The organism is Paenibacillus nicotianae, assembly GCF_042681745.1.
Lineage (GTDB): Bacteria > Bacillota > Bacilli > Paenibacillales > Paenibacillaceae > Saccharibacillus > Saccharibacillus nicotianae.
This window is the reverse complement of record NZ_JBHUGF010000010.1, coordinates 980,412-1,211,097: the sequence shown is the minus strand read 5'-3', so window position 1 is coordinate 1,211,097 and position 230,686 is coordinate 980,412. Positions and strand designations below refer to the sequence as shown.

Below are 230,686 nucleotides of genomic sequence, written 5' to 3'. Positions count from 1 at the left end.
TCCAACAATCGCTGTATCTATTCCTTCAATACTCAATGTAAAACGTAGCGCACGCTCTATACTTTTTTGTACTTCTTCATCTTGCAAAAATCCGTAATTGAGATCACGCAATCGATTCCAATATACAAAAGGATATTCTTGCGCACCTACCGTTTCAAAAGTCCATGCAGCATTAGCTATCGGACGCTTGGCGACAATACCCATTCCTTGCTTGCGTGCTTCAGGAATTGTAAGAGCAATCGCTTCTTGGTCTGCAATATTGACAGATGTTTCAAGACTATCAAATACACCTGTATTAATAGCATAGAGGGCATTCGTATGATCACCACTATAACCAATATAGCGCGTTTTGCCTGCTTGTTTGGCACGTTGTAACACTTCAATCACTTCGCCACGACGAAGCACTTCTTCAGAGCAACTATGTAAATGGATCACATCTACATAATCTGTTTTGAGTCTTTTAAGACTGCGATCTATACTTTGCTCTAACATCACAGGATCCCAATCTGGAGCATCAAAATCTGCGGCATGTCCACATTTGGTAAATAAATAATAATCATCCCGGCGGTGAGCTAATGTATTTCCAATTAATTCTTCACTTTTTCCATAACATTCTGCAGTATCAATTACATTTAAGCCAGCATCCAATGCGCTATTCAGTAATTGTTTTACATCACTTTCGCTAACGCCACTTCCTATTTCAGAACCACCGAATCCCAGTACACTAACTTCCATATCTGTTTTACCATATTTGCGTTTCTCCATGATTGTAGCCTCCCTGGTCATGTGATTCGCTAATTTATTACCCTTCAGCTGTAAGCGTAATCACTTAATTGGAAAATATTGATTTGGATGATTCCAAGGAGGTTGATCCCAGACTACTTTTCGGGCAAATATTGTGTGCTCTATTCTAGTTTCAGTATAAAAGTCAGATTGCGAGGACTGCATATTATACGTCTCTAATTGATTAGGTACAATCGCTGCATCAAATAACCAATACTTGTTCTGATCTTGCTTGCTAATCAAAGCTTCCCAAGGCTGCCCATCTGTGGTTTCGTCTGTAAAATATATAGTCGTCTCGCCAAAATGTTTATAAAAAAGGCACATCGTATCCCAAATTAACGGTTGCCATTCTTTTTTTAAATGAGCACTTTTATAATCATCGATAATATGATCAGTCTCGAAAAATAAAACAATTTCGACTACATTCTGTTGCAGTTCTGTAAAAACATGCGGGGTTAATCCTATCAAAGCCGGCCAAACACTTACCGATGTATTATCCTTCAAAAGAGAAGTACGTTTTGCATTACATCCTGTATACATAAAAAAATTATCAGATAGTTCCCATTCAATCGTACCAAAATACGTTTGTAGATAATTACGTTCAAATCCATATTCAGATAAGCATTGTATAAAACGATCTCTAATCTCTGTAAATTGTGCTTCATCACATTCTATATACAATTGAACTTGAGAGTATTCAGACATAATTCCTTACAACTCCACATCAAATTCATCATCTTCTAAGCGATCCGGGCTGATCCAGCTCATTTTTTGAAGATTCAGTATTTGTTTAAATTGATCCACCAAATCGTGCATAAAATCCAACTGATCTACATGCTCCTGAGTCATGATCTGCTTTAATTGCTCGATCTGAGCTGGACTTACTTCAAATAGACCAAATTGCTCTACATGACAATTTTTAAATAGATTATCAAGTTGTTCTTGATATGCTGGATTCTGATGTAATTCCGTCAGCAGTTGTGAACGAACCCCTTCAAAATTAGGATTAGTATATAACAGCTCTACTGGATCTTCTTCCGGGTATTGCTCTAGCGCCATTTGATATAATGACATTTCTTCTAATTCATAATTATAATCAAAATGGGCTTTGGATATGCCGTCAGATAGAATATCATAACTCCACCCATGATCTTCTTCATGATCAAAGTGAAGAACAGGTACAGTATTGGAAATATCATAGACAGACAATGGAATCCTTGTATCAAAACTCGTATCTTTCATAAAAAATAAAGTCCAATCTTCATTAAGATGACCTGTAAACAGAGGGTTAAAATCCTCTAACAATTCGCTATGTTTGCGCTGAATCAAATGTCCTATCGTGTATTCACTCATTAGGCAACTCCTTATTTTTGGATAGAAATTTTTATGGAAGCTGTAACATCGCTTTGATCATCGCTAGATATTCGCGTAACATATTTTGAGGCAACAAGTACTCTAGTGACGGGCTTGCTATACCATGTACTTTAAAGCCAAGCGTGGAAGCGATCATTTCTGCACGATACAGATGATAATTGCTAGTCACAATCATGATCGAAGGTTGACTGACACCTTGTGCCTTCAAAATATCTTGAGAAAACTTTAAATTTTCAAAAGTACTGGTTGAACGATTTTCTTGAATAATACGGTTCTGATCGATACCTTGACCAACAAGATAACGGCTCATTGCTTCTGCTTCGGGAATATCTTCTCCCGGCCCTTGACCACCGGATACGATAACAGGCATATGAGGATGTTGCTTCAGATAGGCAATCCCGGTATCTACACGTTGTTGTAAAATAATCGATAACTGTGAACCTTTCAGCCCTGATCCTAAAATAATCACATACTCAATATCAGGAGCATGCGTATCATTGATCTTAAAACCAGATACGATCATAGATTCAATAATCGCAAATGAAAGCACAACTATAAAGATTCCTGTAACGATGATTCTTTTGAATACGTCATAACGACCTATCGTTTTCAAACGTTTTAACATGATTGTTCTCCTTATGTACAAGCAAGTTGCTATTGAACCGATGATCTACTCTATTTTTTATTTTTTTAAATTCCTACTGCAAAAGCAATCAAAATAAGTATGGCTGTTATCCAATACATATAGGCTAAGGATTTTCGTTGTTCTTTAAAAAGAGATATCCCTGCAGAAATCATCATCAATCCAAGAAACAAATAAGTATACCCAGTATATTTTTTTGTGACAAATTCCCAAATAGAAAGACCAATAACTAATACTACCAAAACAATAGTAATGATTTTAAAAGATAATTTATTACGTAACATTATATTCCTCCTTTCTTTTTTCAAATTATAACATCATTACGAATGCTTGCGAAATATAGGCGAAATGACTAGCAAATCAAAACCATCAAAAAAACTCCACTGCTACTTGAGTAACAGTGAAGTCTTTTGCAAAGCGCTGATAATATTAACTTAACTCTTTGCTTGATGTGTCTCTGCATTCATTCCATTTACAATCCGTAACAATTCTTTTCCTGTGCCTAACTTATATCCTTGCAAACAGTACCGCACTTTGTGTTGTGCATCTACTACAATCACAACAGGTAGTTGATCTCCTCCTAGTGAAGGGAGACACTCTGACCATTGATCTAGTAATTGATATTGCGGATCAATGGCAACTTGAGACTGAGATGGCAAGGGATCTAATATAACCGCTCCATATTCTTGCTCATCAGCAATCGATAACTGGATATGACCTTCCCACAATTCCAATTCTGCTCGCAGTTCTGCTAATTCGCGTAATAAATGCTTGGTCGGTTCACGCTCAGGTTCAAGCCATGCTAAAATACTACCTTCTTTCTGATCTTTGTTATCATCTTCTGGTTGCAATGAATACATATATTGTTGTAAAGATTCGGGCAATGTATCCAAAAGAACAGGTATTTGTTGCTGTTCTGTGCGAAATAGTAATTCTACTTCTATTTGCTGCTCAGGTTGTACTTTAAAATAAGCAAATGTGCCTAACACACTTCCATCTTCAAGACGAGTTCCGGTTGTCAAACGATAATCGCCTGCTAATACATCATACGGTTGTTGATACACTTCTTTTTCTCCATATGGAATATCTAATGTGCGATAAATACCATTTTCAAAAATAGCGACTGTAAAATTATGCTGATATTCTGCAATCACTTCTGAAGCATCTGTAGCACGCACAAATTGTATTTGACCATTAGTTGGAGCCAATACCGTATCCTCACGTGTAGATTGATCTTGCTTCCAAAGAACAGAATGCCATGTACCTTGCAACTGATATTGAGGGATAGCATTCAACGGTTCTAACCGCGCCGCAATACCGAGACTACGTGCCGCCGCTACAAACACAATATCACGACTGACCGAATCAGTAACCCCTAACTGATGAGCCGCCGCAGGTGTTGCCATTCCTGTATAACGATCTATATCATTATTTACTGTGATCTCTTGTTCTAACACAGCGGCTAACTGCATAGGATTAGAACGGAAAGCTTGTTGTTGCTCGGTATCCCACTGATTAGCAAAATATTTACGATACGGTGTAAGCATTTCAAAATGAATTCGTGGACATAGGACGTATTGATCCCAATCACTTGAATAGATATGAGATGCTTCGTCTAACGATATAACACCTTCTACATGATCATGTAATACCGACCGAAATGTATCTGTTAAGTCTTTAGGACGTAATGATTCTAATACACGCAGACCTAATTCTCGTTCAGCAAGAGTACATTCGCTAAGAAAAGCAGCAATCTCTTCCCCGTTTCCTTTTGCTGTTTGCAGTATATTCCACACCCGATGTCTCGGTAATTGCCATTCTTCCGCATATTGCCCGGCTTGTGTGTGATCTATAAATGTCTGCTCAAAAGCTGTACGGATCGCTGTACCTGCTTTGATTCTTTGCATATGTTCATGAGCAGTTGATTCATCAACCTTGACTCCACTATCGATAATAGGAGCCACTGGCGGAGTCATTTTCCATTCTTCGATCAGAATATTTGGATTGGTATGTGTGGTGTTATGTTCTGCATATGCAGGCGTGTTATGACTTTTCAATACTAATGTTAACTCGGATGATGTATTGGTATTTATAAAAGCAGTTCCCCATAAAGAAGACGTATACGCATGAATAAACAAATCACCATATCCGGTTGTTAGCGAAGCACGTCCCTGATCATCAGTCATCAATGAAGTTAAAGGATAAAATTCAGCCGAATTGTACAATTGAAATTGAACTTCAGCTACAACAGGGTTGCCTGCTTCATCTATCGTATAGATATGAATTGGTTTGACAGCAGCATAATGAGCTAACAAATTAATTTCGGTATACCAGGGATGGGTTGTTGTTACTTCTTCAGGGCCATTATAATCTGCAAATACACGCGTGTGTACCAACATCGCACGCTTAGCAGGTAATCGAAACCAACCTTCGTCAAGTACAGGTTCCGGTTCACATGCTCCTAGAAAGTGCCATTTCCCGTCTGCCCATGCTTCTACCCATGCATGATTAGAATCGCAATGTGCCCAGCGTGGTGTGTAACATTGACGTGCAGGAATACCAATACTCCGCAGTGCAGTTACAGTCAATGTTGATTGCTCTCCACAACGTCCTAGTGCTGTTCTCATTATAGTAATCGGAGAAACAGTGCGTATATCTGTGCCAATATAGGTTGCACGTTCATGACACCAATAATTCGTTTCCAATATAGCGTCAGCCATAGATAAATGACGTACTCGTTCTGCTAATTCTTCGTAGATCACCGAACGACTATGATCGATATTCTCGTTATTTACTCGATAAGGTAACACATAATTTACAAAAATCTCATCAGGAATATGTGAGCCCCAAGGCATATCTGCTTGTACTTGCAACACTTCCCGAATATGTTGTAGAAAAAAAGCACCTTCATAATCAGCCAAATCATGTAATGGCATATAGGCATATAGAAATTGAAGCAACTGCTTTTCCTGCTCCGAAAGGTTTTGTTCAAATACAGCAAATAGTGATTCCTCACGTCCTTGCGCTTGCTCTTTTTTCCAAGCAAACTTTTTTTCGATTAGATCCATATTGAGTCCATACGCTGTATTGATTGTCATAAATATACCTCCCGATCTATAATGATTAGTGCATGATTATGATTGTAGTGTTTTTCCTTATTTGGCGATATTGATGACCAAAGATGATCAAGCTTCTTCCCATACCCATCCATCTTGACGAATACAAAGGCGTGTCTGACCATCTGGTATCGCTATAGAAATCTGGAACATACTACTTGTAGTCTCTAATCGAAGTTGTTCTAAGCCTGCAATATTTTGTATTTCAGTCGGTAAGGTGTTATAAATGATTGAGAGTTGATCACAATATTGTTGATGTTCACTTGCATACTGACGCTGACGATAGTAGAGCTGTCGTAATAACCATTTGTATTGTTCTATCGTAGTCGTATGCAGTGGTTGTTGCGTATCGTGAGTATTCTGCTCATCGGTAAATATCACATATCCCCATAGTTCAGGATAATGCATATTAACAATCCCCATCGGACTCCATACCCAGTTATCTTCGGGAAAAGAACGACCTGTAGCTGGATCAATCCTTTTGACATATTGGTCATCTACAATATCTACTTGCCATTGGACACGCGAAAAATTAACACGCCAGTGCTCACCAGCTATCGGAGCACGTTTATGTAACGAACACTCTTTCAAAATCGACCATGGCATAGCAATCTCTACACTCCATTTCCGATTGTTCGCTAAAGGATTATTTAGCTCTCCATCAATATAAACGGCTGTCCGTAGTCCGCTTATATCCCACCCATTAATAGCAGGCCCTTCATCCCGATAAGGCTTAACCAGTAACAAATCCCAGACTGTATTGAGCGCATTGATTTCAAATTCATAATACTGATGTGTATCTCCATCAGGATCTATAAAAACTTCAAAATCATTATCATAAAAAATCACTGAATCTCGCTCTGTCTGTGTTGCCCATATTTCATTGTCTTCTAATTCTGCACCTATATAAAAATAGTCATCATCCCAAAGCATTTTGACACGTGTCTGCTTAGAAGGTAATGCCTTAACATCTCCTTCAATATCTACAAATGAATCTGTCCAACTGGCTTGTTCCCAAAAAGGCTGATCTAATTTTCCACTCCAGTCACTTTGTCCTTCGGCTCGTTTACACCAATAATGTTTCGGTTGGTATTGGATATGAGGTTCAGGAACCGCAGATAGCTTATGCATGATGTCATCTCCTTCATTTGTCAGCAATTCTTACATTTATTCTAAAGTAGATCATAATGTTCGTAAATATGGCATTTATACACTTCAATATATGTCGTATTTGTCTTTGTTTTAACTAAAATAGTCTAAAACAGCGATATTTATATAGCTAGTAGTCAATAATGCTTACAATAAAAAGCAAAAAAACTCTGTATACATTGATAACGTATACTAGAGTTTTTTGGTTTTGTTGCTTTATTTTATTGAGAAGGACTAATATGCATATTCCAAAACTCCGCTATAGGAACAGCTTTTTTGCTACTTTGATCTGTCGATCCTTCTTGTGTCCAAAGCGGTGGATAAAAATGAATCGCACAATCAGGCGACAAGCTAGAAATATCTTCTTGCCAACCATTCCAGCGCATCGTTTCATAAAATTGAGCCAATCGTCCAGAAGCTAACCAGATCACAAATTCAGAATAAGATAACTCGGTATCTTCCCATTCTAGTGTATCTGGAGCAAAATAATAAATGGAAGGTTGCTCACCTAATCCTCCACCGTTCAGAGCAAAAAATCCGCCTACCACATCATAAGCCACTACTAATGCTTTGGCGATCGGTTGTATAGCGTTAGGTTGTCCAGCTTGAGATTGTCCATTCCATGATAACAAATCTCCATAGATACGTTCGTTACCTGACCCTAACAGCTTGATCCACCCCTGATCAAATAAAATCCCACCTGTTTCATACGCAATACAACCCAGATACGATTTCGTTGTAATTTGCATCTGTAACAGTGTAGATTGTGCTTGTAGATTTTGTTTCGGCAAAATAGTATAAGGCGTTTCCCCTTGATTCAACACATCCTGTATTTCTTGCCATGCATGCTCCTGCGTATTTACCAATTGTTCAATCGATTTCATAGTGAATTTCCTTCCTGTAGTAAAAATAGAATAAACATCTTTTTTCTTTTATAGTAAATTATTTTCATAGTCATCTAAACTAGTCCCATTGTCTAATTTCCAATCTTTTCTTCCATTTGTTGAACTGTTTCTTACAATAGCCCCTGCAGCAGATGGTGATTTAAAATCAATATCTTTCAACAAAATATAAAAGTCACTATCTTCTGATACCGAAAAATAGTTTTCATCTTCTAACTGTTTACGTAATTTAGAATAATTATGTGCTACAAATCCCCGATTATGTTCTTTTCTAATATAAGAGCCTTTTAATAACTTATATACCCCATGTACAATTTGAAGTTTAGCTTGTTTTTTAGCTATATTTATTTTAAAAATAGGACTATCTGATATAGATAATTGGTTTAAATTAGACTGTTCCAAATTATTAATATCTTCACTACTTGTTTTAGTAAAATCCATAATCCTTAAATTTTTTAAAACAAACGTTATATTTTCGCTAAATTCATCCATATCTTCTCGATCTGATTGAGGCATTTTAGAACCAGTAGGTATATTTGTATTATCTACTTTTACAGTAGTAGTATTATTTTTAGCTATAATATATAATTCTTTTTCTAAATAGCGTACATGTGCTTTAGTGAGGTTATTATCTTTACTAATAAAAATAGCAAATGTACTCCACCAATCTTTAGACTTAAAATGATCTTGTAATCTTTGATTTACCTCATCAGCTTCTCCTATATACATACGCTTTAAGTATGATTCTTCAATATCAGACATTAAAAAATATATACCAGGCGCAGATAATTCTTCAAACTTTTTCAAGAGTTGTACATGTTTTCTTTCTCCTATATATACTTTTCCTGTCCAATTTCCTAATTCAGCTATTTGTAAATTTTTATATTGTTCACTCATTGTATACAATTTAATAGTTCTACCTCTCATAATAACCTCCTAAACTCAATCTGCTCATGTTCTATTGTTAGCTATGTTTTGAAATGACTCAAAAACATAATTAAATCAACTTGATAACTTTTATATACTTAATATGATTATCCTTCTTCTCTAATAATTTTTCCTTGCAATCTATTCGCTATTTCTTCATGCTCTTGAGACAATGTAAATCCATTTGGCAATGTTATTTCTAATTTACTTATGGCTTCTAGCTCACTGTCTGAATAAATAAGATCTTTCCGTTCTTTCAGCAGAATCTGAGAATCCTCATTGTCATATATATCTTCTGCTCGAGTGACATAGATATTATAGACCATCATGTCACTCCTTTTATTTATAAATTTATTAATTGAGCTTTGCTCATAAATATAAATAATTCATGAAAAAAATTTGTGCACTTCTTTTATCAAGTATGGTTAATTAGGCATACGCATGATAGCTGCTCTAAGTGCATTGGTTCCTTGTTCACTTTGTAAATAAGATAGCGGCGTTTTATGATCCAAAGCTGGAATGGTACGTTCAATCCATTGAAAAGCATATTCACCTAACTTAGCAAGCAGTACGATTTGAATATCTTTTGGAATAGTAGTCTGACTCATTTTTATTTTTATTGAAGGATCTATAGGATCATATAGTTCTTGATGAATATCGACAAATGTTTGCCAACTGTCTTTGTTATATGCTTCATGATAAATATCGTAGACATTAGACATATCTGTTCTCCTTATCAAAGTAAAATGTGTATATAACATGCCAAAATACACTAAGCACGTATACTTAGTGTATTAAGAATAACAGGTAATCACAAGTTCTTTAAAATCCAAATACAGACATTCCACCGTCTACCATAATCGTCTGTCCTGTAATATACCCTGCGGCTTCGGAAGCTAAAAAGACTACCGGGCCGACTACTTCTTCTAGATTACCTACACGTTTCATAGGAGTGCGATCTAAAATGTCTTGCACATACTGTTCATCCGCTAGAATAGTCTCGGTAAGCGGAGTACGGAAATACCAGGGACCTATACCGTTGACTTGAATTCCATACTGCGCCCATTCCATAGCTAGAATTTTGGTCATATGGATTAAGCCTGCTTTGGTTGCGCCATAGACAACACCTGTACGCAAAGCTGTATGTCCACCAACAGAAGCAATATTTATAATTTTGCCGCCACCATGTTCTTTCATTAGATGTGCAGCGATTTGTGAAGCGATTAGAGCTGAATGTAGGTTCGTCTCGACAATTGTATGCCATTCACTATCAGTAACATCCAGCGCTTTGGAACGAATATTCATACCTGCATTATTGACCAGAATATCCGGTGCGCCGAAAGCCAATTCAAACCGATCAAAAGCGGCTTGCATTTGCTCACGATCTGTTACATCCGCAGTAATACAAATTGCTTTGCGACTGCTGTGCTTTTCGATCAATTGCTTGGTCACTTCCAGATCTGATCCTGTTCTAGCGATTAATCCTACATCGGCTCCAGCTTGAGCCAGTCCAACAGCCAGAGCTTGTCCAATTCCTTTGCCGGCTCCTGTTACGATAGCTTTTTTATTAGATAACGAAAATGATGGTAAATACATAATGTGTCTTCCTCTCTATGCTGTGATAGGGTGTAAACAATATTATTCGACTTGTTGGGTATCAAAATACTGACTCGGATTACCGTACTGTGGATGAATGACTTCTCGATAGTGTTCTTTGGTATACTCTCCGATAATTTGTCGCCAAAATAGCTGTGCTGGACGGTTAGTCTGTACTTGAGTGACTTTCCATGTACCTGTATAACGTGAAAATAACTGATGAGCAGCCCACTTACCGACTCCTGTACGCCTGTATTTTTTTAACACAAAAAATTCGGTCATATAATAATCTGCTTCTAAAGGATCTTTCAGCCGATCGACCAGAGCGAAGCCAGCAATATAGGAATCTACATAAATTAAAAATGGAAACTTTTTACCTGGTTGACTCCAATATTGATTTAACCCCGGGTATTCTGGAAAACGACCTTTTTCATCAAGATCAATACTCAGATAATATGTAAAATCATAAAGATACAATTGCATCATTTCTCGGATGACACGTCTGCGACTACGTGGCACTTGCTCAAGCTTTAATCTCATGATGAACCTCCATCACCGAAGTCAGGTCGTTTAACATTCCAAATATGATTTTTTCTTTTCCTTTTACTATATACTTTTCTCTCTAAAAGAAGCAAATCATTTCCAATTGAAGAAACCGATGATCCGTTTCTATTTGTGCTACAATCGAATACGAGGTGAATATCAACATGAGTGTACAAAAAATAGCAGATCGCTTGAAATTAGATGAAAAATTGCCTTCTATGCCCTGGTTTGTAGAGCAATTTATCAATTATAAATTACCTGATCTTTCTCCATCTACATTGCTGGAGTACATACGAGATTACGAATCTTTTTTTGGATGGATGATCGTAGAAGGATTATCTACAGCCGCTGACTACAAACAGATACAATTGCTAGAATTGGAAACACTGCGGATGGAAGACATTACGAACTATCGTCTTCATCTGACCACTCGAACAGAAGGAACCAATACACGGGTAACCGTATCACGTAAATTATCTTCTCTTCGCTCGCTATTTCATTATTTAAGCCAAATTGCTGAAGATGATGATTTTTATCCTTTGCTTAAACGTAATATTATGGCAAAAGTTGAAGTAAAACGGATGCACAAACCGAAAGACACCGCCGCCAAGTTAAAAGGAAAAATTTTGGAAGATGAAGAGCTACTGGAATTTGTCGGCTATATTTTAGAAGGATATCGTGAAGATATTGCTACTAACAAACAAGCGCTGTATTCTTATGAACTTAATCGCGAGCGGGATGCTTGTATTACGAGCTTGATTTTGAATTCAGGCTTACGTGTATCAGAAGTGGTGAATCTCAACTTAATTGATCTGGATCTTAATCAGAAATTGATGTATGTATCACGTAAAGGAAACAACGATGAAACGTTTAAAACGCCTATTTATTTTCGAGAACAAGCCAAAGATGAGATCGCAACCTATCTACAATTGCGTGAAACTCGTTATCGTACGCCAAAAAAAGAAACTGCCTTATTTGTCGCCCGTCCTAACGGACAATCTTCGGGTAAGCGTATGACTAAGCGAGCGATCCAGGCGATGATTATGAAATATGCTAAAAGCTTTGGCAAACCTTATCTTACAGTACACAAGTTACGTCATTCTTTTGCAACCGATTATTATTTACAAAATGATATCTATAAAACCAAAGAACAGTTAGGACATGCCTCTACAGAAACGACAGAAATTTATGCTCATCTTACTGATAAAACGATGTCTGAAGCAATTGAAAAAAGAACAGATCTATAGTTTACAAATGGTCATTATTTGATCATTGTTATCACTCTATGCTTTACAAAAATAGCTTTTAATCAGTTCTTATACATTATGTATTGCTATTTCTATACTGATCCTATGAATGATTGATGAAAAGATATCTATAGCAAAAGCCCCTTACTATTTCAGTACATGCTCATTGTACGAGTGAGTTATATGCTGAAAGTAAGGGGCTTTTGTGATTGTATTCATTTTTATTATGAAATACTTGTGCTGGTATATCTCCTCAACCAACTTAATATTTCTTTTCGATCCATCTTATGCTCTATAAGTATAGGCGATGCACATATTGTACTTATCATAAATTCAGTTTAAGCAGATGCACTACTTAATTTGGCTGCTAAATCAATAAAGTTTTCTACTGCTTTACGAATACGCAATTCGGTTCCTTCATCGATAGGCTCTCCATTTTCATTAAATTCACGCTGTGATCCACCAATTGAGATCCATTCTGGACAGTTAATCCCATGTACATTACGAACAATAGTCTGTAAATGCAATAAAGAAGCAGTACCAATCAATCCGCCTGCCGAGTTCGCAGACAGAACAGCTTTGTTATTGAAATAATCACTACCCAAGAAATCTAATGCATTTTTGAGTACACCCGAAATCGAACCATGATATTCAGGTGTTGCTAATACAAGTGCGTCCGCAGATTTGGCAGCTTGTGCAAGCTTCTGTACTTCTGCATGTCCATACGCTTCACCCGGTCCGTATAACGGTAATTGGTGCTCATACAAATTAAATACTTCTGCTTCATGTCCATGCTCTTGAAGCAGACGGGCAATATACTGGCTAAGTAAAGTAGTTGATGCGTCCGGACGATTACTGCCGGCGATAAGTGTAATTTTCATTTCTGATGTTCCCCCTGAGCTTCAATATAATTTTCCAATTCATGGATTATCGTTATAATACCATCTTTTTTAGCATCAATAAAAGTGATTTCTTTCAAATTTGAAGATATAGACAGGTCATAGCGATTGTATACCCATTTGACATGTGATAATTTAGCAGGCAAAGAAAGCCCTTCTTGATCAGCAACAATAACAACTTTAGGATAATCGGCTTGCTTAAATCCTTCTACTAGAATTAAGTCATAACCGACAGCAAATCTAGCGATTAATTGTTCTAATGATGAAGGTTGTTGCTCTATCATCGCTGTTCGTGTAGACGAACTAATCGCTATGGCTGCTGCTCCTGATTGTGTGTGAGCGTACGTATCTGTGCCTGCATGATCCATGTCAAATTCATGGGCATCATGTTTGATCACAGCAACTTTTTTGCCTTGAGCAGACCAGTGTTGTAAAAGCGCTCCGATTAATATAGTTTTGCCTGAATTTTTGTAACCGACAATCTGAATAACGACGGGTGAACTTACACGATGATCGCTAGCTGAAATCATAGTACCTGCCATCTTATGATCTACTCAGACGCAACACAGATACAGTCGTTCCTGCTGGCAGTACTTCGCTAGTAGGTGGAATCACAATTAAGCAATCGCTATCTTTAATGGTGACCATCACACTTGATTCATCTAGACTAGCAGGATAAGCGACAATTTTACCCTCTTCTACAGCTATACTTCCACGTACATAACGGGTAAAGCTATTGATTTTATGATAATCATGCCCTAATGTTGCTGTCCATTCTGGTAAATAATCATGCTTGGAGTTCATCATCTGCCGAATCGTTGGACGTACCAGTAATTCGCAACCAACAAAGCAAGCGCCCGGATTACCAGATAAGGCGAATAATAATTTGCCGTCTTTGACTGCACCTGTAGTGACACTCCCTGGACGCATTGATATTTTGTTAAATAGCATTTCCACTTCATCACTACGTACCAAATCACCCATAACATCATAATCGCCTACAGATACCCCACCACTTGAGATCACGATATCGTAAGAAGACAAAGCCTGTAACATAGTTGTACGTGCCAGTTCAAGATCATCCATAATTGCACCTAATACATGGGGTTCTCCGCCTGCTGCTTTAACTTGTTCAGCTAACATGTACGAATTGCTATTACGAATTTTGCCAGGTTCAATCGGTTGTTCTACAGATAGCAACTCTGTCCCTGTTGAAAAGATCGCTACCTGCGGACGACGATATACTTCTACCTCATGTACGCCAAATGTAGCTAATACTGAAATTTCTCCTGCACCAATCTGTGCTCCTTTGGTCAATAACATATCTCCTGCTTGGATTTCAAGTCCAATCGGTGTAATGTTACGCCCTTGCTCTACCGAACGCTTCAAACCTACCCATTCTTTTCCTTCTGCTTGTCTACTCTCTGTCATTTCTAACATTACTACTGTGTCTGCTTCGTCGGGTACCATCGCTCCGGTCATAATGCGTGCGGCTGTACCCTGAATTAATGGCACTGATGGTGTCTGCCCACAAGGAATATTATCAATCACTTGTAACCAGATCATATGGTCACTGGAAGCTTGCGCAATATCACTAGCTATCACTGCATAACCATCCATCCCTGAGCGTCGAAAATGCGGATATGGATGAGGGGCTTGTACATCTTCTGCCAAAAACCGCCCGCCTGCTGTATAGAGTGATATTGTTTCCGTATCGATAAGACGTACATAATCAGCGACTTTTTGTTGTGCAGTCGCCGCAGTAATAGGCTTACGATTAAATTTAGCTGGATTATGGTCAACAGGATTTGAACTATCCTGTTTATTGAATAACGATGATTGTGGTTCTTTCATATTGAGGTTCCTCCTGTATGTAGCTATTTGGCATGTATATACTTTTCTATTCTTTTCTTTTATAGACTAACATCAAAGATCATGCAAGTTTTGTTGTTCATTTAAAAGCAGATCAGTAGAACTATTATGTATATATTCACTTCACGCTGTTTATTGAATCATTTATATTAGATATTTATCTTATCTATAGAAATCCTTTGATACGAGAAATTGATTTGGCATTTAAGGTTGAGGGGTTGGGGTTGAACTATTTTTGATTTTATTGTGAATTTTTCATATGATGTAATATTATTATTTGTATTCTGTATAAAAATAAGTCATACAATACTATCAAATCATATACCACTACTAAAATAACCTTTAGTTAGATTTACATGTATATTCACCTGTTTGAAGATTAAAGATAGTTTATCTACAATAGGATAGCTATACAGTCATTCCATAAAGTCAAAAAAAACCGCATCCAATGATATGGATACGGTCTTTTAGCAGATGAGCGATACAATAATATAAAAGGTAGAGCTTGTATCTATCATCCTACTTCTACTATTGTACTTTTGACAAACTACCTTCTACCTCGCTTGCGTATTTTGCCTGATCCTGAGCTAGTCTTTGGTTTACTGCTACGCGAAGGAGAAAAGAATCCGCCACCTGATGAATCTGAGCGGCTACCTCGATTGATTGTTCCACTTGATCCATTGGAAGAAGAGGAACCACGATTGAAAATACTACCGCTATCTTTGGAACGCTTTGAACTAGAAGAGGTTCCGCGCTTGAAGATAGAACCTGATTTGTTAACTGTCAATGGTGGAGCTTGTTTGATATCTTGAGCGGTTGGCTTTTTGTACTGTATCGTAGGTTGATATGTTTTGTAAGTTGTATATCCACGATAACTGCCACCGTAATGATACCCGCCGAACGAATTAAATAAATTGCTGATAATGCTAGCAGTAAGATACCCTTGCAAAAAGCTAGAATCATAGTTTCGAGCAACATATTTGTCGGAGTCGACTTCTATCAACGTATCTTCTTTTTTCTCAGGGTCTTGTTGAACTTGAATCAATTCATTATCATAGACCAAAAACATCCGCTCAGGATCTTGTACACTCATCTCTTGTGGTGTACGTTGATCTGATAATTGCTCTGCAACTACAGGAACAGTCTGTCCAGCCGCCCGGTATACATATGAAGTAGAATCTCCATCTCTACTTACTGATTCGAGTGGATAATTGACTTCAACTTTAGAATTGCCACAACCTGATAATAATGAAGTTAATAAGGCAAGCATTATTGCTATTTTGAGCAACCATGATGCACGCTGTTTCATTCTTCTTCGCTCCTAACTAGCACGGATAACATGAACGTCTCCGTTAAGTACGAATTCTCCTTCATACAAAGTAAAACGTCCAGCTTGCCATTCAACACGAAGTAATTTACGATCATCTGATTGGTATTGCCATACTGATTGATCTCCACTTTGTAATGCTGGTGTTCTGCCTGTAGATATCACTGTTCCTTCGTATTGCTCTTCTAAATAATAATCGGTATCATCCATTTCGATATGACTTGGTACTTCGCTTGAATCCTCAAGTCCACCATCGATCGGATAATACAGCGCATAGCGTACTGTTTCCCGCTCTTCAATATGCAGATAAGCAAGCGCATTACCATCTTGTATCGTGAGCACAACCGCATTACGGGCGCGGTTACGCACGCTTCCTTTGACTTCATATGTAACCAATGATACTTCGCAAATATCCCCAACACTCAAGTCCATCGGACTTTTTTCGACTTTGGCTGGTTTTGGCTTTGATACGAGGTTTGTAATTCTTTTCCACAATCCCATCGTCACTCTTCCTTTCGTCATTTCTTATAATGAAGCTGAAATAATTAATGCGCCTACAATTTGCAATGCTCCACCAAGTAAACCGTAACCGATTTGCCCTTGCTTGGTACCTTCATCCAGATCAAGACCCATCATTTGTTTTAATAAGAATCGAACAATTAATTCTAAAATCAATAAAATAACAAAGGAAACAATAGACACAAGAACAGCTTCCCCAAGACTCCATGATGTACCGATTGCTACCGATAAGATATACCCTTGAGCAAACAACTTCATCACCAGACGGGTTGCGACTGCATTATTTCCTGCTTTGATTTCTGTAATATCTTTGTACTTAGTAAATAATGAATCGATATACATTAAAACAAATAAAAGTACTGCTCCTACTGCTGTCCATACCGCGATTGACCCTAAAATGTTCCAACTCATACTAGACATCCTCCATATACTCAACATCGTAAAACTATTGATACCGTAAGCAAGCTTGTACTATTGACCATCGTATCTATTTTGTTAACTATCTTCCAAACTCCACAAAAAAAGCGAAGGAGAACAAGCTATATCGTTCAGACCTTCGCTTTGTTATGAGCTACATGAATAGCGTAACCTATATCATCATGAAATTAAGATTTGTTTTCGTATTGTTTCATCAATGCTGCTAATTCATCTTCAACAGCTTTGTCTTTGCCAAGCGATGCAAATTCATCATCCAGTGATTTGTTTTGACCGTTTACTTCTTCACTAGCTTGCGCTTGAGCTTCCATTTGTAGCATTTTTTCTTCCATACGTTTTAAGCCAGATGTTGCAGAATCTGAACTGAATTCGCTCATTGCATGATTGATTTCTTTTTGTGCTTTGGCTGCTTGATAACGAGCGATTAATGTATCGCGTTTGTTTTTCATTTCAGTCAATTGCTTACGCATTTCATTCAACTTAGCACGAAGATTATCAGCAGAAGCTTTGTTTTGCTCATAGTTCGCTTTGAACTCATCACGTTTGGCTTCAGCATTTTTCTTTTCTTCTAATGCACGACGAGCGAGATCGATATTTTGCGCTTGAGCAGCCATATGTGCTTGCTCTTCACGTTTTTTGACCAATGCTTCTTGCTCTTCGTACGATTGTTTGAAACGCTTTTCGATAGCGATCTGTGATGCAACAGCTTTCTCTGCATCTTCTAGATCAGCAGACATATCGCGAATATATTGATCTGTCATTTTAATAGGATCTTCTGCTTTCTCAATCAAAGCAAACACATTGGATAAAGTTAAATCACGTAACCTTTTGAAAATAGACATAAATAATTACCTCCAATTTAATAATTGATCACTATTGTCGTGTCAATGATAGATCATAATACGAAGCATGATATTTAACGTTTCAATAATTTTGTCTTTTGAGCGCTATTCATCGTTCTATATTCTGACTATACGACTGCCTGTTAACACTAATAGGTTCCTTATACTACCTATTTTACGGGATTATGGGTCTTTCGTCTATATCACCCTTCTCATTACAATCTCTACATATAAAATTAAACATATTAAGAATGAAAAAAACACTCTCAGTCGATAAGACCAAGAGTGTTTTTTATCTATAGTGGCGCTAATTACAAAGAGGTGGGTTGGCTATGGGCATAACCAAATATCTCATTGTAGTCAACGCTATCTTACATCGATTTAGTTAATGTAATCGAACCGTCCGCTTTGTTCCATTTAACGTCCCAACCTAATAATTCAGTAATCGAACGTAAAGGTACTAATGTTCTGCCATCGCTGTTCACCATAGCATTTGCGCTTAACATTTTCGTTGTTCCATTTACATCTACTTTTTTATTGTTGATCCAGAATTTCATTGTATCGCTACCTGCCATTACAGTCACTTGACCCGCAGATTTATTCCAGCTTACTTTAGCACCGATTCCTTCACCCAGGTAACGAAGTGGGATATACGTTGTACCATTTTTAACAACTGGAGCTGTATCCATCATGGTTGTTTTGTCACCAATTTTGAGCTGTTTGCTATTCAACTTCATCCATACCATCATCATTGAATCATTGGATGTTGTAGGAGCTGTTGTTGTTGGTTCTGTTGGTGCAGGTGTTTGAGTCGTTGGCGCTGTAGGCATAGGTGTAGTTGCTGCTGTTTTAAATTTATCTGGATATTGAGTGACAATTGCACCACCTAGTGCTTTACCAATGCCGAACATTGTTTTGTATCCTTCACGATCTGCTGTGTATGCAGCCGCATAGTTTTTAGCAGCATATTGATCGATTACTGCTTGTACTTGATCTTCATGCGTACGTAGCGCTGCTAATGCTGCATCTGCTGGTAAGTTATTCGCTGTAGCTGTACCTAAGAATGTAGAGAATTCTTTGGTAAAGTCAGTAATACGATCTTTAACAGCTTGTAAAGACGTCTGGTTGTTTGATTTGAGAGCATCTACATAATCGCTTTGTGCTTTGATATGATTAGTCACCCAGATTTTTTCAAATTGGTTAGCACCTTCTGCACCATAGATTGATGAAATAGCTGCTTTGAAGTCTGCTGTATTACCTGCTTCGGCTGCGATCAATGCATTAGAATCAGGTTCACCGTTATATTGTTTTTGCATTTGCAATACAGATAATGCAAAGTGCTCTGCTGCTAAGTGATTGAGTGCTGAACGCAAATCTGCTGCTGGTGTATCAACAGAAGTGTTATCGAATTTAGCAGGGAATTGAGTTACAATCGCACCGGATAATGCTTTACTTACCGTAAACATCGTTTCCAAACCTTCACGATATTCTGTGTAAGCACCCGTATAATCACCGGCTACATATTTTTCAAATACATCTTGTACTTGATCTTCATGGAGACGAAGAGCATTTTCAGCGGTTTGTTCAGGTAATTTGCCACCTGTTGCTGTAGATAAGAATTTGGCAAATTCATCTACAAATCCTTGTACTTTCGCTTCTGCTGCTTTGATTGCATCTTCATTTTTCATTTTAGTTGCTTTTACCAATTCATCTGTATATTGATTATGAGCGCGGAAGATACGTTCAAACTCGGCTGCGCCTTCTTTACCATACAAAGATTCAATAGCAGGTTGCATATCTAATGCATTTTTATCCAGTGCGTCTAGCGCTTGTGCAGCATCAGGAGCACCTTCATAGGCTTTAGTCATCGCTACAACAGCTAACGCAAAATGTTCAGATAACAGATAATCAAGATCAGAGCGAAGGTCTGCTGCTTTAGTACTTACCGTTGGCATTGATGCTGAAGTCGCATCTGCGGCAAAAGTACCTGTAGTGGGAACTAACAAAGATAAGCTAAGTACCGGTACTATTAATTTTTTCATTTTCATCATCAAAACTCCTTTATTTGTTTGTTTTAGGTTTTGTTGTCGTCCTTACACAGATGAACGGAAGAGATTCATTTTTGGATCACTTTGTTATTTTAATTTTTATAAATGAGTTTGAAAAATAGAGCATTTTGCTAGTTCAATATCACTGTACAACTCGTTCATTACACTGTTCATTTCAAGCAAAAAAAGAGCCTGTATCCCTTGATCTATAAAGGGTACAGGCTCTTTAAAATGATAGCATATATGTCATTATTCTTTTTCTAAAAGACCGTTATTTATTATTAAAAAGGTTTTATTATTATTTTGAAAATAGATTAACATGCAAATCAATATTTTGGTAATTATACATATTTAAGTATAATTATCTATGATATCCGCGTGCGTATTGCACAGGGACTTCTGCTTCCAATTGAAGTTCTTTGGCGGCATGAGTTGCCCAGTATGGATCACGTAACATCGCACGACCTACCGCTACAAGATCAGCTTGATCGTTTTCGATCACTTTTTCAGCTACTTCATACTCATCCAAAAGACCTACCGCAATCACAGGCATATTCAAAGCTTTTTTGATATGTGAAGCTAATTCGACTTGATATCCTGGACCTACTTGCATACCGCCAGAACCGACAGGGCCTTCACCACCAGAAGAAATATGCATAATATCTACCCCTGCTTCTTGATAACGACGACACACGTCAGTAATATAATCGATACCATATCCGCCATCTACATATTCACGCGCAGATACACGCATAATGACAGCCATCTCAGCAGGAACAACTTCACGAATTGCTTCTACGACACGTACACCGAATAACGCAAGATCTTGACCGTACTCATCTTGACGTTGATTTACAAGTGGAGAATGGAATTGATGAATCAAATAACCATGAGCTCCATGTACTTCTACAGTATCAAATCCAGCTTCTACTGCACGACGAGCACCTTGACGGTAAGCTTCGATCATTTCTTCGACTTCTGCTGTTGTCAGTTCATGAGGAGTTTTGTAACCTTCTCCATCATAACGAACAGCCGATGGTGCAACTGGTGGATTGGCATCTTCTGCTTTGCGTCCAGCATGACCTAATTGAATCCCGATCTTCGCTCCATATTGATGTACTCCATCAACAATTTTGCGATACGCAGGAATAAAAGAATCATCCCAGATTCCTGTATCGTTATCTGTGATTCGTCCATCTGGATGTACAGCAGTCATTTCTACAATAATTAGACCTGTACCGCCTACAGCGCGGCTAATATAGTGAACATTATGCCAATCATTTGGCATGCCGTCTTTGGTATCTACAGAGTATTGGCACATCGGAGGCATAACTACCCGATTTTTAAGCTCTAAATTTTTGAATGTGTATGGTGTAAATAGATTGGTCATTATTTTCCCTCCAACAAGATAAGATGATCGATATCATGTAAAATTTATCGTAATAAATAATAACATACTTATTATTATATACTAAACTATTCAAAACAAAACACCGCAAAAGCTATATTATCTATCTTCACAAAATCTTCATACAATTGTTGCAACAAATAATTGCTATCTATTATCAAATAGTTAGCTTATTTCTGAGCTTATTTGAACAAAAAAAGAGCTGATATGCTAATCAGCTCTTTTCGGTCTACTTATTTTCACTCGACTTAGAGGTTAAAGTTACTTCTTTTATAATACTTTACTCAAAAAGTCTTGTGTACGTGGATGACTAGGAGCTCCGAACACTTCTTCCGGTGTACCTTGTTCTACAATTTGCCCTGCATCCATAAAAATAATACGGTCACCTACTTCGCGCGCAAAGTTCATTTCGTGGGTAACAATAACCATCGTCATGCCTTCATGAGCAAGCTTTTGCATAACTTCTAGCACTTCCCCAACCATCTCAGGATCAAGTGCTGATGTAGGTTCATCGAACAACATCACATGTGGTTGCATCGCTAGTGCACGTGCTATTGCAATACGTTGCTTTTGTCCACCCGATAGTTGACTTGGATAAGCATTATATTTATCCGCTAATCCTACAGTGTGTAACAAATCTTCAGCGATTTTATTAGCTGCATTCGTATTCATCTTTTTCACTTTGATTGGTGCGATCGTTAGATTTTGCAATACTGTTTTATGTGGAAAAAGGTTAAAGTGCTGAAACACCATTCCCATTTTTTTGCGAGTATTATCAATATCATGTTTACGCGCTGTAATTAATTCATTTTCAAAATGAATTTCGCCTGCGGTGGGTTGCTCTAACAAGTTAAGACAGCGTAAAAATGTACTTTTACCTGATCCACTCGGTCCAATAATAACAACCACTTCACCTTGAGCGATATCGAGATCAATACCGGTTAATACTTCATTTTTACCGTATGACTTTTTAAGACCTTTAACGTTGATCACTTGCGCTCAACCTCCGTTCTACAATACCTAGTAGTTTGGACAATATAAATGTCATTACAAAGTAAATAGCTGCCGCAATAATCAGCGGACTCAATGCAGAATACGTAATACTACGAACCGCTTGCGCTTGGAACATCAAGTCAGCTACTCCGATAAAGGATACGATTGATGATTCTTTGATAATGACAACAAATTCATTACCGATAGCTGGCAATACACTTTTGATTGCTTGTGGAATAATAATATGACGCATTGTTGCCCCATAAGACATACCAAGTGAACGTGCTGCTTCTGTCTGTCCACGATCTACGCCTTGAATACCCGCGCGGAAAATTTCAGCTAGATAAGCAGAACTATTAATCGATAAGGTGATAATACCAGATTCTAGAACAGTAAAGTTAATATTAAATGCTTGAGCAATACCGTAATGAATAATTAGCAATTGAACAAGCATCGGGGTACCACGCAAAATCTCAATATAGGTCATTGCTAACCAGCGGAATACGGAGATTTGTGATAAACGTAATAACGATACGATCAATCCAATAATAAATCCAAACAATACACCCATAGCAGATAAGAACAATGTGTATTGAATACCTTGCCAGTAGTAATTACGATAATCCCAGAAAATTTGGAAGATATTTGGCTTCGGTTTATCTTTAATTTGTTCTGCTGTCTCACCATCAGTTTCACCTGAATTAAGTTTGAAAGCTGCCTGTACAAATTGATCAATTTCATCATTAGCTTTGAGTTCTGCTAATGTTTTGTTAATTTGCCCTAATAATTCGGTATTTCCTTTTTGGACAGCAATTGCCATTGGGGTATCGCTGTCTGGAATTTGAATATCGGTTATTGCAAGATCAGGATGGTTGAGCACTTGACCTTCTGCTACAGGCCCTTCCATGACTGCTGCATCTACACGATTCGATTCCAATTGCAACATAATATCAGATACTTTATCAACTGGAGATAATTTGGCTCCTTGAATACCTTCTGCGATATCTTGTTGAATCGAACCTCTTTGTACACCGATTGCAGCCCCTTTAAGGCTATCCATCGTTTTATATTTTGTTTTGTCTTCGGCACGAGTTACAATCACTTGACGAGAGATATAATACGTATCCGAGAAATCGACATTTTGACGACGTTCGTCTGTCGGTGTCATTCCTGAAATAATCATATCGATCCGACCGCTATCAAGAGCGGGTAACAAACTATCAAACGCAATATCTTGAATTTGCAGTTCTGCTCCCATATCCGCAGCGACTCGCTTGGCGATCTCTACGTCAGATCCTACAATCTCGTCTTTGCCATTTATATTTTTGCGAAATTCATAAGGTGCAAAGTCTGCACTTAAACCTACAACCACTTTTTTACCTGTGTCTTGTGCAGCTGATGCCATCGGTGCTACTGCTAGAAATACAATCAGTACACTAAAGCAAACCGCAAATAACGATTTACATACTTTCAATTTTTTATCCCCTTCCATATTATACATGCAGACTTAACCAGTCTACCGGATCGAAGTAAGTTGACCTACAATCATATCCATCACAGAAACCTTATTAAAAAGTCTAACCGGGTTATTATAAATGAATATGTATGATTATTCAATCATTTTATCATAAGTTTAGTTCCACTTTATGATATACTACTTTGGTCGAAACATTATATGATAACTTCTAAAGGAGACGATACTATTGTCTATTACATCACCTCTCAAATCACAAATAGCAACAACAATTGACCAGCATGCAGAACGTTTCAAAGCAGTTTCTACATATATAGGAGAAAATCCTGAACTAGGTAATGAAGAGTTCAAAGCATCTGCCAGACTTAAAGAAGAATTGCTGTTCCATAACTTTACTATTGAAGCGCCCGTGTTAGGGATCGAGACCGCATTTATCGCTACTTACACTGCGCAAAAGTCAGGGCCTGTGGTCGCATTGTTATGCGAATATGATGCGTTACCGGAAATCGGACATGCGTGCGGTCATCATCTAATCTGTATGATGAGTGTCAGTGCAGCCGTAGGGTTAAAAGCTGTTGTCGACGAGTATGGTGGAACGATTCGAGTCTACGGTACACCGGCAGAAGAAACACGCGGCGCTAAAGTGCCGATGGCAGAAGCTGGATTATTTGACGATTGTGATTTTGCGATGATGGCGCATCCTTATTATGCCTACGAAGAATCAGGGATTTCTTTAGCTATGGATGCTTTGCAATTTGAGTATTTTGGCAAATCTGCTCATGCAGCAGCCAGTCCTCAACATGGTATTAATGCGTTAGATAGCGTATTGCAACTATTTAATGGAATCAATGCGCTACGTCAACAGACACGTAGTGATACACGCATTCATGGCATTATTAATCAAGGCGGTGTAGCTGCCAATATTATACCGGACTATGCTTCTGCTCAATTCTATATCCGTTCTGGCAGTCGTGAATATACTAATGAACTTGTAGAAAAAGTAAAACGAATTGCTGAAGGATCTGCTTTGCAAACAGGATGTACTTTAAAAGTATCGAATTATGAATATTCATATGATGAATTGATCACTAATACTACGTTGTCTGAAATATTTACAAACAATCTAGTCTCACATGGTATAGCACGTTCTGATATTCATAGCGGTAAAGATGCAGGTTCGCTTGATCTAGGAAATGTATCTACACACTGTCCTGCAATTCATCCTTATATTCAAGTCACCACAGAAAAGCATGAATTGCATAGTATTGGGTTCCGTGATCGTGCCCAGCAACCTGAAGCTTTAGAAGCGATGATATTTGGCGGTAAAATATTAGCTGAAACAGCGTACGATGTGATCAGTCAGCCTGAATTATTACAACAAATTAAGCAAGAATTTGCAGCACGTTAAGCAACGATCTTAATCTTACATTTCCAAATTCAATTTATATTTTAGCCTATATTACAATAGACACTTTAACGATTATTCGATCATAGCCTTATTGATCAGTTTTCTTGTATAGAGTCTGCGATAACGTCTTTATTATTGATTTTATGTTAAAAGACAGGAGTGATTATCAATGTCCTTTGATCTTTTATTGTTATTGGCTTTTATCGTTTTATTTATTATCATGTTCCGCAGAATTGCTCGCAAAAATTGGGGGCGGTCATGGACACTTCGATCAGATCAACGCTTTTTCCAGTCTGTTCCTGCGCCTACATCGATTGTGCCTGCCGGTCATCCTTGTGTACCGCTAGCTCTCAGACTAGAAAATGCTTTGCCTAATGACTATGCACACCAATTAAGACAACGTGTCCTTACAGAACATCCTGATATGACCGAGGAAGAATGGAATTGGCGCTGGATGGAAATGCGTCGTTATTTCCTGATCTGTGCTCTGTTTAATCAAATGCCTATGTTCAGTAGTAAAGTCGATGATATCTGGCATGAAATGTTGATGTTTACGCGTGAATATCAACATTTCTGTGAGCAATTTTTTGGATATATGTTGCATCATTCTCCACATGGACAATCGGTTGCTCAACCTGATCAGCGCGCGCTGTTTGATTGGACGTATTCGCAATTATTTCCGATCACTCGTCCTAATTCTAGATTGTGGAATGGATTTTTCAATTATCCGCTAGCACATTCAACGATGAACAACCTATATTCTTTCAATAAGCACCGTATTGATCATAGCTTGTTTAATCGTCATACATTTAAAAATATTCCTGAAGCAAAAACAGTTATCCTGTATTTGAGCAAACAATTTCGTGATCATAATCAACAAGCAGTGCAAAAAACACCACCTGCTAAATATAACAAACAAAGTAAAAGTCATACCTATGACAATGGCAACTACACTTCTCCAAGCGATAATTATGGTCTAGGTCTATCGGGTTGTGCAGCTGTCTATTATTCGCAAAATGATGTACAGCACTTCTGTCCGGCAGTCAATCAGTATTTGCCAGCAGATGTGCAGACGTTACAATCGTATAACTCTAGTTCTTCCTGTGGTACAGGTTATGTTTCTACAGACTCTAATTCAGGACACCATCATGGAAGCGACTCTTATGATTCTTCGCACAGTCATAGCGGACACGATTCCAGCAGTAGTTCTTGCAGTAGTGATAGTTCCAGCAGTAGTTGTGGCGGGGGCGGAGGAGATTAAATCGTTTTTTAACAATGCGTGACCTATAGGTTACATACAGACTTGGGCTGTATATTTATTTATGAGAGCGCTTTACAAAACACATTTATATAACAAACAGATGATATGGTGGAGGATTATCGTATGGCGCGTTCTTTTTTTTCACGCTTGGAAGGCAATAGTCGCGGCTGTCTTGCCTTTGAACCTTTTTTCTTAATCCCTTACAGTATGTTTGCTACGTATGCCACATTGTATATGTATCAACTGGGGATCAGTGAAACGAATATTGGCTGGATCACGACGATCAGTCTAATATTTCAAGTATTTTCTTCGTTTATTAGCGGTTATTTAACAGATCGTATGGGTCGTAAAAAGGCATTGTTGTATTTTGATATCTTTAGTTGGAGTGTGGCTACTCTGGTCTGGGCAGTTTCGCAGAACTTCTGGTTTTTCCTTGTCGCTGCAATTATCAATGGATTTCAGCGAGTTCCTGCTACCTCTTTTTACTGTTTGCTTGTTGAAGATACGAAGCCAGGTGATCGAACATATATCTTTACATTGCTTCAGATTATTGGCGTGATTGGCGGTCTATTCGCTCCGTTGGGTGGTCTACTGGTATATGAGTATGGATTGGTATCTGGAATGCGGATTATGTATGTGATTGCTTTTGTGCTGATGACTTTTCAATTTATCGGTCGCCATCTAACTACTCGTGAGACAGAGATGGGTTATCGCAAAATGAAAGAAACGCGCGAATTGGGGCTGAAGCAAAGTCTGGTTGACTATAGCGGTGCGATCCATGATATTTTGCAAAGTAAAGGATTATTATTGATTTTCAGCGTGTACATTTTGTTCAATTTCCAGACTACACTCAAAACGACTTATCTATCCCTCTACCTTGCAGATTATTTGCATATTGATGATGGAATCATTTCACTCGTCCCTGCTATCTCTTCATTGATTATGTTGCTCACTTTATGGTTATTGACTCCACGTATACCAGAAAGTGCTGTGTATCGGTCGATGATGGCTGGGTTTGCATTGTCTGTTGTTTCGAATATTATGCTTGTATTCGGCCCTGTGAATAGTCTGATTTGGATTGGAATCAGTACGATTCTAGCAGCTATCGGTATGATGATCAGTTCACCTTATTTAGAAACGGCTGTAGCCAATGCTATTGATGATGAAAAGCGTGCCAAAATTTTCTCTATGCTATCAGTATTGATCCTACTTTTCACTTCACCTGCCGGGATTATCGGTGGTTGGGCGTATACGCTTGATCCACGGATTCCAATCTGGTTGATTACCGGGGCTTTTGTCGGTTCATACTTATTAATTTTGATGTATCGCCAAAGTGTTAAACGTATACGTGTAGTATAAATCTATATTGCAAAGGAACTTGATTAGATATACAACATATCTTTTTGCTTACACATATTAAAAGTCTCTTATTTTCACTACAAAAAGCATCTTCCCCTCTGCATATTAATAACAGAGAAAGAAGATGCTTTTTTTCAATCTATATTACTGAGCTGATCCTAACTGAATCCATGCTTGTTGAATTTCTTCGACAGCTTGGTCTTTGGTTTTGCTTTTGCCGATATATGCTTGCATAATCTCACCGAATTTCTGGTGGAACGTATCTAACGAATAGTTGACCGATAGATCGCCAGATTTTTCAATTTTTAAGATTTCTTCCATTTCTTTAGGCATTTGCAAGTCTGGAAGTGGAGCGTCTTTAATCGGTGGAATGACTTTCGCCACTTGAGAGAACCAGTTTTTACCGTAATCTGACGTATATAACCAGTTGAAAAATTCAATCGTTTCTTTAGCTACAGGAGAATCTGCATTGATCCGTAACGCTTGATCTGCGCCTGTAATAATCATCGATTGATCAGCTTTGTCACTCACAGGGTAACCCATAATGCCCATTTTGAAATCAGGATTAATCTTGATAATCGCTTCTTCGTCCCAAGCGCCTTTACCTGTCATCATCGCAGCTTTGCCTGAAGCAAAGTCACTCACTTCTGCATTGCTATCACGTTCTAATGGCTTGTCTGTACCGTATTGGACAGTAGTATCGATAAAGGAAAAGAAATTATTGTATAGCGCAGGATATTCTTTGATGGTCGTTTCACCTGCGATAAATTTGTTAACCAAATCGTTAGAACTGATGCCTGCATCAAGTGCCGCTACATCTACATAATGTTGGAAAATATGTTTCCATACCCACCACTCTTTGTAGGCATTGGCAAAAGGAGTGATTCCTTTCGCTTCTAGCTTTTTGATCGCTTCATCCATTTCAGCAATCGTTTTAGGCGGTTCGGTAATACCTGCTTTGGCAAATAAATCTTTATTGTAGATCAGAGCGAACAAGTTCCCTTTCACCGGTAGACCTAATACTTTGCCATCGGTAGACGTCATATTTGTACGTACTGCATCTGTCATTGCCGCAGCCAGTGGTTCGTTGGTCAAGTCTGCACTGTAATCAGCATACGTATCAATATCTCCGCCTGCTGTAGTCTGAAATACATCCGGTGTACTTCCAGCAGCGATACGGGATTTGAGAATGGTATTGTAATCAGCTTGCATAATTTCAAGATTGATCGTTACATTCGGTTTTACTTTTTTGTATTCTTCGATATAAGCATTGAATGCATCTGTATACTCTGGAGAAGCGGTAAACATATTGATTGTTACAGCGCCATCTGTACTTCCCCCGGAAGAAGCGCTATTGTCTGTTGTATCTGTACTGTTACCACAAGCCGCTAACATCGATAGACTCAGCACAAGAGTAATGGGTAAGACCATCATCTTTTTGAACATGTATATGCCCCCATATTTCAAATTAGTCAGCCCCAAGCATCTACGATCTAATACTTGTGCTGTACTGTATATTGTTATTCTAGTCAAAGCCAGTTCAGATAAAAATGTACATAAGTAATCTATTAAGGGTAAAAAAGTGAATTTATGATGGCGCTTTCATTTAAATATTTATTTGATCTATAGATATTGTGATCTATCACTACCTACTTTAACGATTAGACATTGTAGATAGCTGTGTTCTGTATTCAGAAGGTGATAACTGATAATAATTGCGAAAAGCTTTGCTAAAATAATTTTTATCTTTGTACCCTAGCATTTCAGAAATCTCCTGTATTTTGAGTCCTTCTTCATTAAGTAACGTTTTGGCTTTGTCCATTCGTAATTGCTGTACATATTCATGAATCCCCATCTGATACTCTTGCTTAAATAGCTTCATCAAGTATTCACGACTAAGATAATATTTATCGGTAAACATCGAAATTTTGATGTCTTCAAAGTAATGTTGATCGATATATGAGCGAATATCACTAATATGAAAAGATTGGCGACTTGCGCCTGATTTTCGTACTATTTCTGCATAATACGTAATAATATCATGTACATGTTGTTCCCACTGCGCAATATTCATCATATCAAGAGTGTAAACCTGTATTCGTTCTTTTCTCATATGAGTAATGGTTGGCTCATCTGCTACTGATAATCTATGATCTAATTCTCGTGTGATCTCATACAGTTGCCCTTCAAAATCATGCAAACTATACTCTGCCATGTGCATGCTCAGATAAGGAGACTGCTTAATCATCGCTATCAATTCATCTGCTATCCGATGGATTTGTGGAAAATGTCCATTTTCAAGTAAAGTCCGTATCTGTGGCATTCGCGAACATAGACTATGAGATTCTGCAATAGAATCGTGTTGTTCGTAAGGAATAACAACTGATTTATGAAGCTCCAGGATATTAACTTGTTCTAGCATCTGCTTGCCTTGCTCATATGCCATAGCTAGCTGTTGAATATCATTAGAAGGTACTCCTAACCCTGCAATAATATACAGTTCTAGTAGATGGGCTAAAGTCTGAATTAAGCTTCGCACCCGTTGTTGTACTGCAAAACCAAGCTCTTGCGGATAACGATGCCTTGCATGATAGACCAGAACCATTTCGCGCTCTAAGCGCTGATTAGCAAAACAAAAATATTGAATATTATCTTCTGTACATTCATTGAGTACATTCGCGATCGCAAAGTGTAACAGACTGGTATCTCCATAAAAACGATGACGACGCACATACTCTAGATTAAGAATACGTAAAACCACAGCGCCATGATAACAGGTATCATCTTCTGCTCCAATCATAGCGAGCATATCTTCATTGCCTTGCTTTTTGAAACGTTTGTCGATTAAAGATTGATAAATATTTTCTTTTAATTTGGGCAAAGATACATGCAGTGCACGATGTTGTTGAATCTTCTCCTGATGCTGTTGCTGACGTTCTTGTAATAAATGAACGGCTTTGCGTAAAGTGTCGTTTAATTCATGTCGATTGACCGGTTTGAGCAAATAATCGAGTACATTCGAACGAATCGCTTGATGAGTATATTCAAAATCGTTATATCCACTAATCACAATTGTGAGCATATCTGGATATTCTTGCTTCACTTTTTTCAAAAACTCTACACCGTTCATCCCGGGCATTTTCATATCAACCATAACAAGATCAATCTGATATTCACGTAAAATAGATAATCCTTCTTGTCCATTGATCGCTTCGTGAATCTGACTAATCTTTAGACTGTCCCATTCTCCTAAGATGCGAATCGCTTCACGCAATGGTTCTTCATCATCGAGAATTAAAATGTGATACATATTACGCTCCCCCTTGTGGTATATACATGCTCAATTCAGTACCTGTCTGATCACTAGCAATCAGTAAACCAGCTTGTTCACCATATAAAATTTGCAATCGGGTATGCAGATTTTGGAGCCCGATATGACTGCCTTCGCGTTCAATAAATGTTTGCTCGAACGAATCCAGTACTTGCTCTAATCGATCTGGCGGAATACCCGGGCCATTATCTCGAACAGTAATCAGCACATCTTGAGCTGTTAAATGTGCTGTAATTGTAATCATCACTGGCTCGGATACTTGTTCGACTGCATGCTTGATCGAATTTTCGACTAAGGATTGAATTGATAATTTGGGAATTGGTAATTGAAGTAACGAATCATCCCAATCGATAGTCATTTGTAACCGACTGCCAAAGCGTGCTTTTTGGAGTGACAAATAACGTTCTATATGCTTGAGTTCTTCGCTTGCTATTACGATATCTTTGCCACCGATACAATAACGAAGTGTCTGTGCTAGATTATCGACCATATCGGCTATATCGAGTCTGCCACTTCGCAGTGCTTTGGTGGAAATAGCTTGTAACGCATTATACAGAAAATGCGGATTCAGTTCTGCTTCAAGTGCTTTCAAAATAGCATTTTGCTCGACTAATTTCATTCGATAACGCTCATTGATTAATTCATTCGTATTGCGCACCATATCGTTAAAATGTCTGGTGAGATGTGCAATCTCATCTTGTCCTTTGACTGTAGCTTCAATCTCAAACTCTCCACTGCTAAACCGATTCATTTGCTTGGATAAATGCCCCAAAGGTCGAGTAATCTCATTCGCCAATACCGTCACCAGTGCAAACGAGATCAATAAAAACCCAGCACCGATCAAGTAACTTAAATTACGGGTAGTGTTAGCCACTTCATAAATCTGGCTGTACAAAATAGGCTTGATTAATGTCCATTGATTAGACGTTGATTCATTGTACATGACCATATAACGCTGTTGATCAATCGTCCATGTTAATGGATCACTGGTTTGATCTTGCAATTGCTTGATAAGACCACTGGCTAGCATAGATTGATAAAATAGAGGATCATCTACATAAAAAGGAATATGATTGGCATCGGTAAAAATAAGATGTTCACCTGCATCTATCGAAGTATCTTGCAAAATCGTATCCCGCGTAGAAGGATTCACATAGAAGGTTAAAATGGCTTGTGGTTGACGAGAAGCAATCGAGCGTAATACACGATGATATGCCATAAAGCTATTGGACTGAGCGTCATGATTATCTTTTGTTGAAGTCAGTGTTAGAGATTGAAAATATTGATTATCGGTTCGATGAAGCACTGTGCTATACCACGGTTGATTAACGATATCGCGATCATACCCGGAACGAGAAGCGATATTATACGATTCACGACTGACCGAATAATACTTCTGTTCTTGCACAAGATACAACGAAATGCCATCCAGATCACTGCGACCAAAATACAATCGTCGTAAATAATTTTCCAGATACATACGTGAAGCATACTCTTGATTCTCATTCATAATCGCATGAATCAGATCATCATATTGTAGTTGCGGCAAAGAATATTGAGCGATCCCATCCATATAATCTTGCAAATTACGATTGACCAGCAGTAGATTATTCGCTGTACTATCTATACTATGCTTCACTGATTCTTTACGAATCATCTGATAAGAGATCACTGTCAATGAAGTAACTACCAAAATAATAATAGATGTGAATAAGATCACTAGCTTATACAATAAGCGACTGGATAATAGATGCCAGATAGCTGTTACTCGTAACTTGATAACCTCTACATATCGACCCAAATAGGGATATTTTCTTATAGATAGCTTGTTCCTCTTTCTCCCCATTTGCTATTCATCTCCTGTCATTATATTTCTGTGGCTGTTCACCTTTTTACCCTTAACTGTTTTCTTAAATCCATTTTGAAGAGCGTAACGCCATTCTATAATACAAGTATCAGAAAAAGCTATACATTTTATGTAACCGCTTTATTCTAGAATATGATATCGGATATTATTTTCGGGAAAGAGGTATAACAAATGAAAATGGGGCGAAAATGGTCTGATCGATTGCAATTTGGCATATTTACTTTACCTGTGCTGATCTGTATAGCGGTTGCTTTTTATATTCCATTTGTGATGACTGTGCGTTATTCATTGACCAAATGGAATGGAATCGCCAAGCATCCTAAATTTGTAGGGCTGGATAATTTTCAGCAAATTTTTACAGGGGATGCGAATTTCAGTAGTGCCGCATGGTTCACGATCAAATACATGGTGCTGTATATCGTACTGGTTAATGTGCTGGCGATTGTCCTAGCATTGATTTTGGATATGAAATTACGATCTACTACATGGTTACGGGCGGCATTTTTTGTCCCTTATATTCTAAGTCTGGTGATTGTCGGCTTTATCTGGAAATTTATTTTTATGCAAGGATTTGAATCGCTTGGTACTACCACAGGCTGGGGGATATTCGCGATGAGCTGGTTAGGTGAACCGGGGCTTGCTTTTATCTCGATTCTAGGGGTGTCCATCTGGCAATCGGTTGGATTTTATATGGTGATCTATATTGCAGGATTACAAGCTGTGCCTGAAGATCTTAAAGAAGCAGCTACTGTCGATGGTGCAGGAGCATTTCGCAAATTTTTTAGTATTACGTTACCTCTACTCGCTCCATCGATTACAATATCAGTCTTTATGGCGCTTACGAACTCGATCAAAGTATTTGATGTGATCCTTTCATTAACCGGCGGTGGCCCTGGTGGAACAACATACAGTGTCGCTTATGATATTTATCGAGACACATTCCAAAATAACTTATACGGCTATGGAACTGCCAAAGCACTGGTGTTATTTATAGCCGTACTTGTAATCACATTTATTCAGCTTGGTATCTTTAAACGCAGGGAGGTTGAAGCCTGATGACATCCGCCAAAACAGGTCGCTTGATTCTGGAAATAGTTATGATTATACTGTCACTGTTATTTTTGTATCCACTTATTCTGGCGATTATTAACTCTTTTAAAAGTTTTTCCGAAGTCATGAGTGATGTGATCGCTATGCCTCAACAGTTTAATTTCGATAACTATGCGTATGTATGGAAATATATCAATTACCCACGTTTATTTATTAATAATACGATTATTACGGTAATTGGTCTGGTCGGGATTATTTTATTCTCCTCGGTTGCGGCTTACAAATTATCTCGTACACAATCCAAATGGAGCAATATAATTTATCTGCTCTGTATTGTACCGATGTTAATTCCGTTTCAATCGATTATGTTAACTGTATTGCAATTAGCTAAAAATCTTCATTTATCAGATAGCACTTGGGGACTCGGCATTTTGTATTGGGGATTCGGTGCACCACTAGCCGTCTTTATTTATCATGGATTCGTCAAAGGGATTCCTCGGGAAATCGATGAAAGCGCGACGATAGATGGAGCTTCTGGATTCAAGTTGTTTTTCTTAGTTATCTTCCCTCTACTCCAATCGGTGACGACAACGATTATTATTATTGATGTGATGTGGATCTGGAATGACTTTCTGTTACCATTACTGATGGTGAATGGTTCTCCTGCCACCAAAACGTTAACGCTTGCCGCTTATACATTTGTCGGACAGTATACGTCGGATTGGCAATATGCGATGACTGCTATGGTGATGGCGGTAATGCCTTCCATTATCGTATTTATTTTATTGCAAAAGTATATTGTTAGAGGTGTTGTAGCAGGTGCTGTTAAAGGTTGATTTGATAACAATAGCTTCTTGTCTAAGAATCTTGCTAAAAGAATCGTTTGTGAAATAAAAATAGGAGATATAGAGCGCAAATATTCTGCTCTGTATCTCCTATTCTGTATCATGCTATGATCTGCCACATTTCAAAACAAAACCTTGACTATCAGCAACTATATCTGTACGTCACTTTTAACTGGATTCGGTTTGTCTATTCACTTATTATATGTGCTAGACTATTGGCTTTTCACTTTACCGTTAATAAAGTCCAGTGCATTCTGTCCGATTTTCTCGGCAGGTGTGATACCGCGGAATCGAGTCCAGATATCACGATCTACCATAAAGACTTGATTGTTTTTAGCAGCTTTTAAATTTTTCCACACTGGTGTTTCTTTCCACTTATTCGTAATCGCTTCTGAATCATCCGTTGCGATAAAGATCACATCTGGATCAAGTGTAGTGAGCGTCTCTAAACTTAACTCTACATAAGGTTCGTCAGTATTAGAGATTGCATTTTGGAAGCCCATTTCTGTCATTACTTGTCCTGCATAAGAATCGGATGTATGCACATCAAATCCGTCTTTGCGTGCCACACCAATCAATACTTTTTTGCTTCCCATTGCTTCTACTTGTTTTTTAAGATCAGCCATGATTTGATCATGCTGTTTTACGCGTGCTTCGGCTTCTTTTTCTTTGCCGACAGCTTTGGCAATCACTTTGAAATCATCAATACTTTCCGCATAAGAACCTTTACGACTATTCAATACAATTGTAGGCGCAATCTGATCCAATTGATCTTTGATCTTCGTATGACGATCACTATCTGCAATAATCAGATCAGGCGCAGCTTCAGTGATCTTTTCCAAATCAGGAGTCTCACGTTTACCTAAAGGCATATATTCAAATGCTTTGCCTGCTAATTTGGTCATTGCTTCTGGCTTATCATCATCAGCAATGCCGACAGGTGTTATTCCAAGTGCTAATAGATCGTCTGCAAATGACCATTCCAGTGCAACTACTTTTTGTGCAGGAGCTGGCAAAGTAGTTGTACCTACTGTGTCTTGGATCGTAATCGCATTGGCATTGTTAGCGCTTGTTGTAGCAGCTCGATTCGCTGTGCTTGTATTTCCACACCCTGCCAAAATTGCTGTTAATGCGCCCACTGTCAAAATGGTTTTGGTTAATTTTTTCAGTATCATGTTCCTGTCTCCTTCATATCCGTACCATTATCTTTTTTATTTTTATGATAATGATAATTATTCTCAACGATTGCTATTATAATACGTTGTTCCTTTAAAGTAAATATGTAATGTAAATTGATGAAACAACGCAGAAAATCCCCCTCTTCTATTGCAACTGCACTAAAGGGGAAATTCTCTTATATGATTAGGTATTATAGATCTTTATCTAGATCCATTTGTTCTACTTCATGTTGCATATGATTGAATCCTTTAAGCGTTTGTGAAATATAAGAAAGAACAGTATCGCTCCAGCCATAAATATAAAATGTTTGGCGATCATTAGGTGGAACCATAGCCGTTTGATACGGAGCAATATCGATAATAAAGGCTTTGGTATCAGAATTTATCTGTTTGCGATACTTTTTCAGTTCAGTATAAAAAGCACTACCCACGTTTTGCTGTTCATCGGTAATCATAATGATCTGATCTACTTTTTCTTTAAGCTCTGTCAACTGCTTTACAGGTGCTCCTGTATTGGTGCCTCCATAGGCTTTTACCTGTCTAGATTGACCCATAATACTATCACGACGTGAAGGTCTTGCATCATGTACTGTAGTATTGAACAACCAGAATAAAGAATTTCCGTTCGTTTTTTTGTACAATGCATAAGCAAATACAGCACCTGTCTGCAAATACTCACCATTCATCGAACCTGAAATATCCAAAAAGATAGCTGTTCGCCCTGGCAAATCGGGTAAATTAGCAAACGATAAATCCACTGCCTCGCTTAACGTATCTCGTAGTTCAGGATGGTTCACTTCATTGTACGCTTTAGCAAATTGAAAAGGTAAAATTTTGGCTTTTCGTAACGCTTCTATATCGGTTAAACGTTGCTGTACATATTGCAAATGCTCAGGATAATCCAATACCTGATGACGATGTAACGTATTCAAATGACGTAACAATGCAAATACAGGCATCTGGTACAATAAATGTGCCCAGACTTTTGGTGTTGGTGTAATAGCACTCGTAACAATCTCATAAGGTAGTTTGCCTTTTTGAATCTGCTTGATACGATCTTTATCTGTAGTTACTTTTTTGAGTTTCTCCATCGCTTCGATCTGTGGAATCAATGCTAGATTAGTCTCATGTCCTCGCAAATAACGAAATAAAGCTTGTTGCTTAACATCTACAGGGATAGGATGAGAAGTGACAATAGCATCACTCAGATTGAATCCACGTCCGCGACCATTATATTTTAGCGCCCAGTATTCAGAGGTACGATTTAGAAATAAAGCGATTTGGCGCTTCACTGCACGTCCACCCTGTCCACGACCGATACTTTCTAAAATAGTCAAAAATTCTGCTAAATCTGAAGGGATACGTATAATATGTGCAAAAATACGGGCGAACAGTTGAGGATGGACTTTGGACAAGATAGCTAATCCATAAATGGGTTGCAGTCTCATATAACCTTGATTACGTGCAAATACCAGTGCTTTTGCCATAAATTCAGGATCGAGTTCACTCATTTCTTGATGTAGCCCTGTAGCTTCGATCAATAGTTCACGATTGTTAGCATATACCGTATTTCCTAATGTATTTGTTAACAATGTTTGTAGATAACGTTCTTGTAGATTACGCTCATATGCAGGATAGACTGCACGATTTAATATCGATGGTGTTGATTGTTGAAAAATATGTTTGGCTTGGCTCATTCTGTTCGCCTCCTTATAAAGTGGTGTATATTGATATCATCGAGGAAGTAAGCTGAAAAGGTGTCAAAATACGGCTCTGCCATTGAGATATTCCGCCATATAGCGGAATCCGGATTCGAACCGGCAACCGTACGCCATGAATGCGAAGTAACCCTTCCAAGCGCCTCGATAATTTATTTACTTTACCTATTTTCTTTTACAGGTAGTATTAAAAAGTATATCCGAAGAAAAAAAGTGAAAAGGTACGTACCGCTCTACCTCTGAGCTATTCCGCTAGATACAGCGGAAGCTGGATTCGAACCAGCGACCTGTCGATTAAAAGTCGAAGTAACCCTTTCGAACGCCTCGGATATGCCATACACTGATATAATATTAGTGTTTGTATTGCTCTCTTTTTGATACGTTTATCTTCTCATGTTATCGATCTAGCGAACAGGGCATAAGTATGGCGACTATTTATAAAATAATAAAAAGGTTGGAGGAATACATATGGCTAAAGAAAGCTTTGATAAAGAAATTCAATATCTGCGCATGTTAGCTTTGACAGGCAATGCATATAATCGACAGCAATTTGCCGGTAGATTGGGCATTTCTATACATACTTTTGATAAAACTATTCGTAAATTACGCGAAATCAACAAAGAACAAGATCTCAACGATTTATTTCGTTATAGCTATGCTGATTCTGCTGAACCTAGTCTGCTTTTTCTATATCGCGCCAAATCGATCAAAGAATCTGAAAGTCAGCGTTTACCTATGATTTTGACTGCTCTAAAACAGCAAACTATGACTGCTAATCAACTATTGTCCTATTGTGATGAGCAACTGATCGATAGCGATACCACGCCGCCGGATGAGAAAACGATTCGTTCGGATCTACGATATTTAGAAGAGATTGGTGTGATTTGTCGTGAACCCGGAAATCGTCCGTATCATTATCGTCTCAATAATGATCTGACCGATAGTCTCTCTCAAGCTGAATTGATCGAACTGTATGAATTTGTAGATATTATGGCAAATACACAGATTCCTTCAGTTCAAGGTTATTTACTGCGTGATCATCTCAAAAAAGCACTTCAAGCTTCTATCCCTGCTGAACAATGGGATCAGCGATTAATTGAACCTTTTCATTATAAATATCATTATGATGCTCGTATTCTGGATGAAGCGCATCTATATACATTGCTTCAAATGATTCGCGCGCGGCGACAAATCTCGTTTCAATACTTTTCCACTAAAGTAAAAAATAATTATAGTGCACGTCAGACTAATCCTTTATTTGCAGATGAAAATACTGTTGTGCACCGGCATATGTTGTTGCCACTGCAAGTAGTCTACGATCATCAATACGGCCGCTGGTATCTGCTTGGCGTTAAGCCCAAAGGACAAATTGCGATATTTCGTATGAGCGGGATAATTGATATTGTAGAAGAAGAGCAACAATCGGAAGAATATGTTGCAAAATATCTGGAAAAGTTACAACATAAAACTCAATATAGCTGGTTAGTTGATACTGGAGATACCATTACAGTGCAAGCACGCTTTTACAAAGCAGATCCACTACCAACAGACTTTATTCGTGAGCGGGTCGTATTGCAAGGACAATGGGGACAAATTACAGATGAAAACGATGAATGGTTTATATATGAGATTCAAGTCAATGGATATACCGAGATTAGACCCTGGCTACGTAGCTTTGGTTCAAGCTGTGAAGTACTTGCTCCCACAGAATTACGTCAGTCTTTGATTGATGAATGGAAGGAGATTCAAGCTTATTATGAATCTGTTCGAGAAAATTTTTAGTTATCAATTGACATCTGCTTTAGAAGAACATGGAACGTACACCTTAACTACACAGGAACGGATATGGCTCAAAACGATGTTAGCGCACCCTGTTGCTCGTGAAGCATTATCTCCTGATCTGATTGCCAAAATCATAGACAGTATCCCTGAAGAGCAACAACTGCTTTTTCAACCTGTATTAGTGGAGAAAGCGGGCAGTCATCAACATCATATGTATCATACGCTAATTCAACCTTTGCGAAAAAGTATCCGTCAACAACAATGTGTATCTATCCGTTATGAGAACAAACATGGACAATCAACAGGAGATCAACCTGCGGTTCCCTGGCGCTTAGAATTTTCTATGGTAAAGCGTGAATGGTATCTCATCTGGTACAATTTGCGTTCTCAAGTAGCAATGACTACAAGACTGATACGAATTACACAAATCAAGGCTCTACCTGCTATCGAGATTTCTCAATATAATCGGATTCAGCAGTATATGGAGCAAAAAGTAACAGCGAATCAGCATCAAGCTTTGATCCAAATTCTACCTCAATACAATATAGAACTTACTCGTATTTTGCATGCTTTCTCATGCTTTGATAAACAGGTAACCTTCAATGAAGATACACAGACATATCATATTCATCTCGTATTTGATGGTAGCGAAACACATTATATACTTAGCAAATTACGCTCACTCGGTAAACGTGTTATAGTACTTGAAAATGATTATCTGCAATGGCGACTATTCGATGCATCTACCAAAGCATTATCTAGATACGGGGTAGATAGCCTATCGCAATAATAAGGTAGCTTTTCGATTCATACAAAATGTACAAAAAAAGAAGCCAGATGATGACTACTGGCTTCTTTCTTATTTTTTTACATTCAAGTGTTACACCTAGTTCTAGTTAATTATACCTGTAGCGAAAGCATTCGCCCTATGATAGACGATTCTAACGCTATCTTAGTTGGTATCGCGGTAGATCGATGTACTGTCCCAATCGCGGTGTACATAGGAGATTGGATTGTCGATCGTTCCGTACCATTTGTTGTTTTTAAAATCGCTAGACTCTGGATACTGTGTCCATGGATAAGCTTGGTCTTGATAAAATAAAGATACTTGTACATTATCATAGCGTTGATTCATTGTACGTCCTTCGATATTAGTACCATCAAAAGCTTTCTTCGCAATCGAAGTTACTTTTTTCACTGACGTAGAATGAGCGTCACTATCGGTAAATTTCGTCGGTGCAATCGTTACTTGTGTTCCACCAACAACCATATATGCATTATAATACGTATCCGATGTAGCTGTTTTGGCTAGATAAAATTGTACGCTGTTAATACGATTGCCATCATACTTCTGGTACGCTGAATCTGCATAATAGAATCCATTAGAACGAATATACGGTAACCATCTAAATGTACCGGTCTGGTACGCATATCCTGCTTCTATAGAAGCATTGTCTGAATCAAATCCGTAATACACCCAGGGTTGTTCCCCTGCGCCTAGACCACTTACTTTAGGAAGAGTGATATCTGATGTAATACTATCGAAGCCAGAGTATGCCAATTGCTTACGTTCAAAAGCTCCGGTTGTCCCTCCATTTACATCTTTAACCGCAGGCCCATTTCCACTGATAGGCGGAGTTGGTTGATCCCCCACACGCGAAGCTTCTAGATCATCATCTTTTTTAGCGGCTCCTAGATAACCACGTTTGGAACTATACACCTGACCATCTTGACTCATATACAAATAATCTGCATTTTCAAGCTTCTGCACTTCTTTGGATGCACTAGCATCATTACTAGAATGAGTCGTAGTCTGATCCATCACCACTTGCTTTTGTTTTTCAAAAAAAGCACTATCCACTACTGGATCAGCAGAAGCTGTATGTACAGCCGTAAGCGATACTCCTAACATGAGCATGATGCTCACCGTTCGTAACGTTTTTACTTTTTTCATGCGTACATTCCTCTCTGTTGTGTAAATATAGCTGACTGCCTTCATACCTCACTATTATAAGTAACCAAAAAAACGCATCCAGCGTTCATTGTTACGTGACTATTCTATAAGAAAACGAGTCAGATAGCAAAAAGCGCATTTTAAATGTTAAATCATCTATCCATTATAATTTGAAATTCTTCTAAATTATCGATCATGACATTTCTTTATTTCAAAAAATCAGCCAAATTAAATCTACCTACTTCATTATAATCGTAGGGATTTAGTAATCATTTTCTTTTTTTGATAATATTAGATTATTGCTATTGACCACTTATGGAAGGAAGATGAATCCTATGTTGTTACAACGTAAAGCAATTGCCCTCATTTTAGCAGGTATATGCTTGATTCTTTTGGGGATGTACAGTAAAAATATATTTGTCTATGCACCGACAATAGGTTGGTTCGGCGGTATATTATGTATGTCTTTAGCTACTTTTTTTATATTACGTTCTACCTCTGCAAATTCTAAATAATAGGAAATGGAGCATTGATGATGACACGACTATTTAAAATTATCTTTGTGACTTGCCCTATTGTAGCTGTACTTAGCTTACTAATGAGATTAATTTATCCACAATCGTTTGGTTTATTAGCTTTAGCCGCTTTTGCCTACTTTGTGCTGACGTTAACACAAGTTATAGAATTTTCTACGATTAATCCGCAAAAATACAATCCATTTCAACGAATCTTAGCGATTCTTGGATGTTTGGTTTGTTTAGCCGGATTAGCTTATATTGGTTTTATATATAAGCAATAATACTTGGATCGTTACATAATAATTTATTGGATAGCAAGCAGCACATTAGCATACAATTTTGCAGTAAGTGGTATACCGAGAGTTACTCCAACACTAGCCCCTGTAACCACTGCTGTAACTAGCACAGGGTTAGCTATTACAAAATACGAAGGATAGTAATTTGATGCAGATGGACTTTGGATAGTCGCCTCACTTCGAGCTGATCCTATTGTAAACACACTACCCAATAATCCAATGACCATTACACTCACAATACCATTTCGTAGCCATTTCATTTTATAATTATGATGATTTGAAGAATGAATACTCATTAATTTCACCTCTTTCTACTCGTCGTTGTTCTGATATGCTTTTCAACTTTTTAAAAATATTTGTGTATCTGTTTACACCCTTATAATCTATTTAAATATTACTTTCAGTATTAAAATAACATATTATAGAAAAAGCCGCCAATTTCTAGCGGCTAGCTATATAGTAATGCTTACATTAGAACACACGCTTTATCTCTTCGGTCCAGCTCCTATTTGTTGAAGCAATCCAAGCAGGTCGGGTTGACCGTACTCCTTAACAATTTTCCCTTCAGAAAATTTATAGAAATTCATTGCTTGAACTTGTATCTTCTTGTTTGTGGCTGGAAAACCATAAAAATCACCTAAGTGTGTGCCTCTCATTGTGAAGCGTGCTGCTACCATTTCTTCTTCTGCTACGGTCTCTTCCAATGTCCATTGAATATCTGGAAAGCCACCTCGCATCATATCGATGACTGCGAGGTAACCCAGTGGTCCTATCATCGGATCATCTTTTCCAGGACTGTAGAATATTGCATCTGATGCGATAAGCTCTTCAGCGAGCTTTGAGTCAGCTGTATTAATGAAATCCGTAAATCTCTTCATCTGATATTTATTGTTTTTTATTGTCATAATCAAATTCCTTTCTAATAAACCCAGTTTTATTTTTAGAAAATCGATAGGTGTACTTATATCATTCATATCCAACTTGTAGACATCTCATTTTGTATATTTTTATCGGACATATGCTATATGTACCGGTCTGGATATAATTCCTGAATGTTGAACGAAAGACCAGCGGGCATTGACTGTACGCCACTTGCCATTGATCTGGTGAAAAATGGCTGTTGAGTTCCAAAAAGTCTGAAGTTGTTCTTCTCCATGTTCTCCTGCTACAAAATTGTGTACATTGTAACTGAGTACAGCGAGATCACCAGCTTCACTAATAGCTACATTTGGATCTATATATTCGCTTCGAATAATATTTAGATTTTTATAATGTGTCAAAATATGCTTTTCTACAGCTACTTTACCGACGAGGAGTTTTGCAGTAATCGGATCAAAGTAACTGATATCGTCACTATAACTATCGAGATAACCGTAACAATCCCCCTGATTCTAACGCTCATTATTCGTGCGCTCGATATCCATAACAATTTTAGCAATTTCGTTATGGTTCATTGTATTCATTTTCCAAACTCCTTTTCTATATTATATTGATAAGATGCTATATGATCATTTTAGGTAATTTATAATATAAAATAAAGGCTATATAAGGACTAGAAAAGATATAAAATGGACATTATATTTTTATACAACTTCTCACTGAAAGGAAATATATACTATGAATGTTCAACTAAATCATGATGTCAAAATAGGAGCTCTAGGATATAACCCACCTTCGCCTTATTTATACGACTTAGAAATTTTCAATTTTTCCGAATTGAAAAAGCGTACACCTGAAGGAAGAATAGATATTAATCATAGATACAAATTCTATATGGTTATTTGCGTGACTCAAGGGGAATGTACTCAATCTATTGATTTTGAACCCGTTTTGTGTAAATCAGGAACTCTGTTTGTAGTCTCTCCTAATCAGGTTCATAACTTTGGAAAAGATGAAGATTGGGAGGGTTGGATTATTTTATTTCGTTCCGAGTTTCTTATACCTAAGTCTTCAACTTTAAATGAACACAAGCTAGCTTTTGAGATTGAAAGATTACCCAAAGTGCTAACGCTAACTAATACAGAATTAGATCGAGCTGTTCATTCGATTGATAGAATGATCGAAGATTCTCTAATCTCAGAACCTACCGAAGATGTCCATATGTTATTACGTTATCAACTTTATACCTTGATGACTTGGCTTCATATTTTGCACAAAAATACTCTTCCTATAACCTATACTCAATTATCACAACGTTTTATTCATTTCCATAAGCTTGTCGAGACACATTTCGCTGAATGGAGCCATGTTAGCGAGTATGCGCACTATTTAAATTGTACTGAAAAAACATTAACCAGAGCTTCTATAGAAGCCACCGGAATGACTGCCAAAGCTTTTGTTTCTGCTCGAATGATCTTAGAAGCGAAGCGATTACTTGTGCATACCGATCAATCCGTAAGCCAAATTTCAGAATATCTTAACTTTAAAGAAGCAACCCATTTTAGTAAATTTTTCAAAAGAGAAACAGGATATACTCCTTCTGATTTTCGAGAACACGCCTTTGAATGGTAAAGATCGGCAAAGTTTATTTTCGATATACAATAGTAAACAAAGAAACTCTCTAACGTTAAGAGAGTTTCTTTGTTTGGGTTGTATTATTTTTTACCATGGTTTTGAATATACTCCGACCATTTTTCCAATTGTGCTTCGATTTCATGGATACGTAGTGGTTTGGATACAAAATCTTGCATTCCACTTTCTATACACAATAACTGTTCTTCTTTACGCGCAAATGCAGTAACAGCCACAATAATTGGAGAAGGCTGATGAAGATGCTGTTGGCGAATACGGCGGGTGGCTTCCAGACCATCCATAATCGGCATATTTACATCCATAAAGACCAGATCATATGACTTACGATTGGTCGCTTCAACAGCGGCTGCGCCATTCTCTACAAGGTCTGCCTGATATCCTTTTTTACTCAAAATAGTTAACAATACTTTTTGATTGGTAGTATTATCTTCTGCTACCAAGATACGCAAGGGGCCATATAATGAAGCAGGAACAGCCGGTAAAGTAGGTAACGACTCTTCGACGACAGGAATTTCTGGATAGTCATCTGCATTGAGTATCAGTGTGAATGCGAAAGTCGCTCCCCGATTGCTATTGCTTTCTACACGAATAGAACCGCCCATCAACTCGATAATCTTTTTGCAAATTGATAATCCAAGCCCTGTCCCACCATACCTGCGATTAGTCGCTGTGCCGATCTGAGAGAATGGTTGAAATAACTTCGCTTGCTGATCTTCCGGTATACCATGCCCTGTATCTTGCACCGAAAATTCGATAACAATAGATTGAGTATTGATCTGCGGTTTCAAATGAGCTGTAATCAGTACTCCACCATAATCTGTAAATTTAACTGCGTTGCCGACCAAATTGATCAGAACTTGTCTTAATCGATCTTCGTCCCCTAGTAGATAAGAAGGCAATTTGGGATCAATATGCGTATTAATAAATAGTTTCTTTTCCTGCACAGGAATTGCAAAAATATCGGTTACTTGATCCAATAAATGTTGAATATTGACTTCACTATATTCCAATTCCATACGTCCAGCTTCGATTTTACTAAAGTCTAATAACTCGTTCAGAATCTTCAATAATGCGTTATTACTATCCATAATAATCTCAGCATATTCACGTTGTTCTTGCGTTTCTAACGTATCAAATAGTAACTCAATCATACCGATCATACCATTCATCGGCGTACGCAACTCGTGACTAATAATCGCTAAAAATTCAGACTTGGCTCGATCTGCTTGTTCTGCAACTTCGCGGGCTCGTATAACCTCATTTTCTTCAGTACGATCTTGAAATACAATAACAGCTCCTACGCGTTCTCCATTATCAATAATAGGTGTTACACGATACGATGCTAGAAAACTTGAGTTATCTTGTCGCCATAATACAGCTTCTTCTCGATAAAGCGGTTGACCATCGATAACCGAACGCAAAATCGGTGTATCGCTTGCAAGTGATGGGCTACCATCTGGTTCACTTTGTTCAATTTGCTTCAAATGGTATTGATTCATCATAGAATCGACATCGTAGCCTAACATGGCTGATCCAGCCGGATTAATAAAGGTTGTATTGCCCTCTAGATCGACTCCAAATATCCCTTCGGAAACAGAGTTAAGGATAAGTTCTTGTTGATTACTTAGATTTTTGATTTTAGCCAAATAATGATTACGTTCTGTAATATCATTAATGATCCCGTACACACCTACAACTTCATTTTCTACATAAATCGGTACATTAGTAACATGTACCTCGATCACATGACCATCTTTATGAAAAGTGCGTATTTCGTATGTTTGAGTTTCACCTTTTTTGGCTAACTCAAAATGATGATTGGTTTTTTCCAGATCATCAGGATACACAACAGGCATATACAACTTATCTTTCAAATCTGCAATGGTGTAACCCAGAAGGTCTTCCATACTTTTGTTCATAGATAGATACGTGCCATCCATACTTAATGCATTAATACCGATAGGATTATGTTCAAATAAAGATTTATACCGACTTTCGCTTGCTTCCATTCTTTGTTCTTGCTCACGTCGCTCTGTAATATCGCGTGAAACAGCTACTACATACTCTACTTCACCTTCATCGGTATACGTGTAACGGCAAGTCGTTTCCGACCACATATATGTTCCATCTTTGCGACGGAAACGGAAAGTCACCGTTTCTGGATCAACTTGAACTTGTTGGACAGAGGTTAAGTAGTCTCGTACTTTCTCTACATCTTCTTCATGTACATAGCTTAGTCCGTCTTTGCCTAACATCTCTTCAGGTTCATAACCTAATAATGTTTTACAAGCCGGTGAAGCATATAAATAATGAAGGTCTTCTGACGCTTCATGACGTGAAATAAAATCAGATGTGTGATTGGTAATCAGACGCATTTGCCATTCATTTTGTTGTAACTGTTCTTCGATTAATTTCCGTTCTGTAATATCTCTAGTTACTGCCAGCACTTCAACTTGTTTACCATTTTGATCATATACATATCGACATATCGTTTCTGCCCAGAAGTAAGAACCATTTTTGCGCAAAATACGGTAAGCTGCTGTAGCATAATGGCTTACAATTAAGCTCATAGTCACATGTTCTTTAACTTCTTCTATATCATCAGGATGAATATAACTAAATCCACTCGTGCCTTCTAATTCCTCTGGTAAATAGCCCATCATTTCATAAGCTACATTAGACACAGAAATGTATGTTGATCCTTTGTCTATACGATGACGACTGATTAAATCATTAGAATAATTAATAATATTGTAGTAGTGGTTTTCATTAGATAATAATCGTTCATATTCTTCTTTGCTTATCGTTACTTCACTCATATCTGCCTAACGCTCCCTTATGTTGAGCAATGCTGTTGCCTATTATAATGAAATGGATCATGTACGTAAGGCTAGGAAAAATATTGTAACAATACTTCCTTTACACATATATCGTCAGAACAGTGAGGACACTTCACTCTTCCTCCTAAATAAGGAAGCTGTGCTAACCAAAACGACATTTGCAATGAAGCCATATACGTATATAACCAATTCAGATCTGTTTGGTGCTCATATTTTAGATCAGGTATTACTTTTTCAAAAATAGCATCTGGCTGAATCACTGGATCTTCCCTATATGCTCTCCATTCGGTAAGATCACTATTGGTATCTGTCCAAATATAGATTTGCTGATCACAGTAAGAACAATCCACTATATATTCTTCACCATCACTGTACGTTAACAAACATCTTGCCCACTGACGGTATCCTTGAAAAGCGGCTGTAGCAGATAATATATACAATTTTTCACTTTCTTCGATTAGATGTACCTGCATTATCAATTCTGTTATACGTTGTTGAAGCTGTCGAAGTGAATCTGTATAGGATTGATAAATATCTTTTGCTTCGGTATGATCAAAGTTGGCAAAATAACGATACCATGCTTCTGCAATATCGTTGTTATTAGCAGAAATGGGCAGTTCATTCCATGCTTCAAACATCCCACATGCTATATAAACATCGATAAGAATAGAATAATCCGAATGATGTAAAGCTAGCTCTACTACATAAGGTACAGTTACATATGTACAAGGATAGATTGTATTTTGATGATACAGCTCTTCATAATATAATGCTGTTGCTTGTTCTTGATTGTAGTGTTGTTGTAATTGCTGAATGTGTAAAGGAATATGTCCACCGTTACCATAAGGCCCATCTAACAATTCCCATTTTGTGCTTGTTAGGCTTAACATACCTGCCCCACTCCTTGTACGTATTGAGATGATCTATAGCTTAATCAAAAGTAAGAATACCTTCTAGCTCTTGATTGATCTATAGATCATGATTATTGAATCTTCATAGTGATAAGGATAAGAAAAGGCTACCCGGTATTCTGTATCTTTTGGGTAGCCTTTTTGACCTCTTAGCCTGTATCTTTTTACTATTTCACTATAATTACGCTTCTGATGCTTTACGATACACTTCCAAATATTCTTGCGCAGATACCTGCCAGCTATACTCACCAGTTATCGCATTTTTCACAACTTTTTTCCACTCTTTAGGCTGGTGATAAATAGATAACGCGCGACGAATCGTGAATAACATATCATGAGCATTGTAAGCCGCAAATGTAAATCCAGTACCTTCTCCTGTAAATTCGTTAAATGATTGTACAGTATCATTTAATCCACCTGTTTCGCGTACGATCGGGATACTACCATAACGCATCGCCAACAATTGACTGATACCGCAAGGCTCGAACTTAGAAGGCATTAAGAACATATCGCTACCTGCATAGATACGACGTGCTACACCCTCGCTAAATCTAATCTCTGCTGCAAGTTTAGTCGAATGACGAGCGACTGCTTCGCGGAACCAATCTTCATATTCTGGCTCCCCTGTGCCCAAAATAACAAATTGTACATCATCATAATATAACAATTCATCCAGCACACGAGTCACCAGATCTAATCCTTTCGATTCAGCCAGACGAGTAACCATCGCAATCATAGGAATTTTGGCATCAATAGGTAATCCCAACTCTTCTTGCAAAGCTAGTTTGTTAGCTGTACGTTTGGCTGTTGCACTACGATAGTTACTGGTTAGATACGTATCGGTTGCCGGGTTATAACTTTTCGTATCGATTCCATTAACGATTCCATGTAATCGATCTCCTAGAGAACCAAGCAATCCTTCTAATCCGTAACCGTAATATGGCATTTTGATCTCTTCGGCATAGGTTGGACTCACTGTAGTCACTTGATCAGCGAACACCAGTCCACCTTTCATAAAACTTACATTGCCATGATATTCAATTCCATCTGATTGGAAATAACGATCATCCATACCTAGCAAATCTCCCAGAACGGAGTAAGGGAATATTCCTTGATATAGCAGATTATGAATCGTAAATACACTGTGTATGTTAGCGTAAAATGGATTATAACGGTATTGTGCTTTGAGTAGCATTGGTACCATTCCTGTATGCCAATCATGCGCATGAATAATATCCGGTTGGAAATCGACTGCTGGTAAAATATCTAATACTGCACGATTGAAAAATGCAAAGCGCTCTCCATCGTCTCCATATCCATAAATACCATCACGTCCAAAGTAATATTCATTATCAATCAAATAAACCGTAACTCCATTTTCAATATACTGCATAATGCCACAGTATTGACTACGCCATCCCACTTGCACTTGAATGATTTTTAGCAAGACAGACTTTTCACGAATCGGTGCAGGAATACTTTTATAAAAAGGTAACACAACCCGTACATCTGATCCTTCTTTTTGTAGCGCTTGAGGTAATGCTCCTATAACATCAGCAAGACCCCCTGTTTTGATAAAAGGATTCGCTTCTGCTGCTGCAAATAAAATATTCATCATTTATGTCCTCCTTCTATAGTTTGCGTCTACTTGAGGTTCGACGCTTTAAAATAATGACACTAAGTGGTGGTAACGTTATTTCTATACTTTGTTCTTGCTGATGAAAAGGAACTTTCTCCGAAAATAGTAACGATTCTGTTCGTCCACCTGTTCCGCCAAAGCGAGGTTCATCACTATTCCATATTTCTTCATAGGTTCCTGCTTTTGGTACACCTACACGATAATTCACCTGTGGAATAGGTTGGAAATTAATCGCTATAATCAGTGTATCGTTTGTTTTCTTTCCTTTTCGCATATACGTAATTACACTACGTGCAGCATCATCTGCATTTAACCATTCATATCCTTGCCATTCATGATCTTGTTCCCATAGAGCAGGTAATTGAAGGTATAGATGATTCAGTTCACGCGTATAATTTTTCATTTTCTGGTGCATATCGTATTCAAGTAACAACCAATCCAGTTGATCTTGATCTTTCCATTCGATAAATTGCCCAAATTCACCACCCATAAATAACAACTTTTTACCAGGATGAGTCATTTGATATGCCAGCAATAAACGCAGACCTGCAAATTTTTGCTCATAAGCGCCAGGCATTTTATCTAACAACGATTTTTTACCATGCACTACTTCATCATGGGACAATGGTAGTGTTGCATTTTCAGCAAACGCATACGTGATCGGGAACGTTAATAAATTGTGCTTTTCTGGCCGTTGCTCAAAATCAGATTCCATATAATCGAGCGTATCATTCATCCAGCCCATACTCCATTTATAGTTAAAACCAAGCCCATTTTCATGTGCAGGCTTAGTTACTCCCGGCCATGCACTTGATTCTTCTGCCATCATTAAAGCATGAGGATAATATTGGAAAATTGTTTTGTTAAGCTGTTGCAAAAATAAAATAGCTTCTTTATTCTCAGCTCCACCTTGTTCGTTGGGCTTCCATCCTCCAACCGTTTCTCTTCCAAAATCAAGGCGAATCATACTGGTTACAGCATCGACACGTAGACCGTCAAAGTGGAACATTTCCATCCAATATAATGCACTTGAAATAAGAAACGAACGAACTTCCGGCTTGCTAAAATCAAATGATAATGTTCCCCATCCGATTTTCTCTGCTCGATCTGGATCAGCATATTCATACAATGGAGTACCATCGAACATACGCAGTCCATGAGCATCTTTGGTAAAATGCCCGGGAACCCAATCCAAAATCACACCAATATTGGCTTGATGACAAGCATCTACGAAATACATTAGCTCTTGCGGAGTTCCATACCGACTTGTGGGTGCAAAGTATCCTGTACTTTGATAGCCCCAAGATAGATCATAGGGATGCTCAGTTAATGGCATCAATTCCAAATGCGTATACCCCATATCGACCAAATACGGGATCAAAATATCTGCTAACTCACGATAACTATAAAAGCTACCATCTTCTTTTTGTTTCCATGTTCCAAAATGCATTTCATAAATATTTAGTGGCTTGCGATAAGGAGCACGACGTTTGCGTCTCCACACCGCATCATTCCATGTATATCCAGATAACGAAGCAACTACCGAAGCTGTTGCTGGACGTACTTCGGCATAATGAGCATACGGATCAGCTTTGAGAAATGAATCTCCATTAGATGAAGTAATATGATATTTATATAAAGTTCCTTCATGAATATTTGGTAAAAAACCTGTCCATACTCCCGAGTTGGAAAGTTTATGTAATTGATAATGTTCTCCATCCCAATTGTTCCAATCTCCTGCCACACCAACGTGTGTTGCATGAGGTGCCCATACACTAAAACGTACACCGGATTCTCCATTTTCTGATGTCACATGAGATCCAAAATGACGATACGTATGATAATTGGTGCCTTCATGAAAAAGATAAAGTTCTTCTGGAGTTGGCTCTCCGTAAACTGTCCGTTTTTGACTCAAAACATCACCCCGCTAACTAATAAATGTATACATGATTTTATCATGATTTGATATCTTCTTTATCTATTCTAATTTATTATCACCCTGATTAGAATAGGTAAACGATTTAAGTCACTAACTACAACTATTACCCTTCTTTTATAAAGTTGAAAAGACTCCATTTCGCACAGAAAGGGGAACATAAGATGAGGAATGAAAAAATTTTACAATAAACTTGTTTCAAGCATTATCTTTGAAGGTTATAAATTATTACATCATCATGAGCGTTGTCATTATATAGTTGGAGGGAAAAGTTAATGAAAAATCAAAAGTGTGTTGCTATGTTGCTGGCCGGAGGAGAAGGGCGCAGACTCGCACCACTTACATCTATTGTAGCCAAACCAGCTGTACCGTTTGGCGGAGACTTCAAAATTATTGATTTTCCTCTCAGTAATTGCGTGAATTCAGGTATCGATACGATCGGTGTACTGACGCAATATGAAGCTGCATCGCTTCATGACCATATCGATCAAGGGGATGCTTGGTCTACATCCGATCTTCAAATGAACATCTCTCTGTTGTCTTCTGAAGCAACAGGTGAATATATGGGAACAGCCGACGCGATTACAAAAAATATCGCTTATCTTGACGCGCTCAATCCTGAAAATGTTTTGATACTTTCTGGTGATCACATTTATCATATGGATTATAGTGATATGATTGCTTACCATATTCAACATCAAGCAAAAGCTACGATTTCGGTAATGGAAGTTCCATGGGAAGAAGCTAGTCGCTTTGGTGTCATGAGTACTGACTCTTCTATGAATGTTACCAAATTCTCTGAAAAGCCTGCTCAACCTGAAAGCAACCTAGCATCTATGGGTATTTATGTATTTGACTGGCAATATTTGAGACGTCATCTGATTGAAGATGCTGCCAAAGCAGATTCTAATCATGACTTTGGTAAAGATATTATTCCGCAAATGCTTGCTGAACATCAAATCGTAGTAGCTTACGAATTCCAAGGTTACTGGAGAGACGTTGGTACTATCGATAGCTTATGGGAAGCTCATATGGATATTCTAAGCGATAGTCAACAATTTGAGCTGAAAAATGAAGCTTGGCCTATGTTCTCCCCTAGCTTACAAGTAGAGACTACAATTGCTCGTGAGCGTCAAGTACCGAACTGTTCTATGGTAAGTGATCAAGCGATCTTAGAAGGCGATGTACAACGTTCTGTTGTATTTAATAACGCTGAAATCGGTAAGTTTGCTCATGTTCGTCATAGTGTGATTATGCCCGGTGCGGTAATTGGCAAACATGCTCAAGTGGAATATGCTATTGTTGCTGAAGGTGCGGTAATCAAAGAAGGCGCTGTGATTAAAGGTACTGCTAATGATATTAAAGTAGTGGCTCCTTACGAAATCATTCATGCTAAACCTGTGGTTCGTACACAACCTGCACGCTTACTTCAAGAAGTATATGAGAAGTCCAGCAGATTACGTGCTGGTGGGTTGTAATCTAATAACGACAACATACTATTCCTTTATAGAATAGTCATTATAAATAAAAAAGCGGTAGCCATTAGGCTATCGCTTTTTTTGTTTGGTTTATTGGATTACATTCAAATGCGTATCTTCTGCTTACTGAATCATGTAGATTGCGATTGGAGCGCTCTCCACTCATCTTCAAGAATACTCATTTCATATACACTATAATATTGTCCATCTAACCAGGAAGAATCTCGCATTAATCCTTCTTTACTGAATCCACAAGATTCATACAACTTGATCGCAGATACGTTATAATCGTACACCCCTAAAGTTATGCGGTGCATTCCTAATGTATCAAAACCGATCCGCAATAACTCTTGAATGATTTGGCGTCCATATCCTTTGCCTCTTGCATTAGGGTCACCAACTAGCAATTTTGAGATACGTGCAGATAGATTAGTGCGATCAATTCTACTTAATGCTACATGTCCGATTTTGTTATTTGTTGTTCGATCGACTACGATATAGATCAATTGATCTGAAAACAGAGGATGATTAGAACCTTCCAAATGAGCTTCAAGATCGGTAGTGTCTAGCGGATATTCCCACCCTATTCCACTCCACTGTTGCAGAAACTTGGCATCACCTGACCATCCCAATAAATCATCAAAATCTTTTTCGAGAAAATACTCTAATCGAATCTGATGATCTTTGGCAGGTGGAAGCTTCTCATAAAGACTTGCCAAACGGCCTTTTACTTCATGAGTACCCATATAACGAAAATCTTGACTTTGATAAAAGCGATTCAATGTAGGTAAATGTGCCATACAATCAAGACGAAGCCCTTTTTTGCCAGATGTTAATGCATAGTTAGTAGCCCACTGAATTAGAATAGCACCTAATCCTAGACTCCTGAAATCTTGATGTACTGTTAAACGATGCAAATACAAATAGTCTTTATCATCTAAATGTTGCCAGTAATCGGGATCTCCCGATTGTAGAGTGAACATCGCTGCTGGTTGCTCACCTACATAAAGAAGAAACACTTCACGTTCTGCAAAATAACTGTCAATCAACTCCGAAGTAAACATTTCCTTTTTCCACTGTTCGATGCCTTTAGATGCCATCCACTCTGCCGCGTTCACTAACAAAGAGGTTACCTGTTCGGCATGTTGCTGATCTGCTCGGATTATGCGAAGTTGCAAATCTCCAGCTTGTGGTTGTTGTAATGTCAAATGGTTATCCTCCTTACATCATGAATTTACGTAAGCTGTAATATTTCTTGTTGTTTTGTTAAAGGAAGCTCGATCATCACTGTTGTACCTTTTTCAAGTTCACTGTCAATATACATTTCCCCGTTATGCAATTGTACAATTTGCTGTGTAATAGCAAGTCCCAATCCTGTACCGCCTCTGTTCGGATTCACCTGGAAAAAGCGATCTTTTACTTTTTCTAAATGTTCCCGACTGATGCCTATACCTGCATCTTGTATCGATATGCGTACACGTTCAGGTGACACTTCTGTTAGCATAATAAAGATTGTAGATTCTTCCGGTGAAAATTTGATCGCATTATCAACAATATTTAGAAAGACCTGTTTTAAGCGATTACCATCAGCTTGTACGATAAATGGACGCTCGCCCGGTTCTAATTTGAGCTGAATTTTTTTCTGTTCTGCTTTGGCCCAGACATTAAGCATCGTTTCTTGTAGTACTTCTTTGAGATTCACTTCACCAATAACCATTTTCATCTGATTTTGTTGTAGTTTTGAGAAATCGAGCATTTCTTCTACCAGTCCAATCAGACGGTCAGTTTCTTTGGAAATAATACTCATACCCAGCTTTGTTTCTTCAGGATCGAATCCTCCCGAAACCAATGTCTCACTCCACCCTTTAATACCGGTAAGAGGTGTTCTCAATTCATGTGAAATCGAAGAAATAAAATCGTCTTTGATCTGATTACTACGAATAATTTCTTCCGCCATATAATTTAGAGTAGAAGCAAGCTCACCAATTTCATGAGGATAATTACCTTTGATTCGGGCATTAAAGTCTCCTTTTGCCATTAACGTAGAGACACCAATAATATTGTTCAGCGGCCTTACAATCGAGTTAGCCAACCCTAGACTGACGACAAGCACAATAATCAAGACTGCGGCTCCCACGCCTACCGCAACCATCGTAATCGTTAATAACTTCTGATTGACACGTTCTAGCGATGTCACATAACGCACCAGATAATTATCACCATTAACTTGAATTTGTCGGGTCACTGCCATAACGTTTTCACCAGTGCCTGCTTGCTTACCAATCCAGCGACCGGTAGATCCTGCTAATGCTTGTGGAATATCACCGGTCTGAATCGGTTTATCTACTCTAAAATTAGTCGAGTTTTGCAATACATTTCCCAGTGTATCCAGAAGTTGAACTTCAACGGTATCACCTAACTCATAACGCTGAATAATCTCTTGATATTTCACAGGGCTGGACTGATCGCTGATAATGTTCTGCGGTACATCTGTAGAGCTATTGAGATAATTGTAAATACTGTCGTAATAATACGTACGCATAGAGAATAAAAAGACTAACTCTACCAATAGCAACGCCAGAAATACAACAATAAAGTAATGCAAAACAATCTGGCGGCTAATGCCTTTTTTGATCATTAGGACTCCCGGCCTCTCCATTTATAACCATGTCCCCACACCGTTTGCAGGAATTCAGGTTCAGACGGGTTGTTTTCGATTTTTTGACGCAAACGACGAATATTTACATCTACAATTTTGGGATCGCCCATATACTCTTTGCCCCATACATGATCTAACAATAGATCGCGACTAAGTGGTGTATTTTCTTTTTCAAGGAAAAATTGAACCAATGAGAACTCGGTTGGTGTCAATTCGATTTGTTGACCTTTTTTCTTAAATTGTTTTGAGATCAGATCCAGTGTAAATGGACCCGATTCAAATGATACTTTGGTATTCGATTCACGTTGTACATTGACACGACGTAGCAAAGATTGAATACGAGCAATCAATTCTGTTGGGCTAAATGGTTTGCTGATATGGTCATCTGCGCCAACAGATAAAGCATACACTTTATCTTGTTCTTGCACTTTCGCTGTCAAAAAGACAATGCCAATGCGTTCATTTTTTTCACGAATACGACGACATACTTCAAATCCATCAATACCCGGAACCATTACATCAAGCAAAGCAATATCAATATCAGGAACCGTTTCTAGCATATGCAGAGCTTGCTCACCGTTCTCTGTCTCTATGACTTCAAATCCATTTCGCTTCAAGTTAATAATAATAAAACTGCGGATAGATTCCTCATCTTCCATAATTAACACTTTACTCATAAAAATAGACCTCCTCAATTCAATATCAGATTATTTTTTGTGTTTTGCCAGAGTGCAATATATTGATCATTGGAGGTTGTAATAAGCTCCCAATCTTTATTCGTTTGATTGTTCCATTGAGCTGAAGTAAAGAAGCGAACTTCTGCTACTTTTTCTCCGGTATCTTTCAATATAAAGCGCAAATCTTGATCTTTATTAGACTTCGTATCGAGTGTGATTTTATCGTTCCATTCCGGTGCAAATTTCAATACAAACCGTCCTTGATCATCTCGATATTGCTGACTCACTAACTTTAGACTATTTTGTTCATCCCACTGATAATAATAAATAAAGTATGGGATTTCGCTTGTTTCGATATTTTCCCAACCTAATGGAATTTGTAGCATTCCAATTTCCAGTATGCCATCTCCATTAACATCATCGCTATAAATCAACGAATCTTTGAATGTAGCGGCTTTGCTAATCGGGAATACATCTCGAAGCTTATTATTTTCCATCACGATTAAATGGGTAAATCCAGAAAATGAACCTAATAATTGATCCATAATAATTCCATTTTGATCTTTAGACACTTTGCCAGCGACTACATTATAAAACCCTAACGTAATCGTTGAATCCAGATCGATTGAATCAACTTCCTGGAATCCATCTTTGTAACGGAAATTCGTGATTGTCAAATAACTATTACGGCTCATGTACATCGTTGTCAGATCATCAACACCATCACCGTTCATATCCAAAATCTCATAATAAGTGTAAGGCTTTTTGTCTACAATATTCAACTCACCTTTGTCATAACTATAGATCACCAAGTTTTTTTGCAGGCTATCTACTCCACTGCTCGTTGTATTGATCGCATTGGAGTACCCTACAATCAGATCTTTATGTCCATCATGAGTAATATCTTTGATTTCTACACTTTCCAGTACATATCCTTGCCCTTCAATATCTCTTTTTTTAATCCAATCTGAACCGGATTGTTCAAAAATCATACCGTTGATTCGAGCATCAGAAGTGGTATAGAAAGCAATAGCTTCCATTTTGCCGTCTCCATCCAGATCTGCTTGTTGAATCCAATCATTGGAATTACCATTTTTGGGATTGGCAAGCTTGGCACCGGGGGGTAAAGCTGCTTGGATTGTACTACTTAGTGTCTGCTTATCCGAAGGTAGCTGTGGTAATTGCATAAGCCCTTTCGGATCTGAAATGAGTTCACAACCGCTTAGCAGGATCAATAACGTTGTTACTGTCGCCAGGCGTACCCATAGATTCCATTTCAATAGTATCACTCTTTTCATTAACTAAATCTGTTATAACAATCGACGCTCTGCACTGGTCAATCTCCGACCTTTAATATCAAAAGAAATATGTCCTTCTTGTAGTCCAATAATGCGTGTTGCATATTTTTCGGCTAGTTCTAAAGGAATCACAGTAATGATAGTGACCCGTTCACTACTGCATAATGCACGAAGTGTTTTGATCACATCTTCACCAGATTTGGGGTCAAGTCCTGTAATAGGTTCATCGGCAAGAACTACTTTGACACCATGAGCAAGAGCACGCGCTATGGCGACACGTTGACGTTCACCACCGCTTAATGTACTTGCTTTTTGGTGAGCTTTGTCTAACAATCCTAGACTTTCTAATACATCCATTGCTCCCATATAGTCATCCGAACGCACCATACCTGTTAACATACGCCAGATGGGTGTCTGCCCTGCTTGTCCAATCAATACATTTTTGAGAGCTGTTCGTTCAGGATGAAGCTGAGGACTTTGTTCCACATAAGCCCATTCGCGCGAGATTTTGCGTTTACCGCTAAATCCCGCTTTCATAATATCGATATCTCCTACTTGAAAGCTACCGTCTGTCCACGATTCTTTCATCGCCAGACATTTAAGTAATGTACTTTTACCGCTACCGCTCGGTCCCAAAATAGCAATCATTTCACCATGCTGAATTTCCAGGCTAATCCGATCCAATACTTTGGTTTTATTTTCACCGACCGTCTTTGTTAGATTCTCTATTTTGATCATCGACATCTATTATGAGCCGCCCTTCTTTATCTGGTGATTACTGGAATGAATTATAATTGCTATTGCTTATCATATTCATTTGTAGCACTTTGGTATGCACATAGAACCATTACTTATTAGTTTAGGGGAAAAAGCAAAGAAATGCCATCTACTGCGCCTGATTATTTTGATTTTTCTTTAAATATAAAACCAGTAGCCGCAAAAATCATATAACAACCACCCAAAACCCAAAACAAACTAGCCGGTGAACCCATCTCTATTCCTTTTCCTCCCAGAGCCGGCCCAATAATACTCCCTGCATTAAAATGAAAAGAAGCCAATACGTTCGCGGCAGGCAAATATACTTTGGGTAACATATCTGCGGCATAAGCCAGTCCTAACGAAAAGAAAGAACCGATTAAGCCGCCTGCTAATGCAAAAATAGCAGCGATTGCGATCATATTCGTTTCTGCCATAGGAACAAATAAAAATAGTAATCCACCCAGTCCCCCGCAGATCATCAACATCTTTTTGCGTCCATAACGATCACTTAATATCCCTAAAGGAAGCTGAAGGATTAATCCTCCGATACCGATAAAAGGAAGTAAGAACGCTATATCCCCTGTTGAAAATCCAACTCGCAATCCATACACAGGGAAATTGCTGTTCATTGCCGCTTCCATATATCCGTATAAGAAAGCAGGAATCAGCGCATACCAGGCCCAGCTATAACTTTTGGTAAATCGGCGTTGTGCAGGTTCATCGGTTGCTGTTTTTTCAGGTGTTCCATGTGGTAATTTCCAGATGACAAGAATCACAACAATCAGAAATAATGCTGCAAGTAGTAAAAATGGAGCGTATACTCCCCAATCTAATAATTTGATACCTAGCGGCCCGATACTGAATCCGATACCGTATGACATGCCGTAGATCGAAAGATTACGACCACGATGTTCTGAAGGAGTCATCATCAATACCCATAATTGAGCAGAGTAATGAACAGCACTGTCTCCAACACCGACTAATAATCTTAATACGAACCAGAAAATAATACTGGGATATAGCGGAAATAACGGCAATGTAATAAGTACCAGTAATAAACCGCCAAGCATTAATTTTTTAAATCCTAAAATACCTAATAATCGTTCTGCGACCAGTGTCATTCCAAATGAACCGATATATAATACAGCGGCGTTTAACCCGTTTAGTGTTGAAGATACCCCCATTTTTTCGAGAAAAATAGCCAGTACAGGTAATAACATTCCTTGGCTGATACCGGCTACGATAATAGCAATAATCAAAATAGCAAAATGAACTTTGGAAACTGAATGAATCGATTGCGAATGCTGGGACGATGTTTTGAGCACGATAGTTCCTCCAATTATGTAATGAAACAAGATGTAAATGAATCATCGAATTCCTCTTTTGCAAAATACCATCCGAACATTATAGTGGACAACCTACAAGTAAACAAGCCATAATAACATGATAATAACCGATATATTGACTTGATTGTAGACGTATAAAAAGGTTATATTGTTACACTATGTTGAATCTGAAATAAGATTCATCTATTGTTGAATAGATATTATTTGGGAGGGTTCTGGTTTCATGAGCTATGACGTGAAAATAGATGTGTCTCCGATCTACGATTTACTCGGAAGTTTTATGGTCTATGTGACCAAAAAATGGATTCGTGATATCGATCTGGGTTCAGAATGGATCAGAGACATCGACAACCAACTAAGCCCTGGAGTGCGTTCTGCTATATTAGAAGCTTCTTCGTGGCCTTTTGATGATTTTGATGTATTATATGCTTGGGCAAGCTGTCGTCATGCTGACGGTTCTGTTCGTGATTTTTTAAATCATTTAGAAAATGCATCTGAAGATGAGATGTGGAATGAGATCCACGAACTGCTACCGACTATGACGTTGATTGATACCAGACGTATCCAGACCAGTTATGCTCCACTGCTAAAATTATGGTATGAACATTACTTTCATCATATCGAAGATGAAATTCTTGAATTAATCACAGAAGATGCCAAAGAAAAAAAAGGGTTACTGGATAAAATGGACCCGAGCGCACTCATTGAATATGCTTCAGGCGGATTAGTGGTAGATCCTTTCCCCGAGTTAAATACGGTCATCTTATTCCCGACTGTACACAATCGTCCCATTAATACGTATTGCTTTTACGAAGGCGTATTATTGATTCAATATCCGGTTGATGTACCCGAACAAGATGAAGAACATCCACCGAATGTTCTTTTACGTATGACACGAGCATTATCCGATCCAGAACGTCTGCGTATGCTGCGCTACATTGGCGGTGAACCACGTTCGTTGCAAGATATGGCTCACTATTTATTACAACCGCAAGAGTCGCTTATGCATCATCTGATGATGCTTAGAGTGGCAGGTTTATTGCGTATCCACCTCGGTAGAGGAGATATTGAACGTTTTAGTATTCGACAGGACGGTGCTTCTGAGCTTCAACTGTTCCTCGAATCGTATATCCGTATTTAAGGAGTGAATTACATGAAAGACATTCGACATCAGCACCTTATCTTTGATATGGATGATACGCTGATCCATTGTAACAAATATTTTAATCTTATTTTAGATGAATTTATCAGTCTGTTATCCGAATGGTTCCATAATCCAGAGGTAACGATGGAAGCAATTCGTCAAAAGCAAATCGAAATCGATGTAGCTGGCGTGCATAGAGTCGGTTTCGCTAGTGAACATTTTCCCAAATCTTTAGTTGAAACTTATCATCACTTCAGTCAATTAGTCGGACGACCTGTAAGTGAACACGAAGAAAATCAATTGCGTCTACTAGGTAATAGCGTATACGAAAAAGAAGTAGAACCTTATCCAGGAATGGTAGAAACGCTAGAAATTCTTCAACAAGCAGGTCATACCCTGTATCTGTATACCGGTGGTGAAACGGTAATTCAACAACGCAAAATCGATCAAATGAAATTAACATCTTATTTCGAAGACCGCATCTTTATTCGTCAGCATAAAAATATTCATGCGCTCGAAGAAATTATAAATTCGCATGTGCTTCCACGTCAGGATACATGGATGATCGGTAACTCTTTACGTTCTGATGTTCAACCTGCTCTACATGCTTCTCTCAATACGATTTATCTTAAACAATCTCATGAATGGGCATATGATGTTGTGCAACTTCAACATGATGATAATCTTCCGTTCTACACCATATCGCAATTGATTGAAGTACCTCAAGTCATTCATGAAAGTCTGACGCAACAGCAAAAGAAACGGACATCGGGTTAATTCCCGGTCCGTTTTTTTGTTTTTACTCGCCTATCGTGTATAACAAACAGCTACATAGTAGATTTATTTTACAGCTTCGACGATCAATTTGCCTGATTCCTGATCGACTAATTTGATGCGTCCTTTATGCGTTTCATTTCCTTTTTTAAAAGCAAGAGCTTGCGTCTCTCCTTTTTGCAATAACGTTTTGAGCATAGAGACTGATATTTTTTTACCCGCAAATTCTTTCCAGATTACAAAAGTACATCCTTGTTTGAAATGTGAACAACCGTATCCTTTGCGCCCTTCGATAATTTGCCCGCCACAATTAGCATTGGGGCATTTGCCAAGTGCTGTATGCTCTCCAGCCGCTCCCATCGATACTGTAGCTGTAGCCGAATTCGCTGTTGACGACTTGGATGCTGAGGTAGCAGTTGATTTGCTTGTAGGACGTTTTGTACTGCCGTTGGTTGTGCTTGTACTTCCTTTACTTGCGACAGTACGTGTAGATTTAGAAGAACGGTTCCCTTTACCAGCTGAACGCGAGTCATCGCCAAATCGTCCAGCAATCGCAGGCGATTGTGTTTTTACCTTTTCGATCACAGATGCCGCAAATTTCTTCACACTTTCTAAAAAGCGATCAGAATCTGCTTCTCCGCGTGAAATTTGATTAAGCCTACGTTCCCATTGCCCCGTCATTTCTGGTGAAGTAAGAAGTTCTACTCCAGCCGCACGAATCAATTCGATCGCAGCACGTCCTTTTAACGTTAACTCCATCTTTTTACCTTGAGTATTAATATATCCGACTTGCTTCAGTCGTTCTATCGTCGCTGCTCGTGTAGCAGGTGTACCCAGACCCGACTCTTTCATGGCATCACGTAATTCTTCATTCTCGATCTGCTTGCCTGCACTTTCCATCGCTTTGAGCAATGTACCTTCTGTATAATGCTTGGGCGGCTGTGTTGCTTTTTCTTTTACTTCTGCTTTGCTACATTGCACAGGCTGCTTCTCATCAATAACAAAAGGTTCTTGTACTTCTTCCTCTGGTTCCTCTTCTTTACCATTTTCATTTTTGGCTGAAGATTTATTGGAAGATTTGGATTTATCTTTATCAGGCAATGTGGCTTTCCATCCTAAAAACAACAATTCTTTGACTGCTGTTTTGAATGTTTCCTGCTCTACAGTTGTCATAACAGTATGATGCTTGTATTCAGCAGGTGGATAAAATTGTGCTAGAAAACGACGTACGATTAGATCATACAATTGCTGTTCTTCTTTGCTAAGTGTACCCGGCTTTTTCAACGTCGGTAAAATCGCATGGTGATCTTCCACTTTGGAAGGATTACAGACCGCTTTGTTATTAACATGTACCCGTTTACCTTCTGCGCCTTCTGCCAGTTGTTCATACGGTGTATTTTTGAGCATCCCTAGCACTTTATGCATACCATCAATATTTTGCTCGGTGACATAGTTCGAGTTAGTACGTGGATAGCTGATAACTTTATGCTTTTCATACAATGCTTGCGCAGTATCAAGAGTTTTTTTGGCGGAGTACCCAAATTTGGCATTCGCATCCCGTTGTAGCAATGTAAGATCATACAGTTTGTACGGATATTCTTTACTTTCCCGTATATCGTATTTGGTAATCTGTCCTTGTTTACCTTTGACTTTATCAACTATCGCCTGTCCTTTGGCTTGATCGGTAATACGATCGCCTTGCCAGACTCCTGTATAACTTTTGTCTGCTTGCTTGAACGTAGCTCTCACTTCATAAAACGTTTGCGAATCAAACGCTTCGATTTCTTTTTGCCGATCATAGATCAATGCTAATACAGGAGTCTGTACACGCCCTACAGATAATAAATTGTTATGCTTGATCGTAAACGCGCGTGACGCATTCATGCCGATTAACCAGTCTGCTTCACTTCGTGCTCTCGCTGCCCGGGTTAAATTTTCAAATTCTTGCCCGTCTTTTAATTCAACAAATCCTTTACGAATACTTTCCGGTGTTAGATCTGATATCCATAAGCGTTTGACAGGCTGTGTAAGCTTCAATTGACGCTGGATAAGCGCAAATATATGCTGACCTTCCCGCCCGGCATCACAGGCGTTTACAATGCGGTCACAGCGCTTAGCAAGTTCTCCGATCGTATTCAATTGATCTTTCGTTCGTGGATTAGGTACAATTTTAAATTGTTCTGGAATAATAGGAAGATCGCTGAAGTTCCACTTTTTATATTTGGGATCATATGCATCCGGTTCTGCCAGTCCTATTAAATGACCAATCGCCCATGTAATAATATATTGTTCCCCTTCCAAATATGTACGGTGATTGCGTGCTTTAGGCTCCATCACAGCAGCAATATTCCGTCCCATATCAGGCTTTTCTGCTACGATTAATATTTTCATTTCGTTCATTCCTTTCCGGGAATGGATTGTATCTTAGCGACAAAAAGGGACCACACCCTGGAGTGTAGCCCCCTTGCCCACGTACTTGCTATTGCTACCTATTATAACATAGCCTTATTCAAATTTCGATTGAAGTTTTATACGTATCTTTTGAACTTGGACTGATAATTCAAATTGAGATTTCCAGATGTAACACAATAAAAGCTACAGTACGCGAGAAGGATTCTCTACATACTGTAGCTTTTATAATCATCTATACAGATTATATTTATTAATTTTAAATATTCTGATATTACATGTGCTTCTATTGATTCTATTATACAAGCACAGTAGAGCCCATCAAATATTTATCCACTTCACGCGCAGCTTCGCGTCCTTCATTGATCGCCCAGACTACCAGACTTTGACCACGACGCATATCACCGGCAGCAAATACTTTATCTACATTTGTGTTGTATTTACCATAACGCGCTTTGACATTTGTCCAGCGGTCTGTTGCTAGACCTAACTGTTGTGGAAGCGTTTGTTCAGGGCCATCAAATCCGATAGCAATTAGAGCAAGTTCCGCAGGGAATACTTTTTCAGTACCCGGGATTGGTTGGTAGATTTTACGACCTGTTTCATCGACAATCCGTTGAATTTGAATCGTATGCAACTCTTTCAAGTTACCATTTTCGTCTCCAACAAATTTAGTAGTCATGATTGAAAATTCGCGCGGGTCACTACCGAATATCGCTTTTGCTTCTTCTTGTGCATAATCCAATGTGTATACGTTAGGAAATTGTGGCCAAGGGTTACTAATAGGATCACGTTCGAGTGGTGCTTTGTCATGTGTACCAAATTGAGTCACTGTACTGCAACCATGACGAACCGAAGTTGCTACACAGTCAGAACCAGTATCACCGCCACCAATAACGATTACATTTTTATCTTGAGCAGATAGATAGTTACCATCTTCAAGGTTGCTATCTAGATAACTTTTAATAGAACCGTTTAAGAAATCCATAGCATAGACAACACCATTTAACTCGCTACCTTCAATATTGAATTCACGCGGTTTCGTTGCACCGCCACAAAGTATAACAGCATCATATTCATCGACCAATTGTTGTGCCGGAATATCTTTACCGATTTCTGTACCTGTAATAAATTCAATACCTTCTGCTATCAAAAGGTCAACACGACGCTGAACAATACCTTTGTCTAATTTCATCGTTGGAATACCATAAGTCAATAATCCACCGACACGATCAGAACGTTCATAGACCGTTACTGAATGACCTGCTTTGTTTAATTGCGCTGCACACGCCAGACCGGCTGGACCTGATCCGATAACCGCTACACGACGACCTGTACGTTTTTCAGGTGGTTGTGGAACAACCCAACCTTCTTCAAAACCTTTTTCAATAATCGCTTCTTCAATGGTTTTGATCGTTACCGGTTGTCCGATCAGACCTACCGTACACGAACCTTCGCACGGTGCTGGACAGATACGCCCTGTAAATTCAGGAAAATTATTTGTTTTGTGTAGACGTTCTAGCGCTTCTCTCCACAATCCACGATACACCAAGTTATTCCATTCAGGAATCAAGTTATGAACCGGACAACCAAAAGTTCCACCTGCCATATCCATTCCTGTGTGACAGTAAGGTGTGCCACAATCCATACATCTAGCGCCTTGTGTACGAAGCTCATCTTCTGCCATATGTTTGTGGAACTCTTGCCAATCTTTTACGCGTTCAAGCGGATTGCGATCCGCGGGAATTTGTCTTTTGTATTCCATGAATCCAGTTGGTGTAGACATTTTAACATTTCCCCCATCCGTTCTGTCACTGCTAAGCTTGTTGTACAGATAATTTGATGATATCCAATCTTGTTATCTTCTCTTTATTTAGTGGATCTAGGTGTAAGAATACTACTTGCAAAACACAATACTTGCTTGTAATAAGTTTATTTTCTAGATTATCATTCACACAAATAAATACAAAATGGATTATGCGCATGATTGTTTGTACTTTTTACATAGAGATTACACCGTGGTGAAACATCTTGCAAGCATATTTCTTGGATTTTCGCGTTTTTTCACCGTATTCGCTTAATTCTGCGATCCAGTCTATAGCTTTACTACACATCTCAAATCGATAATAACAACGATTATATATCTATACATAAGAGATAACTCATTTTTATTTTCGCATAAATATCTCATAAAATGATTAAATATGCAAATATTCTTTAAAATAATAATTATAATCGTTTTTGTCGTCGCGAATACCTTGAATAGCAGCAACCTCTTTCCATTTCGACCAATCTACTTCTGGAAAGTACGTATCTCCTGCAAAATCATGATCGATTTCTGTAACTAATAACCGATCTGCATGATCCAAAAATTGCTTATAAATTGTAGATCCACCGATAACCATCAATTCTTGCTGTGGATCTGCTAACTGGATCGCTTCTTCTACTGAATGTACTACTTCAGCATGATTAGCTTTAAAATCATGACTTCTTGTTAAAATAATATTACGACGATTCGGTAATGGTTTACTACCAAATGATTCCCATGTTTTACGTCCCATGATTACTGTTTTGTGCTGAGTCTGTTGTTTGAAATAAGCCATATCGTGCGGCAATCGCCAGGGTAGGTCATTATTTTTGCCAATAACCCCATTGGTTGCTTGCGCCCATATCATTGTAATCGTCATTACACTTACGACCTCCATATGTCTAAAATATATGTTGAGACAGGTTTATAGTGTATCATATCATCAAAACCTATCATTGGCATCACATTATTATCCAAATTCCGAACCTTTTATAACCTTACATACTCAATCATTTGTAAAAAATCAATATATAAAATATTTTATAGATAGCCATTCATAAATTTAATCATTCTGTATCTGTTAAACATTTGTTAGACTATCTCATTATTTATTTTTTTGTTATTTATGTAGCGATGTAATAAGCACCTATTTGATGTACAGCAATAATACATAATATCACTTTTAAAAATTACTTTACTATAACAAAAAACTCTTAATCCTTTTCTTTTGTAACAGAAAAGATAATAAGAGCTCATTGTAAATTAAACGATAAACCTATTTATTAGACCGAAATCGGTGCTTTTATTCCTGGATGATACTCATAATTTTCAAAAATAAAATCATCAAAATGATAATCGAAAATCGAATCTGGTTTGCGAGCTAAACGAAGCTGAGGCAATGGATATGGTTCTCTCGTTAACTGTAATTTCGCTTGCTCCATATGGTTAGCATAGATATGAACATCTCCACCTGTCCATACCAGATCGCCCACTTCAAGATCACACTGCTGTGCAACCATATGAGTTAGAAGTGCATACGAAGCCAGATTAAATGGCAAGCCGAGGAATGTATCTACCGAACGCATCTGGAACATGCAAGATAATTTGCCATTGGCTACATAAAATTGAAAAGCATAATGACAAGGTGGCAAAGCCATCGAATCCACTTCTGCTGCATTCCATGCATTCACAATATGGCGACGTGAATCTGGATTGTTTTTAATGCTGTCGATCACAGATGTAATCTGGTCAATCACTTCTCCACCCGGGCCACGCCATGTTCTCCACTGCGCTCCATATACACGCCCTAGATTTCCTTCGGCATCTGCCCATTCATCCCAGATCGTAACCCCATTATCCTGTAAATATTTAATATTGGTACTACCACTAAGAAACCATAACAATTCATGTATAATCGAACGAGTATGTAACCTCTTCGTTGTTAATAAAGGAAACCCTTTTTGTAAATCAATACGCATTTGTCTACCAAAAACAGAAGTTGTTCCTGTTCCTGTGCGATCTGATTTTTCTACGCCTTCATCCAAAATATCTTGTAATAGCTCTAAATATGCTTTCATAATTCACCTCATTATAAGACTTCGCTAAACGTTCAATATAGAATATACCCATATCCGTATCTATTTAGCTTCTTATTATAATACCAAAATCAGGTGATTATTCATATAGACATTTATACCAATAGATGATGCTAAATATTCAATCTGCATTTATATGTAATACAATCTAATAATAAAAAATAAACTATGATCTCACCTTTATCCTAAAAATCCTAAAGCCAACTGCTATTGAAAACATCTTCAAAAACACAAACACCCATCTGTATAAAACAGATGGGCGAACGTTTAGACGTTAATCAATATTAACGAGTTTCACGATGGATCGTGTATTTTTTTAGACGTGGGCAATATTTTTTCAACTCAAGACGTTCTGGATGATTTCTTTTGTTCTTGGTTGTAGTATAATTACGGTCGCCAGTCTCTGTGCATGCCATAGTTACGATAACGCGCATGTGAATTCACCTCACTTCACTAATTAATAAACAAAAATATTCAACTATACTAATGTACCCTAATTGTGAAAAATGTTCAACTTCAATTTTCAGAAAAACACCATATTCATTAAAGGATAGGTTAAATCTTTGCTCAATCTGTTCACTACCGAACAGATATGATGTCCAACAGCCTTTTCTATTATATCATAGATTGCTGTATATTTACATTGAATATGCTTGATTTTTTCAAAAGAAATACTACAAAATGTTTATAAATCTATCTATACTGATGAACCAAATAAATGAGTTACCGCTTCATTTACATGATCTTCTTCTGATGGTAACCAGGGTAAAGGATTGTGAAGTGTTGACCAATCTAACTCCATCTCCTGATCTGTTAACAAACACTGGTCTAATTCAGACTCCATAGTCTTTTGATCCAGTCCTATTCCGATAAAAACAACTTCTGTCATGCGATCTCCCCACTGCTGATCCCATTGTTCTAGTAATTCTGGTTCTTCTGCCAAAATCTGTTGTCGTTCCTCTTCAGGTAATGCTGCGACCCAATTTCCAGCAGGACCAAATTGAATAGAGGTACCTGCCTGCCCTAATGTAGCTGCTACATCTTCACCTGTAGCTAACCAAACAAGTCCTTTGGCTCGTATAATAGATTCAGGCCACTCTTCCATAAAATCATATAGTCGCTGCGGTGCAAAAGGACGTCTACGTCGATATACAAAAGAATGAATACCGTATTCTTCTGTTTCAGGAGTATGATGATCTTTTTGCAACTCTTGCATCCATCCTGCGGAAGTAGAAGCTTTCTCCATATCAAATAAATGAGTATTTAAAATTTCTTTAGGATCAATTTGGCCTTTTGTAGTGCGGATAATGCGTGCATTCGGTTGAAGTTTATGAATAACAGCTTCTAATTTATTTAATTCTGCTTCACTAACCAGATCACATTTATTCAAAATAACGACATCACAAGTCTCAATCTGATCGATCAACAAATCAACAACATCACGTGTATCATCTTCACCTACTGCTTCTCCTCGCTCTAGCAGTGTTTCACCCGACTCATAATCATGCCAGAAACGATTACTGTCTACAACAGTCACCAAGCAATCCAGACGTGTAATTGTCGTTAAATCAAAAGCTAGTGAGTCATCTGCATAACTAAATGTCTGAGCAACAGGAATAGGTTCACTAATCCCTGACGATTCGATAAGTATATAATCAAATCTACCTTCTTCGGCTAACTGCTTTACTTCTAATAAAAGGTCATCACGTAATGTACAACAGATACATCCATTTGAAATTTCGACTAGCTTTTCTTCTGTTCGAGATAATGTACTACCTGATTTAATTAAGCTTGCATCAATATTTACTTCGCTCATATCGTTAACAATAACGGCTACTTTCAAACCTTCTCGATTATTAAGCACATGATTTAGAACAGTTGTTTTACCTGACCCTAAATAACCACTAAGTACAGTTACTGGAATTTTGGATTGTTGATTGTCTATCATAAAATTTTCCCCCATTGTTCTTTAATCGTAATAATTACTATTAAATTATTATATACTGATGGATAGGCGTATTGTCAATTCTTTTTATAATCTATGTTTGATATACGAGTATTTATGAACAACAAAAAGCCGCCAGAAGTATATTCTGGCGGCTTAGAGTAATCATTTATGATACGTACAATCATTTAGATGAAGATCATAATTATACATACCAATAATGTTTATTTATTATTTTTTGCGTGGAGCGATAACATGGATAGGGTGACCCATAACCAATTCAGCCGCTTCCATCACGATTTCACCCAATGTTGGATGCGCATGGATAGTCAAAGCCAAATCTTCAAGAGTTGCGCCCATTTCGATAGCAAGACCCATTTCAGCGATCATGTTAGAAGCTTCCAAACCTACGATTTGAGAACCCAGAACAAGACCTGTTTCTTCGTCTGCTACGATTTTCACGAAACCTTCTGTGTTGTTCAAAGAAGTTGCGCGACCGTTACCTGCATATGGGAATTTACCAGCAGATACTTTGTATCCTTTTTCTTTTGCTTCTGTCTCAGTATAACCAACGCTAGAGCATTCAGGATCCGTAAATACAACAGCCGGAACACATTTATAGTCGATTACAGATGATTCACCAGCAATAACTTCAGCTACTACTTTAGCTTCGTAAGAAGCTTTGTGAGCTAGAGCAGGACCAGCAACGATATCACCGATAGCGAAGATATGAGGAATGTTTGTACGTCCTTGGTGATCAATTTTGATCAAACCACGATCGTCCAATTCCAACTCGATCAAATCAAGACCCAACTCACCATCAGTGTTAGGACGACGACCAACAGTTACTAGCAAGTAGTCTGCTGTAACTTCTTTAGATTCGCCACCAACGCTGAATTTAACAGTTACGTCTTTATCTGTTTGCTCTGCACTTTCCGCTTTTGCGTTCGTGAAGATTTCCATACCGGATTTCTTCATGTTTTTAGCAACAAGGCTAGTCATATCTTTATCGAATCCTGGCAATACTGTATCCAGACCTTCGATGATTGTAATTTTAGTACCGAATTTAGCATACATTTGGCTAAGCTCAGCGCCGATGTAACCACCGCCGATAACAACCATGCTTTTCGGAATTTCAGGTAAATTCAATGCTTCTGTAGAAGAAAGAATACGTCCACCAAATGGGAATGCTTTAAGTTCGATTGGACGAGAACCTGTTGCAATAATACAGTTTTTGAAACGGTAACGAGGAGATTCATGATCGTTGAATACACGTGCTTCATTTTGGTTGATGAACATGCATTCGCCTTGGAATACTTCTACTTTGTTACCTTTCAACAATCCAGCTACACCAGAAGTCATTTTTTTAACAACGCCTGATTTGAATTCTTGAGTTTTGGAGAAATCCACTTTTACATTTTCAGCCGTAATACCAAAAGCTTCGCCATGTTGTGCAGCTTCAAATTGGTGAGCTGCAGAGATTAGCGCTTTAGAAGGAATACAACCGCGGTTCAAACACACGCCGCCTAGTTCGGATTTATCTACGATCAAAACTTTTTGACCTAATTGAGCCGCACGAATAGCAGCTACATATCCACCAGGTCCTGCACCAATAACTAAAGTATCAATATCGAGTGAAGCATCGCCTACTACCATTGATTACACCTCCATAACCAGCAACTCGGGATTAGCGAGAAGTGATTTGATAAAGTTCATAAAGTTCTGTGCTGTTGCACCATCGATAATACGGTGGTCAAAGCTTAGGGATAGAGCCATTACAGGTGCTGCTACGATTTCGCCGTTTTTAACAACAGCTTTTTCGCTGATACGTCCAGTTCCCAAGATAGCAACTTCTGGGAAGTTGATGATTGGAGTAAAGAACATACCGCCAGCAGAACCGATGTTAGAGATAGAAATAGTGCTTCCACGCATTTCATTAGCAGACAATTTACCTTCGCGACCGCGTACAGCCAAATCATTGATTGTGCTTGCGATCATGAAGATGCTCTTACGGTCTGCATCTTTAACAACAGGAACGATAAGACCGTTATCTGTGTCTGTAGCAATACCTACATCATAATGTTTTTTGTATACAATTTCGTTAGAAGCTTCGTCGATAGAAGCATTCAATGCTGGGAATTCACGAGTAGCAGCAACAAGTGCTTTTACGATGAATGGCAAGTATGTTACTTTGATGCCTTTTTTCTCAGCAAGTGGTTTCATACGCGTACGGAAAGCAACCAATTCTGTAACGTCTACTTCGTCCATAATCGTTACGTGTGGAGCTGTGTATGCGGATTTAACCATAGCGTTAGAGATCGCTTTACGAATACCTTTGAATGGTACGCGCTCTTCGTCTCCACCTGTTGCGATAGCTGTAGGAGCTGCCGCTGGTGCAACTGGAGCAGATGTTTTTTCTTCTGCTGCTACTTCTGCAGTTTGGGAAGAAACTTGTCCGCCACCTTGTTTGAACGATTCTACATCTTCGCGTGTAATTTTACCGTTGTTGCCAGTGCCACTAACTTGTGCTAGATCAACACCTTGCTCACGAGCAAATTTACGAACGCTTGGAGTAGCTAGAACATCTTTGTTAGGAGCTGCTGGTGTAGAAGCATTTGTTTCTTTACCTTCTTTTGCATCAGCAGGGCTGTCAGCAGCAGGAGATGAAGTTGTATCTACTCCGCCTTGAACAGATTCTTGTTCTTGACCGCTCTTTTGTTCTGGAGCTGTTTCTTCTTCGTCTTGATCTGGAATGTCACCTTCAGCTTCGATAATTGCTACCGTTTCGCCTACATGACAAACTTGACCGTCTTTTGTCAATACTTCAAGTACTGTTCCATCAACTGGACAAGGTACTTCAACTACTGCTTTATCATTTTGTACTTCCATGATGATGCTATCGTCTGTTACTTTATCACCTGGTTTGATATGCATTTTGATGATTTCGCCTTCATGCAAACCTTCACCAAGCTCTGGAAATTTATAAATAAATTTTGCCACTTGCAAAACCTCCCTATTTAGATTGCTGAACAATTGATTCCACTCCTATCATTCAGCAACATCTCTTTACATTATCTATTTAGTGCATATTTCAAAGCCAAAAGGCGTCCGCAAAATTATATTCTTCGATTTAACGAGTATCCAAAGGACGATCATCAAACTGAATGAATATGCTCATGTACCCGCCTTTTGACAATAAAAACTATTTTAGAATTCTACTACTTTTTTCACAGCATCGATCACACGTTTAGGTGATGGCAACCAAGAATCTTCAATTTGTGCAAATGGATAAACAGTATCTGGTCCTGCTACACGCAGTACTGGAGCTTCCAAGTGCAAGATTGCTTTTTCATTGATTTGTGCAATAACTTCTGCTGCTACGCCAGCACTTTTTTGTGCTTCTTGAACAACGATTGCACGATTTGTTTTTTGGATAGAAGCTACGATTGTATCAATATCAATCGGGCTTACTGTGCGAAGGTCAATAATTTCTGCTTTGATTCCTTCTTCAGCCAATTGATCAGCCGCTTTAGTAGCTGTATGAACCATCATGCCGTAAGCGATGATCGTTACATCAGAACCTTCACGTACTACGTTTGCTTTACCCAATTCTACTGTATAAGCTTCTTCTGGTACTTCTGCACGGAATGCATGGTACAAGTTCAAATGCTCCATAAAGAATACAGGATCGTTATCACGAATAGATGCGATCATAAGTCCTTTAGCATCGTAAGGGTTAGAAGGGATAACCACTTTGATACCTGGAGTTTGTGTAAGCAAGCCTTCTAGAGAATCAGTATGCAATTCTGCCGCTTTTACACCGCCACCGAAAGGTGTACGGAAAACGATTGGAGAATTGTATTTGCCACCAGAACGGTAACGCATACGAGCTGCTTGAACAACCATTTGGTCAAGTGCTTCAAAAATAAAACCTACGAATTGGATTTCAGCAACAGGACGGAATCCTTGGATACCCAAACCTACTGCCAAACCACCGATAGCTGACTCAGCAAGAGGTGTATCAAATACACGATCTTCACCAAATTCTGCTTGCAGACCTTCTGTTGCGCGGAATACGCCACCAACATGACCTACGTCTTCTCCGAAAAGGATCACATTAGGATCATTTTTCAATTCAACGCGAAGCGCATCACGAATCGCTTCTTTCATATTCATTTGTGCCATTTGCTTCATTTCCTCCTTAAACATTTCACTGTTCATGTTCACGCATCAAGGATCTAGATTAACGCTCTATTTTTAGAAACCTCTTATTCGAAATCAGCTTTTTGCTCTTCCAAGTGTTGAGGTGTTTGTTCAAACATGCTATCAATTAAGCCAGAAACAGTCATTTTCTCTGTTTTCTCTGCTTTTTTGATTTCTTCGTTTACTTTAGCTTTAGCTTCTTCTCTTACGCGCTCTGTATCTTCATCAGTCCAGAGACCTTTTTCAGCCAAGTATTTAGCAAGACGAGCGATAGGATCTTTTTCACTCCAGATACCTTCTTCATCTTTAGTACGATATTTACTTGTATCATCAGACATGGAGTGAGGACGGAAACGATAAGTAACCGCTTCAATCAATGTAGCACCTTCACCATTACGTCCGCGTTCAGCAGCATCTTGGACAGCTTTGATAACAGCAAGAACGTCCATACCGTCTACTTTTACGCCTTTGATACCTGCTGCAACCGCTTTGTGAGCGATAGATAATGCAGCCGTTTGTTTTGCGAAAGGAGTTGTAATTGCATAACCGTTGTTTTGTACAAAGAAAATAACAGGCAATTTGTATACACCAGCATAGTTAAGACCTTCATAGAAGTCACCTTCAGAAGAACCACCATCACCTGTATAAGCAATAACAACTTGCTTTTGTTTTTTCAATTTGTAAGCCATAGCAATACCCATTGCGTGCAAAATTTGTGCACCAATGATGATTTGCGGCATCAAAACGTTAACGCCATCAGGAATTTGTCCACCGTGTTGATGTCCACGAGAGTACAAGAATGCTTGATAAAGTGGCAATCCGTGCCATACCAACTGAGGAATATCACGGTAACCCGGGCATACGAAATCTTCTTTTTGCAAAGCGAATTCGCTACCAACCATTGTAGCTTCTTGACCAGATACTGGTGCATAGAAACCGAGACGACCTTGACGACCTAAGTTAACTGCACGATCATCCCAACTACGTGTGAAGACCATACGATACATAATTTCTTTCAATTGATCATCGCTAAGATCAGGTAGTAAATCTTTGTTGACGATTTTGCCTTCAGGAGAAAGAACGGAAAGAGCTTCCACGTCCTCCGTATAAACTTCATAAGGAACCTTGCTCATTTTATTCACCTCAATAAAAAATTTGAATATCATGTCCCGCTGTTATAGAATTATTATACACCTGTTCTACTCCATTCGTCAAAACATACATTGAAATTTAGTAGATATGTGTATTATTGTATGTATAACAGCAGGTTAATATTTGTATAACACTTTTACGATCTTTGTATTCAAAGACTTTACGACCGCACGAAACAATCTTAACGCATTGTGATACGCAATGCAAAAAATATTCCCGAAAAAGGTGATCACTGTGACAGATTCCCGTTATCTTAAAAGAACAATACTGAAAGAACAAATCGAAAGCAGCCATCTTGGTGAAAGTCGTACATTACGGATTTACTTGCCGCCAGGCTATAATGAAGTATTAAGTTATCCTGTTGTGTATTGTCAGGACGGTGAAGAGTTTTTCAACTTTGGTCGCATTGCTACATATGCTAACCAATTAATTCTTGATGAAAATATCGAACCATTTATCATCGTAGGTGTAGAAGTAAATACGAAGATCAGAACACAAGAATATGCTCCATTTGGTGATCGCTTCGAAAAGTACACTGCTTGCTTTGCAGAAGAAATCATTCCATATATCGAGCAAAAGTATCCTGTACGACGTACTCCTGATCAACGAATTCTAGCTGGCGATTCACTTGGCGGCAGCGTTTCGATCCATCTGTCCCTGTTATATCCTGAACTGTTCCAGCAGGTGATTAGTCTATCTGGTGCTTACTATAAACAAAGTCAGGATATTATCGCACAAGCTCAAAATCTTACAGACTTGAATGTGTACATGATAGTAGGTCTGCAAGAAACAGATTTTGAAAGCGATACAGGTATTTACGATTTTGTACAATTGAACCGGGACACTCGTGATCTTTTGCAAGCACGCGGAGCAACTGTACAATATAGCGAAAAAGATGGTAAACATTTGTGGGGCTTCTGGCAAAAAGAACTTCCTGCTGCTTTAAAATACTTTTTACCTGAAATCTAAAATTTGTAGTTCTTTAAGTACTTACAGTAGAAAACGAACTTTCAAACGGCTTATAACGATGTTCGCGCTTTCACAAGCAAAAAAATCTGTAACTCGTTTGATTGCTCGTCTTTTCTATTGTATCTGTGTGATAGAAAGTTATGCAACTACAATTTCAATATATCTTTTTTTATTTATACCAAATTCACATATAAACGATACAATAGATCTCAGTATGATATGAAACGAGGGCTGATTCATGTCGATGAAGCGTGCTATTATTTTCTCGGGTGGTCAATTACATCCTGACTTTTTGCAACAAATTCAAGAAGATGATTTGATTATCGGTGCTGATCGTGGAGCCTTATTTTTAATTGAACATGGTGTTCATCCTCATGTGGCTGTCGGAGATTTCGATTCACTTACTGATCGTGAACATGATCTGGCAAATATTAAAGCTAACAGCGATCAATTGATTGTCTATGATTCGGTTGAAAAAGATTGGTCTGATACTGAAGCTGCTTTCGAAATTGCGATGGAACGTCATATTCGTGACGTTTTGATTTTGGGTGCACTGGGTACACGATTTGATCATACATTAGCAAATGTACAACTGCTTGTACGAGCAGTTCAACATCAGGTGAATTGTAGCATTATGGATATGAATAATTATATTTCACTTACAAGTACACAAGCTGTTATTGAAAATCGTGGTTTCCCTTATATTTCTTTGCTGCCTGTTACCGCTGAAGTAACTGGTATTACGTTAAACGGATTTCAATATCCGCTAGAACAAGCGACTTTACGCATGGGTCAATCACGTGGTATTAGTAATCATCTGATCAATGAAGAAGGTACAGTAAGTATCGAAGGCGGTTTATTGTTAATTATTCAGAGTAGAGATTAATTGTTTATATTCTTTTTGTAAGACAGTTATGTAACTCTATGAAATAGGTAATTGCACTGATATTGATTTTCGTTGCCCCCTTGATTCACTTCTGCTACATAGTTAATCATAAGTCATCACGAAAATGTGACAATACACCAAATTTAAAAATCCATCGATCACGAGAACGTTCTCTGACCGATGGATTTTTTTCATAATTTATATAAGAAGTGAGAAATAAACAATTAAGAAATACAGAATAACAAATGCTGACCCATCATTTTGATCACATATATATAGAATTATGTTCTATCCTATCTATCTAAAGAAATATATCTGTCCACAGAGATTATATTTTCTCCTGTTGATTAAGGATATGTTGTACAAATTCTGTTTTGGCTTGAGTATACGCTTCTCGATCATCTTTGTTGTCTATCGCAAGATGTTGTTTTAATTGCCCGTATTGCTCTGCCCATTCTGGATGTGCAATCAATCGATCACGAAACAGAAGTTGATTTTGCCATTGCTGACCTTGTTGCAAAACAATATGCAAATGAGCTACCCGTTTATCATTGATCACTTTCACAAAAAATCTACGATGCGGCTTACCATCTAATTCAGGTGACACATAATGCCAGTTTTCTTTTTCCAGTACAGGAATAATCGCAGGTAATGGATCAAATGAATCTGTAATTGCCATCATATCTATAATCGGTTTGGCAGGTAGATTAGGTATCGCTGTACTACCAAAATGTTCAATATGTTGCATATCGAATAAAGATAATAACCTTGTTAATTCATCTTTATACAATTTCCCCTGCTCTATCCACTCTGGATGAGGTTGAACAATCTCCACAGATTCTGTTGCCCAGATCGGCCATGTCGATTGATTATCAATATTAGTCACTATATTCACTCCTTTTTAGCCAAAGTAACGATGATATAAAGTACGTGCTTCTGCTATATCTTTAGTGCCATGTACCATTACACGACCATCGCGGAAAATAACAAGACGTTGTTCGCTTGGCATCGTCATAGACACTAAAAAAGGTGTAACACTCACTTCATTTTCTTCAAGCTTGGCCAAGCGCTGAGCGGTCTGTTGTAAATCTATCAGCATTTTTTGTGCTGGGCGAATCTGTACAGTATCTCTACCACATAATACTTCTGTTTTACTTTGACCGGCTTGTGTGAGATGTGGGTACGTGGGTTGGCTGCCACATGAAGGGCAATTCGGTTTGCGTGCACTACTCATTTTGATAGACACTTGTTCGTTATTCCATAGATCAAATGATAACAGCGTACCGCGCAATTGATCGGTATTGCCACTAAGAATCTTAATCGCTTCTGTACACTGATGAGCTACAACCATCTGAACAGCAGGAGGAATAATACCTGATGTATCACAAGTATCTCCTCCAAGTGGCGCAGATTCCATTAAGCACTGTAAGCAAGGAGTAACTCCCGGGATAATCGTAAATGTAATTCCGTAGCTTCCTACACAACCACCATATATCCAAGGAATATTATATTTTTGCGAAATATCATTAATCATGAGTCGTGTCTCAAAATTATCTGTCGCATCCATAATTAGATCTACTCCTTTGGCTAGATCATTCATTTCATCAGCCGTTACGTCTGCAATATGAGCTTCAATGATCACTTCAGAATTAATCTGTTGTAGACGACGTTGAGCAGCGATTGCTTTGGGCATACGATCTTGAGCATCTTGCTCTGTAAAAAGCTGTTGCCGTTGCAGATTACTCCATTCTACATAATCCCGATCTGCAATAATCACTTTGCCTACCCCTGCACGAACGAGTGTCTCTGCTGAACTAGAACCCAAAGCTCCAGCACCTACGATAAGAACAGTCGATTCTGCCAGATGTTGCTGACCTTTTTGACCTAAAGGAGTAAATCGCACTTGTCTGGAATAGCGATTATGTTGTTCTGATTGTTGCTGGTTACTGATATTATTCACGTTCAAGTCGTGATCATCCCTTCTGCTGGACTGCTCGCCACAGCATACTCACGTACAGGAATCATGCCTGCTTCCCTTCCTAATCGACCTGCTTCTACACCTAGCTTCATTGCTTTTGCCATTTTGACAGGATCGGTTGCGCCAGAGACAGCACTATTCAGTAGTACAGCATCGGCTCCAAGTTCCATCGCATACGCCGCATCTTTTGGTGAGCGTATACCAGCATCTACAATCACAGGTACAGTTGCTTGATCGATAATCCATTGCAAAGCCGCAGGATTAAGTATTCCTTTACCGGAACCGATTGGTGAAGCTCCAGGCATAATCGCATGTACACCAAGTTGCTGTAGACGTTTGGCTAACATATAATCATCAGAGATATACGGCAGAACAATAAATCCTTCTGCTAGCAAGACTTCACAAGCTTTGACTGTCTCCAAAGGATCAGGTAAAAGCAACGTATCATCTCCGATAACTTCTACTTTTATCATATCACATAATCCAGAAGCTTTTGCCAGACGTGCTATCCGAATCGCTTCTTCGGCTGTTTTGGCTCCTGCGGTATTAGGCAATAATTTATATTTTTGAAGATCCAGCATTTCTAAAAAATTCGGTTCGTTCACTTGATCTAGATTCAATCGTCTTACTGCAAATGTTAGCACTTCGGTACCTGATGCTTCTACCGCTTGATTCTGAATCTGCAAATCTGTAAATTTCCCTGTGCCCAGTAATAGCCTTGATGTAAATGTATGTGTACCTATCGTTAACAAATCAGCCACCTCCTACAAAATGTACAATCTCTAATATGTCTTTGTCTGCCAGCGTAATATGCGGGTGCTCTTCTTTTTGTAAAATGTGTTGGTTATGCTCTACAATCACTGTTTTGTGACCTAGTGATAAAGACTCTAGCAATTTGGATACAGTATTGTGTTCAGGCTCTATATATTTGAGATGACCGTTGATAATCAGTTCCATGTAGTGACTCCTTTCCGTATAGCTAGATCACTGCATTTTTGCAAAGCCCTTGCCGGAGCAAAACAGTCTGGAATATGCGCTGTATGATTGGTTATCAAAGCTTGTGCCATATATTTTGCTGTGCCAGCCGCTAGTAAAATACCATTACGATAATGACCTGAAGCTGTCCATAAACCAGTAATCGGCTCGATCCGACCCAAATAAGGCAATTCATCCGGTGTTCCCGGTCTTATACCTGACCAACACCTTACAAAAGTTGCTGAGCCTATTGCAGGCAAATATTGTTCAGCTTGAGATAATAACTGAGCGATAGCCGAAATCTCTACATTTGTATCGATTCGATTAGGTTTACTGGTAGCACCGATCCAGAGTCGATGATCACTTTTGGGAATAATATAAATCCCTTCTCCATAGATCGTATGTCCAAGCCATTTTGAAGGAGTACTGACTTCGATTAATTCGCCTTTGATTGGAATAAAAGGTAATGTGTATTGCTCTTTTGCTAGCAGTTGTTGAGTACTTATACCTGTTGTCAAAACCACCTGTTCGGCAGATAGATTGCCTTTATTACTAACGACACCTTTAATCTGAGAGGTATTTTGCTGATACAGTAAACGTAAGACTTCTGTTTCTGGATAAAAGTCGACCCCATATTGAATAGCAGCTTGTACAAGCGCTTGATTAAGCAACGCTGGAATTAATTGCGGTTCATCTGGATTGTAGATCATACCTGATGGAGCATACAGTTGTGGTTCTACTTGAGCTAGATAAGATGGACTCCACCACTTTTTGGTATTGGTATTGGTATTGGTATTGGTATTGGTATTGGTATTGGTATTGGTATTGGTATTGGTATGATCAATTGTCTCAATATTAGAAAGAATATCGTTATCGCGAAAAAAATCTTGATGATCCAGTTGATGTTGAGCATTTTGATATTGAGTATTTGAAGATTGATCATTACTGTTTTCCTGTGATTGATCTTCATATAATCGCTCTTCATGTAACAGTTTAGAATCTTTTTCAGTCAAAGGAAGTAAAAATCCCTCTGTTCGCAATCCAATATCTATACCTGTTTGCTCAAGTAGATCAGTAGCAAGCTTGCTATACAGCGATTGACTATAGAGTGCCAAGTGATGCAGTTCTGCATTCATGAAATGCTCAGAATGAGCGGCTAACATGCCACCGGCGGCGCCTGATGCACCAGCAGCGGGTGTGCTTTTTTCAAGTAAAGCTACTTTGACCCCTTGCTGTGCCAGTTCATATGCTAGAGCAGCTCCAATCACTCCTGCCCCTACAACGATTACATCATAATGTTTAGTATTGAGATTGGATAAATGACCCATCATCTCATTCACTTCTTTCTTTGTAGTTATAGATTGGTAGATATCATATTTTGAATACTTGCATGATATTGCTGACAGACATGTTTAGGATGATCTGCTTGGAAAATACCAGACATTACTGCAATTCCTTTAGCGCCTGTTTGATAAATATCCTGACAATGTGATGGCTGAATACCACCAATTGCAATGACAGGTATAGATACTGCATGGCATATTTGTTCCAATTGAATCAATCCTCGCGGAGATAGATCAGGCTTAGACGTAGTAGAATAGATATGTCCATAAAAAATGTAATCTACTCCTTCTTGCTCTGCTCGTAACGCTTGATCTATGTGATGAACAGATCGTCCTACTTTCCATACCAACGGGGTTTTATCATCATTAGCTAGATAAGAATTTTTTTCTGAGTGGTAAGACATATTTTCGCTTAAATGTACTCCTCCGAGCTTCATATCTACTGCTAATTGTGGTCGACTATTGATCCGTAATTGCGATCGCGGAACACCTTTGTCTATCAGTTGTTGAATCGTATCAACGATCTGAAGATCAGACCACTTTTTTTCCCGAATATGAATAACAGTCACCCAGGGGGATATCTGTGATGCTATCTCTATCAGTTCGGTCATCGACTGCTGACCAGTACTAATCGCATGAAGTTCCATGCTAAAAACATCTCTCCTTTACACAAATAGATAGAATAAAACACAAAAAAGCCACTTCTTTATTACAAGAAGTGGCTAGTATAGATCTAGAAAATAATGATCGATATTTCCGATCAAACAAGATTATTTAGAAAGAACGGAAATTGTATAATCTGTAGTAATAGCCTAGTCAGTAGATGATTACTACTGTCTATTCTTGATTACTTCATCGACTTGATCGTCTAGATTATTTTGTATGCAATATTTCCGCAACTCTGCTACCACTTCCCTACGCTGGTATGATCCAGATCAGGTACAAAGGGTCCGAAAGCAATATGTGCTTTCATCTCAGCCTCAAACGGCCCCCCTAGTGCATTCAAGCTATTCAATTTGTTATTCATCTTAGCAAAGACTATTCAATAAAGCAAATGATTCTAACACTTTATACAAAGCACTGAGAAAGATAACCAAATACATACTTGATCAATTCATCTTATCAAATACAGTATCAACATTAATGATTATAATCCGCAATTACAGCTTCAAAAGACTAAAACTTTTTATTTTGCTTTCGCTTCAGACCACTCTTCAACATCCCAAATTTTAGTAACCCAGTCTTCATAAAATTCAGGTTCGTGAGACACAAGCAATACTGTGCCTTTATATGCTTTTAACGCGCGTTTTAATTCATTTTTTGCATGTACATCCAAGTGATTAGTTGGTTCATCAAATAATACCCAGTTGCTTTCACGCAGTAATAGTTTGCACAAACGTACTTTCGCTTGTTCTCCACCACTTAACATACGCATTGGACGCGTAATATGCTCATTTTTCAGACCGCAACGTGCAAGATGACCACGCACTTCATTTTGACTTAAATGTGAAAATTCATTCCATACTTCATCAATCGGTGTCAATTGATCTGGACGTACTTCCTGCTCAAAATACGCAGAATGCAAATAATCACCAAGATATGTTTTACCACTTACCGGTTGAAGTTTACCAAGAATCGTTTTGAGCAACGTTGATTTACCTACACCGTTACAACCAACGATCGCAATTTTTTCGCCACGTTCAATATTCATAGTCATTTTAGGCAATAACGCATGTGTATACCCAATCTCAAAGTCTTTACCTTCAAAGACTGTTTTGCTACTGGCACGAGCTTCTTTGAAATTAAATGTTGGTTTGGCAAATTCTTCTGGTTTGTCGATTCGTTCAATACGATTTAATTGCTTTTCACGACTTTTTGCACGACCTGATGTAGATGCACGTGCTTTATTTTTTTGAATAAATTCTTCTTGTTTTTTGATAAAATCTTGCTGTTTCTCAAATGCTTCAATATGTTGATGCTTTTGAATATCAGCCATTTCTAGGAACTTATTATAATCAGCTGTATAGCGATTTAATTTAGCAAATTCCAAATGATAAATGACATTAACCACTTGATTCATAAAATCTGTATCATGCGAGATCAATACGAAAGCATGTGGATATTCTTGCAAATAACGAGTTAGCCATTGAATATGTTCTACGTCCAGATAGTTGGTAGGCTCATCCAGCAACAATACATTAGGCTTTTCCAGTAACAGCTTGGCAAGCAGTACTTTGGTACGTTGTCCACCGCTCAAAGCTGTTACGTCTTTATCAAGTCCAATAACATTGAGTCCAAGACCGTAAGCCATATCTTCAACTTTGGTATCTAACAGATAAAAGTCTCCGATTTCCAGTTGCTCTTGAATATCACCCATTCGTTCTAACAATATTTCCAATTGTTCTGGGGATGCTTCACCCATCTGATTGGTGACTTCATTTAACTCTTGTTCTAATTCTAGCAATGGCAGAAAAGCATCTTTCAGCACATCACGTACAGTTTTTCCTTCTGTTAACTTGGTATGCTGATCTAAATAACCATAACGTACACGCGGAGCCCATTCGACTTTACCGCTATCTTTTAACAGTTTACCTGTCATAATATTCATCAATGTTGATTTGCCAGCACCATTTGCACCTACTAAGCCTACATGCTCTCCAGCAAGCAGACGAAAAGATACATCCCGAAATAATGTTCGGTCTCCAAAATTATGTGTTACATTTTCTACTGATAACAAACTCATACTAAATAATGCTCCTGTCTATGTTAAATATCTCTTTTTTAAATATACACCGTTACAAAATTGCTACAGAGTGTATTGTAACATAAGCAGAAGCTGTCTAGAACTGAAAATTTTCATTTTTTTACATTCATTTTCTGATTGATAGAATAAATGTATACTTTTACGAATAGTTTGAGAGAATTAAAGTAATCTTATTATCGTTAAAGATTTTTGTCATTCTATGAAAAGATCAAGAATCTATTACTTACTTTTAAGAATTAAATTTAACTGCAAGTTGTTACTTTAGAAGTAAGTTGCATTAATTTTAAGACATAGCTTGTTGAGAATATTATAAACCACTGAATACTTTGAAATTGATTTTGACTTTAGTTAATAAACAGCCTAGTATAAAAAAGAACCTTGGGGTTTATTCCTGATTTCTAAGGAGGAATTAAAAGGCTATGAAAATGTTTTTACAAAGTCACTTTCAAAATTAATGAACTCTCCCAAAGTATTGTTTTTATAATGTTACTTTGCTATTTGCAATACTAAATTTGAGGGAGTTTTAAAAATGAATGATAAAAGAGTAACTACTACAGATGCAACAAAATTGCATTTGCTTTTAGAAAAAGCCAACGAATTGCGTGAAGAAGGACGTGCTAAGCAAGACCAACAAATTCTGAAGGAAGCACGTTCTCTTCTTTTAGAAATGGTCGCTACCTATCCAGATCACGCTGAAGTAAATTACCAGACTGGAATGGTTCACGATAATTCCGGATATCCGAATGAAGCTATCCCTTATTACGTAAAGGCAATTGAACAAGGTCTTAACGGAGCAAATCTTCAAAGATGTTTGCTTGGTCTTGGCAGTACCTACCGTTATTTAGGTTACTATCAAAAAGCAGTTGAAACTTTACATCGAGGTGTGACAGAGTTTCCTGAACACCGTGGTCTTCAAATATTTTATTCAATGGCTCTGTATAATTCAAAAGATTACAAACAGGCTATGGAGATTGTTTTGGCTAATCTAATGGAAACGACTTCTGATGAACATCTTCAATACTTCAAAAGAGGGATTTCTTACTATGCTCAACACCTTGATGAAACTTGGTGAATTTTTATCATTATTAAAATTAAGTTTGATTCACAATCTGCCAAATGATGATCGGTAGTTAAACACCAAAAACCAGTAACCTTTTTTAAGGTTCTGGTTTTTTTGTATGACTTTTGATTTAAAAAAGCTATTTTATTGTATACAAATTAATGTATTAAAGGATTGCGACAATCTCGTAGAAAATATCCTGATTTCGCAGCTTCTTTGGCATCGGTAAATAAATCTTGAGCAGGTGCAGGTAATTTACAGCCATTAGGATAAGCGTACTTGATTCCAGAATCAGGATCTGTTGTTCCTAACCAGGAGGTCTTTTTCACCAATCGTCCTCCACCAAGTGCATAATTGTTGTAATATCCGCTACCGGTAGGAATACCCTGTAAAAAAGAAATAATACCGATATCATCAATACTATTGTTCCATTCTTCTTGCGAGATCGTCGGTAATGTAAATGTATAAGAAATTCCGTAACGAGAAGCATATTCATTATGTTTATTGATATAGTAAGCCAAATCTTTTTGGATTGAATTTACTATCGCTGTCCGTCTCACTTGTTCAAAAGTATCCATTTGATCTAAAAGTGCTATATTCGTCTGATCAGCTAACTGCTCTGCTTGTCCGTCTAATACTTTACCTGTACTGGCTTCAACAACATGTACCTCATGATCCAGAGTAAATTGCACACTATTGCCTTGCACATCAGAATACGCATATGGCTTTTTGGGATGCCAGATATGTCTAGCGTTCGGCATTCCATCAGCACCTGTATAATCTTCGGTCGCATAAATATAATAACCATCATAATCAATCACTACGATTGCAGGGATATAGTGTAATAGATTTTGCTGTGCAGATTCATCTCCGCGAATACCAAAGTTTAAATACAGTGTATTCAGAAACGTATGTAATGCTAACTCTTTATCTGCTCGAAAAAATTTCTCTGAGGAGTATCCTGCTTCATATTGCTGTTGCTCATTTGTACTCATCACTTGACCTGCATCTTGCGTAGCTGTACGAAGCGCTGTAGTATACGAAATCTGTAGACTGGATGCTTGTGCCTGTTCATCGGTATGTAAGCTGCTCAGCCAAAATAGCGGAAAGAAAATAATAACAAACAAAATAGCAAAATCAGTAATCTTCATTGAGCACCATACCTCCATAACGTGCAAGTACAGCAGAACGATTCTGATTTCCTTCGATTCCTAGCATTCCGCGCAATATCGCTGCCATTGTTCGATTTGTACTTTCTACTTTTACAGTAAAATAGTCTCCATTTTGTAAACGGTATTGTCTGCTTTGATCGTCTTTGGGGGTACTATTATCTGGATACAATACAGGCATGATTGCATTTTCATAGTATCCCTCATAGACAGTTGTAAATTTATTTTGAAAAGTATTAGGATTCGCTGGATCTGTATATTCAGGATGATATGTTTTGTGTAAATGTTCGATTTGCACATTATACTCATTACCTGTGGCATTTATTTCGCGTGTGAAATCGTTATACATAGTGGGTGTTACATATCCTTTAGTGCGTACAGCATCTGTAAATTGAACAACTGCATTATAAACCATCATCTGAGAAAGATCGTCTTGTCGCTCTGCCGCTTGCATCGTCGGAAATACATATAATAAAGCTACCGCAAGAAAAGCGGCAAATACTTTGGACATCGAATTCATAGCGTTCTCCTTGATCGTTCTGTGGTATAGAACTATGGGCTACTACATCATATTGATTAACGAAATAGAATAGTAACCACTTTACCTTGTGGATTCGTCTGGTAAGTAACTTGATACGTACGATTGACGTCTATTCTCAGTAATTCAGATGGTTCAGGTTTTATCGCATGAGGATAAAGGGTAGCATCGATTTGCATATCTACACCGATCTCTTGAATCTGAGCAATCGATTGTCTTACCTGCGCCCCTGTATATGTCAATGGTTCTGAAATTCCAATATACTGCTGAACACTTTGTTTTTGTCCTTGCATCACAGGTTCTGACAATTGATTTACTTTCTGAATACCACCACTTAAATAAAGTGCCGCAAGGCAAGCTGTTCCAAACAAAAATAGTTGAACAGCTAGCCACAGCATACTTTTTGTACTATTATCCATACATTATTCCTTACTGCTGGGTGAATACAAGACCACGTACTACGTTGGAACGATCTTTAATAATCGCAGCTTTGAATTTACCGCTCGGGTTAACATACTCTGGACTCGATTCTGTCATCGTATTATTCATATCGCCATTCGCTTTAGCAGTGACTGATCCATAAGAATCTGAAGTTAATTCTCCGCTTGTATTTAAAGTATTACCATACCATTGTCCATTTGATCCTTTGTTTTTACCCGTTGTTACCTGAACGCCGAATTGCTCTTTACCGCTAAATTTACGCAAAGCATTAGTTACTTGAGAACCACTGATAGTTGTTCCATCATAGACTGTATAAGAAGCTTGAGATAATTCTGTTTGGATATCAGCAAAGTTATTTTGTGCTGTTTTGGTAGCTTCTTGTGCAGAAATAAACAAGATTACTACAATCGTTATTAAAGCGATCGTTAAAAATATTCCTGCGGCTACTTTTAAAGCGGTTGAAGCATTATTCATTGTAAAACCCTCCGTTATTTGTTTTGTAGTTTATAAGGTTTATTGGTTATTAATAGCTATATTTTTTGAATCTGATCGTAATAGACTTCCATCTGACTAAAGCTCATACCAATCAGTGGCAATACTAGATAAAGAAAGATCAAAGCATACATCGGAGTAAAGCCGATCATTTTGCCCCATGTTGCTTTTGTTTCGATCATTTTTTCATATTCTTGGCGACGTTGTTCAAAGTAATAAGACATATCACTTTCCAGATCATCAAATGCTTGCGGAATCGGAATTTTGTCTACAGCCAGATGTAGTTTGTCTACTAGCTTGCCGAACTCAGGAAATGACACTTCATCTTTGAGTTGTTCTAGCGCATCTTCAGGTCCATGCTCATAATGAAGCAAGCATTTCTGTAGTGGCAATTTAAAGATCACAGCGAATCGATTCATCCATTCTAAAATCACTTCAACAGACATACGATCCATTCCACTTAGCATAGAGATCACTGTATGGAATTGGTACACTTCATGCTTCATATCCATACTGCGTGCTTTTTTCTGGAAATAAAGCATCCATACAGGAACTTGATAAGCGATAAAAGCAGTAAGTAAAGCAATCAGCAACTCCCACCAGCGAAAATACTCGGTATCGTATGCTTTGAGCTTGAGCAAAATTCGATCGGTTGTCGTATTAATCTGCTCTTGATCTCGAAATTTTCCAGAGTTGTTCACTTGCGTAGCAATCTGTTCGTATGTCGCTTGACTGGATAATCCAACAGACAACATAATTTGACGATCCAAAGCTGATAGTTCTTCTGCATTTTTTTGCTCATCGATAGACATAGAACCAAATAACATATCGTTTTTGACAGGAGCATACAGAATCATTTCTTTGGCTTGCTGATGAAGAATAATTCCTGCTGACAGCGTAATACCAAAACATACAATACAAAGAACTAATCTACGCACTTGCAACCACTCCACTGTTATACGGGCATTGACATCATTTAGTAATTTGTCTAAACGATATTTATGAAGTGGATTTTCTCCGGCGGATGCTAGAAAAACGATTTTGCTGAACCATTTCCATTTCAGCAATACTTGCTCCCAGGAATGATAGTCTTTGCCTGCGCGATAAGTAGTTTCATCATATGTTTGTAATTTTTGCAGTAACAGATAGCTAATTAGAATAAGGATAAAAATAAAGATTCGAGCTATAAATCCTAATTTACTGGTATAAAAATCATCCATAGCTGGAAAGTTACTACGTGCCCATTGTTCGATCGGATTGGTAAAGAAAATCGGTACAAGCACGATAATATTTAGACTTTTGAGCAAATAATCAAGCTTATCTCGCCTTAAAATTTCTAAATGAATCTCTTTGGTGAGATTACTTAGCCCTCTAAGATACATAGAGCCGTCTTGTCTTACTTTATCTCCGTATTCCATTACCATGCCGGATATACCCGCAAAAGCTTTGAGAAAGCGATTAGGAGCTGTCTCGTAATATTGCTCTAATCGTTCTTCGGGATGTTGATCCGTTAATGCTTCGACGATCAAGTTAGCATGTAGAGCAATCTCAGGAGCAGCGTATTCTGCGGCTTCGTATAAAGATTCATCGACCATGCCATGACGATGATAGTGATGTCTAACATCTGCTAACAGATCAACCATTTGACGTAACAATCTTCGTTCTAATCGACCTGCATATGCTTCGATAAACATACTATTGAGTACTACTGCCGCTATACAAAGCATAATAAAGAACAATGGATCAGGATTACGAATAATCAAAATGATTATTGATCCACCTAGTATGCCTATAATCATCCACGTTACTGCCATCGTACGGCGACGTAATTCCCATTCTTCATACGCATGAATACTGGTAAGTCGTTTGCGAATACGTAGTACATAATTGCCTAGAAGTGGAATTTTCATTGCAACCATATACGATTGTTGTAACGTTTGGTAATGCCATGCTTGCCATTTTTTACGTAGATCTTGATTTTTTTCAGAAGGCATCATTGCTGTCAAATGGCGACTACGATTATGTTGTATCCGGTACAATACAATCACAACTGCCATTCCGACTGCACATACAATTAATACAGCGATAAGCAAATGCTTGATACTCATACAGCTTGCCCCCAATACGTATTTACAAACCGCTCAAATAAAACACGATCTTGGGTAGTCATTTGCTCTTGCATTTCGATTTGATTTTTTGTAGACAATGGATGAACCGCTACATACACTCCATCATGATATTCAATAATATTACGCGCGATAAAGGTGTAACGCTGATTATGACCTTCTTCTTCGCTGAGATCTGCTACAGGAACACATTCGGTAATTCGTTCGATATAACGTTGTCCTTCAGCATCTCTTTTTAAATGAATATCAAAGTTAATTACACTGACAACTTGTTCTTCAGCGATCACTTCATTTTGAAAAACACCTGTTTTGAGTAGTGAGTTACGTAAAGAATAGATCAGATCACGAAACGTCTTCGCATGATGGGTAAAAATAGTGAACAAACTGGCAACCTGTGCCATCTGAATCATCCACGCAGCAACTTCATCTGTAGCAACTTCTCCCAAAATATTAACTGTTCCATCGGTTTTCTTTTGCACATCAAGTCCTTGTTGACCGGATACATTTTCTGTTTCACGAAAGCTCAAAATATTACGACGACTATAGATTTCACGTAAATGAAGTTCTGATGCCATTTCTTGTACCCTTAATGTGTAAGAAGCATAAATATGCTTTACCAGTGCCATTAATAACGTAGTTTTACCGGAACCTTGAGCACCTGTAATCGAAGTAATACGTGCTCCTTTCATTAAGTAAACTAGCATTTCAATTACCATTGCAGATTGATCGCCACGAATCAGTTGTTCCAATGTAGCATTTTGCACATCGAACTTACGAACAAAAAACGCCCATGATTCGGCAAAAGGAGGACGTACAACAACAATCCGCGATCCATCTTTCATTTCATTCACTTTGTAACCATTTGCTTCTGACAATTGTCCTGGATGATTGTATTTGTAAATATTTTGACAGACCCTTTTTAATTCACGCACAGAACCAAAGCTGAGAAACGACAAATGAATCGATTTTCCTTTATAAAATAGCCATACACTTTCCCATCCTTTAGCAGGTGGTTCTGTGACTTGGTCTTTAGGGTTAGGCATATAACGTGGTGTTAATTGACCGGAATCTTCAAGTACACCACTTACTCCGCCACTGACTCCATCGACCCGTTGATCTCTAATTTCATCGATTACAGAGAATCCTTTATAATGCTGATAGACTTTTTGGGTGACGATATCTAATTTTTCTTCAAAAGTTAACGGCCGATATTCTTGTCTGAAAATTTGTTGGATATCATGCTCTGTAATTGCATAAGATAAGCTATCTCCATCCGTCTCGATTAACTTAGGCGCTGCAAGATCATATGTATCGATCAATATCGATAGTCCATCACGTCCATATTCGCTAATATAGCGGTATAATAAAATATCAAACTGTTCACCTGTAGTTAGGCGTTCTTCTTGGTCAAACGGAATAATTTGATTAATATTAGCTTCGTTAAGCCCGTATCCTTTGTGCAATAGACCTGCAATAAAATCTTTAACATAACGCTTATCCATTACATCTCCAGAAATACATCCTTTTAGTGCCTGGCGTAATTCTGTACGCTTTGCTATTCTGCGTCGGTACTCTTCTTCATTCAGTCCATAATCGGATAAACGACTATGGCTCATATCATGCAATTGATCTTTAACATATTGAATCAATGCAGACAATGTATGCTCTTGACTGTGATTGACAGCAATATCGTTACCTGCAAGGGCTGCCCGGCGATGACGTGCAAACAGTAACAGACCTAGAATTAGCAGAACGATAATAATCAAAGTCATATTGATCCAATTTTCAAATAGCATGAAGCTTCCCCTCTCCAAGTCGCTTGTGATCATGCCCCTCATTCAATTGCGTCAATAGATGTTCTGTTAACATCGTCGTCTGCTTAAACAATTCAGCATATTTACGTGGCTGAGTTACTCCAAGATTACGACGAACAAATGATAGCAATGTCTTGGCATTCCATGCATCTCTAAATTGAGCATCATTTTCTATCGCAAATATATTTTGCTTTAAGCTGAATTTGCGACGAATATTAGCAATAGCACATTTGGAATCAGCGTCATAAGCTCCTAACACTGTTGTCCAGGGTTGCTGATGAATATTTGCCCATTGGTTAGCATTATTAAAAAATGTCTCGAGATGATTGATATTCTGACTCATATTCACTACTACGTTATCTGCTTGCTTTAATAATTCTACTTTATCCATACCTGACCCTACATCTACTATCACAAGATCATAATACTCATTAGCAATACTCAAAATATCTTGCCAATCTGAATCTTCTTCTACAGAAGTAGAATGAGATGCAATCATCGTTCCTGGTAACAGGTCTAACCGATCTTTTAATAATGGAATGGTATAATCCGAGATATTATTTTTGTTTAGCTTGCGCGACGATAACAATCTACGCACACTATCAATACCGATATCTGATTCCTGATAAGCAGTCGATATCATATTTCCTTGTGCCATTAATCCACTTTCTATACTGTCACCTTGAGATTGATTATGGCAGACTAATATCCGCAATCGATATTGTAGTGCTGCTGTCAATGTCACTAATGCAGTATGTGAAGATGTTCTACCATGCCCTGCTTGTGGACTCCAAAACATTACTGTGCTCATGCTCTTTTCCTTTCTGCTTGTTTCAGCGCTTTTTTAATTTCTTTATTTTCCATGCCACTGATCTGACCTGTAAGTTCACACAATCCTTTTTTGAACAAACGGGATAATGGACGAATACGTAACTTTTCTGCGTATTCATTTTCTAGTTTTAAAGCCATATCTGATTCTGTCCATGGAATAGTAATAACCTCTGTATTCCATGCAATATGCAAATGTTCTAAATGACTACGGATATACTCTGTTTCTAATGAGCAATCTATCGTATGAATAAATGTCAATTGAAATGAGGGTACAAAGTTAGCTTTGTTTTGCGTTTGCATATTTTGATACCATTGCTCAAACCAAGCAATACTTTTGTCGATTGTTAATCGATCATAATCACTCACCCAGATATGCTCTTGTGCATCTGTCCATTGTTCTCGATTGTAGAAAGAATGCTGTTCCAAGTCGCAAAGAATATAATCGTAAAGAGTACAATCTTCACCTGTATGTGATAATTGCTGATTGATCTGTTCCAAAGATTCAAAACCAGTTGCCAGATCAAATCCTGCAAATTCAGTGATTGTCTGTATATAATCTGAATTGCCACTGTAGTAGCGATAACGATGTTCTAAGGTTGCATCTATCAACAATACTTTTTGACCGGCTGATGTCATCAAAGCACAAAGCGATAACATCAAATCTCGCTTATCGCATAATCCTGTAAATATCCAGGTTTTCAAAAAACTCAATCCCTTCTTGTTGTAAAAGGTATATTTTATAATATTCTATCTATTGGGAAGTAAATGCTTCTGAGGCGTTATTTTTGTAAATCGAACTTTCACCGTTGGTAGAATCACTTGTATTTGTTGATGATTGTTCGTTGTTAGAAGTATTTATATCATTATTAGGATTGCTATTATTTGAACTTATACCATTTGATTGATTATATGATTGTCGTGTAGATATAGCTGATTCGGCTGCGGATTGAGCAGACTGGGCAATATTCAATCGTTGTTCATCCGATAACGCTTTAAGATCTAATTCTAATTGCTTGCGTACATTATCTAACAGATAACGTTCTGCTGTGCCTACAATATTAGGATCAGCTTTTATCAAATTCAATACTTCCGCATTAGAAGGATATGTCGGTATTGCTTCTTTTTGTAATTGTGGTTCTACATAGCTAACTGCATACAATGAAGCTTTGTGTAGTAACGCATCGACTGTTGCACTGGATAATGCTAACATTTCATCTTCTTTTAACGTCGTCCAGATCGTTGGATAATCCAAATTGTTTAATTTCTTTTTGGTCAACACAATGTAATCTTGTCCGGTTGGAAATTGAATTCTGATATCAACGGTATCTCCTTTTTTGATATCTGTAGGCATTAAAATGGTATTCAGCTCACGGTTACGCATATCATCAGTTGTCGGTTGTTCTTCATAGATCATCGAAGTGGTAATCGGCATATTGCGAGTCAAATTAATTTTGGTTGTTTTACCTACCAGTTCATTTACAGTAGGCAATAAATGATCTGGTAAAGATTGCTTCGGTAAATAGATACCGACCAAATCTTTTTTAGTAATCTCTTTGCCTGCGGTGACTTCTTGTGCAGGTACAAATACAGTGACACGTTCTGTGCCTTCTTCTAGTGTACGTATCTGCTGTTCATATCGTGCTCTAAGTTCATTCTGATTATGCTTGAATTGAATACTAGAGTAGATGACATATCCTGCAAAGCAAAGACTGATCACCCCTGCTCCACATAAACCCGCATAAATTAAATGCTTGGTGCGTTGCCTGATTTTAGACAATGTTATAATCTCCTTCATTTTCGCTTTTTCACTTTTACTTTTTTTGCTTTTTTCTTTTAACGCAGACTAAAACGGAATTTTTTTCTTTTGGTAGGTGCTGGAATAATACTATTAAAAACACTTTGAAGCGCTGTATCCATTTGTAGATGCTGATCAAAAGGATCTGGTTGCCACGGTAAAGCATATACTTGCTGAGTCTCTAACTCTTTGCTGATTCGCTGGGTTACATCTAATGTAGCGAGTGGTAAACAATACTGCCATTTACTTTGTGGATGACGCTGCAATTGTTCTGCAAACTTCAAAATATCTTGATACCGCCATTCTGCTCCTGAACCTACAACAATCGGAATATCTGCTCTCAAAAACTCTTCTAAACGTTCATTATCTTTGTAACATCCTAGATCAAGCACAAGAAAGCGATAACTTCCTCCTAGCAGATTCACAACTTCAGCCCGCGCCGACTCTCTCCAGTAATCTACATGCTGGATTTGAAATTTGCGTTCCAAATGGTGTGAACTTCCGCCTGCAACCGATTGAATTCGTGCAAATGTTCCTGGAATACCATTCATTTCAGCTAAAGCTACGCCACCGCCTTGACGCGCTAGATAATGAGCCATCGCTATAGCAGTATGTGTTGTTCCTATTCCTGAGGCTGTTCCAATCACAGCTACTACTATCGTTGCTTGTTGTACATTTACAGAACTGGCAAGGGTATTAGGATATAACATAGGTGATGTATTTTCTTGAACAGCTCGACGTAACGATTCACGAGCTTCAGTAGCATTTTGAAAACGATCTACCGGACGATGTTGTAACATTTTGCGTAATACAGGGATCATGCCACGTGGAAGATCACTTCGAATAAATTTCTCCATACCGGGCATCCATTCGCTGTAATGACCTCCTGTAGATAAATACAAAAGTAATGCTCCTAATCCATACAGATCTGAACGATTATCTGTCTGTCCACCACCATACTGTTCAGGAGCCGCAAAACCAACTGTTCCTAATTTGACAGTATCTTCTGTTTCTTGTGGCTTAAAGTTACGCGCAATTCCAAAATCGATTAATCTCATATCTTGCATAGGTGTAACCATTACATTTGAAGGCTTCATATCTCGAAAAACAATCGGTGGTTCCCGATCATGCAAATATTCTAGTACTTCACATAATTGATCTGCACAACGCATAATAAATGATGCTGTAATCAATTCAGGATACTTTTTAAAATGTTGATCCAGTGTAATACCTTCAATATAATCCATAACTAAGTATGTAAATCCTTCATCATCAGGCTCAAAAAAATCTACGATTCTTGGTAAAGAAGGATGACTAAGTGTAATCAACATCTGAGCTTCATCTGCTACATTTGTAAATTGGGAAGGAGCAGATACGCTTTCTTTGATCGCCCATGACCTTCCGGGCAATTTCAAATCGTGAGCCAGATAGACGTGACTCATGCCGCCACTGCCTAACTTCTGCTCAATTCGATAGCGTTCTCCTAATACTATTCCATAGGTTAATTTGGATGAATGAATCATATATATACCTCCTTGATCACAGTTTTATTGTAGCTTGGTCGTCTCTATACCAAAAAATGCAACAAAAAAGGGAAAGCTTCCGCCACACTGAAAATAACCCTAATAAGGATTAGTAATTTCAGTAGACGGGATGCTTTCCCTGTCCGTTGCATTTCAATTTGAATTTATTATAAATGATAAAGTCGGGATTTGTAAAGAGTTTTTATAAGACTATTTTCCTACATAGTTCAATATAATCATTTTTGAGCAGCGTAAGCATCGCGATTTCGTTGAACTTGTTTAACATGTGTTTCTAAATGAGAGACACAAATTTTCTCAGCGATCGTACGAGCAGTCAGTGTTCCATCTTCTGTATGCTCACCTGTACGCTCCCAATCTTCTTCACGAACCTGCTCCAAAACAGGTGCAAAAGCCCTACGCATTGCAATCAATGCTTGCAAGTGATGTTCCATATTTAACGAACTATATTTTAGATTTTGTGCCCATAAATCTTGATCAAATGCTCTGATCACAGGATTTTCTTCAGCTAGGACTGATTTCAATCGATATTGAAGCATAATTTCCACATCAAATAGATGAACAACAATCTCATGAATACTCCATGCATCCGGTGCTGGTTTAAAGTCAATTTCTGCTTCAGGAATCGCGCGAATCTGTTCTACAAAATGCTCCATATCCGGTAAATAACGATAAATTGCGTTTTGCATAAATACACATCCTTCTCCACATTGATCTTTATTTAGGGTCTATCCAATCAGTTTAATATATTCTATGCTATCAGTATTTTACCATATAGAGCGTAATTTCATCACGATTATGGAATAGTTGCTTCGCACGCTGTACTTGCATACGAGCATCTTCAAATGTACTGATCACTTCTTTAATCAAAGCCAGTGGCTTTTTGTTCATTAATTTAACAGTTACAATAACGGTTCCACCTGGAACAACAGCATCAAGCATACCGATTACAAGCTTGGCTGTTAATTTAGGGCTCCAACTCATATCGCATACCAGTAGATCAAATTCATTCGGTTTAAATTTAACATCGGCTGCATTCTTTTTGACTACTTTAAGATTAGGAATATTTTGAAGAGAAGGGTCCATTTTAGCTGGATCTACCGCTGTCACTTGTAATCCTTTATCCAATAAAAATGAAGTCCAACCTCCAGGAGCAGCTCCTACATCAACAGCAGACCGAAAAGCAGTAAAATCGATGCCAAATACACGTTCTGCTTCAAGTAATTTGAATTTAGCACGTGAAATCTGACCTTCTTCTCGTTGGAAACGTACTGCTCCACCATTCCAATCAGACAGATTATCGGTAGGCACTGAAATACCTGCATACAATCGTTCTGCTGTCCAAAATACAGAAACAACCTTGTCTGCATCCTGTACTGCAAAATCAGACTGCAAGCCCATCAAACGTTCTTCAAGCAAATGACGTAGCTCGGAAGCATTTTCTTCCGGTGTAGCATCTGCTGTTTTGCGAATATGCACAGCAAGTTTGATATCTTTCAGTTCATCACGTTTCAATAATAAATGAGCTAATACATCAAAAGGATGCTGCTCAGCATCGATTTGATCCAATACCAGATCATAATGAACTGGTTGAATATGACGTAAGAACATCGGTGGTTCTGCTAATAAGCGTTGTACAACTTGCTCTGTAGCAACAGGTAATGTTAATAAAAGGACTTCAGCAGGAACAAGAACAGAGCTTTTAACAGCTCCGAATGCTCTTTTTAATTCTTCCTGTGCATAAGGAGCAAAGCCATGATTAGCTGTTCCGATCCAGCGAGAATCGCTTTGTTGCTCTTGTTCTTGCGTATTGTTTTCTTGGTCATTCATGAGTTAATGTTCAGCCTCCAATAATTTATGCAATTGCACTACGGATATGTTCAAGTATACGCGGAACAGATTCCATGCGGTATAAAAAACGTGGAGTTTTTTCTCTCCACGCTTCAAATACGATCAAACAAGGGATACTGCTAATTTCGTAAGCTTGTACAAAAGTAGGTGCAAAATTAACATTTAAAGCATATACCGTATGTTCTGGTAAAAGGGGTAACGTAATTTCCAGCATCCGTCTCCCCATTTTACAAGTGCCACAAAGCGGTGTATACGCATAGATCGCTATCGCTTGTCCTGATGTGGTTGCTATTGCTAGCGCTTGTTGTTCTGTCAGTTCTTCAATCATTGCGCTCACCCTTGCCCTTTAGAAAACTGGTTCGCAATATCGTTCAGAACGTCAGCAGGCATAGCACCATCATGTAAAATTACATGTTCCGGTTTTGCTTGATACAGTAGTTCATACATTCGTTTGCGACCGGACATGCTTGATGTGTGCAAATAAATCTCATTCGCAAATAGACCTTCATGCACCATCGCTTTGACTACATCGGTTCCATCCATTTGCCCGAAGCCCAGCTCATGATCAAGCGAAAGAATGTTGACTTCACTGTCTCTAAGCATCATCAGACACTCTTCTCCATCTCTAGCTAGAGCAAAACCTTTGGGGCAAGGACGATAATCATCCAAATAAAGATTGATCATAAATACTGCCTCCTCGGTTCGTATGACTTGATTTTATTTTTCAAATTGTGTAGCTGGACAATAATATGCTTTTTTGCCAGACACTTCAGTTTTGACAATTAAATCTTTCGCAGAACGTACAGAAGGTTCACCTTCGCGCTCATACACACGACGAAGTTCATGGAATCCACCTGTTAATGAATCGGTTACTGTTAATGGCTGACCTGCAAGATGTCCACCGGTTTGGATAGCTTCTTCCAATACTGTTTGCATAGCGACATAGAGACGAGATAATGCATCATCTTCCAGTTCTTGCACTTTGGCAGAAGGCAATAATCCCGCTGTAAATGCGATCTCATCAGCGTAATAGCTTCCAATACCTGCTACTAGATTTTGATTGGTCAATGCCGTTTTGAGGGAACTGCGACGACCTTTATATAATTTGATAAATTGTTCTTCCGTTAATTTGCGATCCGTTGCTTCTGGACCTAGATCTTTTAATTTAGCGCTGGCTTCTTTGGCAGTGTACACATAGAACATACCTTGACGTGCACCGGTAAAGTACAGCGAGTTGTGATCTTCAAACTGAATTTCAACATCTGCTACACGATCCGCATTTTCGTTTGTTTTGCCATAAAATAAAGAACCACCTGCTGCAATACTTAACAGTAAACGTTGTCCATTGTTCGTATGCAGATTTAAATATTTACCGCGACGCTCGATAAAAGCAATACGTTCGCCTACGATTTGACGATTTACTTGTTCAGATTCAAGATTAACTGCTTTGGCACGCTTTACCTCAATTTGAGTAATCGGCACATTTAAAATGTAATTGCTTAATTGCACTTTATAATTTTCTAATTCTGGCAATTCTGGCATAAGAATTCTTCCTCTCTCTATATCAATTAATGGGATGATGAGTATAATTCAAGAGCCGAAATCACTTCGGCAAGATCTTGACATATGATATCTGCTTTGACCCCTGCTTTGGCTTCATGTGTAGATATATTATCTGTTGTCGTAATACCGCTTAATACTAACACTGTCACACAACCGGCAGCAGCACCAGCAGCAATATCGGTCAATAGATTATCGCCAACTACAATTGCATCCTTTGCAGGTAATCCTAAGCGTTCTAATGCATATTCCATCAAAATGGCTGATGGTTTGCCAATCACAACAGGCTCTATTCCTGTTGCAGCAACAATAGATGCCCCAATCGTACCTGCTCCTGGCAACAAACCATCATGTGAAGGAAGCTGTAGATCGGGATTTGTTAAAATAAACTTAGCCCCACCTGCAATCAGGCGCAATGCCTTTGTCAGCTTTTCATATGTAAATTGACGATCGATTCCTTGAAGGACATAATCAGGTTGTTCCTCTGTTAATTGTAACCCATGTTCTGTAGCAGCTTGCTTCAATCCGTCTTCTCCGATGACATACACACTCGAAGCAGGGGATTGCTGTGCAATATAATAAGCGGCTGCCATCGCAGAAGTGCACACTTGTGCAGCACTAGCAGGAATACCTAGATGAGTCAGATGATCTGCGACGCCTTGTGGTGTGCGAGAAGAGTTATTCGTCACAAATAAATACGGAATCTGCTTAGACTGCAAATCTTGTATCCAAGCACTTGCTCCTTCGATAACCGTATCACCATGATACAATGTACCGTCCAGATCAATCAGTAATCCTTTACGATTTGTTGTCATACAGACACCCTTTCTATCACTCACAATCTTCATTGTAAAAAAAGTTGCGGCATAAGGCAAACGGTATCCTTATATTGCCGCAACGTCAATACTTTAAATCGACTTGGAAGAGATCGGAAATAATACATGTTCTTCTGCTAATAAAGTATTTTCAAATACACTTTTGGCTTCTTGAAGTAAAGGTTCAAGCTGTTCACGATCTTTATAACGGGAGCTAAAATGAGTCAAGATCAATTCGTGTACATTTGCATCTTTCGCTGCATGAGCTGCTTGTAATGTAGTACTGTGATAATAATTGTGAGCGGTCTCTTCCATATCTTGCAAAAAAGTAGCTTCATGAACCAGCACATCCGCATCTTGCGCTAACAGACCTACATTCGGACAAGGTCTTGTATCTCCCAAAATCGTAATGATTTTTCCTTTTTTCGGTTTACCTACAACTTGATGAGAATGTAACGTTTGCCCATCTTCTAATTTGATACTACCGCCATTTTTTAACTTTCCATATAAAGGCCCTGGCTTGATACCATGATGCTTCAATACTTCAAAATTCAATTGTCCGGGACGATCTTTTTCAATAATACGATACCCGTAACTATCGATACGGTGTTCTAATAACGCGGATTCTACACGAAACATATCATCTTCAAATACAATGCCACCTTCGTGTTCAACAATATTCAGTTCATATTCGATGCGTGATTGACTGAGCTCCAGAGACGTTCGAATATACCGTTCTAATCCGACAGGGCCATATACCGTAAGCGGTGTGACTCCTCCTTGATACGCTCGACTAGATAATAGTCCAGGCAGACCAAACAAATGATCTCCATGTAAATGAGTAATAAAAATCTTTTCTAATTTACTTAATTTGAGCAAAGAACGTAACACTTGATGCTGTGTACCTTCTCCACAATCAAATAACCATAATGCACGGCGCTCTTCATACATTCGTAATCCAATAGAGGTCACGTTACGCTGAAGTGTAGGAACGCCTGCATTGGTTCCCAAAAAATACAATTCCATCTCTCTCTACCTTCTTTCTGTATTCGCCAGGTTCCGTAACAAAAATCCCCCGATTCGTCGGAGGATTCTGCAATGATGATACATAATGCAATACAATCTATAGTTATGCTTTATCGACATTAAAATAACGAGCTTGTGGATGACTAAATACCATTGCGGATACTGAAGCTTCCGGCTCCATCATAAATCCTTCAGTTAATTCGACACCGATATCTTCAGGCTTCAATAAAGCAAACAAAGGACCTTGATCTTCTAAATCAGGGCAAGCCGGATAACCAAACGATACCCGTATCCCTTGATAACGTGCCCCTAAGCGCTGCTTCATCGTCATCGTCGCTGGATCAGAGAATCCCCAACTATCACGCATCATATGATGAACACGTTCTGCAAGTCCTTCTGCGGTCTCTAGCGCTACGGCTTGAAGAACATGGGAGCGCAGATAATCGCCTTTATCTTTCCACTCTGAAGCCAGTGCACTAATTCCTTGACCAGCAGTGACTACCATAAAGCCTACATAGTCCATCATACCACTTTCTACAGACTTCAAAAAGTCAGCTAGACAGAGATAAGGTTCTACTTGTTGGCGTGGGAATGTAAATGTATGCAAAATTCGGCTATGATCTGTCGGATCATATACAATCACATCGTTCCCATTCGATTGAGCAGGGAAAAAGCGATACATACCATGTGCTTGAATAATATGCTCTGTTAATGCTTTTTGCAATATTTCATCTACAACCGACTTGAGCTGTACTGCCTTCGGATCTTGCTTGGCTAACAACTGTTCTACAGATCCTTTAAGACCTAGATGATGTCCAAGCAACATCTGCATATTCACATATGGCAAAATATGCGTTAGCGGATAATTACGCAATACATGACGATCCAGATCAGGCGGAAGATAGATCGGCATATTTGGATCAATATCTGATTTGACTGCACGAGTTAGCACCGGTAATGGTGCTACTTCTACTGCTACCGCTGTATCGATCTCATTTTCAGCCGCTACTTCTGCTTCGATGATTGCTCGCTTTTCAGGATTCATAAGACGATTAGCAATATCGAGACCATCCATAGCGTCTTTGGCGTATAATACCAATCCTTCATATTCCGGTCGGATGCGATTTTTGGTGAATTTGCGTGTTAACGCTGCTCCGCCTACCATAATAGGAATAGCAATCCCTGCACTACGCAAATCTTGCGCTGTTGTAATCATTTGCTGCGCAGATTTAACCAAAAGACCGGATAGACCTATCGCATCTGCTTGCTCATTACGGTACGCTTCGATAATGCGTTCAGGGGGAACTTTGATACCTAGATTGATAATTTTATAACCGTTATTAGATAAAATAATTTCAACAAGATTTTTACCGATATCATGCACATCGCCTTTGACAGTTGCCAGCAAAATCTTACCTTTCACAGACGATTCATTTTTCTCCATAAATTGTTCCAGATAAGCAACAGATGCTTTCATCACTTCGGCACTTTGCAATACTTCAGCTACAATCAACTCATTATTATTAAAAAGTCGTCCTACTTCTTCCATGCCTGCCATCAGCGGGCCGTTGATGACTTCGAGTGAGGAGTATTTTTGCAAAGCTTTTTCCAAATCAGGAAGCAAACCTTCTTTGGTTCCTTCTACTACATAAGAAGCAAGTCGTTCTTCTAGAGATAGATTAGAATCCTGCACTTTCTTTTCGACCTTTTTATTGCGAAAAGCAGCTACAAATTCAGCTAATGTAGCATCATTTGTATGATAAAGTAATTCTTCTGCTAAATGACGTTCATGTTCAGGAATAGACGCATACCGTTCTAATTTCTCGGTATTTACGATCGCATAATCTAAGCCTGCTTTGGTACATTCATATAGAAATACAGAGTTCAGTACTTCACGCCCTGCTTCCGGTAAGCCAAACGATATATTACTAATCCCTAGAATCGTATGACAACCTGGAATTTGTTGCTTGATTAAACGAATACCATCGATTGTTTCTTTGGCAGAACCAATATACTGTTCATCTCCTGTACCTACAGGAAACACAAGTGGATCGAAAATTAAATCTTCTGTTTTGAGTCCGTATTTATGAACAAGCAATTCTTGTGAGCGCTTAGCCACTTCTAATTTGTCTTGCGCTGTTATCGCTTGTCCTCGTTCATCGATCGTTCCTACAACAACAGCAGCACCATATTTATGAATAAGCGGAGTGACATCTTCAAACTTCTCTTCGCCATCTTCTAGATTAATCGAGTTAATAATCGCTTTCCCTTGCGAATAACGAAGAGCGATATCGATAACAGCTACATCCGTCGTATCGATCATTAATGGAGCTTTTACTTTTTTGACAACTAGATCTAGAAATTTCTCCATATCATACGTTTCATCACGATCGGGATCTTGCACACATACATCGATCACTTGTGCACCATTTTTCACTTGAGCACGAGCGATCTCAGAGGCTTCTTCATATTTGCCTTCTACAATCAATCGCTTAAATTTACGTGAACCGAGAACATTAGTACGCTCTCCTACCATATAAGGACGATTATCTTGCTCAATATATACAGGTTCTATACCGGATAAAGCCGGTGGATGTGTACCGATCATTGCACGAGGTGGATATTGAGATAACAATTCATCCATAACACGAATATGATCCGGTGTAGTCCCGCAACAGCCTCCAGCTATATTGAGCCAACCTTGCTCGGCAAAAGCCGCCATTTTACGTCCTAACGATTCAGGAGACTCGTGATAATTCCCATTCTCATCAGGCAACCCTGCATTAGGATAACAACTAACAGCCGCTCCTGCCATCTCAGACAATGAACGAATATGATCACGCATAAATTCAGGGCCAGTCGCGCAATTCAATCCTACTGAAATCGGATTCAAATGTTCTAATGAGATATAAAACGATTCTATATTTTGTCCGGCAAGTGTTGTGCCCATCGGCTCAATCGTACCGGATATCATTAAAGGTAATTCTATTCCTGTCTGCTTAAACGCATGACGAATACCGATACTACCTGCTTTCACGTTCAATGTATCTTGCGAGGTTTCTAATAGAAGTACATCTGAACCGCCTTCTATCAAAGCTACAGCCTGTTCCTGATAACTTTCTACCAGTTCATCAAAAGTGACTCCGCCCGTAACAGACAATGTTTTGGTTGTAGGTCCCATAGCGCCTACAACATAACGTGGACGTTCAACTGTACTGTATTTATCAACGGCTGCTCTGGCAAGCTTAACAGCCGCTAGATTCAACTCACGTGCTTGATCTTGAATATCATATTCAGCCAGTACCACTGAAGTAGCGCCAAATGTATTCGTTTCGATCAAATCTGCACCAGCAGCTAAATATTGCTCATGGATATCTTGGATCACATCAGGACGTGTTAGAACCAGTATTTCATTACAACCGTCCAGATCATCACTTCCAAAATCGTTAGCTGTTAAATCTCTTTGTTGAATCATCGTCCCCATAGCGCCATCCAAAATCAGAATACGCTGTTCAAGTCTTTCTTGTAGGTCAGGCTTATTCATCTATTCGATCCTCCCCGCAAAACGTTAGGCTTTAGTTTAACAGAAACTTTTTAACTAGAAAAGAATCTTATTTGTCATGTATAGATGTATTATACTTATAATTATAAAAGTGAAGATCTTTTATTTAGATAGCAAGATGAAGTTTGAATGAAAGTATCGACAAAAAACGCTTTTTCTTTTATAATACAACATAAAAACATTGAAAGAAGGGTAATCCGATGGCTGAAATCAGAATTAGAAATACCAATGAAAGAATTGCTGGAGATGACAAGGTTCTGGAGTTTTTGAACAAACATGAGGTTGTATATGAAAAATGGGATGCTTCCAAATTGGCTCCTGAATTGCAAGATAACTTCACATTGACAGATGAGCAAAAACAAGCGGTTTTAGATACGTACGAAGCAGAAATCAAAGACCTTTCAGCACGTCGTGGTTACCGCACATGGGATGTTATCACTTTATCTGAATCTACACCTGATCTGGAAGCTAAATTAGCTAAATTTGAAGAAATTCATACCCATACAGAAGATGAAATTCGTGCGATCGTATCAGGTAACGGTATTTTTATTATCAAAAGCCCTGAGCATGGATACTTTGATGTTGAGTTAGAGCCAGGTGATGTCATCTCTGTACCTGAGAATACGCCTCACTTCTTTACACTTGTTGAAAACCGTAAAATTGTAGCTGTTCGTTTGTTTGTCGAAACAGACGGTTGGATCGCTCTTCCTTTCGAAGATAACTCTTTCCAAAAAGCTTAAATAGTAGAAATAAAAAAATCCCTTACCGATTTACTCGGATAAGGGATTTTTTATTATGTTTTGGACTGTGTGATTCCAATATCATGTCATAAAATATTCTTTATGATACCAACTGAGCAGTAATCTGATGAATATCGGTTAAGCGTGTGATTTCATAATCAGGCTTAATCTCACTATCGTTGATTTTGCCATTACGGTTCACCCATACGGACTTGATGCCTGCTGCTAACGCACCTTTGATGTCTGTAGTCAATTTATCCCCGATCATCAATGCTTGCTCTGGCTTTACATCCAATAATTCAAGCGCATGTGCAAAAATCTCAGCATTGGGCTTACCTTTACCAAATGCACCGGACACAACAATCTGATCAAAATAAGGAGCTAACTTGGGTACACCGTCTAACTTTTCTTGTTGCAACGCTGGACAACCATTGGTAAGCAACAATAACTTAACCTTACCTTGCAATTCATCCAAAATCTGAAATGTCTCTTCATAGATATGCGGACGATTACGTCGTTCTTGTACGAATCGATCAGACAGTTGGAGTGCTAAAGCTTCATCTTCGATCCCCATTGCACTCAGACCTTTACGCCATGATTCTTTGCGATACGTCGGTGCAATCTTTTGCAATTGACGGAATTCAGGTTGTTCTCCTGCGGAAAATTGAGCCCACAAGCCTTCAAACGGATTAATTCCTATCCATTGGGTAAAAGGAAAAGTCTCATAGGATTCATACAGTGCTCTTGCTTCTCGGCGTACGGCTTCTTCTAAAGCTGTCGGATCAACACCTGTCGCTTGCTGAGCAACCAGGCATGTCTCTGCAAAAGCTTCTTCTATACTGCGTTCATCCCATAATAACGTATCATCTAGATCAAACAAAACGGCTTCAATACTCACTGTCTGTACCTCCTCAACGATCATCATTACTTTGATTATAATAACTAGATATTTAGCATTAGATAGAATATATAACTATCATTCTAAAAAAAGCTTATGCTTTTTCTTGAATCGAAATTTTGTGTTGTGCAGCAAATGTGCGTAAATGCTCGCTCATTGCATCGGTATCATAACGGTTTAACGTGCGAGAGAATACCCAGCTTCCACCTTTAGAGCTGTGTTCAATTACCACATATCCTTTTTGAAGACGGATATTTTTTACTTGAGATGAAGAGATTAGACGATCACGATTAAATTTGGTAGTGATCAATGAATCTCTGCCAATTTTTAAGTACGGTTTGCGGAAATAAAGCATAACGCCAAGTAAAATGTACAAGGCTACTGTAACGATAAAGATCACGCTAAAACCGTCAGCAGTAGGATACATAATACCCATAACTGCATAAATAATTCCCAATATAATTAGAGCGGCTGGAAAAACGATGTTTCTTCCTTTGTACGCTGTATATTCGGAAATACTGGTTTTGCCACCGATAGAAGATTGACCTTGCTTTCTACGTGCAGCATTAACTTGCTTTGAATTGCGTCGAACTTGCCTTTCCCAGGAACGGGACATACTTTGTTTCCCCCTAATAGATAATGTAAGCCTTACAACAAAAGCAGAAGACTTCGTTCTATCTTATCATGCCAGAACAAGCCCCAAATTTCCATAGCAAAATAGGATGCCCTCTTCTAGATCAGCCAGAGCATCCTTGATGTTATGTGTTTCTTTTGTATTTATTGAAGTCATTAGATGATTTTATTTATGCTTATTTTTGGTGTTATCCGATGATTCAGCATCTTCTACAAATTCTATTGTATCTAATTGTTGACGAAAATTACTGCGAATATTATTTAAATAAATAGCGCGTAACTCATCACGTTCTACAGTTTCTTCTGCTGTAAGACCTGAACTTTTTTTCTTACGAGCTAATTCATTAATACGTGCAATCAGTGTATCGATATCCATAACTAACCTCCATTTGAGTAGTGGTCTTTTGACCATCACTAACTTTGACATGTAAAAAAAAGCTTGTCAAGATCAATAGATCTTAACAAACTTTTATCTTATTCATCAGTACATTGTAATGAGTACATTCTCTTATCAAGTCATATCAGTTATAAAACAGATCTCTGTTTAGAAATGATATGACTTAATCGTATGGAATCACCAGAACATCGCCTGCTTGAATCTCACTGGTAGTCAATTGATTCTCACTACGAATCTGAGCTATATAATCACGTGTATCCGTTTGAGCTGATTTGTATTCGCTAGCGATACTCCATAGACTATCTCCTGAATGAACAACAACTGTTTGTGCAGGCCCTTCTACTTTGTCTGCTACTACAAAGTTATGAATCACTCCACCGTACAATAATACACCTGCAAACACAAAACACACCATTAAACGTCCGCCAGATTTCCACTTTACTTTTTGCGCTGTACTTTGAATAAGCTGAAGTGTTTTTTGACGTAATGTCTTTTTGCCTTTGGGTTGATTTGGTTTGCGTATCTTTTGCACATTCGGCAAATAAGTCCATTCATCTACTACTATATCTTTGTCCGCTCGTGTAGCATGAATAGCTGCTTGCTGGGATTGTTTCTCCGAATAACTTGTTGATGTATGATGTATATCTGATCCTGATCCATCAATCTGTTGTTCACCATTTTCAGATTGATTGTGGATGCTACGATATGTAGTATATTTTAACATTGTCATCACGCTCCAAACATTTGTTCTTGTTTTCTCAAATTCACTATAACACGAACATATGTTTTACTCAATAGTTTTTTACGAACTTTCGTTCGTGTTTTTTATTCTATCTTTTAGACTATAGATTATGCTTGTTATATGATGAATAGCCTACAAAAAGTAAATAATAACAAAATAAATATACAAATTTTAGAACTTATGTTTGTACGAACGGTAGTTCTATGTTATAATTTTGCCAAACGTTACTAGCATTGGGGTTGATAAGGTATGTCAAAAGTTTCAAGTCGCCAACAGGCCATTTTGGAATTTATCCGAAATGAAGTCAAACTTAAAGGTTACCCGCCATCTGTACGTGAAATTGGTGAAGCTGTAGGTCTTGCTTCTAGTTCTACTGTACATGGTCATCTGGATCGTTTGGAGAAAAAAGGACTGATTCGACGCGACCCGACCAAACCTCGTGCCATCGAGTTGTTGGGTCAAGAAGAGTCTGAAAGTAATATTCTTTTCGCTCAAACGGTATCTCGTGTTCCTATTATTGGAAAAGTAACCGCCGGTGTTCCGATTACAGCTACAGAACATATTGAAGACTACTTCCCTCTACCACAGAATTTTACAGGTGAAGGACAAGTATTTATGCTTTCTGTAGTTGGAGACAGTATGATTGAAGCAGGAATCTATAATGGTGACTACGTGATTGTACGTCAACAACAGACCGCTGATAATGGCGATATTGTTGTAGCCATGACCGAAGATGATGAAGCAACAGTCAAAACGTTCTACAAAGAAAAAGATCATATTCGTCTACAACCTGAAAATCCGATGTATCAGCCACTTCGTCTGACACATGTTACGATTTTGGGTAAAGTCGTAGGATTGTTCCGTAACTTACACTAAATTAATAGCATAAGTTACTGTTCGTAGAAGATAGAAAAAGACCGCTACTTTCCTAGTAGCGGTCTTTTTTAATAAAAATCTCAAACTATTTTATATAATCTATCCAAATAACTTCGTATCCATTAGTTTGGCAAGTAATGCTTTGAAATCTTTACTTTCTGCTTTCTCGGCTAATTGAGCTTCCAGTGTATTGAACTTTTCAGCTAGAAAATAAGCATTTAAAAATAGACCCAGATGATCTTTAGCTACTGCTTCTGCATTATCTTTATCTGATGAATAACTTGAAATAACGGTATATGCAAATTTCTCAGGATCGATTCTCATTTTAGATTTCATCTGGCACTCTCCTTTGTAGTGTTGATTATGCTTGGTTAAGCCATACCAGCATTTCACCGGGTTGTCGGTTAGCCCAGCAATAATAAGGAATAAGCCGTAATGTTGTCGCATCATAGGTTGTAGATACTTGAGAAGCATACAATACATCTTCCCACTGAGAAGTAATCGTTCTTTTTTGCGCTTCTACATTAATCTTACCTACTCCACCTAGTAATTGCTCATCAAATTCGTATTGATAGTTCTGATTTTTAGTTAACTGAATCAAATGCAAATGTTCCCCATTATCTACTTCTTCAGCGCAATAAATAAACGGCCCACGTCCTATTGCTACTTTACCAATATCTGCTCGAACTAGCGGATGTGCTGTATATTCTTTAATCTCCATCGGTAAGATCAATTCGATCTTATCATTAGACTGCCATATGCGATCAACATGTATAAATCCGTTACTGACTTCTGCTTCGATTGATTCTCCATTCACTACTGATTCTCCATTCACTACCAATGAATAATCATCTGCCCAGTACGGCAATCGGAGTGCTAATGTAAACGAAGTCGGTTGTTCTGTATGAGTTATGATCGACACATGACCTTCCCATGGTAAAGTTGTTGTTTGCTCAAGCTGTACTTTGTGATTATCAATTTCTAATGTCGCTGTACTTGTAATAAATAGATTTGTATATATCGCTTTTTGTTCTGATTGAACAGTATAGATATATTTATGAAGCGAAGTTAATAATCTTGCCAAGTTCGGTGGGCAACAAGCACAACCGAACCATTCTGGACGTGTAAATTTCACATGACTTTTTCCTGGATCACGACGACTATTTTCGGGATGTACTTCTAACGGATTCACATAGAAAAAATGTTTACCATCCAGTGCCATACCCCCAATCGCTGTATTGTATAATGCTCGCTCTAACACATCGGCATATTCAGAGCGTGCTTCATTTTTGAGCATATTAAAAGCAAAAAAGATCAATCCGATCGATGCACAGGTCTCGCAGTACATCGTATCATTAGGTAAATCATAGTCCAGAGTAAACGCTTCTCCATCGACTGTTGATCCTATGCCACCGGTAATATACATACGTTTGGTAATCATGTTTTTCCAAAGGCGGCGGCAAGCTTCTAACATCGCTGTATCGCCTGCTAACAAAGCAACATCTGCCATAGCGGTACACATATAAACAAGTCTAACAGCATGACCTTCTGCGGTCTGTTGCTCCAAAATAGGTTGATGTGCCTGGTAATACTCTAGTGGACGATGATTCATTCCTGCTATCACCGGCTTGGTTCCTGAATCTTCTGCTTGTTGTCTGGCAAAAAAGGTTGTATCGGTTCCACGCTCATACAAAAAATAACGACTCAGATTCAGATAACGTTGTTCTTTTGTAAGAGAGTATAACTTGGTCAATGCCAATTCTATTTCTTCATGCCCATCATATCCTTGAATCTGATGTTCTCCTTTGCCAAAAGAAGCATCTATGCAGTCCGCTAATCGGCAAGCGATATGCAACGCTTTTTCATTATGAGTTGATTCGTAATAAGCAACGGCTGCTTCAATAAAATGACCTGCACAATACAATTCATGACTTTCAGCCAATTGCTTGAATCTTCGCTCCGGTTCTTCGATAGAGAAATACGTATTGAGATAACCATCTTCCTCTTGGGCTAAAGCAATCAGATCAATCACGCTATCAGCCAATTCTTGCAATTCAGCATCGGGATGAATAGATAATGAATATGCAACAGCTTCAAGCCATTTGTATACATCGCTATCCTGAAATACCCATCCATAATGATTACCTTGCTTCAATCCAGCAGCAATTTTAAAATTTTCGATCGCATGACTTTTTTCAGAAGGAATATTATTATCATTTCTTTCTTTTTCGATCGTGATATTCGCGTTATCATTTAATACGTTCCATTGATAAGGAATCATTTCTGTACGAACCAGTTCCCGATAATGAGACCAGAATTCATCTGTAATAGTAAGTGATCGTAAATGTAATGACATTATATGTCTCTCCTCCTATGGTAGCTACTTTATATATTTATAGATCGAATAATTATTTGGCTTGAGTGCCTGTATGATGTTCCTTGATAAGTAACTGTCTGCGAATATATCCTTCATTTTTTTCAAAATGGCGATAAAATAACATCGGGATAATTCCTAAAGCAAATACAATAGCAGGTAACCAGATAAATACAAACTGAATACCTGATAACGATTGTGTACTTTGCGCGACATTGGGCACATAACCGAATGAAGACATAAATTGTGTAGGAATAAATCCACCTAATCCCGAGCCTGCTTTGATACAAAAAGCGCTACCAATTGCTGTTAAAATCCCACTTCCACGTAGACCTGATTTCCATTCTCCATAATCTACAGTGTCTGATAACATAGCAAAAGGCATCGAGCAAGCAATTCCTGATCCAATACAAGCAATAATCCATCCTACAATCAAAAAGCTAATATGATCGCCTGCAAAAAACAGTACTATTTGTCCCAGCACCGCTAAGATAAAACCAAAGATCATTGTTGAATATTTGTTAGAAAATTTTACGATAAAAGGAATCAATACCATACCAATCACTTGAATAACTGAAATTCCGTTAATCAATGGCACCAATTCTTTATGCCCGATATTGTATTCAAAGTAATAAACTAATGTAGATGTACGAATCGTTAAAGCGATCCAGAATAATAGATTAGCAATCACCAAAATAATCCAGGGCCAGTTGCCTTTCATTGCTTTAAAGCTTGATTTGAACGGAATCGTTTTGATCTTTTCGGTATTGATTTCTTTGAGATCAGCAAAAGCGATTAAAAACATAATTATAGATACAATTCCGAACACACATAGTGTCCAAAAAAAGCCTTTCTGATCATTACCTGCTCCGAAAAAAGTGACTAATGGTAAAGTAAATGTCACTGCTGCAAAATTACCAACATTGCCACCTACCATCCGAAATGAGTTCAAAACCACTCGTTCATCTGTATTTCTACTCAAATTTGGTAAAATCGAAGTGATCGGTGTTGAAATTCCGGTATAGGCTATACCTGCCAAAATATAAGTTACTGCCGCATAAACCACTTTCCATGTACCGTCCAAATTGGGAGTGGTAAACGTTAATATTGTAAATACAGCAAACGGAAAACAAAGCCACAAAAAATAAGGTCGACTTTGACCATATTTGGATCGAGTCCGATCTACAATAATGCCCCATAGCGGTGCATCTACCGCATCCACTAATCGTGTTACCAGCAATAAGGTGCCTGCTACGCCTACAGATAAGCCAAACACATCTGTATAAAAATAAAGCAAGTAAGCACCGATAATGCTATACAACAAATTGCCACCTGTATCTGTGAGCGCATAACTGATTCTGCGATGAAAAGGAACTTTATCATTCAGAAGAGTGGATTGAGGCTCTGGCGAAGATTGAGGTGTAGCTTCCATAATATAACCTCCTGATTCGATTAAATAATGATGATTTCTTTATTTAATAGTAAGCGCTTACGAGAAGAAGATAAACTTAGCTTTTCGTAGGAAAGGTATCTATTTCCGACTCATTAATTTATTAAAAAAATTAACTATTCCCTTATAAAATTGTGCTATACTACGTTAAAATATAGATTTATAGTGATTATAAGTAATAAGGTTTACAAATCCGACTTTTCCTATCCAAAACTGACTTTTCGATAAGGAGCGATTACATATGCTACTAAAACCGATCTCAAAAATAAATATTGAGCGCCCTCTCGCTTATTTTAAATGCGGGCAGTTTGTCAGTGATGAAGGCTGGCAACACAAAAAAATGAAGCTTGAAAAAGATTATGAATTGATTATTGGTTTGAAAGAAATCATCTATCTGCAAGTAGGCGATACCCAGTATGAGATTAAGCATGGAGATGTGTTATTAATTCAGCCGGGCGTAGAATATTCCGGTTATGCAGATTCTAAAGCAGGAGCTAGCTTTTTTTGGTTACACTTTTTCCCTCGGGATACTACTCACATAGAATCAGGAGACGAATTTATAAATCATTTGTTTGGTACTATAATGATCGAACAGAAAAATGAGATTAATCATTATGTCTGCTTACCGGACTTCTTTTCACTGCCTTATCTAGATAAACCGATTATCTTAATAAAGCAGATTTTGGATACGTCTAATACTTCTTATTACAGCACATATGCTGTCGATTATCTGGTAACTGAACTTATGATCGAATTAACCGATAAGTATGTACAACCTCTGATCCATAATGAATTATTGCACAAAGAATACAATCAGAAGTTTATGCAAATTTTAGAATGGATTCGGGTGAATATTTATCATGATCTTACTGTACAGAAAGTGGCTGATACGTTCTGCTTTAATGCTGATCATCTCACTCGTTTATTCAAAAAAAATCTTGGGATGAGTACGATTCGTTATATTAATACACTCAAGTTAAGTCTGGTCAAAGAACTGTTATGCACCACTAACTCTTCTATCAAAGAAATTGCTTATGAACTACATTTTCGAGATGAGAAGTATATGATGAAATTATTTAAAAATTATGTTGGTATGACACCTACTCAATTCCGCGATACGTATACGAATACGTACATCAATACAGTCACTGTAGATCCTGATATTCCGATACCTAAGCATCTGCTCACTGAATAGATCAGAAATGATAAACATAAGAATTCACACCAAAAACCTTGCTCTCCTATTCTGTTATCGAATAGGGTGAACAAGGTTTTTGTATGTTGTAATAAAATTATTTCACTTCAATATAATCAAGTTCTGCATAGCTAGTACCTTTTTTAAATACGATCGTATTTTCTCCCTGCTTCAATGTTACAGGAACGGTCATAATTTGGCGTGTACCGACATTTGGTAAATTTGCAATCCAGCCGCCTGTTTTTGGATACGTAATTACAGTAGATGCTTGATTATTTACAGATAGATTTTGAGTCGAATTTCCTGTTGTTCCATTTCCATAACCAATCTCCATATTATACGTTTTGTTTGCTGGAGCATAGACTGAGAACGACACAGAACTATCTGGATTATCTATTTTGCCTACAAATTGACGATTAGAAGCAAATGAACTTCTGGATACTGTCGCATCATTAATTTTAGCATCTTCGGCTTCTACTCTTACTTTGAAATCACCTACAGGTTGTAATTGGATATAATCAAGCTCTGCATAACCTGTTTTTCCTTTGCTGAATTTCAAAATATTACTGCCTGCTTTTAAAGAAACTGAAGTCTGAACCGTATTGCTATTTCCTTGAGATAACCAACCGTCTGTTGTCGGATATTGAATAGTTGTAGACGCTTGATTATTGACACTTAATTCTTGTGTAGATTGAGCGTTTGTACCATTCGCATATCCAATCTTCAGATTATAATTACCAGCTACAGGAGCATTTACTGTAAATTGAACAGAGCTATCTTGATTGTCTATCGTACCAACATATTTCCGATTAGAAGCATTCCGGTTGTTAAAAATGTTAGCTGAAGCAATAGTTGCATTTTCTGCTTCATAACGACTGAGCGATGATTGCTTGCCCGGAGTAATCACCAATCGATAAGCAGAAGATTCTTTTAACTGAGTAAGCGGAATAGAAATCTGACCATTTTCTATAGTGAAATCACCTTCAAATTCATTAGTAGGTTGACTTACTGCGGTATCTACACCGTACCAAGGTGTGCTTTCTACTTTGACATGAGCATTACCTGGGAAATATGGTAATGAAGCGAATCCTTTAACCACTATATTTCGATTGCCATTTCCTCCGCCTACGATCACATCTGCTTGTTGTTTGGCATTATTTACACTAGCAATACCATCTAGATCCAAAGCCGTTGGATTCGCCGGTGTTGTCATCGCCATCTGACCGGACATATCACCATACCATTTGTATAACCACCATGCACCATTAGCTGCTCCTTTGTCTGTCACAAGGTTGCTTAGACGACCTGGACGGAACCAGAATGCAATATTCGCTGTATCCACATCAGAACGTTCAAATTGAGCGATATAGCGCAACATATTGCCTGGAACCGCTTGTTCCGATACGACACCATACTCATTGATGCTGATCGGCAAATGTTTGATACCTAGCTCTGTCTCCAAAGCACGATACGCTTTCATATGATTAGAAATGTACTGCGGTGCAGGGCCATCTAAATATTCACCTTCCGGCGCTCCTAATTCGTGCCACGATATAATATCGGGTAATACATTATTATCTCTTGCATACGTTAAAAAGTTTCTCAGCCAGCTTTCGTTATAATGAGTAATACTTGGTCCTATGATTTTAGTGTTTTTATCTTTAGCTTTGACTCGCAAATATGTTTTTTTCCAACCTTCGTTAAATGAACCTGCTGCTCCGGTATTCCATGTACCATCGGGTTCATTCCACAATTCATATCCGTATATATTTGTAGCACCTGACTTCAATCTAGCATCTACAATACCATCTACTTTTTTATACCAATCATCCCAACTTACCCATTTGTACGGAAAATTAGGATAAATATCTGGCATCCGTATCGTCACTTGAGCGCCATTGCGTTCGGCAATTGGAGCTACTTTGAGTGCATCACCGATAGGTGTAGTTTCACCGTTAGGCAATTGACCCCCATTTGGAGCCATTTGTGTGAACATTTTCGGCTTTGTTGGCGCGATTAGATTGTCCGATGGCCTACCTTCTTCCGCTAATCCATACAACGAACCAGAAGCGACATGAGTAACCGGTCGATATTGATTAGCTAGATCTACTGTAAATGTTGCTGGCACTGCTGCTGTAGCTGGTGCAGGGGTAACTGGAAAAACAGTAAGTAAAAGAGCACCACTTAATAAAACAGCTAACTTTTTCAATTCTCATCACCTTTTCTCAACATATTTTGAAACTAATTCTGCAAAATAGAACGCTTTCAAAATACGGTGGCCACCGTTGGTCTTGATTACATCAAGTTATAACTTACACTTTAAGGTTATTGGTTTTCCATTTCCGAGTAAACTCAAAAAAACGTAGGAAGAGTGTAAATTACCGACTTATTCGGTGAGATAGTAGAACTATGTATGTTATTTTTACATAGGAATTGTTTGAAGAATACTTTTTGCATTCTTGAGTTATGGTATTAATTCTTATCTGCCGAAAAGCTTTTCCTCATCGCAAAAAAGCCCTTAACGCTTTAAGCGCTAAGGGCTTGCTAATCTTAATACATTGTCAAGTACTGGTCACGTTCCCATTGGTGCACTTGTGTTCTGTTTATGTTTTTGCTTTTCGTACAACATCACAAAGTCCTTATTAAATAGAGTTTTAAAAAAAACATACTTTATTATATTTTATGTTTATTCTGTTTTTGTGGGCATTATGTGGGCATTTTTGTGGGCATTCTAAAGTATTGATATAGGAACGTAAGTTCCACTTACTGTATGCTGTATTATAAGTTATTATATGGGTAAAAAGGTGATTACATGATATCTTTCTGGTTTTACCTAATAATAACAGTAACTTTGGCTACATTTTTATATCGTTTATCTTTAAAAATTCCTATGGTACTCAAGTTTGTATCTTATTTAAAAGCAAAAGAAAATAAGTTTAAGTATTATAGAACTCAACAATTAATTGTGGTAGCGTCTTCTCTTACGGTAGGGTTTATATACTTTTTTATAGCTATCGCTTTAAGCAGTTATTTCCCTCTTCAAGTATTAGATGATTTAGTAAATTAAAAAAAGGACTCCTAACCATTACGGTCGGGAGTCCTTTTCATTTACTCTTTGTTGGGCTTGGTTACAATACATAATAGCATTCCTGCATACGTAGAGAACGCAAGCGCCGCAATATATAATGCTCGCCTGATCTGACTGACATACCACTCTGGACTGGAATAGCCCATCACTTCCAGAATACGTCCAAAGCTGTTGACGATTAGAATGATAGTAAGAGACAGAACAACCAAATAGACAGCACGTAAGAACACATTTTCGGTACGTTGCCTGCCTATAATATATTTAGCATTCCACTTGAGATAAGTGACGAAGCATACAATAGCAAGTACGGCAAAAAATAGCGTAAGCATGTCTTCAACGTTCATACGGATTTTCCCCCTTTTTACCGAGTCCATTGGACTTTGGGTCGAGCATCTTGTCCTCACGGTTCTTGAGTAGTTTAGCGACTGATGTGTAATCAGTTACGGCTTTTTCCAAACGTTTGATTTTCTTCTCACCGTGAATAATTCGTTTGAGGAAGTTCATTGTGCTTCCTCCCTTTGATCTGACGTAACAGGCGGTAATTGAATCGCACGCTGAAGAAGTTCCGCCCGTTCTTGCTCAATCTTATCCGCTGCCGTTTCTGCTCTATCTAAAGCTTTGAAGTAACGTTTAGTAATAAATACCGAGTAAATCAAAAACAAAGCACTAACGACAACCCACGGGTTGCTATTTGATAACAGATCAATAAGTTGGTTAAAAGGTTCAATCATATCAGTTACCTAGTACTTTGTTGATAGCTTTCTCTGCGGCTTCTTCCATGTGTTCGTTTGTGGCTTGGATTTCAGTATTCACGACTGCGGTACTACCTTGCTGTTTGGGTACCTGCTCTAACTTATGCCATGCGAGTTGGATAGCCCCTTTGATCTGATCGGCTGTTACTTTGACACCAATGGTAGCCAATCGGTCACTTACCCAATCGTAAGCAATCATAGCCTTATCTGAACCGCTTAACGTTCCGAGTTCGGCGCTTTTCTTTTCAGCATACGCATAGCCTTGTTGCGCCCAGTACCAGACGATTTCATTTTTACCGGTTGCCGCTTTCGCATCGATCCATAGCTTTAATTTCGGAGCAAGTAGAATCGTGATATAGATTAAGGCAAAGGCAAGAACACCAATTAAAGCAATAACGATTTGTGTGATTAGGTTATCGAAGTTCATTATTTAGCACCGCCGATCAGTCCAGCATTCAATAGTGTCTGCAACACTTCAAAGAAAATCTGGCTCTTATCATCCGATTCTTTAATAATTCCTGCTTTCTTAGCGGCAATAATTGCAGGTTCTGCCCAAGTAGGTGGTTTTTGATCACCTGTAATATTTACTTTCTTAGCTAATTTTTCGATCGTAGCGGCTTGATTTTTAACCGTTTCCTTCAATTCATCGAACTCTTTCTTTTCTGCTGCTGTCATCGGTTGTTCCTCCTTTGAGATAATACCTTTGGTTAGGCGATTGTATTCTGCTTGAACAGCCGGTATAAAACTCTTCATTGCATCAGTTACTGTATTTCCATATCCAAAGAAGTTGGTACCTGGACATGTCTTGGACGATTTACCGGGCGTATAGTCACTTAGACGTTGACCACTAGGTGTGTACCATGCGTGATATACAATATGACTGGTATCAATCGTTAGCTTTAATTTCTCTGCAAGCGCTGCATATAAGTGAACGATTGTGTCTCTTTGTTCTACGGTAAGTGTATCTCCACCTTTATCGAAGTTCCCGATGTTCTCGATGCATAACGCACCTGAATTGGCTCCTGCAATCCCTGCCGGAACTTCGTTTAAATTACGTTCTAATGAGATACCAATCAATCCATTTGGGAACGTGGTTATATTCTGCCCGATCGCTCTCCATCCGTTTGTATTCATATGGAATGAACGCATAGCTTCCAAGCGTTTGAACTCTTCTCCCGGTTGGCAATCCTTATATGCTGGTGACCAAGTGTGATGTACCTGAAGGCGCGTAATCGACCGTTTGATATCTTGTTGCTGTAACCATGGTCGGAATTCATCACGTGTAAGCAGAATAAAATGACTGTTGGCTTTCATGTAGTTACTCCTTTGTAGGTGGATAGATTTGTTTTCGATTAGGTGGTAATGGATCTTCTTGTACGATTGTTAGCTCTACCTTTTTCAACTTTCGCTTATCGATCGTTCGGGTATAGATGTAATAAGAGAGAATCAACAAAAAGACCGTGCCACATCCCCAGGCTACGGTCGATTTGAATTGATTGAATTTACGTGTGGCTCTACCATCGAGATATTGTTGATTGTCTTGTAGATATTGGATTTCACCACCAGCGATCATGACGGCATTGTTCTCGTCTTTCACAGCGACATAGGTGTCATGAACATCTGCCCAGTCCAACCATTTCACAAAGCAAGTAATCAACCACATCACCAGAATGATGTTAATGATCCACCTCAATTTACCTTTGATTTTCATGTGAGTTCCTCCGCTCGATAGCGATACGCATTTCTTGCAGTTCCCCAGTGATTAATTCATTTGATTTCTCAAGCAGTACATATAATCGTTCTTCACGCGCTTTAGATTCATCGTCTCTTTTATTCATTTCCACAGACATATCTGCATCCCGTCGTGACAGTTCAGTCATTAGATATTCTTGCTGTGTCTTTGATTCTTCTTTCATATCATCGATTTGGCGTTGATGTTGCACCTTCATATCCTCTATTTGCTTCTGTACAAACTTCCATAATAGAAAACCAACGCCTAGAAATAATGCTGCCCATGGACCTTGAGATACGACACTACCTATTATCTGTTGTTCCATCGCCGTCCCCCAATAAAAAAAGAGACTCCTAAGAGTCCCTCAATCATTTTTCTCTGTTGTCTTTTAGTTTGAATTCTTCGAATAGCTGTTTACGTGCAGTTTTGCCCGACTGATCGTACAAGCGATCCAATACTTTAGCTTTGATATTACTTGGATAATCAGGGTTTAGATTAGAAATACCTTCATTGATCAAACCACCTTGTAGTTCAGACAATCTTGAGAACTGTTCACCCGTTAGTTTGTTGCCTTGAATCGATTTCGTCGGCACACGCGGGGCCAATGACTCGTCATCTGTTTCGTTGATTAGATCCATAACCATTTGAGCATTTGGAGACAATTTATAACGTGTGAGTTCTCCTGGGTTAACAAAGATATTGAACAAGGACGGGTCTTGATAGTTCTGCGCTTGCTGACCCAATGAATCAAACTTAGCCGGCAATTTTTTTTCTAGTCCAGGTATGCGGTTTATAGTTTGGTTAAATGATTTATCTATAATATTTGAAGAGTATACCTCACGTTTAGTATTATCATTCGTTTGACGAATTTGATTAGATAGTGTCGGAATAAAAGAAGGCGGTAGAGTTCCTATAATTTCGAAAAGTTTATCTGCAAATGTTTGACCAGGATATCCTTGTGCAGCATCTTTAAGACCTCGTAATACAGACTGTTCTGTCAAAGTATTTAAACCACCAGACAAACTATTGATAGCAGTCATACCAATGCCACCTATTAGTTTTTCGGCTTCTTTACCTTCTTTAATATTCTTATTCGCTTCTGCACCAACACTAAGAGACAATGCTATCGGTTGCGCCCAATCATAGGTATAAAGAATATCACCTTCTTTTGCTTTCGGCTCTTGCTTTTTGAATCCCGATTCAATGTATCTACCTAAAGCAGAAAAGTTGATTTGATAATCTGATTGACCAGCAGATTGAGCTAAAGCACGAATATCACGATCTTTGCTAGCGGCAGTGGTAAGTACTCCATTGTCCATGAGGGCATAACCCATACCAGCAAAGCCAACTGTTCCAAGTATCGCACGAGATACAGCGAGCGCTGCTTCAGGTAACTTATCTTTTTCCGCATAACGCAATCCTTTATTAATTAAAGAAGCACTGCGAATGAAGCCTGCCGGACTATATTCCAATGCACGCATAAGCAACGCTCCTGGTGTTTTAGGATATTTCAAAATTAGATCACCAGCACCAAAATCTTTTTGGAAGTTGAGCGCTCTCTTAAACCTAGACAATCCCATAGACAAAGCATTATTGTCTTGGAATGTAATATAACGACCATAATTATCCGCAAGTTGGGTAACGTCATCGGATGCTTTTACAATGTAGTTTTGTACATGCTCCTTAATAGCTGCCTGTCCCTTAATGCCTTTATTGATCGCATCTAATGTACCCATTTCGCCAAGAGTATTATTGTAAGCTCTCATATATGCCGCATTATCAAAGCTTCGTAAAGAAGCACCTAAAGCCTTCTCCATGTAAGTCATTGGATTATATTTGCCTTTAAAAGCAGGGGCGCTTAGATCAAACTGGGACTGCAAACCATTGATATTTGTTCCGTTCCATCCTGCTTTAGCACCTTTCATCCAGTTTGACCAGAATTCTCCTTGATTGTTTGTTTTGAAAGTGACATATCTTTCACCACCTGTGATTTTTGAACGTGCGATATCAAGTGGTGTAGCGATTAGTTTGTTCAATCGTTCTGTACGGTAAAATAATTCATTACCAATCACGTTACGTACTTGTGTTTTAGGATTTAACAACTGTGCAGTTGTTTGCAAACTGCTTAATTTACGACCGATGCCCGGCTTATCAAAGGATTGAAGAATCTTCTGCAAATCTTGAGAAGCTAATTTTTTCTCCTCTCCTGACAATACAGCCACTTTACGTGCCGTAATTAGTAACGAATCAGCATCTTGTCCAGTAAGTTGGCGATCACGAATGATCTTGTTAACCAATTTCACGTTATTGTCTGATTCGATTTGAGTCACTTTGTTTTTAGATTTTCCAAATGTTTCAGTAGCTCGATCATATAAAGATGGAAGAATTGGACGAATATCTTCACCTAACTCTTTCACCATTTCTTCAGACCAATCAGCGAATTTGATCGTACCTTTTGCCATCTTAGAAGCACCGATAATGGAGTAATCTGCCCATACGTCGAGTGGCGTAGAACTTAACCGGTTACGTCTGGCTTCGATCCGTTCACGAGCCGCCGTTTCTTGAGCATCTAAGAAACTTGCAATTTGATCTCGTTTACGTACATTTTCACTTAGTCTCGGTGTTTGCATACTACGAGTTCTTTTAGAAGCATCTTTCACAAATGTTTGCGTTTCAGACACAAAACGTTGAAGGGCATCAGTATCCGCATCGCTCAGTTTCTCACCGTTTTTGGCTTTAGTCACGATATCAATCACATCATTCGATAAGGTTTTAATACCTGTCATTTTCTGCGATGCTGTTGCTAATTCCATAACAGATTGTTTAGTTTCATCTGTAACTACAACTTTTTTAGCACGCGTCGGAAGTTTATCATTGATGGCATCTACTCGATTATTAATGAATTTAAGCGTTCCTTCTGGAGATAAACGATTATACATCGATAATGCTTGTATAAACTGACCTGCGTTAGTTGCTTCTTCAGATAATTTTTCTGCTACCTCGACTGCTGCATCTGTTTGACCACGACTGTTATAGTGATCGATCAAACGTTGAGCCGTAGCCGCTTTTTCAGCAGTGAATTTACTTTTGCTCATGACATATACACGTGCTGTTTCAATATTTCCAAGACGACCGTTAGCCAAATTTAATGTAGCTTCGTTTGTGATTGGCTCATACGTAGCGGAATCGCTTTGTCTGAGTTGTTCGGTGAACGCATTAGGTGTTTTCTCTGAGTTAGCTAGAGTCGAGACAAAACCTCTTTGTTGCGCAATTGGAGCGGTAGGTACTGTGCTATTTGCTTGAGTAGCAGGAATGTCATTCGCTCTCTGTGGTGTAGGTACATTATCTATAACGGGAGCAATTGGTGTATCTACATCGTTAATCATGTGATAGTCGTCTGCTTTGATCGATGTTGGATTAACCACACTCTGTTTTCTCACTTTAGGTTCATTTATCTTCGGTATTTGCCCATTCACGTTCGTTGATAAACGATTTAAAGACAAAGGTGCATCCGTAGTCACGCTACTAGGATCAAGACGTTGGGACTGTTGACGTAATTCGCTTTGTTGTAGTTTCAAATAAGCCTGCTCTAAATCTTTTCCTGGTACTACACGTTGACCTGCAAGTTCGAATAATTGTCTATTCGTAGGTGGCTTGCCTGTAGTGCTTACAATTTCTCGGTACCAATCCGGCTTTTTACCTTTTGTATTACGAACTGTTTTTAAGGACTGGTATTCAGTGATGATATTTTGTGCATGTTTCGTTTGCAAAGCTTCTAATTCACTTGTTACCCCTTGCAATTTAGATACAGATTGATTGAACTGTGTATTACGTTGTAGAGTACCTGGCGTTGCTTCTGGTAAACCGAATGTATATGGATTAACCACAGGTTCTGTATTTGGTGCAAGTGTACTTCTTTGTTGCGCTGTGTTTATACGAGTTTCTTTGCGTGAAGCTGGCAAGCCAAGTATCTCTGATTGTTCTGCTCCTTTAATACCATTTTGACGCATTAAACGACTGAATAAAGATTCTGCAATCGCTCCAAACGCAGCATCACCTATACCACCAAGCGCTGCACCAAGTAAAGCAGAAGAACCAACTTCTTCACCAGATGATTCACCGCGTAGTAATGAAGTTGCTCCACCGGTGATACCGCCCGCAATAGTACCGCGATAGGCATTTGTTAACCCAGTGGTTACAAGTTTCGCAGTTTTAGGATTTTCTATTGCATTAGCAGCACTTTTAGCAATATAACCACCTAATCCCTTACTAAGCGTCTGGTCGGCGATTTTGTAAGGTGCAGAGATCAATCCTTGTCCAGCAACGCCTACACCAGCAGGGTTAAATCCAAAGCCGGCAATCGTACCTAACACATCTGCTGTTTTATCTGCAAGCGGAATCCCCACAGATGGTTTAGGTGCTACAGCAGGCCCTGTTAAGGACGCTGCTGAATTACCTGTACGGCTGACTAATGCACCTAGTGGATTACCATAGGCTAAATAGTTTGCTCCTGTTGCGAACGGAGCAATTACATTATCGTAGATTCCATTACCAAAAAAGGAGCGTGCAGTTCCTCCGTCGGCAATTTCAGCTTTGCGCTGGTTATAAATATCTGTGTAATTGCCTGATGTTCCAGTAGTGGTAGCAGATGGTGGTGCCGTTGGTTGTACCATTGAAGGTTTGAACGGTGCTTTGATCCCTGTAGCAGATGAAATAATAGATTGAGCAGCCGGATTAATGCCTGACTGCCCTAGTGTGGTATCCATGAAATTACCGGTTCTCGCGTTTTTGATCGTTTCTGGCAATTCGTTGCGTAATTTAGTAGAAGGTAAAACATCGTTACCGATCCCTAATTCAATTCTTCTTCGAGTAAGAAAACTAACATTTTTATCTGCTGCGTCCACACTTTTATCATTGTTTCCAATACCGAGTTCTTTACGTCTTTTTGTTAAAAATGATTCAGCCACTATATATCACCTATTTTCTATAGCTTGCTGCATTAGAAGTTACTTTAGTTACATAACTTTGAGTTTCTTTGGGAGCATGAGAACGAATCGCTTCCCAACTATTTCCGTATTTTTTGATTGCTTTGTCTACATTACCAGGGCCCCAATTGTATGCTGCTAAAGCTAATTCAGTATTACCATACTTTTTGAGCTGTCCAGCAATGTATTTGGTGCCACCATTAACATTTTGAGCAGGGTCTAAAGGATTTCTTACACCTAGACCTTCAGCGGTACCTGGCATTAATTGCATCAAACCTTGAGCTCCTGCACCTGAACCAGCATTGGGGTTGAATGAAGATTCAGCTTGTATGATACCCTTAACAAGCGAAGAGTCAACACCGTTAGCAGAAGCAGCGCTCTCGATAATATCATTATATGCGGTTTGTTTAGAAGCACCTCCATAAGAAGTGCTAGTTTGCTTTGGGGGCGACGGAGTAGCAGCGTCCCAAGTAATGCCATAACGGTTATACAATTGATAAATATCGTAATCGCTAAGTTTACCTTCCAAACCTGTTAAATATCCTTCGAGTTCTTTTTTGTTTAACACTTGACCTGTATTAGGATCACGTTCAGCAATTGGATCAACATATGATTTAGCATAATCTTCAATTGCAGTAGCGCTACCTTGAGTGGCTTGAGACATTTTATAATCATACTCCCCTTGTTCGCGAGCGTCCTGCGCTTGAGCAAGTGTTAATTGGCCCAATTGAACTTGTTCATTAAGCGCATACTCCAAACCATTTTGTTTAACAGACTGATCAAACTGTTGTTGCCACTGACTATCCGAAATAAGCGCACGCGCTGCTTGGTATTGGAAGTTTTGTTGGTACTGGTTATCCGCCACGGTATCTCGTTCTTTCTGATATCCAAAATTCTGATTACATTGATCATCAGACACTTTAGCACGATCCAACTGATATTTCTGTTGGAATAACGTTGCTTGTTGTGCGGCTGTAAGTGGTGTACCTGCTGCCGCGGCTTGACGGAATAATCCGTTGATATCATCTTGTGGTTTGATGACTTTACCAGTCATATCACTAACAGCCTTCGCCATATCAAAATTCGTCTGACGTTTCTGTAATGCGATTTGCTCTGCGGATTGATCCAATTGTTGACCTGCCACAGTCCGAATACCTGCCCCACCGTTAAGGGCCTTAGTATATCCGCTATCTGCGCCGAGAGAAGAAGTGTTAACTCCTAGACCCGTGAGGTAGCTTCTGATTTGATCGGCTTGTTTAGAAAGGTTGGTCTTATCTTCTTTAGTGACACCTTTCACTTCAGCTTGTTGTTTCAACGCTAACAGTTGATTGATAGCCGTCTTGGCTTCTGTCGGCAAATAATTACCGGTTACATTGGCTTCAGCAATCGGATTTTGGAAGTATTCTTTATCTTGCAATCCGTATAGATTTGATAACTGACCAAGTGCATCCTGTCCAACGCCATAATTCGCTTGTTGGATTTGTAGGTCACGATTCGCGGTATCATTGTACTGACTGTACGCCTGACTCATAAGCTGTGGAACGATGGTGTTCGCAAGCGTCGAAAGTGCATCCGTACCGATCTGATTCGCTACCGTTTCTGAATACGACGACTTACCTTGTCCACCTGCACGCAATACTGCATTCGTGTCGTACTGCTGACGCTGAATATTCTTTTGTGCTAAAGCGAGTTGAGATTGATAAGCAGGATCACTTTGCGGGTCGTATTTGAACGCTTCGGGCGCTTTGAATGACGTTTGCTGTTGTTTTGCAAGCTGAGCGGCGATCTGTTGTAACGTCTGTTGAGTCTGGCTTGCAGGTGGTGTATATGGTGCAGGCGCATTAGGTGTCGTTGTACCCGTTGCGGTCGAAGTCACCTTACCCGTTTGAGCCGGAACCGTCACAGGCTTAGGAACCGCCGATACCGCAGGCTGAGCCACACTAGTTTTGTTCACGGGTGCTAAGTTCTTGAGTGCTTTAGAAAAAGCATCTGATGTTGCATAAGCAGCACCATTGTTGACTGTACCTGCTTGTAAGAAGTTTTTACCGTCTACGGTGACGTATCCGTTTTTGTATCCAATTCGGCTGTTATTGATGCCTTGTTTATTTAAACTAGACCGGACACTCGTGTTATAGGTTGTTGCCATATGTTAACCACCGCCTAATGTTTTGACCTGTGACTCTAATGAGGAAATACGTTGAGACATTGAAAATAAATCTTTAGAGAGACTAATTATCGTGTTTTGCAGTTGAGTGATATACTGCATTTGTTGTTGGGCATTATCGGTGCGTTGAAAACCCTTCATGCTGACATTTGTAACGGGTTCAGCCATAATTTTTCACCTCAATACAAAGGAAGTTGACGTTGATTACGTGTGATCTCATGAATACGTGCGTATCCTGATCCGGTCAATTTGATGCGGATATGATTTTCACGAGCGAATTTACCAACAGGAATAATTATTCGTTTTGTGACATCTGCTCCTGATCCAGTAGTAGTACCAACTTGTTCGAAATCATCACCATCAATTGTTTTTGATAGCATGATATTCATCGTACCTGTGAATTCAGCCTGAACAAATATCTTGTACCATCTTAATTTTTGAGATATTGAACTGTTACTAAATGGTTTTGTAATCGCGCTCCAATTAATCGCATTACCTGCATCTGTATTGCCTTCTATGCGTAATATGCGCCCTTGACGATCACCAATATACAATTGGTTATTGAACACAGCAAAATGAGCAGGTACGATACCGCTGTACTTGCTCCATGTTTGTACGCCCGGTCGTGGATCATAGACAAGGAATGTATCATTAATATAAAAGAATAACTTTTTACCATCCGTACCACCTGTAACTCTGAAACTGTCCGTATTACTTGTTGAGGCTTGAGTTACATTTTTAACAAGCTTGTTAATAATTTCGGATAACGATTTGTCTGGTATAGTTCCACCGGAATATTCATATACCCCGTTTTTATTAACAAAGTACATAATACCGTCCAATGTAATGGTTGATTTCATGTTGATTGGTCCCGTATCAAACGTGACTGGCTGAACATTAAACTGAGAAGGAACGCCTCCATACAACTCTTGCACAGTATTAGGTGAACCAATCGTTAATCTAGTGAAATTACCATTCAACGCACTTGCTTTTTCGCCGTTTTTCGTTTCAATTTGTCTACGATAGGCGGCCGATTCACCTTCGGCTGTATTAATGTCCCACGTAAGCGGATCATCTAATTTAGAAGCCCACAACTCATTGTCGACGACGCACCACAATCGATTTTGATAACTCGTAATATACCTCGCATTTTCGGGCAATTGCGATACCACTTGAGTACCCTGACCTTCAGTGTAATAATAGGTTCTTCCGCCGCCACTTTGCATAAACAAACAAGTTTGATGAATAGACAACGCATCTGAATCAACGTATGCTGTAGCAAATTGATAACTCATACTTTGACCACTAATTTGTCCAGGCAAAATTCGCCATGTTGACCCTTTTTTCACTCGCCATGTTTGATCGGAAAAAATACAGTGCAACTCTTCTGTACCATCTGGCAGTCGGAACACAAACATTCCTTTGACTCCAGATGCACCCGGATCTGAAATAGGTACAGAATAATCGACTACATAACCTGAGCGAGTCGTTAAAGAAGGATAGTTTGTGCTATCCATATTCACGATGTCTGTAAAAAAAACATCATCAATAGAAAGAGGGTCAAACATATTCAACCCTTTAAATTCTCTTATTGTAATCGGTACTTGCTTTCCACCTACGTCTTGATATTGTGATTGTTGATATTGAATCGGCTTCATACCTCGTCACCTTGCACTTGATAATTTTGCGCCGCGACATTCCAAGCTGACTTATATTGATTTTCATAATTAGATGCTTTTATGCCATCATCTTCTGTATTCGCTAAGAATGAAGCAAGCGCAGAGATAAAAGTCCAATGATATTCTTTTGGTGCATCGGGTGAAGATGATAAATCAGAAGAAGTGAACGTTGTACTGGCTGATTGTCGGTATCTAACCATACCTTTACTTGTTAAAAACGGTGCAGGATGAAGCGACAAAGTATCGCTTTCATAGGTGAAAAAGTTTTCGGTCGTTGTTACATTGTTATAATTTAGTCTAGAGTACCAAAATAGACCGACCAGTACTTTATCAATGTCCTTTTCAGATAGTCCTGCTATAGAATAGTCTGATTGTTCTGCGACGGAATCAAACCTTATTGTTTTAGGTATTTTTACAACGTTGAAAAAATCTTGATTAACTGCATTTAACCAAACTATTTTTTGCGGTAATTCGACTGCGTTAGGCACAAGGATGTCTGCTTCCTGAATAATTTCATTGATGTTCAGCATCTTCACCTTCTTTAACATCTTCTATATTATGAGAAAGTATTTCTTTTTCTTCGTATTGCAGTAAAATCAGTTGAGTTTCTAGCAGTCGTTTCTTTGTAGCATTAAGTTCTAATAGAATATTTTGAGTTTCCTTGTTCATTGTTCACCTCACAACTCATGGTCGGGACCTAACGTTTTAATGAAACCAACTCGATTGCCGCTACGAAAGAATTCAATATACCCATTAGACGAATTGTAACTCATATAGATAGAACCTGTAGACTCGAAAGAAAACTTTTGGTTCGCCCCCATGCGTATTGCTTCAGATGAAAATGTTCCGCTTGATGTATCAATCCCAACTGCAAAGCTACCAGTTAAAGTGATCCCTCGTACCGATCCACCACCGATATTAATTGCATTGGTAAAATTACCAGCTGTTAAAATGCCTGTTGCAAATGAACCATTGCGATTGTCTCCGTTTTGCGGACCAATTCGTAAGCCTACACTTGCAACTCCAGAAGCATTAGCGTCTACTCCTTTACCTACTACAATATCAATGCCGACTCGTGAACCTGTATCAGAACCGTTGCAGAATACATCGACCTCTAATCCGATTAGCGCACCTGATGTGCTGTTTCCCGTACCGTCTCTAGCTTCAAACACTCCAGCAAAAGTAGGCCCTGTAGAGTATTTAACAGACTTACCATAAATCGAAGTGTTTTCACCTGCATCTGCACTGTTGTACAAACAGCTAGTAATCCCCCATTCGAATGAAGTTACATTTTTACCGACTGTCGTATAGGTCGTCATTGCAGAATTTGTAAATCCGGGCGTTCCACCGTTAAACTGTGCATTTCGTCTCAAAATCATTGTCGGGTTCGGGCTTGACACGTAGTCATTGATATTAATACCTTTTTGTGAAAGATCAAAGATAAAAACATCTTCATAATAGGTAACATTTCCTGCATTAAATGTTGTTTTTTCTGGTAAAAGAACAATTCCACCACCTTTGCTTTTAGCAAAATTAACTGCATTTTGCACAGCTGTAGTATCATCGTTTGTTCCATTACACAGCGCTCCGAAATCTTTGATATTGATATAAGCATCTTGTGAGTTAGCTAATATTTTTTCTGAAGAAGCTTTGTTACTTTTGATTTGTTTGAAATCAGCCGCACTTAACAAACCACCTTCGGTATCGGTTGCAATTGGAATAGGATCGGAACCAGACGGTAGGTGAGATGAAGCATGCTTTCCGGGTGTTGCAGTGCCTGTAGCTGTTATGCTTAATGTATTTGTCATTGGATTTGTAGTGACATCTATCCCTGTTAATCCCACGACATTGAGAGAATCTTGTTCGTTTTTTGCTGTTAAGTTATTAACAGATGAAAAAGCATTTTGATTGGGTTCTGCGCCATTAAGAACAGAGTCTAATTTGCTCTTATCTGGACCACTCATAAAACCAGAACTCAGATCTGTAGCAACGGGATGTTCGTTACCGCCTTGAGAACGATGTGATTGTAATGCTTTATCAGCAACATCTTCCGCCGCTTCTCTAGCCGCATCAGCTTTCTTCTGAGCGCCTAGAGGTGTTTCATAAAGAGGTGGCGCACCATTAGCGATATCTTCGCTTGTATTACGGTAAGGATAACGATCGGACATTCTTTACCACCTTCCGCGAACACGATAGTTCTCGTATCCACTATTTGCTGTGATATATTCATTCAGTATTTCTTGATACTTCGCTTGAAACTCTGAAGCTTGACCACCTGTCGCCATATCTTTCAATACTCCGTAGACTAACAACATATCAAACGACGGATCAAAACCTGTTTCAGCATATTTACCAATATCTGCGGTGGCTAATGGCGCTAATACAGGATTATGGAAAATCTTGATGCCATACAACACATCTACTTTCGGAACAGGATGTATGCCGATTCTTCCTGCTGTGAAATAATAATAAGGACGCCAACCTGACTTTTGATCAAATTGTTTTTTTTCAAGACTGTACCATTCTCGACCTAAATCGCTATGATATCCATAAGGTTGTGAATAATACTCATCCGGTCGGTATTTAAGAACTACAGCTGTGATATCTCCAGCAGGTGCAGGTAAAAGATACAATTCTTGTCCTGCCATCATGTCGAAGGTGGAACAAACTGCTTCAGACTGTTGTTGAGCGCCATTATAGTTTCTTATAAGGCGATCCCTAACCTGCGTTATTTTCCTGAGTATACTTTCTGGACTAAGATAGTTTGGAAGCTTTTCCTGTATTTCCTCGATCACTTCATTAACAAACATGTGGTGACCTCCTTATTTAACAACTCCTGCTTTACGTAACACATCCAAGAGACCGTTATAATCATCACGAAGCGCCGCAATCGTAGTAGATTCACTATCTTCTACTTTGACTGCGTTGATTTTCGTTGCTAGATGAATTTGTTTTCCGTCCTTGTCCACTAGCGCTACTAGGTTTGGACTGTGTTGTGCTGGCATTTCCACCTTCTCGTCGGTGATCTGTAGAAACTCGGGCGTTTGTGGCATTCGTAAGTCCTCCTTTAAGGATCTGCTCAAGCAGTTCGTTAGTTTTCTTTTGTTCACTGTGTATAGCATTCAGACATTCCAGTTCATCACGATACATAAAATTCACTCATTTCCGTTATTAGGGAGCCGTAGCCCCCTATTTTGGGCACAAAAAAACAATATTCCGTTTGAGTAGAAATAGTGTTTATACTGTTGGTTTATGACCGAAGATAAAGCTGTAGTTTTTAAATCCAAATCCCCAACGACCGACAACTTTAAATTTACTTACTTCTGTGTCGAAATCTGTAATAGAACCGTCTTTCGGTTTACGTCTCCACTGCCATTTGTTCATTTCCATCATGCGATCCCAATCGGCAACAAACCAGTTTTGGCGGTTAGCAGCCGTTGTTGCAAGCCACGGGCAAACAATAACTTTGATATGACTTTGGTACATGTTTGGATTGAATTGGTTACTACCAGGTTCCCAAGCAGGCAAGTCACGATCTGGCAAACCTGCGATTTTGAAAGCAGCTCGTGCATTGTAAGGTGAAACGATCAATGTATCAGGCATTACTGGCATCGGGTTACCACGATCATCTTTCCATTCCTGCATAGCCACTGCTGTTGCATCAAACGAGTCGATAGAAAGTGTAGATGTACCCATGTTGGACTGGGTATCTGTTAAATTAACAGGGCTGTATGGGTGATTCGTCGCGAACAGAGGTAATCCGTCTGGGCCTAAATAATTAGACAATGCTCCTCTATAGTTAAGTCCTTGCGCAACGAAACCGTTATTCAAAAACTCTACAGCTTGTAATTGTTGTGTACGAAACGTATCGGTAGACACTTTTTTGATACGGTCAATGACTTGAGTTAACTTCACATCATCAATAAAGTCTCTATCGATTTGAGTACCTAGTGACCATTTGCGGTTACGAATACGCTTTTGCCACAACTCGTCAATATCTTCATAGTAGACTTGATTGTCTGATTTACCCCACTCTTCCATCAGACCGCCTGCACCTACACCTTCATAGCTTTCAGCATCTTTTTCAGAGTTGATTTGATCATAGAACATAGAAATGAAATCTTTTTTCATTTTTTCAGATTGATCCAAAGTGTAAATCTCGCGGAAAATCGGCTCTAAAATCTCTTTTGACCATTTTGGTTTAGTTTGTACCATGTGTTAGTTCCCCCTTAGGACATTTGACGGTTCTTAACTTTGAACCGAGCAGTTAATTTGTTTGTATTGATTGCTCCTACTGATAAAGCGCCACCTGTAACTGTTGCCGAGTTGGCACTGAGACCATCACTAGCTAGAGTCACTGCGTTTGCACCTGGCACAAATCCAGCCGCTGCTGTACCTGTGTATGCGCCGTCGTACCAATCGCCTTCACGCGCAAGAATCAATTCACATTCGCGATTGGTTCCAGCAGTGACGTTACCTGTAAGAAAACCAAAAATTGCGTCTGTTGCTCCTGCTTTGGTGACGCGACCTGCAACTAACTTGATAGCTTCACCTGCAACGCCTGCTTCATTGTCTGTCATTAAAAACTCAGTAATACGAGTAGGGTCTTTACCGTAATCGTTGTATACATACTTAAATCCTTGAGCCATGTGTAATTCCTCCTATTTTTTAGCGTATTTATTTGCTTGATCTGGATTGAGTCCAAATGCAGCAAAGGCTGACTTCAGTTCACTGGTTGCTTGTTTCTCATACTGTCCTTTGCCATCACGTACTTGTTCAGCACGTCTGTTTAATCGATTGTTCTTGATGACGTCTTGTTCAGCACGTTTGCGCTGTGCTTTCATCAACTCGTCACGATTGAGGATTTCATAGGCATCGAGCGGGCTGTATCCACGCTTGATCTTGGCAAGCATTTCCTCTGTCATCCACGGTGCACGCCCATCTTGAACTTGCTTGGATAGATCAGGATAAGCCACCAACAACTCTTCCCAACCTTTGCTTTCTTCTGCTTCACGTTGGCGTTGTTGTTCTAACTCACGTTCCTGCTCACGATTTTGCAAGGCTTCACGACCAGCACGAATAGCCGGATTACTATCAATCAGATTACGTACATCTGACTCTTCGTATCCAGCATTGACTAGCGCATTGACTAACTGTTGCTCATGTTCTTGCAGTGTCATCCGTTGTTGGTCAATTTGAGTTTTCTCAAAATCGTCCAAATGATCCATATAATCCGAATGATCCTTGAAACCGTGAATACGAGCAGTACGGTCAAGGGCTTCTTGTTGCTTATTCAAGCGTTCTTGTTGCTTGTCGTAGTTCATCCCTTTTTGTGCTAACGTTATGGCTTCTTCTTCATCCAGTTCACGTTCTTCACCGTTATACTTGATGCGTAGTTTGCGTGCAGTCTCAGAAGGTGTATCCTGGTCGGGATCTTCTTCTTCGTCATGCTCGTCGTCCACATCATCAAATTCGGGTTGTTCATCTTGCTCGTCATCGTTCTGTTCCTGTTCTTCCGCAATCGGCGGCAGTCCGAACGCTGCACGGTACTCTTCTTGTTCTTCATTTTGGTCAACTGGTTGGTTGTCCTGTCCTTCAATCATGTGATTCATCCTTTCGCGCTATGGTTGGCGCTATGAGTTGAGGGCAATTCAGTCTCAAAACTGCCCTGTGTTACTAGTTTGTTGCGCGATCTGTGCAGCAGCTTTCACTTTTTCAAGGTCAATTTGTTGTTGACGTTGATCAATCTCTGCCGCTTTGGTTTGCTGATGGAACTGTTGGGTCTGTGCATCACTTTGCTGTAGCTGACCACCTAGTTGTTCCACTTGCTGTTGTAGTTGTTGATTCTGCTCAACCAATTGCTGAGCTTGTTGATTCAACTGTTCCACTTGTTGTTGCTGTCCTGCTTCTTGGTCAATACGTTGCTTAATGACATCCATAGGTTCTAAATGACCATTTTGCAGAACAAACGAAATAGCCTGACCGTCGATAAACGGCAGGTTCGTAATCGGATCACGCAAGTTGAGTAGGTTAAATGCAAGCTGTAGCCAATACTCACGATCCTGTGGTTTATCCACACCTACATTGACTTTGATATCAAATTCAGGTACGTATTCCTCTTTCACAATGCGCGGTTCCATTGGAGAGAACGAAGAAAGCGACATGTCATCTGACTCTTGTCCCATCATTGGTGGGAGTTCCTCAGGATTCATGTCGCTTTCTATTTCGTTTTGATACATTTCTGGTGCAGCTTGTTCGTCTCCACTCATTTCGTCCGGTTGCCACTCGGTATCGTCAATGGTGGAAATAATAGCGTCCCTACTCATGCTGACTGATCTACCGTTCACACGCGCTATGCGTTCGGTGGTATAGAACTGTGCAATGAGTTCTACGTACATCATGAACACTTCTTGTAGTGCATCTGTGATAACATCAGACGCTGTATTTAATCTGGTACCAGCCGCCGCCATCAGTGCTTTGGCTTGCTCGCCGCTGGTTACGGTGGATGTTGCTTGACCGTTTGCACTATCGAACTGCCCCGTAATTTTTTGAAGCGATGTAAGTCCAAGCTGTATTGCATTGAAAATAGTCGAGGGCACATCTTTACCTTCCACCTCTCGTATCTTATTGCTACTGAGTGCACCGGGAGCAGTTGGCAACATTGCACCGGTCTTGGAACGATTGTTCGCCCACGTATTCGGCTTGGTAATCGCATCCTGTTCATACATGATGGCAGGAACGCCCATTCGGCTTGTTGAGTCCATAATCAATTCGTTGTAAGCATTCAAGAACACTTGCGGCTGAATCATGTCTCGTACAAAGCCCTTGCCCCATATATTGCCTTCAAGCGGGTATAAGGTACGAGCAGAGAACGGATACTGTCCATGATCGTAGATGTATGATTTATGTTCGAGGAACACGCCACTTTCACTGATATAAATACAGTGAATACCGCTCATGGTTCCTCTTGCCTTCGCTTCATACTCCGAAGGGTCAACGCCTTTTTCAAGCGTTTCTTGTGCGCGTTCGCGGAACAACTTTTTATCTTCTTTGCTCATATACTTCGGTACACCGCGATACCAATATTCAAGCAAATTTGCTGTATTGGTGCGATTCTGGTAGCTGTCACTGGTGAACACATTGGTTGTTGTCGTTCCTGAGGTGACATACTTCCCTTTCTCTTTCCAACGATCCTGAAAGTACTCCATGTTCTGTACCGTACGTTCAATAATGGCTCCCATACGGTGCATACTTTTAAAACTGTCTACACGCGGATCAGGATAGAACGTTGAAAAATCTACCGCTATCACATCGTTACGACCTTCATATCGATTCTGTCCTCTACCGCCTTCGATAGTAGGGTCATACAGTACTTTATAGATCAACGGTCCATGCTTCACCATACGCAGAACAGCCTGGCGATGTGTTGACTTGAAGCCAATCTTACCCAACTCATAAGGGATAAAGTCATTTAATGCACGAGCCTTGCCTACATCGTTTTCTTCCATCTCTTCGAAGTTAGGATAAGGTGTCCAACCGGCTAACTTACCGCATATTGATTCTGTATAAGCGAGTACATAGTTATCTGTAGCGTTAGGACGGCTAGTGTCATCTTCATCCCTTAAGCCTTTCCAGTGGTCACCACGATAGAAGTCCTCTTCTTTTTCCCACTGTGCTTCTTGTTTGCTTCGATCCGACTTGAAGATGTTAAAGTCACTCAGTACGAGATCAACCAACTTCTGCTCCGTATCGGTATTCATGTTGTCTCGTTTATCTTCTACAGCGTTATTGGTGAATATACCGGTTAGCTTGTCTTTGGCACGATCAATGATGCTCATGATTCACCTTCTTTCAATCACACTCGTTATTCTGCTTTCTTTACTTTCAGTGCATCGAAGTAACTCAATTGTTTCTCGTATTCTACTTCTTTCTCTTCTGGCACTTGATTAGTATTGGTTAAGTACTCACTGTGACTACGTGCTATCAGGCGTTCGTTTAAGTCCTGTATCTGTTCATCCTTCTGATGCAGACGGAAGATACAGTAGACTGTCACAAAAGCTGATGCAATCAATGCATAGACCATAAATCACCTGCTCCAAAATGAATTTTGTTGTACATCATCTTCATCGTCGTCCTCGTCATATGCTTCTGCTCGCTTACTCTTCGATGTGGGTGCAGCTACCCATGCACTGATTTCTTCAGCTTTGATAGAGTACACAATTTCACCTGCCATGCTGATTGTATCGACTTGGTCATCATGTGCTCCACGTGGGAATGACATCATTTCTGTTTCAAAGTCATCTAGCCACGTTGTACCTGCTTTGTGGTACACCTTTTTGACTTCATACCGAGCAGACATAGGTAATGAACGTGTAACCTTATCCTTGTCCACCTTGATTGGTCGGATTGTCATACCTTCACGTATACATTCTTGGATCAAGTTAGTACCAAATGTAATGTTCTCAATCGCTTGAAATTTAGGTCTGAATCGTATAAACATTTCTTTAAGCAGTTGCTTTTGTTCAGGGCCTTCAATATGTGTGCGATACACATCACCGATCAAGATGTCATTATCAGGTGTTACGTAAATAGTAGTGACGACAAAGTAATCATTGATAGTTTTGATGCTATTAGCAGTATCAATTGTCTGAAAGCACCAACACCGATTCTTTTCAAAGCGTCTACCATCTGACATAACAAAATGAGCAATGTTATAAATGGTTTCTTCGCTAAAGTATTGAAAATGTTCACGCTTGAAGATGGAACCAGAAGCAGATGAAGGACGCTGTTGATACAAAGAGTTGAATACGTAGGAACCAACCTGATTCTTGATACGCTTCATGACTTTTTTATCAAATCCATACTCTGGCCATAATGGATCATTGATCTTTCTGCCCAAGATGTCATTGTCTTCTGCTATAGCAGGAAAGTTGATTACTGTCCAAGGATCATCTTGCAATTCACCATTGGCTTGATCTTCCTTCTGCTTGCGTAGCAGTCTGCCCACCAAATCATCTTCATGCCAACGTGTCATAACGATAATCACGCGACCATCAGGGGTTAAGCGTGTGAATAGCGTGGATTCATACCACTCATATACCTTGTCGCGCATCACCTGCGAGTTAGCTTCTTCACTGTTTTTGACCGGATCATCAATGATAGCGATGCGAGCACCTTTCCCTGTCACACCACCACCGACACCAGCAGCAACACAAGCACCACGAGTGTCTTTGATTCCCCACTCTTCAGCAGAACGTTTCTCAGGATCAATGAAAACGCCAAAAACATCCTCATTCTTAGACAGGGTGTCTCTCGCTATACGAGTAAAGCCACGACACAAGTCTATGGAATAGGATGCTATGATTAATTCGTCATTGGGATGATTGCCTAGATGCCAAGCAGGAAACTTCTTACTCACACGTTCTGACTTACCATGACGTGGTGGCATGGTGACGATCAAACGTCTAATCTCACCTGACGACACTTTCATCAGTGTTTCATCCAACAAATCCAAATGCTTACCTGGGCGATCTCGAAAGTCACTGTCATAGTCCATAAAGTACGAGAAGTCTCTACGTGCTAGTTCTTTGGATGCTTCAGCTTGAATCTGCGTCATCTGACTTGGATTGAGCAAGTTTTCTCAACTCCTCTACTGTCAATTGTTTCACAGCAGAAGCTACGCTGAAGGATTCACCTTCTTTATTGGAAAGTGTCTGGTCAACTTCTTGTTTATCTACCCAACCGTAATTGTTTTTGAGGTTGAAAATGGACCCTGCTGGGTTCTTGGATGTGAGTAGTGTTTCTTCCACATATCCTTCAATACGTGCTTTAGCTTTTTTTATAGTGTCAATAAACTCAGGACGTTCTGAATAGTTCATCAACGTTTGTCGGTTCGTCCCCAAATAATAAGCGAGTCCCGATACGGTGAATGGTTTAACCTGTTGCTTTTCGATCTGACCAAAACGATCGGTGCTAGGTCGCCATGACTTCTGTCCGTCATCCTCTTCAATCTCATACCAAACTTCTTCATAGCATGAGTTAAAGTAGTCATCAATCTCGTGCTGTAGATGTTCCACACTCTCAAATCGAAGAGGTCTGCCCATATCAGACATGTGTATTCCTCCTTTCTATTCCTGCATCAATTTCTCATAGCATTTCTTAATGACTAAAGCATCATGTAATGCATTGTGTTTATGCTCTGCAACCATGTGAGATGCTTTACCATAAGCATATTCTTCGCGGTTAATATCTGGATCAACGTCTTTAATCTTCATTAGTGTGCAGATATCAAAGGGGATATAATATACAGAATTAGGTATACTAAAAGCATGACCAAATAATTGATTAAATAATACCCAATCATAGGATAAACAATCTGACCACATTTCTATTTTCTCTCTACCAACTAAACCGTTTAGCCATAACTCTAATTTTTTTGCAATGAATTTTGTATTACCTTTATACTGTAAATGATCACCATTTTTATCGCACTCAATTGCTTCTTTTTTATCACTCATCAACAAATTATCAATCACATTTTCCAATAACCATGTATCTAGTTTGACTTGCTCCTTATTGTAATCGGTAAACTCTGCGTAAAAACTTTTACCATTTTCTGCAACTAAACCAATGCTTATTAATGTTGTATATTGATGTAGTCCAGTAAACTCTGTATCAAAGAAAACTTTTTTCATGAGTCACACTCCTAGAATTGAATGTCTGTCGTTCCAATGCTCACTATGACCATGCTGCGATGTACAGGTACAGAAGCAGAACGATAGATTGCACGTTTACGCTTTCCTTCAACATCTTTCAACACGCGTTCACGAGCATCTTGCAAATCAGATATGATGTCATTGTTTGGTGTCCATCCGCTCATTAACGACCACCGCCGTATCTTGTCACGGCTTTAAAGATAGCAATATCTTTTTCAAAGCGTTCTTCATACGTTGTCGTTACATATCCAGAAAGAGAAAATCCGTTTGATAATGATTCCATAGCAAGAAACTCATGAAAATCTTTTTCTTCTTCGGTTCGACGATCAGTTACGATCAATTGGATATCCTCTATTTTCGCGAACGGATGAATATTCTCAGGCAGTAAATTGCTTGGTAACATCCTTATTCCTCCTCAGTCATACGCAATAATCTGTACAGTAAGCGCAACGCTCGGCACGTCGGTAACTTTTACTACACCGCCTACCACGATGTTGACTGCTGTACCGTTTAGCTTTCTTGCACGTACGGTTGCACCTGTGGTAGTTACAGTGAGAATGTCAATAACATAGCTGTTTGTATCGTTAAGCGGTGTAATGGCTTTGGCATCAACAAACTTGGGCACGCTTGAAAACCGATTAGCAGGGAACGTGATAGTTCCTGTGCCATCGGTTGCTGTAGTGATGCGTGTTGTGAAAGGAACTGTACCTGGTTCCCCTTTATCGCCTGGTTTACCTTTGAACTGATCGGGGTTCGCATCAATAACGGCTTTAACGGATGTTGCCACTTGAACGTTTGTTGCACTATCGCCGTCTTTACCTTTGAAACGTGTCGGGTTGCTATCAATGACTTTATTGATCAATACCGTAAGCGCATCATCGGATGGAGCTGCACCTGCTTTGGGTGGTTGCTCCATATCTTCGTTAAGGGGCATCGGTCATCACTCCTACGAACATATAATGAAGAGTGGTGTCAACACTACACACGAAGTACAAACTGTCTGCATCGGTAATCGGGCCTACACGAGCACCTGCATACAATGGCGTTTTTCGATTAGTAACATTAGATTGACTATCATAGTAGATCGTTGTTGATCCCGTGTTACGGAAGTAAGCGGAATGTCCAGATAACTGCATTTGCTTGACTACATTCGCTTTTAGATCAATCGTGTCGTTACCAGATATGCCGCCCGGTCCTTTTTTTGAAATAGAGTATGGCAATTCTTCTGTGATAACAACCGGTACGGGATTGGTTTCACTTACTCCCTTTCCATAGTCCTTACCGTCCATGTGTTGTAACCCCCTAAAGTAGTTTTCGTGCTGGATTATTGGGTGAAAACAAAACGTCGAAGAAGTGGTGTGCTCCTAAATTATCGCCTACAGCGTCCAGATGGATACCATCCGCTTGCATAGGTGTAGTTGTTGAAACGATATTGTTCGTAACGTAAGTGTTCAAATCAAGTAATGGTAAATGATACTTTTGAGACAACTCACGCATTTGACCATTCACTTTGTTCCATCCAAAGGCATTTAAACCGTTACGTGGCAAAATGGTGCTGATTTGAATGGGTATCTTAAATTCAGTTAGGCATATCTTAATGGCTTGTTCGATATTGTCTTTCGTAATGATCTCAGGACGTGGTAAATCGTTCGTGCCTAGCATCAATTGAACCATCGCTGGACGCTTCGCCACGATTTCATTACGCAGGAAACGAATGTAGTCGCTTGAACCCGATGGGCGTGTTGCATAATCAATTTGGATTCGATTACCTAGCATGTAGTTACGTAACAGCGTCTTAAATTGACCGTCACACCATCCGCCCTGCCGATCGCTATTACTATCTCCTACAATAAGCAAGCGACTTTCCAGTGCCTGTCCTGCTGGCGTATCAGGATCTAAATAGTAGATATAATTTACACCTACAGTTGTACCTGTTGATTTCGCACCGGCAACACCTTTGCACACGACTTCGATCTTGTGTAGTCCGCGTGTTAGTCCTTTTAACCAAACCATAGCAGCATTTTTCATGCTATTTGCTTGACCATCGATATACAGATAACAATCTTGTTCGGTGTACAGGTTACCATCCACATAAATCTGTGCGATTCCTGCTGATTGTGATCCATACATAAATAAAACAGCATCCGTAAATGGGATACTGTCGCTGTAAATCGTACATTTTTCATTTGCTGTTGACGTTGTTGCGTACAAAGCACCGTTATGACCTGAGTTATCGGCTTGTCCGGTTGTCCATCCACTACTAAATGTGAACTCACTGGCATTACTGTTCGCGCGATAATCAGGGAATATAAGATCAGCCACTAGACCACCACGCTTTCTTGCGAAATGATTCCACCATAGATTGATCCTGCGCTGGCTGTTTCTACATATTTATAAAATGCAGATAGTACAGGCCCTGCAACAATTTGTTCATAGGTGTATTTGCTAGAAACAGGGTCTTGAGTCAGTGTTACTGTTTTAGATGTGAAGGTAACGCCATCAAGGGAATACGATACTGTGAGCACACCGTTGTTTGTACTATTGAGCGTGAATTTAATCTGTTTAGACGCTATAAATGGACGTGTAAGCGACGTATAGGTCGTACTTGCTGTAGTAGTTATTGCTGTATTGGTAAGCGTTCCATGTAGCATATAGAAACGACTGTAGTCTTTGGCTATAAACGGTCGAGTATCTTTGTTTGCTTGAGCAAAGGCGAGTCCTGCTTGGGCGATTGCAGCTTGAGCGGTAATGTCCATCAGTCGACCTCCCTTATCAGCACACTCACATTTCCACCAGATACGCTGTCCAGAGTTACTTTAAATTTATCCGTGCCACCTACAGAGAACCTGGCTCCCGTTCCAATCGTAGCTGTACTGAGTAACGCAAAGTTTTCATTACTGATACCTGTTGTTGGCTTCGTTTGACCATCTGCATATACGGACGAAAACGAAAGTGAAGCCGAAGTTGCTGTACCAGACACACTCACAAATATCGTTTTAGTCCGTTGAACAGGATACAATTCACTCGTCGGACTAGTGGCTCCGTTGATCAGTGTAACGTCGTCTCTCGTGCCATCGTTCGATAGTTTAACCATCGCGTTCAGTCCGATCTACGGTTTGAGCGAGTTCAATAAGGTACTTTTTCACTTCATCAGGCGCATACCCATGACCTTGTATGTCATTCAAGTACGTATCTAGCTTGCCACCTTCGTATCGCTCGCCGATCATTCGAGGATCATTGATAACAACAAAGCAATCCTCGTAGAATGTCTTTGATTTTTCATCAACTTTTTTGATATGTTCAATAAACAAATCGACTGGATTTTCCGTTGTCATTGTTAAACCTCCTACTATGGTAATTTGATTACTCCCGGTGCTTTATCAGCCTGATCTTTATTCCATCTGTCCGTTTTTTTCTTACTATAAGAGATACCTACGGAACGTTGTTGTATCTTCTCTTGTTCACGTCGATTGATCTCTTGCCACAACTCGGAATCTGTTGCTTCTCCTAATGTCTTGTTGTATAGAGTGTTAAAGTATTTCATCTTATACCCTCCCAACACATAAAAAAGAGACCGATCCGTAGACCAGTCTCTTTGTGTGAAATTATTTTATTTAACGGATTCAGCAGGATTCGAACCTGCACAGGATTACTCCTTCGCTACGTTAGCAGTGTAGTGGTTTATCCATTCACCCATGAATCCATATGGTAGTTGTTTTAATTTCTAGCCAAACAACTGAAAAGCCGATATGAGCCATAGGACTTTCACCTATGAACATGACGAATTTCTCCGATATTTTTTAGCGAACCTGTGCACAGACCGTCGGCTAGGGACAACATCCCATTCGTCATTTATTTGCGTCTATCTTCCGCCACTCATAATTTTCTATACTATTACTATAACAGCTTTATCACCTAATACCCTGCCAACATCCTGCCAAGTTACTGCCATTATCCCTCAATCGGTTCTGTCCTTACTTCCAAGTTGAGCGAGTAAGCAAGTTTAGACAACGCTTCTTTCTTCACTCTATAGTACGTTCGCTCTGACATGCCCAGTGATGTGTATACATTCAAATCAATCGGCTCAGGTTCGCACATATAGCGTGATGTGATTAAGTTGCGATGTTCCATGCTAAGACGATTAAGTGCTCTTGTCACGTTCATGTACGACCTATGGAGCGAATCTTCTTTATCAATATTGCGAATAGCAATGTTCTCAGTCTGCTTGCTGATTTCGCCCATGCCTGAGTTTTCTTTATAGATGTAACTCGGCGTTGTTTTCGCTTCATCACGTACAAATCCATATTGCTCGTAGAACGCCGCTTTCTTCAGTTCTTTTTCTACTCGATCGAATGTAGCAGACTCGTCTATGGAAGTGCCTGGAAAGCATAGTTGAAAGACTTCGTTATTCTCCATCTGTTTCACCTTCCTCTGTATACTTTTCAAATTTTTCTACCTTAGCCATATAAATATTTGTATATTCATCTATTGCATACTCTTCTCGTCCATAATAAGAAATTTCTTCATTATAGTACTTAAGTGCTTCTTCATAATCATCAAATTCAGCCATATACGGATAATATTTCATGTTTACTGATACGATCCACATATTCTCACACTCCCAAATCTAGCATAGTTACTTGCCCTTCGTTTCCATCCACTTCCGATGCATCTGCAATCAATCCATCGGTTAGCATGAATGTTGGCGCTTCATATAAATACGTGTCCCATACGGGATAGCCTGTGCGACTGTATGCTGGATTCTTACGTTCGGCTAGTTCTGTCCATACCCAGTAAGTCTTTGCTTTCACTTTGTCTTGATCTGACATAGATAATCGCTCCTTGTAATGATTGATAATGTCTTGCGGTGATTTCATGCAATCTCCTTAGAGTAGGGACAGTAGTACTGCCCCTGTGTGTTATATACGCTTGAATTGCTTTTCAAAATGACAACTGTGCATCTGGTGCATGTCTGTGTCGTAATCGGTGTATTTAAAGTGAATGTTCTCGTCTACATCTTCATATAAAGCGAATACTTCACGTTCGTCTGTGTCTGTGTAGAAACGCTCAATACGTCGTTTAAGATGTATGACCATCTGTACTGCTTTCTCGGTAGGCTGTGATTTCCTTGTGGATCAGATTCATGAAATCGTCCCATTCGCCAAGTTTGAATTCTTCGTCTAAAGCTTCATCAATCGTATTAATGAGTTGCTCGGCTTTGTCTGCCCGTATACGTTGAGCTTCTAACTCCTGCTCTGCTGCTTCTGCACGCATTAAGGCATTTGTCGTACTCACAAATTGGCTGGATGATTCAGAAGCCAATTGATCGGCTCTAGCTCTCATTCTTTCTGCTTCTTTGATCCAGTAAGGTAACACTTCGTCATAGATGAATCCTCCATTAAGCTTGCATCTGTTTAAATCTTCCTCCGCGATACGTTTTTGTTGTGTCATACCTCTGTATCTCCTTCCTGTACTGGCAAGTTGATAACTGCATAGTATTTCACCCAGTCGATAAGAGACCATCCGATGACAGATTCGTCAATGAACCAAGAATACTTCCCGCCAAACACTGCATGTTCAGCAATCATCGTTTTATTACCATCCGTCACAATATAACTGACGTGACTTTCGATTGAACGGTCAGTAGGATCGTATTTGATCCACTGTATGCCTTGAACATCTTCCACATTGACCTTTTGTAAAAACTCTGGTGCGAACGAACCGCTAAATCCTTCAAGAAATACTGAGTCTTGAGCATACACCCCTGTACCACGAGTGAATTGATCCCCTCTACACGTCCAGATGTGTCCAGCATGTGTTTCTGCTTCAATACAAGTGTGCATAACGACTTGATCGCCTTTTTTTAACTTGTCTGTACTCATGTTCATTCTCCTTTGTGGTAGGGGAACAGAGTTGTTCCCCCTCTATGATTGATTAATCTAACTTATCTATGATTACTTCTGGCCCATTGAGTTCCCAATATTCTGTAGCATGTCCGCTTTTAAATGCTTCATCTAGCACAGCTTGTAAACGATCATAATGTTCTTGCTTTAAGCAGTCGTATGCTCGTTCATCCCAATCTTCATACATATCTTGATACTGCTGATCAACGTAAACATCGATCATTTCTTTTGCAGATGGATGCCAACGTGCTTCTATGGCTACATACCATTTTTGGTTAATTAAGCTATTATCTTCTTTTGTTTGTTTGCGTAATTCAGATACTGTTAACGTATAATTTGCATCCACATAACTAAGAATAGTTTCTTCTGACAATTCAGATAATTTTACAGTTTCCGTTGTATCTGTCACGGTTATCTCCCCTTTATAGGCTGACTGATCTATAGACTGTCATTCACTGCCTTGAGCGCTGCTAAGACAGGATAAATTTGGTGTGGATTCACTGCATTACCTAATCCTTTTAAGCGACCAACTCGATCTTTTACTCCATTAGCAATCCGCGGCGGCTCCCAATCATATTGTTCTTCCCCTAGTGCGGCTGGCCATCTATGTTCGTCCAACCTTCCGGGAATCCCATCAAGGACTCCACCCATGCCGGATTCAATTGACCTTCCTGTTTGATCCGTATCGCATCCGACAAGCTGTTGGTTTCGGGATTGCGACCTGTTAACGCCATTTTTTCTGGCGTTCTCGCTCCCTTGCAGTCGTTTGATTTTGGAGTCGACCAAAGCTTTACTGCTGCTGGTAGTCCATTTCTCTGATCGTACGGATTCACATTCCCACGTTTGTCTGGATCGCTTGCTCGTGGTGTGGGCCAAAATTTGACTTGATCGTTCAAGTTGCCGCCCCAGCCCTGTTCCACTTTTCTCTGTCGTCTGACTGAATCTGGATTGTCTCCACTGCGATAGTCTCTTGCTTGTGGAGTCGCCCAGAGTCTTAGAGTGGTTGGATCGACTTGTTCCCTTAAGTTGGCTGGCTTTGTTCTCCCTTTTCTCGAAGTGGTTGCTTGTCGAATCAATGCTTCTTCCGATCTCTGATTCATATGATCCATCGTATTTGGCGTAGCCCACAATGAAGACTCTTTCTCGTCTATGCGGGGCACCGACGCTTGCAGATGGAATAACAAATGTTTGTGTGTCGTAACCTTCGTTTTCCAGATCAGCAAGCACATCGTCGAGTCCCATCGTGATGTGACCAGCAACATTTTCGCCAAGGAAAAAAGTGGGTCGGATTTCACGTATGAGTCTAGCAACTTCTGGCCAGAGGTGACGGTCATCTTCTTTGCCGCGGCGCTTCCCGGCGTGACTGAAAGGCTGGCAAGGATATCCGGCTGAAATAAGGTCAATTGTTCGTGTGTCGATTCCATCATTTTCTAGTTTCTCCTTTGTGAGTTCGCAAACATCGTCATAGATCGGGATGCCTGGAAAGTTCTTTTGTAATACTTTCTGCGGAAATTCTTCACGTTCGCAAAATGCTATTGTTTCTATACCGGCCCATTCCGCTGCTAGATCAATTCCACCAATGCCGCTAAACAGACTTAACTTTTTCATAATTGACTTTTGAGTTCATTAAATTTTCTGCGAAACTCGCGTACCAAATCTTCATCTGCTATATCTACTTCATCCAACAAATCTTCTATACGATCTTCGATCTGATCTAAGATTTCTTCTTTTATCATGTCGTATGTCTCCGTCCTCTCAAGATTGACCTAACAATTCTATTTCAATTTCAACTCTCGGATTCGACTTATCCACTTCAAAATCTATAATCCTTGGTAACGCTTTATAATCATCTTCGTAAACACCTGCACGTTGTAAAGCGTCTAGCATTATTTTTAGACAATTATGTGTATCTCTGCGTTTATTGTCTTTCCAATAGAACCAAATGCGTAAAACGACTTTCTCCGACGTCTGAGACCACTTACTACTTGCCATCCACTGATTAGCTAACAAGATACACAAGTCTTCCCATGATTGTGCGTCATCCGTATAGACCCTAAACTTTCTTCTTTTGATCCATTTGTCCTTGTACATGGTATTCACGCTTGGCACGGTTCCGGGTATAATCAATCGCTGCATGTCTCTCCTCCGCCTTCTCGTTGTAGAAATACACTTCTCCAATAGTTCTTCCGTTGTCTACAATTCGTTGTTTGTTGTATTTTTGATAAAAAGGATTGGTTCGCATCAGAACGGCAACCTTTCTGCATCTGTTCTTTTAAGGAATTCAATTCGATTATTCAAAGCTTCTTTAATTCCATTATGATATTTAGATTTACCTAATCCAGATAAAACCCAACGGTGATGACCATCGTATTCTTTAAGAGTTGCTTCCACATCCACCACCACAGCAATAGACTCGATACCCTTACGAAACGTACTGACTTCTGCTTTGACTTTAAACCACCGTCTGCCGACTTGAGTGACTGTGTATTTCATTTCATATATCTCCTTTGTGGTAAGGTTTCCGTACTGCTTTTTCGTAGGATTCTCCTTTTTTCAAACGATAATGCAGTAGTTGGCGACTAACATTTTTTTGATCTGCTGCTAGATAGACCCATGCTGGATGAATACAAAGGTGGTTTGGTTTGACAGGTTCAAACATCTGTTCATCTGCACGTACCATGGTTATCCCTCCCGTTCTCTTTCTAGCTCAGCGAAGATATCGCACAGTTCCTTATTGACGCGTTCTTGTCTAAACTCCGCTTTGATATAGTTGGCACTAGCATCCTTCGATATAGATACCAATAAACGATCGACACGGCCCAATGCTTCTTTGAGCAGATAGCGGTTGTCTTTCAGTATCTGATTCATGATCCGTTCGTGTGTTGCTGACATGTGTACCCTCCATTCCAAAGGCTTGCCGTCCACGTTTGACAAATTCTTCATAGTCTTGGTCGAATAGGTCGTAATCGTCTACTTTCATACTTCTAACTCCAATCTGAATCCTTTCAGGTAGTCTTTGATTTCTTTGATCTCTGTAAGCAATTCAGTTAATGTAGCGGCTTCACTTTTATCTACGCAACGTTCAAAAACATCTTCTAAGCAATGATCAAGTTTAGAAAAGTATGATTTTTTTCCGTATACGTGTGGTGTATATGTGACTTCCTCAGTCTTTGCATTGACCAGCTTTTTCATTTCTTTGTGTTCGTTCGTCACTGTGTATCCATATTCTGTTGACGTGATCCAAATATCACCAATTACGTTGATTCTCATAGTCATTCATCCTCCTGCAATCTATAGTTCAAAGCGATATCTTTCTTAATCGTCACTTTGTATTCTTTGCACATTTCGTTGATTCGGCTTCCTGTACCTTCGTCAAAATCACACATTTGCGCTATTGTCTTTTCACTGCTGATCAACACAGGTAAGTTGTTCAGGTATCTGTAATTGATCACGCCGAATATTTTTTCTAACTGCCAAGGTGTCGGCTTATCACGACCTTTGTACATGTCGTCGATGAACAGTAGCTGCACTTTCTGCATTTGAGCCAATTTCTCGTTTGAAGCGTCTAAATCGCTCTGTAAGTCCGTTATACCCTCTACCCAAGGAAAGTATTGAACTGCCACCCCTTTGCTGATTAGGTGGTTGCTGAGGGCTGTTAAAAGGTGTGTCTTGCCTGTTCCCGGTTGTCCAAGTAAGCAAAGACTGTTTTGTCTGGACTTTAATTCGATGATCTTGGCAAAATCTTTGGCATAACGTTGAACCGTATCAAACATGCTGAGGATGACAGGTGACTTGCCTTCTAAGTCGAATGATCCGAACGTCATGTTCCGGAACGAATCGGTGATCTGACTACTCTTCATCAGCCGTTCTACACGCTTTTTAATGCGACACTCACATTCGGTGGCGACTTCATTCATCACCTGACGCTCCTCGTTGCCGATTAGAATCGTTCCAGGCACTTTGCTTAGTATGAATTCGGTGTCTTGGCAAATTGGGCACTCATAAGAGACTTGGGTCTCTGACGACGCGGCTGACGAGTGGCTTGTTTTCGTCGAGGAACGCATACGGGCTTTCTCGATTCTGTCTTTCCACGGTTTGAGCATGTCCCCCATGCTTTCCATTTGCGATCAGTCCTTTCATTTTCGTGTCAATGGTGTCGTACTGCTTGCGTAGCTTCGCTGGTGATAGAATATTGGTTTGCCAAAACGGATCGTTGAATATCCAGTCAATCACTTCGGCGACTCTGTGCTTATCCCGTTTATCATTTTCGATAAGCAGTCTCATATCATCAGCCCACTTTTGCATGTTCGGTGGTTTAGCATCTGGATTGATTTCTAGAATCTTTTTGAATAAATAATTTGCAGATCGATAAGGAATACTAGTCATGTCGTAAACTCGTTTATGACGAGAAGTCTTTATCTCTTCTTTTTCTACATTCTTATCATTCTTTATATTCTTTACATTCTTGTTTGTGTTCACTTGTTGTTCAGTTGTTGTTCGCTTGTTGTTCAGTTGTTGTTCATTTTGTTGTTCACTCTCTTGGTAATCGTGCCATGAAAGTATTGATATCAAACGGTTTTTGTTACTTTTCTGTTGTTCAATCTGTTGTTCACTTTCGAACGTTTTTAGAATTCGTTGCGCCTTACTTTCTGAAATTTTTAATTTCACCGATATCGTTTGACGACCTGTAATGAGCTGCCCTGGTTGCAAGATAATTTTCTCCCCAGCAAACAGGACAGGGTACTCTTTATGTGTTGCATTTAAGAGAAGATACATCCATACAGCAATGTGATCACTGTCTTTACACACCACTGGATTGTCCATCATTTTGCGATGAAGTTTAATCCATCCTTCCATTTGACTCACCCACTCACTTGCGGATTACTTTGCGACTCTTCTTCCCCATCAGACGGCGTGTAGGCTTCTTGTGTGCTTTCATCACTTTTTACCTTTATTCTTGTTGTATAATTCGTAGTCACATTCGTCACAGAAAGGGGGATCAATCGGTAACCCTAAACATCCACATTCGGATTGAATAGTTCCTGGACAGCAATATTCTGGCTCAGGTATCTCATTCACTTTGCAATTCCAGCAGTAGTATTTTTTTTCCACGTTAGATAACACTCCTTAGTTTAGAAATTCGATAATCCAATACGGTTGAGCAATCATTAGATAAGCGATTGTTACTGTGAAAAACAGTCCGAACAAGAACGGTACAGCGAGTATCCACAGTAAAATATCAGCGCATTTACGTGTCATTTTTATTTGCACTCCTTTGCATACAGTGCGTCTCGCTTCGCTTTCAGCCATTCCCGACCCTCTGCGGTATTATCTGCCCAATAGTGACAGTCATGGCATAATATACACACGTCTTTATACGTTGTTAGCTGTAATTTCCATCTTCGTTCCAGATGCGCCGCTTGTAAGTTATGACCGCTATAGCATCGTCCGCAACACTCGTGTTCTCGTTCCATGATCGTTGCATAGACTTCTTTGCTGACGGCTCCACGTTCTCTGGCTGTCGGCTTCAAACGCTTATGCTTCGGCTTGGGCACAGGGCGAAAGTTATTCACTGAAATGATCTCGTGCGTATTCGGCTAACTTGTCAATCAGATCCGTTTCGTCTTTGATGCCGTCATCGTTGGTATAGCGTGCGACTAGGGATGCGATACCTTCGCGGAGTGGTTCAGGTTTAACAGTGTATCCGTTTTTGATGATATTTAGTCTTGCATTAAAGGGCATTTCTCCTAAAGATTTTCTTATTTCAAAAGGTATGCTCATTTCTTCGTGATCGTAGTGTTCACCAGATAAGAAAATAAGATTCCAATCATCAAAAAATTTAAAAACTAACTGAAATTCGCTTCCTAATTCTTGAGCTTTTTTAACCCATTCTATGGCATCAGCCCACTGTTTTGAAACTTCAACGGGTTGCGGAAGCTTCGCTTTAAGTTCGTTGTTTTCAATTAACATTTTACCAATTGTTTGTTTTAGTTTTCTTTCTTCGTCATACCATTGTTCCAAAGCATCGTTTTGAAGTTCTGTTAATTTTGCTTTTAGTTCTTCAATCTGAGAAAGTAACTGCTGTTCATTATCGTAGTAACCTTGTAACGTATCCTGCATGGATTTTTCATGTTCAGCTACAGCGGATTCGATCTTTTTTTGTACTTCCGATTCGGTGAATAGTTGTTCTGCATCTTCATATTTCATTGTTGTATTATAGTTGTGCTTGATGCCAACTTGAACATGACCATGAATTTGACACCCATCATCAAACATTTTTTGCATAACAACGTTACTTTTTTTATCTCGTAAAATAATCATTTAACATTCTCCTCTACTCTGTATTTAAAACGGTAAGTCATCGTCGTTAATATTGATCGGCTGTCTATCCTCTTTAAACGGGTCTTTTTTGGAATCGTAGCTATGGTCTTTACCATCTTCGTTACGATTGCTTTCTAAGAAGCGTACGTTGTCCGCAATGACTTCTGTGACGTAGACACGCTTGCCTTCGTTGTTCTTGTAGTTTCGCACCTGTATGCGACCTTCTACAGCAGTCAAGCGACCTTTGCGGAGATAGTTAGCACAGCTTTCAGCAAGCGCACGCCATGTGACCACGTTGAGGAAGTCGACTTCTTTCTTGCCATCTTGCCCGGAAAACGGACGGTCAACGGCTAGGGTAAAGGTTGTGACGGCTACACCTGCTGGCGTATAGCGAAGTTCGGGGTCTTTCGTTAAGCGACCAATTAAGATGACTCTATTCAGCATGTTGTTTTGCCTCCTGTGCTTTTTCTAGTGCTCGTTTAGTTACTATCACTTGCAATGCATTAAATGACTTTCCTTTGCCTAACTGTTCTTCTATCCATTCGTCCATTCCATCCAATGATCCATTTACTGTTTGCCATTTGATTTTGATATCTGTGCGAATTTTATTTTCTGCTTCTTCTTTAGCAGCTTTCTCTGCTTCTGGATCAGGTGGCAAATCTTCACCAGAGTAAATGTATAATCCTAGACCATGAAGTGCTATAGCTTTAACTAGACAACGTTGAATGCTTGTGTTGATTTGGAACGTATTTGGTTTCTCAATAGGTTTGTTTTGATTGTCCAGTACAGGATGTATCTGTGATAACGTGATGCCTTCTACCGTAACGGCTACTTCTACAAAGTATCCTAGCGGTGTTTGCATGAAAGGCATGCCTTCAAAGCGGATTACTTCCCATGTGGCTGTAGGATGTTTTTTGCGAAGTACATCGACTGCCCAAGCCCATGATAGATAGCTGAACTTTCCTTTCTTCTCCACATGATCGTTGACATTAATCTTTGATAGTTCGTTAAAGTAATTGATTTGCTCACTCATTCTGTCTGCTCCAATTCATAAGTTATTTTGACAGGCACGATGCACACCATATCACCTGTGTATAGCCGTTCAATAATGTTTGCTAAGTCTTGTTCGTTTCCGATGCGAAGCGCCTTGATAATCGAACCTGTGCGCTCCATACGCGTGGTTAAGAATGAACCGTCTGGCAACTGTGGTGAAAAGGTAACTCTATACTCGGCATCCATAGCGTTGTATCTTCTTGCGTGGCAATGATCTACCTTTTTTATGATATGCATACATCAGATAGGAAGCCGATCCTTTGGACGGTGTTGGATACTGTTCCCACGTATGCAACGTACGTACAGGGATCAAGCATGCGTTGTCTACAGCTTCTAGCATGCAGTCGAGACAGTGCGGTTCTTCGTGCTTGTAGACCGCGTAATGAGCGTTTCTACCACATCCACATTTGATGTTGATGTCGGATAGACTAGAGAAAAATTCGTGCGTGAACTCACGTTTAGGAATCGGCATTGCATCGGTAAACATTGTTCGTATCAGACGTTCTCCTGTTTTCATGTAAGCACCTCATATTCATCTTTTAAGATCAGTAGTAGCGGCTTATTTAACTCGCCATCTGGCACAGCGTATACGTCCCCTGGGCGAAGCGTTTTGTTATCTTGCACACGTCTTACATAGAACTTATCGCCTGCTTTGTAGCGATAGTCACGAGATTTTACAATGACGATAGTGTCGGCGACTTTGGCTTTACGTTTGGTCATAGTAATTCATTCATTTCTTTGATCATTCTATTCAATTGATTTATTGTTTTTCTGTATCCTTGCATGTATTGTGTAACACCTTTTGCATAGTAAATATTAGGTTCAACTATTGATTTGGTTTTAAAGGGTTCACCTTTAAACACATAGTTGGATAACAATCCTGATTCTGCCCATGTTTGAAAAAATACTGTGTATCCGTTGTTTTTTTCGTTAATTTCAAGTCCTATTGCGAGGACTTCTTTCATTAATTTCTGAATTTTTTGTTTTTGTTCATCTGTGTATTTGATAGCCATGTTATTCGTCTCCCTTGACGGTTTATTATTTGCGTGGTACATTCACATTAATAATTTGTTTAAGCGACTTTCCTGACCATTTCGAGTGCGACCTCGTTATGGTCTTTTTTTATGAAATTATTTTAAGTTGTAATGTAATAGAAACCCGCAACTACAAGAATCAAATCGTCTTCTGCATTTTGATTGTTACGTTTGTAGTCCTGAACAACTGCCATCCAATCTGTTGCATCCTCTTCTCTCTCACAATTGACAATCTCCCATTTAGAGAAACCTTTGCTTTTTAATTCATCTATTGCTTTCACCAACAACTGGTCAACTTCTACACGTTCAAATTTTTGATCATATTTGTTTACTTCCTCTTTAATGATTTCTTGCAAATCGCGTTCAGTATAGAAAGCTTCGATATCGTTGTTGTTTACAAACTCGATAAAATTTCCTGTGTGTTCACTAACAAAGGCTTCTTTTCCATAGAGTTCACCTTTATATACGTCTCTTTTAATAACACCAGTTGTAAATTCCTCGTTGCGTTTGTTAATAATGATCATGTGCATACACTCCTTGACTGTTTTTTATTTTTTTGTTAAATTGATCACAATATAGTGTTAGATTAACAACCGATCACGCGGTAGGACGCGTGGTCTTTTCTATGTGCCGGCATAGGATTTGATGCTGTAACGGCTGTTCAAACCACTTGCGAGCCATTTCGGGTAACGTGATATCTCGGATGGCTTGCTCATATTGATCTCCTAGCGAATCCCTCATGCTACGTTCAAACACCTTTACGCTTTGTGACATGTCACATCTTCCCTTCATATAGATAGCGATCAAATTTCTCTGTATCAAACTCGACACCATGCATTTCCATACGCGCCATGGTCATTAAGCGGAATCGCTTGGTCTGGCATGGAATCGCTTCTGCCATTTCAAAGTATTTGAATTGACGCTGAGTAAAGTCTTTGATGTTTGCTACTTCTTTTGCGAGTTCCATCCAGAAGCGCATGTTTTCGTATTTGATCACCACATCAAGTTGTTGTTTCTCAAGCGGACTTGCATTGATACGTTGGTTACAAGCGGTCATCCAGTTCATATAGTGAATGTTGTTCATGCGTTTATCCCCTCAATTTTGATTTTTAAAGTATCTAATGCAAATTTGATTCCGTCTGCAAAAGATTCTTCATGAGAATCACCAGTGAGTTTGTAAATGTTATAATCCGTATACAGCTTTCTTTCGAGTTGGTTCTGATCACCAATGTATACATTTCTGTTTTGATGAGTATTCACAAAATCATCATTAATCTTGATGAATTCATAAACTTCAATACCACCTTCATTTCTGACAGCATTCAAGTGATAACCAAGTTCGTTCATTATTTTCAAGTCTTTTTCGTAGTCAAAATGATCATCGAATATTTTTGACATTCTGATTTCTGAATCAGAGATAATAGTCAGACCTGATTGACGTTGACGTGGAATTTGGTGATAAAAAGAGAAAATAACTTCTGCACTTAGTCCTTCTGGACGATACCAACATGTATCTTTTTTGATTTCTCCACCGAATTTGTCTTTCAACATTTGAGCAACTGCATTTGTATCACATTTAATAATGAAATTTGTACTCATACATAAACCTCCCTGATTTTCTCGATAAAGTATTGTTGCCCCTTGCCCGTCACCTTTGATGTTTTCTGGATTGATGATCCGTTGGTACGTTGGATGACCGTTTCTTTCGTTTCAAGCAAGCCCATCTGCACTGACTTTTGAGTAGGCATGTTGTAGTCGGTACCTTGACGCTTTACGACATAGCCGTTTTCCCGTAGCCAAGTGAATAAACGCTTTTCGCCAATATTGATCCCGTTTTGTTGCATGATGGTAGCAAGTTCACGTACCAGGATCGAAGTGTGACTGCCTGCAACCGCGTTGGCAAAAGCGACTTTCGGTGCGTCCTCTTGGCTTTGTGATTCCAATCGCTGACGTTCGGCACGTTCACGTTTAAGTTCCGTTGCCGCTGCTATGAGTAGATCAGGATTAGCAAGTAGTTCGTCTGTAGCGTACATGCCTGTTTTGCGGATGGATGGTAGTACGTCTTTGGTGATCCATTTGCGAAACTCACGCGCTTCTGGTTTACGACTTTCCAAGATCACATCGTACAGTCCATCTTCGTTAATGATGGTGTTATCCTGCACACGTCCAAGTGCATCAGGGATGGGGTAAGTTGAACTTACGTCATCGGAAAGGCGTTCTTTGACCATTCGTGGGTTTGAAAGAGAAAGAACTTCGCATACATCTTTTAGTACAAACCAAGGCTGATCATTAATATCTACAGTACGTAAATTGTTGCTGTTGAAATTGAACACTTGTAATTGATTCACTTGCTTACCTCCTGTTCTTTGAGCCACATTGTTAAAAATTGTCTGGCTTCTTTAGCTGGAAACAACCACTTTGTTCTAACCTTGAACTTAGGAAATCGAGGATCGTTGAAAAAGGTGTCTTGGATAAAAGACCAACTCATACACGTTCTACGCTGTAACTCTTTGGCATCCCAATACACTAATTCGTTTTCGATTTCTTGCACTTGTTTCCTGATTTCAGCCGAAAAGAGTTGTAACACCTCAATTTCGTCGATTTTTACGGAAACTAGACTCATTTGCCTTCACCTCTGATAAGGTTATCAATTGTAGTCTCGAGCGCATCCGCTAACTTAACGAGCGTCTCTGCATTAGGGCCTTTTTTCTTGTTAGGCAATGCGTACAAAGCTGATAATGAGACGCCACTTTCCTTGCCCAGCTTGTAAATAGTCCATTTTTTTTCTTTCAACATACGCTCTATGTTTTTATCAATTTGCATTGTCATGTGTTGCTCACCTCCTGAATAAATTCTATAACACTATAGAGTTATAGTAAAATATCATTATAACCCTTTAGAGTTATATAACACCTCATTTACTTACTTATTCTCTATTTTTCTTGACTTTACTAACTATTTAGAGTTACTATTGCTTTATTAAGTTATATCTAAATAGAGTTATATATGGGGAGCGGTAAAGTTGAATATAGCAGCGAAAATTAAAGGTCTTATGGAAGATAAGGGGGTAAGTGCTTACCAGTTGGCAAAAGAAACAGGTGTCTCCTACACTGGAATCACTAAAATTATAAAAGGTGCAACAAAAAGCCCTGGGATAGAATCTCTGGAAGCTATTGCACATTATTTTGGAGTAGAAGTAAGCTATTTCACTACATCAAATGAAATAATTTCCGAAGAAAAAGCATCTTATGGATTTGCTCCAAAAGAAGAAAATGATATTGCTGAAGAGTTAGAACGTATGATGGAACAATTAAATAGCGATAGCTCTTTATCATTTCATGGGGAAAAGCTGGAAATGAGCGACGAACAAAGAGAATTGTTACGCATATCTTTTGAAAATTCACTCCGAGTGGCAAAACAAATTGCTAAAAATAAATTTACTCCGAAAAAAAATAGAGATTAATCACTCCGGGGGTCATGTATGAGTAACGCCAACGCAAAAGCATTGCAGTTGATAAAAAAGTGCAACACAAATGATCCTTATGCTATTGCAGAGGCAAAAGGAATTGTTGTTCTTTATGAGGATTTAGGAAGTATCTGGGGTTATTTTCATCTATATAAGAGGATACCGATCATACATATAAATAATCGGCTTACTTCATTACAGGCGAGGTTTACGCTTAGCCATGAAATCGGTCATTACATATTACATAAGGATGTAAACACACCATATTTAAGATCATCTACCTATCTTCGTGTAGATCGGATCGAAAGCGAAGCGAATACGTTCGCTGTAAGGTTGCTTGTCGGTACAAACAAACCATTCGAATCAGAGACAGAAGCACAATTCATGATAAGATGCGGGATCCCTCTAGCATTTACACGTTTCTATAAAAAGTAAATGTACGGATTCCTATTGCTAAAAAAAGAACATACGTTCTTGAAAGGGGTGATAAACTAGCGCTATTCAGAATAAATAAGAAAGGGTGATACTATGGCAAGCTTCAAAAAACAAAATACCGGTTGGGAATATCGCCTGCGGTATAAGGACATCATGACAGGAAAATTCAGAGAGAAGTCTGGACGTGGGTTCGCAACTAAGAAAGAAGCACAAGATGCTGTAGCTTTGTTTGAGAGGAAGTTACAACAAGGATATGAACACACAGCTATACCTTTGGTCGATTATCTAGAAGCATATATCAAAGAGTTTAAAGACGGAAGCGTGCGAAAGAATACGATGCTTTCATATCGTTATGCTATTGATTCTCATATCAAACCACACTTTCAAAATCTACTAATATTTGATCTCAAACCAATCATGTATCAAAAGTTCTTGAATGCATTAGTAGAACAAGATTTTAGTAAAGGAACAATAGAAATCGTAAACAGTTTGATATACAGTGCTATGGAGCGTGCAGTGATCCAAGGCAAGATTGAGCGTAATCCATGCAAAGGATCTGTCGTTCGTGGCAAAAGTAAAGTGGGAAATATAAAATTTATTGAATCGGATGATATATCTACTTTCTTACGTGCTGCCAAGCAAGATGATTATATCTACTATATCTTTTATAAAGTCCTAATAGAGACAGGAATGCGTAAAGGTGAAGCGGCTGCCTTGCAATGGACTGATATTGATATGAAAGACTACACGATATCTATTAATAAAACATTAGACTTTACTTCTACCGATCCTGAGGAAATGATGGGCGATCCCAAAACATTCAACTCCAAACGGATTATATCCATGAGTCAATCACTGGCCAATGATCTAAAGTTCCAAAAGAATCTACAAAACGAACACAAGTTAGCTTTCACTGACTTATACCAGCATGATCTGAACTTAGTTCTATGTAGAACCGATGGTAGCCCATTACCTAAATCTTCGCTATTCAATTCCTTTAGACGTATTCTTAAACGAGCCAAACTGACAAATATGCCAATTCACTCTTTACGACACACGCATGCCGTACTTTTATTAGAAGCTGGAGCAGATATGAAATATGTACAAGAACGCTTAGGTCATGGAAGTATGCAGATCACAGCGGATGTCTATGCTCATGTCTCTAAAAAGCTTCAAAGTGTGAATATGGAACGCTACGAAAATCTAATAAAAGATAAGTTTTTATAAACTTTGTGGGCGTTTTGTGGGCATTGATCAAAATTTGCACTATAAAGGATATGCTTTCCCACAAAATAAAAACCCTCAATGCTAGTAGCATCAAGGGTTTGAGGGTATTAATACATTGTCAAGTACTGGTCACGTTCCCATTGGTGCACTTGTGTTCTGTACATATCCCACTCAATTTCTTTCAATTCATAGAAATGAGCAAGAGCATGTTCGCCTAGTGCAGAGACAACGATCTCGTCACGCAATAATTCGTGCAATGCTTCTTTCAAGTCGCCTGGAAGACTAGGAATACCTTCGTCAATACGCTCGTCTTCAGACATTACATAGATATTGCGATCTACTGGCTTCGGCAAGTTCAACTTGCGTTCAATTCCATCAAGACCTGCTTTCAACATCACCGCTAACACAAGGTAAGGGTTAGCTGTTGGATCTGGATTACGAACTTCGATACGTGTACTTAGACCACGAGAAGCCGGAATACGGATCATAGGGCTACGGTTACTTGCAGACCAAGCAACATAGCAAGGTGCTTCATAACCTGGTACAAGACGTTTGTAAGAGTTCACTGTAGGATTCGTGATCGCTGCCATAGAACGAGCATGCTTCAGAATACCTGCCATATAGTAACGTGCAGTTTGACTTAGGCCTAACTCATCACTTTCTTCATAAAAAGCATTTACATCGCCCTGGAACAAGGATTGGTGACAGTGCATACCTGATCCGTTCATACCAAATAAAGGCTTAGGCATAAATGTAGCATGTAGTCCATGTTGACGAGCGATTGTTTTAACTACTAATTTGAACGTTTGAATTTGATCGGCTGCTTGAAGTGCATTGGTATATTTGAAATCGATCTCATGTTGCCCTGGAGCGACTTCATGATGAGATGCTTCAACTTCAAAGCCCATTTCTTCAAGTGTGATTACGATCTCACGACGACAGTTTTCACCTAGATCCATAGGAGCCAAGTCAAAATATCCACCCTGATCATTCAATTCATCTGTAGGATTACCATTTGCATCCGTACGGAACAAGAAGAATTCAGGTTCTGGGCCTACGTTCATTGCTGTAAAACCTAGTGCATCTGCTTCTTTTAGATTGCGCTTCAAAATACCGCGCGGATCTCCTGCGAATGGTGTACCATCTGGCATGTATACATCACAAATCAGACGTGCTACACGATTCTCTGTTACCCAAGGGAAAATAACCCAAGTGTCTAGATCAGGATACAGATACATATCTGATTCTTCAATACGTACATAACCCTCGATCGAAGAACCGTCAAACATCATTTTGTTATCCAATGCTTTTTCCAATTGACTCACTGGAATTTCCACGTTTTTGATTGTGCCCATCAAATCGGTGAATTGCAGACGGATAAATCGTACATTTTCCTCTTTCGCTATGCGCGAAATGTCTTCTCTTGTATAACTTTTGTAACTCACGCTACCCTCTCCTCTTTACGCTATTTATTTTTTGTTAAAGAATCGGGATAATTCCCCTTGGATAAGCGATACTTGTCCCGGACGTTTGCCTGTGACAAGCTGCTGCTTAAGCATACGATGAAGTTGGGAATCTGACAATTCCCTACGACGTTCTTCTGTATCTGCTGTGATCACAGTAGCTTCTTCCGATTCTTTCGATACCGGATTCATCACTTGCTTGATTCCAGCGATATTCACGCCTTTTTCAATCAAAGCTTTAATTTCAAGTAAACGTTCTACATCGTTGAAAGAAAATAAACGCTGATTACCTGAAGTACGTGCAGGTACAATCAAATTATGCTGTTCATAATAGCGAATCTGTCTTGCCGACAAATCCGTCAATTTCATAACAATCCCTATCGGGAACAGCGCCATATTTCTCCGAATTTCATCACCCATATATTCATCAACCTTCCACTAATCTATTCACTATTCTGTTACCTATTGTACATATCCTGATATAAAGCGTCAATAACATGTTAACTTAACTTACAATAATTTTATAAAACACTAACATCTCCATGATAATAGCACTTTAACCAAGCTATATTTTACAAACTCATCGAAGAACTTGTAGCTATTTTACATTTGATTCATATTAAAATAGGTTATAGTAATCCGCGCTCATGCATGGTTTGTAACGCCATCAATACCCCTAACTTCACATGAGAAAAAGTAAGTCCACCTTGCATATATCCAATGTAAGGTGCACGAATCGGAGCATCCGCAGATAATTCCAGACTACCACCTTGAATAAACGTTCCTGCCGCCATAATGACGGGATGATCATAGCCTGGCATATCCCAAGGTTCTGGTACGACATGGCTGTCTACGGCCGCTGCACGTTGAATTCCTTGTACAAAAGCAATCAGTTGCTTTTCATCTTGAAAAGAAACAGCTTGAATTAAATCTGTACGTTTGTCTTGCCATGCTGGTTTGCTATTAAAGCCAGCCAATTCAAACATAGCGGCTGCATAGATACTTCCTTTGACCGCTTGCCCTACAATAGTAGGAGCCATATACAAGCCTTGATATATACTGCGAGTTGTACCTAACATCGCCCCTACCTCGCCACCGATGCCGGGTGCAGTTAGGCGATAAGCTGCCAGATCAACGTACCTTTGCTTACCACAGATATAGCCACCTGTTTCTGCTAAGCCTCCACCCGGATTTTTTATCAATGAACCTGCCATCAGATCGACTCCAACATCTGTAGGTTCACGAGTTTCTGTAAATTCGCCATAACAGTTATCTACAAAAATAACAGCTTGCGGACAAATCTCACGAATCTGAACAACCATTTCTGCTATATCTTCTATTGTAAAAGAAGCACGCCAATCATATCCACGCGAACGCTGGATGCCAATCATTTTGGTTTTACTATGAACAAGCGATTTGACGGTATCCCAATCTACTTGTCCTGCTTCATCCAAAGCTGCTTCTTGATAAGTAATCCCAAAATCAGCTAAAGACCCTGTTCCATCTCCCGGCTTGCCAATGACTTTATGTAACGTATCATAAGGTCTACCTGTAATGTAAAGTAGTTCATCGCCTGGACGCAATATACCGAACATTGCTGTAGCAATCGTATGCGTTCCAGAAGCAAAATGTGGTCTAACTAGAGCTGCTTCACTACCAAAGACTTCAGCATACACACTTTCTAAAACTTCCCTACCTCTATCATTGTACGCATAGCCAGTCGAACCTGCAAAGTGATAATCACTAACCCTATATTTTTGAAAAGCTTCTATAACTTTCCATTGGTTGGCATCTACAATCTCATCTACTGCTTGTACAGCTTGTCCGATAAGTTGCTGTGCTTGTTCTGACCATTGTTGAATCTGTGTATCAAAAACTGCCATACCTTGTCTCTCCCCATAGTGATAGCCCGCCGTAATAATCTCTGGCAGGCTTCCACAAATTTATATCTAATTGTTGATTAGCGATAGCAATTGCTACCGTTTACGTCCGAAATCCACAATATAAGCATTTAAAATGTAAACTTTCGCGCTTCATATTTTACACGTAACGGTAGGATGAAGGGAAGTCTATTATACAATTGTCGTAATTTTGTCACTTTATTTCATATTCTTGTAAGCGATGACCATACTTTTCGTAGTCGACAGCATTAATTTCGACTTTGATTACTGCATCATTTTCTTCATACTCTTGCTCTAATACACTGCTAAATTGGTAGAGTTGTGAAATAAGATCACCACGTTCTGCCGGAATACGGTATGTTTTGGTGCCTCCAGCTAATTGATCTTGAATAATATTTAAAATGCGTTCAAGATCGCTTTCTTTATAAGCACTAATCCGCATGTGTGTTGCATCATCTGGTAACATTTCTAACTGTTCTGGTGTACATAGATCGGTTTTATTATATAAAACAACTTGTTGCTTATCATTAGAACCTAATTCTTGCAGAAGATCATCCACTACTTTCATCTGCTCTTCTCTCATTTCAGAAGAAGCATCGACTACATGTAAGATCAAGTCTGCTTCATTTACCTCTTCTAACGTTGCTCGGAAAGCTGCTATTAGATCATGGGGTAGATTTTGAATAAAACCTACCGTATCGGTTAACACGACTGTTTTCCCACCAGGTAGATCCAAATTACGTGATGTTGGATCAAGTGTAGCAAATAGCTGATCTTGCACATACACGTCTGCATCGGTTAACTGTTTAAGCAGTGTCGATTTCCCTGCATTGGTATAACCGACTAAAGCTACTTGTACAGCACCGGCTTTTTTGCGACGTTCACGATACAATGTACGATGACGTGTGACTTCTTCAAGTTGACGCTTCAAGTCGGTAATCCGCGTACGAATATGGCGACGATCTGTTTCTAGCTTAGTTTCACCTGGTCCTCTTGCACCTATACCACCACCAAGACGAGATAAGTTACTTCCTTGTCCAGATAATCGTGGTAATAAATAGCCATGTTGAGCAAGTTCAACTTGAATAATTCCTTCACGTGTTTTGGCACGTTGTGCAAAGATATCCAGAATCAACTGGGTACGGTCAATAATTTTGGCATCCAGTGCTGCTTCTAAGTTACGTACTTGAGCGCCTGATAATTCCTGATCAAAAATCACGCTGTTAGCGTCTAAAGAATCCATCAAAATGCGGATTTCTTCTACTTTACCTTTACCGATAAACCATCTAAAATCAGGTTTTTCTTTATTCTGGATCACTTGCTCTAATACTTCTACTCCTGCTGTTTTGGCAAGGCTCACTAATTCTTGCATTGATCCATCTGCATTCACACCTGCGCGCTTGTCATTTTGAGTAACCAAACTAACTAATATAGCTCGAGGTTGAATCTCTATTTCTACACCATGAGTTTCATTTTTCATTTGTATATCCCGCTCCTTGTAATCTTACCTACTTCTTGCTTATATCATGAAGTCTTATCTTTGTCATGTTAACATACTTCTCACACTTTTTGATATTGAATCATGAATTACTATCTTTACCAAATAAACTTTGACGATGTTTGATCGATAAGGTGAATAAAGGAAAAGCATGAGCATCGATCTGCACAAGCAACTTTTGCGCTGTCTGTTGAGCTAATTCATAATCTTGATCGGTAATAATCTGCTTGCGTAACGCATCATCTAATTCATCTTCATCCAGTAAAAAGACTTGCCCATCTTTCATTACTACAATATCTAAATACAGATCATCAAACCAGGGCACACCTTGATCTGTTAATCCTTGTGTTTTGCAAATATCAATATACCATTCAATAATTTCACGTTTATCATCAAACATTGCAGTGACTACATAGTTCGCATGTTCTGGATAATATTGCATCCACGAATAACCTGCCGCTGCAATACAGAATCGTCGCCCTCCATATATTTTATATAAGGGTTCACGTAAACGATTCATACGGTACAGAGTAACATACCCTGTAAATAAACTATTGTTTACATAGCGTCTTGAGTAATTACGTTGAATTACTCTGCGCCAGTTCGCTCGATCCGCAAATTTACGTTTCATGGAAGTATCCCTTTCCCAACAAAGTAACTTCAGAATAGCATATTTGCGCCAAGCACTCAAAAAAAGCCTCCAATTATATCACTGGAGGCTTTTCTGATACCCTTTTTAAGGAGTAGACGGTGGAGCAGTCGTCGGTGGTGATGTTGTACCTTCGGTTGTTCCTGCTGATGGATCTGTTGTTGTACCCGGCGTGGTTGGTTCAGGAGTCGCTGGTGATGTTGTACCATTTTGCCCGCTATCTGTACTACCATCCTGTGTGGTCGTTCCTCCATCCGGTGGAACGGTACCTTGATCGGTATTTGGATCTGTTGGTGTTGTTCCTGTACCTTGATCCGTTCCTGTACCATTATCTGTACCCGGTACTTCTTCACCGGTTGGTGGAGTCGTCGGTTCACCTTCTGGTGGTACTACACCACCTTCTGGATTTTCTTCCGGTTCAGTCGGTGTTTCTGTTGCTTCATCGACTGTAATCTGAACCGTATTTGAAGCATCTGATTGCGATCCATCTTTCATCGTAGCTGTTACATAATACTCATACGTTTGTCCAGGTGCTGCGCTGCTATCTTGAGCAGAGGTATCACTGAGTCCGCTAGAGATAGCTGTAAATTGACCATCTCCACTACCTTTACGATAAACCGTATACGAGCTAGCATTTTCTAACGCTTTCCAAGATAAAGCAACCACTTGATTGTCTTTATCATACGAAGCAGCCATTCCACTCACAGCAGATACTTCCGGTTCCGGTTCTTCTTCCACCGGTTGTTCTACAGGAGCACTTGGCGTAGGAGCTTCAAATTGCTGTACTGGATATCCTTCAAGGGAAGGCCCCATAACTGCTGCAAACATCGCTGCTGCCATTCCACTACTTTGATTCAATAAATGGGTACGGTCTGGCTTGTCATAACCCATCCAGACAGCGGCTGTCCATTCTTTGGTATAACCAACAAACCAAGCATCACGGTTTGCACTACTTCTAAATCCTTCGATACCATGCTGAGTTGTACCTGTTTTCCCTGCTACTGGACGGTTAATTTGAGCACGTTTACCTGTACCATCATTAACAACGTCTTGTAACATTTGAGTCATTTCATTCGCTGTTTGTTTGCTGATCACTTGAGAAGAATCAGCTTTATTTTTGTAAATCTCATCGCCAGTGCTATCGACAATACTCTTCACAGCATAAGCAGGTGTATATGTTCCTCCATCTGCAAATGTACGATACGCTTGTGCCATCTCTAACGTATTTGTTCCAGTGCTTAGTCCACCAAGCGCAAGCGCTAAATTACGATCTTGATCGGTTAACGAGAATCCTACTGATTTAGCAAACGCAAGGCCTGTATCAATACCGATCTGGTTCAGTGTCCATACTGCTGGAATATTAATCGAGTCTTGAATAGCCTCATCCATCGTCACAGTAGATGAATATCCATGTAAGTTGGTTGGACAGTAATTACCAAAACATTGTTTCTCATTGCTCAATAACGAATTAGGATTAAATTTCCCGGATTCCAATGCAGGCGCATATGAAATAATAGGTTTGAATGCTGAACCTGGCTGTCTACGGCTAGTAACACGGCTGAAATTACCTGTGTTATAGTTACGTCCACCCAGTAAAGCTACAATACCCGCAGTATCGTTATTGACGATAACCATAGATCCTTGAACAGGTACATCATCTGAACTTTTCTCAAAGAGGTCGTTATTTTGGAACGAAGTCTCTAAGTTCTGTTGTGCTTTGGCATCCATAGTTGTATATATTTTATATCCACCACGGTTCAAATCATCTGATGTTAAGCCTGTTACATCTTCTGCTTCTTGCATAGCATACTCTATAAATGCTTCATATTTTTTGTCTTTATCTTTGGCAGACGAATTATAGTTGTAATCGACTGCTGCTGCTTCTTTAGCTTCTGCTTGTGTAATATACCCTTGATCTGCCATCAATTGCAGTACAACGCCACGACGTTCTTTGGATAGATCAGGATTCGATTGTGGATTGTAACGTGATGGAGCTTTAGGTAGACCTGCAAGTGTAGCAATCTGCCATACTTTTAATTTGTTCAGATCAGTCACGCCAAAGTAAGTCTCAGATGCTTCTTTGATACCATAAGCACCTTTACCAAAAAATATACGGTTGAGATACGTTGTAATAATTTCTTCTTTGGTCATTTTGCGTTCAATCGCTAAAGCAATCGATAATTCAGTTGCTTTACGGAAAAATGTTTTGTCATCATTTAAAAATACATTTTTCGCTAATTGCTGTGTAATCGTACTTCCGCCTTCTACCGCAGAACGTGCCACGATATCACGCACAGCAGCACGACCGATTGACCAAATATCTACACCCTGATGTTCAAAAAAGCGACGATCTTCAGTTGCTACAAAAGCATCAACAAGCAACTTCGGAATTTCATCATATTGTACAGGGTCGCCTGTCCTCACAGAACGTTCTTGAATCAAAGTGCCGTTACGATCAAAAATTTGTGTAGGGCCGTTGATAGCTAATTTATTGATATTTTGTTGATAAATTTTTTCTCCACTTACCATAATAAACATGTAACCGGCTAGTGCACAAAATACGCCTAAAGCAGCGACAATAAACAATGTCCAAAATACACGTTTACCTGTTATTTTTTTCTTTTTCTTTTTGGGTGTTGGCTTGGACTGTCCCGGTCTTGTTCTTGTTTCCGGCTTACTTTTGTCACTGCGGGATAGCTGCTGTCTTGGCATTTTTCGTTCTGACTCCCTTTCAGTAAAACAATTTACATCATTTATAAAGCAAATGATTTGAGATATAAACGTCGTTCTGTGATGCCTAACCCTAGAAAGAAAAGAACAACCTATAGAACAGGTTGTCCGATTCTTTGTCCTATAGTTAGACGATGGTGAAGCATAAAAAGTTTCATTTTAATGTTAGTTGTCGCTTTGATTATCCTGCATTAGGGATACGTTACGTGATGGTGTAAATGTCGATACAGCATGTTTGTAGATCATTTGCTGACGTCCATCGCTATCCACCATAATGGTAAAGTTATCAAAAGCTTTGATCGTACCACGAATTTGAAAACCATTGACCAGATAAACAGTCACTGGAATATTTTCCTTACGCAATTGATTTAGAAACGTATCTTGAATATTAATAGACTTATTCATTAGCCGTACCCCCAAGTGATTATTAATTCAGCATCGATAAATGCTCAATTCATGTAAGAATGTAATCTCAGTGTAATCAATGTTTTTTAGGTTGTTGATGTATATTCCATATCCGCAGGGAATGTTCCTGCTATAATATCATGAACTTCACGGGTGTGTTCGTCGCTTCTGTCCACATCGCTAACATCAACCCAATGAATATTATTCATATGACGGAACCAGGAAAGCTGTCTTTTTGCAAATCGACGTGTATCTCTTTTGAGCAGTACAACTGCTTCTTGAAGCGATACATGACCTGCAAGATGAGCAGCAATCTCTTTGTATCCTAGCCCCTGCATTGCGACCATTCCGGGGGTATATCCTTGATTCAAAAGGTTTCTCACCTCTTCAACCAGCCCTTCTTCTAGCATCTGGTCTATACGGGCTTCAATACGTTTATATAGCATTTCCCTATCCATTGTCAAACCTACAAAACATAACTCATACGGAGATTGCTTATTTTGTCCCGATAATTGATCGGAAAGTTTGACTCCTGTCATATGATACACTTCCAGAGCGCGAATGACGCGTCTTTGGTCATTGGGATGCAAACGTTTGGCAGAAGGTGGATCAATCTCTGCTAGACGGTCATGGAGCGCTTGAGCACCATGCTCTTCAGCATACGTAGCTTGCTCCTGACGAAATGCTTCATCAGCTCCATTTTCGCTAAATTCAAATTCAAAACATACAGATTCAATATACAACCCGGTTCCACCTACAATAAAAGGAAGATTCCCTCTAGCTGTGATCTCTGGAATCAATTTTCGACAACGCTGTTGAAATTCAGCTACTGAAAATGATTCTTGTGGATCATGAATATTGATCAAATGATGAGGAATTCCTTGCATTTCTTCCGGTTTGATTTTGGCTGTCCCAATATCCATACCACGGTAGACCTGCATGGAATCACCCGAAATAATTTCGCAGCCAAATGTTTTGGCAATTTCTATACTGATTCCAGTTTTACCAACGGCTGTTGGGCCCATTAAGACCAGTAGCCTTGGTTTTTTAACCGCTTGGGTCATGGATAAATCACTCCGTATTCAATTTTTGATGTTTTACGCTGTATTCGCTTAAATCCAAGTCGTTCATATTCCGGGCTATCCCATTTTTCTTTGAGCAGCACAGACTTACGAGCGACCCGAATCGCTTGCTTTACAGCTTCTTCCGTTAACGCATTATTATTGGAAAATCCACGTAAAGGTGCGATTGCAGCCGATTGATGTACCGCTTCACGAAACATCGGATCGAAATAAATTACATCTACACTTTTATCGGGTTGTTTGCTTAAATACGTCACATGATCTTGCTGAATGACTTCGATTCTACGCATCGCTTCATTGACAGCTTCAAGTGCTGTTACATGACTTCGAAGTCCTTCAGTCAGCAAAGCCGCTAGTGGCATTGAACTCTCCAATGCGACTACTTTGCCCTGCTCCCCTGTGTACAACGAAAATACAAGGGAATCTGCACCTAGACCCGCTGTACAATCGATCACATGATCTCCAGGCTCTATTAGCGAGTGAGTGATCATTGGATCAGCTTCCCCTTTGAGCAAACGTTTGGCTCTAACATAAGCCATGCTCGGGTGAAACTGCATAATAGGTTCTCCTGGACGCATAATTCGTACTTCTTGCTCTACAAGTACGATAAAATCTGTCTCATTATAAGCAGACGCTAATTTGGGAATAGAACGCCCACCACGCTTAATATAAGGAACAGCGAATTCAGCCGCCAGCTTTTGTGCACGCTGGATCGTATCGATTGCAGCATCGTCGCCTGTTGTAATCATCATTCTAATTTTCTCCATCCCAACATTTAAAAATGCAAATCTACAATGACTTTCGAATCTACGTCAAAATTGTTCAGCATGAGTATATGCATCACGCAAATGATTCTAGTTATTGTATGCCATAATACCATAACTCTGCATCACATCACACGTTTGAACATTTTTTCCAAGTCATACGAAGAAAAAGAAACTACAATTGGGCGTCCATGAGGACATGTGTATGGCTGACGACAGGTTGCCAGACGATCCAATAATGATTGTGCTTCATGCTCGGTTAGTTTTTGATTGGCTTTGATTGAAGCTTTGCAAGAACAAAGTGTAGAAGCTTGCTCCCGTAGCTTGGCAAGATCAATCGCTCGTTCACTCAGCACCCATTCAGCCATCTCTTCAATCACCTGTTGCTCTTCCCCTTTAGGCAGCCAGTACGGATAAGCAGTCACTCGAAATGTCTGACCACCAAAATGCTCTAAATACACTCCTACCCGCTCGAACCAATGCAAACGATCTTTGAGCTTATTCGCTTCTGCTAAAGTAAATTCAAGCGTAATAGGTAACAGCAGTTCTTGTGATACTTCTTCAGGACGACCAAATTTCTCATAATAAAATTCATAATTAATTCGTTCATGAGCAGCATGCTGATCAATCAAAAACAATCCTTCGTTATTTTGAGCGACTAGATAAGTACCATGATGCTGACCGATCAAATTCATTTCTGGAAATTGTGGAATCTCCGGTTCTTCAGCAGTACCATACAATAATTCCGCATTAAAGTTACGATTGTTATTGTTATTGTTATTATAATTCGGTCGTTGTGGTGCTTGTCTTGCAGAAGAACTATTCGTACTTTTGGCAACAGGTGTATGAGATTTCTGATATTGCCCCGTTTGACTTTGCTCTTGTATTTGTTCGGTTGATCCTGATTGGATCGGAGCCGTATAAGCAGGCGTTGCATAAGACGGCTGAACTGAAGCAGACGAAGTCATTTTATTCGTTGGTGTAGCTTGCACAGGTGGCAACTGTTTTTGAACTTCCTGTTCATGTGGTGCGCTAAGTTGTTCCTTTTTCTTATACGTTATATCTTCTGTATTTGAAACAGAAGGAGACTGAACATTAGATTCAGGCGGCAAATCTGCATCTGTAAATGGCGGAATATAAGGTGCATCCAGATCACCTAATTCGCTTGAACTATGGCTTGGAGAAGCAGTGTTTTTTTCCGGTTCCAGATATTCTACAGGTGCTTTGGTAAAATTAAATTGCTCTTGTATAATCGATTCACTATTGCCACGTTTGATTGTCTGCTTGGTGGCATGCGGAATCAAAATTTCTTTACGCAATGTCTGACGAATCGCTTCTTCTACAAACAACATCAATTCAGCTTCTTTACTAAAACGCACTTCCATTTTGGATGGATGTACATTTACATCTACCAATGAAGGATGCATCGTTAATTGCAATACAGCTAATGGATAACGATTAATAGGCAATAATGTATGATATGCACGCAAAATCGCTTGATTGACTGCATAATTTCGAATATAACGACCGTTGACTACAATAGACATTGCATTACGACTGGACTTGGCAATTTCAGGGCGCCCTATATAACCGCCAATCTGATAATCGAGATTTTCACCTTCCAGCGGCAATACCATTTTGGCGGCTGAAGTACCATACACAGCCGCTATTACTTGTAACATATCACCTGTTCCCGGAGTCTGAAGTAATAGATTACCATTGTGCCGAAAAGTAAACGCAATCTCAGGATGAGCCAGCGACATACGGTACATGACATCAGAGATATGTCCAAGTTCGGTTTGTACTGTTTTCATATATTTCAATCGCGCAGGCGTATTGTAAAATAACGAATTTACACGAAAATCTGTACCACGCGGTGCCGCTTCATCTTCATTGACTTTGAGTGTTCCACCTTCAATGACTAATCTTCTACCTGCCCCATCATCAGTCGCGCTGGATAGTAATTCTACTTTGGATACAGCAGCAATACTCGGCAAAGCTTCCCCGCGAAATCCTAGACTTGTAATTTGATATAGATCACGATCATCGGTTAATTTACTTGTAGCATGACGATAAAAAGCTGTCTCACAATCATCTGCGGCTATTCCTTGTCCATTATCTTGTACGCGAATATATTCTAGTCCACCTTCGCCAATATGAACATCAATACGACTGGACTTGGCATCGATCGCATTTTCAACCAACTCTTTGACAACAGAAGCTGGACGTTCTACGACTTCACCAGCGGCAATCTGGTTAGCGATATGTTCATCTAACACACGAATTTGACCCATTTATAATTCCTCCTTCCAGTTTCATTTCTTACCTACTCAAATCAATATGTCGCTTTTACTTTCAGATCATTGAGCAATTGCATAGCTTGTAAAGGTGTCATATTCATAATGTCTGTATTTTGTATCAATTCTACGATTTGTTTGGCGACTGGATCTTCTTTGATGATCATCGGAGTCGACTCTTCTTCATCTCCAAAAATAGATAATTGCACAACATCTTGAGTTTTCGATGGAGCTGAATTTGAAGAATAATTGCTTTGTGTAAGCGACGGTTTATCGAAAGTATTCATTTCTATATCAGACTGTTGCTTTGTTGATTCCTCTTTAGCGCCAGCGAAAAGTACAGAACCTTTTTCAGCAATCTCAACAGATGAATAAGTGTTAGTTGTAGCCGAAAATGCTGCTTGTTTCTGTGCATTGGCTAACGATAACTGTTCGGATTGTTTATCATTGTGTAATTGATCTTCTAGTTTAGCTGGTACCGTTACCGCCGATTGATCAGCTACAACAGTACTACTTGCCTGTTCCATCCGGCTAAGGATACCATTTGCCCGATCTATAATACTTTCTGGTAGCCCTGCTAGTTGTGCACAATAAATACCATAACTGGTACTAGCGGCACCTGGAACTAATTTGCGCAGAAAATGAACTTTATCTCCACTTTCTTTTACCGCCATTGAGAAGTTTTGCAAATGTTCTAACGTTTCTTCCAGATGTGCTAATTCGTGAAAATGAGTAGAAACTAATGCTTTACAGCCGATCTCATGATGCACATATTCGATTACTGCTTGAGCAATAGACATCCCTTCACTGGTCGATGTTCCTCTACCTAACTCATCAATAATAATCAGACTTCGAGGTGTTGCGCGCTCGGTCATCACTTGAATATCTGCCATTTCGACCATAAAAGTACTTTGTCCACCAATTAGATCATCTGCGGCTCCAATACGAGTAAAAATACGATCGATCATCGGAATTTCTGCCTGAGTTGCAGGTACAAAACATCCAATTTGCGCCATAATAGATACCAAAGCCACTTGACGCATATACGTACTTTTACCAGCCATATTCGGCCCTGTAATCAGTAAAATATTCGCTTTATCTTCTGTAATTTCGGTACTATTCGATATAAATGATGTATTGTTCATCACTGCTTCTACTACAGGATGACGACCTTCTTTTACAATAAGATCATAGCGGTCAGTTAATACAGGTTTGACAAAAGCACGTTCTGCACTGATCACAGCGAAAGACTGATAAACGTCGATCTCTGCTACTTTTTCCGCTAACTGTTTGAGCCGTGGAATTTCATTAGCTACTTGAGTTCTCAGATCTGCAAACAACTCATATTCGATATCAACCATTTTTTCTTGAGCTTCCAAAATTAATGCTTCTTTGGCTTTTAGTTCAGGTGTCACATAACGCTCTGCATTCGCTAACGTCTGCTTACGCTCATATCTGCCTTCTGGTAAAGCATTTAAGTTAGAACGAGTTACTTCTATATAATAGCCAAAAATTTTGTTATAGCCGATTTTGAGCGATTTGATCCCTGTTGCTAATCGTTCGGCTGCTTCAAGTTCAGCAATCCAACGTTTACCATTCACACTAGCTTCACGTAATTCATCAAGATGAGCGTGATAGCCTTCGCGGATCAATCCTCCGTCTTTTACCGACACCGGTGGATCATCTACAATAGCTGCACCGATCGCTTCTGTTAAATCTGTACATTCATCCATTAACTCCGCGATTTGTTGTAATGTAGATGAAGAAGAATCGGTACATTGACGACGCAATTCAGGAATTTGAGCAAGTGAGTCACGTAAGGCTAACATATCTCGCCCATTGGCTGTTCCAAACGCAATTCGTCCTACCAAACGTTCCAGATCATAAATACCTTTTAATTGAGAGCGCAAATCTTCACGTAAAATCAGTCCTTGATGAAGCTTCTCTACAGCTTCTAAGCGCTCTTCTACTAATTTACGAGATAATAACGGCTTATCGATCCAACGACGAAGCAAGCGTCCACCCATCGGCGTCTCTGTACGATCAAGCAACCACAACAAGGAACCTTTGCGAGAACGCTCACGCACCGTCTCAATCAACTCTAGATTACGACGTGTAAATGGATCAAGAATCATATAATGTTCAGGCTCATAAGCACTGATATGCGTTAATTGTCCAAGTGAACGTTTTTGTGTTTCACTTAAATATCCGATCAGAATAGAAATACATAATTGACGTTCTTCATCCAATCTTGCCCACGCCGCTTCTCCAAATTGGCGACGTGCTAATTCTTCGCGTGATTTGTCCCAGGGTGTATATAACACTTTACGTCCTAGTTGAAGCGCTTGACGATAAGATTCATCAATCAGATCAATTTGCCCGATAATTTCAGACGGCTCATACAACCCTAGTTCATCACGTAACCATTGTTGTGAAGATAAAGCTGATGTCACATGCAGTTCACCTGTAGATAAATCGCAAGCGGCCAAAGCCATTTTTCCTTCACGTTCAGTCAAACAGATCATATAGTTATTGGCTTTGTCGGTTAATCCTTTACTTTCCATCATCGTACCCGGTGTAACGACGCGGATAATTTCACGTTTTACAATACCTTTGCTTGCTCCTGCGTCTTCTACCTGTTCACAGATCGCGACTTTGTATCCTTTTTCAATCAAGCGATGAATATAATTTTCTGCCGAATGATAAGGCACACCACACATCGGAATCCGCTCCGGTACACCAGCAGCTTTGCCTGTCAACGTAATCTCTAATTCTTTAGACGCTAGAATCGCATCATCAAAAAATAATTCGTAAAAATCCCCCAATCGGAAAAATAAAAATGCATCTTGTGCTTGTTCTTTTATTTTGAGATATTGCATCATCATCGGTGTATACGTAGTCATGGTTCCCCTCCAAAACAACTTGTATTCATAAATTTACGTTTATAGTATTTTTAGTTATAGATATTTACATATTGCATAACTGATTTCTCTTGGTAATATTATAAGAATATCTAACTGTATAATAAATAAAGAAAATAGTATATATTTCTTCCAGTCAATAGATTCAATATTTTTATTATTCGATAAGACTATAATGCAAATGCATGTTCGTCTATTCTATTATAACGAATGAATGTAAAAAGTTCTATTTTTCTTCATATAGACACAAGCCAAATCTTACTTTTTCAAACTACTATATTTTTTCAAACTACTATATAAAGTAAGATTGTTAAAATATTTATGTTTTGGTGTATAATCGCTTATTGTAGTTTATTCTAATTAAATCTCTACTCAAGCGCAAAAAGTATGAACACTTTGTGTTCATACTTTTGACCAATAGTTATTAATATCATTTACTTAATTGGTTTTGAAATTCTAAAAATGCTGAAACTGTTGGATACTTATATAAATCCATTGTATTCAATAAGTACCCTGCTTTTTGCAATTCTTCAGCCAAAATAATTAATTTCAAAGAATGTCCTCCCAATTCAAAGAAATTTTGATACATCCCAATATTAGGCATGCCCAAAACTGTCGCCCAAATATGGCATACTTTTTGTTGTTCTTCTGTTAATGTGACCTCTGATATTATATTTGCCTGTTGTTGTGTTTGCCCACGACTTTTTTCCAACAAACGATCAGCATCAACTTTTCCACTGGATTTAAGTGGGATCTGATTTACTTGTATATAAACAGATGGAATCATATAGCTAGGCAGTGTTTGCTGTAGATAATGCATCAATTTATTTGTAAGTTCATGTTGCTGAATAGTATTAGTAACAATAAAAGCATGAAGTGCTATATCTTCTTCATATTGTTTAGCTACCGGTAAAACTACAGCTTCGCGCACCTCTTCATATTGTAACAATACATTTTCAATCTCTCCCAATTCAATACGGAAGCCCCGTAACTTTAACTGTCTATCTTGCCGTCCTTTAAATATAATATTTCCATCTTCACGCCACAAAGCAATATCCCCTGTTTTATACATCATTTGACCGGGTTGCTCTACAGTAGGCACATATCTTTCTGCTGTCAATTCAGGCTGATTGAGATAACTATGTCCTACACCAAAACCGGTAATGCATAATTCACCCGGAATGCCAACTGGCTGAATTTGACCGTCTTTATTCAAAATTAATACATTAGTTCCTGTTATAGGTTTTCCGATCGAAATATTATTTTGCTCAGTTCGTTGTACCTCATAAGCAGTTGCCATAACAGTACATTCAGTTGGTCCATATGCGTTAATTACTCGCATATCAGGATACATTTCCAAAACTTTATTAGATAATACAGAAGAAAGTACTTCTCCACCTGTCAAAATTTGTTTTATGCCAACTAACATATGAGCATGATGACCTGCTAGATGATGAAATAAAGCAGTCGTAATAATCAATGTGTTAATTTGATTGGCAGACAAAGTTAATTTTAGATATGAAGGTTCTAATAAATCTTCTTTGTTGATCAAAACAAGCGTGCCTCCATTAAGCAATGCTCCCCATATTTCTAGTGTAGATAAGTCAAACACGATCGAGGTAGACTGCAACATAATCGTATCATGAGTAAGATCAAGATAATCTGCCTCTTTCACTAGATTAATTACACTTTTTTGCTTAATCAATACTCCTTTTGGCTTACCAGTTGTACCTGATGTATACAACAAATAGGCTATTGCATCTTGTGTAACAACGTTATAAACTTCTAAATCTAAATATTTATTATTTAATTTTTCTCGTACAGCAATTGCAGGAACAGGATAACTGTTAATACGATCCTGATCGTTCTGCACAAGCACTAATGAAGCTTGACTATCTTGTAAAATATACTCTACGCGCTCATTTGGATATTCAATATCAATCGGCAAATATGCTCCACCTACTTTTAATATCGCAAGAATAGATATAATATATTCAATTTCTTTCAGCATATGCACAGCGACAAACTGATCAGGTTGAATATGAGCTTCTGTCTGCAATACATGAGCTAACAAATTCGCTTTATCGTTTAGTTCCTTATACGTTACACTTTGATCGTTATATACAACAGCAGTATGATGAGGATATTGAGATACACACTTTTCAAAATGGCTAATTATTGTCCCTTCTGGCTTTCGATCTGCTAACGAAGGATTAAATTGCATTAAAATTTGCTCTTTTTCTTCCTGACTACAAATAGACATTTCGCGAATAGGCATGTCTACTTGAGAAAGACCCACTTTCAACAGTTCTTGAAATCTAGCATCAAATCGCTGGATCGTTTCTTCTTTATATTGTGTTGTTGAAAAACGATACTCGATTTGCAAAGCATCTTGTCCCCGATGGAATACAATTTGAATACCAGCAGAATCATTGTATTCGTCAATAATGCGATCAGTAGGTAAAAAATGAAAATTATCTATCGCCACTACAATTTGCGGCTGTAGTATTTTCTTTTTATTATCCTTATAACCATGTTCATTTTGTACTGATTGCATACGATCTATCCAAAAAGATTGGTTAGCATACAAGGTGCCCAGTTGTTCTTTAAGTTGTAATATGTGCGATTTGAATGAAACACTTGGATCAATTAGCGATTGTACTGGAAGAATGACAGACGAATTCTGTTGATTGTTAAGTTGCGTATCTCCCTGTACTGGTGATCCAATCAGCAACTTGTGCTCACCATCATGTTTATATATGCACACTTGTAGAGCCGCCATTAAAAAACAGTACCACAAAAAATCTGAATCTTTACAATAAGTTTGCAGTTGTTTTACAACTTGGGGATAAGCATTACTTTGTATCGTTTTCCAATTAGGCAATTGTTCATTGCTAGTATAATCAGGTAACAAAGTAGTTACAGGAAATTCGTTGTTTAAATATTGTGTCCAAAATTGCTTTTGCTTATTTGCTTCTTCTATTGATATACTCATTTTCGTTGCCCCTTTCCTATCATCCCGTTATTAAAATGAAAATGTATCAGTTAACCAATCTGGACTAACTTCTACTTGATCTCGTGCTGGAGCGACAATTGTATACAGATCGGCAAGTGTATGATCTATATCAGTAGTTGTTAATACACTTAATAAAGAAGTAAAATGCTCTGCTATACCACGAATGGTATCTTCTTGAAACAGATGAATTCCATATTCAAACGTACAAATTAGCTCTTCATCTTTCTCTGTTATGATTAAAGAAAGATCTATAATATTGGTATGCTGTTCATATACATATGGTTGAAAGTCTAGCTCTTTTGCTTGTAGTAATGGAATATCCATATTTTGCAAAACAAATAATGTCTGAAATAACGGATTACGATCAGCAACAGGTTGAATTTCCAGTTTTTCTAATAATAGATCCAGTGGATAGTCTTGATGATTAAAAGCTTCTAGTGTATGTTGACGTACTTCCATCAACAGTCTATAAAATGTTTTGTCTGGAACAGGTTGATTGCGTAAAACAATAGTATTTACAAACATACCGATCAATTGTTGAAACTCTGCTTGATTGCGTCCAGCTACTGGAATACCAATCACAATATCTTCATCACCGCTATAATAATGAAGTAGCGTAAAATAAGCAGTTAGTAACAACATGTACAATGTAGTATTTGTTTTGATAGCTAGTTGTTTCAATTGCATCGTTGTTTCTTGATCTACTACTAACTTTTGAAATGCACCTTCATATGATTGTTCCACTGGACGTATATAATCCAACGGCAACTGAAGTTGAGGAATATCACCGTTTAGCGTATTCAACCAATACTGTTCTTGCCTTTTCCAACTTTCAGATTGTTGGATCGACTGTTGCCATGCCGCATATTCTTTATATTGAAAAGGAAGTGGAGACAACGTATTACCTGCCAGTAAATTTATAAATTCTTTAGCGAGTAATCCTAATGAAAAGCCGTCAGCAATACTATGGTGAATATCAAACAACAGTAGATGCTTTTCAGGATGTATTTGAATCAACCCAATCCGAAATAAAGGAGGTTGACTTAAATCATACGGACGAATAAATTGTTGAATCAGTTGAGGCATCTCTTCTTCTGTTGCTTTAATTAATTGAAATGGTAACTCCAAATTGTCATGTATTTTGAAAAAGACTTGTTCTCCGATCAGCTTATGCGATAACCGTAGAGATTCATGGCGTGCCATCACTTGCTTGCCTACTTTTTTAAATTGTTGGATATCAAGCGGTCCAAGAATCCATTGTGCATCAGTAATATTATTGCTTGTATCAGATTTGCGTTTCATTTTTTCCATAACAAAAAATCGAGTTTGTTGTGAAGTAGCTGGATAAAATTCACGTTTTTCAATCAATTGTGGTTGTATTGCTTTTTCCTGTTGACGATAACGTAATTGATCTGCCATTTCTCGAACAGTCGGCTGGTTAAAAATATCTTCTATTCCGATATCAACTTCAAGCACTTTACGCAATTTAGCGATAATAAGTACCGCTTTGAGAGAATGTCCACCCATTTCAAAAAAATGATCATTGGCTCCAATTTCAGGAATTTCTAGAACTTCGCTCCATACTGCACCAATTGTTTGTTCTAATTCATCTTTAAATTGTTGTTCAGATAATGATAATGAGTTGTGATTTACTTTTGGTTGTTCAGGTATTGGCAATTGTTTCAGATTAATTTTGTGATTAGCCGAAAGAGGCATATTTTCAAGTTGCATATACAGTTGTGGAACCATGAATTCAGGCAATTTTTGCTGTAATTTTGAACGTAAATCTGTTATATCAGGTATTCCATTGGCAGTATAATATGCACAAATACGTGTTTCTTGCTCTTTTTCTTTTATAGGAACAATAACAGCTTCACGAATACATGGTAATGACAAAATTTGTTGTTTGATCTCTTCTAGCTCGATCCGATAACCACGGATTTTAATCTGATCATCTCGTCTACCTATATAGATTAAGTTGCCATCGGCGCGCCATTTCACTAAATCGCCTGTACGGTAAAGTATTCCTGTTTCTAAATGAGGAATTATAATAAATTTTTCGGTTGTCAAATCAATACGATTAGCATATCCACCAGCGATGCCAGCACCACCAATCAGCAATTCACCTACAACACCAATAGGAACCGGTTGGTCATACCGATCTACAACGTAACAAGTCGTATTAGAAATAGGTTTGCCAATAGGTACAGAATGCTGATCATCAATGGTTACTTGATATGCTGTTGTATAACTAGTGCTTTCTGCGGGTCCGTACCCATTGATTAGTGTCACCTTAGCTTGCTGTTGCATTAAAAGTTGTGCATGTGAAGCTGACATTGCTTCTCCTGCAACAATCACCGTTTGTAAAGAATTAAAAAGAGTTACATCTTCACTGATCAGATGATTAAACAAGGCTGTTGTTGGAACCATAATATTGATATCATGCTCTAGCAAAAACGGTTTTAAACGTGTTGCATCCAAGTACGTACTTTTATCTGTTAAATAAAGTGTTCCTCCATGTAGTAACGGAGCCCACGTTTCAAAAGTAAACACGTCAAAGCCGAGTGCACAAGTTTGTAACATACGAGTATGTTGATCTAAATTTACATAATTTGTATTTTTAACAAGTCTTGAAATACCTTTATGTTTAATCAAAATACCTTTTGGTCGTCCAGTTGTACCTGAAGTAAAAATAATAATTGCTGTATTTTCAGGATTGTTGTTTAGCTCTAAATTTGTATAATCCTGTGTGTATACAGCAGAATCGAGCAAATCAATTATACACATATCTTCTTTATGATAAGCATACTCTCCCTGTACTAGTAACCATTGACTGCCGCTGTCTGTAAGCATATGTTGAATACGTTCGGCTGGATAATCAGGTTCAATTGGAACATACGCAGCTCCTGCTTTGCTAACTGCTACAATACCAACGATCAATTCTAACGAACGTTCAGCTATAATGCCGACAGCAGAACCTGGAATCACACCTTTGGTTTGCAATAAACGTGCAAGCGAGTTGGCACGCTCATTTAATTCACGATATGTATAAATTTTTCCATTGTAAGATATCGCTGTATTTTCAGGATAACGTATTACCTGTTCTTCAAACAACTGATCTATTGTATATAATGGATAATCGCTAGCATGATCGTTGAACTGCTGAAGCAACTTTTGTTCTTCTGCAGTGTTGAGCAGTTGCAACTGATGCAATGGCAGATCGGGTTGCACTGCAATTTGGCTTGTGATGCGTACAAATTGGGATACCATACGTTCCATCGTATCGAGAGCAAATAATTCGCTACTGTATTCCAATTTGCCTTTCAATTGATCTCCTTCTTCATTAATTTCTAGACTGATATCAAATTTAGCACTACTGTGCTGTTGCGGATAAGGAGAAAAACGTAGCCCATCCAATTCCACTGCCTGCATGCTCATATTTTGCAAAACAAACATTGTATCAAAAATGGGATTCCGTCCTGAAGTACGAGGTATATTTAATTTTTCGACAATTAGATCCAATGGATAATCCTGATGATCATATGCAGATAACGTAGTTTGTTTAACTTGGTGTAACAGCTCACGAAAAGTCATTTCTCCTGTAGGACGAATACGCAAAGCAAGTGTATTCACAAACATACCAATTACAGATTCTAGTTCTGTACTGCGTCGTCCAGCAATGGGTGTACCAATAATTAGATCATCTTGATCGGTATGCCGATACAATATTGAACTATAGATAGCGAGCAAAACCATAAACAATGTAGATCCTGCTTGCTGGGCAAGTTGTCTGATTTGTTGAACAACTTCTGTATTAAGTTCAAAATAAAGCGTATGTCCACTGCCATTACGCACAGATGGTCTAGCATAATCAGTTTGCAAATCGAGTACAGGTAATTCACCTTTTAATTGTTCTAACCAGTAGTTCTCCTGAAAATCCATCTCGCCATTAGCAAATAAATCGTTTTGCCACATGACATAATCTACATATTGTACTTCTACAGGCGATAGCGGCAAATCATTATACAAACAAACGATTTCCTTCATAATATTTTGAATAGAGGTACCATCTGCTACAATATGATGAATATCAAAACATAAATATTGTTCTTCATCTGAAATGCAAAGTACATGGATTCGAAACAGTGGTGCTTGTGCCAGATCGAACGGCTGTATAATATTTTTTAACGTGGCTTCTAATTCATCTTCTGTACATGTTATATAATTTATCGAAAAGTGAATATTTTCTAGCACATTTTGTAAAATTTCATTGGTATCCAAATCTACAATAAAAGTTGTACGCATTGACTCGTGTCTCTCCACTAATACTTTGACTGCTTGTTCAAACTTAGTTATATTTAGTCTGCCCTGTACTTTGAAAACGGCAGGCAAATTGTAAGCTGTACTTTGAGGGTTAAACTGTTGCAAAGTAAACAACCTTCGTTGCACTGATGACGTTTCGTAGCAAGCTGATGTTGACATGAGTTCAATCCTCCTATTTGTAAGATGTAGCCAGCGTTAATTTGTTTATAATAGATATCAATTCCGCTGTATGACTATGAATAAAAAAATGATCACCTTCTAACCAATAAATAGTAGCTCTTTTGCTTGTATACTCTTCCCATGCTTCTATTGCACTGCGTGGAATATGATCTTTTGTACCAGCAAAAACGATCAACGGACAGTCTATTATAGATCGTTGATCAGGAATACGATAAAAACTCAATGCTTGAATATCAGCAGACAAGGTATTTTTAAATTGTTTGGCCAGATGTGGATAGTTTGCGATTTCAGAAGGAATACGGCTATCTTTTATCGGTAAAATAGATAATAATTTATCTTTTAACTGAGCCCATTTAGATTCCTGACTATATGAACTATGAGGTGCTGGACGAGCAGCCAAGATAATCTGTGCTGGCGGATGATAACCTTCTTGTACAAGCTTATAATAAAGTTCATAAGCAAGCACAGCACCCATACTATGACCGTATATTACATATGGATGATTTCCTAAATGAGAACAAATACTCGCCATAACATCGTCTAGTAAAGCTTCAAAATGTTGTGCATAAGGTTCATCATAACGACTACCATGTCCTGGTAATTCTATGGGATATAGTTCGATATGATCTTTCAACTGATTCCTCCATACATGGTAAATCGTTGCTGAACCACCAGCGTAAGGTAAGCAAAATAATAATGTTTTCATAAAAATATATCCCACCTGATTATTAACATATGAACGATTGTGTTATTGATCAGCATTAGACTAGATAGTAACTGTTTCAACAGCAGAACCAAACGATACGATGCGTCCGCTGTCCATTTTAATGATGCGATCTGCTAGTTGAAAATATTGATCATCATGTGTAATCGCAATCACACATTTGCCTTGAGCCTTCATATCAGGTAATAGGGTATGATAAAAGAAACTACGATACTGTGGGTCTTGATCAGCAGCCCATTCATCAAGCAAACAAAATGGACGATCTTCCAAATAAGCTACAAGTAATGCCAATCTTTTTTTCTGACCAGTAGACAACTTAACTGTACTAAAAATACCTTCATGGATCGTTACTTTGCCTTCAAGTTTCAATAGCCGTAAATAATGTTGAATTTCAGCCTGTTTATTCGTCCAGTCTATTCCATACAAACGATCAAACAAATGAAAATCACCAAAAATTGCTGAGTAATACTGTCCCAATTGTCCGGGAGACACTACTTCATTATTAAGTAGCAACTTGCCACTATCAGGCTCGTACAAACCAGTCAGCAAACGAGCAAGTGTAGATTTACCGCTCCCATTTCCACCTGTAATAAAAATAATGCTTCCACTTTCAAATTGACTGCTTATTGGTCCAACATGAAAACTTTTACGATCTGATGTTGCTTGTTCAACTGTTAATTGTCCAGTAGAACCAACGTCATCACGTGATTTATAACTGTACATAATATCTTGCAATTGAAGTTGTAACGATTGCTTGTGCGCGATCACTTCAGTAGTAGTAGAAGAATTTTCTTGTTTTTCAATCTCTCTCAACATTGTTTGCAATCGTTGCCAACTTATTTTGATTTGTGCATAATGAGGAATGCTATCAAGTAACTGATTAACGGGCCCTGTCATATATAAAAATACAAATACATAATTTCGCAGCATAGAGGAATCCATCTGCTTGAATATTTCTGGGAAAACGAACACAACTACGCCGATTACCAGTACAAACAACAATTCGCCCAGTACAAAAATATCCGAATACCGTAGTTGATAAACATTCCGTTTATCTTTGTATGCCTCACTACTTTGCTTCATAGCTATTTCGAATTCATCGCGCTTGTGCTTATTTAATGATAATTCTTTAAACCCTTCTAACAAATCGTCGATAAATCTAAAAAATGTGTTTTGTAAATCTCTTGTCTCTTCCATTAACTGATTTGCCCGATTGCCAACCATCATGTATACCATAGCAAGTACAGCTATAATGACAAAAGACAATAGCAATGAGTATAGATTCATGATTCCCAGGTACAAAAAACAACAGATTAAAGTAATAATATTAGTTGCACCGGATATCAAAATACTTAACGAACGACTGATCACTTCAGTATCGTTATTTAATGTTGCTTCTACACGTCCTCGTTCAAAACTGTCTAATTTGGAAAAAGGAGTTCGTAATAACTTATGAACGAGTTCAGTTCGTTTTTCGTAAATTATTTGATTTGTTAATTTGACTAACATTGCTCTAATCACACGTTGTCCAAACACATAAAGTATGATTGCTATCGCAAAATAAAATAATAATCCGTTAAATAAATTATTTGTTCTGTTAAACGATTCATTGATAATAAAAATAACAAAAGCATTGCCTAATCCACTGATTACACCTAACATAATCGGTGCTAATAATGATTTTTCTTTTTGTTTCGGAAAAAACAAAACAAGTAAGGAATATATGAGATACAGACCACCTATAGTAAGCAATACATACACTGTCATCATGACACTGGCAGGTAACCAAACTTCAATAAATCGCCATGTCAATCCATATAATAAAATTTCAGGCACTTTATATAGTGCTATACCTAATATTAAGGCAGCCAGTATATGTGCACCAAGCAACATATACGACTTTTTATGGCGAAAAGCAGGTTTGCGCACATTAAGCCAAATCTCACGTACTGTAAAGAATATATATACTAGCAGTACAATCGTGATTACAATACCAACAAAAATAAGACCTACAGCGATTTGATCTGCTTTTTTGTAAGTATCTGACTGAATAAACGGTACTTCTTTTTGCTCAAGCTGATCCAAAATTCCCTGACCAATCAACTGTGTATAATCGCTATTCAAATTACCCATGACTAGTACACCTACATTTTCTGTTGGACGCATAACGATAAATGATGAAAAAGTAGGATTATTGCCTGCATGGGAAATTTCCCCATTACCTTTTTGAAATACATCCCAACCGATAGCATAAGAAGAACCATTAGTGTCCGGTGATACAGATCGATTCGGTATATGCGATTGCTGAATTAACGTATAATCAACTGTACTTTTCTGTTTATTTCCAAGCTGAATAGCAAGCCAACGCTTCATATCTTCAGCAGTACTTACAATATAACCTGCTGGTGCATTTCCATCATAAGATGGAGGAATATATGCTTGTGGTGATGTATATGATATTTTGTAACCATTAGCCATATAGCTGTGATCTTTCAAAAAATCTTGTTTTACAAAAGTGTTATTCATTTCTAACGGTGTAAAAATATTTTTTTTCATATAATCTGCATAGGATAAATGACTGACTTTTTCAATAATAAGACCAAGCACATCATAATTAATTGTCGCATATTCAAATTTTTGACCAGGCTGATTTGCAAGACGTTGATGTTCTAACATCCGTACTGTTTGTTCCAATTTATCCTGACCGCTTCCTTCTGGTAAAATACCTATCGTAGCAAACGGAATTCCACTGGTATGATGCAATAATTGTTCGATTGTAATCACAGCAGATTTTCCCTCATATGTAGGCTTAAACCACGGTAAGTACAAGTTGACAGGATCATTTAGTTGAATCTTGTTTTGTTTTATAAGTTGTAAAACAGCAAGACCTGTAAAAGCTTTACTATTTGAACCGATCTCAAAAGCAGTTGTGTTATCTACTGGTTGATTAGTTGCTATATTCGCTAAACCATAGCCTTTTTGTAAAACAGTCTGTCCATCACGAATAATCGTGACTGACAGACCTGGAATGTCTGCGTGGTTCATTTGTTCTTGTACCCATGATTCAATCTTAGTCAGGTTTGCAGACGTAGTATCTATTGTCGTTTCTACTGCTGTCTTTGTGTTGGACGAAGCTGAAGCCAGAGGTGCCGTCCATGCCAGTAACAGTGTAAATAGCAACAACATTTTTACTGTGAAAAATACACGTGCAAAATTCAAGCTTCAGCCTCCTTTCTTTCATTTCATCAGCTATCGATTAAGCGATTACTGTTTCACAGCACTTAAAATGTAACTTTGAGGCAAATTGATCGTTTGATCACGTAAATGATCGTATAAAGAAGAAATATCATGGTTGTATTCATCAAATGAACGTATAATCAATTGATTTTCTAAAACACAATTTAAAATTTGGGACAATGTTGGATCAAAAACATAATATGTTTCTCCTTCATATGTTTCTTTATTGATGTAATCTAGACCATCATTATATGTTCTTGGTTCATCAATAAAATAAGAAAATTTCATTTCTAATGGATGATCTTTATCATTTTCGTCTAGCATAAATAATACTGGATGAATATCATAAATCAAAACTACTCCATTCGATTTGAGCAATCTGGAAACTGTTTGGAAAAAGAGTGACAAATCTGGAAACCAGATTAATGAACCTGCCGAAATATATACTAGATCAAATGATTCATTGTATGTTTCTGGAATATCGTATATGTCTGTCTGCACAAATTCGCAATCTATATCACAAGCAGTAGCTAACTTTCGTGCTTCTTCAATAGCATAATCGCTAATATCAAAACCGGTGCAAGCAGCTGCTCCTAGATTTTTGAGCGACATTGTTTCTGTGCCATCATTGCAACATAATTGCGCAACCCGCTTACCCGATAATCCATAAGCTTGCAATTTCGCAGTAATCGTATCGTCCAATACAGAATGACCAGAATTTTTAAATAGCTGTTTTCTCTCTTCTTTTCCTTGATGATGTCTAGCTGCAACTTGATTCCATGAGCGCCGATTGGCTTCGGTGTAGTTTTTGATATTCATAGCTATTCTCCTTCTATTATTATTTGCGATTACGTTCTCGACGTTCTACTTTTTTGAAGGCTGGTGTTGCAGAAGTAGAAACAGAAGAAGTTATTTTACTTTCGTTGATATGTTGTGCCAGACTACGAATCGTGACTAGTTCAAACAATTCACGTAAAGATAATCCATAATTTAGTGTATTGCTGATTCTAGCAACTATGGCAGTTGCTTTAAGGGAATGTCCACCCAATTCAAAAAAATTGTCCAGCACACTTATGTCAGTCAACTGCAATACATCTTGCCAAATTTCCAAAATAAGTTGTTCTTCTTTATTTTGTGGTAATACAATTTCACGTGTTTGTTCTTCTATAGCTGGCATAACATATAAGCGACGTTTATCTATTTTTCCATTTTCGTTTAATGGCATTGATGAAACAATTACAATATGGTTAGGAACCATATAAGAGGGCACACGTTGGCGAAGCTGTTGCAATAATTGCTCTTTATTGATCAAAGATAATTGATCAATTTTATCTATGGTATGCTCAGATGTTGGTACAAAATGCTGCACCCATACACTTGGATCATAATAGATACCAGTATTCTGCTCTACATTTATACTGACTGGTTGCAAGGTAACTGCAGTATTATATTTTCCTGAAGCATTAAATGAGAGACTCGTCCACTTTTTCCAGTCATCAAGATTTCCTGTAATCATTTGTGATTGTTCAGCGACACCTAAAATTTGACCGCCAACACGAATGTGCGTGCGTAACCATGGATCTACAGGTAACCCATCTTCTCTATACAAATCACAATATTCACTAAAAGAATAATCAGGATAGGTCGTTTTGCCAGTTGGACGAACAGGCACAATAATATGTTCTAGCTGATGCGCTTTAGCCAACTGCTTAAATGCTTGGAGTAATATACTTGCCAATCCTTTACCTTGTTGCTCTTCATCCACAACACCTGCTAAAACAAACAACGTATTCGGCTTTTTAGATTGTTGGTTTGAACTTACTCCCTGTAGCAACCCATCATCCCAACCCTGTGGTAAACCTTCAGGACTTCCATCCCAATAGATAGGTATAGTATTACCAACAGCTACTATTTCTCCGTCTTGTTGTAACAAAGCAAACTGATAATCAACAAATTCGCTAAAAAGTTTAGGCCAATGTTCTAGCATAATCGAATCACCGATAAAATAGTCAGGCCATGATTGGCGATGCAATTTATTCATATCTTCTATAAGATTCGGCATCTGCGACAAATTAAACCATGTCAAACCATATTGCTCGTAAAAAGGCTGATGCTGCTTTGATATTTCAACATAAGCGATTAAATCATCGTGGCGATCATCATAACGATGCAATACAGCAGCACTAGAAATATCATAATGCTCAGTTAATAGTGTTTCGACTTCTTCCAATTCAACTCTGTTACCACGTACCTTCACTTGCTGATCAACGCGTCCAATATAACTAATTGCTCCATCTTCATTCCATTTAACAATATCGCCGGTTTTGTATAATCGTGCTTCTCCATGTTTAGCAAATGGATTTGCAACAAAAGTGGTAGCTGTGCGCTTATCATCATTTAGATAACCACGTGCCAGCCCTGGGGATTCGATATACAATTCACCAGCTACACCAATAGGAACTTGATTCATCATGGTATCTAAAATATAAAGATTGACATTAAGTAATGCACTACCAATCGGAACAATCTCACCTTCAAACTCTAGCTTACAATCAAAAACAGTAGCATCAACTGTAATTTCTGTCGGTCCATAATGATTGTATAACTGGCATTTAAATTGTTTTTGAAAGCGTTTTAACTGTTTGCGTGTTAACGGCGCTCCTCCACAAATGATAAACCTAAGTTCAGGCCATTGCTCAAATGCTTTGTTTTTAGATGCATGTACAAATTCATCCAGCATTAATGGGACAAACTGTAAAAATGTGATTGCATGATCGGCTGCAACTCGTCCGATAGCCGCTGGATCTCCGCTATTTTCTAATTGAGGAATATAAATACTCGCCCCACAAGTTAACGGCCAAAATAACTCAAGTAATGACGCATCAAAAGAATACGAAGTATGCAATAATGCTTTATCACTTTGTTGCAAAGCATAACGCTCTGTTAATCCAGCAAATAAGTTTACAATTCCACGATGTTCAATTTCTATTCCTTTTGGTTTTCCAGTCGTTCCAGAAGTAAATAAAACATAAGCCAGTGTAGACTCATTACTTTCACATACCGGATTAAGAAGCGCTTCAACTGGCAATGCTGTATTCTGTTCATACGGATCAAGTACAGTAAACTGAAATAGATCACGCTGCAATATGTTATCTTTTTCAGTGATTACCAGCTTAATATCAGCAGACTGTATAATATTGGATTGTCTTTCTTGCGGCATATTCTCTGGAATCGCTACATAAGCAGCTCCTACTTTCCAAATTGCCAACATAGCAATAATCAACTCTGAACAACGTGGTAGACTGACACCTATTTTCTGTTCGGGTTGTACACCTGTTTGCAATAAACGATATGCTAATTGATTCGCTTTTTTATTCAACTGTCCATAAGTGTACGTTGTTTGCTTATCTTCAATTGCCAAATGGTCAGGAAATTGTTCTGCTTGTTGTTCAATCAATTGATGTGTATTCATATACAATCGTTCAGATCGAGAAGCACCATGTTGAGCCAAAATCACTGTTTTTGACTGTTTATCCAGATTGTCATATTGGTATAATTTTTGGTCAGGCATAGCTATCACCTGTCTAGCTAATAACATAAATTGTTCTGCTATTCGTAACGCAGTATTTCTTTTAAACAAGTCGGTATTGTAATTCAAATTAAGTTCGACTCCATCTGCTAACTCGTCAAACGCAAATGTCAGGTCAAATCTGGAGCTTGTCTCTAAAAAGTCATATACACGCGAATTATAATCTAAATCAGTAAATTTTAAGTTTTTTAACAAATTTTGCTTATTATTTTGTAACCCATACATAACAGAAAATAGTTTAGAACGAGACATATCATTTTCAGTATGAATTTGTTCAATAATCAAGTTTCCAGGATACAGATGATTATCATAAGCTTCAAGCGCTGTTTGCTTACTTTGTTCCATTAATTGAGAAAATGTCATATCTGTTTGGATATGGCATGATAAAGGAATTGCACTCGCAAAAAGACCTACCATTTGCTCAAGTTGTACATCATTACGATTAACAATAGGCGAACCAACAGCAAAATGATTTTGTCCACTTAAACGGTGCAACTGCAAATTTAATACCGATAGTAAAAACATATAAAGTGTAATATTTTGTTTTTGACAATAATCTATAATTTGTTGATGTAAATCAGGTTCAATTTTTGTTAAAATCGTACCACCATTAAAAGTCAACATCGCTGGACGTGTATAATCAGTAGGCAAATTTAAAGCAGGAGGTACTTTTTTAAATCGATCCAACCAGTATTTGCGATTAGCTTCAAGCGTTCCATCTTCAATTAAATGATTCATCCATTCAGAATAATCAGTATATTGGATTTTTGGTTCTGGTAGCTTGAACGGACGCTGTTCTACCTGTGCATTGTATAATTCGCTAAACTCACTAATCACGTTCATAGATGATGTCTCATCCCAAATAATATGGTGAGCAGCAAACATCATCAAAAATTGCTGATTTTCATATTCAATTAATTTGATAGAAAATAAAGGCCCCTGTTCAAAATCAAAAATCTGATTACTATGCTCTAATGCTGTTTGCTGTATTTCATCTTCAAACTGTTTCAATTTAATATGACGACGATCTTCATAAATAGAACTACTCTCTAACTTAAAGTCTGTCCGAATATGTTGCATTGGTATGCCATTTTGTGTAGAAAAGTAAGTAAGCATAACTGTATGCCGATCAATAATTTGTTGCCATGCCTGTATAAAAGCAACTACGTTCATTTCCCCATAAAACATTAGATCAAAGCTGACATTATAAAAAGGATTATTAGGTTCTAATTCATGCAAATACCATTCAGGCAGTTGAACAGGTGCTAGAGAGTAAGCATCTTTAGCAGGAAAAGCACGTAGCGGATTCGTTTTCATGATTTTATTAGTACTGGTTTTATCAGCCACTTTTTGATTTACTTCGTGGTCAATTACAGAAGCTAGTTCATTTAGCAACGGATTATTAAAAATTTGTTGCAATGGCATAGCAATATCGTAATATTCACGAATACGATTGATTAGTTTGACTGCACTAATCGAATGTCCACCAAGATGGAAAAAATGATCATTTGCATAAATAGGCTGTTGTTCCAAAATATCTGTCCACAGCTGTGATAGTTTCTGTTCTGTTGCTGTAGAGGGTTCCACTTTTGTACTACGCTCAACAATCGTATATTCATCTGCCCATTTACTTAATATTTTGCGGTCTATTTTTTCACTTGCTAACAGTGGCATTTGTTCAATGATCATTAATTGTGCAGGAATCATATAATAAGGCAATTTAGTCTGCAAATAAGTTCGTACTGACTCAGGCTGTAAATGTTGTTTACTCGTATAAAAAGCAACTAGCATAGAGTCTCCATTAGTCTGCTTTTTTGTAATAACAGCCGCTTCATCAATTTGCGGATGATGATTAACAACTGTTTCGACTTCGCCTAGTTCGATACGAAAACCGCGTACTTTCACCTGATAATCTATTCGACTAGAAAATTCTAGATGACCACTAGAAAGCCAGCAACCTAAATCTCCAGTTCGATATACCATGTTTTCATGTTCATGTTTAGCAAAAGGGTTAGCAATAAACTTACTGTTTGTTAATTGTTCATTGCGCCAGTATCCTGCTCCTACTCCTATACCAGAAATCCAAATTTCTCCTTTTACACCAATAGGAGCAAGCTGATGAAACTGATCAACAATATACAAACGCATATTAGGTAAAGGTTTACCAATAGGAACTCGTTTTTGCGTCAAATCATACCCATCTTGAATATGGCTATACATTGCATACTGGGTTACATCGTCCGAACATTCGGTCGGTCCATACGCATTAATTAATGGAATTGCTGGGAATTGCTCAAACCAGCTTTTGACCAATTTTCCTGGAAGTTCTTCTCCGTTAGCAATCATCCAGCGTAATGTTGGTAACAAACGTTCTATTGGATTCATCATTTGAACAGTATCCAGAAAGGCAAATAGCAGTGAAGGCACCGTTTCGATAATTGTAATCTGTTGCTTTTGGATATGCTCAAACAACAACATCTGATCACGTCCAGTTTCAAATGAAATAATAGATGTTTGTCCACCTACCATCAGCGCAACCAGTGACTGCCAAATAGATACATCAAAACTAATAGACGCATTTTGCGCTACAATATCATTTTGATCTAATGCCAGACTTGATATCTTGGCATATAAATGATTAATCATTCCGTTATGGCGTACCAGTGCTCCCTTAGGTACACCAGTTGAACCTGAAGTATAAATCATATAAGCAAGCCGATCAGCCGCTGAATCAACTACAGGATTAAATGGAGAACAATCAGCAAGTTGATCATGACTAATTAGACGCGATTGTAATGATAACGCAGTAATAGTTGTTGGATCAGCTTCCTGAAAACAAAATAACTGTACAGAAGTAGAAAGTTCTATTCCTGCTATACGTTTCAATAACTGCGGTTCTGTAATCAATAACGTAGCTGCACAATCTTTTACAATATAAGCAGCACGTTCATCAGGCACATTCGTATCAATTGGTACATATGCTGCACCACTTTTCAAAATGCCGATCAATGCGGTTAACCAATCCAGATTACGCTCGCTCATCACTGCCACAAATTGACCTTGTCCAATATTGAGTTTGTGCAACAAATCAGCAAACCGATTAGCACGTTCATTTAATTGCGTATACGTCAGTTGTTGATTTTCAAAAGTGACCGCAATCTGATGCGGATTATCTGTTACTTGTTGTTCAAACAATACTGGAAACGGCTGGTCTATTGGAAAAGGAATCGTCAGTTCGTTAAAGTGTTCGAGCACTTGTTGACGTTCTTCAACAGATAACATATCCATATCAGAAATCAAAATAGTAGGATCTTGAATCGCCTGCTTCATCAATTGAATAAAATTACGGCTTAACCGTTCCATCGAATCGGAATCAAATAAATCGGTTGCATACTGAATATACCCTTCAATCAATCCATTTTTTTGATACAACTCAAATGCAAAATCAAAAGCAGAATAACGTATTGGTTGCAAGGAATGTTCAAATGATAAAAATAACCCTGGTGAAACTTCTTGCACTTCTTTGCTATCTGTATGCAATGTATGCATTTCAAATACTGCATCATAAATCGGATGGCGACTATTATTTCGCTCTATTCCGAGATCCTGTGCAATTTTATCAAATGGATATGCCTGATTTTCTTGTACATCTAACATCATTTTTTTAATTTGCATTACAAACTCAGCAAAAGATTGTTCGCCCTGAACCCTATTTCGAACAGGCAATGTATTGATAAAGCTTCCAATCACACGATTCAAATCTGGATGAAAACGTCCTGATAACGAAGTGCCGACAATAATATCTCGATTGCGTGTATATTTAGCGAGCAATACATTCATAATACCTAGCATGAACATATATAGGCTAACATCCAGTCTTTCACACGCTTGCTTAAGTTGACTAAACCATTGTTTATCAACAACAAGTGGAACCGCTGCACCAGCGTACGTTCGCTCCGGTAAACGCTGGTAATCAATAGGAAAATTCAAATCTGGCAATTCTCCAGCTAAATACGTTTGCCAAAATGCTTGCTGATCTGCCAATTCACCACTTTGTAACATACCGTTATGCCAATGTGCATAATCACTGTATTGAATATCAAGTACAGGTAATTGGTGTGGAATGCCAGTCGCGTTAGCACGATAGATTGCCATCAAATCAGCAAGCAAAATATCTACTGACAAACCGTCAGCAATACTATGATGTGCCACGATAAGACAAGTATGCTGATCAGCAGACAGTTTGTACAAAAAGCAACGAATTAAAGGAGCCTCTATCAACTGAAAAGGTTTATTTAATTGTTGTTGAATATGTTGTTGTGTTTTCATTTGATCGATATCTGCTGACATATCTAGCACTTCTAGTGGTATAGATTTAGTATCAAATACAAGCTGAACAGGTGAACCTTCATGATCGGCATAACATGTACGTAATGCAGCATGGCGATCTGCTAGTTGCTGTAATGCTTGTTTAAAAAAAGGGACATCCAGTGATCCTGTTAGTGTAAACACAGCAGATACATGAGACATAGAACGTGCGGATATATCTTTAGAAAAATCAAGTTGATCCATAAACCAAAAACGTTTCTGTGTATGGGATAATTCATATTGATTACATGTCGATTGTGTGTTTGTATTCATTTCTGAACTTCCTTTCCTGCATCTTTCTATGTCCTCTGTACGGGAACTGCTTTGGGAATAGATTTAATTTGAGCTGTCGGTTGAGCCGATTGTAACTGGTCATAAATAAACTTGCTTAACGAGCGGATCGTATCATAACGGAATAACGTATTGGCATCAAGTTGTAACTTATAGATTTGTGATAATTCAACAGCGATATCAATGCCAAGAATAGAATCTCCACCAATCGAAAAATAATTTTCTTCAGCATCAGGGGCTTGTTCTAGCTCCAACTCACGTGTCCAGATCATACTTACTGTTGCCTCAATCTCTTCAATTGTTGCCGTAACTGATGCGGTGTTAGAATCCTTTTCTACTTGTAACAATTGATTAAGCTCAGAACTGATTTTGAAAAACGCCTGTTTGTTCAGTGCTTGTATATCATATTGATCGAGTCCAGTCACAAGTAGATGACTTGATTGTGCAGCAATAATATCCCAAAATGCTTGCACTCCTTGCTGACGACTAAAACCAAGAATAAGCGGTGATAAACGGGCAATTTCCTGCAGATGCGAAGAACCTTGATTTTGTTCCATACTACCCATTCCGGTAAATTGCCATCCGCCCCAACGAATCGAAATAAACTGTCGCCCTAGCTGTCTTTGACGCAATACATATTGATCCATGAAATAATTCGCACTAGAATAAGGACCGAGATTCTTTTCTGACAATACACTGTCTACTGACGAAAAACTAATAAAGAAATCCAACATATGCTCGCGCAACATTTGATCTAATAATAGCGTGCCATACACCTTAGCTTCATATACTTCTTCATAATCCTGCTGTGTTAATTCATGTAAAGCTTTGTGCTGACCTATAATACCTGCTGTATGAATAACACCATTTATTGTTCCATGCTGTGCTGTAATATGCTGGATAGCTACTTCAACCTCATCAGCACGCGCAATATTCACTTTCATATAATGTACGGTGGCATTGGCATTGGTGAGTGTAGCTATATACTGTGTTTGTTTTTCATTGAGCAGACTTGGTTCGGTACGTCCAAGCAAAATAAATGTAACTCGATATTGTTCAGCCATAGATAAACAGATTGCTTCTGCTATTCCACCTGTACCACCTGTCACGATATAGACTCCATTCTGTCTAACTAACGGCATAGATAACGAAGCAGACATAGAAGCTGAATCTAGGTATTTTACGTAACGTACACCTTGTCTATACGCTATTTCTTTGCAAAAGTCATTGCTGAACAATTCATTATAAATTTGCTCGCTGATCCACTCAGCATTTGCTAAATCTGTTGCTGGTATATCTAGACAATACGATTGCAAACCTGCGTATTCATGATTCGCACTTCTACTTAACGAAACAATCATACTGGAAAGCGGATTAACAAGTGCATCCAGCGCTACAATACGGTCAGTATTACTTGTAATATGGAATAAACGCACAGGCTGATGTTCAGCATAACTCCCCAGCTGTTTGGTCCAATGCCATGCTGGTGTAAACGATTCATTAATCTGTTCACTCAACAGTTGTTGATTGATCATTGCTAACTCTGCAAAAGGGGCACATTCAGCAATATGAATACAGACAGTCACTGTTTGACCATTTTGTTGTAATTGTCCCAATAGAGTGGCAATATGCTGTTCATTGTGTTTATCTATCTCATAACTATTTATATCTAATTGCCGATACTGATTGCCATAAGTAACATATACAACTGGTATAGATTTTTGCTCAAACAATTGACTAAGACTACGTTCCCATCGGTTAGATTCTTGTTGAGACTCCCTAACAAGTAAGATCCACTCTTTCTCTTTTACCGACCCTAGATCAGTAGAATCCAATGGAGTAGGTTGCCAATTCAGTTGATAAAATAGATTGTTTGGTTGTTGGCGATCTGCTACGATTTCCTGTTTGATTCGTTTTGGTTGCTGAACATTCAAATTATTTTGTTTTTCGCCTAATGCCTGCATATCCAACCAGTATGATTTATGCTCAAAAGGATACCCTGGTAATGAAAGTACATGACCTGTTTGTATCCTATTAAAATTCGGATGTTGCCCTGCCTCATATACTTTTGCCAGTAGCTGTAGCAGGAGGTTCAGTCCATTATTAACATGGATAGCATTATTTGTTTCTAACAATTTCAGATGAACACCTGGTTGTTGTATCCAGTCTTGAAGTGATGGTTCAACTATATCTGTAAAAGGTTTGTCTGCTTCGACAAATTGTAGTACTTCTGACCATGTATATTCGCCTCGCATATAAGCAGCAATAGCAGCACCAACACCTGTACCAGCAACTTCGACATAAATACCAACTGCTTTGATCAGTTCTGTAATCACACCGATATATATCGCATAAGACAGTCTAGCTTGTTGATCAGCATGACCTGCTAAACGAACCATCTGTTCATCATAACGAGCTTGCCACTCCTCACTAATCCATCCTGTTGGTAGCAACTGGTGGTATAGTTGCTCTATCCCTATACCTGCAAGATAATTATCCAACCATAGATACACTGTTTGTTCAGAAGCTGTATGTTGAATTTGGTTCGCTTCAATCTGATCTAATCTAGTTATAAGCTCAGACACATTACTCGCTACTCTAGCGATTTTATAAGCTCCATCATCTCGCCGACAATTCAATGTATAACTTAAATCATGTAAAGACACGTGTTGATGTTGTTGCACATATTGTTTTAATTGGCTCACTTTACGTTGCACTACAGCTGCTGTTGCACCAGATAATGTAATTAACACAGGTAACGGTTGTTCATTAGTCGTGATTGGTGTTACAGAATTGCGATGAGCAACAGATGATTCTGTACATTGTTCCAAAATAATATGCACATTTGTACCACTCAAACCAAATGAACTGACTCCTGCTCGTAGAGGCTGTCCACTTGATGATTTCCAGTCTGTTAACTTTTCATTAATTTGTACAGGTGACTTAGCAAAATCTATCAGCGAATTTAAAGGTTGAGCATGTAATGAAGCAGGAAGCTGTTCATGTCGTAAACATAAAGCAGTTTTGATCAATCCTGCCAGACCTGCAGCACTATCTAAATGCCCTACATTAGATTTAACTGATCCCAATTGAATAAATTGCGTTTCTGTTGTATATGGACGATAAGCTTTTTGGATACCTTTAATTTCGATTGGATCGCCCAAACGAGTTCCTGTGCCATGAGCTTCAATATACGAAATTGTCAGTGGATCAATATTGGCATTTTTCCAAGCACGTTGGATCGTTTCTGCTTGAGCATCAGGGCTAGGAGCTGTAATACCGTTAGAACGTGCTCCATCTTGGGTAACTGCACTGCCTTTGATAACTGCATAAATGCGATCATTGTCTTGTAGTGCTTGTGCTTTTGGTTTGAGTAATATACAAATACTACCCTCGCCACCTATCGTGCCATCTGCTTCTTCACTAAAAGCACGACAGCTTTCAGAAGGTGAAACGATATTTGATTCCATCGCATAATCACGTGCAATCGGCTCAATATCCAGATGAATACCACCTACTAACGCTAATTCACATTCTTGATTACGCATCGCTTGTACCGCTGTATGAACAGCAGTTAACGAAGACGAACATGCTGTTTCGATCACCATCGCTGGACCATTAAATCCAAAATGATACGAAATTCTACCCGCTAGATTAGCAGGTAAATTGCTGGACATCAGCTCATCTACTTTCAGATCTAGATGATGATAATAACTTGGCAATACGCCTCCCATAAATACACCAACTGGACGATTATGTAGTTGCTTCACTCCATAACCTGCATCTTCTAACGTCAGATAAGCAGTTTCTAACATCACTCGTTGGTTAGGATCTATAGAACGTGCTAATTTAGGCGAAATACCAAACAAAGCAGGGTCAAATTCATCTATTTTATCCATATAGCCGTATTTCAAATACTTTTTATCTGCATAACCTGTAGGATCAAGCTGTTTGCGAGCATCAGGAATATCACGAATCGTTCCTTTTGCTTGCACAAGCATTTCCCAAAATTCATCTGGCCCTTCAATTTCTGGCAAACGAATACCCAGACCGATAATAGCGATATCTTGATCTGCCGATAGATCGTTTGAAGATGAGCGTGATACTTCTTTTTCGTGAGTTTGTTTATTAGTTTGCAGATTAATTTCTTCGCTAGCTGTTCCAGCTGTAGCGTCTGTCGTTGCCTTTTGATAATCTTCTGGTACTGACAATAAATAATCTGATAACTGTGCAATCGTATTATGTGAGAATAAATCACTGATTTCCAGTTCGCTTTCTGGATATTGCTTTTTAATCTGACTGTATACTCGCATAATCTGGATCGAATTTCCGCCCAGTTCAAAAAAATTTGAGTAAATGCCTACTTGTGGCAATTGAAGAATATTGCTCCATATAGCAACTAATTTGCGATCTGTTTCATGACGCGGTTGACTATGATCTTTCACAGTGCGCACAATACTTGTTTTTTCCAACACTTTACGATCAATTTTGCCATTAGGATTGAGTGGATACGCGTCTACATATTCAAAAAAGGATGGGATCATATATGCTGGTAAACGTTTGGTTAAAAAAGTCTGCAACTCTTCTGCTTCGGGTTGAACCGAAGATTTTAGAAAAGCACACAGTATAGGTTCACTTTGATCTTGTTGCATCACAACAACAGCATCTTGAATATGGTCATGTTGTAGAAGAGCATCTTCTATTTCACCCATTTCAACACGATAACCACGAATTTTAACTTGATTATCAATTCTGCCAATATACTGAATATTGCCATCTGGTTGCCATTGTCCAGCATCTCCAGTTTTATACATCTTTTCGTATACTTGATCATGATGGATATCATTAAATGGATTGGTGATAAAGCGTTCTGCGGTCAGTTCTGGTCGTCCTAGATAACCGCGTGACAATCCTAATCCACTTACACAAATCTCGCCTGCTACCCCAATCGGACAAAGACGATTTTGCTGATCAACAATATAAACTTTCAGATTACTACGTGGTTTACCAATCAAAGAAATTTCCTGTTCTGCTTGTCCATCAAAATGATAGGTGCTTGTTTCGACTGTTGTTTCTGCTGGTCCATAACCGTTGATGATTTTTCCAGTTGGATTCAATATTTCACGACATTTGCGCACTAGCTGAATCGGAACATATTCACTGCCTAATGATAATGAAGTTAAATCAGGCAAAACAGGACGTTCTTTGCGCTGTTCTGCTTGCTCTACCAACACATTCATTAACACAGGAATTTCATCTATACTATTAATACGATGCTGTTGTAAATAATTTAGATATTGCTCTGCATTTTTACGAATATCAGGATGAATAAGATGCAGTGTACCACCAGATACCAGTGGTGAAAATATCTGCTGAATCGAGCTATCAAAAGCATAAGAATTAGACAACAGCACTTGATAACCAGGACGATGCTCATACTCTTCTAATGTCCACAAAATAAACTCAGTAAAAGATTTTTGATCAATCATTACACCTTTCGGGTGACCGGTTGAACCTGATGTATAAATAACATAAGCTAGCGGAAAATCAACTACACGTTTAGTCTGTTGGATATCAGTTGTATTCGATGCAACATGACAATCCCCATCGTTTAACACAACTACTGTATCAGCTATGTTGGCTGCCATCGTTTCGAACTCAGGCATTGTAATAACGATCTGTGCCTGACTGTTTTCCACAATATAACGAATCCGTTCTGCTGGATAATTAGGATCAATCGGTAAATAAGCACATTCAGAACCGAGCACACCCATAATAGCGGTAATCATATCGGTTGACCAATCCATCAGCAGTGCTACAATCTTCCCTTCACTTCCACCTAAATTACGCAAACATGCTGCCAATATAGTTGCACGCCGAGCTAATTCCTTATAAGATAAATGGTCATTTTTGTAGACAACTGCATCATATTCAGGGAAAGCTAATGCTTTTTCGATAAATAGTTCGTATACTGTGCTTTCCTGTTTCGCAAAAGTACGTTCTGTCTGATTAAATTCGTTCAAGAGCTGATATTGCTCATCATTTGTCAAAATAGTAATATCTGAAACTGATATATCCGGCTGGCTAGTCAACTGATTCAATACAGATAAAAAATGCTGTCCTAATTGCTGTACTACATGTTGATCAAACAAATGCGCATGATATTCTATTTTCAAAACAGGCTGATCTGCTAACAAAAAAGAGACAGTCATATCATAATGATTAATCTCTAATTCTTCATAGCCTGTAATACTAAACTGGCTAAATGATCCTTGTTGTAACTGTTCATCTAGCGGATAATTTTCAAATACCAAAATGTGATTAAATAGCGGTTCTGCACCTTTAAAGCGGGAAACACTTTGAATATCGCTTAATGATAAATGTTCCGCTTGTTTCAGTCGGATCAATTGGTTATGTACGTGAACAATGTATTCCCTAGCTGACAGATGTTTCGGTTCACGAATAACGATCGGAATGGTATTAATAAACAAACCGATCATCTGCTCTACTCCATCAAGGTCATCTGGACGACCAGATACTGTCAATCCATAAATGGCCTCATCACTATCATTGTAACGTTGCAACAATAACCCCCATGCTGCATTAATAATCGCATTAGCTGTTACATTGTAACGACGAGCAATATTTTCCACCTGCGGCATTATCGTATTTAACGGTATTTCAACATGGTGGACTGCACTTTCCTGCACACCGTTTTGCTGTGTAGACGGCAATCGGGTATGAGAATGCTGATGTTGAAGTTCAGTCTGCCAAAATTGACGAGCTTGTTCCTGATCGTATTGCTGTAGCCATTTGATATATGTTTTGTAAGGTTGTTTATTACCTGTCTTCAGTGGCAGATCAGACAGTATGTGTTCATACGTTTGTAGCCACTCGCTTAACATAACGCCAAGTGACCAGCCATCTATAATAATATGGTGAAATTGTACAAGTAATTTATATTGATTAGCAGCCGTTTGATAAAGAAAGCCACGTAGCAAAGGTCCTTTTTCCAAATCAAGCACACGCTCTGGATATATTCGCATCGCTTCTGTCCAAGCATTTTGCTGCTCAGTTTCAGATAATAATGACCAATCTTGTAACTGCAAAATGATAGGCTGCTCTTTAAGTACAATCTGTACAGGTTGACTCAACGTTTCCCAACGAATCACCGAGCGCAAACAATCATTATTTTGCACCAATTGGTTTAAGGCTTGTTGCAGTAAAGCAGGCTGTAATTCCCCTTCGATATGCAATGCCACTTGACTTACATACAATGGCAAATGAGGTTCTCTCAAACAATGATACAAAATCCCTTCCTGTGTAGGCGACAAAGCGACAATATCTTGCACGGATTGATTATTTATTTTTTTGACCATGATTGTCCCTCCCATAGGCTTATATTATTTAGGACTCGTTGTATATACAAAAGCTTCTTCAATCTGCTTTAAATAACGGATAATATTGTCTACATGATCATGAATTAACGTAATCCGAAACCATATTTCATCAGGATGCTGTATAATACCAAATACATTGCCTGGTAATACGCCACATTTTACTTCATCAAACAATTTTCTAAAAAATTTATCATCATTCTCAAAATGATAAGATGGATTTAATTTAATAAAAAACACATTTCCAATTTGCTGATTCGTATAATCAGTAAATACTTCTGATTCTTCTACTAATTTTGTAACTTGACGAAGTGCATCTTCCTGTACATGATCCGAGATCGCAATTCGAGCTTGGTATTTATCGTACAATTCTAATTCATTCATTTTTTGAAATAATTGCAGTTCATCTACAATCTGACTCCAACCGAATAACCCTTCATTGAAAAAGTGCATATCTTCTTGCACCATCGGTTCACCTGTGATGTTTTTGTATTTAAAATACAGATTAAGAGCAAAATAGACCAAAGTATGTGTATTCATACTGTTTTCCATCGATGAAATAATATATTTATACTTTTCAGCGATACGCGGATCACCAAACCAGTATCCAGTACGAAAACCGGAATAAAAAGGAGTGTCTTTAGAACAACCATATACTTTAATTACATAATCCAATCGATCGGTCAAATTGAATATTTCAGTAAAACCACGACTTTTTGGAAAAATTAGATCTTGATAAATATTGTCTACAATCAAAAAAACTCGATTTTCCTGACAAATCTGAACAATTTTCTGTAACTCTTTTACATTTTCGCCTTCATAAGTAGATTGTGCTGGATTATTAGGATATGTGATGACCACAGCAACAGTAGAAGCTGTAATCGCAGCTTGGATTTCAGCGGAAGTAGGCAAAAAATTATTTTCCCGTTTTGTATGCACATATTTAGGAATAGCTTTGCCGTTCAAATTCGATAATTGGGCTGTATATACTGTATAGTTAGGCAAAATCAAAATCACTTCAGGTTGTTCGATAGCCTCTTCTGCTTGTTGGAATTTCAATACCGCATTGATCACACCATTCATTACGTTGGTGCAGCCATTTCCACATCCTGTACCACCATCTTCGATCAATTGATGAATAATCTCTTTTCGATGTGGTGCGTGTTGCAACAATCTTGCTTTTTCTAGCGCACGAATGATTTTATTCATTTCTGTATAGCCATCAGGAGACGTATATCCAGGTTCTACTGGATGTAGTGCAGCAATTTCATTTCGAGTAAAAATTTCTGGAAATAAATTAATATTAAAATTCATGTTATCTAATATATTTAAGGATTCTCTCTTATCAAATAAAATACTCCAATATTGAATCAACCGCTGATACATTTCTAAATTTTCAAATTTGTCTTTGTAATACGAATTTATGGACATAAATTTATTCCTTCCTTTATTCAAATTCATTAGTCTGCAAACAGAGAATCTAATTCCTCTTGATCAAGACTAATCGTCTCAAAATCAGATGGCGTATATACAGCAATATGCTGCTTACTACAATGCTCTATAATCATAATTAATTGATCATGCCAGTTTTGTATCAGTCGTTCCATCTTTTGTAGATTATACTTTTGATTAGAAAAGGTGAGGTTTAAGCAAAGTTGTTCTTTTTTAACCATTGCATAAATATCCATATTCACAGCAAACGCGTTATTTGTCCCTATATCAGCGCCTGCCCATTCTTCAGCAAGCTCAAATACATTCTCAACTTCAAATCCATCGAAATCACCTAAATAATTAAGGCGAATCATGTGTTCTGGCGGCAAAGCTTCTAATGTTGGTTGTAGATAACGATTAATCAAATAAGTAAATCCTTTATCGGGTACTTGACGTAATTGTTCTTTAACTGCTTTAATTTGCTCACTTAAATGAGTAGAAGGTAATTGCACACTGACTGGAAAAATACTAGTAAACCAACCTACAGTCCTTGATATATCGACTGTACGACTAAACTCCTCCCGGCCATGTCCTTCTAATTCAAAGAGCACAGCAGACTGATCCAAGGTTTCTTTTAATGCACAAACGAGTGCCACGATTAGCAACTCTAGCGGTTGTGTCTGATAAGCAGTATTTGCTTCTAGTAACCAGCGGGATGTCCAAACTTGATCTAGTTGTGCTGTTAAATAAACACTCTCAGACATGTTTGTTTTTTGAAAAGAAGATTCAGTCTGGTTGATATAAGTATCAGTATACTGAATTTTTTTATATATATTTTCCCAGTAATACAAATTTTTAGAATTATTTTGTTTTTGATACATTTCTAGTGCTTCTGTCCACTGTTGATATGAATGAGTTTTGGCTGGCAAAACAATTTCATTACCTTCTTTTTGCATGATCCAGCATTGTGCTAAATCTTCCAAAATGATACGCCAGGATACTCCATCAATAACAAGGTGATGGGCAGTCAATAATAAGCGTTTGCCTTGATTCCCTAGTTCATAATATATTCCTTGAATAAGCAGATCAGAATGCAGATCATAAGACGATTTTAGCTGTTCACCTGTTTGTTGGATCATAGTGCATTGTTCAATGTACGACAGATCTGATAAATCATAAAACTGTACGGTGAGCATTTGCTCTATATGTTGTGGATTGTAATAAAGCTTTTGCTGTTGATTCAGATTTAATCGGAGTGCATCATGATGTAGTACAATAGTATGCAATCCTGCTTCTATCATTTTCTTCGTTATAGAGTCATCGAGTTTCAATAAAATAGATTGATGATAATATTCGGGTTGAGATAGCTTTTGTGACCAAAACCATTCGTGCACTGGTGAAGGTTTTAAAATGCCTTCAGCTAATGTATAGCTTGTTAGTCCAGTTGCTATTTGATCTTTTACTATATGTGATGCCATATCTAATAACTTAGAATAGGTCAATACTTCTCTTGCTTTGAGTACATAACCAGCTGTTTTTAAGCGAGAAGATAGCTGAATCGCTTTTATTGAATCTCCTCCTAGCTCAAAAAAGTCCTGGTTCAACTGCACATCTTCCCGATGTAGCAACGATTTCACTATATCTAACAGTGTTTCTTGTTCTATTGAATAATCAGATAATTCTGCTGACAATACAGCCTTCGTTCCAACCTTCATTATCGGCATAGGCAAAGCATTTATGTCCACTTTTCCATTCACTGTTAATGGTATATGGTCTATCATTACGATTTGTTTGGGAACCATATAAACTGGTAATTTAGCTGAGATGTAAGCCTGAACCTGTTGAATTTCAGTACTATTTTTTAAAACAACATAAGCACAAAGCATTTGACTTTCCTGTTCATTTGTTTGTATCTCTGACAATGCTTGAATTGGTACTTTACGCTCTAACACTACTGCCTGATCAACCTGTTCATGTTGTAAAAGTGTAGCTTCAATTTCTTCCAATTCAATCCGATAACCATTTATTTTGACCTGTCGATCTTTACGTCCTTTATATTCCAGTTGATAAGCAGCATTGAAGCTAACTAAATCACCTGTACGGTATATATGTTCACCAGCTTGAAATGGATTAGCTACAAATGCTGTTGCAGTCAATTGATCGCGATTCCAATACCCTTTAGCAATACCTGCTCCGCCTATAAATAATTCTCCTATACTGCCTACTGGTACAGTTTTCAACTGCTGATTCAGTACATATAATTGCACATTCGCTGCTGGTTTACCTATTGGCACTGAAATTCCACTATCTTGTTCAGGGTTATAGCGATAACTCATACAGCCGACTGTAGCTTCAGTTGGACCGTATTCGTTATATATATTTATAGGTTTTTTAAACTGTTGATATACTTCACTAGCAATCGACGTTTTAAGATTTTCGCCGCCTACAATTAGTGTCTCAAGCTGACTATCTGTTAAATCTTGCTCACGTAGCAACGCAAGATGAGCAGGTGTAAGTTTCAATACAGTAGCCCGATTATCACGTACAATATCGAATAAAACAAAATCAGATTCAGACTCTTTATATATCCGAATTTCATGACCGCCTATTAAAGGAGTGAACAAAGATGTTACTGTTAAATCAAATGCCAGTGAAGAATACAAAGCAAATACTGAAGGTTGGCGTTGTATATAAACCTGATTTGCCCAACAACAATAGTTTGTTAGATTCTTATGGCGGATCATGACTCCTTTTGGCTTTCCAGTAGATCCTGATGTATAAATGATATATGCAAGATCATCTGGTTGAGGCTGATCTAATTTAAGATCTTCTGTTGTAGTCATTACATTAGCTGGATCCAAAAATGATTTTTTATATTCACTTTCAATAAGTTCTATTGTCGACAACTGCTCAAGTTGCAACCAATTTCCGCTGTATATCATAGCTTGCGGCAATGTTTGGTTTAGTATAATACAGCTAATAGAACTGTCTTCTACAATATCGTTTATACGTTGTACAGGATAATCAGGATCAATCGGTACGTAGGTTGCTCCTATTTTTAAAATTGCTAGAATACCAGCTACCATTTCAATACCATGTGTACCATAGACACCTACCCTATTGCCAGCGCATACATCTAACCTAGCTAAACGTCCAACTATATCGCATACATAGTTATATAATTGTTTATAACTACAGCTTATATCTCCCATACTCACTGCGATTTGATTAGGGTTATGGTTGACTTGCAATTCAAACAGCTGAATTATATTTAGTTCAGCAGGATACTTTTCTGTTGTATCGTTAAAGGTGAATAACATCTGTTGCTCTGAATCTGTGAGTACAGATAAGTCACGCACTTGTATTTGCGGATATTTCACAATTTGATCAGATAAGAAACATAATCGTTCCATCATCAACTGCATTTCATATTCGCTAAATAGATCTACATGATAATCCAGTTCTAACGACAGCTTCTGCTGATCCCATTCTTTAATAATTAGTTGTAACGGCAATTGCTGTTGACCTGAATGTACTTCTTTCACTTGAAAAGGATGATCTAGTAAGCGCTCAGCAGGCACAAAAGGATAATAATTAACTGCTATTTGAAAAAGCGAGTCATATCCTCTACTTTTGAGTTGTAAATCTTGAATGAGCATATCAAACGGATATTTCTGATGGATAAAACTACTCCGAATTTCCCTTTTCAATTGTTTTAACATATCTAGTGGATGATCTGTAGGCTCTACAGAGCAAATAATTGGCATTGTGCTTGTAAACATTCCGATTGTTTGTTTATCTGCTATATCTGAGCGATTATATACAGGTAAACCAATAACCATTTCTTTATGGTCATACATTTTATAGATGTACAAACTCATTAACAAAACAAAATAATCATTTAATGAGCAATGTTGAGATTGAGTCCATTCTCGAATCGATAATGCAGTTGTATCGCTCAAATTATATGTTAATTTACGAGCCTTTAAAGAATATGTATCTGTAAGGAATACAGGTGCCGGAATAGTAGCAAACTTTTTATTCCAGTATGTCTGATCTGTTGAGAAACGCGATGATAAGGCATATTGTTGCTCGCGTATCAGCAAATCTGTGTAATCTCTGTCTTCAAGAGTCAAGTTTGGGATTTCCAAGTTAAACTCTATAGTATGATTATCTTTCGTTGCCAGTTCCTCATAATACCGGCAAATTTCAGTTGTCAATAATGTTGTAGACCAACCATCAAAAATCAAATGATGAAGTTTAGCAAAAATACCATAGTGCTCGGCCCCAATTTTGTATAGCTCGAATCTGTATAAAACTTGCTGATCCACTTCTAGTGGTTGATGTAGCTGCATATTTAACCACGAATTAAAAGAAGCTTGTGGATCAGTCATAGACGAAAAATCTGTAAATCCTGGTATAGAAAGAGGTTTCTCAGACATAAGTTGAACCGGACCATGTTCGTCTTCTATCATAATCAAGCGAAATACTTGGTGTCGAGACATAATAATTTGAATGGTTTGACTTAATAACTCAATATTTACTTCTCCCTGAATTTCTCCAATCCCACAAATATGGTGGATTGCAGTACCTGGATTTAATTTTTCGGTATACCAGATTCTTTTTTGTGGATGACTTAATGAATAACGCTGTTCCGTATTGTTGGACATAATCAATTCAGTTTCATCCTTTCTTTCAATTTGATAAAAGTTGGTTGCGATATCATTAAAATAAAAGTTCAATTAAAATTCTGATTTGGTTAGATTCAACTGTCTTTCTGTCAATGCTTGAGCTTGGGCTAACTTTTCCCGTCGCTCTTTATACGTAGTTATAAAAATATCTACATTTTCCCGCTGTTGCTGTAATAACGGACGCATTGCTTCAGGACTAGTACCACCTAATGATGATTTACTGTAAAGATTTTGCTTAATATCAAAAGCCATTTGGAGCCATTTTTTAGATCCAACCAGCGAATAACCTGCCTTTTCACCGATATTTATAAGTACTTCCTCTGACACGTCCTCAGGTACACATTGTTGCTTGATTCTTTCCGTAATATAACGACCAGCGAGTACCTGTGCCTGACGTGCAGGTATATCGTATTCAATTGTTAATATGTTCGCTAACGTGAAGCCACCCAAATATTCTTTTTTACAAGCAACTATCATTTGATCTTCACAGAAAACCAAATGGTTCAGAACATGATCAAGCAAAGATAGTACTGTAATCATTGTTTGACACTGTGTAACAAAATGACTACTAGCTTCTTTAGATGTCTCTACCAAATTCGTATAGGCTGTACTTCGCTGTCCCATCACGAAATCTAAATAAAATGCTGAAACATGTGCCGTTTTTGCTCTTATTCTTTCTAAAATAGGAAAATTTTTCTTTTGTGGCATAGATGAAGAAATACCTGCGAGTTGATCAGGCAAATCAATAAATCCATACTCGCTACTTCCCCAACAGATCAAATCAGTTACAAATCGACTAAGCATAACAGAGAAAGAAGATAGTTCACTACCGATATGCAATATCCATTCTTTTGAAGCAACACCTAGCAAAGCATGTTTAATAGGAGATTCAAACCCAAGCGAATGCGCCATTGCTATACGATCCCAATCCAATTCCTGACCTGCCATAGCACCTGACCCAAGTGGAGAATGATTGATATTTTCATAAATCCCAAACATGCGTTTAACAGAAGACAACGTATTTTCTGCAATAGCAATCAAATAAAACCCTGGTGTTATAACTTGAGCAGACTGATAGTGTGTGTATCCAGGCATCGGTGTTTCAAGATAACGATCTGCTAACTGATGCAATGTTCCAGTCAGCGCCAGCATATGTTCTACAATATCGAGCACGTATGCTCGACCATGCATAAGTTGCGCTGTTGCTTGAAAATCATTGCGACTACGATCAAGGTGCCATGCTGATGGAAGTTCATCTACATTTGAACTCACCCATTTTTCTATTGCAAATGCAATATCGGACATATTGTATTCTGGTTCAGCCAAAAGCGATTGTGGATTGATCTGGTCTAATATGTTAGCAATCTCATGAACCATAGGTTGCTTTATGAATCCCATCCGTCGATATTCAAGCAACATTGCTTTTTCAATCCATAAATAAAAAGGGAGCAAATGATTCATTTCATAAGTAAATTGTGGCTCTAATATCAATTCGTTCATTAATTTACTCGGACTTTTATCAATTCTTCCTGTCAACATATTTTTATTATTTGAATACATACTATTTAGACCTCCTGACTATCAAAACACCTCTTCTTGTACTTTTTCATCTATTGTAATACGAATAATTTGTAGTGCATTATCTAGAAAAGTTGACACTTGTTCTGCGGTATCACCATAGCCGATAACATAACCAAGACGATGATATGCATTTTCAGGAGACTGTACATATTGATCAAGCTTCGTATTGATTTGTACTTGATGTATACCTTCTAACTGTTTTGCTTGCTCTACACCATCTATCTGCTTTACTCGACCTGCACGGTCAGCCATGATAAAACGAATCTCTGCTACACTGTGTGGTTTTATTATTTTAATTTTAGGTCCATCCAAAGCACAATACATTTGCTGTTCCAGAAGGTCTACTCCAGTAGACAATCTAATTAATTCTGGAATCATTCCTCCTGCTAAACGTCCGTTGATCTCGATAATAGCGCATCCAGTTGATGTAAGTTTAACTTCTGTATGTGCTGCGCCGCTTTGAAAGTCAATAGCATGTAAAGCGCGCAATACCGTTTGCTGAATATGTTCATATTGTTCAGGAAGTAGTTGTGCAGGAAACACATGGCCGGACTCTACAAAGAATGGTAACCCTGTAAGAGACTTTTGTGTGATACCAAGAATGTTGGTTTTTCCTTGCCAAGTCAAAGACTCTACACTATACTCGGGTCCTTGCATATATTGCTCCACTAAGATTTGCGAACTTTTTTGCTGCCCTCTTATATTTGTTGTAACATTCCAAATTTTTTTAGCTTGCTTTTCTACAATTGCAAAAGTATCACATAATAAAACATCATTTGAACCACTATCATCTACAGGTTTGACGATACAAGGCAAACCAATCTCTTCCACTACTGATTGTAGCTGCTCTATATTTTCCACTATATAGTAAAGAGGTTGATTTATACCTACAAGATGCAATGCACGACGAGTTGCGGCTTTATTACGTGCTTGTTGTACAGCAAGTATTGAATTACCAGGTAATTTGTAATAAGCTGCCAATTCAGAAACCTGTTCTAAATAAAATTCGCTTGTTGTCGTGATTCCACAAATTTGCTTGTGATCTACTGTCTGTTCTATCGTTTCACGCAATGTTAGCAGATTGTTAGTATCACAACGATGTACTGTATAGCCAGTTTCAGCCAGCCCTATATAACGATCTGGGTTGTTTGTATAAAGTATAGGAGTGTATCCCCATGCTTCTGTCTTCGAGAGCGCCAACATGCCTGTTCCTGTCGTATTAGATTCAATAAATAAAATAAAATTAGACATATTTGCCCACTCCTACCATGTTCGCATACGACCAAGAATGAACAACTGTATCATAAGACACGTACTGTGGTTCACTAGATAAAGTTAGTTTTTTTAACCCTTTATTTAATAAATACTTTGGATTATAAATGGTATCTACATAACGATCTCCACGATCAGGAAAAATAGCTAAAATATTTTTATGTTCAGTAAGTTGCGAGCTAATCCATTTAGCAACTGCATAAACAGAACCAGAAGAGTTACCAGCAAATATTTTTTCTGTTTTAGCCAGTTGATGTGTAGCAGCAAAAGCTTCTTCATCATTTAACCAATGAACTTCATCGATCAGAGTATAATCCACATTTCCAGCTATCAACGAATTACCAAGTCCACCTTGCAAGCGTTGCGGATAATCTGGTTGCCCAAAAATAACACTTCCTGCGCAATCGACCGCAACAATTTTAATTGCTGGATTATACGTTCTTAGTGCTTTGGCAGAACCGCAAAGCGAACCACCGCTACCAATCGAACCAACAAGCACATCAATATGTCCCAAATCAGCAATCGCTTCCGCCGCCAATAAATCATAAGCATTAGGATTATTTGGATTATCATATTGTTGTGGCCAAAAAGCTTCTGGCATTTCATATAATAACTCATGTAAACGTTCAAGACGTGCACTTTGCCAACCATTTGTTCCTATTTTATCAACGATATGAATATGGCAACCAAGCGTATGAAGTTTGGCTAACGTAATATCATCGATTCTAGGATCTGTTACAATATGTACTTCATGTCCTAAATATGTACCTACTAATGCCAGGCCACATGCCATTGTCCCGGAAGAACTTTCAATAATAGGTGCTCCTTCTTTCAAAAAGCCATTTTTTTTTGCTTCCTCAATGATACGTTTTGCTACCCGATCTTTCATACCAAATAGATTTTGCATCTCCATTTTAGCGTATACTTTTGCTCCAGCTTGCTGACCAAGACGTAGACGTATAGTTGGAGTCTGACCTATACTGTCTACCACAGTCTCATATCTCATTTTGTTTAACGCCTCTTTCTGCTTTAGCATAGCTTGTATTAGCATTTTCATTATCCCAAGAATGATACACACTTACTTCCATACCAAGTTTAGACATCAGCGTAATCGATTGCTGTAATTTAAAGTCATAATTTTCGTAAAAAGAAGAAAATAATATACCAATGCATGTTCCGCTATGTGCAACAATAACTCCAAGACCTCCAACAATGTTGCATATTTCCTGTACATATTTAAGTGTGCGCTTCGGCAATAGCTTCTGATTCATCTCTGCACTTCTTGTTGAAATTTGACCTACCTTTTCGTAATTCATTTCACGAATCGCTATTGTCAATTGTTTTAACAAATGATCATATTCATATTTATCTTGCTCTGTAAATGGTTTATGAATACGATTGAATTTTAACGTTTCGATCATTCCACCTTCGTCTATACTAACTACCGTCATTTTTGGAATTTGACCAATGAAATCTTTTAATTGTACTTTTTTATGATAAAAAGAAACCACTCCATCATGCATAACTCCATCTGAAGGTTCAATATCCATCATAAATCTTTGAATATCTTTTTCTGTCATATCCAAATCGTAAGCTTGATCAATCGCACGCGCGCAAGCTACCAAATCAGCAGAAGAACTAGCCAATCCTTTTCCAATTGGTAAATGGCTATCAACATTAATTATGCCGCCTGAAGGTAAATTGTAATAAGCTAGTATTTTTTCTGCAAGTACAAGTGATTTCGTTTTAAAAGCAGGTATTATCTGTAAAGACGAAAGAAAAGCATCAGGATAAAATGTCACACAAGAATATTTAGTGATTGGAAAAGAAACAAGAAAATCAATATTATTATCTGGTAATACACCTTGTAAAAGCTCTCCAAAAGTTCCAAAAGAGTAGCCAATCCCTTTTTTATTATTGTTCAAAAACTTTTTCATATGCCCTTACCCTTCTGTGTATAGTGAAATCAAAATATTATGTAACAGATTATTTGTTAATCTGTAGATGGAACCTCTACAGGGACTGATTCTATAACTTTCTTTTTTTTACTTTTTCCATCTTTCACCATATGAGTTTTGAATACATAATCCCAAAGTGTAATATAAAAAGAGTAATTTTTTCTAACATGTCGATGATGACGTAAATGATACTGTCCTAATGCAAATACTTTTGTAATTTTCCCATCAATTTTTGAATTGTGATCTAGAACATCTCCAGCTAGAAACACTTCATAACAATAAATAAAAATAAGCATAGGTAAACCATGTAAAGGATCAAAAATAGAAATAACTATCCCAGGTAACAATAGCGTGATCCAAACATCAGCAGAAGCACGCCAATTGCCGTACCATAAAAAATATTCTTGCCATCTTGGCCAAGAAGGACTTCCGTATTCAGCTTTATGATGTATGATATGTATTTTAAATAAAATATTCCGCTTGCTAGGGATATGAGCAAGTCTATGAATCCAATACGAATACAATGTCCACAATAAAAAATAAATACTGCAAACAAATAAATAATTAAAAACTTCCACTACCTTCGCCCCCATAAATAGTTATCAAAATTATTGAGCTAAATATACTAGATACTTTTTAAATATACGTATTTTTGTTATCAACAATATTTATTCAAAAAACTATATTTATGTCTTCGCTTTAGCTTACTTTAATATACACAAAAAGAAAAATCAACAAAATAAAGTAATTATTTAACAAAATAAGGGTTTTGATTTGTTTAAATAATTTATATTCCATAAAAAGATTTTTGTTTTTTTTTTTCAAAAAAAATACAATAAAAATCAAAAAAAATATGCATATAATAAGTGATTAATTTGTAATTAAGTAATTAATATAGTAGTAACTGTGTAAGACTTCACTTAAATTATTCATTTTTACAAATATTTATTCATTACAGTTATGAAAAAAGATACACTATTTATCCCTTTAATTAATTATATAAATAGCTGTTTTATATTTCATTTTTTTAATATGTAATATGTAACTATAGACTCTTAAAAAAATATTTTATATAATTACTTTTTTTAAAACAATTTCAATTTTTTTTAGATTTTTAATAAAATCCGTCAACCATTTTCTTGGAAAATGATTGACGGATTTGTGCTTAATCTTTTATTTTACAGGAGTTTCTGAAGTCAACTCTATAGCAGATAATACGTCATAACTACCGCCATACGTGATATCATAATTTTTAATTCGTTTGTTGACCGCCTGTACTTCGTAACGATACAAAGTAGGAATGACTGGTGCTTGATCAATCATTAACTGCTGCCATTGATTATAAATATCTTTACGATATGTCATATCAAATGCTTTAGGAGATACACCTTCTGCTAACAATTTATCACTCTCTTCACTTACAAAACGAGAATAATTGAACGAAGCTTTGCTACCATATAGACCAGCAGGGCTAATATCACTACCTGTACCCCATGCAGCGCCATATACATCGATATCTGGATCATCTTTTTCAATACGATCATAGAATGAATTAAACTCTTGCAGACGACCATCTAGCAATTGAACATTTAAACCAACATCTTTCCAATTTTGCAGATAGAATTGAGCACGAGCTTCTGAAATTGTATCTCCACTCATAGCAGAATAATTAATTGTTAATTTATTTCCTTTAGGATCTTCACGCAATCCGTCCCCATCTTTATCTACATAGCCAGCTTGATCCAATAATTGTTTCGCTTTTTCAGGATCATAGTTATATCCTTTGATGCTATCATCGTGATATTGTGCAAAAGCAGGAATAATTAATGAAGTTGCAGGTGTACGAAGTCCATGATACAACTGTGTACCGACTTGTTCGTTATTCAATGCATAACCCATCGCTTGACGCAACTCTTTGTTCGCCATTTTAGCATCCGGGTTCATTACACTTTCACCTTTAGCTTTATCAAATTTACCTAATTTGAAACCAATATAATCATAAGACAATTCTTGTCTACCTAGGAACTCTACGTTAGTTGGAACATTTTTACCATCATATAGACTGTTAGGGAATGAAGCTAAATCAATATCACCTTTTTTCAAAGATTCAATCAACACGTTAGGATTAACTACTTTCAGATTTACACCATCCAATTTAGGTGCTCCATGGAAGTAGTCTTTGTTCGCTTCAAACTGTACAGATTCACCTGTAACCATCGCTTTAATTTTAAACGGGCCATAACCAATAGGATTTTTACGCACTGGATCAGAAGAAGACATGTCTGCTACTGGAATATCTCCAAATACTTTTTTCTCTAAAGGATAAGACCAAAGACCCGATTTTACAGAAGGATCTGCTTCTTTAAAGTCAATTTGTACCTCTTTATCGTTCACAACTTTGATACCAGAAATCGTTTTGGCTTTACCAGCATGATAATCTTCCATACCTACAATATTCATAAAGCTTGTATCATAGCGTACACCGTCATAGTCTTTGTTACCAATGACTTCAAAAGCAAAAGCATAATCTTCTGCTGTAACAGGATTACCATCAGACCAGTTTAATTTGTCATCGATTTTTACATTTACAGTTTTGTTATCGTTGGAAAAGCTAATATTAGCAGCTCCACCATCTTTTACATCAAAATTCTCATCGATTGCAAACAGAGAAGGATAGAAAAATTGCAATACATCAGCATCAGGGCTACCGTTATAGAATACAGGATTCAAAATACCTTCAAATGGAGTATCCGAAATCAAACCATAATTCATTGTTCCGCCTGTAATAGCAGCAGCAGTGTTAGTCGTTGCTTTTGGAAACTTACCTGATTCCTTTACACTTTCGCTTGTTGCTGGTGTCTCTTGAGCAGTTGGTGTTGACTTCCCACTTGTACAAGCAGATAACACCAACACAAATGCAATGAACAGAATGGATACGATTTTCTTCTTTGTATTTCCCAACATAAATCTTCCTCCTTTTTGATGATCGTACTGTAAATTTATTATCCTAATCGCTGTCTAGCATCTGTCGCGCGTTTGAGTGCTTGACCGACAAAGTTAATCGCTAGAATAAGTACCAAAATCAGCAGCGATGCTGGTAACCACATCCACCAATAGTTCTGCAAAATATCAGGATCTGTTGCATTACTTACAATCGTACCCAGACTCGGCGTACTCTGCGGCAATCCAAACCCTAGGAAGGAAAGCCCTGTCTCAATCCCAATATTACCAGCAAGATTCAATGTCATGTTAACAATAACAATTGAACTCAAGTTAGGAAGTATACCAAAAGCGATAATCTTCCAGTTAGGTGTACCTAATGTCTTGGAAGCTTGTACATAATCCAATTCTCGTTCGGCAAGTACTTTGGCTCGAATAAGACGAGCTTTACCTACCCAGAGAAAAGCAGTCATAATGAAAATAAATGACCATATATTATATTTAGGTACAATCGTTACAAATACGATAACTAACATTAAAAAAGGAAGAACAAGAATAAAATCAATAAAACGCATAATAATATTATCTACGATTCCACCAAAGAAACCTGCAATTAATCCAATACTGAGACCGATCGCAGCAGCAAAAATCGTAATAGCAAAAGCAATCGTAATAGAATTACGTGCTCCTATAACTACCTGTCCAAAAATATCACTACCTGCGCGATCTGTACCTAACCAGTGATCTGCACTAGGTGGAGCTTTAATAGAAGTCAGATCCACTTTCGTTACAGCTTCTTGATCGATAAAAAATACAGAACCATAAATTACAATCAAAAATAAAGCTAAAAAGATCAATGAAAGCATAGCCATTTTATCTTTGATTAATTCTTTACCTAAAATTGACCAACTTGAAGGCGATTTTTGAATCGTTTCTTCAGGCGCAAATGTTTGAGCTCTCATTCCCATTACAGGCTTCCTCCGTTCTTATTCTGATAGTACATGCCAGATGTATTGTTTTGCTTGAAGTTAGCCTATCCGAATACGTGGATCAACCCAACTCAAAATGATATCCGACAACAATGTACCGATAAGAGCAAGTAAGCCGGAAAGCATAACCAATATGGTAACTACAGAATAATCACGCTGTGTAATTGATTGTAAAAATAGCTGTCCTAATCCTGGATAACCAAAAATAGATTCAATAAATAGGTTACCTGCTAATACTCCTGTTAAGTCATAACCAAGAAATGCAGCAATAGGAAGTAAGGAGTTACGCAAAATATGTTTTGAATATACTTTGGATTCTGGAACACCTTTCGAACGAGCTGTTTTCACAAAATCTTTAAGTCTAGTATCGATAACTTCATTACGAAGGTATTGAATAGTTGCTGTAGTACTGACTAACGCTCCTGCAATAGCAGGTAAAATCAAGTGATAAAACTTATTCGCATAGTAGGAACCCGATCCCGGATCTATACCTACATCTACACTACCACTTGTTGGAAACCATCCAAGCTGGAAGCCAAAAACGAATAGAATTAACAGTGCAAAAATAAATAACGGTGTTGCAAAACTGAGATACGTATATCCTGTAATCGTTTTGTCTAATAAACTATTCTGATAGCGTCCACTCAAAATACCTAGCGGAATCGAGATTAGATACGTTAATACTAGAATTGCTACACCAAGGTAAAAGGTATTCGCCAAGCGACTGCCAATCAAATCGGCAACGCCTATTTTATGTACATATGACTTTCCCAGATCCCCTTGTACTAGATTGCCTATCCAACGCCCATATTGTTGCCATGCTGGATCATTTAGACCTAATTTCTCCCGTTGTTCTGCTAATACTTGTGGACTGACATTCGGATTCGCTTGCATGGCACCCGTTAAAGCATCGCCGGGCATTGCTTTAGCTAAGAGGAAGATCAGCACGCTCAGTACGAACAATTGGGGAATCATGATCAGAATGCGGCGAAGCGTAAATTTCCACATAATTTAATTTCCCCCTTATGGTAATGCGACTTGATGTGACGAGCTGATCGACTTCAATGCCAATGGCTTGCCCTCTGGGTCTAGTAGATTATTCAAATCTTGTTGATATGAAGATAAAATATGTTGACGTGCTTGTGTGCTTGCCTGACGCTGAGCAGGATCGATATTTGGAATAGCTGATATCAATCGCTTCGTATATATATGTTGTGGATTTTCATAAATATCTTCTGTATTGCCCTGCTCTACCAATCGACCACGATACATAATTCCGATCTCATCACACATATGACGAACAATGCCCAGATCATGACTTATAAATAAATACGTAAGATTGAACTCTTTTTGAATTTCTTTCATAAAGTTAAGTACTTGAGCTTGAACCGATACATCCAGTGCAGATACAGGTTCGTCTGCAATGATCAGCTTAGGATTTAGTGTTAATGCTCTTGCAATCCCGATCCGTTGACGCTGTCCACCGGAAAATTCATGTGGATATTTAAATGCCGCTTCTGGATTTAGCCCTACTTTTTCAAGCAAATCCTGCACACGTCTACGTTCTTCTTCTTTGGTTAAGTTCTCAAAATTACGCAATGGTTCTGCAATAATATCCAGTACGCGTTTTCTACCATTCAACGAAGAATACGGATCCTGAAAAATCATTTGAATATCGCGTCGTAATGAATGTTGATTTTTGTGAGCAATTTTGGTTAAGTCTTGCCCTTCAAATGTTACATTTCCATCTGTTATTTTATTAAGTCCGATAATTGCGCGTCCTGTTGTTGTTTTGCCACATCCAGATTCACCGACAAGCCCGTAAGTTTTACCTGCTTCGATTTGAATCGATAGACCATCTACTGCTTTGACATGACTGACAACACGCTGGAAAAAGCCACCACGAATCGGATAATGTACTTTTAAGTTATTGAGTTCCAGCAATGCCATTCAACACAATCTCCTTTCCATCTTCTACTTCATCTTCAAAATGAAAATTCTGGTAGCATGTACAACGTACCCAATGCTTGGGAGCCACTTCGTTCAGCTCAGGATGTTCTGCATGAGCAGTCTGTGGAATCCATGGAATACGTTCTGAGAAGCGACAGGAACCACGAGGAATATTCTGTAATGAAGGTACACGACCATCAATTACGTGTAAGCTCTCCTGCCCTACATTTGCTCCCGGCATCGAAGCCAATAGTGAGCGGGTGTACGGATGTTTGGGATTGTTGAATAACTCATTTACATCAGCAATTTCTACAATTTCGCCTGCATACATTACGACAACACGATCTGCCATTTCAGCAACAACACCAAGATCATGAGTGATCAGTACAATACCTGCGTCATTTTCGGCTTGCAATTGCTTCAATAAATCCAAAATTTGAGATTGAATCGTTACATCTAGAGCTGTTGTTGGTTCGTCAGCAATAATCAATGAAGGGCGACATGCAATCGCGATCGCTATCATAATCCGCTGTCTCATTCCACCAGATAACTCATGTGGATATTGGGCATACACCCTCGTTGGATCAACAATGTTCACATTTTCCAATAATTCGATAACACGCTTTGTTTTTTCTTTTCGAGATAATGGCGTATGATAATCAAGATTTTCCTCGATTTGTTTGCCGATTGTCATCAAAGGATTCAATGCTGTTAATGGGTCCTGAAAAATCATACCGATTTCGGAACCACGAATTTTGTTCATCTGTCCAGGTGACAATTTGTTCAAATCCTGCCCTTTAAAAAGCAGTTCACCTTCAATACGCGTATTTTTGCTATCATGAAGTCGTGTCAGAGAAAGTGCCAAGGCACTTTTGCCACAACCCGATTCACCTACAATAGCCAAAACTTCGTTTTTGTTGATCGTTAAGTTCAGTTGATCGACAGCAGGATAATACTCATCTTTGATACGAAAAGCTACTGTCAGGTCTCTGATTTCCAATACCGATTCTGTGTTCAAAATTTGGGTTGCCTCCTCGCTTCAAACTTTAACGCAATGTAAACATTTCTTGTTAATTGTTATCATTTTATATTTATAATCTTCCAAAGGTCAATAAAATTTAACTTTTTTCCAAATTGGTGAAAAGAATTTAGCATAAAAGCTATCATAACGTGTGACGATATAGATAGCTTCTATGATTAAACTTATATTCTATTTTACCTTATTATCCATACCTAGCAAGGGGTTACGCAATTTATCACGTTTGGATATTTTTAGGTATTGACCCAATTCTCTGCATAATTGCAAGATAGCGGAACGCATTTCAAATTCTTCTCGCGTTACTGGTAAATCCATATTTTTAAAATCTTCTTCCAGCGCTAATAATAGACTTTCAGTCTTGCCTGTATAATATGGCGTCTTCACATCTCTTGATAATTGTTCAAACATTTCGGCTGCTGCATCTGCTTGAGGCATTTTACGATACACCTGAGCAACCAGTTGCATCATATTCTGAACCGAATCTAAATGTTGTTTTCGCATATAGAAATATACTGTCCAAGATTCATCGGTATGCAACATCTGATTTTCCAGTTCACGCTTCGATTCTGTTAGTCCCTGCTCTACTTTGGTATATGCTTCAATAACTTCTTTACCATCCCAGGCAAACGAAGGACTTCGTAGCGTTTTGGCTATTTGCTCACACATTTGAGACAACAGTTCATTGACTTCACTGCGAATCGCGTCAAGACGCTGATGAGGATTAGGCATATAGACCAGATTGACTATAGCTGCTGCACCAAGACCAATCAGTAGCAATTCAATCTCTACTAACATCGTATGAGCGGTCAAAGTCGCTCCGTTAAAAATATGCACAACCACTACAGAACTCGTTACAATGCCTGCACTAAAACCTGCTCGTGTGATCAATGGGAAAGCCACCAAAATATAAAGTGCAAATACCCAGTGATGAAAACCAAACAACGAAAATAATACAAAAGCACAAATCATTCCAATCAACGAAGCAAAAAAGCGAGCTGAAATCGTTTTAAGACTTCGTTTACGTGTAACATCAACTCCTAGTATAGCTAACAAAGCCGCTGACATCGCACTTGGAACGCCTAGCGTACTTGCTACAACTACTGCAAGTAATGCTGCAATAGCTGTTTTGATCACGCGAAAACCCATGCGTCTTTCTCTCCTTACTCCACTTCTTTTTCTCTATCTGTATTTTATAATGTTTATTACTCTTTTGGAGTATAGGTTTTATCCTACTTGATTTATAAGTATTCGACAATATCGTTTTGGTGCTAGATTTTACAATCTTTTCACAAAATAAAAGCTTTCACCTGTTTCGTAGTGACCACAGATGAAAGCTTTTTGTATTATGAATGAGTCGATTGCAGACGGTAGATCTCGTTATATTTTTCTTCCAAATAATCAGCAAGATAGTCCGGGTTTAACTCTTCACCGGTAATATTTTGAATCAATTCGGAAGGGGTGCGACTTTTACCGTATTTATAAATTTTATCGGTTAACCATTCTTTGATTGGCAATAGATTACCTTCAGCAATCCATTGTTCAAAATCAGGCAATTCTTTACGCATGGTATTAGTCATTTGCGCAGCATACATATTTCCTAGAGAATACGAAGCGAAATATCCAAAGTCTCCACCAGACCAATGCACATCTTGCAATACGCCTAACGAATCGTTTGGAGGCGTAATCCCTAAATACTCTTGATACTTGCTATTCCATACTTTAGGCAAGTCTTTTACATCTAGACCTTCGTTAAATAACATTTTTTCAATTTCGTAACGAATAATGATGTGTAAATTATACGTTAATTCATCTGCTTCAATACGAATCAATGTATTTTCTACACGGTTGGCTGCACGATAAAAAGTATCTAACGATACATCTTTAAGCTGCTCAGGGAATAGAGCCTGTAAATCACTGTAATAACGATCCCAGAATGAACGACTACGTCCTACTACATTTTCCCAGAAACGGGATTGAGATTCATGAATCCCCATCGATGTTCCTGTAGCAAGCGGAGTTCCTGCTAGATCATGTGAAATATTTTGCTCATACAATGCGTGTCCGCCTTCATGAAGAGAACTAAAAATCGCACTCATCACATCTTCAGGCATGTAATGCGTCGTAATACGTACATCGCCCGGATTCAGACCTGTAGCGAAAGGATGTACACTTTCATCCAAACGTCCTGCTTCAAAATCAAATCCCATTTCTTTCAGCAATAAATGACCGATCTTTTCCTGTTGACCGATATCATACTGTTGCTTCAAGAAATCGTTATCCGGTTGATGTTCTGATTGTTTGATTTTTTCAAGTAAAGGAACAAGACGTGATTTTAAGCGGTCAAATACCACATCTAATTTGGCTACTGTCAAATCAGGCTCGTACATATCTAACAATGTGTCATAACGCGTGTCTTTGACACCCCAATAATCAATAAAATCACGTTTCATAGCAACAATTTCACTAAGTAATGGCTCAAAGCCTTCAAAATCATCGTTATGTTTGGCTTCTTCCCATACCGTTTGTGCATGAGTCGTTAAGCTTGAATATTTTTGGATTTTTTCAGGTGGAATCTTTTCATTCAATTCATACTCTTTGCGAACATCTTGTACAATACGTTTGTCGTTATCTTTTAACTGTTCAAACACATCTGGACGTGAAAGGATTTCGATATAACCGCCCATTTCTTTCGATACAGACAGTTTGAAGTGTTCTGTCGCTAATACACCAATCGTATCGGCGCGTAGCTCTGCACCTTTACGTGGAGCTCCTGTGCGCAAGTCCCATCCCATTAGTGCAAGCGCTTCACCATAACTGCTAATTTTGCGAACCAATTGCCGAAATTGCGTTAATGTCTCTTGTACATATTGTTCCATAATAAGGTTCACCTCTCTGCTTACATCCATAACACTGGGTTATGATACGCAATATTGTTATTTTGTAAAAATACACCTCTTGATGATACGTTCTTCTAGTCGTATAATCAATGGTACACAATTAAATATTATAGACAACATTGATTCTATTGTGCTATATAGGCGGATTCATTGTCTATAAGAATACATTTAACCATTTTTGCTCATGTCATATTATAGATAACTTCTAAGGAGTGAATATCAATGGTAAAAGTAAATGTAACCCCTCAAGCAGAACAATATTTATCGCGCAAAATTGGTGACCAAAAAGCGGTCATTCGTATTTTCGTAGATAATGAAGACTGCGGATGTACAGGTGGTATTCCAGCCCTTCGTTTGATTGATGAGCCAGGCAAAAGAGATACAGTTGTTGAAAGTAATGCATTGTCACTCACGATGCACCAAAGTGGAGAATCTTATTTTGATGATGATGAACTCACACTATCAACAGACGATATCGGTTCTTCACTCAGACTTAGCAGTGCTTCTCAATATTATAGTAGAAGCATACGCGTTCTCGATGGACGCAAAGCATTGATCTAATTGTCTAATATTAATCTGTAAGATGACCAGGAGGATACTCAATGAACTCGATCACAACGATTATGCAACACAATCAGGAATTTGTGACTAGCAAAGAATATGAAGCTTATCTTTCTAGCCCTTTCCCTGAGAAAAAGTTGGTTATTTTGACTTGTATGGATACCCGTTTAACCGAATTATTGCCTAAAGCAATGAATATTCGTAACGGTGATGCCAAAATTCTAAAAAACGCAGGTGCTATTATTTCACAGCCATTTGGTAGTGTAATGCGTAGTATTCTTGTCGCTATTTATGAATTAAAAGCAGAAGAAGTGATCGTAGTGGGTCATCATGGATGCGGTATGGCTTCACTGAACTCAGATCATATGATTGAAAAAATTCACGAGCGCGGTATTGCACCCGAAGTGCTGACTACGCTTGAAAATTCAGGAATCAAACTGAAAAGATGGCTTCAAGGTTTTGATAATGAAAAAGAAGGCGTTATGCGCAGTGTAGATATTATCAAAAACCATCCTCTACTTCCTGCTAGTGTGCCTGTACATGGAATGATTATTGATCCAGCAACAGGACAATTGGAACTGCTGGTTAATGGTTATGATCAAGTCGAAGTGACTTCTAATCCATAATCAGTAAGCAGTATTGGCTAGTAAGCAGTATTGGCTGTAATAACGAAATGATAGGCTTCAAATATAGAAGACGTGGAGAGTATAGATCCACGTCTTTTTGCTTTTTATTTTTTGCCAAAGTATCGAAATATCACTCTAAGATTAAATTTGAACATTCTTTGTCTATCTTTTTTATATTTCAATAACTTTATATCAAATCGCTTGTGGCTTCCTTGCGAAAGCATACAGTTGTAGTGTACACTTTATCTTAAATCGGCCAAATGGCTGTTTTAAAAGATAGGAGAGAATGCCCTATGAACACGCTATCTTATGGTTTACTCGCTTTGCTTGCACGCAATAATTCGTCAGGTTACGACCTCATGCTCAAGATTCAACCGTTTTGGCAAGCAAAACATAGTCAAATTTATCCACTGTTGTCACGTATGGAAGAGCAACATTTGTTATCTGCAGAATGGATTCAGCAAACAGATAAACCGGACAAAAAGATTTATGCAATTACGCCACTCGGAGAACAACGTCTGAAAGAATGGATGCAACTTCCAGCAGGCGAACCGGTGAGTCGTGATGAACTTGTTCTCAAAGCATTTTGCTTATGGACAACTGATCGCGAAAACGCTATCTCATTGTTTGGTACACGGTCGATCTACTATCAAGAACGTATCCATTACTTTGAACAAGCGATTCACAAAATGCCTGAAGAAGTTCGTCAATTTGGTACACGCGATTTTGGATTGTACATTTTGCGTCAAAAAGGTTTAGCTACAGCTAAAGCGAATCTGGAATGGACGACATGGGTAATCGACATGCTCAAAAATTCAACAACCGAAAGTTCCTCACAACCTCAACATCAATGAACAGTTGATACTAAGCTAATGGTTCAAAATCGAGAGAATCAATATTAAACCATTTTGAAACCTAAGCAGATGTCATACGTATATTAACTATACTGTCATTGAAGACAACTACTAGGAGGATCATGAACACAATGAAAAAAATGCTGATGGTTTTTGTAGCATTCACATTATTCTTCACTTTATTTAGCGGCTTTGCTAATGATGCCGATGCACGACGTGGTGGCGGATTCAAATCTTCACCGAAGTCATACACAACAACACCTAAAAAATCTACAGATAGTAATAGCAGTACAATGAACAGCACGAACCGTACAAAAAATAACACAGCAGGTTCAACAGCTAATCGTGGATTTTTTAGCGGTGGTAGCTTTTTCAAAGGATTAATGATTGGTGGTCTAGCCGGTATGTTATTCGGTGGAATGTTCGGTAATATGGGAATGTTCGGAGACTTGTTAGGATTAGTTATTAACTTATTCGCCATTTATATTCTATTTATAGCGGCTCGTGGAATTTATCGTATGATTCGTCAACGTAAAAAATCCGCTGACCCGTACAATAGACGTTAATGCCTATGCGACTCAGTATGGATGAAATCAACAATGCAGTATGCTTGAATATCGCTGAACGCAAAGGACTGAAACCTACGGATGTAATAGTTCAACTTTCCTGGGAAGAAGATACCGGGTATACCGCAGAAGTATGGACAGAAGGACGAAGTCAGTATTTAGTCGAAAGTAATCTGAACGAAGCGATTTTACGTTATATGTTCAGTGAGTATAATTCACGAGTATTTAAAGAACAGGTAGAATTAGTCATCAATGATGATGAAGAAGAAATTCAAGCGATCATTCACGATAACTAATTGCTACACTCTTCATCTTATCGGTTCTATTTTCTAAAGCTTGCGATACAGACTATCCTTTCAGTCTATAATCGCAAGCTTTTTTTGTATCCAATCATAAGCATATCTTCCACTGATCTCATGAGCACCTTCAAATATATCGCTTGCAAATTGTTGTTCAGCATTATGCTGTTGATAGATTTGTTGTAGCTGTGATATAGCATTGTGAAAACCTTGTATAGGAAAAATAGGATCATGTCTCCCTGCTTCTACAAATAAAGGTCGTGGTGCTATCAGACCTATCCATTGTGGTAAATCTGCATGTAATGCCTGACCCGGAATATAGTTACAGATGCAATGATGAATCTGAAGAATGCTGTCCTGATATGTATTGGTAAATCCAGTTAGTACAGTGGCACGTATGCGCTGATCTAATGCCGCTGTAATATAAGCAATCAAAGCTCCACCTGAAAATCCCATAATTCCAATCCGCTCTGCATCCACTTCTGGCATATCGCTAAGAATATCGAGTACTCTAAGTATTTCATGCACTCTAAATCCCACCAATGTTTTACCCATTAGTAACATTCGGCTGGACAGAGAATCACATGAATTAGCTATATCTGCATTTCTAGCGATATCTTCTGACAATCGTCTTTCCCCAAATCCGATCACATCAGGAGCGATCGTTATCAATCCCCGGTTCACTAACTGGATAGCATAATGCTGATGGATACCCGGTGCATTCAGATCAGGTTCTCCATTCGGTAACAATCCTACAATCTCACGACTTCCATATCCATGACCATGAATAGCAATCACTGCCGGAGCAGGAGTAGTCATTTGTTTGGGAATTAACACATAAGCTGCAAAATAACTATACGGCGAAGCAGAACATTCTATCCGTTTGCGAATATAACTACCACAATCTACTGTTTCCAAAAGTTTGATTGAATGATCATCTGTGGTAGCAAATGTACCGATTAATTGTGGTAATAGGGCACGTAGCCCGGCTTGTTGGTTGATTCTATTGTGTTCAGAAGAATCTTTTGTATCGTTAGATAGTAACTCTGTAGACCATTGTTGTAGTAAACGATCTCCTTGCCATTGATTCATATCTGTTCCTCCTTCTCCAATTTCAAAAAATGCACACGTTATCATTTTATTGTATTCCCTCTTCTATTCCTTTATCCCTGCTTGATGTACGCGTTTATTTTGATATTTATTCTGTCTATGTAACATATACTAACCTAATCGATATAAAGCAAGTTAATGATAGTAGACAATACCTATCATTAACTTGCTTCTTCTAAAAGCATATCAAATTCTAACAAAATTGAAGTTCCTTTCGAACTGGTATGCACCATAATTCGATCGGCTGATGTATACATCAAAGCAAACCCTTTACCTAACGAACGCTTACTGCTATAACCAGAGATCAATATCATTTTAGGCAATTCATGGATCGGAATACCAGAACCTTGATCTGTAATATAAATTTGCAGTACGTTAGACTTACTGTACACCGACAATTTTCCATTTGCTGCATGTTTGATCAGATTGGTGACACCTTCCGATACAGCCAGCTTAATATGCATTAATTTTTTCGGTTGATTGATTTTTAACTCTTCCGGGATATATTCCATCACTAACGAACGCCCTGAAGATACATCGCTTTTAGTTATAATATCCATTTGAGCTAAAGGCAATCCCAAATGCTGTTCTATTTCTTGTTGCTCTAAGCAAATATCGATTTTACTTTTTGAAAGTGTTTCTATCACATCTTTATATGACCGCATAGTGCTCTGATGTAATTGTTCGCGGTATTCTAGCGCAGGTGTAATATCGGTTAATACGATCGCCACCCAGCTATTTTCAGGATAGAAATGGGCTTCAAATGTTTTGTTGTTGCTTTGGATCACTTCGTAAAAGTTCTCAGAAACCCGAAGTGCATGTTCAGCCAATATCGCTAATTGTTCTTTGAGATTAGTGTCTTCCATATCAAGCAAACTATCATTTCCTGTATATTTAAGCAATACTGTACCACCTGTAAATCCGCTCATTTCTTTATGCTCTTCAATTGATTGGACATCTACATGGATCAAATCGCTTTCTTGCAATAATGGCTTGGTAATAATCAATTCTCGTAAATGAGTAATCATTTCTAAAGTAATTGCTTGAATTAATTTGGGATCTAATACTTTACCTGAAAGTTGTTGTAATTGTCGTAATACTTCTCCGTCTTCTGCAAAACGATTAAGCAAATGTTCTAGCTGATTACATAATGCGATGATTCGAGATTCATAAGGGATATCGTTTCCTTTTAATCCTGCGGGGAATCCTTTTCCATCATAACGTTCATGATGATGAAGTATCCATTCTGCTGCTTTTTTATCGCCACTAATTGCCAAAATAATATTATAACTTTCTGTCGCATGCGATTGATATTCTTTTTCTTCTGTTAAAGAAAGCGCACCACGTTTTGTTAAAATGTCCATCGGTAATAATGATTTGCCAATATCATGCAAAGTGGTGTAGTTAATCAAATCTGTTCTTCTTTTTTTCGGATAAGCGAGTAGCTCTAGCATGTATTGACAAAGAATACCCGTATTTTTGCCATGTCCTTCATTTCGTTGTGAAATTCTTAATTCACTCAAGCGAATAAATTCTTCAGAAGACTTCATTCGAATCTGTAATTGACGGATATATCCATGCGATAAAAAAATAATCAGTAACAAAAACAGTAAAATGTAGACGGTCTCATACATGATATTTCCTAATGAAATATGTCTCAAAAAATGGGGAACAATAATCGTACACAATAAAACAGGTACAATAAGTTCTTTTAATTTAAGTACCATATCATTGAGAAAAGGAGTACCGATAATCGTAGTCGAAGCTCCGGCTACGAGCAACATATAGACCAGACTAAATACAAGCGCACCCAATCCTGCTCGTAGATACGTCGAAAATGGATCGAAAAACTCCATTACTTGATACGATAAATAAATACTGATCACACTTTTCCCTAATGCAGAGCACATTCGAAATAGATTCATTTGCCGAATATCAAAATTCTTTTTACGTGCATACGATACAATAGTACTGATTAGAATCCCTAAAATAGCAGGCCTATAACCAAAAGCAAGTGCAAGAATAAGAAATCCAACTAGACTTCCGCTATATTCCTCACCGCTTAGTAATCTGACCGGAAACAGATCGAGTAAAACGATAAGAAACAAAATAGGCGCAATCGTAAATAATACAATTGAATGCCATTCGCGGATCATATATACCATACTAGCCAATCCGACAAAGCTGAGTAATATGGTATAGCCGTTCTTTTCTTTCATTATCTAAAAATTTCCTTGCCTAGAATCTCATCCAGTTGAAGCAATTCAAAAACTTCCATAACCTCCGGTTGAGTCTGCTCAATATACACATTACGCCCTAACTCTTGTAACACTTGCACTAAACGGATAATAAGACCGATTCCTGAAGAGTCTACAAAAAATACTTTTTCTAAATTCAATACAATATTGGTATATGGTGATACAGCCGGCTCAATCTCATCTTCTAGTATATCTCCAGCATCAATATCAATATCACCTTCAAAATAAACCGTAGCTTGTAGCTCATCTATTATTATTTTATATGCAAACATGCTTGTTCACTCTCCTACCATACGAATTGGCGATCATGATTCAATCGTGCTTTGACATTCAGGGTATCTTCTTTGAAATGATGCATTTTGGAGCCGATCTGTAGAATCGTTCCGCCGAGTAATTTATCAACATAAATAACCGCATCTTCTTTAACTGTTAATTTGGTCGAATTACTACCTATCGTGCCTGCTTCTTGAATATGCATTCCTTTGGCAGCGTAATAATCTCCACCACGTAGAAATCCAGTCACTTCAAGTAACCCTGAGCAACGTAATTGTGTGTTATAACATCCTTTTTTCACTTGTACGGGGCCACCCGCAAGAATCTGACTATTCTGAATATAATGAAATTGTGCAAAAATATGATCCAATTGAGGCAAAACAACTCGGTCTAACAAATAAGCTGTTCGTTTGACAAATCGCTCCAAATCATTTGCTGTTCTGAAATGACTGATTGCCACATTCAAAAAACCATTTTTGATTTCTTTAATATATTTTTGCCATTCTTCATTGATCAATGCTTTGTGTTCTTCAGTGGTACGCAGAAATAATTGTAATTGTTGATGCAATTCTTTGAACCGTCCACGAAATAATACATCAAGCAGAGGAGCAAGCCCGTGTTGATCAATATCTGTAATTTTAAAAGCAGCAGCGCGATTTAATTGCTCTATCGCTGTAGTCAAAAACTCGGTCTGTTCTAAAATCACTTTCAATATCGGTTCTGCTTGACCATAAAACAGAAACAACTGTCCTACTGCTATTTCACTTCCGATTACATTAGCAGTGACTTTTAGCGACTGAGTTGCAACAATCTCCGCCATATTGACATTGCCTTTGATCTGAATATTCCCATCTGCTTCAACTTTCATCGTATCTTGCACCGTTCCACTAAT

General features: G+C 38.4%; 212 protein-coding genes, 2 tRNA genes, 3 pseudogenes and 1 riboswitch (2 of these 218 only partly in view). Of the genes and pseudogenes, 28 read left to right on the top strand and 189 right to left on the bottom strand.

The window, feature by feature from the left end; genetic code table 11:
- The 13 genes from ACFSGI_RS09620 to ACFSGI_RS09560 form a co-directional block, all read right to left on the bottom strand.
- On the bottom strand, positions 1-765 hold the 5' portion of the coding sequence (locus ACFSGI_RS09620) for an aldo/keto reductase (protein ID WP_204823914.1). Its footprint begins 132 nt before the window's first position; only the first 765 of its 897 coding nucleotides appear in the window; its start codon is at positions 763-765; the stop codon falls past the left edge of the window.
- 60 nt (positions 766-825) lie between these two features.
- On the bottom strand, positions 826-1,488 hold the full coding sequence (locus ACFSGI_RS09615) for a hypothetical protein (protein WP_204823913.1): 663 nt from the start codon (positions 1,486-1,488) through the stop codon (positions 826-828).
- Between the two features lie 6 nt (positions 1,489-1,494).
- On the bottom strand, positions 1,495-2,136 hold the full coding sequence (locus tag ACFSGI_RS09610; protein WP_204823912.1) for a hypothetical protein: 642 nt from the start codon (positions 2,134-2,136) through the stop codon (positions 1,495-1,497).
- A gap of 31 nt (positions 2,137-2,167) precedes the next feature.
- The gene (locus tag ACFSGI_RS09605) at positions 2,168-2,782 is read right to left on the bottom strand and encodes a YdcF family protein (RefSeq protein WP_204823911.1); all 615 of its coding nucleotides are present in this window, start codon (positions 2,780-2,782) and stop codon (positions 2,168-2,170) included.
- Between the two features lie 65 nt (positions 2,783-2,847).
- Positions 2,848-3,084 carry a DUF3953 domain-containing protein gene (locus tag ACFSGI_RS09600; RefSeq protein ID WP_204823910.1) on the bottom strand — a complete coding sequence of 79 codons (237 nt, stop codon included), beginning with the start codon at positions 3,082-3,084 and terminating at the stop codon, positions 2,848-2,850.
- A 150-nt stretch (positions 3,085-3,234) separates the two neighbouring features.
- Positions 3,235-5,898, bottom strand: coding sequence for a transglutaminase-like domain-containing protein (locus ACFSGI_RS09595; protein ID WP_204823909.1), 2,664 nt, complete (start codon positions 5,896-5,898; stop codon positions 3,235-3,237).
- Positions 5,899-5,985: 87 nt separating this feature from the next.
- A complete protein-coding gene (locus tag ACFSGI_RS09590; protein ID WP_204823908.1) occupies positions 5,986-7,047 on the bottom strand; it encodes a carbohydrate-binding family 9-like protein in 1,062 nt (353 codons plus the stop codon).
- Between the two features lie 239 nt (positions 7,048-7,286).
- Entirely contained in the window at positions 7,287-7,949 is a 663-nt protein-coding gene (locus tag ACFSGI_RS09585) for a DUF2625 family protein (RefSeq protein WP_204823907.1), read from the bottom strand.
- A gap of 48 nt (positions 7,950-7,997) precedes the next feature.
- Complete coding sequence (locus tag ACFSGI_RS09580) at positions 7,998-8,894, bottom strand: GIY-YIG nuclease family protein (RefSeq protein ID WP_204823906.1); 897 nt, start codon at positions 8,892-8,894, stop codon at positions 7,998-8,000.
- A 107-nt stretch (positions 8,895-9,001) separates the two neighbouring features.
- Entirely contained in the window at positions 9,002-9,220 is a 219-nt protein-coding gene (locus ACFSGI_RS09575) for a hypothetical protein (RefSeq protein WP_204823905.1), read from the bottom strand.
- Between the two features lie 99 nt (positions 9,221-9,319).
- Entirely contained in the window at positions 9,320-9,616 is a 297-nt protein-coding gene (locus tag ACFSGI_RS09570; protein WP_204823904.1) for an antitoxin Xre/MbcA/ParS toxin-binding domain-containing protein, read from the bottom strand.
- Positions 9,617-9,716: 100 nt separating this feature from the next.
- On the bottom strand, positions 9,717-10,490 hold the full coding sequence (locus tag ACFSGI_RS09565; RefSeq protein WP_204823903.1) for an SDR family NAD(P)-dependent oxidoreductase: 774 nt from the start codon (positions 10,488-10,490) through the stop codon (positions 9,717-9,719).
- Positions 10,491-10,532: 42 nt separating this feature from the next.
- Positions 10,533-11,030 carry a GNAT family N-acetyltransferase gene (locus ACFSGI_RS09560; RefSeq protein ID WP_204823902.1) on the bottom strand — a complete coding sequence of 166 codons (498 nt, stop codon included), beginning with the start codon at positions 11,028-11,030 and terminating at the stop codon, positions 10,533-10,535.
- 167 nt (positions 11,031-11,197) lie between these two features.
- Here ACFSGI_RS09560 and xerS point away from each other — a divergent pair, with 167 nt between their 5' ends.
- Positions 11,198-12,280: a tyrosine recombinase XerS gene (gene xerS, locus ACFSGI_RS09555; RefSeq protein WP_204823901.1), complete on the top strand. Its 1,083-nt coding sequence runs from the start codon at positions 11,198-11,200 to the stop codon at positions 12,278-12,280.
- Positions 12,281-12,618: 338 nt separating this feature from the next.
- Here xerS and ACFSGI_RS09550 read toward each other — a convergent pair whose 3' ends face one another.
- The 11 genes from ACFSGI_RS09550 to ACFSGI_RS09500 all read right to left on the bottom strand — a co-directional run bounded on the left by ACFSGI_RS09550 (position 12,619) and on the right by ACFSGI_RS09500 (position 24,115).
- Entirely contained in the window at positions 12,619-13,161 is a 543-nt protein-coding gene (locus ACFSGI_RS09550; RefSeq protein WP_204823896.1) for an NADPH-dependent FMN reductase, read from the bottom strand.
- A complete protein-coding gene (gene mobB, locus ACFSGI_RS09545) occupies positions 13,158-13,721 on the bottom strand; it encodes a molybdopterin-guanine dinucleotide biosynthesis protein B (RefSeq protein ID WP_204823893.1) in 564 nt (187 codons plus the stop codon). Before mobB ends, ACFSGI_RS09550 begins: the two co-directional genes overlap by 4 nt.
- A 1-nt stretch (position 13,722) precedes the next feature.
- The gene (locus ACFSGI_RS09540) at positions 13,723-15,033 is read right to left on the bottom strand and encodes a molybdopterin molybdotransferase MoeA (RefSeq protein WP_204823891.1); all 1,311 of its coding nucleotides are present in this window, start codon (positions 15,031-15,033) and stop codon (positions 13,723-13,725) included.
- A gap of 565 nt (positions 15,034-15,598) precedes the next feature.
- Positions 15,599-16,360: a DUF4247 domain-containing protein gene (locus tag ACFSGI_RS09535; protein WP_204823890.1), complete on the bottom strand. Its 762-nt coding sequence runs from the start codon at positions 16,358-16,360 to the stop codon at positions 15,599-15,601.
- Positions 16,361-16,372: 12 nt separating this feature from the next.
- Positions 16,373-16,879: a DUF4178 domain-containing protein gene (locus tag ACFSGI_RS09530; RefSeq protein WP_204823889.1), complete on the bottom strand. Its 507-nt coding sequence runs from the start codon at positions 16,877-16,879 to the stop codon at positions 16,373-16,375.
- 24 nt (positions 16,880-16,903) lie between these two features.
- The gene (locus ACFSGI_RS09525; protein WP_204823888.1) at positions 16,904-17,308 is read right to left on the bottom strand and encodes a DUF350 domain-containing protein; all 405 of its coding nucleotides are present in this window, start codon (positions 17,306-17,308) and stop codon (positions 16,904-16,906) included.
- 194 nt (positions 17,309-17,502) lie between these two features.
- Positions 17,503-18,174 (bottom strand): PspA/IM30 family protein, encoded by a 672-nt coding sequence (locus ACFSGI_RS09520; protein ID WP_069328148.1) that lies wholly within the window; start codon positions 18,172-18,174, stop codon positions 17,503-17,505.
- Between the two features lie 371 nt (positions 18,175-18,545).
- Positions 18,546-20,222 carry a copper amine oxidase N-terminal domain-containing protein gene (locus ACFSGI_RS09515; RefSeq protein WP_204823887.1) on the bottom strand — a complete coding sequence of 559 codons (1,677 nt, stop codon included), beginning with the start codon at positions 20,220-20,222 and terminating at the stop codon, positions 18,546-18,548.
- 361 nt (positions 20,223-20,583) lie between these two features.
- Positions 20,584-21,612 carry an NADH:flavin oxidoreductase/NADH oxidase gene (locus ACFSGI_RS09510; RefSeq protein ID WP_204823885.1) on the bottom strand — a complete coding sequence of 343 codons (1,029 nt, stop codon included), beginning with the start codon at positions 21,610-21,612 and terminating at the stop codon, positions 20,584-20,586.
- Between the two features lie 288 nt (positions 21,613-21,900).
- The gene (locus ACFSGI_RS09505; protein ID WP_204823883.1) at positions 21,901-22,623 is read right to left on the bottom strand and encodes an amino acid ABC transporter ATP-binding protein; all 723 of its coding nucleotides are present in this window, start codon (positions 22,621-22,623) and stop codon (positions 21,901-21,903) included.
- Positions 22,610-24,115 carry an ABC transporter substrate-binding protein/permease gene (locus ACFSGI_RS09500; RefSeq protein WP_204824972.1) on the bottom strand — a complete coding sequence of 502 codons (1,506 nt, stop codon included), beginning with the start codon at positions 24,113-24,115 and terminating at the stop codon, positions 22,610-22,612. The genes ACFSGI_RS09505 and ACFSGI_RS09500 overlap by 14 nt, the downstream gene beginning before the upstream one ends.
- Before the next feature lie 217 nt (positions 24,116-24,332).
- Between ACFSGI_RS09500 and ACFSGI_RS09495 the strand changes: the two genes are divergently transcribed.
- From ACFSGI_RS09495 to ACFSGI_RS09485, 3 genes are all read left to right on the top strand, one after another.
- The gene (locus tag ACFSGI_RS09495) at positions 24,333-25,505 is read left to right on the top strand and encodes a M20 family metallopeptidase (RefSeq protein WP_204824971.1); all 1,173 of its coding nucleotides are present in this window, start codon (positions 24,333-24,335) and stop codon (positions 25,503-25,505) included.
- Positions 25,506-25,674: 169 nt separating this feature from the next.
- Positions 25,675-26,766, top strand: a complete 1,092-nt coding sequence (locus tag ACFSGI_RS09490) for a glycine-rich domain-containing protein (protein WP_204823882.1) — start codon at positions 25,675-25,677, stop codon at positions 26,764-26,766.
- A gap of 123 nt (positions 26,767-26,889) precedes the next feature.
- Positions 26,890-28,125 (top strand): MFS transporter, encoded by a 1,236-nt coding sequence (locus ACFSGI_RS09485; protein ID WP_204823881.1) that lies wholly within the window; start codon positions 26,890-26,892, stop codon positions 28,123-28,125.
- A gap of 144 nt (positions 28,126-28,269) precedes the next feature.
- Here the strand turns inward: ACFSGI_RS09485 and ACFSGI_RS09480 are convergent, their stop codons facing one another.
- From ACFSGI_RS09480 to ACFSGI_RS09470, 3 genes are all read right to left on the bottom strand, one after another.
- Entirely contained in the window at positions 28,270-29,571 is a 1,302-nt protein-coding gene (locus tag ACFSGI_RS09480) for an ABC transporter substrate-binding protein (RefSeq protein WP_204823880.1), read from the bottom strand.
- A 208-nt stretch (positions 29,572-29,779) separates the two neighbouring features.
- Positions 29,780-31,435 carry a response regulator gene (locus ACFSGI_RS09475; protein ID WP_204823879.1) on the bottom strand — a complete coding sequence of 552 codons (1,656 nt, stop codon included), beginning with the start codon at positions 31,433-31,435 and terminating at the stop codon, positions 29,780-29,782.
- Between the two features lies 1 nt (position 31,436).
- Positions 31,437-33,257: a sensor histidine kinase gene (locus tag ACFSGI_RS09470; RefSeq protein ID WP_379283047.1), complete on the bottom strand. Its 1,821-nt coding sequence runs from the start codon at positions 33,255-33,257 to the stop codon at positions 31,437-31,439.
- A gap of 237 nt (positions 33,258-33,494) precedes the next feature.
- Here ACFSGI_RS09470 and ACFSGI_RS09465 point away from each other — a divergent pair, with 237 nt between their 5' ends.
- Positions 33,495-34,379 (top strand): carbohydrate ABC transporter permease, encoded by an 885-nt coding sequence (locus ACFSGI_RS09465; protein ID WP_204823877.1) that lies wholly within the window; start codon positions 33,495-33,497, stop codon positions 34,377-34,379.
- Positions 34,379-35,209: a carbohydrate ABC transporter permease gene (locus ACFSGI_RS09460; RefSeq protein ID WP_204823876.1), complete on the top strand. Its 831-nt coding sequence runs from the start codon at positions 34,379-34,381 to the stop codon at positions 35,207-35,209. Before ACFSGI_RS09465 ends, ACFSGI_RS09460 begins: the two co-directional genes overlap by 1 nt.
- 221 nt (positions 35,210-35,430) lie before the next feature.
- Here ACFSGI_RS09460 and ACFSGI_RS09455 read toward each other — a convergent pair whose 3' ends face one another.
- The 3 genes from ACFSGI_RS09455 to ACFSGI_RS09445 form a co-directional block, all read right to left on the bottom strand.
- Positions 35,431-36,393: an ABC transporter substrate-binding protein gene (locus ACFSGI_RS09455; protein WP_204823875.1), complete on the bottom strand. Its 963-nt coding sequence runs from the start codon at positions 36,391-36,393 to the stop codon at positions 35,431-35,433.
- Positions 36,394-36,587: 194 nt separating this feature from the next.
- Complete coding sequence (locus ACFSGI_RS09450) at positions 36,588-38,093, bottom strand: TROVE domain-containing protein (RefSeq protein ID WP_204823874.1); 1,506 nt, start codon at positions 38,091-38,093, stop codon at positions 36,588-36,590.
- 280 nt (positions 38,094-38,373) lie between these two features.
- Positions 38,374-38,438: transfer RNA gene (locus tag ACFSGI_RS09445), tRNA-OTHER, on the bottom strand.
- A gap of 144 nt (positions 38,439-38,582) precedes the next feature.
- On the opposite strand from ACFSGI_RS09445, the gene ACFSGI_RS09440 reads away from it, so the two are divergent.
- The gene (locus ACFSGI_RS09440) at positions 38,583-39,896 is read left to right on the top strand and encodes a helix-turn-helix transcriptional regulator (RefSeq protein ID WP_204823873.1); all 1,314 of its coding nucleotides are present in this window, start codon (positions 38,583-38,585) and stop codon (positions 39,894-39,896) included.
- Positions 39,871-40,686: a WYL domain-containing protein gene (locus tag ACFSGI_RS09435; RefSeq protein ID WP_204823872.1), complete on the top strand. Its 816-nt coding sequence runs from the start codon at positions 39,871-39,873 to the stop codon at positions 40,684-40,686. The genes ACFSGI_RS09440 and ACFSGI_RS09435 overlap by 26 nt, the downstream gene beginning before the upstream one ends.
- A gap of 162 nt (positions 40,687-40,848) precedes the next feature.
- Here ACFSGI_RS09435 and ACFSGI_RS09430 read toward each other — a convergent pair whose 3' ends face one another.
- Positions 40,849-41,850, bottom strand: a complete 1,002-nt coding sequence (locus ACFSGI_RS09430) for a hypothetical protein (RefSeq protein WP_204823871.1) — start codon at positions 41,848-41,850, stop codon at positions 40,849-40,851.
- Between the two features lie 335 nt (positions 41,851-42,185).
- Here ACFSGI_RS09430 and ACFSGI_RS09425 point away from each other — a divergent pair, with 335 nt between their 5' ends.
- Together ACFSGI_RS09425 and ACFSGI_RS09420 are read left to right on the top strand one after the other, a co-directional pair.
- Positions 42,186-42,365, top strand: coding sequence for a hypothetical protein (locus ACFSGI_RS09425; RefSeq protein ID WP_204823870.1), 180 nt, complete (start codon positions 42,186-42,188; stop codon positions 42,363-42,365).
- A 20-nt stretch (positions 42,366-42,385) separates the two neighbouring features.
- Positions 42,386-42,649, top strand: a complete 264-nt coding sequence (locus ACFSGI_RS09420) for a hypothetical protein (RefSeq protein ID WP_204823869.1) — start codon at positions 42,386-42,388, stop codon at positions 42,647-42,649.
- 23 nt (positions 42,650-42,672) lie between these two features.
- On the opposite strand, the gene ACFSGI_RS09415 is transcribed toward ACFSGI_RS09420, so the two are convergent.
- From ACFSGI_RS09415 to ACFSGI_RS09405, 3 genes and pseudogenes are all read right to left on the bottom strand, one after another.
- Positions 42,673-42,960: a hypothetical protein gene (locus tag ACFSGI_RS09415; protein ID WP_204823868.1), complete on the bottom strand. Its 288-nt coding sequence runs from the start codon at positions 42,958-42,960 to the stop codon at positions 42,673-42,675.
- Positions 42,961-43,149: 189 nt separating this feature from the next.
- Positions 43,150-43,638 (bottom strand): ester cyclase, encoded by a 489-nt coding sequence (locus tag ACFSGI_RS09410; RefSeq protein WP_379283940.1) that lies wholly within the window; start codon positions 43,636-43,638, stop codon positions 43,150-43,152.
- Positions 43,639-43,671: 33 nt separating this feature from the next.
- A pseudogene (locus ACFSGI_RS09405) lies at positions 43,672-44,040 on the bottom strand (YybH family protein); the annotation flags it as partial.
- A 241-nt stretch (positions 44,041-44,281) separates the two neighbouring features.
- Here ACFSGI_RS09405 and ACFSGI_RS09400 point away from each other — a divergent pair.
- Complete coding sequence (locus ACFSGI_RS09400; RefSeq protein WP_204823867.1) at positions 44,282-45,175, top strand: helix-turn-helix domain-containing protein; 894 nt, start codon at positions 44,282-44,284, stop codon at positions 45,173-45,175.
- 83 nt (positions 45,176-45,258) lie between these two features.
- Here ACFSGI_RS09400 and ACFSGI_RS09395 read toward each other — a convergent pair whose 3' ends face one another.
- From ACFSGI_RS09395 to glgB, 4 genes are all read right to left on the bottom strand, one after another.
- Positions 45,259-48,015, bottom strand: coding sequence for a PAS domain S-box protein (locus tag ACFSGI_RS09395; RefSeq protein WP_204823866.1), 2,757 nt, complete (start codon positions 48,013-48,015; stop codon positions 45,259-45,261).
- Positions 48,016-48,086: 71 nt separating this feature from the next.
- A complete protein-coding gene (locus ACFSGI_RS09390; protein WP_204823865.1) occupies positions 48,087-48,926 on the bottom strand; it encodes a hypothetical protein in 840 nt (279 codons plus the stop codon).
- A 202-nt stretch (positions 48,927-49,128) separates the two neighbouring features.
- Complete coding sequence (glgA, locus tag ACFSGI_RS09385; RefSeq protein ID WP_204824969.1) at positions 49,129-50,562, bottom strand: glycogen synthase GlgA; 1,434 nt, start codon at positions 50,560-50,562, stop codon at positions 49,129-49,131.
- A gap of 16 nt (positions 50,563-50,578) precedes the next feature.
- The gene (glgB, locus tag ACFSGI_RS09380; protein ID WP_204823864.1) at positions 50,579-52,501 is read right to left on the bottom strand and encodes a 1,4-alpha-glucan branching protein GlgB; all 1,923 of its coding nucleotides are present in this window, start codon (positions 52,499-52,501) and stop codon (positions 50,579-50,581) included.
- Positions 52,502-52,797: 296 nt separating this feature from the next.
- Between glgB and ACFSGI_RS09375 the strand changes: the two genes are divergently transcribed.
- The gene (locus ACFSGI_RS09375; RefSeq protein WP_204823863.1) at positions 52,798-54,000 is read left to right on the top strand and encodes a glucose-1-phosphate adenylyltransferase; all 1,203 of its coding nucleotides are present in this window, start codon (positions 52,798-52,800) and stop codon (positions 53,998-54,000) included.
- Between the two features lie 131 nt (positions 54,001-54,131).
- On the opposite strand, the gene ACFSGI_RS09370 is transcribed toward ACFSGI_RS09375, so the two are convergent.
- The 6 genes from ACFSGI_RS09370 to ACFSGI_RS09345 form a co-directional block, all read right to left on the bottom strand.
- The gene (locus tag ACFSGI_RS09370) at positions 54,132-55,208 is read right to left on the bottom strand and encodes a GNAT family N-acetyltransferase (RefSeq protein WP_204823862.1); all 1,077 of its coding nucleotides are present in this window, start codon (positions 55,206-55,208) and stop codon (positions 54,132-54,134) included.
- A gap of 26 nt (positions 55,209-55,234) precedes the next feature.
- Positions 55,235-56,638: a sensor histidine kinase gene (locus ACFSGI_RS09365; RefSeq protein WP_204823861.1), complete on the bottom strand. Its 1,404-nt coding sequence runs from the start codon at positions 56,636-56,638 to the stop codon at positions 55,235-55,237.
- Complete coding sequence (locus ACFSGI_RS09360) at positions 56,638-57,336, bottom strand: response regulator transcription factor (protein WP_069325954.1); 699 nt, start codon at positions 57,334-57,336, stop codon at positions 56,638-56,640. The genes ACFSGI_RS09365 and ACFSGI_RS09360 overlap by 1 nt, the downstream gene beginning before the upstream one ends.
- Positions 57,337-57,350: 14 nt before the next feature.
- Positions 57,351-58,634: a hypothetical protein gene (locus ACFSGI_RS09355; protein ID WP_379283038.1), complete on the bottom strand. Its 1,284-nt coding sequence runs from the start codon at positions 58,632-58,634 to the stop codon at positions 57,351-57,353.
- A gap of 12 nt (positions 58,635-58,646) precedes the next feature.
- Positions 58,647-59,372 (bottom strand): phosphonate ABC transporter ATP-binding protein, encoded by a 726-nt coding sequence (locus ACFSGI_RS09350; RefSeq protein ID WP_204824968.1) that lies wholly within the window; start codon positions 59,370-59,372, stop codon positions 58,647-58,649.
- A gap of 161 nt (positions 59,373-59,533) precedes the next feature.
- Positions 59,534-60,718: an MFS transporter gene (locus ACFSGI_RS09345; protein ID WP_379283036.1), complete on the bottom strand. Its 1,185-nt coding sequence runs from the start codon at positions 60,716-60,718 to the stop codon at positions 59,534-59,536.
- A 244-nt stretch (positions 60,719-60,962) separates the two neighbouring features.
- On the opposite strand from ACFSGI_RS09345, the gene ACFSGI_RS09340 reads away from it, so the two are divergent.
- Positions 60,963-61,880, top strand: coding sequence for a helix-turn-helix transcriptional regulator (locus tag ACFSGI_RS09340; RefSeq protein ID WP_204823859.1), 918 nt, complete (start codon positions 60,963-60,965; stop codon positions 61,878-61,880).
- A gap of 12 nt (positions 61,881-61,892) precedes the next feature.
- Positions 61,893-62,660 carry an HAD family hydrolase gene (locus ACFSGI_RS09335; RefSeq protein WP_204823858.1) on the top strand — a complete coding sequence of 256 codons (768 nt, stop codon included), beginning with the start codon at positions 61,893-61,895 and terminating at the stop codon, positions 62,658-62,660.
- 63 nt (positions 62,661-62,723) lie between these two features.
- On the opposite strand, the gene ACFSGI_RS09330 is transcribed toward ACFSGI_RS09335, so the two are convergent.
- From ACFSGI_RS09330 to pdhA, 10 genes are all read right to left on the bottom strand, one after another.
- The gene (locus tag ACFSGI_RS09330; RefSeq protein WP_204823857.1) at positions 62,724-65,048 is read right to left on the bottom strand and encodes a type IA DNA topoisomerase; all 2,325 of its coding nucleotides are present in this window, start codon (positions 65,046-65,048) and stop codon (positions 62,724-62,726) included.
- 316 nt (positions 65,049-65,364) lie between these two features.
- Positions 65,365-66,852, bottom strand: coding sequence for a glutamate synthase subunit beta (locus ACFSGI_RS09325; RefSeq protein WP_204823856.1), 1,488 nt, complete (start codon positions 66,850-66,852; stop codon positions 65,365-65,367).
- Between the two features lie 412 nt (positions 66,853-67,264).
- Complete coding sequence (locus tag ACFSGI_RS09320; protein ID WP_204823855.1) at positions 67,265-67,753, bottom strand: dihydrofolate reductase; 489 nt, start codon at positions 67,751-67,753, stop codon at positions 67,265-67,267.
- Between the two features lie 403 nt (positions 67,754-68,156).
- A complete protein-coding gene (thyA, locus tag ACFSGI_RS09315; RefSeq protein ID WP_204823854.1) occupies positions 68,157-68,951 on the bottom strand; it encodes a thymidylate synthase in 795 nt (264 codons plus the stop codon).
- Positions 68,952-69,253: 302 nt separating this feature from the next.
- The gene (rpmG, locus tag ACFSGI_RS09310) at positions 69,254-69,403 is read right to left on the bottom strand and encodes a 50S ribosomal protein L33 (RefSeq protein ID WP_083243303.1); all 150 of its coding nucleotides are present in this window, start codon (positions 69,401-69,403) and stop codon (positions 69,254-69,256) included.
- 263 nt (positions 69,404-69,666) lie between these two features.
- Positions 69,667-70,917 carry a GTP-binding protein gene (locus tag ACFSGI_RS09305; protein ID WP_204823853.1) on the bottom strand — a complete coding sequence of 417 codons (1,251 nt, stop codon included), beginning with the start codon at positions 70,915-70,917 and terminating at the stop codon, positions 69,667-69,669.
- 228 nt (positions 70,918-71,145) lie between these two features.
- Positions 71,146-72,570 carry a dihydrolipoyl dehydrogenase gene (lpdA, locus tag ACFSGI_RS09300; RefSeq protein WP_204823852.1) on the bottom strand — a complete coding sequence of 475 codons (1,425 nt, stop codon included), beginning with the start codon at positions 72,568-72,570 and terminating at the stop codon, positions 71,146-71,148.
- A 3-nt stretch (positions 72,571-72,573) separates the two neighbouring features.
- Positions 72,574-73,914, bottom strand: a complete 1,341-nt coding sequence (locus ACFSGI_RS09295; protein ID WP_204823851.1) for a dihydrolipoamide acetyltransferase family protein — start codon at positions 73,912-73,914, stop codon at positions 72,574-72,576.
- Positions 73,915-74,121: 207 nt separating this feature from the next.
- Entirely contained in the window at positions 74,122-75,099 is a 978-nt protein-coding gene (locus ACFSGI_RS09290) for an alpha-ketoacid dehydrogenase subunit beta (RefSeq protein ID WP_204823850.1), read from the bottom strand.
- A gap of 83 nt (positions 75,100-75,182) precedes the next feature.
- Positions 75,183-76,250 carry a pyruvate dehydrogenase (acetyl-transferring) E1 component subunit alpha gene (gene pdhA, locus ACFSGI_RS09285; protein ID WP_204823849.1) on the bottom strand — a complete coding sequence of 356 codons (1,068 nt, stop codon included), beginning with the start codon at positions 76,248-76,250 and terminating at the stop codon, positions 75,183-75,185.
- Between the two features lie 253 nt (positions 76,251-76,503).
- On the opposite strand from pdhA, the gene ACFSGI_RS09280 reads away from it, so the two are divergent.
- Entirely contained in the window at positions 76,504-77,238 is a 735-nt protein-coding gene (locus ACFSGI_RS09280) for an alpha/beta hydrolase (RefSeq protein ID WP_204823848.1), read from the top strand.
- Positions 77,239-77,476: 238 nt separating this feature from the next.
- Positions 77,477-78,124, top strand: coding sequence for a thiamine diphosphokinase (locus ACFSGI_RS09275; RefSeq protein WP_204823847.1), 648 nt, complete (start codon positions 77,477-77,479; stop codon positions 78,122-78,124).
- Positions 78,125-78,452: 328 nt separating this feature from the next.
- Here ACFSGI_RS09275 and ACFSGI_RS09270 read toward each other — a convergent pair whose 3' ends face one another.
- The 8 genes and pseudogenes from ACFSGI_RS09270 to ACFSGI_RS23240 form a co-directional block, all read right to left on the bottom strand.
- A complete protein-coding gene (locus ACFSGI_RS09270) occupies positions 78,453-79,010 on the bottom strand; it encodes a GrpB family protein (RefSeq protein ID WP_204823846.1) in 558 nt (185 codons plus the stop codon).
- 15 nt (positions 79,011-79,025) lie between these two features.
- On the bottom strand, positions 79,026-80,090 hold the full coding sequence (locus ACFSGI_RS09265; protein WP_379283028.1) for a MoeB/ThiF family adenylyltransferase: 1,065 nt from the start codon (positions 80,088-80,090) through the stop codon (positions 79,026-79,028).
- The gene (locus ACFSGI_RS09260) at positions 80,087-80,854 is read right to left on the bottom strand and encodes a thiazole synthase (protein ID WP_204823845.1); all 768 of its coding nucleotides are present in this window, start codon (positions 80,852-80,854) and stop codon (positions 80,087-80,089) included. The genes ACFSGI_RS09265 and ACFSGI_RS09260 overlap by 4 nt, the downstream gene beginning before the upstream one ends.
- Before the next feature lies 1 nt (position 80,855).
- The gene (thiS, locus tag ACFSGI_RS09255) at positions 80,856-81,059 is read right to left on the bottom strand and encodes a sulfur carrier protein ThiS (RefSeq protein WP_204823844.1); all 204 of its coding nucleotides are present in this window, start codon (positions 81,057-81,059) and stop codon (positions 80,856-80,858) included.
- Positions 81,050-82,408 (bottom strand): NAD(P)/FAD-dependent oxidoreductase, encoded by a 1,359-nt coding sequence (locus ACFSGI_RS09250; RefSeq protein ID WP_204823843.1) that lies wholly within the window; start codon positions 82,406-82,408, stop codon positions 81,050-81,052. Before ACFSGI_RS09250 ends, thiS begins: the two co-directional genes overlap by 10 nt.
- A gap of 23 nt (positions 82,409-82,431) precedes the next feature.
- Positions 82,432-83,067 (bottom strand): thiamine phosphate synthase, encoded by a 636-nt coding sequence (locus tag ACFSGI_RS09245; protein ID WP_204823842.1) that lies wholly within the window; start codon positions 83,065-83,067, stop codon positions 82,432-82,434.
- Positions 83,068-83,315: 248 nt separating this feature from the next.
- Positions 83,316-83,425: riboswitch (TPP riboswitch) on the bottom strand.
- Positions 83,426-83,606: 181 nt separating this feature from the next.
- On the bottom strand, positions 83,607-84,500 hold the full coding sequence (locus ACFSGI_RS23245) for an ATP-binding cassette domain-containing protein (RefSeq protein WP_417629448.1): 894 nt from the start codon (positions 84,498-84,500) through the stop codon (positions 83,607-83,609).
- A gap of 74 nt (positions 84,501-84,574) precedes the next feature.
- Positions 84,575-85,163: pseudogene (locus ACFSGI_RS23240) on the bottom strand (ATP-binding cassette domain-containing protein); the annotation flags it as partial.
- A gap of 550 nt (positions 85,164-85,713) precedes the next feature.
- Between ACFSGI_RS23240 and ACFSGI_RS09235 the strand changes: the two are divergent.
- The gene (locus ACFSGI_RS09235; RefSeq protein ID WP_204823840.1) at positions 85,714-86,256 is read left to right on the top strand and encodes a tetratricopeptide repeat protein; all 543 of its coding nucleotides are present in this window, start codon (positions 85,714-85,716) and stop codon (positions 86,254-86,256) included.
- Between the two features lie 146 nt (positions 86,257-86,402).
- On the opposite strand, the gene ACFSGI_RS09230 is transcribed toward ACFSGI_RS09235, so the two are convergent.
- The 18 genes from ACFSGI_RS09230 to metH all read right to left on the bottom strand — a co-directional run bounded on the left by ACFSGI_RS09230 (position 86,403) and on the right by metH (position 105,787).
- Positions 86,403-87,395 (bottom strand): hypothetical protein, encoded by a 993-nt coding sequence (locus ACFSGI_RS09230; protein WP_204823839.1) that lies wholly within the window; start codon positions 87,393-87,395, stop codon positions 86,403-86,405.
- Complete coding sequence (locus tag ACFSGI_RS09225; protein ID WP_204823838.1) at positions 87,382-87,933, bottom strand: hypothetical protein; 552 nt, start codon at positions 87,931-87,933, stop codon at positions 87,382-87,384. Before ACFSGI_RS09225 ends, ACFSGI_RS09230 begins: the two co-directional genes overlap by 14 nt.
- A gap of 56 nt (positions 87,934-87,989) precedes the next feature.
- Positions 87,990-88,370, bottom strand: a complete 381-nt coding sequence (locus ACFSGI_RS09220; RefSeq protein WP_204823837.1) for a hypothetical protein — start codon at positions 88,368-88,370, stop codon at positions 87,990-87,992.
- A 10-nt stretch (positions 88,371-88,380) separates the two neighbouring features.
- Positions 88,381-88,866, bottom strand: coding sequence for an ABC transporter permease (locus ACFSGI_RS09215; RefSeq protein ID WP_204823836.1), 486 nt, complete (start codon positions 88,864-88,866; stop codon positions 88,381-88,383).
- Positions 88,867-88,922: 56 nt separating this feature from the next.
- Complete coding sequence (locus tag ACFSGI_RS09210; protein WP_204823835.1) at positions 88,923-90,992, bottom strand: hypothetical protein; 2,070 nt, start codon at positions 90,990-90,992, stop codon at positions 88,923-88,925.
- The gene (locus ACFSGI_RS09205) at positions 90,989-92,806 is read right to left on the bottom strand and encodes an ATPase, T2SS/T4P/T4SS family (protein WP_204823834.1); all 1,818 of its coding nucleotides are present in this window, start codon (positions 92,804-92,806) and stop codon (positions 90,989-90,991) included. Before ACFSGI_RS09205 ends, ACFSGI_RS09210 begins: the two co-directional genes overlap by 4 nt.
- On the bottom strand, positions 92,796-93,635 hold the full coding sequence (locus tag ACFSGI_RS09200; RefSeq protein ID WP_204823833.1) for a MinD/ParA family ATP-binding protein: 840 nt from the start codon (positions 93,633-93,635) through the stop codon (positions 92,796-92,798). Before ACFSGI_RS09200 ends, ACFSGI_RS09205 begins: the two co-directional genes overlap by 11 nt.
- Positions 93,632-94,357 (bottom strand): hypothetical protein, encoded by a 726-nt coding sequence (locus tag ACFSGI_RS09195; RefSeq protein ID WP_204823832.1) that lies wholly within the window; start codon positions 94,355-94,357, stop codon positions 93,632-93,634. Before ACFSGI_RS09195 ends, ACFSGI_RS09200 begins: the two co-directional genes overlap by 4 nt.
- A 49-nt stretch (positions 94,358-94,406) precedes the next feature.
- A complete protein-coding gene (locus ACFSGI_RS09190; RefSeq protein WP_204823831.1) occupies positions 94,407-95,432 on the bottom strand; it encodes an SAF domain-containing protein in 1,026 nt (341 codons plus the stop codon).
- 56 nt (positions 95,433-95,488) lie between these two features.
- On the bottom strand, positions 95,489-96,973 hold the full coding sequence (locus ACFSGI_RS09185) for a serine/threonine protein kinase (RefSeq protein ID WP_204823830.1): 1,485 nt from the start codon (positions 96,971-96,973) through the stop codon (positions 95,489-95,491).
- 236 nt (positions 96,974-97,209) lie between these two features.
- Positions 97,210-97,680 (bottom strand): DinB family protein, encoded by a 471-nt coding sequence (locus tag ACFSGI_RS09180; RefSeq protein ID WP_204823829.1) that lies wholly within the window; start codon positions 97,678-97,680, stop codon positions 97,210-97,212.
- 70 nt (positions 97,681-97,750) lie between these two features.
- Positions 97,751-98,821, bottom strand: coding sequence for an SAM-dependent methyltransferase (locus ACFSGI_RS09175; RefSeq protein ID WP_204823828.1), 1,071 nt, complete (start codon positions 98,819-98,821; stop codon positions 97,751-97,753).
- A gap of 25 nt (positions 98,822-98,846) precedes the next feature.
- Complete coding sequence (locus ACFSGI_RS09170; protein ID WP_204823827.1) at positions 98,847-99,170, bottom strand: thioredoxin family protein; 324 nt, start codon at positions 99,168-99,170, stop codon at positions 98,847-98,849.
- Positions 99,171-99,175: 5 nt separating this feature from the next.
- A complete protein-coding gene (locus ACFSGI_RS09165; protein ID WP_204823826.1) occupies positions 99,176-99,526 on the bottom strand; it encodes a cyclic-phosphate processing receiver domain-containing protein in 351 nt (116 codons plus the stop codon).
- 33 nt (positions 99,527-99,559) lie between these two features.
- Positions 99,560-100,384, bottom strand: a complete 825-nt coding sequence (locus ACFSGI_RS09160) for an Fpg/Nei family DNA glycosylase (RefSeq protein WP_204823825.1) — start codon at positions 100,382-100,384, stop codon at positions 99,560-99,562.
- Between the two features lie 26 nt (positions 100,385-100,410).
- Positions 100,411-101,217, bottom strand: a complete 807-nt coding sequence (locus ACFSGI_RS09155) for a TIGR01457 family HAD-type hydrolase (protein WP_204823824.1) — start codon at positions 101,215-101,217, stop codon at positions 100,411-100,413.
- A gap of 93 nt (positions 101,218-101,310) precedes the next feature.
- Positions 101,311-102,243: a ribonuclease Z gene (gene rnz / locus ACFSGI_RS09150; RefSeq protein WP_204823823.1), complete on the bottom strand. Its 933-nt coding sequence runs from the start codon at positions 102,241-102,243 to the stop codon at positions 101,311-101,313.
- Positions 102,244-102,346: 103 nt separating this feature from the next.
- A complete protein-coding gene (gene metH / locus ACFSGI_RS09145; protein WP_204823822.1) occupies positions 102,347-105,787 on the bottom strand; it encodes a methionine synthase in 3,441 nt (1,146 codons plus the stop codon).
- A 218-nt stretch (positions 105,788-106,005) separates the two neighbouring features.
- Here metH and ACFSGI_RS09140 point away from each other — a divergent pair, with 218 nt between their 5' ends.
- Positions 106,006-106,545, top strand: a complete 540-nt coding sequence (locus tag ACFSGI_RS09140) for a cupin domain-containing protein (protein WP_204823821.1) — start codon at positions 106,006-106,008, stop codon at positions 106,543-106,545.
- Positions 106,546-106,645: 100 nt separating this feature from the next.
- Here ACFSGI_RS09140 and ACFSGI_RS09135 read toward each other — a convergent pair whose 3' ends face one another.
- The 4 genes from ACFSGI_RS09135 to yneA all read right to left on the bottom strand — a co-directional run bounded on the left by ACFSGI_RS09135 (position 106,646) and on the right by yneA (position 109,197).
- Entirely contained in the window at positions 106,646-107,443 is a 798-nt protein-coding gene (locus tag ACFSGI_RS09135; protein ID WP_204823820.1) for an HAD family hydrolase, read from the bottom strand.
- A gap of 94 nt (positions 107,444-107,537) precedes the next feature.
- Positions 107,538-108,059, bottom strand: coding sequence for a methyltransferase (locus ACFSGI_RS09130; protein WP_204823819.1), 522 nt, complete (start codon positions 108,057-108,059; stop codon positions 107,538-107,540).
- A gap of 183 nt (positions 108,060-108,242) precedes the next feature.
- Complete coding sequence (locus ACFSGI_RS09125) at positions 108,243-108,452, bottom strand: DUF896 domain-containing protein (RefSeq protein ID WP_204823818.1); 210 nt, start codon at positions 108,450-108,452, stop codon at positions 108,243-108,245.
- Positions 108,453-108,636: 184 nt separating this feature from the next.
- Positions 108,637-109,197, bottom strand: a complete 561-nt coding sequence (yneA, locus tag ACFSGI_RS09120) for a cell division suppressor protein YneA (protein ID WP_204823817.1) — start codon at positions 109,195-109,197, stop codon at positions 108,637-108,639.
- A gap of 267 nt (positions 109,198-109,464) precedes the next feature.
- Here yneA and lexA point away from each other — a divergent pair, with 267 nt between their 5' ends.
- Positions 109,465-110,091: a transcriptional repressor LexA gene (gene lexA / locus ACFSGI_RS09115; RefSeq protein WP_069325997.1), complete on the top strand. Its 627-nt coding sequence runs from the start codon at positions 109,465-109,467 to the stop codon at positions 110,089-110,091.
- Positions 110,092-110,190: 99 nt separating this feature from the next.
- Here lexA and ACFSGI_RS09110 read toward each other — a convergent pair whose 3' ends face one another.
- From ACFSGI_RS09110 to ACFSGI_RS09100, 3 genes are read right to left on the bottom strand one after another with little or no spacing between them, the layout of a single operon-like run.
- Positions 110,191-110,427, bottom strand: a complete 237-nt coding sequence (locus tag ACFSGI_RS09110) for a hypothetical protein (RefSeq protein WP_204823816.1) — start codon at positions 110,425-110,427, stop codon at positions 110,191-110,193.
- 25 nt (positions 110,428-110,452) lie between these two features.
- Complete coding sequence (locus tag ACFSGI_RS09105) at positions 110,453-112,447, bottom strand: glycoside hydrolase family 127 protein (protein WP_204823815.1); 1,995 nt, start codon at positions 112,445-112,447, stop codon at positions 110,453-110,455.
- 52 nt (positions 112,448-112,499) lie between these two features.
- Positions 112,500-113,897 carry a glycoside-pentoside-hexuronide (GPH):cation symporter gene (locus tag ACFSGI_RS09100; protein WP_204823814.1) on the bottom strand — a complete coding sequence of 466 codons (1,398 nt, stop codon included), beginning with the start codon at positions 113,895-113,897 and terminating at the stop codon, positions 112,500-112,502.
- A 259-nt stretch (positions 113,898-114,156) separates the two neighbouring features.
- On the opposite strand from ACFSGI_RS09100, the gene ACFSGI_RS09095 reads away from it, so the two are divergent.
- Positions 114,157-115,110, top strand: a complete 954-nt coding sequence (locus tag ACFSGI_RS09095) for an AraC family transcriptional regulator (protein WP_204823813.1) — start codon at positions 114,157-114,159, stop codon at positions 115,108-115,110.
- A 97-nt stretch (positions 115,111-115,207) separates the two neighbouring features.
- On the opposite strand, the gene ACFSGI_RS09090 is transcribed toward ACFSGI_RS09095, so the two are convergent.
- The 66 genes and pseudogenes from ACFSGI_RS09090 to ACFSGI_RS08765 all read right to left on the bottom strand — a co-directional run bounded on the left by ACFSGI_RS09090 (position 115,208) and on the right by ACFSGI_RS08765 (position 157,365).
- A complete protein-coding gene (locus tag ACFSGI_RS09090) occupies positions 115,208-117,319 on the bottom strand; it encodes a CBM35 domain-containing protein (RefSeq protein ID WP_204823812.1) in 2,112 nt (703 codons plus the stop codon).
- A gap of 899 nt (positions 117,320-118,218) precedes the next feature.
- Positions 118,219-118,542: a hypothetical protein gene (locus ACFSGI_RS09085; protein ID WP_204823811.1), complete on the bottom strand. Its 324-nt coding sequence runs from the start codon at positions 118,540-118,542 to the stop codon at positions 118,219-118,221.
- Positions 118,532-118,702 (bottom strand): hypothetical protein, encoded by a 171-nt coding sequence (locus ACFSGI_RS09080; RefSeq protein ID WP_204823810.1) that lies wholly within the window; start codon positions 118,700-118,702, stop codon positions 118,532-118,534. The genes ACFSGI_RS09085 and ACFSGI_RS09080 overlap by 11 nt, the downstream gene beginning before the upstream one ends.
- Positions 118,699-118,929 (bottom strand): hypothetical protein, encoded by a 231-nt coding sequence (locus tag ACFSGI_RS09075; protein WP_204823809.1) that lies wholly within the window; start codon positions 118,927-118,929, stop codon positions 118,699-118,701. The genes ACFSGI_RS09080 and ACFSGI_RS09075 overlap by 4 nt, the downstream gene beginning before the upstream one ends.
- A 1-nt stretch (position 118,930) precedes the next feature.
- A complete protein-coding gene (locus tag ACFSGI_RS09070) occupies positions 118,931-119,377 on the bottom strand; it encodes a phage holin, LLH family (RefSeq protein WP_204823808.1) in 447 nt (148 codons plus the stop codon).
- Positions 119,377-120,264, bottom strand: coding sequence for a peptidoglycan recognition protein family protein (locus ACFSGI_RS09065; protein WP_204823807.1), 888 nt, complete (start codon positions 120,262-120,264; stop codon positions 119,377-119,379). The genes ACFSGI_RS09070 and ACFSGI_RS09065 overlap by 1 nt, the downstream gene beginning before the upstream one ends.
- A 4-nt stretch (positions 120,265-120,268) precedes the next feature.
- On the bottom strand, positions 120,269-120,661 hold the full coding sequence (locus tag ACFSGI_RS09060) for a hypothetical protein (RefSeq protein WP_204823806.1): 393 nt from the start codon (positions 120,659-120,661) through the stop codon (positions 120,269-120,271).
- Positions 120,645-121,007 carry a hypothetical protein gene (locus tag ACFSGI_RS09055; RefSeq protein WP_204823805.1) on the bottom strand — a complete coding sequence of 121 codons (363 nt, stop codon included), beginning with the start codon at positions 121,005-121,007 and terminating at the stop codon, positions 120,645-120,647. The genes ACFSGI_RS09060 and ACFSGI_RS09055 overlap by 17 nt, the downstream gene beginning before the upstream one ends.
- 43 nt (positions 121,008-121,050) lie before the next feature.
- A complete protein-coding gene (locus ACFSGI_RS09050; RefSeq protein WP_204823804.1) occupies positions 121,051-125,649 on the bottom strand; it encodes a hypothetical protein in 4,599 nt (1,532 codons plus the stop codon).
- A gap of 10 nt (positions 125,650-125,659) precedes the next feature.
- On the bottom strand, positions 125,660-127,813 hold the full coding sequence (locus ACFSGI_RS09045) for a lytic transglycosylase domain-containing protein (RefSeq protein ID WP_379283010.1): 2,154 nt from the start codon (positions 127,811-127,813) through the stop codon (positions 125,660-125,662).
- Positions 127,814-127,816: 3 nt separating this feature from the next.
- Positions 127,817-127,999, bottom strand: a complete 183-nt coding sequence (locus ACFSGI_RS09040) for a hypothetical protein (RefSeq protein ID WP_204823803.1) — start codon at positions 127,997-127,999, stop codon at positions 127,817-127,819.
- A gap of 11 nt (positions 128,000-128,010) precedes the next feature.
- Entirely contained in the window at positions 128,011-129,489 is a 1,479-nt protein-coding gene (locus tag ACFSGI_RS09035; protein WP_204823802.1) for a hypothetical protein, read from the bottom strand.
- Positions 129,486-130,040, bottom strand: coding sequence for a phage adaptor protein (locus tag ACFSGI_RS09030; RefSeq protein WP_379283007.1), 555 nt, complete (start codon positions 130,038-130,040; stop codon positions 129,486-129,488). The genes ACFSGI_RS09035 and ACFSGI_RS09030 overlap by 4 nt, the downstream gene beginning before the upstream one ends.
- Positions 130,024-130,179 carry a hypothetical protein gene (locus ACFSGI_RS09025; protein WP_204823801.1) on the bottom strand — a complete coding sequence of 52 codons (156 nt, stop codon included), beginning with the start codon at positions 130,177-130,179 and terminating at the stop codon, positions 130,024-130,026. Before ACFSGI_RS09025 ends, ACFSGI_RS09030 begins: the two co-directional genes overlap by 17 nt.
- A gap of 8 nt (positions 130,180-130,187) precedes the next feature.
- A complete protein-coding gene (locus ACFSGI_RS09020) occupies positions 130,188-131,678 on the bottom strand; it encodes a pectate lyase family protein (protein WP_204823800.1) in 1,491 nt (496 codons plus the stop codon).
- A gap of 3 nt (positions 131,679-131,681) precedes the next feature.
- Positions 131,682-132,320 (bottom strand): phage adaptor protein, encoded by a 639-nt coding sequence (locus ACFSGI_RS09015; protein ID WP_204823799.1) that lies wholly within the window; start codon positions 132,318-132,320, stop codon positions 131,682-131,684.
- 12 nt (positions 132,321-132,332) lie between these two features.
- A complete protein-coding gene (locus ACFSGI_RS09010; RefSeq protein WP_204823798.1) occupies positions 132,333-132,563 on the bottom strand; it encodes a hypothetical protein in 231 nt (76 codons plus the stop codon).
- Between the two features lie 184 nt (positions 132,564-132,747).
- Positions 132,748-133,725 carry a Mu-like prophage major head subunit gpT family protein gene (locus ACFSGI_RS09005; protein ID WP_204823797.1) on the bottom strand — a complete coding sequence of 326 codons (978 nt, stop codon included), beginning with the start codon at positions 133,723-133,725 and terminating at the stop codon, positions 132,748-132,750.
- Positions 133,726-133,739: 14 nt separating this feature from the next.
- Positions 133,740-134,159: a hypothetical protein gene (locus ACFSGI_RS09000; RefSeq protein WP_204823796.1), complete on the bottom strand. Its 420-nt coding sequence runs from the start codon at positions 134,157-134,159 to the stop codon at positions 133,740-133,742.
- A 12-nt stretch (positions 134,160-134,171) separates the two neighbouring features.
- Positions 134,172-135,113 carry a hypothetical protein gene (locus ACFSGI_RS08995; protein WP_204823795.1) on the bottom strand — a complete coding sequence of 314 codons (942 nt, stop codon included), beginning with the start codon at positions 135,111-135,113 and terminating at the stop codon, positions 134,172-134,174.
- Between the two features lie 54 nt (positions 135,114-135,167).
- On the bottom strand, positions 135,168-137,348 hold the full coding sequence (locus tag ACFSGI_RS08990; protein WP_204823794.1) for a portal protein: 2,181 nt from the start codon (positions 137,346-137,348) through the stop codon (positions 135,168-135,170).
- Between the two features lie 26 nt (positions 137,349-137,374).
- Entirely contained in the window at positions 137,375-137,593 is a 219-nt protein-coding gene (locus tag ACFSGI_RS08985) for a hypothetical protein (protein ID WP_204823793.1), read from the bottom strand.
- Positions 137,594-137,596: 3 nt separating this feature from the next.
- Positions 137,597-139,144 (bottom strand): phage terminase large subunit, encoded by a 1,548-nt coding sequence (gene terL, locus ACFSGI_RS08980; RefSeq protein ID WP_379283002.1) that lies wholly within the window; start codon positions 139,142-139,144, stop codon positions 137,597-137,599.
- Positions 139,107-139,622, bottom strand: a complete 516-nt coding sequence (locus ACFSGI_RS08975) for a terminase small subunit (RefSeq protein WP_204823792.1) — start codon at positions 139,620-139,622, stop codon at positions 139,107-139,109. Before ACFSGI_RS08975 ends, terL begins: the two co-directional genes overlap by 38 nt.
- A 15-nt stretch (positions 139,623-139,637) precedes the next feature.
- Complete coding sequence (locus ACFSGI_RS08970) at positions 139,638-140,204, bottom strand: 3'-5' exoribonuclease domain-containing protein (protein WP_204823791.1); 567 nt, start codon at positions 140,202-140,204, stop codon at positions 139,638-139,640.
- Positions 140,205-140,215: 11 nt separating this feature from the next.
- The gene (locus tag ACFSGI_RS08965; protein WP_204823790.1) at positions 140,216-140,389 is read right to left on the bottom strand and encodes a hypothetical protein; all 174 of its coding nucleotides are present in this window, start codon (positions 140,387-140,389) and stop codon (positions 140,216-140,218) included.
- Entirely contained in the window at positions 140,389-140,628 is a 240-nt protein-coding gene (locus ACFSGI_RS08960; RefSeq protein ID WP_204823789.1) for a hypothetical protein, read from the bottom strand. Before ACFSGI_RS08960 ends, ACFSGI_RS08965 begins: the two co-directional genes overlap by 1 nt.
- Before the next feature lie 12 nt (positions 140,629-140,640).
- Positions 140,641-141,159 (bottom strand): hypothetical protein, encoded by a 519-nt coding sequence (locus ACFSGI_RS08955; RefSeq protein WP_204823788.1) that lies wholly within the window; start codon positions 141,157-141,159, stop codon positions 140,641-140,643.
- Entirely contained in the window at positions 141,149-141,514 is a 366-nt protein-coding gene (locus ACFSGI_RS08950; RefSeq protein WP_204823787.1) for a hypothetical protein, read from the bottom strand. The genes ACFSGI_RS08955 and ACFSGI_RS08950 overlap by 11 nt, the downstream gene beginning before the upstream one ends.
- Positions 141,515-141,527: 13 nt before the next feature.
- Entirely contained in the window at positions 141,528-142,547 is a 1,020-nt protein-coding gene (locus tag ACFSGI_RS08945; RefSeq protein ID WP_204823786.1) for an SGNH/GDSL hydrolase family protein, read from the bottom strand.
- Positions 142,547-142,981 carry a hypothetical protein gene (locus ACFSGI_RS08940; RefSeq protein ID WP_204823785.1) on the bottom strand — a complete coding sequence of 145 codons (435 nt, stop codon included), beginning with the start codon at positions 142,979-142,981 and terminating at the stop codon, positions 142,547-142,549. Before ACFSGI_RS08940 ends, ACFSGI_RS08945 begins: the two co-directional genes overlap by 1 nt.
- A gap of 330 nt (positions 142,982-143,311) precedes the next feature.
- Complete coding sequence (locus ACFSGI_RS08935) at positions 143,312-143,560, bottom strand: hypothetical protein (protein WP_204823784.1); 249 nt, start codon at positions 143,558-143,560, stop codon at positions 143,312-143,314.
- A gap of 14 nt (positions 143,561-143,574) precedes the next feature.
- Complete coding sequence (locus ACFSGI_RS08930; RefSeq protein ID WP_204823783.1) at positions 143,575-143,769, bottom strand: hypothetical protein; 195 nt, start codon at positions 143,767-143,769, stop codon at positions 143,575-143,577.
- 74 nt (positions 143,770-143,843) lie between these two features.
- Positions 143,844-143,928, bottom strand: a tRNA-Ser gene (locus ACFSGI_RS08925).
- A gap of 248 nt (positions 143,929-144,176) precedes the next feature.
- On the bottom strand, positions 144,177-144,641 hold the full coding sequence (locus ACFSGI_RS08920; RefSeq protein ID WP_204823782.1) for an ArpU family phage packaging/lysis transcriptional regulator: 465 nt from the start codon (positions 144,639-144,641) through the stop codon (positions 144,177-144,179).
- Complete coding sequence (locus ACFSGI_RS08915; RefSeq protein ID WP_379282996.1) at positions 144,631-144,795, bottom strand: hypothetical protein; 165 nt, start codon at positions 144,793-144,795, stop codon at positions 144,631-144,633. The genes ACFSGI_RS08920 and ACFSGI_RS08915 overlap by 11 nt, the downstream gene beginning before the upstream one ends.
- Positions 144,796-144,838: 43 nt before the next feature.
- Positions 144,839-145,054: a hypothetical protein gene (locus tag ACFSGI_RS08910; protein WP_204823780.1), complete on the bottom strand. Its 216-nt coding sequence runs from the start codon at positions 145,052-145,054 to the stop codon at positions 144,839-144,841.
- Positions 145,055-145,144: 90 nt separating this feature from the next.
- Positions 145,145-145,321, bottom strand: coding sequence for a hypothetical protein (locus ACFSGI_RS08905; protein ID WP_379282993.1), 177 nt, complete (start codon positions 145,319-145,321; stop codon positions 145,145-145,147).
- Positions 145,305-145,676 carry a hypothetical protein gene (locus ACFSGI_RS08900; protein WP_204823779.1) on the bottom strand — a complete coding sequence of 124 codons (372 nt, stop codon included), beginning with the start codon at positions 145,674-145,676 and terminating at the stop codon, positions 145,305-145,307. The genes ACFSGI_RS08905 and ACFSGI_RS08900 overlap by 17 nt, the downstream gene beginning before the upstream one ends.
- Positions 145,673-146,107: a hypothetical protein gene (locus ACFSGI_RS08895; RefSeq protein WP_379282991.1), complete on the bottom strand. Its 435-nt coding sequence runs from the start codon at positions 146,105-146,107 to the stop codon at positions 145,673-145,675. Before ACFSGI_RS08895 ends, ACFSGI_RS08900 begins: the two co-directional genes overlap by 4 nt.
- Before the next feature lie 52 nt (positions 146,108-146,159).
- On the bottom strand, positions 146,160-146,537 hold the full coding sequence (locus ACFSGI_RS08890) for a hypothetical protein (RefSeq protein ID WP_204823778.1): 378 nt from the start codon (positions 146,535-146,537) through the stop codon (positions 146,160-146,162).
- A gap of 29 nt (positions 146,538-146,566) precedes the next feature.
- The gene (locus ACFSGI_RS08885; RefSeq protein WP_379284007.1) at positions 146,567-146,746 is read right to left on the bottom strand and encodes a hypothetical protein; all 180 of its coding nucleotides are present in this window, start codon (positions 146,744-146,746) and stop codon (positions 146,567-146,569) included.
- Positions 146,747-146,905: 159 nt separating this feature from the next.
- Positions 146,906-147,736 (bottom strand): annotated as a pseudogene (locus ACFSGI_RS08880) (DNA cytosine methyltransferase); the annotation flags it as partial.
- The gene (locus ACFSGI_RS08875) at positions 147,733-147,864 is read right to left on the bottom strand and encodes a hypothetical protein (protein WP_379282989.1); all 132 of its coding nucleotides are present in this window, start codon (positions 147,862-147,864) and stop codon (positions 147,733-147,735) included. The pseudogene ACFSGI_RS08880 and the gene ACFSGI_RS08875, both read right to left, overlap by 4 nt.
- 19 nt (positions 147,865-147,883) lie before the next feature.
- Positions 147,884-148,264: a RusA family crossover junction endodeoxyribonuclease gene (locus ACFSGI_RS08870; protein ID WP_204823776.1), complete on the bottom strand. Its 381-nt coding sequence runs from the start codon at positions 148,262-148,264 to the stop codon at positions 147,884-147,886.
- A gap of 105 nt (positions 148,265-148,369) precedes the next feature.
- The gene (locus tag ACFSGI_RS08865) at positions 148,370-148,621 is read right to left on the bottom strand and encodes a hypothetical protein (protein WP_204823775.1); all 252 of its coding nucleotides are present in this window, start codon (positions 148,619-148,621) and stop codon (positions 148,370-148,372) included.
- Position 148,622: 1 nt separating this feature from the next.
- Entirely contained in the window at positions 148,623-148,808 is a 186-nt protein-coding gene (locus ACFSGI_RS08860; RefSeq protein WP_204823774.1) for a hypothetical protein, read from the bottom strand.
- Positions 148,809-148,810: 2 nt separating this feature from the next.
- Complete coding sequence (locus ACFSGI_RS08855; RefSeq protein ID WP_204823773.1) at positions 148,811-149,020, bottom strand: hypothetical protein; 210 nt, start codon at positions 149,018-149,020, stop codon at positions 148,811-148,813.
- 84 nt (positions 149,021-149,104) lie between these two features.
- Positions 149,105-149,398: a hypothetical protein gene (locus tag ACFSGI_RS08850; RefSeq protein WP_204823772.1), complete on the bottom strand. Its 294-nt coding sequence runs from the start codon at positions 149,396-149,398 to the stop codon at positions 149,105-149,107.
- A gap of 2 nt (positions 149,399-149,400) precedes the next feature.
- Positions 149,401-150,192 carry an ATP-binding protein gene (locus ACFSGI_RS08845; protein WP_379282985.1) on the bottom strand — a complete coding sequence of 264 codons (792 nt, stop codon included), beginning with the start codon at positions 150,190-150,192 and terminating at the stop codon, positions 149,401-149,403.
- Entirely contained in the window at positions 150,128-150,985 is an 858-nt protein-coding gene (locus ACFSGI_RS08840; RefSeq protein ID WP_204823771.1) for a replication protein, read from the bottom strand. The genes ACFSGI_RS08845 and ACFSGI_RS08840 overlap by 65 nt, the downstream gene beginning before the upstream one ends.
- A gap of 270 nt (positions 150,986-151,255) precedes the next feature.
- A complete protein-coding gene (locus ACFSGI_RS08835; RefSeq protein ID WP_379282983.1) occupies positions 151,256-151,387 on the bottom strand; it encodes a hypothetical protein in 132 nt (43 codons plus the stop codon).
- 2 nt (positions 151,388-151,389) lie between these two features.
- Complete coding sequence (locus tag ACFSGI_RS08830; protein WP_204823770.1) at positions 151,390-151,701, bottom strand: hypothetical protein; 312 nt, start codon at positions 151,699-151,701, stop codon at positions 151,390-151,392.
- The gene (locus ACFSGI_RS08825) at positions 151,694-152,449 is read right to left on the bottom strand and encodes a hypothetical protein (RefSeq protein ID WP_204823769.1); all 756 of its coding nucleotides are present in this window, start codon (positions 152,447-152,449) and stop codon (positions 151,694-151,696) included. Before ACFSGI_RS08825 ends, ACFSGI_RS08830 begins: the two co-directional genes overlap by 8 nt.
- A gap of 24 nt (positions 152,450-152,473) precedes the next feature.
- Positions 152,474-152,893 carry a single-stranded DNA-binding protein gene (ssb, locus tag ACFSGI_RS08820; protein ID WP_204823768.1) on the bottom strand — a complete coding sequence of 140 codons (420 nt, stop codon included), beginning with the start codon at positions 152,891-152,893 and terminating at the stop codon, positions 152,474-152,476.
- On the bottom strand, positions 152,883-153,482 hold the full coding sequence (locus tag ACFSGI_RS08815; RefSeq protein WP_204823767.1) for a Sak single strand annealing protein: 600 nt from the start codon (positions 153,480-153,482) through the stop codon (positions 152,883-152,885). Before ACFSGI_RS08815 ends, ssb begins: the two co-directional genes overlap by 11 nt.
- A complete protein-coding gene (locus ACFSGI_RS08810; RefSeq protein ID WP_204823766.1) occupies positions 153,479-153,688 on the bottom strand; it encodes a hypothetical protein in 210 nt (69 codons plus the stop codon). Before ACFSGI_RS08810 ends, ACFSGI_RS08815 begins: the two co-directional genes overlap by 4 nt.
- Positions 153,672-154,019 (bottom strand): hypothetical protein, encoded by a 348-nt coding sequence (locus tag ACFSGI_RS08805; RefSeq protein WP_379282979.1) that lies wholly within the window; start codon positions 154,017-154,019, stop codon positions 153,672-153,674. The genes ACFSGI_RS08810 and ACFSGI_RS08805 overlap by 17 nt, the downstream gene beginning before the upstream one ends.
- Positions 154,016-154,222 (bottom strand): hypothetical protein, encoded by a 207-nt coding sequence (locus tag ACFSGI_RS08800; RefSeq protein WP_204823765.1) that lies wholly within the window; start codon positions 154,220-154,222, stop codon positions 154,016-154,018. Before ACFSGI_RS08800 ends, ACFSGI_RS08805 begins: the two co-directional genes overlap by 4 nt.
- The gene (locus ACFSGI_RS08795; protein ID WP_204823764.1) at positions 154,219-154,515 is read right to left on the bottom strand and encodes a hypothetical protein; all 297 of its coding nucleotides are present in this window, start codon (positions 154,513-154,515) and stop codon (positions 154,219-154,221) included. Before ACFSGI_RS08795 ends, ACFSGI_RS08800 begins: the two co-directional genes overlap by 4 nt.
- Positions 154,516-154,637: 122 nt before the next feature.
- Complete coding sequence (locus ACFSGI_RS08790) at positions 154,638-155,060, bottom strand: hypothetical protein (RefSeq protein WP_204823763.1); 423 nt, start codon at positions 155,058-155,060, stop codon at positions 154,638-154,640.
- Between the two features lie 251 nt (positions 155,061-155,311).
- Complete coding sequence (locus ACFSGI_RS08785) at positions 155,312-155,620, bottom strand: hypothetical protein (RefSeq protein ID WP_204823762.1); 309 nt, start codon at positions 155,618-155,620, stop codon at positions 155,312-155,314.
- Positions 155,617-156,135, bottom strand: coding sequence for a hypothetical protein (locus tag ACFSGI_RS08780; protein WP_204823761.1), 519 nt, complete (start codon positions 156,133-156,135; stop codon positions 155,617-155,619). The genes ACFSGI_RS08785 and ACFSGI_RS08780 overlap by 4 nt, the downstream gene beginning before the upstream one ends.
- Positions 156,132-156,884 carry a phage antirepressor gene (locus tag ACFSGI_RS08775; protein ID WP_204823760.1) on the bottom strand — a complete coding sequence of 251 codons (753 nt, stop codon included), beginning with the start codon at positions 156,882-156,884 and terminating at the stop codon, positions 156,132-156,134. The genes ACFSGI_RS08780 and ACFSGI_RS08775 overlap by 4 nt, the downstream gene beginning before the upstream one ends.
- Positions 156,881-157,159, bottom strand: coding sequence for a group-specific protein (locus ACFSGI_RS08770; RefSeq protein ID WP_204823759.1), 279 nt, complete (start codon positions 157,157-157,159; stop codon positions 156,881-156,883). The genes ACFSGI_RS08775 and ACFSGI_RS08770 overlap by 4 nt, the downstream gene beginning before the upstream one ends.
- Positions 157,156-157,365 carry a helix-turn-helix domain-containing protein gene (locus tag ACFSGI_RS08765; protein WP_204823758.1) on the bottom strand — a complete coding sequence of 70 codons (210 nt, stop codon included), beginning with the start codon at positions 157,363-157,365 and terminating at the stop codon, positions 157,156-157,158. Before ACFSGI_RS08765 ends, ACFSGI_RS08770 begins: the two co-directional genes overlap by 4 nt.
- Before the next feature lie 193 nt (positions 157,366-157,558).
- On the opposite strand from ACFSGI_RS08765, the gene ACFSGI_RS08760 reads away from it, so the two are divergent.
- The 3 genes from ACFSGI_RS08760 (at position 157,559) to ACFSGI_RS08750 (ending at position 159,664) form a co-directional block, all read left to right on the top strand.
- The gene (locus tag ACFSGI_RS08760; RefSeq protein ID WP_204823757.1) at positions 157,559-157,999 is read left to right on the top strand and encodes a helix-turn-helix domain-containing protein; all 441 of its coding nucleotides are present in this window, start codon (positions 157,559-157,561) and stop codon (positions 157,997-157,999) included.
- An 18-nt stretch (positions 158,000-158,017) separates the two neighbouring features.
- On the top strand, positions 158,018-158,437 hold the full coding sequence (locus ACFSGI_RS08755) for an ImmA/IrrE family metallo-endopeptidase (RefSeq protein WP_204823756.1): 420 nt from the start codon (positions 158,018-158,020) through the stop codon (positions 158,435-158,437).
- A gap of 93 nt (positions 158,438-158,530) precedes the next feature.
- A complete protein-coding gene (locus ACFSGI_RS08750) occupies positions 158,531-159,664 on the top strand; it encodes a site-specific integrase (protein ID WP_204823755.1) in 1,134 nt (377 codons plus the stop codon).
- A gap of 107 nt (positions 159,665-159,771) precedes the next feature.
- Here the strand turns inward: ACFSGI_RS08750 and glnA are convergent, their stop codons facing one another.
- From glnA to ACFSGI_RS08590, 32 genes are all read right to left on the bottom strand, one after another.
- Positions 159,772-161,109: a type I glutamate--ammonia ligase gene (gene glnA / locus ACFSGI_RS08745; protein ID WP_069326003.1), complete on the bottom strand. Its 1,338-nt coding sequence runs from the start codon at positions 161,107-161,109 to the stop codon at positions 159,772-159,774.
- A gap of 24 nt (positions 161,110-161,133) precedes the next feature.
- On the bottom strand, positions 161,134-161,547 hold the full coding sequence (locus ACFSGI_RS08740; RefSeq protein ID WP_017812459.1) for a MerR family transcriptional regulator: 414 nt from the start codon (positions 161,545-161,547) through the stop codon (positions 161,134-161,136).
- Between the two features lie 209 nt (positions 161,548-161,756).
- Positions 161,757-163,010, bottom strand: coding sequence for a methionine gamma-lyase family protein (locus ACFSGI_RS08735; protein WP_204823754.1), 1,254 nt, complete (start codon positions 163,008-163,010; stop codon positions 161,757-161,759).
- A 211-nt stretch (positions 163,011-163,221) separates the two neighbouring features.
- The gene (gene hflX / locus ACFSGI_RS08730; protein ID WP_204823753.1) at positions 163,222-164,508 is read right to left on the bottom strand and encodes a GTPase HflX; all 1,287 of its coding nucleotides are present in this window, start codon (positions 164,506-164,508) and stop codon (positions 163,222-163,224) included.
- Between the two features lie 100 nt (positions 164,509-164,608).
- Positions 164,609-165,157 carry a ribonuclease FAU-1 family protein gene (locus ACFSGI_RS08725; RefSeq protein ID WP_204823752.1) on the bottom strand — a complete coding sequence of 183 codons (549 nt, stop codon included), beginning with the start codon at positions 165,155-165,157 and terminating at the stop codon, positions 164,609-164,611.
- Between the two features lie 105 nt (positions 165,158-165,262).
- Positions 165,263-167,887 (bottom strand): PBP1A family penicillin-binding protein, encoded by a 2,625-nt coding sequence (locus ACFSGI_RS08720; RefSeq protein ID WP_204823751.1) that lies wholly within the window; start codon positions 167,885-167,887, stop codon positions 165,263-165,265.
- Between the two features lie 183 nt (positions 167,888-168,070).
- A complete protein-coding gene (gene hfq / locus ACFSGI_RS08715; protein ID WP_204823750.1) occupies positions 168,071-168,310 on the bottom strand; it encodes an RNA chaperone Hfq in 240 nt (79 codons plus the stop codon).
- A gap of 86 nt (positions 168,311-168,396) precedes the next feature.
- Positions 168,397-169,374, bottom strand: a complete 978-nt coding sequence (gene miaA, locus ACFSGI_RS08710; protein WP_204823749.1) for a tRNA (adenosine(37)-N6)-dimethylallyltransferase MiaA — start codon at positions 169,372-169,374, stop codon at positions 168,397-168,399.
- Entirely contained in the window at positions 169,371-170,144 is a 774-nt protein-coding gene (locus ACFSGI_RS08705; protein WP_204823748.1) for a class I SAM-dependent methyltransferase, read from the bottom strand. Before ACFSGI_RS08705 ends, miaA begins: the two co-directional genes overlap by 4 nt.
- A 137-nt stretch (positions 170,145-170,281) precedes the next feature.
- Positions 170,282-172,450 carry a DNA mismatch repair endonuclease MutL gene (gene mutL / locus ACFSGI_RS08700; RefSeq protein ID WP_204823747.1) on the bottom strand — a complete coding sequence of 723 codons (2,169 nt, stop codon included), beginning with the start codon at positions 172,448-172,450 and terminating at the stop codon, positions 170,282-170,284.
- 41 nt (positions 172,451-172,491) lie between these two features.
- Complete coding sequence (gene mutS, locus ACFSGI_RS08695; RefSeq protein ID WP_204823746.1) at positions 172,492-175,356, bottom strand: DNA mismatch repair protein MutS; 2,865 nt, start codon at positions 175,354-175,356, stop codon at positions 172,492-172,494.
- Positions 175,357-175,804: 448 nt separating this feature from the next.
- Positions 175,805-178,369, bottom strand: coding sequence for a non-ribosomal peptide synthetase (locus ACFSGI_RS08690; RefSeq protein WP_204823745.1), 2,565 nt, complete (start codon positions 178,367-178,369; stop codon positions 175,805-175,807).
- Between the two features lie 30 nt (positions 178,370-178,399).
- Positions 178,400-182,872, bottom strand: coding sequence for a non-ribosomal peptide synthetase (locus ACFSGI_RS08685; protein WP_204823744.1), 4,473 nt, complete (start codon positions 182,870-182,872; stop codon positions 178,400-178,402).
- A 13-nt stretch (positions 182,873-182,885) separates the two neighbouring features.
- Positions 182,886-183,599 (bottom strand): thioesterase II family protein, encoded by a 714-nt coding sequence (locus ACFSGI_RS08680; RefSeq protein WP_204823743.1) that lies wholly within the window; start codon positions 183,597-183,599, stop codon positions 182,886-182,888.
- A gap of 60 nt (positions 183,600-183,659) precedes the next feature.
- Entirely contained in the window at positions 183,660-186,836 is a 3,177-nt protein-coding gene (locus ACFSGI_RS08675; RefSeq protein ID WP_379282968.1) for a cyclic peptide export ABC transporter, read from the bottom strand.
- A 45-nt stretch (positions 186,837-186,881) separates the two neighbouring features.
- A complete protein-coding gene (locus ACFSGI_RS08670; RefSeq protein ID WP_204823742.1) occupies positions 186,882-187,673 on the bottom strand; it encodes a class I SAM-dependent methyltransferase in 792 nt (263 codons plus the stop codon).
- Between the two features lie 19 nt (positions 187,674-187,692).
- Entirely contained in the window at positions 187,693-195,084 is a 7,392-nt protein-coding gene (locus ACFSGI_RS08665; protein WP_204823741.1) for a non-ribosomal peptide synthetase, read from the bottom strand.
- A gap of 26 nt (positions 195,085-195,110) precedes the next feature.
- Positions 195,111-202,481 carry a non-ribosomal peptide synthetase gene (locus ACFSGI_RS08660; RefSeq protein WP_204823740.1) on the bottom strand — a complete coding sequence of 2,457 codons (7,371 nt, stop codon included), beginning with the start codon at positions 202,479-202,481 and terminating at the stop codon, positions 195,111-195,113.
- Positions 202,482-202,505: 24 nt separating this feature from the next.
- Positions 202,506-203,930: an aminotransferase class I/II-fold pyridoxal phosphate-dependent enzyme gene (locus ACFSGI_RS08655; protein WP_204823739.1), complete on the bottom strand. Its 1,425-nt coding sequence runs from the start codon at positions 203,928-203,930 to the stop codon at positions 202,506-202,508.
- Positions 203,931-203,959: 29 nt separating this feature from the next.
- Positions 203,960-208,600: an amino acid adenylation domain-containing protein gene (locus ACFSGI_RS08650; RefSeq protein ID WP_379282965.1), complete on the bottom strand. Its 4,641-nt coding sequence runs from the start codon at positions 208,598-208,600 to the stop codon at positions 203,960-203,962.
- A 72-nt stretch (positions 208,601-208,672) separates the two neighbouring features.
- Positions 208,673-210,181, bottom strand: coding sequence for an argininosuccinate lyase (locus ACFSGI_RS08645; protein WP_204823736.1), 1,509 nt, complete (start codon positions 210,179-210,181; stop codon positions 208,673-208,675).
- A 21-nt stretch (positions 210,182-210,202) separates the two neighbouring features.
- Positions 210,203-211,453 carry an ATP-grasp domain-containing protein gene (locus tag ACFSGI_RS08640; protein WP_204823735.1) on the bottom strand — a complete coding sequence of 417 codons (1,251 nt, stop codon included), beginning with the start codon at positions 211,451-211,453 and terminating at the stop codon, positions 210,203-210,205.
- A complete protein-coding gene (locus tag ACFSGI_RS08635) occupies positions 211,446-212,480 on the bottom strand; it encodes a PLP-dependent cysteine synthase family protein (RefSeq protein ID WP_204823734.1) in 1,035 nt (344 codons plus the stop codon). The genes ACFSGI_RS08640 and ACFSGI_RS08635 overlap by 8 nt, the downstream gene beginning before the upstream one ends.
- The gene (locus ACFSGI_RS08630) at positions 212,470-213,411 is read right to left on the bottom strand and encodes a GHMP family kinase ATP-binding protein (RefSeq protein ID WP_204823733.1); all 942 of its coding nucleotides are present in this window, start codon (positions 213,409-213,411) and stop codon (positions 212,470-212,472) included. Before ACFSGI_RS08630 ends, ACFSGI_RS08635 begins: the two co-directional genes overlap by 11 nt.
- A gap of 56 nt (positions 213,412-213,467) precedes the next feature.
- Positions 213,468-214,010, bottom strand: a complete 543-nt coding sequence (locus ACFSGI_RS08625; RefSeq protein WP_204823732.1) for a sterol desaturase family protein — start codon at positions 214,008-214,010, stop codon at positions 213,468-213,470.
- Positions 214,011-214,605: 595 nt separating this feature from the next.
- A complete protein-coding gene (gene opp4A / locus ACFSGI_RS08620) occupies positions 214,606-216,396 on the bottom strand; it encodes an oligopeptide ABC transporter substrate-binding protein (RefSeq protein WP_204823731.1) in 1,791 nt (596 codons plus the stop codon).
- Positions 216,397-216,434: 38 nt separating this feature from the next.
- The gene (locus ACFSGI_RS08615; protein ID WP_204823730.1) at positions 216,435-217,340 is read right to left on the bottom strand and encodes an ABC transporter permease; all 906 of its coding nucleotides are present in this window, start codon (positions 217,338-217,340) and stop codon (positions 216,435-216,437) included.
- A 60-nt stretch (positions 217,341-217,400) separates the two neighbouring features.
- Entirely contained in the window at positions 217,401-218,369 is a 969-nt protein-coding gene (gene opp4B, locus ACFSGI_RS08610) for an oligopeptide ABC transporter permease (protein ID WP_204823729.1), read from the bottom strand.
- A 15-nt stretch (positions 218,370-218,384) separates the two neighbouring features.
- Positions 218,385-219,311 carry an ABC transporter ATP-binding protein gene (locus ACFSGI_RS08605; protein ID WP_204823728.1) on the bottom strand — a complete coding sequence of 309 codons (927 nt, stop codon included), beginning with the start codon at positions 219,309-219,311 and terminating at the stop codon, positions 218,385-218,387.
- On the bottom strand, positions 219,289-220,329 hold the full coding sequence (locus ACFSGI_RS08600; RefSeq protein ID WP_204823727.1) for an ABC transporter ATP-binding protein: 1,041 nt from the start codon (positions 220,327-220,329) through the stop codon (positions 219,289-219,291). The genes ACFSGI_RS08605 and ACFSGI_RS08600 overlap by 23 nt, the downstream gene beginning before the upstream one ends.
- Before the next feature lie 192 nt (positions 220,330-220,521).
- Positions 220,522-221,496: an aromatic acid exporter family protein gene (locus tag ACFSGI_RS08595; protein ID WP_204823726.1), complete on the bottom strand. Its 975-nt coding sequence runs from the start codon at positions 221,494-221,496 to the stop codon at positions 220,522-220,524.
- 197 nt (positions 221,497-221,693) lie between these two features.
- Entirely contained in the window at positions 221,694-223,226 is a 1,533-nt protein-coding gene (locus ACFSGI_RS08590) for a carboxypeptidase M32 (RefSeq protein WP_204823725.1), read from the bottom strand.
- A gap of 243 nt (positions 223,227-223,469) precedes the next feature.
- Between ACFSGI_RS08590 and ACFSGI_RS08585 the strand changes: the two genes are divergently transcribed.
- From ACFSGI_RS08585 to ACFSGI_RS08565, 5 genes are all read left to right on the top strand, one after another.
- Positions 223,470-223,808 (top strand): iron-sulfur cluster biosynthesis family protein, encoded by a 339-nt coding sequence (locus tag ACFSGI_RS08585; protein ID WP_204823724.1) that lies wholly within the window; start codon positions 223,470-223,472, stop codon positions 223,806-223,808.
- 41 nt (positions 223,809-223,849) lie between these two features.
- On the top strand, positions 223,850-224,434 hold the full coding sequence (locus ACFSGI_RS08580; protein WP_204823723.1) for a beta-class carbonic anhydrase: 585 nt from the start codon (positions 223,850-223,852) through the stop codon (positions 224,432-224,434).
- Positions 224,435-224,727: 293 nt separating this feature from the next.
- Positions 224,728-225,288 carry a PadR family transcriptional regulator gene (locus tag ACFSGI_RS08575; protein WP_204823722.1) on the top strand — a complete coding sequence of 187 codons (561 nt, stop codon included), beginning with the start codon at positions 224,728-224,730 and terminating at the stop codon, positions 225,286-225,288.
- Between the two features lie 131 nt (positions 225,289-225,419).
- Positions 225,420-225,854: a hypothetical protein gene (locus ACFSGI_RS08570; RefSeq protein WP_204823721.1), complete on the top strand. Its 435-nt coding sequence runs from the start codon at positions 225,420-225,422 to the stop codon at positions 225,852-225,854.
- A 5-nt stretch (positions 225,855-225,859) separates the two neighbouring features.
- On the top strand, positions 225,860-226,150 hold the full coding sequence (locus ACFSGI_RS08565) for a DUF2653 family protein (RefSeq protein WP_204823720.1): 291 nt from the start codon (positions 225,860-225,862) through the stop codon (positions 226,148-226,150).
- Positions 226,151-226,210: 60 nt separating this feature from the next.
- Here the strand turns inward: ACFSGI_RS08565 and ACFSGI_RS08560 are convergent, their stop codons facing one another.
- The 4 genes from ACFSGI_RS08560 to ACFSGI_RS08545 all read right to left on the bottom strand — a co-directional run.
- Positions 226,211-227,245 carry a dienelactone hydrolase family protein gene (locus tag ACFSGI_RS08560; protein WP_204823719.1) on the bottom strand — a complete coding sequence of 345 codons (1,035 nt, stop codon included), beginning with the start codon at positions 227,243-227,245 and terminating at the stop codon, positions 226,211-226,213.
- 179 nt (positions 227,246-227,424) lie between these two features.
- A complete protein-coding gene (locus tag ACFSGI_RS08555; protein ID WP_204823718.1) occupies positions 227,425-229,482 on the bottom strand; it encodes an HD domain-containing phosphohydrolase in 2,058 nt (685 codons plus the stop codon).
- The gene (locus ACFSGI_RS08550; RefSeq protein ID WP_204823717.1) at positions 229,482-229,793 is read right to left on the bottom strand and encodes an STAS domain-containing protein; all 312 of its coding nucleotides are present in this window, start codon (positions 229,791-229,793) and stop codon (positions 229,482-229,484) included. The genes ACFSGI_RS08555 and ACFSGI_RS08550 overlap by 1 nt, the downstream gene beginning before the upstream one ends.
- A 14-nt stretch (positions 229,794-229,807) precedes the next feature.
- Positions 229,808-230,686: the final stretch of a flagellar assembly protein A gene (locus ACFSGI_RS08545; protein WP_204823716.1), read on the bottom strand. 1,182 nt of this gene lie beyond the right edge of the window; only the last 879 of its 2,061 coding nucleotides appear in the window; its start codon lies beyond the right edge, outside the window; the stop codon is at positions 229,808-229,810.

Bases quoted from the DNA above. Each gene is read 5' to 3' on its own strand.
- ACFSGI_RS09615 (WP_204823913.1), bottom strand. From the start codon at position 1,488: ATGTCTGAATACTCTCAAGTTCAATTGTATATAGAATGTGATGAAGCA.
- ACFSGI_RS09610 (WP_204823912.1), bottom strand. From the start codon at position 2,136: ATGAGTGAATACACGATAGGACATTTGATTCAGCGCAAACATAGCGAA.
- ACFSGI_RS09605 (WP_204823911.1), bottom strand. From the start codon at position 2,782: ATGTTAAAACGTTTGAAAACGATAGGTCGTTATGACGTATTCAAAAGA.
- ACFSGI_RS09600 (WP_204823910.1), bottom strand. From the start codon at position 3,084: ATGTTACGTAATAAATTATCTTTTAAAATCATTACTATTGTTTTGGTA.
- ACFSGI_RS09595 (WP_204823909.1), bottom strand. From the start codon at position 5,898: ATGACAATCAATACAGCGTATGGACTCAATATGGATCTAATCGAAAAA.
- ACFSGI_RS09590 (WP_204823908.1), bottom strand. From the start codon at position 7,047: ATGCATAAGCTATCTGCGGTTCCTGAACCTCATATCCAATACCAACCG.
- ACFSGI_RS09585 (WP_204823907.1), bottom strand. From the start codon at position 7,949: ATGAAATCGATTGAACAATTGGTAAATACGCAGGAGCATGCATGGCAA.
- ACFSGI_RS09580 (WP_204823906.1), bottom strand. From the start codon at position 8,894: ATGAGAGGTAGAACTATTAAATTGTATACAATGAGTGAACAATATAAA.
- ACFSGI_RS09575 (WP_204823905.1), bottom strand. From the start codon at position 9,220: ATGGTCTATAATATCTATGTCACTCGAGCAGAAGATATATATGACAAT.
- ACFSGI_RS09570 (WP_204823904.1), bottom strand. From the start codon at position 9,616: ATGTCTAATGTCTACGATATTTATCATGAAGCATATAACAAAGACAGT.
- ACFSGI_RS09565 (WP_204823903.1), bottom strand. From the start codon at position 10,490: ATGTATTTACCATCATTTTCGTTATCTAATAAAAAAGCTATCGTAACA.
- ACFSGI_RS09560 (WP_204823902.1), bottom strand. From the start codon at position 11,030: ATGAGATTAAAGCTTGAGCAAGTGCCACGTAGTCGCAGACGTGTCATC.
- xerS (WP_204823901.1), top strand. From the start codon at position 11,198: ATGAGTGTACAAAAAATAGCAGATCGCTTGAAATTAGATGAAAAATTG.
- ACFSGI_RS09550 (WP_204823896.1), bottom strand. From the start codon at position 13,161: ATGAAAATTACACTTATCGCCGGCAGTAATCGTCCGGACGCATCAACT.
- mobB (WP_204823893.1), bottom strand. From the start codon at position 13,721: ATGGCAGGTACTATGATTTCAGCTAGCGATCATCGTGTAAGTTCACCC.
- ACFSGI_RS09540 (WP_204823891.1), bottom strand. From the start codon at position 15,033: ATGAAAGAACCACAATCATCGTTATTCAATAAACAGGATAGTTCAAAT.
- ACFSGI_RS09535 (WP_204823890.1), bottom strand. From the start codon at position 16,360: ATGAAACAGCGTGCATCATGGTTGCTCAAAATAGCAATAATGCTTGCC.
- ACFSGI_RS09530 (WP_204823889.1), bottom strand. From the start codon at position 16,879: ATGGGATTGTGGAAAAGAATTACAAACCTCGTATCAAAGCCAAAACCA.
- ACFSGI_RS09525 (WP_204823888.1), bottom strand. From the start codon at position 17,308: ATGAGTTGGAACATTTTAGGGTCAATCGCGGTATGGACAGCAGTAGGA.
- ACFSGI_RS09520 (WP_069328148.1), bottom strand. From the start codon at position 18,174: ATGTCTATTTTCAAAAGGTTACGTGATTTAACTTTATCCAATGTGTTT.
- ACFSGI_RS09515 (WP_204823887.1), bottom strand. From the start codon at position 20,222: ATGAAAATGAAAAAATTAATAGTACCGGTACTTAGCTTATCTTTGTTA.
- ACFSGI_RS09510 (WP_204823885.1), bottom strand. From the start codon at position 21,612: ATGACCAATCTATTTACACCATACACATTCAAAAATTTAGAGCTTAAA.
- ACFSGI_RS09500 (WP_204824972.1), bottom strand. From the start codon at position 24,115: ATGGAAGGGGATAAAAAATTGAAAGTATGTAAATCGTTATTTGCGGTT.
- ACFSGI_RS09490 (WP_204823882.1), top strand. From the start codon at position 25,675: ATGTCCTTTGATCTTTTATTGTTATTGGCTTTTATCGTTTTATTTATT.
- ACFSGI_RS09485 (WP_204823881.1), top strand. From the start codon at position 26,890: ATGGCGCGTTCTTTTTTTTCACGCTTGGAAGGCAATAGTCGCGGCTGT.
- ACFSGI_RS09480 (WP_204823880.1), bottom strand. From the start codon at position 29,571: ATGTTCAAAAAGATGATGGTCTTACCCATTACTCTTGTGCTGAGTCTA.
- ACFSGI_RS09475 (WP_204823879.1), bottom strand. From the start codon at position 31,435: ATGTATCACATTTTAATTCTCGATGATGAAGAACCATTGCGTGAAGCG.
- ACFSGI_RS09465 (WP_204823877.1), top strand. From the start codon at position 33,495: ATGAAAATGGGGCGAAAATGGTCTGATCGATTGCAATTTGGCATATTT.
- ACFSGI_RS09460 (WP_204823876.1), top strand. From the start codon at position 34,379: ATGACATCCGCCAAAACAGGTCGCTTGATTCTGGAAATAGTTATGATT.
- ACFSGI_RS09455 (WP_204823875.1), bottom strand. From the start codon at position 36,393: ATGATACTGAAAAAATTAACCAAAACCATTTTGACAGTGGGCGCATTA.
- ACFSGI_RS09450 (WP_204823874.1), bottom strand. From the start codon at position 38,093: ATGAGCCAAGCCAAACATATTTTTCAACAATCAACACCATCGATATTA.
- ACFSGI_RS09440 (WP_204823873.1), top strand. From the start codon at position 38,583: ATGGCTAAAGAAAGCTTTGATAAAGAAATTCAATATCTGCGCATGTTA.
- ACFSGI_RS09435 (WP_204823872.1), top strand. From the start codon at position 39,871: ATGAATCTGTTCGAGAAAATTTTTAGTTATCAATTGACATCTGCTTTA.
- ACFSGI_RS09430 (WP_204823871.1), bottom strand. From the start codon at position 41,850: ATGAAAAAAGTAAAAACGTTACGAACGGTGAGCATCATGCTCATGTTA.
- ACFSGI_RS09425 (WP_204823870.1), top strand. From the start codon at position 42,186: ATGTTGTTACAACGTAAAGCAATTGCCCTCATTTTAGCAGGTATATGC.
- ACFSGI_RS09420 (WP_204823869.1), top strand. From the start codon at position 42,386: ATGACACGACTATTTAAAATTATCTTTGTGACTTGCCCTATTGTAGCT.
- ACFSGI_RS09415 (WP_204823868.1), bottom strand. From the start codon at position 42,960: ATGAGTATTCATTCTTCAAATCATCATAATTATAAAATGAAATGGCTA.
- ACFSGI_RS09410 (WP_379283940.1), bottom strand. From the start codon at position 43,638: ATGAATGATATAAGTACACCTATCGATTTTCTAAAAATAAAACTGGGT.
- ACFSGI_RS09400 (WP_204823867.1), top strand. From the start codon at position 44,282: ATGAATGTTCAACTAAATCATGATGTCAAAATAGGAGCTCTAGGATAT.
- ACFSGI_RS09395 (WP_204823866.1), bottom strand. From the start codon at position 48,015: ATGAGTGAAGTAACGATAAGCAAAGAAGAATATGAACGATTATTATCT.
- ACFSGI_RS09390 (WP_204823865.1), bottom strand. From the start codon at position 48,926: ATGTTAAGCCTAACAAGCACAAAATGGGAATTGTTAGATGGGCCTTAT.
- glgA (WP_204824969.1), bottom strand. From the start codon at position 50,562: ATGAATATTTTATTTGCAGCAGCAGAAGCGAATCCTTTTATCAAAACA.
- ACFSGI_RS09375 (WP_204823863.1), top strand. From the start codon at position 52,798: ATGAAAAATCAAAAGTGTGTTGCTATGTTGCTGGCCGGAGGAGAAGGG.
- ACFSGI_RS09365 (WP_204823861.1), bottom strand. From the start codon at position 56,638: ATGATCAAAAAAGGCATTAGCCGCCAGATTGTTTTGCATTACTTTATT.
- ACFSGI_RS09360 (WP_069325954.1), bottom strand. From the start codon at position 57,336: ATGAGTAAAGTGTTAATTATGGAAGATGAGGAATCTATCCGCAGTTTT.
- ACFSGI_RS09355 (WP_379283038.1), bottom strand. From the start codon at position 58,634: ATGAAAAGAGTGATACTATTGAAATGGAATCTATGGGTACGCCTGGCG.
- ACFSGI_RS09350 (WP_204824968.1), bottom strand. From the start codon at position 59,372: ATGATCAAAATAGAGAATCTAACAAAGACGGTCGGTGAAAATAAAACC.
- ACFSGI_RS09340 (WP_204823859.1), top strand. From the start codon at position 60,963: ATGAGCTATGACGTGAAAATAGATGTGTCTCCGATCTACGATTTACTC.
- ACFSGI_RS09335 (WP_204823858.1), top strand. From the start codon at position 61,893: ATGAAAGACATTCGACATCAGCACCTTATCTTTGATATGGATGATACG.
- ACFSGI_RS09330 (WP_204823857.1), bottom strand. From the start codon at position 65,048: ATGAAAATATTAATCGTAGCAGAAAAGCCTGATATGGGACGGAATATT.
- ACFSGI_RS09325 (WP_204823856.1), bottom strand. From the start codon at position 66,852: ATGTCTACACCAACTGGATTCATGGAATACAAAAGACAAATTCCCGCG.
- ACFSGI_RS09320 (WP_204823855.1), bottom strand. From the start codon at position 67,753: ATGACGATTACAATGATATGGGCGCAAGCAACCAATGGGGTTATTGGC.
- thyA (WP_204823854.1), bottom strand. From the start codon at position 68,951: ATGAAAGCATATTTAGAGCTATTACAAGATATTTTGGATGAAGGCGTA.
- rpmG (WP_083243303.1), bottom strand. From the start codon at position 69,403: ATGCGCGTTATCGTAACTATGGCATGCACAGAGACTGGCGACCGTAAT.
- ACFSGI_RS09305 (WP_204823853.1), bottom strand. From the start codon at position 70,917: ATGATAGACAATCAACAATCCAAAATTCCAGTAACTGTACTTAGTGGT.
- lpdA (WP_204823852.1), bottom strand. From the start codon at position 72,570: ATGGTAGTAGGCGATGCTTCACTCGATATTGATACTTTAGTTATTGGT.
- ACFSGI_RS09290 (WP_204823850.1), bottom strand. From the start codon at position 75,099: ATGGCACAAATGAATATGAAAGAAGCGATTCGTGATGCGCTTCGCGTT.
- pdhA (WP_204823849.1), bottom strand. From the start codon at position 76,250: ATGAGCAAGGTTCCTTATGAAGTTTATACGGAGGACGTGGAAGCTCTT.
- ACFSGI_RS09275 (WP_204823847.1), top strand. From the start codon at position 77,477: ATGTCGATGAAGCGTGCTATTATTTTCTCGGGTGGTCAATTACATCCT.
- thiS (WP_204823844.1), bottom strand. From the start codon at position 81,059: ATGGAACTGATTATCAACGGTCATCTCAAATATATAGAGCCTGAACAC.
- ACFSGI_RS09250 (WP_204823843.1), bottom strand. From the start codon at position 82,408: ATGATGGGTCATTTATCCAATCTCAATACTAAACATTATGATGTAATC.
- ACFSGI_RS09245 (WP_204823842.1), bottom strand. From the start codon at position 83,067: ATGGAACTTCATGCGATTAGTACTGGTCAGCAGTCGATGACCGAACTG.
- ACFSGI_RS23245 (WP_417629448.1), bottom strand. From the start codon at position 84,500: ATGAATCAAGTGGTTAATGTCATTTATCATTTGGAATTTGCTAAATTA.
- ACFSGI_RS09235 (WP_204823840.1), top strand. From the start codon at position 85,714: ATGAATGATAAAAGAGTAACTACTACAGATGCAACAAAATTGCATTTG.
- ACFSGI_RS09230 (WP_204823839.1), bottom strand. From the start codon at position 87,395: ATGAAGATTACTGATTTTGCTATTTTGTTTGTTATTATTTTCTTTCCG.
- ACFSGI_RS09225 (WP_204823838.1), bottom strand. From the start codon at position 87,933: ATGAATTCGATGTCCAAAGTATTTGCCGCTTTTCTTGCGGTAGCTTTA.
- ACFSGI_RS09220 (WP_204823837.1), bottom strand. From the start codon at position 88,370: ATGGATAATAGTACAAAAAGTATGCTGTGGCTAGCTGTTCAACTATTT.
- ACFSGI_RS09215 (WP_204823836.1), bottom strand. From the start codon at position 88,866: ATGAATAATGCTTCAACCGCTTTAAAAGTAGCCGCAGGAATATTTTTA.
- ACFSGI_RS09210 (WP_204823835.1), bottom strand. From the start codon at position 90,992: ATGAGTATCAAGCATTTGCTTATCGCTGTATTAATTGTATGTGCAGTC.
- ACFSGI_RS09205 (WP_204823834.1), bottom strand. From the start codon at position 92,806: ATGCTATTTGAAAATTGGATCAATATGACTTTGATTATTATCGTTCTG.
- ACFSGI_RS09200 (WP_204823833.1), bottom strand. From the start codon at position 93,635: ATGAGCACAGTAATGTTTTGGAGTCCACAAGCAGGGCATGGTAGAACA.
- ACFSGI_RS09185 (WP_204823830.1), bottom strand. From the start codon at position 96,973: ATGATTCATTCATCCAAATTAACCTATGGAATAGTATTAGGAGAACGC.
- ACFSGI_RS09180 (WP_204823829.1), bottom strand. From the start codon at position 97,680: ATGCAAAACGCAATTTATCGTTATTTACCGGATATGGAGCATTTTGTA.
- ACFSGI_RS09175 (WP_204823828.1), bottom strand. From the start codon at position 98,821: ATGAATGACCAAGAAAACAATACGCAAGAACAAGAGCAACAAAGCGAT.
- ACFSGI_RS09170 (WP_204823827.1), bottom strand. From the start codon at position 99,170: ATGATTGAAGAACTGACAGAACAACAAGCGCTAGCAATAGCAACCACA.
- ACFSGI_RS09165 (WP_204823826.1), bottom strand. From the start codon at position 99,526: ATGATCAATCTTTATTTGGATGATTATCGTCCTTGCCCCAAAGGTTTT.
- ACFSGI_RS09160 (WP_204823825.1), bottom strand. From the start codon at position 100,384: ATGCCAGAATTGCCAGAATTAGAAAATTATAAAGTGCAATTAAGCAAT.
- ACFSGI_RS09155 (WP_204823824.1), bottom strand. From the start codon at position 101,217: ATGACAACAAATCGTAAAGGATTACTGATTGATCTGGACGGTACATTG.
- rnz (WP_204823823.1), bottom strand. From the start codon at position 102,243: ATGGAATTGTATTTTTTGGGAACCAATGCAGGCGTTCCTACACTTCAG.
- metH (WP_204823822.1), bottom strand. From the start codon at position 105,787: ATGAATAAGCCTGACCTACAAGAAAGACTTGAACAGCGTATTCTGATT.
- ACFSGI_RS09140 (WP_204823821.1), top strand. From the start codon at position 106,006: ATGGCTGAAATCAGAATTAGAAATACCAATGAAAGAATTGCTGGAGAT.
- ACFSGI_RS09130 (WP_204823819.1), bottom strand. From the start codon at position 108,059: ATGTCCCGTTCCTGGGAAAGGCAAGTTCGACGCAATTCAAAGCAAGTT.
- ACFSGI_RS09125 (WP_204823818.1), bottom strand. From the start codon at position 108,452: ATGGATATCGATACACTGATTGCACGTATTAATGAATTAGCTCGTAAG.
- yneA (WP_204823817.1), bottom strand. From the start codon at position 109,197: ATGTTAAAATATACTACATATCGTAGCATCCACAATCAATCTGAAAAT.
- lexA (WP_069325997.1), top strand. From the start codon at position 109,465: ATGTCAAAAGTTTCAAGTCGCCAACAGGCCATTTTGGAATTTATCCGA.
- ACFSGI_RS09110 (WP_204823816.1), bottom strand. From the start codon at position 110,427: ATGAAATCTAAAATGAGAATCGATCCTGAGAAATTTGCATATACCGTT.
- ACFSGI_RS09105 (WP_204823815.1), bottom strand. From the start codon at position 112,447: ATGTCATTACATTTACGATCACTTACTATTACAGATGAATTCTGGTCT.
- ACFSGI_RS09100 (WP_204823814.1), bottom strand. From the start codon at position 113,897: ATGGAAGCTACACCTCAATCTTCGCCAGAGCCTCAATCCACTCTTCTG.
- ACFSGI_RS09095 (WP_204823813.1), top strand. From the start codon at position 114,157: ATGCTACTAAAACCGATCTCAAAAATAAATATTGAGCGCCCTCTCGCT.
- ACFSGI_RS09085 (WP_204823811.1), bottom strand. From the start codon at position 118,542: ATGAACGTTGAAGACATGCTTACGCTATTTTTTGCCGTACTTGCTATT.
- ACFSGI_RS09080 (WP_204823810.1), bottom strand. From the start codon at position 118,702: ATGAACTTCCTCAAACGAATTATTCACGGTGAGAAGAAAATCAAACGT.
- ACFSGI_RS09075 (WP_204823809.1), bottom strand. From the start codon at position 118,929: ATGATTGAACCTTTTAACCAACTTATTGATCTGTTATCAAATAGCAAC.
- ACFSGI_RS09070 (WP_204823808.1), bottom strand. From the start codon at position 119,377: ATGAACTTCGATAACCTAATCACACAAATCGTTATTGCTTTAATTGGT.
- ACFSGI_RS09065 (WP_204823807.1), bottom strand. From the start codon at position 120,264: ATGAAAGCCAACAGTCATTTTATTCTGCTTACACGTGATGAATTCCGA.
- ACFSGI_RS09060 (WP_204823806.1), bottom strand. From the start codon at position 120,661: ATGAAAATCAAAGGTAAATTGAGGTGGATCATTAACATCATTCTGGTG.
- ACFSGI_RS09055 (WP_204823805.1), bottom strand. From the start codon at position 121,007: ATGGAACAACAGATAATAGGTAGTGTCGTATCTCAAGGTCCATGGGCA.
- ACFSGI_RS09045 (WP_379283010.1), bottom strand. From the start codon at position 127,813: ATGGCAACAACCTATAACACGAGTGTCCGGTCTAGTTTAAATAAACAA.
- ACFSGI_RS09040 (WP_204823803.1), bottom strand. From the start codon at position 127,999: ATGGCTGAACCCGTTACAAATGTCAGCATGAAGGGTTTTCAACGCACC.
- ACFSGI_RS09035 (WP_204823802.1), bottom strand. From the start codon at position 129,489: ATGAAGCCGATTCAATATCAACAATCACAATATCAAGACGTAGGTGGA.
- ACFSGI_RS09030 (WP_379283007.1), bottom strand. From the start codon at position 130,040: ATGCTGAACATCAATGAAATTATTCAGGAAGCAGACATCCTTGTGCCT.
- ACFSGI_RS09025 (WP_204823801.1), bottom strand. From the start codon at position 130,179: ATGAACAAGGAAACTCAAAATATTCTATTAGAACTTAATGCTACAAAG.
- ACFSGI_RS09020 (WP_204823800.1), bottom strand. From the start codon at position 131,678: ATGTCCGATCGTTATCCTTACCGTAATACAAGCGAAGATATCGCTAAT.
- ACFSGI_RS09015 (WP_204823799.1), bottom strand. From the start codon at position 132,320: ATGTTTGTTAATGAAGTGATCGAGGAAATACAGGAAAAGCTTCCAAAC.
- ACFSGI_RS09010 (WP_204823798.1), bottom strand. From the start codon at position 132,563: ATGCCACAAACGCCCGAGTTTCTACAGATCACCGACGAGAAGGTGGAA.
- ACFSGI_RS09005 (WP_204823797.1), bottom strand. From the start codon at position 133,725: ATGGTACAAACTAAACCAAAATGGTCAAAAGAGATTTTAGAGCCGATT.
- ACFSGI_RS09000 (WP_204823796.1), bottom strand. From the start codon at position 134,159: ATGGCTCAAGGATTTAAGTATGTATACAACGATTACGGTAAAGACCCT.
- ACFSGI_RS08995 (WP_204823795.1), bottom strand. From the start codon at position 135,113: ATGATTGAAGGACAGGACAACCAACCAGTTGACCAAAATGAAGAACAA.
- ACFSGI_RS08990 (WP_204823794.1), bottom strand. From the start codon at position 137,348: ATGAGCATCATTGATCGTGCCAAAGACAAGCTAACCGGTATATTCACC.
- ACFSGI_RS08985 (WP_204823793.1), bottom strand. From the start codon at position 137,593: ATGGTCTATGCATTGATTGCATCAGCTTTTGTGACAGTCTACTGTATC.
- ACFSGI_RS08975 (WP_204823792.1), bottom strand. From the start codon at position 139,622: ATGTCTGATATGGGCAGACCTCTTCGATTTGAGAGTGTGGAACATCTA.
- ACFSGI_RS08970 (WP_204823791.1), bottom strand. From the start codon at position 140,204: ATGAAAAAAGTTTTCTTTGATACAGAGTTTACTGGACTACATCAATAT.
- ACFSGI_RS08965 (WP_204823790.1), bottom strand. From the start codon at position 140,389: ATGAGCGGATGGACACCAAACAATGACATCATATCTGATTTGCAAGAT.
- ACFSGI_RS08960 (WP_204823789.1), bottom strand. From the start codon at position 140,628: ATGTTACCAAGCAATTTACTGCCTGAGAATATTCATCCGTTCGCGAAA.
- ACFSGI_RS08955 (WP_204823788.1), bottom strand. From the start codon at position 141,159: ATGCCCCTTAACGAAGATATGGAGCAACCACCCAAAGCAGGTGCAGCT.
- ACFSGI_RS08950 (WP_204823787.1), bottom strand. From the start codon at position 141,514: ATGGACGGTAAGGACTATGGAAAGGGAGTAAGTGAAACCAATCCCGTA.
- ACFSGI_RS08940 (WP_204823785.1), bottom strand. From the start codon at position 142,981: ATGGACATTACCGCTCAAGCTGCAATCGCCCAAGCAGGACTCGCCTTT.
- ACFSGI_RS08935 (WP_204823784.1), bottom strand. From the start codon at position 143,560: ATGACAACGGAAAATCCAGTCGATTTGTTTATTGAACATATCAAAAAA.
- ACFSGI_RS08930 (WP_204823783.1), bottom strand. From the start codon at position 143,769: ATGAAATACTTTAACACTCTATACAACAAGACATTAGGAGAAGCAACA.
- ACFSGI_RS08920 (WP_204823782.1), bottom strand. From the start codon at position 144,641: ATGGAGAATAACGAAGTCTTTCAACTATGCTTTCCAGGCACTTCCATA.
- ACFSGI_RS08915 (WP_379282996.1), bottom strand. From the start codon at position 144,795: ATGGCTGAATTTGATGATTATGAAGAAGCACTTAAGTACTATAATGAA.
- ACFSGI_RS08910 (WP_204823780.1), bottom strand. From the start codon at position 145,054: ATGTCAGATCAAGACAAAGTGAAAGCAAAGACTTACTGGGTATGGACA.
- ACFSGI_RS08905 (WP_379282993.1), bottom strand. From the start codon at position 145,321: ATGGTCATACATCTTAAACGACGTATTGAGCGTTTCTACACAGACACA.
- ACFSGI_RS08900 (WP_204823779.1), bottom strand. From the start codon at position 145,676: ATGACACAACAAAAACGTATCGCGGAGGAAGATTTAAACAGATGCAAG.
- ACFSGI_RS08895 (WP_379282991.1), bottom strand. From the start codon at position 146,107: ATGAGTACAGACAAGTTAAAAAAAGGCGATCAAGTCGTTATGCACACT.
- ACFSGI_RS08875 (WP_379282989.1), bottom strand. From the start codon at position 147,864: ATGATAAAAGAAGAAATCTTAGATCAGATCGAAGATCGTATAGAAGAT.
- ACFSGI_RS08870 (WP_204823776.1), bottom strand. From the start codon at position 148,264: ATGCAGCGATTGATTATACCCGGAACCGTGCCAAGCGTGAATACCATG.
- ACFSGI_RS08865 (WP_204823775.1), bottom strand. From the start codon at position 148,621: ATGAAATACACAGTCACTCAAGTCGGCAGACGGTGGTTTAAAGTCAAA.
- ACFSGI_RS08860 (WP_204823774.1), bottom strand. From the start codon at position 148,808: ATGGTACGTGCAGATGAACAGATGTTTGAACCTGTCAAACCAAACCAC.
- ACFSGI_RS08855 (WP_204823773.1), bottom strand. From the start codon at position 149,020: ATGTCAGCAACACACGAACGGATCATGAATCAGATACTGAAAGACAAC.
- ACFSGI_RS08850 (WP_204823772.1), bottom strand. From the start codon at position 149,398: ATGAGAATCAACGTAATTGGTGATATTTGGATCACGTCAACAGAATAT.
- ACFSGI_RS08845 (WP_379282985.1), bottom strand. From the start codon at position 150,192: ATGCGTTCCTCGACGAAAACAAGCCACTCGTCAGCCGCGTCGTCAGAG.
- ACFSGI_RS08840 (WP_204823771.1), bottom strand. From the start codon at position 150,985: ATGGAAGGATGGATTAAACTTCATCGCAAAATGATGGACAATCCAGTG.
- ACFSGI_RS08835 (WP_379282983.1), bottom strand. From the start codon at position 151,387: ATGACACGTAAATGCGCTGATATTTTACTGTGGATACTCGCTGTACCG.
- ACFSGI_RS08825 (WP_204823769.1), bottom strand. From the start codon at position 152,449: ATGATTATTTTACGAGATAAAAAAAGTAACGTTGTTATGCAAAAAATG.
- ssb (WP_204823768.1), bottom strand. From the start codon at position 152,893: ATGCTGAATAGAGTCATCTTAATTGGTCGCTTAACGAAAGACCCCGAA.
- ACFSGI_RS08815 (WP_204823767.1), bottom strand. From the start codon at position 153,482: ATGAGTGAGCAAATCAATTACTTTAACGAACTATCAAAGATTAATGTC.
- ACFSGI_RS08810 (WP_204823766.1), bottom strand. From the start codon at position 153,688: ATGGATGCCGAGTATAGAGTTACCTTTTCACCACAGTTGCCAGACGGT.
- ACFSGI_RS08805 (WP_379282979.1), bottom strand. From the start codon at position 154,019: ATGAAAACAGGAGAACGTCTGATACGAACAATGTTTACCGATGCAATG.
- ACFSGI_RS08800 (WP_204823765.1), bottom strand. From the start codon at position 154,222: ATGACCAAACGTAAAGCCAAAGTCGCCGACACTATCGTCATTGTAAAA.
- ACFSGI_RS08795 (WP_204823764.1), bottom strand. From the start codon at position 154,515: ATGGCTATCAAATACACAGATGAACAAAAACAAAAAATTCAGAAATTA.
- ACFSGI_RS08790 (WP_204823763.1), bottom strand. From the start codon at position 155,060: ATGATCATTATTAACAAACGCAACGAGGAATTTACAACTGGTGTTATT.
- ACFSGI_RS08785 (WP_204823762.1), bottom strand. From the start codon at position 155,620: ATGAACAACATTCACTATATGAACTGGATGACCGCTTGTAACCAACGT.
- ACFSGI_RS08780 (WP_204823761.1), bottom strand. From the start codon at position 156,135: ATGAGTACAAATTTCATTATTAAATGTGATACAAATGCAGTTGCTCAA.
- ACFSGI_RS08770 (WP_204823759.1), bottom strand. From the start codon at position 157,159: ATGAGTCTAGTTTCCGTAAAAATCGACGAAATTGAGGTGTTACAACTC.
- ACFSGI_RS08765 (WP_204823758.1), bottom strand. From the start codon at position 157,365: ATGACAATGCAAATTGATAAAAACATAGAGCGTATGTTGAAAGAAAAA.
- ACFSGI_RS08755 (WP_204823756.1), top strand. From the start codon at position 158,018: ATGAGTAACGCCAACGCAAAAGCATTGCAGTTGATAAAAAAGTGCAAC.
- ACFSGI_RS08750 (WP_204823755.1), top strand. From the start codon at position 158,531: ATGGCAAGCTTCAAAAAACAAAATACCGGTTGGGAATATCGCCTGCGG.
- ACFSGI_RS08740 (WP_017812459.1), bottom strand. From the start codon at position 161,547: ATGGGTGATGAAATTCGGAGAAATATGGCGCTGTTCCCGATAGGGATT.
- ACFSGI_RS08735 (WP_204823754.1), bottom strand. From the start codon at position 163,010: ATGGCAGTTTTTGATACACAGATTCAACAATGGTCAGAACAAGCACAG.
- hflX (WP_204823753.1), bottom strand. From the start codon at position 164,508: ATGAAAAATGAAACTCATGGTGTAGAAATAGAGATTCAACCTCGAGCT.
- ACFSGI_RS08725 (WP_204823752.1), bottom strand. From the start codon at position 165,157: ATGAAACGTAAATTTGCGGATCGAGCGAACTGGCGCAGAGTAATTCAA.
- ACFSGI_RS08720 (WP_204823751.1), bottom strand. From the start codon at position 167,887: ATGCCAAGACAGCAGCTATCCCGCAGTGACAAAAGTAAGCCGGAAACA.
- hfq (WP_204823750.1), bottom strand. From the start codon at position 168,310: ATGAATAAGTCTATTAATATTCAAGATACGTTTCTAAATCAATTGCGT.
- miaA (WP_204823749.1), bottom strand. From the start codon at position 169,374: ATGACCCAAGCGGTTAAAAAACCAAGGCTACTGGTCTTAATGGGCCCA.
- ACFSGI_RS08705 (WP_204823748.1), bottom strand. From the start codon at position 170,144: ATGATGATTACAACAGGCGACGATGCTGCAATCGATACGATCCAGCGT.
- mutL (WP_204823747.1), bottom strand. From the start codon at position 172,450: ATGGGTCAAATTCGTGTGTTAGATGAACATATCGCTAACCAGATTGCC.
- mutS (WP_204823746.1), bottom strand. From the start codon at position 175,356: ATGACTACGTATACACCGATGATGATGCAATATCTCAAAATAAAAGAA.
- ACFSGI_RS08690 (WP_204823745.1), bottom strand. From the start codon at position 178,369: ATGAGTATATCAATAGAAGAAGCAAATAAGCAAAAGCAATTTTGGACA.
- ACFSGI_RS08685 (WP_204823744.1), bottom strand. From the start codon at position 182,872: ATGTCAACATCAGCTTGCTACGAAACGTCATCAGTGCAACGAAGGTTG.
- ACFSGI_RS08680 (WP_204823743.1), bottom strand. From the start codon at position 183,599: ATGAAAACATTATTATTTTGCTTACCTTACGCTGGTGGTTCAGCAACG.
- ACFSGI_RS08670 (WP_204823742.1), bottom strand. From the start codon at position 187,673: ATGAATATCAAAAACTACACCGAAGCCAATCGGCGCTCATGGAATCAA.
- ACFSGI_RS08665 (WP_204823741.1), bottom strand. From the start codon at position 195,084: ATGAATACAAACACACAATCGACATGTAATCAATATGAATTATCCCAT.
- ACFSGI_RS08660 (WP_204823740.1), bottom strand. From the start codon at position 202,481: ATGGTCAAAAAAATAAATAATCAATCCGTGCAAGATATTGTCGCTTTG.
- ACFSGI_RS08655 (WP_204823739.1), bottom strand. From the start codon at position 203,930: ATGTCCATAAATTCGTATTACAAAGACAAATTTGAAAATTTAGAAATG.
- ACFSGI_RS08650 (WP_379282965.1), bottom strand. From the start codon at position 208,600: ATGTCCAACAATACGGAACAGCGTTATTCATTAAGTCATCCACAAAAA.
- ACFSGI_RS08645 (WP_204823736.1), bottom strand. From the start codon at position 210,181: ATGTATTCAAATAATAAAAATATGTTGACAGGAAGAATTGATAAAAGT.
- ACFSGI_RS08640 (WP_204823735.1), bottom strand. From the start codon at position 211,453: ATGTCTAATTTTATTTTATTTATTGAATCTAATACGACAGGAACAGGC.
- ACFSGI_RS08635 (WP_204823734.1), bottom strand. From the start codon at position 212,480: ATGAGATATGAGACTGTGGTAGACAGTATAGGTCAGACTCCAACTATA.
- ACFSGI_RS08630 (WP_204823733.1), bottom strand. From the start codon at position 213,411: ATGAAAAAGTTTTTGAACAATAATAAAAAAGGGATTGGCTACTCTTTT.
- opp4A (WP_204823731.1), bottom strand. From the start codon at position 216,396: ATGTTGGGAAATACAAAGAAGAAAATCGTATCCATTCTGTTCATTGCA.
- ACFSGI_RS08615 (WP_204823730.1), bottom strand. From the start codon at position 217,340: ATGGGAATGAGAGCTCAAACATTTGCGCCTGAAGAAACGATTCAAAAA.
- opp4B (WP_204823729.1), bottom strand. From the start codon at position 218,369: ATGTGGAAATTTACGCTTCGCCGCATTCTGATCATGATTCCCCAATTG.
- ACFSGI_RS08605 (WP_204823728.1), bottom strand. From the start codon at position 219,311: ATGGCATTGCTGGAACTCAATAACTTAAAAGTACATTATCCGATTCGT.
- ACFSGI_RS08595 (WP_204823726.1), bottom strand. From the start codon at position 221,496: ATGGGTTTTCGCGTGATCAAAACAGCTATTGCAGCATTACTTGCAGTA.
- ACFSGI_RS08590 (WP_204823725.1), bottom strand. From the start codon at position 223,226: ATGGAACAATATGTACAAGAGACATTAACGCAATTTCGGCAATTGGTT.
- ACFSGI_RS08585 (WP_204823724.1), top strand. From the start codon at position 223,470: ATGGTAAAAGTAAATGTAACCCCTCAAGCAGAACAATATTTATCGCGC.
- ACFSGI_RS08580 (WP_204823723.1), top strand. From the start codon at position 223,850: ATGAACTCGATCACAACGATTATGCAACACAATCAGGAATTTGTGACT.
- ACFSGI_RS08575 (WP_204823722.1), top strand. From the start codon at position 224,728: ATGAACACGCTATCTTATGGTTTACTCGCTTTGCTTGCACGCAATAAT.
- ACFSGI_RS08570 (WP_204823721.1), top strand. From the start codon at position 225,420: ATGAAAAAAATGCTGATGGTTTTTGTAGCATTCACATTATTCTTCACT.
- ACFSGI_RS08565 (WP_204823720.1), top strand. From the start codon at position 225,860: ATGCGACTCAGTATGGATGAAATCAACAATGCAGTATGCTTGAATATC.
- ACFSGI_RS08560 (WP_204823719.1), bottom strand. From the start codon at position 227,245: ATGAATCAATGGCAAGGAGATCGTTTACTACAACAATGGTCTACAGAG.
- ACFSGI_RS08555 (WP_204823718.1), bottom strand. From the start codon at position 229,482: ATGAAAGAAAAGAACGGCTATACCATATTACTCAGCTTTGTCGGATTG.
- ACFSGI_RS08550 (WP_204823717.1), bottom strand. From the start codon at position 229,793: ATGTTTGCATATAAAATAATAATAGATGAGCTACAAGCTACGGTTTAT.